This window comes from Peristeroidobacter agariperforans (assembly GCF_004138335.1).
GTDB lineage: Bacteria > Pseudomonadota > Gammaproteobacteria > Steroidobacterales > Steroidobacteraceae > Steroidobacter > Steroidobacter agariperforans.
The window spans coordinates 518,466-749,151 of record NZ_RYFW01000001.1 but is presented as its reverse complement, the minus strand read 5'-3'; the positions used below and the strand labels follow the sequence as shown (position 1 = coordinate 749,151).

Sequence of the window (230,686 nt, the reverse complement as noted above, 5' to 3'; positions counted from 1 at the left end):
AAAGACCTGGCGAAGGTGAAGAAGGACACCCCGATCGTGGTGTTCTCGCACTCGCCGCTGCAGAAGATCTACAAGGGCTGGAATTTCTGGACCGAGGACGCGGAGCAGGTGCAAGCGCTGCTCGCGCCGTTCGACAAGGTCACGGTGTTCTACGGCCACGTGCACCAGATCCAGTACAATCAGATCGGCAACATTGCGTTCACGTCGGCGATGGCCACGGCGTGGCCCTGGCCCTACCCGCAGAGCTATGCGCAGGCCCAGCAGCTGCTGCCGAAACTGACGGTGCAGATGAATCGCGCCGATCCGTTCTTCGAGCGCGACGCCACCGGGTGGCAGTTCATCGATGTGAACAGCGGCCGCGCCAGCGCGACCTTCAATCTGTACAACAACACCACGCGGACCGTGGCGTTCGATTCGCAGGCCGGGCATCCTAAGGACCAGACCTATCAGGATGAAGACCAGCGCATCGCGCCCCAAATGCATTATTGAGTTGCACTATCGAGCCGCAGCGCCTACAGCTCACGACGCCAAGGTTACCCACATGAAAATTGCATCCGTCATTGCTTGTGCCGCGCTGGCGCTGGGCGCCTCCGCTGGGGCCAGTGCCGATGAGTTCACCGAGGAAGACCTGGCCCGCTGGCAGGAACAGTTCGATGGCGTGGTGAAAGAAGGTCGCGCGCTGTGGACCGACGCCAAGCTCGGCAAGAATGGCGTGGTGTGCGCGCAGTGCCATCCGAACGCCGCAAACACGCATCCGGAAACCTACCCCAAGTTCCAGAAGCAGCTGGGCAAGGTCGCGAATTTCTGGGAGATGGTGAACTGGTGTATTCGCAATCCCCTGGAGGGCGATGAGCTGGCCGCCGACGATCCGAAGATGACTGCGCTGCTCACTTATGCGACTTGGGAACGGCGGGGCGTGAAGCTGGAGCCGGGCAAGCACTGATGCGTCGGTTCCCTCGTTCGTTGCTGGCGGCCGCGGCGTTCACCTTCGCCGCGGTCTCTCATGCAAGTGACACTCCGAAGATCGACCAGGCGTCACTGCTGAAGCGCATCGAGAAGAAGGACACGTCGATGCTGATCCTCGATGTGCGCACCCCGGAGGAGTTCGCGGCGGGCCATGTTCCGGGCGCCATCAATATTCCCTACACGCACCTGCCGTCGCGTATCTCCGAAGTTGCGGACGCGGCCGACAAAGACATCGTCCTGTACTGCACGATCGGCGTCAGGGCAGAGAAGGGAGCGGAGCGTCTGCGGGAAAACGGCTTCCAAAAACTGCTCCACCTCGACGGCGACATGAAGGCGTGGGAAACGCAGAAGCGTCCGCTCGAGAAATAGTCTGTTAGCCGAGCGCCTGATCCAGATCCGCAATCAGGTCCTCGGCGCTCTCCAAGCCCACCGACAATCGCAGCAGATTCTGCGGCGTCACCGTGTGCGGACCTTCCACCGATGCGCGGTGCTCGACTAGCGATTCCACGCCGCCCAAGCTGGTTGCACGAATAAACAACTGCATCTTCGCGGCCACGGCGAAGGCGGCGTCGCGGCCGCCGCGCACGTTGAACGACAGCATGGCGCCGAAGCCGCCCTTCATCTGACGTTGCGCAATCGCATGGCCCGGATGCGTATCCAGCCCCGGATAGAACACGCGCTCGACGTTCTTGTGACTTTGCAGGAAGCCGGCAATCCGACTTGCGTTGTGAGTCTGCGCGCGCACACGGCATGACAGCGTCGTGAGACTGCGACGAATGAGCCAGCAATCGAACGGTGAAGGCACGCTGCCGACGGTCTGCTGATAGTCGCGCAGCTTGTCGGAGAGGCCGCCGCGATCGCGTGTCACGACAGCGCCGCCCATCACGTCGCTGTGCCCGCCGAAATACTTGGTGCTCGAATGCATGACCAGATCGGCGCCGAGCTCGAGCGGCCGCTGCCACACCGGCGTCGCAAAGGTGTTGTCACAACAGACCATGGCGCCACGACCGTGAGCGAGCTCAGCGATGGTCTCGATGTCGCTGATGTTGAGCATGGGATTCGAGGGTGTCTCGATCCAGACCAGGCGTGTCTCTTTGCGGAGCGCCTCGCGAACCGCATCGACACGAGTCATATCCACGAACGTATGCGTAACACCCATCGGCATGAGCACGTCGCGAAGTTGCTTGGCCGTGCCGTGGTACGACTCGATCGGCGCGATCACGTGTTCGCCCGGGCGCAGTAGACTGAAGACCGCCATGGAAGCGGCCGACCCCGAGCCATAAGCTGTCGCGTCTTCACCCCCTTCGAGCGCGGCGATGCATTCCTCCAAGGGGCGGCGGCCAGGATTGTCCGCGCGACTATAGGAGAAACCGCGCGACCATTCGCCGTCGATGTCCCGCTCGTACGTCGTGCTCAACTGAATCGGCGGGGCGACGGCGCCAGTGGCGCGCTCGACATCTCGTCCGGCATGGACCGACAGGGTTTCGAACTTCATCGTGGCTTCCTGATCAGGAGCCGAGCACTTTACTGCAAAGTCCGCGGGCCGGCATAACCGTTACCCGAAGGCGGGCACATAAAAAGCGCTCTCCGTCTTGCGACGGAGAGCGAGCGGGGGATCGAGGAAGCCGATTAAGTCGTGGCCGGCGAGATCTCTGCCGGCGCTGCCGATGAAGTAGTCGGCGCGCCAGCCGACTTCTTGACTTCGATGGTCGGCGGAATGAGCTTGTACATCACCGGTGTGACGATGCGTGCGATCAACGTCGAGGAGATCAAGCCGCCGATGATGACCCACGCCAGTGGCGAGTACATGCCCGCGTTCTGCAGCGCCAGCGGCAGCAGGCCGCCGATCGCAGTCGCGCTGGTCAGCAGAATCGGCAGGAAACGAATCTCGCCGGCACGCTCGATGGCTTCATCCAGCGGCATGCCTTCCGCCCTGAGCTGATTGGTGAAGTCGACCAGCAAGATCGAGTTCTTGGTCTCGATGCCGATGAGCGCGATGAAGCCGATGGTCGCAGTAAACGAAATGCTGTAGCCCGCGAGTCCCAGCGCAAGAATGCCGCCTGCGATGCCGAACGGCACGACGCTCAGCACGATCAACGTGCTTTTGAAGCTGCCGAACTCCAGCACCAGCACTGCGACGATGCCGAGCAATGCCACGATGGTCGCTGCCTGCAGGCCGCCGAAGCTTTCGGCCCGGCTCTCCAGTTCGCCGCCAGGCACGTATGAATAGCCCCGCGGCCATTGCATTTCATCGAGCCGACGCAGCACCTCGCTCGTCACGCGATCCGTGTTGTAACCGTTCTGAACCTCGGCATTGATCGTGACGGCGCGAGCACGGTTGTAACGGTCGATCTGCGTCGGTGCGCCGGTGAATTCCACTTGTGCGAGCTGACTCAGCGGCAACGTCGCGCCGCTCAGTGTGGTCACGCGCACTTGGTCGAGCGCGTGGATGTCGGCACGTTCGGTGATGGGTGTGCGAACCATGATGTCGTACTGCTCACCGTCAGTTTCTTTGTAGCGGCTCGCTGGAACGCCCGCGACCGCCAGGCGCACAGCGCGATCGAATTCGATCGCCGGCACGCCGAACAGCGCGGCCTTCTGCGAATCGATCTTCAACTGCAGATCGGTGCGCTTGATGCGGACCGGATTGTCCACATCCCGCGTGCCCGGTGTTTCCTTGATCACCTGCTCGACGCGCGCCGCGAGGCGATCCAGCTCATCCAACTCCGGCCCGATGACACGAATCGCAATCGGCGCCGTAATCGGCGGACCGTTCTGGAACTCTCGCACATGGATGTGGGCATTCGGATACTGCTTCAGCTCTCGACGCAGTTCCTCGAGCTTCTTCGGCGTGTCGGTCGTGTCATATTCCTTGAGCTTGACGAAGATGTCGCCGTAGTTGGTGGCGCCTTCGTTGCCGAACTCGTTGTAATAGATCTTCGGGTTGCCGTGCCCCAGGTTGGTGAAGTACGACGCGACATCGGGCATCGCTGACAAGCGGTTCTCGACGAACTTCAGTGCGCGATCAGTTTCGGCGAGGCTGCTGCCATCGGGCGTCTCGACGGTGATCAGGAAGTTGGGCGTGTCGGCTTTCGGAAAGAGACTGAAGCCGATGATGCCGCCGACGCCAACCATGATGACCAGGCACGCGACCAGCGAGCCCCACACCGTCAGCTTCGGCTTTGCCAATGCCCGGTGCAGCAGCGGCTGATAGAAACGATGAATGCCTCGCTGCACCGACTGCAGCAGCCGATTGCCTTCCGGATTCTCATGCTTGCTGAGGATGCGGCTGGCGAGGAACGGAATGATGGTCAACGCGATCAGCAACGACGCCATCACGGTCGACAGCACCGCAGTCGGCAGCACGCGAATGAACTTGCCCGACGGGCCGGACAGCATCATCAACGGCAGGAACGCAAAGATGATGGTGGCCGTGCAGCCCAGGATCGCGAGGAAGATCTGCCGTGTCGCCAGGATCGCCGCTTCCGTGCGCGAATGACCTTCGCGTAAGAAGCGCGAAATGTTCTCCACGACGACGATCGAGTCGTCCACCAGCAAGCCGAGCGCAACGACGAAACCCGCGATCGAGATCTGATTTAGCGAGTAGCCGACCATGTGCAGCGTCGACACGCCAATCGCGAGCGACAGCGGAATCGAGATCATCACGATGCTCGCGGCCCGCAGCCCAAGCGGCAGCAGCGTGATCGCGACCAGCGCAATGGCGATCGCGAAATCGGTGGTGAGTCGATTCAGGCGGGTGGCGACGTTCTCCGATTGATCGAAGCCCAGTTCCAGCTTGATGCGCTTGGGCAGCTGCTGCTCGAACTTCTTGGCGGCTTCGAGCACGCGCTCGCGGACTTCGAAGATGTTGTAGCCGTCTTTCTGATTCGCTGTGACGAACACGGCGCGCTGACCGTTGAAGCGGCCAGTGTAGGTGTGCTCCTGCGTGTCCCAGTGCACCTCGGCAACGTCACGAATGCGCACTGTGCGGCCGTCGACGGCTGCGACGACGGTATCGCGTACTTCATCCAGCGACTCGTAACTTCCGGAAGTCTTGACGCTGAAGCTGCGGCTGCCCACGTCGATGGCGCCGCCCGGCACGGTGGTGTTCTCGCTCTGCAAAGCTTCGATCACTCTGCTCGGCGCGAGCTTCAGCTCCGCCATGCGAGGCAAATCGAGCGCCACACGCAGTTCCCGCGCCGGATAGGCCCAGGTTTCGGACGTCCGCACGCCGTCGACCGCCTTGAGCATGTCCTTGAGATCGCGAGCGTGATCTTCCAGCTCGCGATAGGGCGCATCCGGTGACACCAGTGCAAACTGCACGATGTTCACCAGGCCGGGATTGCTCTTCTTGATCTCGAGCCGGGCGATCTCCGCCGGCAGCGACGGCCGCAGGGCGTTGATCTCGCGCACCACCTCGTCGTATTTCTCTTCGGCGTCGGCGGTGCTGTAGAACTCGGCCAGCATCATGGCCAGGCCGTCGTTGCTGAAGCTTTCGACCTTCTTGATGTCGTCCAGCTCGCTGATTCGATCCTCGATGGGCTTGACCACCAGGCGCTCGACGTCGCGCGGCTCGGCGCCCGGATAGGCGACGATGATCTGATAGATCGGAATCGGGAAGTACGGGTCTTCCTGGCGCGGAATGCTCGAGAAGGACGAGATGCCGAGCGCCACCAGCATGGCGAATGCGACCAGCGTGAACTGGTAGCGTTTGATGGGAAATTCCAGGAAGCTCATGCGCTACTCCCGGTTCGCAGTCATGGGCTCGGCGAGGGTCACTTCCTCGCCGTCTTCCAGATATTGAGCGCCGTCAGTGATGACTTGCTCGCCGGCTTGCAAGCCAGTGTCGAGCGCGACCCTCTCGCCCTCGATGAACGCGACGTCGACTTCGCGTTGCCGCGCGTGTTTCTGATCGAGCACGAACACACGAGCGGTGCGGCCGTCGCCTTCGACGATCGCGCCGATGGGCACGTAGATGCGCTCGCCGGCTTTGGCCGTGGCTGGAGTGATGGTGAGTTTCGCGACCAGGCCGCTCTTCAATGGCAGGTCGGTCGGATCCAATGAAACTTCGATGCCGAACATACCGCTGCTCGCATCGGAAGCGCCGGACACTTCGGTCACTTTGCCCGTCAACGTCTTGCCGGGCAGGGCGTCGAGCCGGATCTGCGCTTCGTCGCCCAACTTCACCTGCACGATCTCGCGATCGGCCAGGCCGGTGCGCACGATGAAACCTTTGTCCTTTGCGCCGAGTACGAGGATCGGGTTGCCGGCCTGCACCAGCTCGCGCTCTTCGGCGAGCCGCCGGAGCACCGTGCCGTCGTGAGGCGCAACGATTGCGGCGTAACTCCAGTTGAACTTCGCCGAGTCCAAGGCCGCTTCGTTGACGGCGAGCTGCGTTCGCAGATCTTGCAGCTGTTCGAGGCTGATGACCTTGTCGGCGTACAAGCGCTCGCCGCGTTCGAGATCCCGCCTCGCCTTTTCATGAGCCTGTGCAGCCTGCTCGACCTGCGCATCGATTTCCGTCTGCTCGATCTCGGCGAGCCTCTGGCCTTTGCGCACCTGATCGCCTTCGGTCACGGACAAGCGACGAATGACGCCACCCACTTTGAATGACAGGCGGATCTCATCTTCGTTGGCGAGCAAGCCATTCGTGCGAATGGACGGCGCGGCGGGACCGGCGACCGCTGCCGCCGTACGCACACGCGCAAGCTCGACGACCGGCTGATCGTTGGCGCCGCTGTTACAACCAGCGATGGCCAGCAAGGTAGCCGACAGCAGCAGCGGAGGGAGAACACTGAACGGGCGCAGCATGATCAGACTCCTGGATCGAGCGGGATGTCTCCCGTCGAGGTCGCATATTCCAGCTCGGCGCGGCGCGCGAGCACGTTGAAGCGGGTGAGGTTGTGATTCAGCTCGGCGCCGGTGAGCGCGCTGCGAGCATCGATGAACTCGACCTGGCTGATTACGCCCTCGTCACGTTTGCGACTGGCGATGCGAAAGGCAGCGCGAGCCGCGTCGGCACGAGCTGCGGCCGTTGCCAGCGAATCCCGCGCGGTAGTGAGTCGATCGTAAGACTGTTGCACTTCGAGGCGGATCTGCTGGGCGATTTCTTCCTGACGCAACACCAGCTGCTTCTCGGCGGCGCGTGCTTGATGAACGCGGGCCGTATCGCCGCCGCCATCGAAGATGCGCCAGGTGAAAATCAGCGACGCCGTGCCGAAGTTATAACCGTCGCCAAAACGATAGTCCTCGCCTTGCGTGCCCGCATCGACGCCGAGCGACAAAGTCGGCCATTTCTGCTTGCGAGCAATCCGCGTCTGCTCTTCGCTCGCGCGACGCAGTTGCTCGACCTGTGCAATTTCCGGACGACGGTCCAGCGCCATCGACCAAAGCTGTTCGAGGGCGGCTTCGCCGGCGCCCGCATTGTTGGGCGGCGAGGACGGCTCGATCGAGGACTGCAGCTGCCGATTGAGCAGGAAGTTGAAAAAGCTTTGCGCTTGAGTGGCCAGGTTCTCGGCTTCACGCTTCTGCTGTTCGACGTCGAGCAACTCGGCCTTGGCTCGCAGCACCAGGTCTTCGGTGATCTTGCCGTTGCCGTACAAGGATTCGTTGACGCGCAGGTTCTCTCGTAACAGCGCTTCGCTCGCAGCAACGATCTCGACGGAGCTGCGCGCCTTCAGCCAGTCCACGTAGGAAACGGTAATGTCGCGACGGAGCGCCCGGGCGATCGCCATTCGATTGAAGCTGCTCGCGTCCAACAATGCACGCTGAGCGCGAACGGCGGCGGGAATCGCCGGCGCATACAACGGCTGGCGCAGTAGCAAGCGCGTGTCCTGCTCTTCGGTGCGCAGGAACGGAATGTTCTCGTTGGCGAGCTGAGGAAAGCGCGCCGGCTGCCCTTGAGCAACCAGCATCTCATTCAAGGTCGAGTAAACCGGATTGAGCGAAGTACCGATCGGGATGTCGATGACGCGGCCACCGTCGGCGCGTGTGTACCGGGCTTCGAACGACAGCTCGGGAAAAAATCGCGCGCGGGCTTCGGAAAGCGCTTCTGCTGCCTTCTCGACTTCCAGATGCTCGCTCTGGAGCGCGAGGTTGCTGCGCAGTCCTTCGGCCACATAGTTCGCGACGATAGTGTCGAAGTCAGCGCCGCTTGCCGGCGCCTGTGCCCAAGCGGCGCTCGCGCTCAGGCACAGTCCGATCGTCGCCAGAAGAGGTGGCGCTCGCATGGTCTCGTTCCCTTCGTGGCGCCCTTGCCATTCCCGGCCTGCCACAGTTGTTCAGTCGTTAGACAAGTGTCAAAAAATGCTCAAATAAAAACCAGCTTCAGTCGGCCAACGGCCGCGCAGTACCGGCCAGGGTGTAGCGAATCATCGCGATGGCCTGTTGCGTGAGCTGGGTGACGCTGATGCCGGCCTCGGCCAGCGGCCCGGCCTTGGTGATTGCGATCTGTGTCAGGCCGTGGGTGAAACCCCAGAGCACTCGGGAAGTTACTTGCAGATCGCCGACGTCGGCGCGGATGCTGCCGTCACGTTGGCCCGCTTCGAGCGACGCGACCACCACGTCATGCACCTTCATGCCCATCTGGAACACGGCCGCTTCGACGGGACCTCTTTCCGCGGGGTCGCTCGCACGTAGCTCGAGGCGCGCACAAGCGTCGAAATAGTGGGGAAATTCCAGGCCATACGCCATGTACGCGCGGCCCATGGCTTCGATCTGGTCGATGCCCATGCGAGCCCGGGCGCCGGCTTCTTCAAAACGGGTTCGGAGTACTTCCATCGCGCGTTCGGTGATGGCGAGCAGCAGCTCGCTCTTGTCCTTGAAGTAGACGTATACCAGAGCTCGACTTAGGCGAGCCTTACGTGCGACCGCGTCCATGGTGACCGCTTCCCAGCCCAGCTCGCGATAAAGACTCTCGGCCGCATCGACGATCTCGTTGCGTCGACGGTCTTTCTCTTCCTGGCGGCGGTCGGCGATGTAGGACATAGCGCCATACTGCGCCCGTCGTTGACACAGTGTCAATGACTAAATGAATGTCTAGGAGTGATCAATCCAGCGAGGCTGGCTGAATTCCCACGACCAGGGTTCCTGGCCCGCCGTGGGCGGTGAGGGTACTGCCCACGGGCATCACGAAGGCGCGCTCGATGTGAGGATGCGCCTCTCGCAATCGATCGAGCAAATTGTGCGCTTCGGTTTCGGCGTTCGCATGGCCGATGCCGACGCGATAGGGCTGGCCGTTCTTCATGCGACGGGTGATGAATCGAACCAACTTATCGCGTCGGTTGCGACGACCGAACAACATGCCGGCTGGCGCAATGCGACCATCCGAGTGACTCGCGAGCACTGGCGAAAGGCCCAACACGTTTGCGATAGATCTTACTGCCGGCTTCACGCGTCCACCGCGCACGGCGTAATCGAGCGAGCCGACCTGCGCGTAGGTGCGAGTAAGAGGAATCATCTTGCGGACGGCGGTGACGATGCGAGCGGCATCGAAACCTTTCATGGCCAACTCGGCGGCGTAGATCGCGATCAGTCCCTGGCCGATCGACGCATTGCCTGAGTCGAGCACTGCGATCGCGCCGCGGCTTTGCACCCGATCCGCTGCGGATTGCGCGGCGTTGTATGTGCCGCTGACCTTGGCGGTGACATTGATCGAAACGACCGCCTCGAAATGCGAGGCGAGAAATTCGAACTGCCGTCGAAAATCGCCAGCCGGCGGCTGCGACGTCTTCGGATGGGTCGGATTGAGGACCAGCTCGGCGAGAAATTCTTCCGGCGACAAGCCAACCTTGTCCAGGTAGCTCTGCTCGCCAAACTGAATGCGCAGCGGTACGACATGAATGCCGAGCTCATCGAGCACATCGTCGGGAATGTCGGCCACTGAGTCCGTGAGGATGGCGACGCGTCGCAGCTCATCGTGCGCCGCCTGCTGCTGGCGCTGCATGTCATCGGCTTTCTGGCCGCTCACCACGCCGAACAGGCTGGCGATGTGAAACACCTCGGCCGGGTCGTTGACGTGAATGTGGACTTTGGATTTGCGATTCGTGCCCGCGAGCACGAACGACGAGCCGAGCTCGGCAAGATGCTCGCGCAGTTTGCGACGATCGATGTTGGGGCTGGTGATCGTACATTCGGTGCAGAAGCGATGTGACAGATCGTGGGCTTCGCCCGCGGTCGTTTCGTGGTCCGCGGCGGTCACCGAAACTTCGGCGGGTTCGGCATCGACGTCACGGTGCAGGTGGTCCGTCATGCCTTCGAGCAGATCGACGAAGCCCTGCGCGCCCGCGTCGACCACGCGCGCAACTCGTAACGCCTCCAGTTGGTCGGAAGTGCGCTGAAGTGAGGTTCGCGCTTTATTGAGCCCCTGTGAGAAAAGACTGAGGTAGTCGTGCAAGCCGGTGGCCGCGAGGCGCGCAGTCTCAGTAGCGAAATCGGTGATTACGGTGAGCACGGTCCCCTCGCGGGGTTCGGCCAAACTATCGCGGGCGTAGATCGCGCCAGTGGTCACTGCAGTCGCGAACTGCGTCGTCGATAAAGCGGCGTGCGCGGCGGCGCTGTCGCCCATCCCAAGGAAGAACTGCGCCAGGATGGCGCCGGAATTGCCACGAGCCCCATCGAGTGCCGCATCGGCGGCCCGAGTGAGTGTGATGCCGGCGTGGTCGTCTGCTCCCCGACGAAGGCTGGTGAGCACGGCGCTCATGGTGAGCGCCATGTTCGTGCCGGTATCGCCATCGGGCACCGGAAACACGTTGATCCGGTTCAAATGCTCCTGATCGGCGATCAGGCGTTGGATGCCGGCGCGCAGCAGGCGGCTGAGACGGGCGCCGTTCAGCTCGTGAACAGGAGAAGGCATGGTAGCCGTTAGAGGTTGGGCGTCAGGAGTTGGTTCGGAACAGGAGGCGACGAGGATTCACGCTCGCTCTTTGTTCCAACCCCCCGACTAACGGCTAACGATTATTGTCTGGGCAGTAAGAATCTCAGGCCGCGCTGATTCAGGATCACACCCTCGGCCGTAATGCGCTCGACCGTCGGGCCTTCCTTGATCGCCTCGCCTTCCAGATATTTGCGCATGTTCACGAACACGAAGCGCTCGCCCGGCTGCTGCGAATTCACGTGAATGTCCAGGTGCAGCTCGGGAAGATTGGTGCCGCTCGACACCAGGTCATCGAACGTCGGCAATGTTTCATTGCCGACCAGCGCGCCCGTGCCCGCAGCGGGCGCATTTGCGGCCTGCCGCGATTCGAACACTGCGCCTGAGGGCAGTGGCTGCACGGCGGGCGGCTGGATCTGACGCACCATCGGCGGACCTGCGGGCACGGCGCCCGCTCCGGCAAGGTGAGAGTTTGCCGGGTCTTCGGGATAGCTCTCGCCATAGGCGTTCGCTTCATCCGCCAGCGAGCGCACGGACGGATCGGTCGGCACGGTCTGCTGATAGTTCGGTTGCGCCGGCTGCTGCTGCTGATACTGATATTGATACTGCTGAGCTGGAGCAGGCCCGGCGTTATAACTTTGCTGAGGCGCAGCCTGCGGCGGCGGAGCGTTGTAGCTTTGCTGAGGCGCGCCTTGCACCGGCGCCTGCTGAGCAGGCTGCACCGGCTTCGCGTCGCCATCGCGAATCAGCACGACCATCAACACGCCGAGATTGACGACCAGCAACGCCGCGACAGCGAAGACCCACCAGGGCCGCTCGGCATTGCGCCGAACCACGTGCACATCGGCCAGCGAAGGGCCGACATTGCGCTGACGCTCGTTCTCGGATTTTTTCAGGGCATCGAGAATGAAGCTCATCAGCTCGTTCCCCGCGCCTGCGCTACGAGCACCGGCGTGCCGGGCGAGCTGCCCAGCGAATCCAGTACGATCTGGGTCTGCACGCCGGCGATGCCGTCGACGTTCAAGCGATACTGGCGCTGAAAGTCCTCGACCATTTTCACCAGGTCCTCATCGTAGTAATCGCTGGCCGGCTCCACGTCCGTTTTGCCGGCAACCGTGTTCAGTTTGGTACGCAGCCAGCGCACGCCATCGCCTTGCATGCCGGGCGACAACGCGCGCGCCGAGCCGAGTTGCGGCCGCCACAGCACCAGATAATCGCCGTACCACAGCCGCGACAACGACGCGATCGACACCATCCTCGTCTCGTCCGGCAAGTTGATCTTGGCCGTGTCGCCCACCAGGCCGGACACCACCACCTGGTGCGCGTTGCTGTCTTCGTCGATCAGCGTGAGGATCGCGGGGCGATTCAAAGTTCGCAGCTGGCCCCAAGTGCCTTGCTGATAAACACAGGCAAGCCCTTGCTTGGTCGCCTGGTCGCACGGCCGGCCACCCTTGGGCGTGAACTTCGCACCCCACAGCGAGAACAGCTGACTGAACGCGCTTTCGGTGTTCGTCATGCCGACCTTTTCCACCAGGACTTCGGCAACGTCTTGCGGCCGCGGTGGCGCGGGCGGCAGAGCTGCAGCCTGCGCGACCTGCACCGGTGCAGCTTCGACGACAGCTGGCCCGGCGGTGGCAATCGGTTCTTCGGCGTCGGTCGTTCGCGTGAGTTGCCAGATGCCCAGCGCCAGGCCGAGCACGGCGACACTGCCAGCCGAGCCAAGGAGCAGTTTCATCCACGGCGGACTGACCGAGCGACCGGACACTTCGCTCGCAGCTTCGCGGATCATGCCCGGTCCGATGCGATGTTGCTCCTGGGTGAACGCGCCGAGCAGCGCTCGATCGCAGATCACATTGATGATTCGCGGCACACCGCCGCTCAAGCGGTGCACTTCGCTCAGCGCCGCGCTGCTGAATATTTCACCGGCGGCGCCAGCGACCTTCAGTCGGTGATTCACATACGACGCCGTCTCGGAACGCGACAGCGGTGCGAGGTGATATCGCCCGGTAATGCGCTGAGCGAGCTGGCGCAGCTCGACCCGATCCAACAGTTCGCGCAGCTCGGGCTGGCCGATGAGGATGATCTGCAGCAGTTTCTTCGAAGCGGTTTCGAGATTGGTGAGCAGGCGCACTTGCTCGAGCGTGGCCGGCATCAGGTTCTGCGCTTCGTCGACGATCACGACGATACGGCGGCCCTTGGCGTTCGCTTCGAGCAGGCGACGGTTCAACAGATCGACCAGATCCTTGATGCTGGTGGCGTCTTCATCGCGCATGAAGATGCCCAGCTCTTCGCAAATCGTCAGTACAAATTCAACCGGCGTTAATTGGGGGTTGAGGATCACGGCCACGTCGGCGTGGCCCGGCATGCGCTCCAGCAGCGAGCGCACGATAGTGGTCTTGCCCGTGCCAACCTCGCCGGTGAGCTGAATGAAGCCGCCGGCTTCGGTGATGCCGTACAAAAGATGCGCGAGCGCCTCCGCGTGCCGCTCGCTCATAAAGAGGTAACGCGGGTCCGGAGTGATCGCGAAGGGCTTCTCGCCCAGGCCAAAAAAGCTCGTGTACATGCTGAGTTGCGCTATCGCAAGGCCGTCATGATGCGCCCTGAAATCGTGCCGTCAAGCCGCCGTGACGGCCAAATGCCCGGCCGCTGTCGGTTAACCGACACATCCCTGCCCAGCAGTTCGTCGCAGGCACGACATTGGTGACCGCCCGCGCCTTGCTGGGGCGGGTCCGGCCCGATACCCTTCGCAGCCACTTTTCCCACTCCGATCAATGTCATCGCCACCCAAGTACGGTGGCTGAAGGCGCCATGCAAGCACTGACCTTCCAGCAGCTCACAAAGACCTACAAGAACGGCGTTCAGGCGCTCAAGGGGATCGACCTGGCCGTGGAGGAAGGGGATTTCTTCGCGTTGCTGGGGCCGAATGGCGCCGGCAAGACCACCGCCATCGGCATCGTCACCTCATTGGTCAACAAGAGCAGCGGCAAAGTTCAGGTATTCGGCCACGACATCGATACGGAGCTGGCGATCGCCAAATCGTGCATCGGCCTGGTGCCCCAGGAAGTCAACTTCAATCAATTTGAAACAGTCACCACGATCCTGCTGAACCAGGCCGGCTTCTACGGCATTCCGCGCCATGTGGCGTCGAAGCGCCTGGAGAAATATCTGACCGCACTGCAGTTGTGGGAAAAGCGGAATGCGGTGTCGCGCACCTTGTCAGGCGGCATGAAGCGGCGCTTGATGATTGCCCGAGCACTGATGCACGAGCCGCGCTTGCTGATCCTGGATGAGCCCACCGCCGGCGTGGACATCGAAGTGCGTCGCACGATGTGGACGTTCATGCGCGACATCAACGCCGCCGGCACGACCATCATCCTGACCACGCACTATCTGGAGGAAGCGGAGAATCTGTGCCGCCACGTCGCCATCATCGACAAGGGCCGCATCATCGAGAACGACCGCATGAGCCGCGTGCTGCGCAAACTGCAGACCGAGGTTTTTGTGTTCAACCTGCGCAATCCGATCACGGCAGCGCCGGTACTGCCGGGCTACGCAGTCAGCATGCCGGACGATCATTCGCTGGAGATCGAGGTCTCCAAAGACCAGAGCCTGAACGACATTTTCTCGCAACTGTCCGCGTCCGGCATCGAAGTGCTGTCGATGCGCAACAAGACCAACCGACTGGAAGAGCTGTTCATGCGGCTGGTGAATCAGAAAGAGGCCGCCCATGGATAAAGCCGTCGAATCTTCGAGTCTGTCCCCTTCGGTGAAAGAGCCCATGTTGTTGAAGACGAACATCGTCGGCTTCAACACCATCGTGATCCGCGAGTTCAATCGCATCATTCGCATCTGGGGCCAGACCATCGTCCCGCCGGCGATCACCGCGACGCTGTATTTCGTCATCTTCGGCAGCCTGATCGGCGGCCGCATCGGCGACATGGGCGGCTACTCCTACATTCAGTACATCGCGCCCGGCCTGATCATGATGTCCGTGATCACCAACTCGTACGGCAATGTCGTGTCGTCGTTCTTCGGCGCGAAATTCGGCAAGCACATCGAAGAGCTGCTGGTGTCGCCGCTGCCGAGCTGGCTGATCGTCGGCGGTTATGTGATGGGCGGCATTACGCGCGGCATCATCGTCGGCGGTGTGGTCACTGCGATCACGTTGATCTTCACGCACATGAAGATTCACAGCATCGGCGTAGTGATTTCCGCCGTACTGCTCAGCTCGATCGTGTTCGCGCTGGCCGGCATGATCAATGCCGTGTTCGCGAAGAACTTCGATCAGATCTCGTTCATTCCGACCTTCGTGCTGACGCCGCTGACCTATCTGGGCGGCGTGTTCTATACGATCAAGCTGCTGCCCGACTGGGCCCAGGGCATCTCGCACGCCAATCCCATTCTTTATATGGTCAACGCCTTCCGCTTCGGCTTCCTGGGCGTGTCCGACGTCAATGTTGGCCTGGCCTATACGATCATGATCGGCGCCGCAGTCGTTCTGTATGTCAGCTGTGTGTGGCTGCTGCATCGGGGCGTCGGCACGCGCGAGTAACTGCTACCCATGAGCGAGCGCCTGAGATCGATCGTCGAGGGACTGCGGATCCAAGCGGACGACCAGGTGCTCGAAATCGGCTGTGGACACGGCGTGGCGGCGAGCTTCGTCTGCGAACGGCTCGGTTCCGGCCGGCTGGTCGCAATCGACAAATCCAAGAAGATGATCGCAGCGTCGCTGCGGCGGAATCGGCGGCACGTCGACGCGGGTCGCGCCGAGTTTCACGTTGCCGATGCGCTCGAGTTCGAACCGGGACGGCGCAAATTCGACAAGATCTTCGCCGTCCGCGTCGGACTGCTTCATCGCGATCCCGCCCTGGCTCGTCGCATTCTCGAACCCTGGCTCGCGCCGCGAGGGAAGATCGTACTGGTCTATGACGAGCCGTAGGCCGCGGTCTTGACTCTCCAGCGACTGGAGACTCGAGAGTCGCGCTTCAAGTGCAATTTCAGAGGGCACAGCGTGAGCGTCAACGAGCCTCGTTCAGCCACTCGGCGCGATGTGATCAAGACAGCATTGATCAGCGCTGCCACCGTAGCGGCGCCGGCGACGGCTGCGTCGGCCAGTCAGGCCGATCCGAATTTCCGACTTTACGATCCCGACAAACTGCCTCCCAGCACCGGTTTCTCGCAGGTGGCTGAAATAACGAGCGGCAAGCTGCTGTACATCGCTGGCCAGGTGCCACGCAATGCCGCGGGGGAGCTGGTCGGAAAGGGCGATTTTCGCGCGCAACTCGAACAGGTCTTTATCAATCTTGGTATCGCCGCAGCCGCGGCAGGCGCATCGTTTGCGGATATCGTGAAACTGAATTATTACTGCGTCGCCGGCATTGAACCTGCCCAACAGCGTGCAGTCGTAGAGGTGCGGGACCGCTATGTAAACACGCAGTCCCCACCGGTGAGCACGTTCGTCTTCGTCAGTCGACTCGTGCATCCCGATTGGCTGATCGAGATCGAAGCCGTGGCGGTGCTGCCGTCGTGAGGAAATGCGATGCTCCGGATCGGTGAGTTTGCTCGCCTGGCGAACGTGTCCATCAAGTTGGTGCGGCACTACGACGAGATCGGTCTGCTGCCCGCGCACGCCATCGATCCGAACACCAAGTATCGTTACTACTCTGTCACGCAATTGGCGCGCATCAACGAGCTGCTCGTTTATCGCAGCCTCGGGTTTTCGCTTCAGGAAGTCAGGAGACTGCTGTGCGCCGAGCATTCGCCTGAGCGGCTGCGGGAGATGCTGCTGCAACGACGCGCTAGCCTGCAGGTAAAAATCGAGGCGGAGCGTGCGAGGCTCGAGGAAGTAGATGTGCGCATTTCACAAATTGAAAGCGAGGGATCGCTGCGTCCGTATGAAACGACGATTCGCAGCCTGGATGTCGGGTTCGCTGTAAGCCTGCGACGTACGTGCGATTCGTACGATGAGGTGGGCGACATGCTTCAGGTCCTGCGCGCGAAGTTGCCCGCAAGGTCCGTGGTAATGGGGCAGGGCGCGATCTGGCATCGGTGCCTGGGGACCGCCGACAGCATCGACTGTGAGGCGCTGCTGTTCATCGACCCGTGTAAGTCGTCACATCCCACCGCTTTGAACGTCGTTCAGGTGCCCGCGTGCACAGTAGCTTCGGTGGTGCTCGACGACACAGCTGACAATCCCCGCTCGGCGTATCGAGCAGCGGTCGATCGAGCCCAGCGCCTCGGGTACCGAGTCGCAGGTCCGATTCGAGAGCGATATTTCAATCGCATGGACCTGAGCGGTCCCATCGAGGTGCAGTTTCCGCTTGCGCCCGCCGGCCGCCGCCCAACAATGGCGTCTCCCTTTTGATATTCGCGATCGCGCCTGGTCCAAAGCGCTGGTTCAAAAGTTACGACTCATTGGCTGGCACGCGCGAGTAAGTGCACTGATGCCAGGGCGCTTGCCAGTTCTTCGGTGCGGGACCGCGCCAGGACATCCGGGACGATGGCGAACCCATTGTGGTCGAGCGGACTGCTCATGGCTATTCTACGGTGCGTTGGTCGGTGTTACCGTCGCCGCGGGCGAGGAGGGCGTATCATCTTAGGGAGCTGATGATCGTGAATGTCCGGGAAATGCTCTTGGAGGAAGTCGGGGTAGTCATCGACTACTTCCATGAATCTGGCGCCGAGCATCTCGAGTTATTGGGCGTGGACCCAACGAGGCTGCCGGGGCGCGTGCAATGGCGGCAGCTCTATGAAACCGACTTCGCACAGCCGATCGAGCGTCGGCGCAGCTTGCTTCTCCTATGGGAGCTTGACGCCAGGCCGATCGGGTTCTCATCGGTGGACAAGATCGTGTACGGCAAAGAGGCGTACATGCATCTTCACATCGTCGAACCCGGACAGCGCCAAAGCGGCTTCGGCGTGGCCTGTGTGCGAAAGTCTGTCGAGATCTATTTCGACCGACTTCGGCTCGAGCGTCTGTATTGCGAACCGAACGCTTTCAATGTCGCGCCGAATCGAACGCTACAGAAGGCGGGTTTCCAATACGTGAAGACGCATCGAACCGTGCCCGGGCCGTTGAACTTCCACCAGCCGGTCACGCGATGGGTGTATGCAAGACCGGCTGGCTGAATTTGCGTCCGGAATCGATCACAACTTGTCTGTCGTGGGATGGCATGCGACGACGCGGCGAGTTAGGTTGGCGAAAACTTGGGAGTCAACCATGCTGGAACTCAGGCCGAACTGCGAATGCTGTAACGTCGATCTGCTGCCTGATTCGGCGTCGGTCCTCATCTGCACATTTGAGTGCACCTTCTGCTCGGATTGCGCGGGGAATCGACTGAACGGCATCTGCCCGAATTGCGGCGGCGAATTGGTGCGACGACCGCGGCGGCCCTTGGATAAGCTCGCGAAATATCCGGCGTCGACGCAGCGGGTCTTCAAGCCGGCGGGCTGCGAGGTGAGGTAGCGGTCAGTCAGCGCCGGTCGCGCTGCGTTGCTGGTCGATCGCCGGCACTTTGCTTATTCGAGCTCGTACCGCACTCGGCGGACTGCCGGGTTTCGCGCGCCATCTCCGCCGCTCTTGCCAGGCCCTGCGAGCTGAGCACGCACAAGTAAGTTATGAACATCGCCGGTATCAGCGCGATGGCGATGGCTTGCCAGCCTTTCTTGATCTTGACGCGCCGATACACCTTCCGGCCGGGTGGCGGGTAACGCCGAGTTGCGATGGTTTCAATCGACTGCCGTGCTGTCAGCAGTACGATCAGGATCGCTGCAGCCAGCGGCGCGCCCACGAAGGCGCCGTAGATCAACACTGTCGAGCCGGGCACACCGAAGATCGCTTCGCACGGCGCGTCCGCCGAAAACAAGCGGAACCGAGGCAGCACCCACCAATAAACTGCAGCGCTTAACAGCGCGCCGACGACGACGTGCAGAAGCAGCCGGCGGCGGCGCTCCTTGGGCGAATATTGAGGTGCAAACTCCGGCTCCATGCTGCCGTGAACCTTCCGGCAGCATGGCTACTGTGTCAAGTTCGCCCGGCCGTCAGCTGGTGCTGATGACAATCCCGTTGCCTTCACTGTCGCGCAACTGGGCGAATCGTTGCCCCGGGTTCCAGGGAGCATTGCTGGGCTCTTTGGTGAACACGACACCGTTCGCGCTCAACTTGCGCCAGGTGGCGTCGACGTCATCTGAAATGATTACGAGCCGCGGAGTGTCCGACTGCATCTCGCCCTGCTGAGCCGTCAGCAGGATGCGAGTCTCTGCGCCGGGAATGGCCAGCTCGATCCAGCGCCAACCCTCTTTATATGGAGCGTCCTGTGCCACGCGCAGGCCGAGCTTCTCGGTATAGAAGCTCAATGCGCGATCCTGATCGATCACGGGCAACTCGGCGAATTTGACGAACTTCAGCATGGCGCGCCTCCGTCGTTCACGGCCGCAGTTATATAGCTTGTGGATGTTGCAATCCAGGCGGATTCAGTCATCTTCGCCGCGCCATGTCGTTATCATCTGCGCTCGCCAGTGTGGAAGAACCTTGAACAACCATGAAACATACGAAGTTGCTTGCATTGCTCGGTCTCGCAGTCGCGCCTCTGGGGTACGCGGCGGACGCTGCCAATACCCGCATGCTCTCCAGTCCGGCCGTGCACGGGCAGAGCCTGGCATTTATTTACGACAACGATATCTGGTTGAGCTCGCTCTCCGGCGGCAGCGCGCGGCGCTTGACTCAAGCGCCCGGCAAGGAATCGGCGCTGCGCTTCTCTCCGGACGGGCAATGGCTGGCGTTCAGCGCCAACTACGGAGACAACACCGATGTGTACGTGATGCCGGCGCAGGGCGGGGAAGCGCGACGGCTCACCTGGCATCCGGGCCGCGATGTCGTGGTCGGGTTCACGCCGAACGGCCGGGTCATGTTCTATTCCGAACGCGGTCGGTTCGTGTCGCAGACGACACAGCTCTATTCCATCGCAGCGACAGGCGGCGTGCCCGAGCGCGTGCCGGTGCCCTCCGGGGCCAAAGCGGCACTCTCCGCCGACGGTCGCACGCTGGCTTACTCACCGAATCGCGAAGTGTTCCGGCAATGGAAGAACTATCGTGGCGGCACGCAGAGCCGCCTGTGGCTGATGAACATGAGCGACTACTCCGTGAAGGAGGTGCCCAAGCCGGCGGGCGGCAGCAACGATACCGATCCGATGTGGATCGGCGGCACGCTGTATTTCAACTCAGACCGTAACGGCGAGTTCAATCTGTTTCGCTACGACGCGGGCGGCGACGCCGCTCAGCTCACACAGCTGAAGGACTTTCCGGTCACCGATCCGAGCGCCGACAGTGCGGGCATCATCGTTTTCGAGCACGCCGGTTACTTGCACCGTCTCGATACTCGCGACAATTCGGTACAACAGATCCGCATTTCGGCGATCTCCGATCTGATCGAAACGCGCCCGCGCCTGGCGAGCGATCCAAAGTGGATTCGTGAAGCGACGGCGTCGCCCGATCTCAAGCGTATGGCGTTCAACTATCGCGGCGAAATCGTCACGGTGCCGGCGGAGAAGGGCGATGCGCGCCAGCTGACCCGCTCGACGGGCGCGAACGATCACTCGCCGGTGTGGTCCGGCGATGGCAAGCAGATCGCGTGGTTCTCCGATGAGAGCGGCGAATATGAGCTGCTGCTCGCGGACCAGGACGGCAAAGGCAAGCCGCGGCATTATCGGCTGGCGGGGGCCGGCTTTTATGATCGTCCCGTGTTCTCGCCCGATGGCGCGCGTATCGCCTATCGCGACAACAGTCAGTCACTGTGGGTGATTGAGCTGGCCAGCGGCAAGAACATCAAGATCGCGTCCGAGCCCGTCTATTCGCCGTTCCCTTTGATGCGAGCCAGCTGGTCGCCGGACTCACGCTGGCTGACGTATACGGTGCAGGCAGCGGGCTTGATTCAAACCGTCAACGTTTGGTCGGTGGAGACGAGCCGTTCCATCCAGGTCACCGATGGCTTGTCGGAAATGCTCGAGCCGGTGTTCGATCCGAACGGCGAGTTCATCTATGTGCTCGCGTCCACGGATGCAGGGCCACTGAAGGATTGGTTCTCGCAGATCAACATCGACAGCCCGGTGCGCTACGGTTTGTATGCGATCACGCTGCGACAGGACGGGCCGAGCGCCGTCCCGCCGCTCAGTGACGAAGTGGATCTCAAGGCGATGTCGACTGCCGCGCCGGAGTCCGAAGACAAGAAGGCCAAGGATGCAGCGAAGGACGACAAAGGTAAGAGTGCCGGTAAAGCGCCGGTCGTGCGCATCGATGCCGTCGGGATCGAGGACCGCATTGTCGCGCTGCCTGTCGGCGTCGGCGCCCGTCACGACCTGCGCGTCGGCGCGAGCGGCGAGATCTATTTCATCGAAGGCTCGGGCGCGACGGCGCAGGAAGCGCTCAACAAGCCTGGCGAGCTGAAACGATTCACGCTGGAGAAGCGCGAAACCAAAACGCTGGCCAAAGGCGTGGAAGATTTCCTGCTATCACGCGATGGCAAGCGCATCGGCTATCGCGTCGGTCCGGATTGGTTCGTGACCGATGTCGCCGACGAGCTGCCGGCCGGTAAAGGGAAGCTTGCGCTCAATAACGTCAGCGTCGCGGTGGATCCGCGAGCCGAGTGGCCGCAGATCCTCGATGAGGCGTGGCGGATCAACCGCGACTATTTCTATGCCGACAACTATCACGGCGCGGATTGGCCGGCGATGCGCGAGAAATATCGCGCATTCCTCCCGGATCTCGCCAGACGCAGCGACCTCGAGCGGGTCATCGAGATGATGTTGAGCGAGCTCGCGGTGGGGCACAGCTTTCAGCAATCGGGCGACGATCCGTTCAAGCCGGCGAAAGTTGCGGTGGGCCTGCTCGGCGCCGACTACGCGATCGAGCGTGAGCGCTATCGTTTCACCAGGATCCTCGGCGGTTTGAACTGGAGCCCAGATCTGCGCTCGCCGCTGCGTTCGCCAGGTGTGTACGTCAAGCCGGGCGAGTACTTGCTGGCGGTCGATGGACAGGAGTTGCGTGCGCCGACCAGCCTGTATTCGTTGTTCGAGAACCGCGTCGATCGGCAGGTGCGCATCACGGTCGGGCCCAGCGCCGACGGCAAGAATTCGCGCGATGTCATCGTCGTGCCGATTGGCGACGAGACGACGTTGCGTTACATGGACTGGGTGGAAGGAAACATCCGCTACGTCTCCGAGAAAAGCGGCGGCCGGCTCGCCTATGTGCACGTGCCCGACACGACCACCGGCGGCCACACCATGTTCAAACGATATTTCTATCCACAGTCGCAGCGCGCAGGCTTGATCCTCGATGAGCGCTTCAATCGCGGCGGCCAGGTTGCCGACTACTACATCGACATCATGCGCCGGCCGGTGATCGCGCACTGGAAGATGCGTTATGGCGCAGACCTGATCAGTCCGCGAGGCGCCATTCAAGGTCCGAAGGTGCTGATCACCGAAGAGAACGCAGGCTCCGGCGGCGATCTGCTGCCCTGGATGTTCAAACATTTCCAGCTCGGACCGATCGTCGGCAAGCGGACCTGGGGCGGGCTCGTCGGCATTCTTGGCTTTCCGCCCCTGATGGACGGCGGCGGCATTACCTCGCCAAACATCGCGTTCTGGACGGAGCAGGGTTATCGCGTCGAGAACGAAGGCGTCGCGCCTGACGTTGAGGTCGAACAATGGCCGCGTGACGTCAATGCTGGCCGCGATCCCCAACTCGATCGTGCGATTCAGATCGCGCTCGAAGCGCTGGAGAAGAATCCCGCGCCGCCCGTGCAGGCGCCGCCGTTGCCGGTGCGGGTCCGGTAGCGAGCCTATAAGCCTCGGTGAAGGAGTGCGCTCCGGCTAAGCCGCCGCGCACTTCTTCACTGTGTCCAGCGTCCGTGTCGTGATTTCCGTGCCGAAGGTTTTCTCGATAAGGCGCATGAATGTGGGCGAGCCGGGGTGCGGCACGTATGACGTGAGGATCTCTTGACCGCGCACGGCCAGGATGCGTGCATCATCTAGTTTGATGGGCAGCGACAGCTTGGCTGTTGGCGCCGCGCGAAGGAAAGTAATGACGTGCTTCGACTTCGCCGGCAGGCGGAATTCACCGTAGGGATCGGCGTCGATCAGGGCTTGCAATGCCTTGGTAGATCGCACGATCGTCATGAAGGTGCGATCGAGGTGCTGCTCCATCGCCTTTTCGGCCTGCCGTGCCAAGGTTTTTTCCGACTTGGCGGGCGAGTCGAACACCACATTGCCGCTGGCGAGCACGGTTTTGACATTGGTGAAGCCCGCGCTCTCGAACGCCCGCTTCACCTCCGGCATCTTCGCATTCATCGGGCTCACGCCCCGCAGGAAGGCAACGTAACGAGGCATGATCGGCTCCGGCGTGTGTTTGCAAAGAATACGGCATCTTTCGCCGGAACTCATGACTCTGCCGTGTTCGGGATCAGCCCTGCTGAAGCGCCCAGCTCGTAGCCCACAAGCCGAAGCCGAAAACCGCGTGAGTGATCAAGCTCTGAAGTCGCGCGGACCAAGGTTTCGGTGTGCGTGACGCCGCTACGCCCGCGCCCATTCCCGGTTGCATCAACAGGAATGGCGCGGCCACGGTGCCGAGCCCGAATGCCAGCGCCGGAGCCAGCGTTGGTCGGCTAAGCCATTGCAAGCCTGCGATCCAGATCAGCCCGGCCGCGAACACGACACCGATGGCGTAGTGTGCGATCCAGCCAATGGCGCGCTCTCCCGGAATCGGCGTAGCGGTCGCGATCCGGTCGTGGCGAAACGTGCCGTGTGCCATATGGCCGATCCAGCGGCCGACCATGGCGTAATCCGCGGGTGGGATGCCTAGCAGCCGCTTGCGGATCGCACCCCAGACGTCCATGACTGCGGTAGCGCCGAGGCCGGTGACGATCATTGCAAGCACCACGTTCATGAATCGCACCTCGCTCTTTCCAAACCTCCACTGGCTTGGCAGAGTGCCACTTCAAGTCAACTTGAGGTCAAGAGCATGGACATTGCTGAGGTCGTAAAAAGGTCCGGCGTCCCTGCTTCGACGTTGCGTTACTACGAAGAGAAGGGCCTGGTCTCCTCCATAGGCCGGCATGGGCTGCGCCGCCTGTTTGCAGCCTCGGTGCTGGAACGGCTGGCGATCATCTCAATGGGCCGATCCGCGGGCCTCTCCCTGGACGAGATCGCGCAGATGTTCGCGCCGGACGGCAAGTTGCAGATCGATCGCAAAATGCTCGCTCTCAAGGCCGACGAGCTCGATGCAACCATCCGCAAGCTAACCGCCATGCGCGACGGCCTGCGCCACGCCGCCGCGTGCCCCGCGCCGAGCCATATGGAATGTCCAACCTTCCGTCGCCTGCTCGGCCTGACGACAGCCGAGATGAGCTTGAAGGGAAAGCGACCAGCCCACTCGAAGAAACATCCAGTGAATCCACCGCGGCGAACCCGGCGAGTTGATTGAATATGAATTCAGTTTCTGCGCACTACGAAACCCTGCTGGCTCGCGTGTATCTCTGGATGGCCGGCGGGTTCGAGGTCGCTGTGCGAAACGGCGCATCCGATCTCGACGGCGTCTCGAAGAATATTGGCTTTGCTATAGATCTTGGCGCGGGGTTCGGGATGCACGCCATTCCGCTGGCTCGAGCAGGACACGAAGTGCTTGCCATCGACTCTTCGCTGTATTTACTCGAGCAGCTGCGCAGCAGTGCGGCCGGTTTGCCGATCGAGACAGTTGCCGCGGATCTGACGCGTTTCAAGGACCATCTGCCTTCGCAGCGCCAGGCCGATTTGATCCTGTGTATGGGCGATACGCTGACTCACCTGGATAGCATCGATGCTGTCGCCTCCCTGGCAAGTGACATCGCGTCGACGCTGGCTGCCGGTGGCCGGTTCGTCGCGACGTTTCGTGACTATACGAAGCTACCCGAGGGACCGGCTCGGTTCATTCCGGTGCGCAGCGACGCCACGCGTATTCACACCTGCTTTCTCGAGGCTGCCGATGACAAGGTTGTGGTGCACGACATCGTGCATGAGCTGACCGGCGCTGGCTGGTCGATGCAGGTCAGCAGCTATCCGAAGCTCCGTCTCGAACCGGAACAGATGTGTCGAATCTTTACCAAAGCCGGGCTTCGCGCTTCGATCGGGCCGGGACCGCGCGGTCAGCTTCGATTGATCGCGGACAAGTCTTGAATTGGAACTGCCGCTCGTGAGGGATCCAGCATGATCGTGACCAGCGTTAAGGTCGATTGCGCGCGCATCACCGATTGGGCTTCGTTTCATTCGGTCTTTGCAGAGGCGTTCGGGTTTCCGGACTCCTATGGCAAGAACATCAGCGCCTGGATCGATTGCCTGACGTCTCTGGATGCTCCCGAGGAAGGCATGACGAAGGTTCATTGCGCTCCCGGCACGGTGATCACTCTGCAGCTGGATCACGTCCGCGAGTTCCGACGCACTTGCCCGGAACAATATGCGGCACTCATCGAGTGCTCCGCGTTCGTCAACTGGCGTCGCAATGAGGTCAAGCAGGATTCTGTGCTGGCCTTGAGCTTTCGCGACTAGCCTGCAAGCGTACTCTTCCCAACGCGGACATAAATGCGGTCGTCGGCCACTGCCCAAGTGGTGGCTGTGACAACCTAGCCTTGCGGCAAATCAGTCCGGGTCAGCGCTCTGCAGGCCAATGCTGGGCGGGGAGTCGAAGATGATTCTGTTGAAGAAGCCGTGTCGTCGTATCACGAGGGGACCGCAAAGGTCCCCTCGGGTCCTAACAACTTAGGGAAGCTCCGTCGTCCCCATCAAATATCGATCGCACTCGCGCGCCGCGCCGCGGCCTTCGTTGATGGCCCAGACGATCAAGCTTTGACCGCGACGGCAATCGCCGGCAGCGAACACGCCCTTGAGGCTAGTAGTGAACTTGCCGTGATCGGCTTTCACGTTGCTGCGGGCGTCGGTCTCGACGGCGAGATCCTTCAGTAGCATCTGCTCGGGGCCGAGGAAGCCCATGGCCAGCAGGACGAGCTGAGCGGGATAAACCTTCTCCGTGCCCGGCACTTCGACAGGAACGAACGCGCCCTTGTCATTCTTCTGCCAATCGATCTGCACGGTGACCACTTCCTTCACCGCGCCAGCAGCGTCGACCCCGAAGCGCTTCACGGTCGTGAGATACGTGCGAGGATCGGCGCCGAACTTGGCGGCGGCTTCTTCCTGGCCGTAATCCATCTTGTAGACTTTGGGCCATTCCGGCCAAGGATTGTCATTAGCGCGATCCATCGGCGGCTGCGCCATGATTTCGATTTGAGTGACCGACTTGCAGCCCTGGCGCATGGCCGTGCCGACGCAGTCGGTGCCGGTGTCGCCGCCGCCGATGACGATCACGTCCTTGCCGCGAGCGTGGATCGGGGCGTGGTCGACGCCGCCGTTCAACAGCGCCTGCGTGCTGCCGGTGAGATATTCCATGGCGAAGTGGACACCCGTGGAGGAGCGGCCGTCGACAGGAAGATCGCGAGGCTGCGTGGCGCCGGTCGCGATCACGATGGCGTCGAAGTCCTTACGCAGCAGCTGCGGCTCGACGTTGTCGCCGACGTTCGCGTTGCAGATGAACTTGATGCCTTCCTGCTCCATCAACTTCAAGCGACGCTCGACCACGTCCTTCTTGTCGAGCTTCATGTTCGGAATGCCGTACATCAGCAGGCCGCCCGGACGATCCGCGCGCTCGAGTACGGTCACGGTGTGACCGGCCTTGTTCAACTGAGCCGCAGCGGCGAGACCGGCAGGGCCGGAGCCGATGACAGCCACGCGCTTGCCGGTGCGAGTCTTCGGCGGCTCGGGCAATACCCAGCCTTCCTCCCAGCCGCGGTCAACGATGGCATTTTCAATCGTTTTGATCGTGACTGGAGGATTGTTGATGCCGAGCACGCACGAGCCTTCGCACGGCGCCGGGCACACGCGGCCGGTGAACTCGGGGAAGTTGTTGGTCATGTGCAGGCGGTCGAGCGCTTCGCGCCACAGCCCGCGATAGACCAGGTCGTTCCATTCCGGAATCACATTGTTCACCGGACAGCCGGAGGCCATGCCGCTGATCAATTTGCCCGTGTGACAGAAGGGCACGCCGCAATCCATGCAGCGAGCGGCTTGATGGCGCAGCCGCTTGTCTTCCATGTGGTGATGGAATTCCTTCCAGTCCTTGACGCGCTCCTGCGGGGTCCGATCGACCGGCAGCTCGCGTAGATATTCGATGAATCCTGTTGGCTTACCCATGGCGAAATTGGCTCGTGGCTAAATCATGAATGGCGAGGGTCATCAGTTACCACCGACGCGCGCCGTGTCCTTGGCGTTCTCTTCGAACGCGACCATGATCGCGTCGTCGCCGGTGAGGCCTTGTTCGTGGGCGCGGGCGATACAAGCCAGCATGCGCTTGTAGTCGCGCGGCAGCACGCGAACGAACTTCTTCACCATGTCATTCCAGTTATCGAGCACCTGTCGCGCGCGAGCGCTCTTGGTGTAGCCGTAGTGACGCTCGATCATCGCGCCGACCGCGGCAATCTCCTCCGGCTCTGCCAGCGGGCCAACATCGACCATTTCTTGGTTGACCTTGGTGTGGAAGTCGCCGTGCTCGTCGAGCACATACGCCACACCACCGGACATGCCAGCGCCGAAGTTGCGGCCGGCGGGTCCGAGCACGATCACACGACCGCCGGTCATGTACTCGCAACCGTGATCGCCGACGGCTTCGACGACAGCGTGCACGCCGCTGTTACGAACGCAGAAGCGCTCGCCAGCCATGCCGCCGATGTACGCCTCGCCGCTGGTCGCACCGTACAGCGCGACGTTGCCGATGATGATGTTCTCGTAAGAAACAAACGTCGAACCGGCCGGCGGGAACAGAATCAGCTTGCCGCCCGAAAGGCCCTTGCCGAGATAGTCGTTGGCGTCGCCTTCCAGGAAGAAGGTCATGCCACGCGGCAGGAACGCGCCGAAGCTTTGACCCGCCGATCCCTTGAAACGGATCTGGATCTTGTCTTCGGGCAGGCCGGCGGCGCCGTACTTGCGAGTGATCTCGCTGCCGGTGATCGTGCCGACCACGCGATTCACATTGCGAATCGGCAGCTCGGCGACGACCTTTTCGCCACGCTCGATCGCGGGCTTGCAGATCTCCAGCAGCCGGGTCAGATCGAGCGACTTCTCCAGGCCGTGATCCTGTTCCATCTGCTTGAAGCGCGGCGAGCCGTCGCTCGAATCGGGCTGATACAGCAGGTTGCTGAAATCCAGACCACGCGCCTTCCAGTGATTCACGGCCTTGCGCGGCTCGAGCCGATCGACACGACCGATCATCTCGTCGACGCTGCGGAAGCCGAGTTGCGCCATGAGCTCGCGCATTTCCATGGCGATGAAGCGCATGAAATTGACGACGTGCTCCGGCTTGCCCGCGAACTTCTCGCGCAGACGCGGATCTTGAGTCGCGATGCCGGCGGGGCAGGTGTTCAAGTGACAGACGCGCATCATGATGCAGCCCGTCGCGACCAGCGGCGCCGTCGCGAAGCCGAACTCTTCGGCGCCGAGCAGAGCGGCGACGATAACGTCGCGACCCGTCTTCAACTGACCGTCCGTTTCGACAGCGATGCGGCTACGCAGGTTGTTCATCACCAGCGTCTGGTGAGTCTCGGCGAGGCCGAGCTCCCAGGGCAGACCGGCGTGAGCCAGTGACGTTTGCGGAGATGCACCCGTGCCACCGTCGTGACCGCTGACCAGCACCACGTCGGCGTGCGCCTTGGCGACGCCCGCAGCAACCGTGCCGACTCCCACTTCGGCCACCAGCTTGACGCTGATGCGAGCGTGACGGTTCGCGTTCTTCAAGTCATGGATCAGCTCGGCGAGGTCTTCGATCGAGTAGATGTCATGGTGCGGCGGCGGCGAAATCAAACCCACGCCCGCGGTGGTGTGGCGAGTTTTCGCGATCCACGGATACACCTTGGTGCCGGGCAGCTGACCGCCTTCACCAGGCTTCGCGCCCTGCGCCATCTTGATCTGGATCTCGTTGGCGCTGACCAGGTATTCGCTGGTGACGCCGAAGCGGCCCGAGGCGACCTGTTTGATCGCCGAGTTCTTCGAATCGCCATTCGGCATCGGCTTGAAACGCACCGGATCTTCGCCGCCTTCGCCGGTGTTGCTCTTGCCGCCGATACGATTCATCGCGATCGCCAGCGTCTCGTGCGCTTCCTGGCTGATCGAGCCGTACGACATCGCGCCGGTCTTGAAGCGCTTCATAATGTTCTCGATCGGCTCGACTTCCTCCAGCGGCACGGCTTCGCCGGACTTGAAGTCCAACAGGCCGCGCAGCGTGCAGAGGTTGGTCGACTGCTCGTTGATCAGCTTCGAGTATTCCTTGAACTGGTTGAAGTTGCCGTTGCGCACGGACTTCTGCAGCCGATGAATCGACTCGGGGTTGAACAGGTGATATTCGCCATCGGCCCGCCACTGATACTGGCCGCCGACCGGCAGCGTGTGACGGTCGGTCGGACGCTCGGGGAACGCGGCGCGGTGACGCACCAGCACTTCCTGGGCGATCACATCCATGCCGATGCCGCCGACGCGCGAGGCCGTCCAGGTGAAGTACTCGTCGATCACGTCCTGACGCAGACCGACCGCTTCGAACACCTGGGCGCCGCGATAGCTCTGGATGGCCGAGATGCCCATCTTCGCCATCACCTTGATGATGCCCTTGGTCGCGGCCTTCACCAGGTTCTTGCAGGCGCTCTTGTGATCGATGCCGGTGATGCGCTCGTCGCGGATCATGCCGTCGATGGTTTCGAACGCGACGTAAGGATTGATCGCGCTGACGCCATAGCCGATCAGCAACGCAAAGTGATGAACTTCGCGCGCCTCACCGGTTTCGATCACGAGGCTGACGCGCGTGCGCAGTCCTTCGCGGATCAAATAGTGATGCAGGCCGGCGACCGCGAGCAGCGCCGGAATGGGCGCGAACTCCTTGTTCACGCCGCGATCGCTGAGGATGAGGACGTTCACTTCCTCTTCCTCGATCATGCGGCGGGCCATCAGCCGGATTTCTTCCATCGACTTCACCAGGCCCTTCTCGCCGCGGGTCACGCGGAACAGGCTGGGCAGCACGCCGACGCGCAGGTTCGGCAAATCCATGCGGCGGACCTTGGCGAATTCCTCGTTCGTGAGAATCGGCCACTTCACTTCCAGGCGACGGCAGTCCGCCGGCTGCGGGTTCAGCAGGTTGCCTTCCGAACCCAGGCGCGTTTCCGCGGACGTGATGATCTCTTCGCGAATGCTATCGATGGGCGGATTGGTAACTTGCGCGAACAGCTGCTTGAAATAGTCGTACAGCAGGCGCGGCTTGTTAGACAGCACCGCGAGCGGCGTGTCGTTGCCCATGGAACCCACTGCTTCCACACCGTTCTGCGCCATCGGCGTCAGGATCATGCGTTCGTCTTCGAACGTATAGCCGAACGCGATCTGACGTTGCAGCAGCGTGTCGTGATCCGGCGCCGGCACTTCGGGCGCGGTCGGCAGATCGTTGATGTGCACCAGATGATCGTTCAGCCATTGCCGATACGGACGCTCGGTGGTGATGGCCTTCTTGATCTCTTCGTCTTCGACGATGCGGCCCTGCTCGGTGTCGACCAGGAACATGCGGCCGGGCTGCAAACGGCCCTTCAACAGCACGTTCTCCGGGGTGATGTCGAGCACGCCTGCCTCGGATGCCATCACGACCAAGCCATCCTTCGTCACGTAGTAGCGCGAAGGACGCAGGCCGTTGCGATCGAGCACGGCGCCGATCTGCTTGCCGTCGGTGAACGCGATCGCTGCCGGGCCGTCCCACGGCTCCATCAACGACGAGTGATACTGATAGAACGCGCGCTTGTTGTCGTCCATGGTCTGATGATTCGACCAGGGCTCGGGAATCATCATCATCATGGCGTGCGGCAGCGAGCGGCCCGCCAGCACCAGCAGCTCGAGCGTGTTGTCGAACATCGCCGAGTCGCTGCCGTTCGGATTGATGATCGGCAGGATCTGCGGCATGTCCTCGCCGAACACTTCGGAGTGGAACAGCGCTTCGCGCGCGTGCATCCAGTTCGCGTTGCCACGCACGGTGTTGATCTCACCGTTGTGCGCGACATAACGATACGGATGGGCGCGATCCCAGCTCGGGAACGTGTTGGTGCTGAACCGCGAGTGCACCAGCGCGATGGCCGTTTCCATCGTCGGATCCTGCAGATCCGGGAAGTAGGGGCCGAGCTGCTCGGTCAGCAGCATGCCCTTATAAACGAGGGTCTTATGGGACAGGCTCGCGACGTACCAGGACGCTGCGCCTTCCATCGTCGACGTGCGGATCTCGCTGTAAGCGCGCTTGCGGATCACATACAGCTTGCGCTCGAACGCCAGCGCGTCCGGCAGCGCCGGATTGCGGCCGACGAACACCTGCCGCATATACGGCTCGCACGATTTCGCCGTATCACCCAGCGAGGAGTTGTTGGTCGGGACCGTGCGCCAGCCGAGCACCGTCTGACCTTCGGACTGCACGATCTGCTCGAAGCGCTCTTCGATGCGCCGACGCAGCGTCGGATTGCGCGGCAGGAAGACGATGCCGCAGCCGTAATGCTCGGGCTCGGGCAAATCGATGCGCGACTTCTTCGCCGCCGCCACCAGGAACTGATGCGGCATCTGGAGCAGCACGCCCGCGCCGTCGCCGGTATTGGTCTCGGCTCCACACGCGCCACGGTGATCCAGGTTGGTCAGGACCTGCAGGCCCTGTTGCAGAATCTTGTGCGATTTTCGGCCTTTAATATCTACGACAAAGCCGACGCCGCAAGCGTCGTGCTCGTATGCGGGATCGTAAAGACCCTGCTTTTCTGGACGGGTGGTTCGCCCCTTCAGGGCGACCTCGTTCGCGGCCTCTTCCTTGAAGGCCCGTTCAGTGCCGTTAGTCATGTTGGCCTACCGTTACCATCATCGGGAAATTCGGTCTGGCCGGGACAATCGCTGCGAGCGACAGGCATGGCCAGGGCCGCGCATCGATTCGTCTCGGCAGGGGCAGCGGTGGTGACTGCATCCCAGGAGGCGGCTCGGCGCGGGACCGTCGCCGCGGCGCGCGGCGTACGATCTGCGGTGCTGACACCGCGATCACGGTCTAACTCATTGATTCAGTAGGGTTGATTCGCGAAGGTCGGCGCAGCGCAAGGCCGGCCAGGGCCTCGACGCGGACAAGCGCGTTGAATACAACCCGAAGGAATGGCAGTCATATTACAGAGGTCGGTCCCTGCGTCAATGCGCCGCGAAAGACAAGACCCCCGGCGTTATTTCCGCATGACCTCCAGGAAGGTCACTTTCCACTCGTCATCCTCCCGGCGCAGGGCGATTTTGAAGGTGCCCAGCTCGCCGGCAAGGTCCCATTGATTCGTGGCCGCGGCGTCGCGGCCCATCATGCCGACCAGCACTCGGGCTCTGGCTTCGCCGTCGCTCGGGAAAGTCAGTTCCTCGATGCGCGTCAGCAGATGAATGGATTGGTTGGCGATGAAGTAGCCCCGCGCATAGCGCGCGGCCTCTTCAGCTCCCATTCCATTGGCGTCCCGGTAATCCTCGGACAGATGCGCCTGCAGGCCGCCAACGTCGCGGTCTTCGGCGGCTTGCTCCATTTGTTCGATGACCGCTCGCACCTGCTGCTCGGGCGAGCTCCGGTCGCCGCAGGCGGCGAGGGTGGCGAGCGTCAGGAACAGCAGGGATCGATGAACGACTCGATGGATTGGCATGCGCGACCGGCAATGTACGTTAGTTGCATTTACCAGCCGGGAAGTTGGCTGGAATGATGCGCGGACTATGGCGGACCGCCACACACCGGGCAACGAGCGCGCTCAGCAGACTTCAAATGGGAGCTGTCTGCTTGACCGACTCCGAGCTAAGTGCTCAGATCCTGAAGCGTAGCAACCGGCGGCCCAAACTGGCTTTAAATCAAACATTTCGCACCGTCGGCGCGCTCCGAGCGCCTGCTTGCTCATCTCGTTGGGAGAAAGTTATGAAGTTCGTATCGGCCCGTGTTTCAGGGGTGAAGACGCTGGGTGTGCGCGCTGCTGTCGCCACCGCGTTGTCATTGCTGGGATTGCCGCTGGTCGCAAGCGCGCAGGATGGCGTGGAACATTGTGACAAGCCCATGGGCGCGATCGCTGTGGTCGAGCCACAAGATTATGTGGCGCAGTCGCTGTCTCGATATGGCCTGCAGTCGCCCACCGGGCTGATCCGCATGATGGTCCAGCAGTCGAACTGTTTCATCGTCGTGGAGCGCGGCATCGGCATGCAGAACATGATGCAAGAGCGCGCGCTGCAGGAGTCAGGTGAATTGCGTCAGGGCTCGAACATGGGCGGCGGCCAGATGGTCAGTGCCGATTTCGTGCTCACGCCGGCCGTTGTGTTTTCCGAGAACGATGCCGGCGGCGTCGGTGGCGCACTCGGCGGCCTGCTGCCTGGCTCCAAGGGTCGCGTGCTGGGCGCAGTTGCCGGCGGTTTGAAGTTCAAAGAAGCGCAGACCAGCATGCTCGTGACCGATGCGCGCTCAGGCGTTCAGGTCGCTTCCGCCGAAGGCAACGCCAAGAAGGCGGATCTGAAGCTGGGCACGGCGTTGTTCGGTAATAGCGCCGCCGGTGCGCTCGGCGGTTACACCAAGACCAACGAAGGCAAAGTGATCACGGCCAGCCTCGCGGACAACTACAACAACATCGTGCGCTCGGTTCGCAATCAGCCTCACCTGCAACGCGACGTGGGCACGCTCGCGGAAGAGGCGGGCAAGAAGACCAAGAGCGGCGCCGTGTACAACGAAGGCGACACCATCGTGCCGAAGCTCGGCAACCTGAAGGTGTACTCCTCGCCCAGCGAAACCTCGAAGACGGTCGCGACCCTGTCGAAGGGCGAAGAGATGATCTTCATGGGCGAAGAGCAGGACGGCTACCTGAAGATCGAATCCAGCAACGGCGGCGGCTGGGTGAAGAAGATTTTGGTGACGCGTTAATCAACCAACGCGCGACGGAGCAAAGCCGGGCGGGATGAAAGTCCTCGCCCGGCTTTTTTATGTCTGGCATGTGGGTCATGCCGTAGCTGAATCCAGTTATCTGGCGTCCATGATTGCCGTGTGCACGATTCGCCAGCCCGCTTCTTTGCGCTCCAGTACCAGGTGCATATGAGTTCTCCTGGTTTCCTCGTTCGCGTTTCGCGAGGCTCCGCGCTGCCCGTCGGTATATAGGTGAACGACAGCGGCATCACTGCCGATGAAGCGCTTGGAGATGATTTTCATGTTCGCCGCTTCTTGTCGCGAAACGGCCGGATCGAAGCCAGGGAACAGCCGCTGTTCCAGGAACCGTCCGAGCGGCTCTGCGCCTTGTATGATGCGTGCATACGCGTTGGTCCATTCGACATCTTCGGCGTGCAGCGCGACCAGCGCCGAGGTGTCCTGTCGACCCCAGGCTTCTTCAAAATTGCGGATCAGTGCATCGACCGCTCTTTCATCCTCGGTCGAAGCTGGCCTGCCATAGGTACGAAACTCTGGAATCTGGCGCCGCTCCTGCGCCGGTGCACTGGCTGCGCCACCAAGGGCAACACACAGTAAGACAGCTGCCACGCATTTATTGTTCATCCTTCTGCTCCGTGCTTCTGCAATTGCTTCGGACGTAGCGAGTGGGTGAAAGGTTGCGTCAATCAATGGTCAAGCGATCTGCTTCAGGCCGAATTTGACCAGCGGAGCGAAAATCTTCTTGAAGAGCAGCAGCTTTTCGATCTGCCACTGTCTGACCTGCTCCAGCTCCTCCATGCTGCTTTCTATGCTGCCGCTGCGGCTGACGTAAATCCGGCAAGCTTGTTTGCCGTCCAGGCGCTCCCAAGCAAGCGGAAAGCCGAACTGACCTTCGATGCTGTCCTTTTGATTGCGCAGCCAGTCGAACAACGCCTTGTTCTCTTCGACAGCGCCGAGATCGATGTACAGCTCGACTCGAGCTGTGCCATCGCCTGCGAAGACTGCGCTGACCGGAACGCCGGACGTACCAGCAGAAAAGGTATACCAGTTCTGAGGCTGCGCGATCCGGGCGCCGGTGAACTTGTACTTTTCACGCAGCTCGTCGATCAACGTTTGATAATACTGCCGGTAGGCCTCGCCCTTCGTCGAGATGCGGCCGGCAGACTGGCTCCGTTTGGTCTTCTGCCATTCGTTGGGGAAAACGACCGGCCTGAAGTCGTACGCAGGATTCGACTCATCGATCTTCAGGACCTCCACCACGACGCCAAAGAATTCAGTCTCGGTGTCGGTTCTCTGATTCAGCCACTCGAGCGCCTGGCGGTGCTCTTCACGGATGGTCTCCGCGACCCAGATGACAACCGCCGCTCCGAATCCCGCGGCGTACGTTAGAAGCTTGCCAAGGTGGTCGTGATCGGTCTGCGTGAGCTGGTTCTCTATGACGACTGCACGGCCGCTCCCAAGGTCTTTCGCCAACAGATCCAGAGAGAAATCGCCAACGCTCGCTTCTCTGGCCTCGAGTTCCAGTTCCATTCCAAGTGCGGCGCCGAGTTCCTCGATATTGTCGGCGAGCCAGGGAGTGAAATCGCCTGCCTCCTTGGCCCAGATCTCCCGAAGATTCAGACGTCTGAGTTTGCTGAGCGGCTTCATGGCAGCGTTCGTTGTTCTTTGCGCGGTTGTGTGACATCTACATACTAGATGAAGGCACGCAGAGAATCGTGACCGCCGTCAAGGTTGAGATGATCCGCTTTTCTTAGCGCAAAGCGACCAACCCGGGCGCGTGCACAGTCGACGCGCCCGGGCTCAAGAGAGTTACTTCGGCGCCCGCGCCCAATCCAACCGATCGTCCGGTTCTTTCTTCGGCGATGCTTTGACCCAGTTCGCTTCGCTATTCACATCACCCTTGCCTGTGTACTTCGCATAAGCAGGATACGGGAACAGCGGGCGAGTGCGGATCACGCCCTCCGGGCCGCTTTGCGTAGCGACAACGCGCTCCGGCGCCTGGCCTTGTTCGACCCACTTCACCAGTTCAGGCAGCAGCTCGAACGTGTTCGGCGCGTTGCCGCCGCGGCAATGGAACATTCCAGGAACCATGAACACGCGGAACCAGTCCCGCACTTTCTCACCGCCGCCCTGACGTGAGGTTACATGGGCGTAGTAATCGAGCAGCGCCATCGGTGAGACGCCGGCGTCGGCCCAACCGTGATACACGATGAGCTTGCCGCCGCGTTGTTCGAACTCGCGCAGATCCGGCGCTTTGTGAGGAGCGACCGGATCGTACAAGGCGGCCATTTCTTCGGTCTTCTCAACGTCGGTGTCGAAGTTGAAAGTGCGATAGTTGTAATCGGCGGGCGGATTCGTCGGGAATGCGAGATAACGCAAATAGCCTTCCGCGAGCGAGCGACGGCCAGCACCGCTCCATGAAAGCTCGCTGCCGTAAGGCGTCGCGCCGGGCATCAGCTTCTCGCCCTTGCCGTTGACCGGTCCACTGTAGAGCGCCTTTGCCGCAGCGACCTGCTCGGCAGTCAAACAATCCGGGCCGTCGTCTTTCTTGCACTGAAGCTTGGCCGGGTCGAACGTGCACGCACGCGGATCGGTGAGGATGCCGTCGACGAGGCCGTCGAGCTTGTCACACGATTTCATGACGCCGGCATTCAGCACGGCGAGCTTGGCGGGCGTAAAGACTTCGGAGCCGTCGTCACGCAGCAGTTTCTGTGCATCCCAGTTGTTTGCGATCGCGCCGAGACGGCCCGGGAACGCGGGATCGCCTGCGATGATGCCGTCGAAGTCGCCGGGATAGCGTTGTGCTTCGGTAAGTCCCTCTCTACCGCCGGTCGAACAGCCGCGAAAATACGAGCGCGCCGGTCTCTTACCGTAGTAACGTTCGGCCAGCGCCTTACCGGCAACGGACATCAAATGCGTGGAACGGCCAGCGTAGTCTTCGCGGAGCGTAGGATCGCTCCCCCAGACAGGATCTTTGACGACCAGTCCGACGTGACCCATGTTGTGAGCGGCGACGACGAAGTTGTCGGCCAGCGCATCGGCGCAATTGTTGATGCCGATGACGCCGCAGAAGCCGCCGCAGCCGGTCTGAAAATAGCGGCCGTTCCAGCTCTGGCTCGGCAAGCGCAATTCAAACTGAATCTGCGGCTGAATGACGCCGGTGACGGCGCAATATTCGGCAGCGCCGTCCTTCGCCGGGACTCGCTTTGCCGAAAGCACCGAGAGCGGCGCTTCGAAGGTGTTCTTGAAATCCTCCTCGACCAGGCGCTCGCAGGGAATCGCGGCGCCAATCTGAGTGTCCAGCGTTGCCACGGGGACGGAGCTCTGCGACGCGTACGCGCCGCTACTTGCCGCAAGGATCGCTACATAGAACGCGAAGTGGGCTTTTGTCTTCGACACGGCCTTTCCTCTCGACTCGGACGGTTGCGAATTCTCTTCCTCAGATCGAAGCGCGCACCAACGGTGCATGAACTGTGCGCCACGGCACCAACTTCGCGCGCATTCCGACATGAGCCAGGCTTGAATTGTCAGTGCCAGGCTCTCTATGATCGTCATACATCATACAAAAATACCATCGTATCGTCGGTTCGAATGGTGGTATGCAAGTTGCAGTGCGGAAAGTTGGGTTGGGGATGCGCGACGCCGGTCGCGTCGCATAACTGTGAGGAGCTTGCATGAGAGTCAGCACTAATCGGCTTGGTAGCCGGGTCGCCGTCCGGATCGGCCAGGCCGTCGCGCTGGCGGCGACCGCCGTGGTCACCGTGGCGAATGCGCAGGATGCGGTCGTCGAGGAAATCGTCGTCACCGCCACCAAGCGCGAAACGACGATGAAGGACACTCCCGCGGCCATTGCCGCCGTGAGCGGCGACGCCATTCGCGAGAGCCAGGCGTTCTCGCTGGAGAGCTTTACGCGCTTGGATCCGTCCATCCAGGTCAACAACCGCGGCGTGGGTGACAACCAGATCATCGTCCGCGGCATTTCCTCCTCGGGCAAGCCCACTGTCGGCTTGTACTTCGACGAAGCAGTCATCACCGGCCTCGGCCTCGACGGCGGCAGCGACAATCAGCCGAACATCCAGCTGCACGACATGGAGCGGGTCGAAGTGCTCAAGGGTCCGCAGGGCACGCTGTTCGGCGCCGGCTCCATGAGCGGTACGGTGCGTTTCATCACCAACAAGCCGGACCTGTCGCAGTCAGCGTTCGGCTTCAGCGGCTCGGCCGCGACCGTCAAGGACGGCAACGAGCTGTTTCAGGGCGAGTTCATGGCGAACGTCCCGCTGATCCAGGACAAGCTCGGTGCGCGCGCCGTGGTGTGGGGCGATTCCGGCGGCGGTTATATCGACCAGACCAGCTCGGCCGGTTTCAAGGAGAACGTCAACGACCAGAGCATCTGGGGCGGACGCTTGATCCTGGCCTCGCAGCTCACCGATGCTTTGAAGATCACCGCGACCGGCCTGTATCAGGAGACCGAGGCGGACGGCTCGCAGTATTTCGAGTTCGGTCAGCCCGACTATCAAAACATTTCGCCGACGCTCGAGCCCTTCGAGGACGAGACCCAGCTGTTCAGCCTGGTGGCGGATTACACCACCGACTTCGGCACCTTCACCGCGACCAGCTCGTACATGGATCGCGAGTTGTTTTTCTCGCGCGATAGCACGCCGACCGCACGCTTCTTCGGCTTGCCGTTCGACCTCGCGTATCACCAAGGCCAGGAGATTTCCAACTGGTCCTCGGAAGTGCGCTTCGCTTCGTCGTTCGATGGTCCGTTCCAGGTCGTCGCCGGCGCGTTCTACGCCGAGCTCGAATCCGAGGTCACGAACGCCGCCTTGTTCGTGTTCGATGACAGCGGCGTCGCGCCCTGCAGGTTCCACAACGATTGCGTCGCCACCGGCTTCGCCGGGAACGACATCAATTCGGGCTTCAGCAACACCAACATCGATCAGCTGGCGCTGTTCACCGAAGTCGAATACAAGTTCGCGGAGCAGTGGACCGGCACGGTCGGCATCCGCTACTACGACGCGGATATCTTCGAGGGCAAGATCGAGACGCAGGAGCTGGCCCGTCCGCCGCAGACCGTGGATCGCGTGTTGCTCGACGAGACCATCAGCGAAGACGAGCTCAGCTACAACTTTGCACTGGCGTATGCGGCCACCGACGACACGACGTTCTATGCCCGCATCGCTTCGGGCTTCCGTCCCGGTGGCGTGAACGATTGGCGTTCGGCGGCATCTCGCGGGGTGAGCGTGCCGGCCCAGTACGGCTCAGATACGCTGTGGAACTACGAGTTGGGCGTGAAGAGCTACATGTTCAATCGCGCGCTGTACACCGAGCTGTCGGTGTATCGTATCGACTGGTCGGATCAGCAGATCTCGCTGCAGGATCCGAACGCCATCTTCGCGTTCATCGGCAACGCCGGTAAGAGCTACGTCAACGGCCTGGAGTTGCAGATCAACGCGCAGCCGACCGATAGCCTGACGCTGATGGTCGGTGCGACGTACACCGATTCGCGCCTGTCGGAAGACATGCCGATCCCGCCGGATCCCTCGACGCCGTACGGCCTCGAGGGCGATCGCATTCCGTACAGCCCGAAATGGTCGATGGCGGGCTCCGCTCAGTACGAGATTCCGTTCTCGTCCGAGGTCACGGGCTATGCAAACGCCAACTTCAATTATCGAAGCGTGTCGTACACGGCGTTCAACAGCTCGTTCGGCCCGACCAACTATCAGGAGCTGGATGACTACTTCATGATGGGAGTGCGCTTCGGCGTGCGCGTCGGCGCCTGGGATACCAGCATCTTCGTCGACAACGTCACCGACGAAGTGCCGGATCTGGGTCTGCGGGTGACTGGCGATGGTTACCGCGTCTATACCGCGCGTCCGATGACTGCGGGCGTACGCGTCTCGACCCGTTTCTGAGCCGACCCGAGAATGCGGCGGCCGCTCCAGCATTGGAGCGGCCGCCGTTCGTTTTTGACCTGTTTGTTCTCCCGCACCGTTCATGACTGAGCAGAAAGTGTTTGTGCGTGGCTGGGTCACCGTCGTGGTGTGCCTGCTCGGCATTTCCACCGGGCCGGCCGCATTCGGATTGTCCTCCCTGTTTCTGTTGGGCGGCCCGATCGGGGCAGAATTTGGATGGAGTCGCACGGCGATCAGCGCTGCCGTGTCGGTGATGATGTTGTGCACGGCGGTGTCACTGCCGTTCATGGGGCGGCTCGTCGACCGCTTTGGCGTGAAGCGAATCCTGGTGCCCTCGATCATCGTATTCGGCCTTTGTTTCCTCGCCGCCTCGATGATCAGCAGCTACTGGCAATTCATCGCGCTGTATGTGGCGATGGGCACGATCGCGGTCGGCACCAACAGCGTGCCGTACATGCGTGTGCTGACATCGTGGTTCGATCGTCGGCGCGGACTCGCCATCGGCATCGCGGGCAGCGGCACCGGTCTGGGGTTCGGCTACGTTCCGCTGGTGACGCAGGAGTTCGTATCGCATTGGGGGTGGCGCGGCGGCTATTTCGGTCTCGGCTTGATCATGTTGCTGTTCACGCTGCCAATGGTTGTGTTTCTTCTCCATGAGAAGCCGCAATCGCTGGGCCTGCACCCTGACGGCGCAGCCTCCGATGCGCCGGCGGATCAGCAGCCTGCTGCGACCGGCGACACGTTGTCCGAAGCGATGCGTCGTCGTGACTTCTGGAGTTTGATCACGATCTTCTCGGGCCTGGCGTTCGTGCTGTACGGGCTGATTCCGCACATGGTGCCGATGCTCCAGGATCGCGGGGTGCCGGAGAGTCTGGCCGCCGGGCTGGCTTCGGCGTTTGGTTGGTCCGCATTCGGCGGGCGCCTGCTGATCGGTTTCCTGGTCGATCGCTATGACGCTCGCCGTATCGCCTTCGTGTTCTTCACATTGTCAGCAATCGGCCTGGGCCTGTTGTCCGCGCCGCTGCCGATCGGTGCGTTCATTGTCGCCGCCATCATGCTCGGCCTGAGCCTGGGCGCGGAGGTCGACATGCTCGCGTATCTCACCAGTCGCTACTTCGGCCTGAAGAACTTCGCGCAGATCTTCGGGGCGATGTTCTCGGCAGTGATGGTTGCGATGAGTTTGAGCCCGGTGGCCTTTGGCGCCGTGTTCGACCACACGGGCTCGTACAAAGCCATTCTCGCGATGGGCGTGCCGCTGTGTGTGCTGGCGATCGTGCTGGTGCTGATGCTACGTCCGTATGGCGAGCGCGCTCGCGGCGGGCCGATCTCGGTTACCTGAGCTCGCCTCGGTCATCCGATAAATAAAAAAAGCCCGAGATCCGCAGACCTCGGGCTAGCCTCATTAACCTCTCTCCAGCGTCAGGCGGATTCTTTCGGTCCGCCCTTGTCCGCGATCTGCACACGGAAGCCCGAGCGTAGTTGCGGGAAGTAATCCCAGATCGCCAGGTGCTGCGTGCAGCGGTTGTCCCAGAACGCGACCGAATGCGGCTCCCAACGGAAGCGCACCTGGAAGTATGCGTTCTCGCAGTGATGGAACAGGAACTGCAGAATCGCCGCGCTCTCCGCGTCGGGCACTTCGTTGATGCGGGCCGTGAAGCCTTTGTTCACGAACAGCACTTTGCGGCCCGTCACGGGATGCGTGCGAATGACCGGGTGCACCGCGACCGGAAATTTGCCGTCGGGGTTGAAGCGACCGAATGCGAGCTTGCCGTCATGTGTCGCGGTGAGGCCCTCGAGATACGCCTTCATGCGATCCGATAGCGCCTCGTACGCGGCATACATGCTCGCGAACACCGTGTCGCCGCCCATCGTCGGCAGCGTGTGCAAATAGAGAATGCTGCCCATCGGCGGAATCGCCGCGCATGACATGTCGGTGTGCCATTCCTCACCGGCAACGTGCTTCGAATTCGCATCCGCCTGCAGCTTGCGTACTTCCGGATGATCCGGCAGGCCCTGCAGCGCGTGGATCTGCAGCTCACCGAAATACTGGCCGACGCGCTTCAACGACGGCGGATCGAGCGCCTGGTTGCGGAAGAAAATCACCTGGTGGTCGGCGATGGCGGCATTCAGGTCGGCGACCTGCTGCTCGCTCAGCGGCTTGCTCAGGTCGATGCCCGAGATGACGGCGCCGATGGTCGGCGTCAGCCGCTCGGCGGTAATGGTCTGATAGCTCTGGCTGGGCGGAACTGCTGGCTTCGGATTGGCGGCCATAAACGTCTCAAATCTAAAATGGGGACAGATTTATTTACGACGCAAGTTTCTCGCCGTCGCGAGCTCGCACGAGATCGAGCGCGACGTCGGTGATCATGTCTTCCTGGCCGCCGACCATGCGACGCCGGCCGAGCTCGACCAGGATGGTGCGAGTGTCGAGTCCGTACACCGCGGCGGCCTTTTCGGCGTGGCGCAGGAAGGAGGAATAAACGCCGGCATAGCCGAGCGTGAGCGTTTCGCGATCGACGCGCACCGGCCGGTCCTGCAGCGGACGAACCAGATCCTCTGCGGCGTCCATCAGCTTGAACAGATCGCAGCCGTGCTGCCATCCGTACACATCGGCGGCCGCGATGAAAACTTCCAGCGGCGCATTGCCGGCGCCTGCGCCCATGCCCGCGAGGCTGGCGTCGACGCGAATCGCGCCGTTCTTCACAGCCAGAATGGAATTCGCAACGCCGAGGCTCAGGTTGTGATGTGCGTGAATGCCGCGCTCGGTCTCAGGTTTCAGCACGCGGTCGTAGGCCTGAAAGCGAGCGGCGGTGTCGTCCATCGTCATCGCGCCACCCGAGTCGGTCACATACACGCAATGGGCGCCGTACGTTTCCATCAACTTCGCCTGCGCGGCCAACTGCTCCGGCGGACTCATGTGGCTCATCATCAGAAAGCCCGAAACATCCATGCCGAGCTTGCGCGCGTATTCGATGTGCTGCTGAGAAACATCCGCTTCGGTGCAATGAGTGGCGATGCGAACCGAGCGCACGCCCAGATCGAATGCATGACGCAAATCATGAACGGTGCCGATGCCGGGCAGCAGCAGCGTCGTGAGCTTCGCGTGCTTGATGACGCTGGCGACGGCTTCGATCCATTCCCAATCGGTGTGCTTGCCGAAGCCATAGTTGAATGACGAACCGGCGAGGCCGTCGCCGTGCGCGACTTCGATCGCATCGACGCGAGCTTCGTCGAGCGCTCGCGCAATCGCCTTGACGTGCTCGATGCCGTATTGATGGCGGATGGCGTGCATGCCATCGCGCAAAGTCACATCTTGGATGTAGAGCTTGCTGGTCGGGCTCATGCGGCGATCTCTGCGCTGAGATTGAGCGCCACACGCTCGGCGGTGCGTAGCGCGGCGGACGTCATGATATCGAGATTTCCCGCGTATGCCGGCAGGTAATGTGCGGCGCCTTCGACTTCGAGGAATACGCTGACCTTGAGTCCGACGAATGATTCATCGACGCCTTTGAAGGGCAGCTTGACGCCCGGGCCAATGCGCTCGAACTGCACGCGCTGTTTCAAACGATAGCCGGGAACATAACTTTGCACTTCGGAGACCATCTTCTGCACGGAGGCCTCGATCGCGCCTTCATCGGCGAGCGCGGTCAGGCAGAACACCGTATCGCGCATCACCAGCGGAGGCTCGGCGGGGTTCAGCACGATGATGGCCTTACCGTGCTGCGCCCCGCCTACCTGTTCGATGGCTCGCGCCGTGGTCTCGGTGAACTCATCAATGTTTGCTCGCGTGCCCGGGCCGGCGGACTTGCTGGCGATCGACGCAACGATCTCCGCATACAACACCGGCGCGACTTTGCCGACTGCGGCGACGATCGGAATGGTCGCCTGGCCGCCGCAAGTCACCATGTTCAAGTTCGGCGCGCCGAGGTGCTGATCGCCGTTGACTGGCGGAATCACAAACGGGCCGATTGCAGCTGGCGTCAGATCGATCAACGTCTTGCCATGAGCACGCAACACCGAATCGTGATGTTTGTGAGCACCGGCGGAGGTGGCGTCGAATACCAGCCGGACCTCTTTGAACTCCGGCATGGCGAGCAAGCCGTCGATGCCCTGGGAGGTCGTCGCGACGCCGAGCCGCTTGGCCCGGGCCAGGCCCTCTGACTGCGGATCGACGCCGACCATCACCGCCATCCGCAAGGTGCGGCTGGTGCGGAGGATCTTGATCATCAGGTCCGTGCCGATGTTGCCGGAGCCGATGATGGCTACCGGGACGCGCTGTGTCGGTTCCATGCCCTAGTCCGGGTGAAGGGGTGCCATTAAGGTAGTATGATCATACAATATTATCAAATACCGCCAGATCCGCGGCGGTCCTGAGGCTAGCGATGCGACGTAATCTGCTGCTCGGCATGATCGGCTTCGGCGCCATGGGGCGCGAGGTGATGACCGGCCTCGAGAAGCTGGGCGAGACCGAGACCTTGAAGGCGGTCCTGGTCCGGCCGGGCCGCGAGGCTCCGCACGCCGTCCACGATGTAGATGCGCTGATCGCCGCGCGCCCGCAAGTCGTCATGGAGTGCGCGGGGCATTCGGCAGTCAAGGAATTCGCGGCGCCGCTACTGCGAGCCGGAATCGACGTGATCATTTCGTCGGTCGGCGCGCTGGCCGATGATCAGGTCAGAAGCGAATTGCTCACAGCGGAAGAAGGCGGCGGGCGCGCGCTGCTGCCAGCGGGCGCGATTGCAGGTCTCGATGGACTCTTGGCTGCGCGGCTCGCGGGCCTGGATGAAGTGACCTACACATCCTTCAAGCCCCCGCATGCGTGGCGAGGAACGGCGGCCGAGCAGGTGCTCGACCTAAACCATTCGGAAGCGGAGCGCGAATTCTTCTCGGGCTCGGCGCGCGCAGCAGCGTTGGCGTACCCGAAGAACGTCAACGTCGGCGTGGCCATCGCTCTGGTGGGCTTGGGAATGGACGCCACCCGAGTGAAGCTGGTGTCGTCGCGCAACGTGACCGACCCGCTCGGCCGCATCGAGGCGCGCGGCGCGTTCGGCCACTTCCGGTTCGATATTTTCGCGCGTGCAGCGGCTGATAATCCGAAAACTTCGGCGCTGACCGCGTACAGTATCGTGCAATGTGCCCGCCTCGGCGGCGCCTTGCCGATCGCCGGCTTGTGCTCGCCCCTGACGCCAGCAATCCTATGATTTTTGCCGCCTCTTCTGGCCGCGACCGTTTACTCTGACGCCGCACCAGTCGCGTAAAATCAGCGGCAAGTAAGTACGAGGAAGGACCTTGGAATACCAGGATCTGAGAATTGTCGAAAATCCCACGCTGGTGCGAGAGCATGCGTTGGACAAGCTGCGCAACGCTATCAGCCGCGGCCTGTATCCGCCTGGCATGCGATTGGTGGAGCGCGAGCTGTGCGAGGCGCTCGGCGTCAGCCGCACGTCGGTGCGAGAAGCTTTGCGTCAGTTGCAGGCCGAGAATCTGATCGAAGTCGGCAAACGTCGGAACATCACTGTTGCGATCGTTTCGTCGAAGGATGCCGAAGATATCTATCTGATGCGTGAGATGCTGGAGTCGCTGGCGGTCCAGCGGTTCGTCGCGCTCGCGGATGAGAATGCGATCAAAAAGCTGGTGCGCATTCACAAGGACCTGCGCAAGGTGCTCAACAAGGGCGACGTGCGCGAGCTGGCGATCATGGCCGGCGAATTCTACGAGACCATCCTCAATGGCTCGGGCAGCAAGGTGATTGCTGACATGGCGCGCCAATTGCTGACGCGGGTCAACTATTTGCGCATGCGCTCGATGGCCGAGCCGCATCGTCTCGAAGACGGCATGCACGAGTGGGATACGTTGATCGAAGCCATCGTCGAGCGGAATGCGGAAGCTGCGGCGAAGGCGATGAGTGCGCATTTGTCGAATGCGCGGAAGGCGATCGTGACGAAGCTCCAGCAAGAGGAAGAGCTGGCCGCGGCTGCTGTGCCGGAAAGGGCGGCGGTTTCGAGTCGGCGGTCGGGCTGAAGAGTCGCTTGTTCCGACGTCGCTGAAGAGGCGTCGGTGGCTCGCAGCGCCAGGGCGGGGTGTCTCCTCCCGGCACCGCGCACCCGCCTGCGCACGCTTCGCTCCCGCTGTCGCGGGCGCCCTGCTTGTACGTCCCTGTAGCCCTGCTACGAAGGTCCCTGCTTTTCGAAGCTGCCGGGAGGAGACACCCCGCCCTGACGCTGCCGATACGGCGGTTGAGCTTTCCGCGCCAACTCGGATCGGAAATCCTCTTTCGGCGAACGCCTCGGGTAGCAGGGGCGACAGCCCCGATAATCGCGGGTGGGCGGTGAGTTCCTGATCCGGGGTCAGAGGCGGTAGCCCGTTACGTGACGGGTAGACTCTTTGTCCGATTCTATGTTTGTCATACAAAGTATGCACGGCTACACTGTCTGCCATGGCCAGTGGAAGTGCGATACATGGGTAGAGATCGGGTCATCATTGCCGGAGCGGGGCCCATTGGCGCCGTCCTGGCGTACGCGCTGAGGCGACGTGACATCCCCGTCCTTCTGATCGAAGCGCTACCCGCGCCCGAGATCGATTGCCGGGCGGCTTCCTGCCACCCACCCACCGTCGCGATGCTCGACGAGCTCGGTCTGCTCGAAGACGGCCTCGAGCAAGGTCTCGTCTCGCCCGTCTTCAACTATCTCGACCGGGTCACCGGCGAGCTCGTCGGTCGCTTCGACATCCAAGCGATGCGCGATCGCCCCGACCATCCGTACGTGCTCCAGTGGGAACAATACAAAATCGTCGGGACCGTGCTGAAGCGTCTCGCGGACGACCCAGGCGCCGAAATTCGCATGTCGACGCGCGTCGTCGCGATCGCGCAGGACGCGGATAAAGTCGATGTCACAGTGACATTGCCCGATGGCAGCAGCGAGATTCTCTCCGGGCGCTATCTCGTCGGTTGCGACGGCGGCCGCAGCACCATTCGCAAGCTGGCCGAGATCGAGTTCGACGGCTTCACCTGGCCGGAACGTTTCCTGAAGATCGACACCCGCTTCGATTTCTTCGGCCTGCGGCCCGAGCTCAGCAATCGCAATTACTTCTCCGATCCCGACGAGTGGTTGAATCTGTTCAAAGCGCGCGGCGCCGGCGGCGAAGGGATGTGGCGCGCGGTGAGCCCGACGCTACCGGAGCAAACAGATGACGAGCTGCTATCGCCCGACGCCGTCGAAGCGCGTCTGCAGAAGTTTTGTCCCAAGCCGGGCCGCTATGAGATTGCAACGATCGCGCTATACAAGGTGCACCAGCGCGTGGCTGCAACGTTCAATCGTGGGCGCGTGCTACTCGCGGGCGATTCGGCGCATGTGAACAATCCGGTCGGCGGCATGGGCATGAACGGCGGCATTCACGACGCCATCAACCTCGCCGACAAGTTGAAAGCCATCATGCTGAAAGGCGCCGACGCGCAGCCGTTGCTGGATCGTTACACTCGCCAGCGGCGCAAGGCGCAGGTCGATTACGTGCAGGCGCAGAGCATTCAGAACAAGCAGACGCTCGGTGAGAAAGATCCTGTCGAGCGGGCGCGCAAGCTGGATGGCATTCGGCGCCAGTCGGCCGATCCGGAATTGCACGATGCTTTCATTCGTCGCGCCTGTCTGATCGACAGCCTGCGCGATGCGAACGCCACTCTATAGAGGTCCGCCATGTCCGTTGCCCGTCATTCGCGTCCGCCCGAGTTGGTCGGCGCCTCGCTCGAGCAGATCATGGATCGCTACGTCGCGCGCTTCGCCGATCGCGTGCCGGACTGGAATGCGTTCTCGGATGCAAACATCGACGGCTATCGCCGCGCACAGCACCGCTTCGTTGGCGCGGGCGCATCGGGCAAGCACGACGACAGCAATATCGTGCCCGCGGGCAACTTCACGCTCTCCATCATGTTGGTGCCGCCAGGCCAGGGCAACGCGCCGCACACGCATGAAGTGGAAGAGATCTTCTTCGTGCTTCAGGGGCGCTGTGTCGTGTTCATCGAAGAGGAAGATGGCCGGCGCTTGAGCAAGGAGCTGCAGCAGTGGGAAATGATTTCCTGCCCGCCCGGCGTCATTCATGGCTATGTGAATGAAACCAACGAGCCGGTGTATCTGCAGGTCATGCTCGGTCGGGGCCGACCGGAGACGGCGGGCTTTGCCGATCAGAAATTGTTCGAGAACAAGAACGCGCACCTGACCCGTTAAACGATGTTTACGACGCGTCCGGAAATTCGCGGCACCTTCGGCGTCGTCACCTCCACGCACTGGATCGCGTCGGGCGTGGGCATGGCCATGCTCGAGCGCGGCGGCAATGCGTTCGATGCAGCCGTCGCCATCGGCTTCGTACTGCAAATCGTCGAACCTCATCTGTGCGGCCCGGCCGGAGAAGTGCCGATCATCTTCAAGTCGGCGCGCGACGATGAGCCCACAGTGCTGTGCGGTCAGGGCGTAGCGCCCGCGGCCGCAACGATCGAGCACATGCGGTCGATGAATCTCGACATGGTGCCGGGGTCGGGACTGATTGCCGCCGTCGTGCCCGGTTCGTTCGATGCGTGGATGACGCTGCTTCGAGATCACGGCAGCATGCGGCTCGCGGAGGTGTTGGAGCCGGCGATTCATTACGCCGAAGCGGGGCATCCGCTGCTCCCTGGCGTGTCGCGCGCGATTGCCGACGTTGCTGAGGCGTTCCGAAAGGAATGGCCAACGTCCGCGCCGATCTGGTTGCCGAACGATGAAGTGCCAGCGCCGCATCAGCTATTCCGCAATCCCACGCTCGCAGCGACGTGGCGAAGAATTCTGAATGAGGCCGGCGAGGGTACTCGCGAACAGCAGATCGAGCGCGCGCGTGCGGCGTGGTCGAGTGGGTTTGTTGCTGAAGCCATCGATCGTTTCTGCCGCACGCAGGAGCTGATGGATGCGAGCGGTGAGCGCCACAAGGGACTACTCACCGGCGACGATATGGCGAAGTGGCAAGCCACCTACGAGGCGCCACAAACGTTCCGTTATCGCGATTGGACCTTCCACAAGACCGGTCCTTGGGGGCAAGGGCCGGTGTTGTTGCAAACGTTATCGCTGCTCGCGGGCTACGACTTGTCGAAGCTGCCGGCCACTGAACCGGAGTTCGCACATCTCGTCCTCGAAGCGCTCAAGCTCGCATTCGCCGATCGCGAGGCGTACTACGGCGATCCCAATTTCAACAAGATTCCTCTCGATGCGTTGCTGAGCGAGAGCTACGCGGCCGAACGTCGCAAGCTGATCGGTCAAAACGCTTCACACGAGTTGCGGCCCGGCGTGCTGCCTGGCTTCGAAGCGCAGGTTGCCAAGTGCCTGAGCATGGTCCGAATCGCCAAGAACGAAAGCGGCGGGCTGGGCGTCGGCGAGCCGACCATGATGCACCTGAAGCCGACGCTGAAGCCCGGCGACACCGTGCATTTCGATGTGATCGATCGTTTCGGGAACATGGTCTCGGCGACGCCGTCGGGCGGCTGGCCGCAATCGTCGCCGACGATGTCCGAGCTGGGATTCGCGCTGAACACGCGCGCGCAGATGTTTTGGTTGGAGCCTGGGTTGCCGGGCAGTCTCGAGCCTGGCAAACGTCCGCGCACGACGCTTACGCCGACACTAGCGACACGCGACGACGGGTTGTCATTGATCTGCGGCACGCCAGGCGGCGATCAGCAGGATCAATGGCAGCTGATTTTGTTACTGCGATGCATCCATCACGGGCTCGATCTGCAACAGGCCATCGATGCGCCGCTGTTCCATAGCGTGCACTTCCCTGCGTCGTTCTATCCACGCGAGGCGCTGTTAGGAACCGCGGTGCTCGAAGAGAGCTGCGGGGAGAAAATAATCGCTGAGCTGAAGAGCCGCGGTCACAAAGTGAAGGTCGCGCCGGAGTGGTCTGCTGGCCGGCTCACAGCGGCGTCACGCGGAACGGATGGAATATTGCGAGCGGCCGCCACGCCACGCCTGATGCAGGCGTACGCGGTCGGAAGATAAGAAGAAAAAAGTACGCCCGCCGCCACGAAAGCGGCGAGCGCTGCAACTCAGTTCTTCAGCAACAAATAAACTTTGCCGTCGGTCACTTCGATCGGCCAGGTGCGCAGCGCCTGCTTGCACGGCAAGCTCTTCGCCTTGCCCGAGCAAACATCGAAGCTGCCACCGTGCAGCGGGCAGAAGACGATGTTCCCTTGCAGCCGCCCTTCGGACAACGATGCAATGGCGTGAGTGCACTCGTCATCGACTGCATAGAGCTTGCCGCCGACGTTGCAGACCAGGAGCGGATCCATGCCCTCCAACTGCACACGCAACATGCCGCCGGGCGCAACCTCGCCCGCCTCACACAACAGGCGTCGATCAACAGAAATCATCGCGGCTTCGGCGCTCACTTTGTAAACCTAGCAGTAACAGTAGTTGTAGTATTGTCATACAAAGATCACCAGGTCAACTCTCCATCGGGTTTTCCCCGAGGTGAAGTTCGGGGCCATACCAGCGGTTGTTAGCGCTGCGACGAGCACCAGCCTGGTAGTCGCTGTGCCTGCGAGGGCGGCTACTGGATCAATCACCGTGACTGAGGGCAGTGACGCAGCAACGAGCGGCACGATCTAGTTGTGCGCAAACCCACGATCGTGAATTTCATGCCGATCGCGGTTGCTCCTGGCGCTGCGGTGACCCTCGTAGGCACCGACCTCAACCTCGTACCAGGCAGCACCACAGTTTCCGTCGGCGGCGCTCCTGTCACTGTCACATCGGTGAGCAATAGCCAACTCTTTTTCAATGCGCCGACTGCAAGTGGGTCCGGTCCGATTCAGATTACGACGTCTTACGGAGTCTCAACGAGCGCCTCGCATCTGATGATGGCTCCATCGCACACGGCGCCTAACGTCGTTGCTGCCGCGTCCGGCAGTGTCGATCAACAGTTTCGCAGCGCCACCGTCGGCCACGACGCGCTGAACCGCCAGATCTCCGTGCAACGCGGCGGGGCAACTGAACCAGGTCACGACCCCATTCGGCCAAGTCATCGGGTATGGCTACAGCAACGGACGCATCAGCGCGATCACCGTCAATGGGGGTTCCCTGCTGAGCAATGTGCTGTACGCACCGTTCGGCCCGACGCGGGGCTGGACCTGGGCGAACGGAACGTTTGCCGTGCGCGAGTACGATCTGGATGGGCGCGTTTCGGCCATCGACAGCGCGGGACTGTCGAGCTACGAGTCTTTCCCCGACGGCACGATCAGTTCCTGGGCGAATGAAGATGATGCTTGGCCGGCGGAGGCGGGCGGGCTCACTGAGTTCGACATCGATACGGCAAGTAACCGACTCGCCGGTAGCGACGGCTTGCAGGTGCGTACCTATTCATACGATGCAGCAGGCAACATTACCTCCGATGGAACACGGACGTTTGCCTATAACGATGCAGGTCGAATGATTCAGGCGACCTACAACGGCCTTACGGCCAGTTATTTGCTCAATGGCCTGGGCCAACGCGTTCGCAAGAGTGTCACCGGCCAGCACACTCACTTCGTTTACGACGAGGCGGGGCGACTGATTGGTGAATACGACAATTCCGGCGGTCTCATTCAGGAAACCGTATGGCTCGACGATGTGCCAGTCGCGGTACTTAAGTCTAACGGTAGCGGCGTGAGTGTGTTTTACGTTCATGCCGATCATCTAACTACGGCGAGGAAGATTAGTCGGCCAAGCGACAATGCGATCGTCTGGCGGTGGGATAGCGATCCATTCGGGTCTACGCTGGCCATGAAGATCCCGATGGCGATAGCGTCGCCTTTAAATACTCCCTGCGCTTTCCAGGGCAGTACTTTGATGATGAAACGGCGCTGCACTACAACTACTTCAGGGACTATGACCCGGGCACGGGGCGATACATCCAGAGCGATCCCATTGGATTGGGCGGCGGCATCAACACGTACGGCTACGTCGAAGCCAATCCGGTGAGCAGCTTCGATGCATATGGTTTGCTGTCGTGTAAAGGGAAGTGGCGGATCGCTGGAGACCGGTTTCTCGAGGTCCCGACGCGTTCTTGGGGCAGCTTGTTCATCCCGTCTGCCGCTGTTACTGGGAATGCATACCCTGTCGAGGAGCTTGGATGTCCGATCCGAACAGCTCTTATTCGCTGCCCACAACGACAGGAAGAACGGTAGTAAACCACGACACGAGAAGGCCAGCGAACACCGGTAGTGGCGGAATACGGCCTACTCCCAGAGGGGCTGGCGGCACACCGAGTAATGCGATGGGTGGGTCCTACACCTGCATGGGATGTCAGAAGCCAGGCCCGGAGGAGAGTTGTAACTTCGGTGTCTGCTACAAGGATGCCAATTTCAATGAGTAGCCAGATGAAACGATTGATTGGCTTAGCCGTAGTAGTCGCGTTGGGGGCTGGCTGCGCAGATACAAACGACGCTGCGGCTGAGGCCGGGCTGCGCGAGGCTGCCCGTCGATTCGTCCCCATGACGCGCGAAATGTCGTTGAAGCACCGGGCCTGCCCTGGATACAGTTATCGTTTGAAGTGACGCGTGCGCCTACCGAATTTGGTATCGGCCTCGATCAACTAAAAGCCGCGCAACGCGACGGATGGCTTCTCTGTGAGCAAGCCACTCCCGCCTGGAATGGCTTCGATGATACGAGGCAAGAGCCAATGAGGTACGCAACTGAGCGGACCTACATGCTATACACGGACGAAACCCTTGTGGTCATGATCGGCAGACACGAGCACGAGACAGAAGGCGCGTGGAAGGCGAATCGAGAGCGAGGGGGCGCTACGGTTCAGAACATGTTTATAACAGCGCATCGTGTTAATGGGCAGGAAGCGCGCAAGCAAGCGGCCGATCTTGGGCTTCAGTGTGGTTGAAAGCTGTTTGCAGTGACTCTAGTCGACAAACCAAAGACTACGACCGCAATGCCTTCTCATCGAGGTTCGCTGTAATCCAATCGGTCGCTTCTTTGACCTCAGCGCGAGCTGCGCTGCTTCAGAGCTTCGTTCTCGATGAACGGATCGATAATGTTGAGCAGTTGCTGCTTGGACTTGGGGTTGAGCTGTTCGATCTGCTTGAGCCGCCGCTCCAGCCGCGGGCTGAGCGCTGCCTTGGCCGGGCGCTTGGTCGGTGGTGCATCGCTGAGCAGCTGATCGGTGCTGACGTTCAGCGCGCGAGGTCAGCAAGCAGGTTCGCCGGCGGTGATCGCTCTCGGACTCGTAATAGGTGATGAGTCGGCGCCAGATGCCGAGCTCATCAGCGAGCTGATGCTGGGTGAATTCTCATTAAGGCCAGCCGTCCGAGGTGGGCTACCCGTTTATCCGCCCGGCTGAAACCTCTCTGCCCTAATCGCCGCCACGCCGACTCCATGCTCCGCAATCGCCTTCCTCGCCGCGTCGACCATTCCCGGCGGACCGCACAGGTAGCTCACGGTCTCCGCGTCAAAGTCATCTTGCTGAAGTAGCGACACCGCCGTCCCGCGACGAATGTCCGCGTCAGCGCCTTCCATCACGGCAATGCGAACTTCCAGCTCCGGCATCGTCCCGACCAGCGCTGCGAGTTCGGCTTCGTAGAAGAGTTCCTGTCGCCGAGTGCACCCAAAGCACAGTAGTGCTCGCTGGCCGCGGCCGCGGAGAGAGCGAATCATCGACAAGACTGGGGCGAGGCCGGTGCCGCCGGCAATGAAGACATGGCGACGCGCCCGATCGTCGAGGCCGAAGGAGCCAAGAGGAGCCTGGAGCTTGACCCGGTCGCCGACCTTCGCGGTTTCCTGCAGCCACCGCGACATCTTACCGTCCGGCACGAGGCGGATCATGAGCTCGATCAAGGGCAGCTCGGCCGGGGTACTGGCGATGGAGTAAGCGCGCGCGCCGCTGATGCCGGGCGCGGCCAAGCGCACGTACTGGCCGCTCTGAAATGTGAAGTCCTCGGCGCGATCGAGCTTGAGCGTCAGAAGTGCGACCGAGGGCGCGGCTCGCTGTACCCCCATAATCTCCGCGGAATGCTTCGCGGGAGCCGAAGGCGCCGGCTTGAGCGGATAAGGCAGCTCGAACGATGCGTCCGAGTTCAGGCGAGTCAGGCAGCCAGGCCGCAGTCCAGCCACCAACTCATCCGCGTTGACCGGCACTTTGCCTGTCAAATCAACGACGGTTTGCCCGTCCACGCACTGGACTACGCAACTTCCGCAGCTGCCGGTGCAACAGTCATAACGGACCGGTACATCCACGGCCAGTGCGCCTTCCAGCACGGTCTGACCCGGCTCGACCTCGACCGTCAGCTCCGCGCCGTCCTGAAAAATCAATCGCGCCCGATGCATTAAGGTAACCGCTTGCCAACCATGTTGCATGATTATCATACAATCATATAACGTTGGATCAGCAAGAGGGCGAACCATGGATCAAAGAGTCGGCGAGACCGCGCGAGCTTTATTGGATGCGTATAGCGGCGCACCGCTGCCTCCGATCCGCAGTCGATTCGATGCGGGCGACACGCGCGCGGCCTATGCCGTGCAGCTGGCGCAGATCGCGCATTGGGTCGAGCAGGGCCGCCGGCCAGTGGGCCGAAAAATCGGGCTCACGTCGCCGGCGGTACAGAAGCAACTCGGCGTCGCCGAGCCGGATTTCGGTCAGCTGTTCGCGGACATGGTGTACGGCACCGGCGAGACCATTCCGGTTTCTCGTCTGCAGCAGCCGCGCGTGGAGGCCGAGATTGCGCTGATCCTGTCTCGTGACTTGGATATGGCGCACGCGACGGTGGCCGATGTGATCGCATCGGTCGGTTGTGTGTTGCCGGCGCTCGAAGTCGTCGGCAGTCGCATCGCCGGTTGGCAGATCGACATCGTCGACACCATTGCCGACAACGCGTCTTCGGGCGTGCTGGTGCTCGGCGGACCCGCGCAACGGATCGAGGGACTCGATCTCGTGAACTGCGCGATGACGATGACATTGAACGGCAAGCCGGTGTCGAGCGGCTACGGTCGCGATTGTCTCGGCGGTCCGCTCAACGCAGCGGTGTGGCTTGCCAGACGCTCGCGCCAGCTCGGCCGACCGTTGCAAGAAGGCGAGCTCGTGATGACGGGCGCGCTCGGACCGATGGTATGCGTGCAAGCGGGCGACGTGGTGCACGCGACCATCGCCGGCATCGGCCAGGTCGGCGTGCAGTTCGCATAACCAGATTTTTGATTCGAGGACGTGAGTAGATCATGAGTGATGACGCGCAAACCCCGGAAGGCGTTCGCCCCGAAGTTGCCGCAGCCGTCGGCGACTGGCGTGCCTATGTGGAAGCAAAGATGGGCTTCCGCAATCACTGGTATCCGGTGCGCTTTTCCAACGAGCTCGCGGAAGGTCAGCTCACCACTCTGCAGGTGCTCGGCGAGAAGCTGCTGCTGAAGCGCATCGACGGCAAGGTCTACGCGATCCGAGATCGTTGTTTGCACCGTGGCGTGCCGCTGTCGCGCAAGCCGGACTGCTACACCAAGGACACGATCACCTGCTGGTATCACGGCTACACGTATCGTTTCCAAACCGGCGAGCTGGTGAACATCCTGGCCGTGCCCGACAGCCGGCTGATCGGCCGGCGCAAGATCCAAAGCTTCCCGTGCCAGGAAGCGAAGGGTTTGATTTTCGTGTTCATCGGCGACATGGATCCCGTGCCGCCGTTGAGTCAGGACGTACCGCCGGGCTTCCTCGACGACGACGTGATGATTCTCGGCAAGCATCGCGTGGTGAACTCGAACTGGCGCCTCGGCGCGGAAAACGGCTTCGACGCGCTCCATATCTTCATTCACAAAGACACGACGCTGCGTCACTTCCGAACGTTCAACTTCCCGATCGGCCACACGCCGCTGCCGGGTGCGGTGAAGGTTGTCGAAGAGGCCGACGGTCCGAAGGGCGTGATCGACGATTTCGCTCAGCACAAGCCGATCTGGGATGGCGTGATCGACGGTCGCGTCGTGGTGCGCGGTCCACGTTCGCAGCAGGTGCAGGGCACGTCGGCTTCGGTCGGCACGTCGATCTGGCTGCCGGGTGTATTGAAAGTCGAACAGTTCCCGCTGCCGGGCCTGACGCAGTTCGAGTGGTACGTGCCGATCGACGGCAAGACGCATCTTTATGTGCAGACCATCGGCCAGCAGGTGCAGACCGACGAAGATCGTGCGGAGTTCGCGAACAACTTCGAATCCATTTACAAGCCGCACGGTCTGGACGGCTTCAACGCCGACGACATCTGGGCCCGCGAAGTGACCGAGCCGTTCTACGCCGATGATTACGGTTGGGTGGATGAAATGTTGTGCGAGCCGGATACGACCATCCTCGAATGGCGGCGCCTGGCGAGCCGCGCGAATCGCGGTATTCAGACGCCGCAAGACTTGCGTTGATTTCGACGAGCCATGCCCATGACTGAATTCGTTTCGAACTTCGTCGACACCAACGGCATCCGCACGCACTACCTGGAAGCGGGCAGCGGCCCGACGCTCGTGCTCATGCACGGCGGCGGCGCGGGCGCCGATGCGTATGGCAACTGGCGCGAGTGCATTCCGATCTTCGCGAAGAAATATCGTGTGATCGCGCCGGACATGGTGGGCTTCGGTCGCAGCGACAAGCCTTCACCGGACGGCTATACCTACGATCAGCCCGGCCGGAATCGTCAACTGGTGACCTTGCTGGATGCGCTCAACATCGAGAAGGCGTTTCTGGTCGGCAATTCCATGGGTGGCGCGACTTGTATCGGCGCGACGCTGCAACGTCCGGAGCGCGTCGAGCGACTGGTGTTGATGGGCAGCGCCGGTTTGCCGATTCCGGAACGTCCGTCGCCGCAGTTGCTGCACAACCTGAACTACGATTTCACGGTCGACGGCATGCGTCGCGTGATCGCCGGCCTCACATCGCCGAAGTATTCGCCGCCGGAAGAGTTGGTTCAGTATCGCTACAACCTGACTCACGAGCCGGGCGCCAAGGCGGCGTTGTCGGCCGTGAACGCCGAGACGCGCAAGGGCACGCTGAACTATCCGGAAGACGAGCTGCGCAAGATCAAACAACCGGTGTTGATCGTGAACGGGAAGGAAGACGGCGTGTCGACGCTGGCGCGCGCCTATCGGTTCCTCGAGCTGCTCGAGAACAGCTGGGGCTACATCGTGCCTCACTGCGGCCATTGGGCGATGATCGAGCACACCGCCGATTTCTGCGCGGCCGTCGATCGGTTCCTGTCGCAGCCGGTGAACTGAGGTGGCGACTCCGCCGCGCGGCGTGCACGAGCTGATCGAGCACCTGATCGAGACGCCCACGGATCGCGGCTTGATTCGAACCAGCCCCGATGTGCTATTCGATCGCTTCGATGTGCCCGCTGACGTGCGCGAGATTTTGTGTGGCGGCGGTCGTGACGACTTGCACCGCCTCGGCATTCATCCCAATCTGGTGATCAAATGGCTGATCTGGTCGGGCCGGCCGACCATGCCGTTCTTCCCCATCGATTATTACTTCGCGAGGCGCTGACCATGGGCAAGATCGTGGGCGCGTTCGCCATGTCGCACGTGCTGGGCGCTCCCGGCGGGCTCGAAGAGCAGGCCGAGCGCGTTTTCGTGGGCATGAAAGAGCTGGGGCGCCAGCTGCGCGAGACTCACCCGACGCTGCTGGTCGTGATCACAAGCGATCATTTGAACAACTTCCGGCTCGATCAGCCCATGCCGTTTGCGATTGGCACTGCCGATTCGTACACGCCTTATGGCGATATGGGTCTGCCGACGGATCCGATTCGGGGCGACGCTGCGTTCTCCACCGGCTTCGCGATGTTTGCTAACGATCGTGGGTTCAGGCTGGCCAAGCCAACGCGCTTGCGGCCGGATCACGGCGTCATGATTCCGCTTGGCATCGTCGATCCCAAGCGCGAGCTGCCCATCGTGCCGTTGTATGTGAATACGGTGTACACGCCGGCGCCGACGCCGCACGAGAGTTGGCGACTTGGAGAGTTGCTGCGCGCGTATGTCGCCGAGTATTGCAAGGCCGATGAGCGCGTCGCGTTGCTGGCCGGCGGCGGTTTGTCACATTGGCTGGGCGTGCCCGAGGAAGGGCGAGTCAACGAGAAATGGGATCGCTGGTTCATGGACATGCTGGCGACCGGTCCAGGCGCGAGCCTGGCGAAGCTCAGCAACGAACAGATCCTGATCGATGCGGGCAATGGCGGTCTCGAAGTCAATGCTTGGATCGCACTCGCCGGCGCGCTTGCCGGTGCGACCGGTGAATGTTTGTTTTACGAAGCGATTCCTGCCTGGGCTAGCGGCATGGCGGGTATGGCGTTTCAGGTACGATGACCCGTCCCTCATAACCAGAACCACGGGGTCGGGGCATGAATAGAGGCAGCTGCTAAGTGATGACGTCCTGGGATTTGTTGATCGCCGCACTCGCGGCGGTCGGGGCCGGCTTGATCAACGCATTGGCCGGCGGCGGCACACTGATCAGCTTTCCGGTGCTGGTTGCGGTGGGCGTGCCTCCGGTGGCGGCAAATATCACCAACGCAGTCGCACTGTGCCCTGGCTATTTCGGCGCAACCATCGCGCAACTGCCCAATCTCAAAGGTCAACGCGCGCAACTCCTGCTGCTCGTACCGGTGGCTGTGTTGGGCGGTCTTGCCGGCGGCATGATTCTGCTGCGCACTGGCGAGCGCACGTTCACCGCTCTCGTGCCCTGGATGATTCTCGCCGCGTCGTTGCTGCTCGCTGTGCAGGAGCCGGTAAAGAAATTCGTCGCCAGGCGGTTGGCGAACTCCTCGCAAAACCATCACACGGCATGGTTCTCGGCACTGCCGATCGCCGCCGCCGCCATCTATGGCGGCTTCTTCAGCGCGGGCATGAGCGTGCTGTTGCTGGCCGTGCTCGGCTTGACGCTCGATGATTCTCTGACCCGGCTGAACGCGCTCAAGCAGGTGTTGGCGTTCAGCGTGAACATTGCCGCTGCGGTGTTCTTCCTGTTCTCCGATCAGGTCGTCTGGATTGCGGCTGCGGTCATGGCTGTCGGTGCGCTGATCGGTGGTGCGATCGGCGGCAAGCTGGCCGGCAAGCTGCCGCCCGCTGTCCTGCGCTGGGTCGTGGTGGTCGCAGGCATCGCGATTGCGATCGTCTACTGGGTGAAATCCAGCTAATCGTCCCCAAAAACCTTCGGAACGCTCTGCCCCGGACCACGGGGCGGGTGTCATTGGACTGTCCGGCTCCTTACAATCGGCAGTCCGCTGTCCTTCGTATTCAGGATCCGGGGTTCATCATGACTGCACCGAGCAACGATCTGCCGGTATTTTCTGCAATCAAGCCTGCCGAAGTGGAGGCCAGGATCCGCGCTTTGCTCGACGCGAACCGGGCGGAGCTGGAGCGGCTGCTGTCGAGCGACGCGGCCACCTGGGACTCGCTGATCGTGCCGCTGGAGGAAATGCAGCATCGCCTGTCCCGCACCTGGTCGCCCGTCGGTCACATGAATGGCGTCGTGAACAGCGACGAGCTGCGCGCCGCCTACAACGCCTGCCTGCCGTTGCTCACCGCCTGGAACACCGACCTCGCGCAGAACGAGCGTCTATACAAGGCGTACGAGACGGTGCTGAAGAAGGAAGGCCCGCGGCTGTCGCCTGGTCAGCGCAAGCTGGTTGAGAACGCGCTGCGCGATTTCCGTCTGGCTGGCGTCGCGCTGCCGCCCGACAAGAAACAGCGGTACAAGGATCTGGTCGAGAAGCTGGCCACGCTGCAGTCGAAGTTCGATGAGAACGTGCTCGATGCGACCAACGCGTGGTCACGTCTGCTCACCGATGGGAAAGAAATCGAAGGGCTGCCCGCGCCGATTGTCGAACGCGCGCGTGCCGCTGCCGAAGCCAAGCAACAGAGCGGGTGGTTGTTCACGCTCGATGCGCCCAACTACACCGCAGTGATGATGCATGCGGCGCACGAGCCGCTGCGTCGGGACTTCTATCATGGCTGGACGACGCGCGCGTCCGAGCAGGATGGCAATGAAGGCCGTTGGGACAACACCGAATTGATGGATCAGATTCTTGCGGTCCGTCACGAGGTCGCCAATCTTGTTGGCTATCCGAACTACGCCGAATATTCGCTCGCGACCAAGATGGCTTCGTCGGTGCCCGAAGTGCGTGGCTTTCTCGAGCAGCTGGCGACGAAGAGCAAGCCGGTCGCGCAAAACGAGTTCGACGAGTTGACGAAGTTTGCGGGTCGCGAGCTGAACGCTTGGGACGTGGCGTTCTACGCCGAGAAACTCAAGCGCGAACGGTTCAATCTGTCTGAGGAAGCGCTGCGTCCTTATTTCCCGCTGCCGCGTGTGTTGGCCGGAATGTTCTCGGTTGCCGAGAAGTTGTATGGCGTGAAGATCGCCGAACGCACTGGCGTCGACATTTATCATCCCGATGTTCGTTTCTACGACATCCTCAATGACGACGGTTCGAGGCGCGGCAGCTTCTTCGTCGACCTGTACGCTCGCGCCAAGAAGCGCGGCGGCGCGTGGATGGATGAGTGTGTGGGTCGCAAACACATGGGTGGCGCCACGGCGTTGCCGGTCGCTTATCTGGTCTGCAACTTCATGCCGCCGGTGGGCTCACAGCCGTCTCTGCTGACTCACTCCGAAGTCGTGACGATGTTCCATGAGTTCGGTCATGGCCTGCACCACATGCTGACGCGCGTGGATTATCCGAGCATCGCAGGCATCAATGGCGTTGCCTGGGATGCGGTCGAGCTGCCGAGTCAGTTCATGGAGAACTTCGCGTGGCGAGCGGAAGTGATTCCGATGATTTCGGCGCACGTCGAAACCGGCGAGCCATTGCCGGAGGCAGAGCTGCAGCGTTTGCTGGGTACACGCACGTTCCAGGCGGGCATGCAGACCGTGAGGCAGCTGGAGTTCGCGCTGTTCGATCTGCGCATTCACAGTGAGTTCGTGCCGGGCGCGGCCAGCAAGGTTCTGCAGACGCTTGGCGAAGTCCGGTCGCAGGTCGCCGTCGTGAAACCGCCGGCGTTCAATCGATTTCCGAACAGCTTCCAGCATATTTTTTCCGGCGGCTACGCTGCCGGGTACTACAGCTACAAGTGGGCTGAAGTATTGGCGGCGGATGCGTTCAGTGCGTTCGAGGAAGGCGGCATCTTCAATCGTGCGGTGTCGAGTAAGTTCCTGTCGGCGATTCTGGAGCAGGGCGGGAGTCGAGATGCGATGGATGCGTTTGTCGAGTTCCGCGGGCGGAAGCCGACGATTGAGCCGTTGCTGAAGCAGTTGGGGTTGGCCGCATGACGCGGCCACATAAATTTCACGCACAGATGAGATTGCATGGCGAGCGCTGCGCTCGCCCTAACGCGCCATGACAATTGAAACTTACAAGGGCGTTGCGCCGACGCTGGGGGCCCGTGTTTACGTGCATCCTGCTGCGGTCGTTATCGGCAAGGTAACGATCGGCGACGACTCATCTGTGTGGCCGACCGCGGTCGTGCGCGGCGATGTGCATTCGATTCAGATCGGCGCTCGCACGAGTATTCAGGACGGTTCGGTGCTGCACGTGACGCACGATGGCCCCTACGCGCCGGGCGGGCGAGCGTTGATTATCGGTTCGGATGTCACAGTGGGTCATCGCGTGACGTTGCACGCCTGCACGATCGGTAACGCGTGCTTGATCGGCATGGGCACGATCCTGCTCGACAACGTTGTGACCGAAGACTTCGTGATGATCGGGGCCGGCAGCCTTGTCCCGCCAGGCAAAGAGCTGAAGACCGGCGGCCTGTACGTTGGCAGCCCGGTCAAGCGGGTGCGCGATCTGACGGAGAAAGAAATCGCGTTCCTGACGTACTCGGCCGCGCACTACGTCAAGGTCAAGGACGAGTACTTGCGAGCTCAGGCGTAACACACACCTTCTTCGTTATGCCTGCGCTTTGATCGCTTCCAGCACGGGTTTCGTATCGGGCTTCATTCCGCGCCAGAGCAGGAACGCTTCCGCCGCTTGCTCAACTAACATCCCCCAACCTGTCTCCGCGCGTCCCGCCCCGACCGTCTTCGACCAGCGGGTGAACGCGGTATCGCCCTTGCCGTACGCCATGTCGTAACACAACGTAGCTGGCCCGATCGCAGTGCGAGGAATGGGTGGGATGTCATCTTGTAAGCTGGCTGAGGTGGCGTTCAGCACCAGATCGAAGACGCCATCGCTGACATCCTCGAACGTGCAGCCGCGCACGGTGCCGAGCAGCTCGAACTCTTCCGCCAACTCCACGGCGCGCTGCTTGGTGCGATTCGCGATCTCGATGCATTCAGGCGCGGCTGCGAGCAACGGGCCCATGACGCCACGCGCGGCGCCGCCGGCGCCAAGTAACAAAATGCGCGCGCCAGCAATATCGAAACCAAGATTGCGCGTCAGATCGGTAACGAGGCCGGCGCCATCGGTGTTATCGCCGAGCAGACCGTCGCTTCTCCAGACCAGCGTATTCACGGCACGTGCGATCTCAGCGCGCGGCGTGCGATATCGAGTCACGATATTCGCAGCCTGCTTGTGCGGCACCGTGATGTTCAATCCTTTGCCGCCCGAAGCGAAGAACGCACCCACATCGCGCTCGAAGTTTTCCGGCGTCACCGCCAGGCGCGTGTAGCTCATCGCCTGGCCGGTCTGTTTGGCGAACAGACCGTGGATGAACGGCGACCAACTGTGCTGGATGGGATAGCCCACCACGGCGTAGCGATCGATGCTGGTGTCGTTCATGGCGCTTACCTCGCTTCTTTGAGCCAGGCCGCCGCCTTCTTGGCGAAGTACGTGAGAATCCCGTCCGCACCGGCGCGGCGAATGGACATCAATGTTTCCAACACGATGGCGCGCTCATCCAGCCAGCCGTTGCGAAACGCGGCCATCTGCATCGCGTATTCGCCGCTCACCTGGTAGACGAACGTGGGCGCGCCGAAGGTGTCTTTCACACGGCGCACGATATCCAGATAGGGCAGGCCCGGCTTGATCATCACCATGTCTGCGCCTTCCTGCAGATCGAGCGCTACTTCACGTAACGCTTCGTTGGTGTTCGCCGGGTCCATCTGATAGTTATATTTGTTGCCCTTGCCGAGATTCGCGGCCGAGCCGACGGCATCGCGGAACGGGCTGTAGAAATTCGACGCGTACTTCGCGGCGTAGGCGAGGATGCGGGTGTTTACGTGCCCGCCCAACTCGAGCGCCTCGCGAATCGCGCCGATGCGGCCATCCATCATGTCGCTCGGCGCAACCACATCGGCGCCAGCTTCGGCGTGCGACAGCGCTTGTTTCACCAACGCTTCGACGGTGATGTCGTTCACCACATAACCGGATGCATCGGTGATGCCGTCCTGGCCGTGCGAGGTATACGGATCGAGCGCGACGTCGGTGATCACGCCCAGCTCTGGCACCGCCTTCTTGACAGCGCGCACCGCGCGTTGCGCCAGGCCCTCGGGATTCCACGCCTCTTTGCCGTCGTTGCTCTTGGCCGCCGGATCAGTGACGGGGAACAGCGCCAGTGCGGGAATGCCCAGCTCGACCAAAGATTCGGCCTCGCGCACCAGTTCGTCGACGCTGACGCGCTCAATGCCGGGCATGCTGTCCACGGTCTGCCGCCGCGACTGGCCTTCGATCACGAACATCGGATAGATCAGGTTGTCGGGGCTCAGCGAGGTTTCACGCATCAGGCGGCGCGAAAAGTCGCTGTAACGCATGCGGCGCAGGCGCGTGCTGGGGAATTCTCCTGACTGAAAATTAAACATGACGGCTTCCGGCGGGCGTGACTGCCAAACTATGGACCAAACTTATAGACAGCCAAAGTCTACACCCGTTGCATACTAAGCCCCATGCGTGAACCCACTCGCTGCACCTGGCCGCTCGGCGGCAATGAGCTCTACCTGGAATACCACGATAAGGAATGGGGCGTGCCGGCCTGGGACGATCGCACCCAGTTCGAGTTCCTGATCCTGGAGGGCGCGCAGGCGGGGCTGTCGTGGTCGACGATTCTCAACAAGCGCGAGGGCTATCGAGCCGCCTTCGCTGGCTTCGACCCTGAACGCATTGCCAAATTCGGCAAGCGGGACGTTGCGCGGCTGATGAAGGATCCGGGCATCGTCCGCAACCGGCTGAAGATCGAGTCCGCCATCGGCAACGCCAAGGCCTTTCTCGCGTTCCAGGGCGACTTCGCGAAGCACTTGTGGAGCTTCGTCGGCGGCAAGCCCATTCAGAACAACATTGCCGAGCACGGCAAGGTTCCGGCCACCAGCCCGGAGTCGGACGCCTTGAGCAAGGATCTGAAAAAGCGCGGCTTCCGTTTCGTGGGCAGCACCATCATCTATGCGCACATGCAGGCGACCGGGATGGTGAACGATCACCTGACCAGCTGCTTCCGGTACAAGCAGTGCAAGGCGTTGGGCAAGAAGGCGGCGGCTTAGATCACTCCGGCACCAGCCAGCTGATATTCACGCCGCCGGCGCCGTCTTCGGACAACGCCGCGTGCGCCTCGCGCAGCGCCGGCGCGATCTCCTCGTCGAACTGCCAGGGCGGGTTGGCGATGATCAGGCCGGAGCCGTTCAAGCCGAGCGGCGAATCCGCCGGCCGTACGCTCAGCTCGACCAGCAGCAGCTTCCTCAAGCCGGAATTCTGCAGCGACAGGTGCAGCCGCTGCGTCTCGCGGCCCAGCTTGATCGGATACCACACTGCGAACATGCCATTGGGCCAGCGGCTCAGGCCGAGCAGCAGGGCTTTCTCGACTTGCGTGAATTCGTTTTCCGATTCGTAGGGCGGATCGATCAGCACCAGGCCACGATTCTCACGTGGCGGTAGATATGTTTTCAGCGCGGCGTAACCATCGCCACACACCACCGACACTCCGCGTCTACCGCGCGTCGCTTGTTCAAGCGCTTGCGCCTCGGCGATTTGCTTTTCGACCAGCACGATGCGATCGCCAGGCCGCAGATCGCGTGCCGCCAGCACCGGCGAGCCCGGATAGCGTTGCGTCGTGATCGCGGAAATCTCTTCCGGGGAACTAACGGCGTCCAGATAGCGCCGAAGATCTGGAGAGGCGCGGGCAATGCGCAGCGCGCGGCCGATGCCGTCCTGCCATTCGTTGCCGCGTAATGCATCGTGGGACAGCAGGTCGTACCACCCTCGACCCGCATGAGTGTCGAGATAGAACAACGGCTTGGGCTTGCGCTTCAGTCGGTCGAGCAGCGCCAGCAGCACGATGTGCTTGTGGACATCGGCGAAGTTGCCGGCATGGAACACGTGGCGATAATTCACGGCGGAACTTTAACGGGAGAGATCCATGATCGTACTGAATTCTCCAGCGCGAGGCTCTTCGTTCCTGACCGTATTCGTGCTGGCGGCGCTCAGTGCGGCCTGCACCGGCAACTCGCGTGTCGATACGAGCCGGAGCGCTGCAGCGGCCGACCCGGCATCGGTGGAGGCGATCAGGAATGGAGGGAAGAAGATGCCGCCCATGCGCGCGCCGGGCGAGGAGGCTGCGCCTGTGCAAGGCTCGGCCGAAGTGCCGCCGCAGTTGCTCGCGATATTCCAGGACGATCTGGCTCGCCGAGCGCTGGTGAAGCACGATGCGGTCACTGTAGTGAGCGCCACCGAGCAGCAATGGCCGGATGGCGCGATGGGTTGCCCGCAGCCCGGACAGATGTACACGCAGATGATCGTGCCGGGCTATCGCGTCGTGCTGCAGGCGAGCGGCAATCGCTACGCGTATCACTCAGATCGGCGCGGCAACTTCATCGTGTGCTCGAATGGCCTGGCGTTCAAGCCGGTGAGAGAGCAGGTGAAGGGCGAGTTGGCGCGCTGAATGTCACAAACCAAAGTTTGTGCGCTCGCGCCGTTCTATTTCAGCTCGCGCAGCCAGTCGCGTGGCCGGAGAAAATCCGCATAGAGGCGCGCTTCGGCAGTGCCGGGCTCGGGCGTCCAGTTGTATTCCCAGCGCACCAGCGGCGGCAACGACATCAGAATCGATTCGGTGCGGCCGCCGGACTGCAGGCCAAAGTGCGTGCCGCGATCGTAGACCAGGTTGAACTCGACGTAGCGGCCGCGACGATACAGTTGGAACTGGCGTTCACGTTCGCCATGCGGATGGTCTTTGCGCCGCTCGACGATGGGCAGATACGCCTTCAGGAAGTGATCGCCGACGCTGCGCTGATAGTCGAAGCAGCGCTCGAAGCTCCATTCGTTCAGGTCGTCGAAGAACAGGCCGCCGACGCCGCGCGTCTCGTTGCGATGCTTGAGGAAGAAATAGCGATCGCACCAGTTCTTGTGCTTCGAATACACATCTTCGCCGAAGCCTTCGCATGCCTGTTGCGCGGTCCGGTGCCAGTGCAGGACATCTTCGTCGAATGGATAGTAGGGCGTGAGATCGAAGCCGCCGCCAAACCACCAGGCACCCGACGCGCCATTCTTCGGAATCGCGTTGAAGAAACGCACGTTGGCGTGCGTCGTCGGGATGTAAGGATTCCACGGATGAAACACGAGCGACACGCCAGTGGCCATCCATTGCGCATCGGCAAGCTCGGGTCGCTGAGCAGTGGCGCTGGGCGGCAGGCGAGAGCCCATCACATGCGAGAAGTTGACGCCGGCCTGTTCGAACACTTTGCCGTTGCGTAATACGCGGCTGTCGCCGCCGCCGCCTTCGGCTCGATCCCAACGGTCGCTGTTGAACTTGCCGCCGCCATCGACCTGCTCGATGGCCGTACAGATGCGATCCTGCAGTCCACGCAGGTAGGCGAGAACGGCATCGGCGTCGACGGCCATCAATTAGTCTCCAATCGGACGGCACGGCCATGATGCGGCCATGCCGTTATGCAGGGCGTGAATGATACAGAGATGCGCCCAGCCAGCAACGCTCGCGTCCTTACCGGCGGTGGGCAGGCACCTCTGGCGCTCCCGGCGCCTGCCGACTCAGGGATCCACACAGACTTGCCCTTCCGGACATTCAGGCCGAGGAACGACCTCGAAGCTCCATGGCATCTCGTTCCCACCGAACTGCGGGACCAATGTGGACAGCGTGTATGACGGGGCGCCAATGTCCTGCGGACCGATTCCGACCTCGAACTCGTCGGTGGAGGACCCGCCTTCACCTTCAGGGTCGTGGTTCAGTTCGAGGCCGCCGTCGCCCGCTTGACTGACGACGCCCTCGAACCCTTCGACATCGTAGAAGTTGAGACTCACATCGAAGTCCACGACCGAGCGTTCGACGATGGATGAGTCCGCGCTGAAGCGCCGGTCTACGCGAATCTGGTTGGAAGCCGATGAAGATCCCGATTTGCGCAGGGCCGTCACGCTGAGTCCGTCGAGTACCGAAATGTCGATGTTGTCGACGCGACGGCCGCTGAGGTCGAAGCCAGTCGCGAACGTCGCGGTGACGATCCCGTTCATCCAACCTCTCGATACGCCTGCGCTCGAGGCGCGCAAATGTCCGCTCATGTGCCAGGTCACCGATCCCACCCCAAACGTCTCTGGGAAATCGTAGGTCACGAGCACGCCACCCATCGTCGGCACAGTGTGATCCGAGGTCGGTCGGCACTCGCCTTCCCAAATCATCGAGATCGTGTGCCGGCCGAGCGGCAGCAGCAGTGTTTGCGAGACCGGCGCGCCGTCGAGTGTCCCTCCGACGAAGCTGCCGCCATAGCCGCAGGGCACGCCTTCCGGCGGCGCTCCCGCCATGGTTTGCATCAGGCCATTGGCGCCGAACAGCGTCGATCCCGTAAGCACGCCCACGATGCGCTGAGCGATATCGAACAACGTGTTGCCGAACGCAAGCGAGACGTGGTCTTCGTCGTCGATGTCCTCGTCAGTCGGATCGAGATCGAATGGGCCGAGCGCCTCGACTGTAATGCAGCCGGGCTCGCTGGTTGCACTCCCGGCGCCGTTGCTGACGACGACGTGATAGCAGTCATCGTCATCTACCAGCCCGCGATCCTCGAGCAGCAAGAATGGTTCGGGACCGGACTTGACGATGTGGGACTGGCTGCTATGCCACTCGTAGTTCAGATCCTGGCCGGACGCGACGACGAAGATCAGCGCCGAGCCGTGTTCCACCGTCGAAGGATTCGTCGGTTGGCGTACGATCTCGGGCGCGGTGGGCGGCGGCGGAGGTGGCGGTGGAGGTGCATCGACGATCACGGCTACCGTGTCTGCATGCGTGGCGCCGCGGTTGTCGGTCACTTCGAGCCGGAACGTCAGACTGGCCGCTACATCAGGCGCAGTGAAACTGACGGTTGCCGTGCTGGCGCCAGTCAACGCGACCGACGAACCCTCTGTCTGCGTCCAGGCATAGGATGCAACGCTGCCATCGCTGTCGGCGCCCGTTCCGGAAAGCGTCACTATCGCGCCGGTGAGCACCGCTTGGTCTGTACCCGCATCGGCCGTCGGCGGACTGTTCGTCGCCGGAGGCTTCGGTGGATTGGGCGTGGACGATCCGCCGTCCCCGCCGCCGCATGCGGCGAGCGCCATTGCCGCTATGAGCGGCCAGCCACGCCTGTACTGCCAGCACGCTGTATTTGATCGACCATATCCCGACGCACCATCCATAACTTCTCCCGCTGATGTTCGCGGGACGCTGTCGGCGACAGGCGTCCCTTCGTGCATCAAGACGGAATCGGCCGGCGCTACGGCTCACGCGTGCTTTAGATTCAGGTGCGCCTGCTTCACTCGAAGCGGTTCGCCCATATGTTGAAACGTTGGCCGTCCTCCTGACGCCAGACGGCGATCGCGTTGCCGCTGGCATCCAGACCAATCTGCGGCGCGTCCGCGTCCCCGGCGTCATCGCCTTCGATGAGGGTCGGGGTGAGCCACGCGCTGCCGGCCACATACCGCCGTGCCCAGATGTTCATGCGTGTGCCGTCGTGCTGCTCCCAGACCACCAGTGCGTTGCCGCGCGGATCGAATGCGAGCTGCGGAGCTCGCGCATTGCCAGCGTCGCCCGTGTTGAGCAATGCAGGCTCGCCCCAACCAGTAGCCGAGACGTATCGGTTCGCCAAGATGTCCTGACGTTGGCCATCCTGCTGCTGCCAGACAGCGATCGCGTTGCCGTTCGCATCGATCGCGATCCGAGCGCCGGCCGCGAAGCTCGAAGTCGTCCCGATCGAGACGTGGTCGCCCCAGCCTTTGCCGACGATATATCGGTTCGCACGAATGCTGTCGCCCGACGCGCCAGAGAACCTCCAGACGACGACGGCGTCGCCGGTCGCGCTCATCGCAACCTGCGGGTTGATTGCTTGGCCGTCGTCGGTCTCGATCAGCACGGCGTCGCTCCAACCGCTTGCCGCGGTGAATCGGTTCGCCCACACACTGTAGTAGCCGCCGTCCAACTGCAGCCAAACCACCACCACATCGCCGTTGTTGGCAGTTGCAACCTGGGGCAAGGCCGTGAGAGATGAGCTCGCTTCCATGAGCATCGACCCGCCCCACCCACTGTTCGATGCATAGCGCCGCGCCCAGATATTCCACTGCAAGTTGCCGTCTCGCTGCACCCAAACGGCGACGCCATTGCCACGCGCATCAAGCGCGATCTGCGGGCTCGAGGCGAGAAAAGCGCCGCTTTCTATGAACGCCGCGTCGTTTGAATTCCAGTCCGCGTCCGCTGCGCGGCGGTTTGCTCCGATGCTGGAAACTCCGCTGCCGGCTCCGTCGTCGTCTTGCGTCCAGATGGCGACTGCATCGCCGGTCGCGGGCAGCGCGATCCTCGGTTCATCGATGGTTCCTCCGCCCGCTGAGTAAGCTATATGTCGCGGCTGTGAATCCCAACCAGCACCAACAACGTACCGGTTCGTTGTCACCGTGTGATGCAACTGATTCCCAAGGCTAGTGTCCTGCCAGATTGCGATGGCCTCGCCATTGGAGCGGACCGCGAGCTGCGGCGCCGGCAGCGAACCGACGGAGGTCTCGATGATCTGGGCCTGACCCCACGCGCCATCCTCGGTAGTGAAGCTCACGACCGCGGGCGCGGTCATTTGCTCGCCGCCTGTTCCCCTGAGCTGCGTGCCGACAGTCAGCGCGTGCGCCATCGCAGGCAGCAGGCGCTGAGAGGGCGTGATGATGAGCTGATTCCCGGTCGTCGTGAACGTCGTCGACACGACGCCCGCCGCGTTTTGTAGCGTGACCGCTGAAGCCGGAACGCTCGCGTCGAGCGGCGAAGAGAACGTGAGGACCATGTCGCCGCTGCGAGCCGCTGCCGTCGCGGTATGCATCGGCGTGCTGGATGACAACGTCAGCGGCACATCGATACATTGAATCGCGATATTGCTGACGTTCGCGGTCACGGTACCCGCGCCGTTCGTCACCGTGCACTCCTGGCGCGGATTCGACGGCTGCGTACGCACCGTCACTGTGTACGACGTGCCGCTCGCGACGCCAGTCAGCAGCGTCACGAAGCCATTCGCGCTCACGGCAACGTCAGCTGCGCCGCTGATTTGTAGTACGGCGGGATTGGTCAGACCACTGACGGTTCCACTGACTGTATACGTCGCCGGCACCGGCGCCGGCTGTGGCGCAGCCGGCGGACTTGGTGAACCGCCGCCGCCTCCGCCGCAAGCAGCCACGATGAGAACCAGCGCGACCACGCTGCCGACCGCCTTCGCATCGACTCTATACATATTCGCTCCACGATCCAGTTCCGATCATGAAGACGGAATCGCGCGCTGGAACGGCTCATCGAGTCCGAGCTGCGCGCAATGATTGTCGTATTAAGTTGAATCGAAGATCAGCGCTTCAGGTCGAGATCATCCTGCGTGTCTCGCTCAGCAACTCGCGATATTGCGGCCCGACGTACGGCTGCATCTGAAAGGCCGTGGTTGCTTGTTGGGTCAGCGCGCGCGCATTAGCACGTTCGCCGGCCCGATGTTGTTGCTGCGCTAAGTGGAGCCGCGTCTCTGCGAGCAAGAGACTTTCAGGCGCATCCATACGTTCTCGTATCGCCACCGCCTTCTGCAGGTGTGCTCCGGCTTCCTGCACCTTGCCCGCGCGCAGGAGCGCAACACCGAGCAGCATATTGGCGGCCGCCTCTTCATCAGGCATGTCACTACGCGCGCGCGATGATTCGATCTGCGACAGCAGCGTCGGTGCGCGCTGCAGAGCTTCTGCATCGGCTCTCTGCAAGAGTTCGATTCTCAGCAAGCCTACTTCGGCGTACGCACGGTTCGGACCGAACTCGCCCGGACGATCGAATCCCTCGTCGCGCGTGCGCGTGAACAAGCGCTCCGCGTCTTGCAGTCTGCCGCGTGCCAGATCCAAAGCGCCCAGGCGATTGATCGAAACGGAATGCCACCAAGAACCTTTGCCGAAGTGGCTCACGGCCTTTGCCTCGATATCCTCGAGCTCTTGCATCACGACGTCGAAGCGGCCCTGCTCGGTGTGAATGCGAGCAAGATGCATGGTGGGCGCATTGATGGGCTGGCCGCTGATTTTCCAGGTCCTGATGACATGCTGCAGCTGGCGCTCCGCCTCTGCGTACTCACCGCGCATCATAAGCACGCGCCCCAAATCCAAGCGGATGATGCTCGTCAACTGCGGATCGTCTTCACCACGTCTGCGGATCTGTGACTGCAGCGCGCCCTCGAGCGTGTCCTTGGAGTCCTCGCGCCGTCCGATCCAGCCGAGAAACGAGCCCAGCTCGCGCCGGCCGTCGATTGCAAGAGGGTGGTCCGCACCGACGGCGCCGTCGAATTCGACGATGGCCTTGCGCAGATAGCGTTCGGCCTCGTCGTTTCGCCACATCCAGTTGAGTCCATTGCCGAGCGATTGATAGACACCGCCGCGAGCGATGCCATGCGAGTCGACGGCTCCCGTTTCGAAGAGCTGCACCGCTACCTGATCGTACTTCAGCGCTGCCGCGTGATCGCCTTCGCTCTGCGCGACACGCGACAGGGCCGACTGCACTTCGAGCCGCCAGGAACTACGGGAATGGTGGATTGCCAGAAGATCTCGCGCCGTTTCCAGATAACGCCGCATTCTGCCGTCCTGCGCTTTGCCGAGCCTGTATGACACCTGCGCGAGCGTCACATGCGCAACCGCATACTCCAGCACCGATTCATCGCCGTGCGCACGAAAAATATCGAGCGACTCGGTCGCGCTGCGCTCGGCGCCCGGATAGTCGCCGCTCTGCAATTGGCTGCTCGCCAGATCGCTCAGCGTGCGGGCGACGGCGGGATGCGCGTCGCCCAGCAATCTGCGTTGGAGCGCGAGACGTTCCTGCAGCAGCGGCAGCGCATCCTTCTGCATTTCGAGCGCGCCGTAGAGGCGGCCGATGACGCCAAGCAGTTCGGCGCGAATTTCCGGCGCATCTGCGAGCCCGGTGCGAATCTCGTTCGCGCCTTGTGCAAGCAATTCCTCCGCGGTGACCTGTCGCGCTCTCGCACCGTCGGGATGTGACACGCTGTTGCGTTCGAAGATACCGATCAGGAAATCGCGGATGGCGCCCGCCTTGCGCGCCTCCATTCGCGCCACCTGCGCTTGCCAGATCACGCCCGCGATACCGGCAAGGAGAACAAGCGCGATGAGCGCCGAGGCGGCAATACCAGCGCGATGCCGACGCACGAATTTGCGCGAGCGCGCGGCGAGATTTTCCTGGCGCGCAAGAATTGGCTCATGACGCAGATGGCGCCACACGTCTTCCGCGAGAGCCAACACTGTCGGATAGCGCTCCAAAGGTGACTTGCGCAACGCATGCGTGACGATGTTGTCCAGGTCGCCCGAGAGCGCACGCCGCAGCCGGGCAATCGTCGTCGAACGAGCGGTGGCGATCCGGGTTGCATCGGATGCACCGGCAACCGCGCGACTCGGTCGCATCGGTTCATCATGGACGACTGCGCGCTCGATCTCGACGGTGCTCGAGCCCGATATGTAAGGGCGATTCGCGGTCAGCAGCACATGTAACAGCACACCAAGCGAATACACATCGGTGGCCGTCGTGATCGGCTGGTCGAGAATCTGCTCGGGCGCTGCATACTCGGGCGTGAAGATTCGCCCCGTCATGCGTGTGAGGTCGGTGCGATGGGTCATCGGCTCGGATTCCACGAGCTTGGCAACGCCGAAATCGAGCAGCTTCACCTGCCCTTCGTGAGTGACGAGAATGTTCGAGGGCTTGAGGTCGCGATGCACGATCAGGTTTGCATGCGCATGCGAGACCGCGTTGCAGACGTCGAGAAACAGTTTCAAGCGCGCTTCGACATCCAGCTCGTGATCGTCGCACCACGTGTCGATGCTCACGCCGCGAACGTATTCGAGCACGAGATAGACCGAGCCGTCAGCGCTCAACCCAGCATCGAGCAGGCGCGCGATGTTCGGATGCGTCAGGCGTCCGAGCAATTGCGCCTCGCGCAGGAAACGCTCTCTCAACGCGCCGCCGGCGAAATACGGATGCAACGTTTTGATCGCGACCTCTCCGTCATAGAGACCATCGTCGCGACGTCCGAGCCATACCTCGCCCATGCCGCCTTCACCGAGTCGCCGCAACAAACGATACGGTCCGATGTGCATATCGGCTTCAAGCGCGGGCGAGGTCGTGCGAACGGGGGGCTCGAGAAACCCGCGGTCCCCAGCGTCTCGCTCCGCTTCGAGAAGCGACGTGACGAGGGCATGCAGGTCGGGGTGCGTGGCTTGCAGGCGACGCAACGGTTCTTCGCGTTGTTCCGGATCGTGCTGAAGCAAAAGGTCCACTTGCGCGAGCGCTTCGCGCCATGCACGGGTTGCGGGGCGCTCGCCCTTCACACAGCTCCCGCTGCATCCCGCAGCGAGTGCAGGAGAAATGCGCGGGCCTTGCTCCAATCGCGCTTCACCGTGGCCAGCGAGATCTCGAGAAAATCGGCGATCTCCTCGAGCTCCATGCCGCCGAAATACCGCATCTCGACCACCCAGTGCGCCCGCTCGTCGAGCTTCGCGAGCGATTCGAGCGCGTCGCCGAGCTTCTCGAGCTCCGGCTGTGCCATCACTTCGTTCGCGACCCCGGTGTTCAACGTGATCTCGCGCTGACCGCCGCCGTGTCGTTCGGCATTTCGCGAGCGGACGTAATCGATGATCACACTGCGCATGACGCGGGACGCATATGCGAAAAAGGTGCGACGGTCCTGGCCGGGGAGCTCGGCTTGCTGACTCAAACGCAGGTAGACCTCGTGCACGAGTCCGGGCGCATCGAGCATGGTCAGCGGCGACTCCCTCGACAGGCGGCGTCGTGCGAGCCCATCGAGTTCCGCGTAGACGGTGGCGAAGAAACGCTCCCTGGCGCCCCTGTTTCCCTGGCGGGCCTCATCGAGCAGCTGAGTAATGTCCCCCATGCAGCGCAATCATAGCCAACGGCGCCGCGCCCGGAAATCGGGTCGAAGGTTCAGGCGGAACTGTTAAATCGCTGCCATCGCAGGACGACGCTCATATTGGCGACGGCCAGCTACGCTCGTTTCTATTGTCATGATGGGTCGCACGCTTTGTTACGGCGACCGCATGTTACTTCGGCTTCGCGGGTGGCTTGCTGCCGGCCTTGGCTGGCGTTTTCGCCGCCGGCTTGGCTGCTGTTTTGCCGGCGGCTCGAACGGTGCCGGTGCTCGCGGCCTTCGCTGTGGCTTTGCTTCCGGTCTTCGTGGCCGTCGAGGCAGGAGCTTTCGCCGTCTTCGCCGGCGTGGTCTTGCTCTTGGCGGCGGCCTTCACCGGCTTCCCGGCCGGTTGGTTAGCGGCGGACGCATCGGTCTTCGCAGCAGTCTTCTTCGCGAAACGACCGAAGCGGCCCTTGCCACGCTCGGGCGCGGCCTTGAGCAGCTCCACGCACTCATCCAGCGTCAGTGTCTTCGGATCGCGTTCCTTCGGAATCTTGGCGTTCTTCACCTTATCGGTGATGTACGGGCCGAAGCGGCCGTTCAGCACCTGAATGCCTGCCTCCTCGAAATTCAGGATGGTGCGATTCGCGTCCAGCTCTTCCTTGGCCTTGATCAGCTCGAGCGCGCGCGGCAGCTCGATGGTGTACGGATCGTCGTCCTTGATGGAGGCGAACTTCTTCGCGCCGTATTGAATGTACGGACCGAAGCGGCCGATGGCGACGCGGATCGAATGACCATCGTCCATGTGACCGATCGTCCGAGGCAGCGTGAACAGCTCCAGTGCTTCGGGCAGCGTGATGGTATCCATGCGCTGCGTGGCCTTGAGGCTGGCGAACTTCGGCTTCTCTTCGTCGTCCTTCGTGCCCATCTGCACGAACGGGCCGTACTTGCCGTAGCGGACCGAGATCGGCTTGCCGGTCACCGGATCGCTGCCGAGCTCGCGCGCTTCGGAAACGTCTTCGCGCGTGACCGTTTCATCGACGATGTCGACGCGTTCTTTGAATTCGGTCCAGAAGCGCTCCAGCACCGGCACCCAGGCCTCGCGGCCATCGGCGATCTCGTCGAGGTCGTCTTCCATCTTGGCGGTGAAGCCGTACTCGACGTAATGATGGAAATTCCGGGTCAGGAATTTGTTGACGATCTTGCCCAGATCCGTCGGTGTGAAGCGGCGATTCTCGAGCGCCGTATATTTCTTGTTGACCAGCGTGGAAATGATGCTGGCGTAAGTCGAAGGCCGGCCGATGCCGTGCTCTTCCAGTGCTTTGACCAGGCTCGCTTCCGAGAAGCGCGGCGGCGGCTCGGTGAAGTGCTGTTCGCCACGAAGTTCGAGCAGCGCCACCTGATCGCCCACTTCCATGACGGGGAGGAGGCGATCGTTATCGTCCTCGACCGTGTCGTCCTGACCTTCCTTGTATACGGCGATGTAGCCGGGCTTCACGAGCGTCGAGCCGTTCGCACGCAACACGGCGGTCGAGCCTTCACGCTTCGCGCTCGTGCCGGGCACCAGATCCACTGCGACGGTGTCGTACACCGCGGCTTCCATCTGGCTCGCGACCGCGCGCTTCCAGATCAAACTGTAGAGCTTGAACTGATCGTTGTCGATCTTGCCGGCGAGGCGCTCGGGCGTGATGGCCGCCGAGGTCGGACGAATTGCTTCGTGCGCTTCCTGGGCGTTCTTCGACTTGGTCTTGTACGTGCGCGGCGATTCGGGGAGCGCTTCGGCGCCATATATGTTGCCGATGACCTGCCGGATCTCGGCGACGGCTTCGTTCGCGAGATTCAGCGAGTCGGTACGCATATAAGTAATGAGACCGACCGCGCCTTCGCCGAAGTCCACGCCTTCATACAGCTGCTGCGCGAGACGCATGGTGCGCTGAGCGCCGAAGCCGAGCTTACGGGCGGACTCCTGTTGCAGCGTCGACGTCGTGAACGGCGGCGCCGGATTGCGCCTGCGCTGCTTCTTGTCGATGTGGGCGACGCTGAGCTTGCCATTGGCCGCGTTCTCGATGGCAGTGCGCACATCGGTGGCCTGACTCTCGTTCGTCACCGTGAACTGTTCGACTTTCTCGCCGCGGTATTCGATCAGCCGCGCCGGAAAGATTTGCTTCGACTTCTCGGCGTCGGCGTCGATGGTCCAGTACTCGCGCGGCTTGAAGGCAAGGATCTCTTCCTCGCGCTCGCAAATCATGCGCAGTGCCGGGCTCTGCACTCGGCCCGCGGATGCGCCCGGCAGACCCGCCTTCTTCCACAGCAGCGGCGAGATGTTGAAGCCGACCAGATAATCCAGCGCGCGCCGCGCCTGCTGCGCGTTCACCAGATCCTGCGAGATGTCGCGCGGCTGACCGATGGCTTCTTTGATCGCGTTCTTGGTGATCTCGTAGAACACCACGCGGTGCACGTCCTTGCCGTCGAGCACGCCCTGTTCTTTGAGCAGCTCGGTGAGGTGCCAGGAAATGGCTTCGCCCTCGCGGTCAGGGTCGGTCGCCAGATACAGAGCATCGGATTTCTTCAGCGCCTTGGCGATCGCCTGGACGTGCTTCTCGTTCTTTTCCAGGATCTGATAGCGCATCGCGAACTTGCGCTTCGGATCGACCGCGCCTTCCTTCGGCACCAGGTCGCGAACATGGCCATAGGAAGCGAGTACCTCGAAATTCTTGCCGAGGTACTTCTTGATGGTCTTCGCCTTGGCGGGCGATTCCACGATGACTAGATTCTTCTGCTCCATAAAAAAAGAAACCGCGGTGGCCGCGGTGCTACTGAAAATTGCGGAGTGTCGAACGCCGCTATCAGTGCACCACTTGCAGACGGTTATCGAATACCAAGTCCTCCATCCGCAGGTAGGCGCTCTGTTGGCCGGGCTGGCTGAACAGCACCATGAGCACCACCCACTTCACCTGTTCAATGTCGATCTGTTGCACATCGAGCGCCAGCAGGCGGTCGATGACCAGTTCACGCTGCGCCGGGCTGATGATGCCGATGTTCTCAAGGTACAGAATGTACCCGCGGCATTCGGTGTCGAGCCGTGCCTGTTCGCGCGCATCGAAGATGCGAATCGCTCGCGATCCCGGAATAGCGCCGGCGCGGTTCGGATCGGCCGACAGCTGCTCGAGCCACTCGAGCGCGCGGCCCACTTCTCGTTCGGAAAAACCAGCGCGTTCCAATTCGTCCCGGAGTGTGTCGCGGTCGGGTTCGGGGGCGCAGTCCAGATCGGCGTCGAAGTAATTCTCGAAGAGATAGATCAGGATATCGAGAACGCTTTCCTTCATTTCTCTGCCTTAGGAGAGGCGCCGGACATAAAGCCCGCCAGGGCAGGCGTCGATGCGCGCCTCCAGTTCGAGGATCAGCAGCATTGACGCTACCTCGTCGGCCTTGAGGCCGGTACGTGCGATCAAAACGTCGACACTGGCCGGCTCGAAGCCGAGCGCATCTAACAGGATTTCATAACCTTTGTCCAATGCCGGGGCCAAAACTGCTGTGCTTTCAGCGGTTTTCGCCGACACCGGGGCAGCGTGCCGGAGCGCGGCCGCCAACGGACCCAACTCCGAAAATATATCGTCCGGCGTTTCCACCAGCTGGGCGCCGTCGCGGATCAGTTTGTGGCAACCGCGCGCGAGCGGGTTGCGGATCGAGCCGGGGATCGCGAAAACCTCGCGGCCTTGCTCGCCCGCCAGCCGTGCCGTGATCAACGAGCCGCTCCGCACCGCAGCCTCCACCACCAATGTGCCCAGTGACAATCCACTGATAATGCGATTGCGCCGAGGAAAGTTGCTTTTGCTCGCCGGCGTGCCCAAAGGAAATTCGCTGACCAGCGCGCCGCCGGATGCAATTTCCTCTGCCAACCCAGCATTGGCGCGGGGGTACTCGATATCAAGCCCCGTGCCGCACACGGCGACGGTCCTGCCGCCGCCTTCGAGCGCGCCCCGGTGAGCTGCGGCGTCGATGCCGATGGCCAGGCCGCTGGTGATGACCAGGCCCGATCGCGTCAGCTGCGCGGCAAACTGGCGCGCTATGTCATGTCCCGACTGGGTGGGATTGCGGGAGCCGACGATTGCGAGCTGCGGCAGGCGCAAGACATCTGGATCGCCGCGCACCAGCAAACCGGTGGGAGCATCGGGCAGGTTGGCTAACAACGGCGGATAGCCGGGCGAGCCGATGCGCAGGAAGTGATGCGCTGGATGATCGAGCCAGCGCAGGTGTCGTTCGAGCAGGGGGTGTTGGGATTTGGCTTCGAAGCCGGGCACCCGTGCCTCGGCCAGCCATGTTTGGAGCTCTTCCATGAGCTCATGAACATAACCGGCGCGAAAGCGCGCTTATGGGTTTTTAGCGCGGTCGCCCTGGCGAATTTCGTGCGTCGTTTCCATCACGAGCGCGTAGCTCATGTTGTCGAACGCTTTGAACACCATGATGACGCCTGCGCGTTCATCGGGCAGCTGCACCTTGGTGCCGAACAGGCTGGGGCCGCGGCCCTTGCGGTTCGCTGCGAGACCGCCTTCTTTGAACGTATCGCGCACCACTTCGCCACGCTGAAACACAGCCAGGATGTGGCCGGGCTCGAGGCCCGCGGACGAGCCGCGGTTCAGCGCGACCACTTGATACTGGCCCATCACGGTATGACTGCGCACGGCGATGATGCCGGCATCGATCTCGGCGGACGGCGCGTGCGGAACGAAGTCCACATTCACATCCACCGACTCCGGAAACACCTTGTCGCCTTGCAGGACTTCGCGGGTCGAATCGGTCATCAAGATCTTGGCCGGATCGCCTTGTGTCGCGACCGGGCCCGAGCCCACATACAGGCCCGAGTAGCCGAGCAGATCGTTATTGTCGGGATCGCGCAGCTGTTCGCCCACGTGAATGACGCTGTAGCGCGTGTCCGGCGCGGCTTCTTCGATACCGCGTGCGTACACTTCATTGCCGATGGCGCCGATCATGTGCGAGTCGCGCAGAGCGACGATGTACGGTGCGGTCTTTACCTGATCTTTGGTCAGCAGCGTGGGACGACCCATAAAGCTGGCAACCACATCGTAGGGAATGGCGGTGATGGCCTGGCTCAGCGGCTCGCGGCGCACTTCGGGCGACAGGCGCTTGCCGCCCTGGCCGCGTTCGACGGTCTCGCCGCCGCGCTGGGCCACCGTCAGACGGGGCTGACCGTCCACATAAACCAGCTTCAGCACATCCCCGGGATAGATCAGGTGGGGATTGGCGATCTGCGGGTTCACATACCAGATTTCCGGCCAATACCAGGGCTCCCGCAGGAACACCTTGGAAATGTCCCAGAGCGTGTCGCCGGTCTTGACCACATATTGATCGGGGGCATCGGTGGTCAGCGGAATATTGCTGCCGGAGCCGACGGTTTGCGCCGGGCCTTCCTGGGCGAGGGTGCTCGGCGGCGCCAACAGGCCCGCGGAGACGGTCAGGCCCGCGACCAGGCTCAGCAGGATCGCCGGACGAAGTGCCAGATTCGCAGTTTTCATGCGCTTCAACGAGCTCCGATTAGAGTCCCTGAACGGGGCGCCTGAAGGTGCTTTCGCGACGCGTAAGGCTTTGTACTGGCGCGCAAAAAGCACAGTCGGGGCCGACATTAAGTTCAACAGTGGCCGAACTTTAGCAGCATCATTGCAACGAGTGCAGAAATGGGGCTTCAGCCCGCGACGTGGTTCTCATTCCTGCCTCCGCCACCTGAGGCCGCCACCGAATTCGCACCTTCTATCGCAGCCATAGCCACGAGTTGGGGCACGGGGGCTTGTGTCCAGCGGATTCGGCTGCACAATGCCTATCGACCGGGCGACAAGTCTCCACCTTCTGACGTTTTCGAACATGGCACTACTTCCGATTCTCGAATTCCCCGATCCGCGCCTGCGCACCAAAGCGCAACCCGTGGAACAGGTGGATGCCGCCCTGCGAAAGCTGATCGACGACATGTTCGAGACCATGTATGCCGCCCCGGGCATCGGCCTGGCCGCGACCCAGGTCAACGTCCACAAGCGGCTGCTGGTCATCGACATCAGCGAGAAGCGCAACGAGCGCCTGGCGCTGATCAATCCGGAGATCGTCAGCCATAGCGGCATGGAAGAGACCGAGGAGGGCTGCCTCTCGGTGCCCGGCATCTACGAGAAGGTCAAGCGCGCCGACCGCATCCGCGTGCGGGCGCTGGATCGCGACGGCAAGCAGTTCGAGCTCGACGCCGATGGGCTGCTGGCCGTGTGCATTCAGCACGAGATGGACCATCTGGAAGGCAAGCTGTTCGTCGACTACCTGTCCGATCTGAAGCGCACCCGGATCCGCAAGAAGCTCGAGAAGGATCGCAAGGAAAAGGCCGCCGACGCGGCTCGCGGTCGGAGCAAGGCGCTCTGACGGTTGTTGCAAGAGCGGGGCCGAAAGGCCCCTCTCTGTTTATGGGCGGGTGTCCGGTGGCGCGAAGTCCAATACGAACACTTAAACTGCCCGCCCCCGTTCCCGGTTGAGTCTTGATGTCCTCCCAGTTGTCACTCATCTTTGCCGGCACTCCCGAGTTCTCGGTGCCGCCGCTGGAAGCGCTGGTCGCCTCGCGACACCGCGTGCTGGCGGTTTATACGCAGCCGGATCGGCCCGCCGGTCGTGGGCAACAAGTGACGATGAGCGCGGTAAAGCAGTGTGCGCTCAAACACCAACTGCCCGTCGAACAGCCGCCGACGTTGAAAGATCCAGCAGCGGTGCAGCGCCTCGCGCAATATCAAGCCGATTTGATGATCGTCGTCGCGTATGGACTGCTGCTTCCGAAAGCGGTGCTCGACACGCCGCAGCTCGGTTGCGTGAATATTCATGCGTCGCTGCTGCCTCGATGGCGTGGAGCCGCACCGATTCAGCGCGCAATTCAGGCAGGAGATGAAGAGAGCGGCGTGACCATCATGCAGATGGACGTCGGGCTCGACACCGGCCCGATGCTCCTCGAGCGCGTGACTCCGATCGACGCACGCGAAACGGGTTCGAGTCTGCACGATCGATTGTCGACGCTCGGCGCCGAAGCCGTGATCGAAGCGATCGACGCAATCGCGGCGGGCAAGGCCATACCCCGAGAGCAGCCGCAGGAAGGCGCAACGTACGCTGCGAAAATTCGCAAGGAAGAAGCGTTGATCGATTGGTCGAAGTCCGCCATCGAAATCGATCGGCACGTGCGCGCCTTCAATCCCTGGCCCATCGCCGAGACGCGTTGGAACGGTCAGCAGCTGCGCATTTGGGAAGCGATGCCCTCGGATAAGAAATCATCCGCTGCGCCAGGCACCGTCATCGCAACGAGCAGCGACGGCATCGAAGTCGCAACCGGCGCTGGAACGTTGCAACTCACTCGCGTGCAAGCGGCGGGTCGCAAGGCCATGCCGGCTGCGGATTTCCTCAGAGCGCATCGCCCCGAAGGCGCGGTCTTTGGCTCGTGAGCGCATCAGCTGCAGTCCGAGCAAGAGCCGCGAGAATCGTCGCGGAAGTGGTCGAGCACGGTCGTTCGCTCGATGCGGTGCTGAGCGCCGAGAGCACGAGTAACAAACAAGAGCGCGGACTGCTGCGGTCGCTGAGTTACGACAGCATTCGCTGGTACGTGCGCCTTGACGCGTTGCTCGACCGCCTGTTGAGCCGGCCCAATCAAACGCTCGAGCCCGAGATCCGCGCGCTCGCCATCGTCGGCTTGTGCCAGCTGATATACACGGATATTCCCGCGCATGCGGCGGTTGCCGAGACTGTTGCAGCCACTAGAGTGCTCAAACAGCCGCGCGCTTCGGGATTGGTCAATGCGATCTTGCGCCGCTGTCAGCGGGAGCATGCGCAGTTGCTGCCGAAGATCGATCGTGATCTGGCCGTGCGCACCGCGCATCCGCGCTGGCTCGTGGAAAAGTTGCGCAAGGATTGGGGCGAGCGAGCCAATGAAATTCTCGATGCGAACAATCAGCGGCCGCCATTCTGGATTCGCGTGAATCGGGCGCGCGTCACGGCTGCGAACTATCGCGAGCAATTGCAGGCAAAGCAGATCGGTGTGCTTGCCAGCGCGTTCGATGACACGGCGCTGTTGCTCGACCGGGCGATGGATGTCAGCGATTTACCGGGCTTCGCGGAGGGGATGGTTTCGGTTCAGGACGCCGCCGCGCAGTTCGCGGGCCATCTGCTCGATCCGCAAGCAGGCGAGCGCATCCTCGACGCGTGTGCCGCGCCGGGCGGAAAAACGGGTCACCTGCTCGAACTGGAGCCTGAACTTGCCGCGCTCACCGCGGTCGATGTTTCTCCCGAGCGGTTGACGCGCGTCTCGCAGAACTTGCACAGATTGGGCGTCTCCGCGCAGGTCGTCGCGGCAGACGCTGCCGAGCCGGCGAAATGGTGGGACGGCAAACCGTTCAACCGCATCTTGCTCGATGTGCCGTGCTCCGCGACCGGCGTCATTCGCCGTCATCCGGATATCAAGCTGCTGCGCCGGAGCGATGACATCGCGGCGCTGGCGGCGCGCCAGTCGCAGCTGTTGCGGGCTTTGTGGCCGCTGCTGCTGTCGGGTGGCAGATTGCTTTACGCAAGCTGCTCAGCCTTACAGGTCGAGACTACCGCGGTGATAGCGGACTTTCTGCGTGACGAGTCGAGCGCGCGCGATGTCACTGGCGAGAGACTGCAGGCGCTGCCACCCGTCGGGGAGGGAACGCGCGTCGGCGCTCATGGCTTAAGAATCGCAGCGGGTTCCGCGGGGATGGATGGTTTTTATTATGCTCTGCTCGAGAAGCCGCGCGGCCCAAGCGCGGTCCTGCCTGCATCAACCAACATGAACTCGTCCGGTAATCTCGGTTAAGGATGCTCCGTGGCGGCAAGCCCAACCTGGCGCAATGTGCTTTGCCTGAGCGCGCTGGACGCGATCCGCGGCGCTTTGACGTGGCTCATGGCGTTGCTGGCGGCGCTTTGCCTGCTGCTCGGGTCGGCCGCATCCGCCCAGGCTCCGCCGCGGTTTGAAGTCCGGTCCGCCTATATCGAGCCCGCCGAGGGCGTCTACGAGCTGAACGCCACGCTCAATTTCGACCTGCCCGAGGGCGCACGGGCGGCGATCCGCGAGGGGGTGCCGCTCACGCTGCACCTGGAGATCGTGGTCAAACGTCAGCGCAGTTATTGGCTGGACGAGACGGTCGCGACACTCGATCAGTCGTACGAACTGGCGTACCGCGCGCTCAGCGAGCGCTACCTGGTGCGCAATTTGAATAGCGGCGAACAAGCGTCTTATGCGACGCTGGACGCCGCGCTCGATGCCCTGCGCGTGATCAGCCGCCTGCCCATCCTGGACCAGGCACTGGTGTCGCCGAACCGGCGGCACGAAATCAGCGTGCGCGGTAATCTCGATGTGCGCACGATGCCCGATACCTTGCGCTTCGTGCTGTTCTGGTCGGACGACTGGCGGCAGCGCAGCGAGTGGTACACATGGTCGCCGCAACTCTGAAACGCACTCTAGTCTCGATCCTGGTGCTCATCGGATCGGGGCTGTGGGTGGCTGCGCTGCTCATCATGGCGCAGACCGTGCAGCAGTCGGCGCACTTCAGCGATCTGCACCCCTTCATCGTCGGCGTCAACGTCGCGGGCCTGCTGGTCCTACTGATCCTGATCGGTGGGCGCCTCGCGCAGCTGGTGCGCGACTGGCGCAAGCGAGTGGTCGGCTCGCGTCTGGAAGCGCGCATGGTGTGGATGTCGGCGACGCTCGCGATGGCGCCGCTGCTGCTGGTGTTCTACTTCTCCGTGGTGTTTCTCAACCGCGGCATCGACAGCTGGTTCCACGTCGAGATTCGCCAGGGCCTGGAAGATGCACTGACGCTCTCGCGAGCCGCGCTCGATCTACGCATGCGCGAATATCTGGAGCGTACGCGCTCAGTGGCGGCTCGCATTGCTCCGATACGGGTCGGTGCATTCCAAGCACTAGATGAGTTGCGTCGTGAGAATGAAGCCGTCGAGCTCACGCTGGTTGCATCGAACAGCCGCATCCTGGCGACCAGCTCCGATCGGCTCAGTGAGATCGTGCCCGCGCCGTTGAGCGACGAGATGACGATGCAAGTTCGTCAGGGCCGCGATTACGTTGCACTCGATCCCGCCGCGGGCGGTGGTTATCTAGTGCGCACGGCAGTGCGTGTGCCGCAAGTATTGCCCGGCGACGAGATGCGCGTATTGCAGGCCATCTATCCCGTCGAGCGACGACTCGGCGAGCTGGCGGACACGGTCGAATCTTCCTATCAGCGCTACGGCGAGAAAGCGCGCTTGCGCGAGCCGCTGAAAACCAGCTTCACGCTGACGCTGACATTGGTGTTGCTATTGTCATTGTTTGGCGCGCTGTATGGCGCGTTCTGGGCTGCGCGGCGCCTGGTGCGTCCGATTCAGGATCTGGTCGCGGGCACGCGCGCGGTCGCGAAGGGCGATTTCGATCTGCGCTTGCCGCTGACCTCGCACGACGAGATGGGCATTCTCGTGCATTCGTTCAATGACATGACCAAGCGCCTCGCGAAGTCGCGCGAAGAAACGCGGCGTGTCCAACAGGCTGTGGAAGCCGAGCGCGCCAACCTGTCGGTCATTCTGGCGCGACTGTCCACGGGCGTGATTTCGCTCGAGCCCGATCGGACCATTCGTACCGCGAACGAGGCGGCATGCTCCATTCTCGCCGTGGAGGTAGACGCGCTGATCGGCAAGCCACTGTCGGAGACGGGCAGCGAGAGCACGCTGTTCGAGCAGTTCCGATCCACCTGTAGCGCACATCTGGCCGCGGGGCAGAGCGAGTGGCGCGAGCAGCTGGTGCTTCAGGGCGATTCGACCCGCCGCATCCTGATGTGTGCTTGTACTACGCTATCCGGCGAGGATCAGACGCCTGGCGGCTATGTCATCGTGTTCGACGACATCACGGCCCTCCTGCAGGCCCAGCGCGACGCCGCTTGGGGCGAGGTCGCGCGGCGCCTGGCGCACGAAATCAAAAATCCGCTCACCCCGATCCAACTATCCGCGGAACGGCTGCGTCATAAGCTGCTGGGGCATATCGACGCGACCCAGGGCCAGGTGCTGGACCGTGCTACCCACACCATAGTCCAGCAGGTGGAGGCCATGAAGGAGATGGTCAACGCCTTCAGCGAGTACGCGCGCGCGCCCGAGATGGATGTGTCACGATTCGACCTGAACCAGCTCATCGGCGAAGTGGCGGAGCTGTATCGCGCGCCTGGCCGGCCGGGCACGACCCTGCAGCTGCAGAAGGGGCTGCCGGAGATCGAGGCCGACCGTGGCCGCATGCGGCAAATCATCCATAATCTGCTGGCCAATGCGTGGGAAGCGCTGGAGGGGGTGCCCGATCCGTCGGTGCGCGTGGTGACGCAGCTGATCGAGAAAGGCAGCGGGGCGACGGCCGCCCGCGCGGCGGAGATCGTCGTGGAGGACAATGGACCGGGCTTCCGACCGGATGTGATCGGCCAGGTGTTCGATCCTTATGTAACGACCAAACCGAAAGGCACGGGCCTGGGACTCGCGATTGTGAAAAAAATAGTCGAAGAGCACGGCGGGGCCATTGCTGCCGATAATGTGCGCACAGGGGGTGCGCGGGTGTGTATCGAGTTGCCGTTGACTGCGGTCCGCGGCGGCGGTCCGATTCGCGAACGGCGCGCCGGACCGAGGAGGGAGCGGGCATGAGTGCTGCACGCATACTAGTCGTCGATGACGAAAGCGAGATCCGCGGGCTTCTCAAGGAGATCCTGGCGGACGAAGGCTACGAGGTGGATGTCGCCGCAGACGCCGCCGAGGCACGTACCGCGCGTGCTCAACACGATCCCGATCTGGTCCTGCTCGATATCTGGATGCCCGATACCGATGGCATCACCCTGCTGCGCGAATGGGTGCAGCCGAATGGTACTTCTTGCCCGGTCGTGATGATGTCGGGCCACGGCACCGTGGAGACCGCGGTTGAAGCGACGCGTCTCGGCGCCTTCGATTTCGTCGAGAAGCCGTTGTCGCTGGCCAAGCTGTTGCGCACAGTCGAGCGCGCGCTGGATTCCGGGCGTAACAAACGTCTGACGGGTCGTTCACTGGTGCCGCCGCTGCTGGCGCCCGTCGGCAAGAGCCGCGCGATGACCGCGCTTCGAGAGCAGGTTCAGCAGGTCTCTCCGCATGAAACGCCGGTGCTCATCGTGGGCGAGCCGGGCAGCGGGCGCGAGGCATTCGCTCGTTACATACATTCGTTGAGCCCGCGTGCGTCAGGGCCGTTTGTGCAACTCGTCGCTACGGGCGTGAGTGATGAAGGCGCCGCCGCGGCGCTGTTCGGCACTGAAGATGTCAATGGCAATCACGCCGGTGTGTTCGAGCAGGCGGCGGGCGGTGTGCTGTTCATCAATGGCGTGGAAGATCTGCCGCCGAAAGCACAAGGCTTGCTGGTCGCGGCGCTCGAGACGCGCACCTTTACGCGTGTCGGCGGTGCGACGCCGGTTGGTACAAACATTCGAATCATTGGGTCCGCGACGTCGCGATTCCTCAATGCCGAGGGCACGGGCGTGCGGCTCGAGCTGTTGTCACGATTGAATGTGATCACGCTGAACGTGCCGCCGCTGCGGGATTACGCGCAGGATGTGCCCGATCTGCTGCGTCATTACGTCGATCGGTTGGTCGACGAGCAGCACCTTCCTTTCCGCCGCTTCGGCGTCGCCGCGCAGAATCGCCTGCGGAATTACCCGTGGCCGGGCAATGTGCGCGAGCTGCGGAATCTCGTGCAGCGGTTGTTGATCCTCGGTGGCGAGGAAGAGATTCGCCTGGATGAGATCGAGCGTGAGCTGGCGGCGCATGCGCCGACTAACGAGCCTTTGGTCAAACAGGACTTGCTGGCCCTTCCACTGCGAGAAGCTCGTGAGCATTTCGAGCGCGCGTATCTGCAGCAGCAACTGATCTTGTGCAATGGCAAGGTTGGCCAGCTCGCCAAGCGCGTCGGTATGGAGCGCACGCACTTGTATCGCAAGCTTCGCTCGCTCGGCGTTGACTTTCGCCAACTGGCTGAAGACTGAGGTTACGCTTGGGCTTCGCGCAGACGCTTCGCGTTGCGCTAAATGCGATAGCGTGCCTCTACTCGCCGACGCGAATAACCAACGCGTCGATCTGCGCCTGGCGCAGCTTGCTGCGCGTGTCTTCGAGCTTCTGCAGGTTCGTGATCGGGCCGACGCGTACGCGGTGCCACGTATCTTTGTCGATGGTCACTTTCTGGATCTTCGACTCCACGCCCTGCATGGCGATCATCGCCTTCACCCGATCCGCGTCTTTGAAGTTGCGGAATGAGCCGGCCTGCAAGATATAAGCGCCCGGCTTCTCCACCGGTCCCGCGACCACGGCGGGCGCGGCGCCGCCGCGGGCGTCCTGCTCGGGGATGACGACTTCGTACTTGGGGAGCATTTCGTAGAAGTCGAATTCCTGCGTCTGAGCCTGTTCCTGCGACGCTGGCGCGGGCTTGTTCTCCGCCTGAGCTTCGTCGCGAATCATCGGCGCGGCAGTCTGCTGGGCGGTGAGCCGTGCTTCGGTGCGGCGATCGAACAGATAGACGCCGAGCGCGACGGCGAGGCCGAGTGCCAGGCCGCAGACGAAGCCCGCCATGCCGGACAGCCCCGACGAGCCGGCGCGGCGCTTGGAATGTTTGTAGTCCTTTGCCATGAAGCAGACGGTGGAATCAGCAGCGACGAGAGAAGGAAAGAAGGGTCACCCGCGTAAGTTTGCGCTGGTGCGTCATTCCTCGCTAGATGTCGCCGCCTTCTTCGATTCCATCTTCTCCGGTGCGGAAACACCCAGCAGCTTCAGGCCGTTCTCCAGCACCTGGCGGGTGGCCGCGACCAGGTTCAGGCGCGCGTTGCGCAGCTTCACGTCATCGATGATGAACTTGTGCGCGTTGTAGTAGGTGTGGAAGTCGCCCGCCAGGTCGCGCAGATAGTGCGCGAGCTGATGCGGTTCGAGCTCGTGCGTGGCGTTCTCCAGCAGCTCAGGATAGTAGGTGAGCCGGCGGATCAGCGCCTTCTCGTGCGACTCGGTCAGCAGCTCCACATTGGCCTCGCCAATCTCACGGTCGTGAGTTAGCCCCTTTTCCTGGAGCTGACGGAACACGCTGCACACTCGAGCGTGCGCGTACTGCACGTAATAGACAGGATTTTCCTCCCCCTCGGCCAGCGCCAGATCGATATCGAAGACAAACTCCGAGTCGGCTTTGCGTGAGACGAGGAAGAAGCGCACGGCATCGCGGCCCACCCACTCGATCAGATCGCGCACCGTCACATAGGAGCCGGCGCGCTTGGAAATCTTTACTTCCTCGCCGCCGCGCATGACCTTCACCATCTTGTGAAGCACGTAATCGGGATACCCCTTGGGAATCCCCATGTTCAGTGCTTGCAGGCCCGCGCGCACACGTGCGGTGGTGCCGTGATGGTCGGAGCCTTGCACGTTGATGGCGCGGCAGAAACCGCGCTGCCACTTGGTGACGTGATACGCGACGTCGGGCAGGAAGTACGTGTATGTGCCGTCCGACTTGCGCATCACACGGTCTTTGTCGTCGCCGAAATCCGTGGTCTTCAGCCACAGCGCGCTGTCTTTCTCGTAGGTGTGGCCGCTCGCGACCAGGCCTTGCACCGTCGCCTCGACTTTACCGTCGCTGTACAGGCTCGACTCCAGGTAATAGGTGTCGAAGCGCACGCTGAACTTCTGCAGGTCCATATCCTGCTCGTGCCGCAGACAGGTGACCGCGAACCGGCGGATCGCATCCAGATCGTCGATCTTGCCGCTGGCGCGGATCGGCTCGCCGTCGAAGGCGTGCACGGTCTTGCGCGCGAGGAAGTCGTTGGCGATGTCCTGGATGTACTCGCCCGCGTACCACCCTTCCTGCCACTCCGGATCGCCGGGCTTCAGGCCACGTGCGCGAGCCTGGACGGACAGCGCCAGGTTTTGAATCTGCACGCCGGCGTCGTTGTAGTAGAACTCACGGCTGACCGGATGGCCCTGTGACTGCAGCAGCGCTGCGAGCGCATCGCCGAGCGCGGCTTGCCGCCCGTGTCCGACGTGCAGCGGCCCCGTGGGGTTTGCGGAAACGAATTCGACGACGACGCTCTGGCCGGCGCCGCGCTTGTTGTAACCGTAAGCCACGCCAAGATCGAAAATGCGCGACAGCTCCTGCTGATAGGCCTGCGGCGACAGATGGAAATTGATGAAGCCGGGGCCGGCGATCTCGATCTTGCTGACCAGGTCGCCCGTGGGAATGCAATCGACGATGGCCTGCGCCAGCTGGCGCGGGTTCTTGCGCGCGGGCTTGGCCAGCTGCAACGCAATGTTTGTCGCGAAATCGCCGTGCGCGGCATCGCGTGTGCGCTCGACGTCCACGGTGGGATGCACATCCGCGGGGAGAATGTCGGGCGGCAAACAGGCCAACGCGGCCTGCACGAGGCGTTCGATCTGGTACTTCACAACAGGCAGGGGAGAGTGATGTTCGTGACAGTGTACTCAACTCAACTCGGCCGCATCCACATCGATCGACCACCGCACCCGCCGGGCCTCCGGCAGCATGGCGAGAATGGGCAGCCAGCCGCTTAGAAACTTCTGCAAGGGCGAGTGGCTAGGGGCGCGAATCATCAGCTGAGCGCGGAAACGGCCGGCGCGGCGCTCCATCGGGGCGGGCGCGGGGCCGAGCAGTTGCACGCCGCGAACCGGGAAATCCACGGCGAGATCGTGTGCGTCTTGCAGGAATTTCAGCGGTGCGTCTTGATCCGTGGCTTCAGCGCGCAACAACGCGATGCGGGCGAACGGCGGCCAGCCGCTTTGTTCACGTTCTGTCAACGCGCCATCGGCAAAAGCCGCGTAGCCGCCCGTCAACAGCAATGTAAGCAGCGGATGCTCGGGATATTCCGTCTGAATCAGGACTTCACCGGGACGATCTGCGCGGCCGGCGCGGCCAGCGACCTGCACGATGGTCTGGGCCAGTCGTTCCGATGCGCGAAAGTCCGTACTGAACAAGCCCTGATCGGCATTGAGCACGACCACCAGCGTGACCTGCGGGAAATCGTGGCCTTTGGTCAGCATTTGCGTGCCGACCAGAATGCGGATTTCGCCGCGGTTCACTCGGGCCAGTGTTTCTTCCAGCTCGCCTTTGCGTCGCATGCTGTCGCGGTCGATGCGCGCCATCGGCGCGCCCGGAAACAATTGCTGAAGGGCTTCTTCGATCCGTTCCGTGCCCTGGCCGACTGGCTTTACGTCGGCGAAACAGTTGGAGCAGCCGGGCGGCATGGGTTCCTGTGAGCCGCAGTGATGGCAGATGAGATCGCGGCCGCGCGCGTGCACAGTCAAATGAGCGTCACAGCGAGGGCAGTGGGCCGACCATCCGCAGTTCGGGCAGAACAGCACGGGCGCGTAACCGCGGCGGTTGATGAACAGCATGACCTGTCCGCCGGCGTCGAGATGACGCCGAATAGTCATAACCGTTGGTGTGGCGATGCCCTGAGTCGCGCCATGTTTGCGCAGATCCACCAGGGCGAGCTGCGGCGGTCGCGCACTGCCGGCGCGCTGAGGAAGATGCGAGAGCGCTTCCGGTTGCTTCCGAGCGCGCGCCAATGTTTCCAGCGAGGGCGTCGCCGAGCCGAGTACGACTGGAATGCCCAAGCGCTGTGCGCGTACCAGCGAGAGATCGCGCGCCGAGTAGCGAAAGCCGTCCTGCTGTTTGAACGAGGCGTCGTGTTCCTCGTCGATGATGATCAGGCCCGGATGCAGCAGCGGCGTGAAGATGGCCGAGCGCGTTCCAATAATGATGCGAGCCGTGCCTTCGCGCGCGTCTCGCCATGCGCTCAAGCGCTCCGTGTCGTTCAAACCGGAATGCAGAACCGCGAGCCGCGCGTCGAAGCGTGCACGGAAGCGTGAGATCAGCTGCGGAGTGAGCGCGATCTCGGGCACGAGCACCAGCACTTGCTGACCTCGCGCGAGAACAGCCTCGATCACGTGCAGATAAACCTCTGTTTTGCCGCTTCCGGTCACGCCGTACAGCAAGTGCGAGGCGAAGGTGCCGAGGGTGTTTCGAATTCGCTCGACCGCAGCGGTTTGCGCTTCGTTAAGAGGGGGGCCGGCCCGCACGATCGATACGGGGGGTACTGTTTCCGTCTTCTCTCGCGCGAATTCCTCGACGAAGCCGCGCGCTTCGAGATTGCGGAGCGCTGATGACGGGCTTTCGGTCGCGCTCAAAATCTCGGAAGCAGGCGCTTGCTCATGCTTTGTGAGGTACTCGGCGATGGCGCGCAGACGGACCGACCGCGCCGGCAACGTCGCGATCGCCTTCTCGCGGCCCAGTTCGGTGAGCCGCCACAGGAACTTCTCTTCGCGCAGCGGCGCGCCGTTCCTCAAGTGCACGGGCAATGCCGAGGTGAGCACCTCACCAACCGGATGGCGGTAGTACTCCGCGGCCCAAGTCAGCAGCGACAACAGGCCGGCATCGAACGTCGGTTCGGTGTCGATGGCTTCGAACGCCGCGCGCAGTTTATTCGCGGGGACTTCGGTTTGATCGATGCCTTCGACAACCACGCCGACCACACGACGTCGACCGAACGGCACCCACACGCGAAATCCCGCGCCCACTGCTGCGCTTTCCGGCGCGCGATAGTCGAACACTTGCCGTAGCGGTGTGTCGATCGCGACCGCGAGGTACGGTGTCCGGTCTATGCACAAAACCTGTGGACAACTCTGTGCATTGTTTGGGGTGAAGCGACTCAAGTGCTCAATCCGCGGACCAGTTTCGTCAGTGGTCAATTTTTAGACGTACTTCACAGCGTGGCGGTCAACCGCGCGCCGTCGGCCGCGTTGCTCGAAGAATGGCCATCATTGAAGGTCTGGTAATACGCATGCGGCCCTCTGCTACTCTCCGCGCAGCCTCTTCCCCGGCCTGGGCGTTGCTCAACCTCGGGCAGGGCGATGCCCCGGCCGTCGTGGAGGAACAGTCTCTGGATCAGGTGCGCGCGCTGGATCGCTTTCTGGTCAGCGTCGAGAAGCGTGCGTTCCGCATCGCCAGGATTGCCGTGCGTGACGACGACGATGCGTTGGATATCGTACAGGACGCGATGCTGCAGCTGGCGCGCCGCTACGCCCAGCGTCCCACCGAAGAGTGGCGGCCATTGTTCTACCGAATTCTGCAGAACCGGATCCGCGACTCCCAGCGTCGGCGCAAGGTGCGCGCCAAGCTGATGAGCTGGTTGCCCGCTTGGAAGGTCGAGGAGGAGGACGAAGGCGCCGATCCGTACGCGGGTGTGGCGGACGCGCGTCCTCAGCCGCAGGATCTGCTCGCCACCGACCAGGCTATGGCCAGGCTGGAGCGGGCGCTCGGTGAGCTGCCCGGACGACAGCAAGAAGCGTTCATGTTGCGTAATTTTGAAGGCATGGATGTCGCGCAGACCGCCGCGGCCATGGGCTGCAGCGAGGGCAGCGTGAAGACACACTACTCTCGCGCGGTTCACACTCTCCGCGAGCAGTTGGGAGCTGCCTGGTGAATACCCCCGACCCCTTGGAAGAGCGCAGCCGCGGGCTGTTCGACAACAGCGTCGAGCGCCTCGACGCGCAAACCCGCTCGCGGCTGAACCAAGCCCGGCAGCGCGCTCTGGCTGAAATCAACAAGGGCTCGACCCGACGCTATTGGCTCGCTGCGCCGGGTGGCTTGGCCGCCGCCGCGCTTGTCGCCTTGATCCTGATCCGCACCGGCGCTGGCCCGCCCAGTGCCGAAACTGGCGGAGTGCTGCTAGATGATGTCGATATCGTTGCCGATGCTGACAACTTCGAGCTCATTCAGGACGTCGAGTTCTACTCCTGGCTGGCGGATCGAGAAGATGGCGCGGGCTGACGCATGAGAACAGCGCTCCTACTGGCCGTCTCGATGCTGACCGGCATGCTCACGCACGCTGCCGACGAGATCGAGCCATTGGACGCGGATTTTCTGGATTATCTCGCCAATCTAGAGGCAGATGACGACAATTGGACGTTGCTTGACGACCCTGATCGCGAGCCGGCCAGCCAGGATTCAGAGAAGGAGCCGGCGAAGCCCGCTGCCCGCAAAGCCAACAAAGAGGCAGCCAAGCCTGCCGTGGAAGAGCGATGACCACTCGGCTGATGTGTGTCCTGTCCCTGATGCTCAGTGCGCTGCTGCTGGCGGCCGCACCGACCGCGCGCGCGGGTCAGGCGGACGGGGCGAGCGTGAGCTGGCAGGAATTGTCTCCTGAGCAACAGAAGCTGTTGGCGAAGTTCGAGTCGCGCTGGGCCGACCTGCCGTTGGCCCGGCAGCAGTCGCTGGCAAAGGGATCGCAGCGCTGGCTGAACATGCCGCCGGAACAGCGGGAGCAGGCCAAGCAGAGGTTTCAGCGCTGGCAGTCGCTAGACGTGGAGCAGCGGCGCGAAATCCGGCGTATGTTCAACCAGTTCAAGAAGCTGCCGCCGGAGCAGCAAGCCAAGATCCGCAACAACTTTCGGCGCTTCAAGGATCTGCCGCCTGAACAACGCCAGCAGCTGCGCAAGCAGTTTCAGCAGCTCACGCCCGAGCAGCGTCAACGTCTGAGGGAGCGCCTGCGCAAGCAGCAATGACCGGCCACTCGGCGCGGCGCTTCGGTGGCCACTCCCATAGTTGCAGTGACACGGCCTCGCTACTGCCTATCCACGACGCGGCGACGAAGATCTCAGGCCGCGGCTGAAAAACCGTTGCTCTCCAAGCCGAACCGACAGGCACGCGCCCCTGCCATTTGCCACCCTCGTTCCAGAACACGCATTGACGAAGCGCGTCGACCAGCTCCAGCTGCAAAGCCTTCGCGAACGATTCCTTCAACGTCCAGAGCGTGTAGAACAAGGTTTGCCGAGATTCACGAGCCGCGGACTCGAGCGCGTGTACCTCGTCTTGATGGAAGGCAAACCGCGCGACCTTGAGCACATCGCGCGGTCGATTGATCTCCAGATCCACGCCGATTTGCCACCCACCGGGAGCCACCAGCAATGCCGCGTGTTCAGCGCTGTGGCTCATGCTGTGTGCCGTCGCTTCGAGGTCGACCGCTGCGAGCAATGCTCGACTGACTTCGAAATCCGCGCGACGACGCGAGTTTCGACGGCCAGCAAGGCGCGCTTGGTCAGCCGCGGACAGCGTCGATGAATCGAAATGCTCGCGCGCGCTTGGAAACCCCAACCACAGCGTCAGACTAGTGTGCGTCGATCGGCCATTCAGGCTGAATCGTGGCGTCGATAACGCATGTGGGTTGCCGTGCATGACAACGGCATCATAATTCCTCCCCATGAGCGCCGAACCGCAACTCGCCAGCGAAGCCACCGACAGCACCGAGGGTCGTCGTGACTCTTGCCGTCAGGACTTCTGGTACTGGCGCCTGTTCATGACGGGATTCAGCTTTTCCCTGTTCGGCATCGGCGCGCTCATCGTTGGCGCGATCCTGCTGCCCATCGTGAAGCTCGTGCCGGCCTCGCGCGGCGTAAAGCGCAATCGGGCGCGCGCGGTCATGAGCGCGGGGTTGAGGTTCTTCATCGGCGTGATGCACCGGGGAGGCGTGCTGACCTACGAGTTTCACGGTCGGGAACGGCTGGGTCGCTACGGACAGATGGTCGTGGCCAATCATCCGACATTGATCGATGTCGTCTTTCTACTGGCATTCATTCCGACCGCGGGTTGCGTGGTCAAGCAGGGCTTGTGGCGCAACCCATTGACGCGCTGGGCGGTGACGCTGGTTGAATTCATCCCGAACGATCAGACCGCGGGCATGATCGAAGGCGCGGCTAGCGCTTTACGCGACCGGCAAGCGCTGATTTTTTTTCCTGAAGGGACGCGCACCCGCCCGAATCAACCCATGGTGTTTCACCGCGGAGCGGCCAATGTCGCCCTACGGGCTGCGACTGAACTGACGCCCGTCTACATCCGCTGCGAGCCCACCACCCTGACCAAATCCGAGCCGTGGTACCGAATTCCGGCACGGCGCCCGCATTTCAGCCTGGTCGTCGGCGAGGACTTGGACTTAAGTCCCTACCGGAATACGCCGTTACCGCTAGCATCACGGGCCTTGAATGAGGCTATGCATCGGCACTTTCAGCAGGAACTGGCGCATCAGCGGCCTGGACGGGCGTAGGACTGTCAGACGGCCGGCGCGGCTGTACGGTGTGGACGCCGCCAATTACACTGCGCGCCTAGTTCGCAGACCGGTGCAGCGCGCGCAGACGTGCTAACTCCTGGCGGTAGTCGCCATGCGGTCTCGAGACGCCGTCGCCGGGCCCCCGATCCCAATAGAGCAATTCATGCAGTCGCAAGATCAAATCCTCGAACGCATCCGCCAGACTCTGGTCGAGCTGTTCGAGCTCGATTCGGCGCGGATCACGCCGGAAGCGCGCCTGTACGAGGATCTGGAGATCGACAGCATCGACGTGGTCGACCTGATGGATGAAGTGCAGAAGCACACCGGCCGCAAGGTCACGCCCGAGGACTTCCGATCCGTGCGCACGGTCAATGACCTGGCTATGGTCGTGCAGCGGCTGCTGCACGCCTGACGGTCGAGATCAATTCCATGCTTCCGGCCAAGTTCAACGCCAAGTTTGCTGTGTGCGTGGTCGTGCCTGTCTACAACCATGAGCACGCGATCGGCACGGTTGTGAGTGCTCTGCGCGCGCAGGGTCTGCCCGTCGTTCTTGTCGATGATGGTTGCAGCCCGGAGTGCGCGCGGGTGCTGGATCAGTTGAGTGAGCAGCCCGAAGTCACGCTGCTGCGTCATGAGGTCAATCGCGGCAAGGGCGTGGCCGTCATAACTGGCTTCCGAGGCGCGGCCAAGCTCGGCTTCACCCACGCGATCCAAGTCGATGCCGACGGTCAGCACACGTTGAGCGATGCGCGCCGCTTCGTCGAAGCCGCACGCGAAGCGCCCGACGCGGTGATCTGCGGCCGTCCCGTGTTCGATGCCAGCATTCCCAAGGCGCGCTACTACGGCCGGTATCTCACGCACGCCATGGTCTGGCTGGAGACGCTGTCGTTCGACATCATTGATTCGATGTGCGGCTTCCGGCTGTATCCGCTCGCGACCACGCTCGAGCTGGCCGATCAGCAGCACATCGGCCCGCGCATGGACTTCGATTCGGAAATCATCGTCCGGCTGCACTGGCGCCAGGTGCCGATGCGCTGGCTGGATACGCGCGTCTCCTATCCCCTCGACGGCGTGTCGCACTTCCGCATGTTCCTCGACAACGTGCGCATGACCACGCTCCACATCCGCCTCACCCTCGGCATGTTGGTGCGCCTGCCCGTGTTGCTGTGGCGAAAGATTGCGCGGACCAAGCCCGCGGCCGAGGTGCAGGAGCGCGATGCGAATGCTTGACGCTCATGCGCCCTGAAATGCGCAAAGAGGGCGCGATCAGCGCGAGCATCGACGTGACCGTGGCATTCCACGACATCGACATCATCGGTGTCATGTGGCACGGCCATTACCTGAAGTATCTGGAAACCGCGCGCTGGGCGCTGATGGATCGACTCGACTTCGGCTACGACACCATGGCCGCGTCCGGCTATGCGTGGCCCATCGTGGAAATGCACGTGAAGTATCTGCACGCCGCGCGCATGGGTGAGCGCCTGAACGTGCGCGCTTCGCTGATCGAGTGGGAAAATCGCATCACCGTGAATTACCTGGTGACGCGTCCTGCCGATCGGGAGCGCCTGGCGCGAGGCAAGAGCGTGCAGGTCGCCGTGGATGCCAAAACCCATGCTTTGCAGTTCGTGACGCCGGAGCCGTTGCTCGCGCGTGTGAAGCAGGCATTGATGAGGAACGATCTTGGAACAGCGTGATGTCATCGTCATTGGCGCCGGCCCGTCGGGTTCGATCGCTGCGGCTCTGCTGAGAAAGCGCGGCTGGGATGTACTCGTGCTCGAAGGCGCCCGCTTTCCGCGCTTCTCGATTGGCGAGAGCCTGCTGCCGCATTGCATGGATTTCGTGGCGGAGGCCGGCATGCTCGAGGCCGTGGAAAGTGTCGGCTTTCAGTTCAAGAACGGCGCGGCATTCGTACGGGGCGAGGCCTACGGCGATTTCGATTTCAGCCAGAAGTTCGGCGACGGCCGAGACTCGACGTTTCAAGTCGCGCGCGCCACGTTCGACAAAGTACTGGCCGATGAAGCGGAGAAGCAGGGCGCCGAGATTCGTTACGAGACTCGCGTCACCGCCGTCGATGTCAGCGGCGACAAGCCGCGCGTGCGTGCTGTCGATGTCCAGGGCGAGCAATACGAAGTGGAAGGTAAGTTCCTGCTCGACGCGAGCGGCTTCGCGCGCGTGCTGCCCAAGCTGCTCGATCTCGAAACTCCCTCGCCGTTCGCTCCGCGCAATGCGGTGTTCACGCAGGTCGCCGACGGTTCCGAGCCCGATGCGTTCGATCGCAACAAGGTTCAAATCATCGTGCACCCCGAGCATCGCGATGTCTGGTACTGGTTGATTCCATTCAACGACGGCCGTTGCTCGATCGGCTGCGCGGCGACCCCGGAATTCCTGTCCAAATATCCGGAGCAGCTCGATGATCGCCTCAAGCAGCTGACTCAAGAGGAGCCGTTCCTCAAACGAGTGCTGGAGAAGGCGGTTTGGGATACGCCGGTGCGCGGCATGTCGGGCTATTCGGCGAACGTGAAGTCCATGCACGGCAAAGGCTTCGCGCTGCTGGGTAACGCGGCGGAATTTCTGGATCCGATTTTTTCCTCCGGCATCACCATCGCGATGCGCTCGTCCAGCATGGCGGCGCGTGTGTTGGATCGTCAGCTGCGCGGCGAGACGGTCGACTGGACCAATGAGTTCGAAGCCCCGCTGCGCAAAGGTGTGGACACGTTCCGCACCTACGTGAAGGCGTGGTACGACGGCCGCTTCCAGGACATCATGTTCTCGAAGAACCAGCCGGCCGGCATCCGCGGCATGATCTGCGCCATCCTCGCCGGTTATGCGTGGGATGAATCCAATCCGTTCGTGGCCGAACCCGAGCGCCGTCTCGACATGGTTGCTAAGCTCTGCGCCGCATGAGCGACACGATTCTCGTCACCGGTTCCAGCCGCGGCATCGGCCGCGCGATTGCGCTTCGCGCAGCGGCGGATGGCTTCGACGTTGTCGTGCATTGCCGCTCACGACGTGATGAAGCCGAAACAGTAGCGGGCGAAATCCAAACGCTCGGCCGCCAGTCACGCGTGTTGCAGTTCGACGTTTCGGATCGCGCTGCTTGTGCCGCCGCTTTGGCCGCTGACATCGGCGCGCACGGCGCTTACTACGGCGTCGTGTGTAACGCCGGCATTCATTCCGACGCTGCGTTTCCGGCGATGACCGAAGAGCAGTGGGATGGTGTGATTCGGACCAATCTCGACGCCTTCTACAACGTGCTGCAACCTCTGATCATGCCGATGGTGCGCCGGCGCGCTCCGGGCCGCATCGTCACGCTTGCATCGGTGTCCGGCGTGGTCGGCAATCGCGGCCAGGTGAACTACAGCGCCGCGAAGGCTGGCGTGATCGGCGCGACCAAAGCGCTGGCGGTCGAGCTGGCCAAACGGAACATCACGGTCAATTGCGTCGCGCCGGGACTGATCGGCACCGATATGGTCGATGAGAACGTGCCCATGGAGGAAATCCTCAAGGCGATTCCCGCGCAGCGCGCCGGCACCGCCGAGGAAGTTGCTGCCGCGGTGACGTTTCTTCTGTCGCGCGACGCTTCGTACATCACTCGTCAGGTGCTCTCGGTGAACGGAGGACTGTGCTGATGCGTCGCGTGGTGGTCACAGGCGTGGGTGGGTTGTGCGGCCTCGGCTCCAGCTGGCCCGAGATCTTCGCCGGCTTGCGCGCGCGTCGAAACGCGATCCGCACCATGCATGAGTGGGATCATCTCAAGGACATGAATACTCGATTGGGCGGTCCGATCGAGTTCAAGCCACCACCGCATTGGACCCGCAAACAACTGCGTAGCATGGGCCGGGTCTCGCAGTTGGCGGTGCGTGCCGCCGAGCTGGCCGTCGCCGATGCGGGATTGACCGGCTCGCCCGTCGTCGCCAGCGGCGCAACGGGCGTGTCGTCGGGATCGTCTACAGGCAGCACCGCCGATATCTCCGATTTCGCGGAAATGATTCTGCGCGGCGATGGCAGCCGGCTGAATGCAAACTCGTACGTGCGCATGATGCCGCACACCACCGCGGCCAACGTCGGCATCTTCTTCGGTGCGAAGGGCCGGATCATCCCGACCTCGAGCGCGTGCACGTCGGGTAGCCAGGGCATCGGTTACGCGTACGAAGCCATCAAGTTCGGCCGACAGGATGTGATGATCGCCGGCGGCGCCGAAGAGCTGTGTCCGACCGAGGCCATGGCGTTCGATACGTTGTACGCCACGAGCCGTCGCAACGATCAGCCGCACACCACGCCGCGTCCTTACGACCGCGATCGAGATGGTTTGGTGGTCGGCGAAGGCGGCGCGATGCTGATTCTCGAAGAGCTCGAGCATGCGCAGCGGCGCGGTGCTCGCATTCACGCGGAGTTGGTTGGCTTTGGCAGCAATTCGGACGGCGTGCACGTCACGAAGCCGGAAGAGTCGACGATGCGCGTGGTGATGGAGCTGGCGCTGCAGGATGCGGGAATTTCTCCAGATGTCATCGGCTACGTGAACGGTCACGGCACCGCGACCGAGCACGGCGATATCGCGGAGACGCGAGCCACGTCGGCGTTGTTCGGCAAGCGCATGCCACTCAGCTCACAGAAGAGTTACCTCGGCCACACGCTCGGTGCATGCGGCGCGCTGGAGGCTTGGTTCAGCATCGAAATGATGAATGCTGGCTGGTTCGCGCCGACGTTGAACCTGGACAACATCGATCCTCGTTGCGGCGACCTCGAATACATCACCGGCGAAGGCCGCGCGATCAGCACCGAGTATGTGATGAACAACAACTTCGCGTTCGGTGGCGTGAACACATCGATGGTGTTCAAGCGCTGGAAGTGAGTCGCCGATCGTGAGTGCTCCCGAGGCAGCGACACTGCCGTTGTTCGTTTCGGCTGATGCGCAGCGGCCGATTGCCTGGCGTCGTGGCGCGCCTGTGCCGCTCGCCGAGTTTCGGGCGCACGTCGCTGCGGTCGTCGCGCGATTGCCGAAGCAGACCGCGCCGGCTGCGATGATCGATCTGTGCGAAGACCGGTACAAATTCCTCGTTGCTTATGCGGCGGCACTGAGTGTCGGGCACACCGTGCTGTTGCCCTCTTCGCGAGCCGAGCAAGTCGTTGCCGACGTAGCGAACGCCAACGTCGGCAGCTATCGCATCGACGACGAGGCTGTAGATGCCGCCTTCGCGCAGGGTTCGAGTGACGCCGTCAACGATCGCATTCCCGCCGACCTGACCGCGATGGTCGGGTACACCTCGGGCAGCACCGGTCAACCGAAAACATTTCCCAAGCTCTGGCGCACCGTGAGCGGCAGTAATGCTCGCAACGCTCAGGCCATTCGCGCAGCGCTGCCGGACAAGACCGCAACTGTCTGGGTACTTGCGACCGTCCCGCCGCAGCACATGTACGGCATGGAGATGAGCGTGTTGCTGCCGTTGGCAGGCGACATGGCCGTGCACGCCGGGCGGCCTTTGTTTCCAGCCGATATCGCCGCCGCTTTGGCGGAGCTGCCGCGACCGCGCGTGCTCGTCACTACGCCGGTGCACATGCGCGCCATCCTCGGTTCCGATCAACAGTTTCCTGCAGTCGATGTGATCGTCAGCGCCACGGCGCCGTTGGATCAACCGCTGGCCGCGGCGGTCACCGCCAAGCTCGGCGGTGAAATGGTTGAAATGTTTGGATCGACTGAAACTTGTGTATTCGCCAGCCGGCTCACGGCCAGGGAAGAGCAGTGGCGGCTGTACGATGGCGTGCGCTTGGAGCCGCGCGATGACGGTACTCTCGTGCACGCGCCTTGGTTCGTCGAGCCGGTGTTGTTACAGGATATGGTCGAGCTGCAGCCAGGTAATCGCTTTGTCGTGCGTGGCCGCAGCTCCGACATGATCGAAGTCGCTGGCAAGCGCGCCTCGCTGACCGATCTCACCAAACGGTTGCTGGCCATTCCGGGCGTGCAGGAGGCGGCAGTGTTTCAGCCCGACCCCGATGCGGTAGGCACGATCCGACGGGTCGCCGCACTGGTCGTGGCTCCGAAGCTCACGGCGCGGGAGGTGTTGGATCAGCTCGCCAGTGGCGTCGACAGCGCGTTCTTGCCCCGGCCGCTGCTGATCGTCGACCAGCTGCCTCGCAATGAGCTGGGCAAGCTGCCGCGCGAGAATTTACTGAAAGCGTTACGACGCGAGTGAGATTGCTTCGATCTCGAGCAGCAGCTCGCGACGACAAATGTCCGCCGCTACGAACAGGATGTCGCTGGTTGGATAGAGCTGGCGCAGGCGCTCGGCGATCCGCGCCGTGAGTTCCGGCTCCCTTACGTAGACCTTGAGCAAATTCCCCTGTGCAGCCGTCCGGGGACGCCGCACGTGCGGGGCGAACGAGCTGAGGTTGCGCACCGTTTCTTCCAGCTGTTCCATCGCATCGTCATGATGCTGGGAATGATGGCCGACGATGCTCGCCGTGCCTGAAATCAGCAGAGTCTGGTCCGGCGCGATCAAGGCGCGCGCGAAGACCGGGCTGACCGGCCCGTGTACGCGCGGGTAGTGAAAGGCGCTGACCTGTCGTGGATTTTCCAGCGACTGTCCGGCCACCTTACCCGCCAGCCAGAACACCTGCAGGATGTGATTGGACCGCTGCCGGCCAATGGCCGTCGCCGACGGGTAGCTCTGGCTCACTTCGCCCAGGCCGCGGCCACGGCCGACGTTGAATAGTCTATAGCGTTCGAGGTCGCCCGAGCCCTCGTTGATCGCGTCCATGTAATTCCACATGCGCAACAGGTGGGGAAAACCTGACTGCTGCTGGAAATGCCGGACGGCGGCGTAAGCGTGCTCGGCTGTCAGCAGAATGCCGCCATGCTCCCGCTCGTCCAGCTCGACGACCGCGAACAGATAATGATCGTCGTGCGCATAACGCACCCGGCCCGGCCCGGCGACGGCGCCATCGGACCATTGACCAGTGTGGACCGGCCCGGTCGCAAACCATAATTCCGCGCCAGGTGTCGCAGCAGACGCCTGCAGCGGCTCCAATCCCACATCGATGGTCAATCCCGCGGGCGGGCTCTTCGCCGCGCCGAAACGGATGGCTGCCAGCACCCTGGCGGCCGGCTCGCCGGCGCGATCGAACGGGTGATAGGCAACGCGGAGGGCGGCCGGAAGGGACTGGGCTGGCTGCTCGCCGGAACTGCTGCGCATCACGTCGTCAAAATCAGTGGTTGGGTTTGGGGTTGGGAAAACGTGCGCGACGTTCGAAGCGCGCGCGGGCCGGATGATACACTTCGCGCCCTGCGGTTCGCCGCTCCAGCGTCTCAAATCAGCCTTTTGTACAGGGCCTGTTTCGTTCATGTCAGCAACCCAATCAGCCGGTGAGCGCGAGCTCGCCGAACTCATCGTCACTGCGCTCAACCTGGAAGGCGTAACGCCCGCGGACATCGATCCGGAGGCGCCGCTGTTCAAGACCGGGCTCGGCCTGGATTCCATCGACGCGCTCGAACTGGCGCTGGAGATCTCCAAGCGCTATGGCTTCCAGCTGCGCTCGGACGATGAAAACAATGTGCGTATTTTCAGCTCACTGCGCTCGCTGGCGGCCCACATCGCTACCAATCGCGTGACCGCCTGACGCGCGCGGACAGATGCAATCCCGGTCCCTGAGAATCACTGCATACACGCTCTGTTCCGCGGTCGGGGACGGAACCGCGGCGACGCTGGCAGCACTGCGCGAGCGGCGTTCCGGCCTGAGCAAGAACGATTTCGGTCCGTCGCCCATCGACACCTGGATCGGGCGGGTGCCGGGGCTCGAAGAGCAGCCGTTGCCGGCGGAATTCGCCAACTGGGATTGTCGTAACAACCGGCTCGCATGGCGTGGCCTGGCTACCGATGGCTTCATCGAAGCGGCCCGCGAAGCTCGCGACCGGTATGGCGCCGACCGAGTGGCTGTCGTCATGGGCACGTCGACATCGAGCATCGGCGCCAGCGAGGAAGCGTATACGCGGCTCGATCCAGATGGCCGTTATCCCGCCGATCTGCGTCGCCCCATCATTCACACGCCCCATTCGCTGGGCGACTTCGTGCAGCACGCGCTGGGCCTCACGGGCATGAGCGTGACGGTTGCGACGGCGTGCTCTTCCAGCGCGAAAGTATTCGCGCAGGCGGAACGTTTGATTCGCACCGGCCTGGCTGACGCCGCCATCGTCGGCGGTGTCGACTCACTGTGCGGCAGCGTCTTGTTCGGATTCAATTCGCTCGAGTTGGTATCGTCCGAGCAATGCCGGCCGTTCGATGTGGAGCGTCGGGGCATCAATCTCGGCGAAGCCGCGGGCTTTGCGCTGTTGGAAAAGCAGGCGCCGGGCGGCGCGTGGCTGCTGGGCTATGGCGAATCCAATGATGCTCATCACATGTCGACGCCGCATCCCGAAGGCGTCGGCGCGCGGCTCGCACTGAACGATGCGCTCAGGCGCGCGGACTTGCGGCCCGAGGACATCGATTACATCAATCTGCACGGCACCGCGAGCCAGAAGAACGATGAGGTGGAAGCGAAAATCGTCGCCGATCTGTTTCCCACGGCTACGTGCGCCAGCTCCACCAAAGGTTGGACCGGGCACACGCTCGGCGCGGCGGGCATCGTCGAAGCGGCCATCAGTTTGATCGCGCTCGAACATCAGCTGTTGCCGGGCACGTTGAATTTGCGGGTGCCGGATCTCGCCTGCGGTCCGCAAATCCAGCGCGATAACGTGGAGCGTAAGGCGCGCCACGCGTTGAGCTTCTCGTTCGGCTTCGGCGGCAGTAATTGCGTGCTGGTGTTCGGGAGAGATCGATGACGCTGCGGGTCGCGATCGAAGGCGTTTCGTTCTGGGCCTCGCGTCTGCCGGGCTGGGACATCGCACGCGCCGTGATTCTTGGCGAACAGGCAGCACCGGAAGCGCCGAGCGCTCGACCGTCGCCGACGTTGCTCGCACCGACAGAGCGCCGGCGTGCTCCCGATACCGTTGCCGTCGCGCTCGAAGTTGCGGCTCGTGCGTGCGAAGCCGCGGGTCGTAAGCCGTCGGATTTGCCGTCGGTGTTTGCATCGACGCACGGCGATCTGGCGATCAGCGACTACATGTGCTCGACGCTGGCAACCACGCCTACGTTGATTTCGCCGATCAAGTTTCACAATTCCGTTCACAACGCGGCCGCGGGTTATTGGAGCATCGGCACGGGCAGCCTCGCGCCGTACACAGCGATCAGCGCTTACGAATACACGTTCGGTGCAGGTCTGCTCGAAGCGGCAACACAAGCCATTTGCGAGCAGCGGCCTGTCTTGTACGTCGCGTTCGACATCGAATCGAAAGGCGCCCTTGCGAGCATGGCGCCGAGTCGTGGGTTGTTGGGCGCGGCTTTGGTGCTGACGCCGGTGAGCAAATCGGAGCAGCAACGTGGTTTGATTCTCACGACCGAATCGGTCGCCGAGTGTCAGCCAACCGAAGCGCGATCCGCTGCGGCTCCGCTGGTTGCCGACAATGCCTTGGCGCCGTGTCTGCCGTTCTTCGAGATACTGGCGAGCTCGAATCCTCGCACGCTGAGTCTGGCGCTGAGTCGGCAGACCGCCCTGAACGTTCAAGTGAACTAGGCCCCCAATGAGTGCACCGAGTGAAGTCGCCAAGGTGGATGTGGCCATCCTGGGCGGCGGCCTGGCAGGGCTGACGCTCGCCATTCAATTGCGCCGGCAGTTTCCTTCGCTGTCGATTCGGATCGTCGAGCGTCGTCGCCATCCGGTGCCGCCGGCCGCGCACAAGGTGGGCGAATCGTCCGTGGAAATCGGCGCCCACTACTTCGACACCGTGCTCGGCCTCAAAGAGCACCTGAACAGCCAGCAGCTGAAGAAATTTGGTTTCCGCTTTTTCTTTTCCGAAGGGCGTGAAGACCTGGATGGCGTCACCGAGTTGGGAGCGAGCCGCTATCTCTCGACGCCGACTTACCAGCTCGATCGCGGCGTGTTCGAAAACTTCCTGGGTGAGCACGTGCGCGAGCTGGGCGTCGAGTTCATCGACGGCGCAGTCGTGCGCAGTTTCGATGTGGGCACTCAGGGCGCCGAACATTGGGTGCGATACGAAGTCGAGGGCCGGCAGCACGAGCTTCGATCGCGCTGGCTGATCGATGCGTCGGGTCGCGCCGGCCTGATCAAGCGCAAGCTCGGGCTGCAGCAGGACAATGCTCACAACGCCAACGCGGTCTGGTTCCGGATCGGCGCGAAGATCGATGTGGACGAGTGGTCGTCGGACGCCACGTGGCTGAATCGCTGCGATCCGCCGTACCGCTGGCTGTCCACCAATCATCTGTGCGGCGAAGGCTACTGGGCATGGTTGATTCCGCTGTCCTCCGGCTCGCATTCGGTCGGCATCGTCTGCGACGCCGTCACTCATCCGCTCGAAACCATGAATACCTTCGAGAAGGCGCTCGAATGGTTCCGTGTGCACCAGCCGCGCTTGGCGCGTGAGCTGGAAGGCAAGCAGCACCTGCTGCAGGATTTCTGTTTCCTGCGCAATTTCTCCTATGGCTGCAAGCAAGTGTTCTCGGGCGATCGTTGGGCGCTGACCGGCGAGGCGGGCGTGTTCCTCGATCCGTTCTACTCGCCTGGCAGCGATTTCATCGGCATCAGCAACTGCTACATCGCCGACCTGATCGCGCGCGATCTGCAAGGCGAGCTGATCAATGGCCGCGCACACGTGTATCAGCAGATCTACTTCTCGTTCTACGAGAGCACGCTGGCGCTGTACACGAATCAGTACGCCATGTTCGGCGATCCCGAAGTCATGCCGGTCAAGGTGATCTGGGACTACACCTACTACTGGGGCGTGCTGTGTCAGCTGTTCTTCCAGCGTCGGCTCACCGACCTCGCCAACTTGAGCCGGCTGTCGGATCACTTGAATCATTCACGCGCCCTGAACGTGGCCGTGCAGAATTTCATGCGCGAATGGTCGAAAGTCAGCGCTCGTCGCAATGACGCAGTGCTGCTGGATCAGGCTGCGCTGCCCTGGTTCGCGGAGTTGAACCGGGGTCTGCGCGATCAGCTCGACGAAGAAGCGTTCCGCGCTCGGGTCATCGAGTACACCGCGTTGTTGAATTCGCTCGCGGCGGAAATCATCGAGCGCGCCTGCGGCGAGCAGCCGTCACTGGATGCCTCCGAAGTCCGCAAGCTGCTCAGTGCTGTACCGCCGACGATGTCGGAATCGCTGCTCTTTACGAAGGCAGCTTGAGCAGCACGGCGGCGCGACCTTCCGCCGCCACTTCGCCGTTGTGCGTGATCGTGAAACTGTACTGCTGACTGGTTTCAGCAGACTGCAGGCATGTCGCTGCCACGCGCAGTGGACCCGTCAGATCGTCGATATAGTCCCGAGCAAACGTTACCGAGCGCAGTGAGACCAGCATGCCGGGGCGCGCCTGCCGGGGTGCGGCTCTCAGTGCGCCGTGAACTGCCATTGCCTGCGCCCCGTATTCGCACAGATGAACCGCACGTAGCCTGTCGTTCGCGCGCAATGGATTGTCGAGGGCACGATGGCTGTTCGTTTCGAGAACGATGCGCGTGTCATCCCATTCGACGATGTGCTCCCAAAGGCACATGCCGCCTTGATGCGGAATCAGCGCTGCGATGTCTTCACGTGCCATGAGCAGGGGGTGTTGGTCGGGTCAGGAGTAACGCGAGCACAAAATTAGAAACAACGCCGATCGAGACCGTCAAGCCCAGGGCGCGGAGCACCGGCAGCGACGACAAGGCGAGTAACGAAAACACCATCAGCGTCGAAGCCGAGCATACGAGCAATGCGTGCAGGGTGCGTCGCTGTTCCATCGGATCGTCGGCTGCATGTTCAAAGAACAGTGCGTAGTCCAGACCGAGACCGGCGGCGAGGATCAGCGCGATCAGATGAAACAAGGTCATCGATACGCCGGCGGCCTGCAAGATGCCGATGATGAGCAGCGTCGTCAGCGCCATTGGCGCGAGCACGCGATAAACACGCGACGCCCGGCGCAACGCGAACATGACGACGCCGGCGAGCAGCACGGCGGCCACCGCCAGGCTCCATAGAATCTTGATGCGCTGGTGAGTTACTAGCGTTTCCGACGCGTTCTTCGTGTCCAACAAGGTCACGCCGGAACCCGCGGCGAAGCGCTCCAGAGCGGCGACGTCTTGGACGCCGCTGAACGTGACGAGCGCGGTCGTGCGAGCAGCGGCTTTATCGTCTTCATCGCCGTGCCGGGTCAATAACATTTCCACGCTCACCCCCAGCGGCGAATCGCGCAGTTGATCGACCGTCAGCAATCGCAGGCGACGCGCCTTCTCCACGTCTGCGAAGAAAGGCTCGAACACATCGGGGCGGAACGGCGTGTCTTTGACGGCTGCATCGACATCAGCTCGCAACGTTGCGGGCTCGGGCAAACGAGCCTGTCGCTGCCGCTGTTTTTCAGCCGTCGGCACGTATCGTGCGGCGTGGTCATAGCCACTGATCGCACCGTCCGCAACCAGCTTCTGCAGCGGCGCGTCCAGCGCTTCGAGCTTCTGCAACGCGTATTCGGTGTCGGCGGCGGTGATGACCAGCAGATAGCGAACGTCGGGTGTGCCCAGTTCCGAACGCAGCTCCTGATCCTGGATCAACAGCTCCTTCGGCACCGGCGTGAGCTTGCTCAGGTCGCTTTCCCACATGGGTTGAGGCGCGAACACCATCGCGGCGACGGAGAGAGCGATGGCGACCACGCCCGCCCAGCGGGGGCGCGGCAGGCGTTGCATGCCCTGCCAAACCTTACCGAGCCAGGCAGAGTCGCCGAAGTCGCGACCCTCGGGATCCATCAGCACCGGCAGCGCAAACCGGGTCGTCAAACCGGCGACCGCGAGACCGGCGACCGTGAAGCACGCGAGCTGCGCCAGTCCGATGACACCGGAGAACAGGAATGTGACATACGCGATGCAGGTGCTTGCCACGCCGGTCGCGAGTGTCGGCCACAGTTCGCGAGCGGCTTCGACCGGCGATCGCGTCGCGTGCCGGTGGCTCAGCAAATGAATCGGGTAATCCTGCGCGACGCCGATCAACGTGAAGCCAAAAGCCAGCGTGATCCCGTGAACCGTCCCGAACAGCGCGCTGACGGCTGCCAGTCCCGCCAATCCGGCGCTGGCTAGCGGCAAAGCGCTCAACACGACGCTGCCGATCCGTCGATAGGCGACCAGCAGCAGGATGATCATGCCGACGGTCGCGGCGGTACCGAGCGCCGTCGCTTCGCCGCGCGTTCGCTCTTCCATCATCACCGAGAACTTGCCGGCGCCGCTGAAGGTCAGCGTCACACCCTCGTCGCGCCTCAGTCGTTCTGCTTCGGCGTTCAGTTGCTCGACGGCCAGGCGCTGTTGATCCGGATCGAAGGCAGCGGCGCGTGTCTGTGCGAGCAGCAGGGCGCGTTTGCCTTCGCGATCGAACCAAACATCGAACAGTCGGTTCGGCTCCTGCATCGGCTGCCAACGCTGCAACACCTTCAGCAGTTCGAGCGTCGGATCGCGCGGCAGCCACGGTTCGAGGAAAGCTCCAGCCGGTGACGCCAGATCACGCGCGCGCTCTTGCAACTGCGAGTGCAGATACTTCTGGTCGAGCGGCCGCTCGTCCAGGGTGGGCGAGAGCAGATAACGATAGGCCAGCAGCTCATCGGGGACGCTGTCGAGCGAAATGTCGCCGTTGGTGACGAGACGGAAATTCGGGCTCGACTGCAGATTCTCGACGAGCGTGCGCGATGCGTCGGCGAGCTGTTCCGGCGCCACGCCCTCCAGAGATATCACCATTACGCGCGATGCCGGCCCCTCGCCGATTTCTTCCAGCAGCAAGCGCTGCTCGGGCGTGGTCGGGCTGGGAAGAAATAAACGCAGATCGGTGCCGACTTGCAGCTGCCGTTGCACGAACCACGTCAGGCCCGCGAGCAGCACGAGCCAGAGGAACAGCAGCAGTAATGCCGAGCGGGTGAGCTTCATGAGGGAGCGAGCAGCGCCAGGCTCAGCTGCCCTGGCCGGAGCCGCAGCGGCGCTGCAGGGCGATCAAAGTCACATCGGGCGCTACCGGCTCGGCGGAAGCGGCGCCTAGCAGCAAGACACTGGAGGCGCCATCGGCCGTCGTCATCGAAAAGCAGCGCGGCTCGCTGTGACGGCCGTTGACTTCGATCTGCTGCAGGCGGCGGCGAGCTTTGGTGTCGGTCGGCGTCAGCTTGAGTGTCCAACCATCGTCATTGCCGGCCATCTCGACATTGAATGCCTTTCTTAGTGCCACAGGGTCACCGGCGAGCATGGCCGAGAATCCGGACAACAATCCGCGCAGTTCCGGAGCATGTTTCAAAGCGAAGCTGCGCGGCTTGTCGCCTTCGCGCTCCACCTTCACGGATTCCCCGCGAATCGACGTTTGTTCGCGATAGGGCGCAGTGACACGCCGATCCAGACTTTCCGGCCCGGAATAACCCAGGTCGCCGGAGACGATCAGCGGCGCGCGCAGCAGCTTCGAGAAGCGCACCTCGGTGAAGGAGATGGTGGCCGGCGCAGGCTTGGCCAGCCGGCCGATCAGAGCATCGGCTTCCTGATCATTGAGGGCCGCGCTCCCCGCCGTCAGCGGCGCTATCAGCGCCCCCAGCAGAGCCAGCATCAGGGGCAGACGAGTTGAGGTGCCAGAAATCATAGAAGTTGAACCAATTGTACGGCGCGCTGCGGGTGTAGTGGGCCAATCGGTCCGCATACCGTTGAATGATGGCATTGAGACTCGCCTCGCGGTCCTTGCGTTCCACTCGGACCGTGTCCGCGAACGATTCGAAATGCAGGTCGTACCGATTGCCGCCGCCGTACAGACCGAAGCATAGAACCACCGGTACCTTGAGCGCGGCCGCGAGTTGCCACGGCCCGGTCGGAAATGCCGCGGGCTCGCCGAGGAAATTCACAACCGATACCTGATTGCCAGGCCGAGCGCGATCGACCAGCAACGTGACCAGCGCGCCTTCATCGAGCGCCTCCTTGATCGCCAGCGCGGTGATTGCGCCATCCTGCCGGGCATTGATGATGGAGCGCGCCAGCTCCGGATTGAAGGCGGCGAGGAAGCGCGTGATCTCCGGATTCTGTTCCGTATCCAGCACCACCCGGACTTTCACGTCCTTGCGGAACTCGCTCAGCGCACGCAAGGCGTCGAAGCTGCCCAGGTGGGAGCCGAATACCAGCACGCCTTGTTTCTTGGCCCATTGCGCGCGCAGGTCATCCAGGCCGTGAACTTGGACATCGAAACGTTTGAAGCTCTCCGACAACAGGAAGAGACGATCCAGCACGACGGAGGCGAAGTAGTAGAACTGCCTGACGACATCCGCCAGCGTCGGTTTGCGCCCCAGGATACGTTGCAGATAATCACGCGCAGCGCGCCGCTCCGGTCCACGTCTCACGACGTAGAAGGCGGTGATGGGAAAGAGCACCAGGCGCGCGGCGGTCCGCCCGCACAGCCGTGCGAACGTACTGATCAATCGGTACCCGAAGAGCGAGCCGGCTTCGGGGCGCTCGAGCCACTGCTGTTTCACGCCGCTCCGTTGCCTGTGTGCGCAGGCTCGAGGTTGGCCGCGATGCGAAACAATCCCTGCGCGAGGGGCGCGCCGTAGCGGCTCAAGGTGAAGCGCAGTTCGTCGGCATCCAGTTTCAATTGCAGCTCTGCGGACTGATCGGGCAGCAGCGGTGCGGTGAACTTCGCGGTGGGCAGTGCGAGCACGCGCAACGGGCGTTGCAGCCAGCGCTCCGCTTCCTGCAGCACGCAGTCCAGCAGCACCACGCCAGGCACGATCGGCTGACCCGGAAAATGACCGGGCAGCGACGGATGATTCGCGGCGATCCGCAGAACGGTTGCGTGGGCGGCGGGGCTCATGTGATTCAGCGACGAGGGCCAGCGGCGCTGCTGACCAGGCGCGGCATGGCCGCGAGTACCTTTAGAAAAAAATCCAGCATGTTGCGATAGGGTTGCCGCGGGAAGCGGTGGCGGCGGTAAGCGTACTCAATCAGGAAGAAAGCCGCGACCAGCAAATATCCGATCAGGTTGGCGACCAGCGACCACCACAGCTCGGGCACCGTCACCGGCGGTGTGATGCCGGCGGCCAGCAGCATGCCGTCGGGCTCGGCCAGCAGTCCCAGCACCAGATTGGTCAGCGCCAACGTCACGAAGAACAGCGTCCAGGCTCTGGTCAGCTGATGGGCGTACGCCAGCACGTCGGGCTCGGGCTGCTCGTTGGGCTCCATGATGCGGATCAGTTGCTCGATTAGCGGAACCTGCCCGGCGAGCAAAGTGCTGCCAAACACGACCGCCATGAATCCTGGCACCAGCACCGGCGCGATATACAGCGGCAGTGTCCCGTGCGTGGAGCGCGATAACCACCAAAGCGCCGCGACCACGGGCAACAGTACCAGCCAGGCGATGACGCTGCCCCGGCCGAGGGCTGGCGCCATGGGCAGCACGATCAACAGGCCCAGCGCGATGGCGATCAGCGTCACGCTGTTCTGAATGACGCCGAAGTGCGCGACCAGCGGATACGCCAGCACCAGGGCGGCTCTGCCGATCGAAGTCAATACTCGGGAGTCGACTGCCATTTATCCGCGTGGCCGTGTTCGTTCAATACAAGCAGTGTGAACCGCTGGCATCCTGGGCGGGTCGCGTGGTTTGATGAACCGAGCTTCCCGCCGGGCGCGCAGCATGCGCGTGTTGCCGAGTGCGAACAAGGCATCCACAATGGCGGGAATTTTATGTGCAAACTGGCACCCGGTTTAAATGAATTTGTGGGGGAGGATCAGTCGGCATGACGGTGAAGATCGCTGTTCTGAAGGAAACTCGCGTCAATGAAAAGCGCGTAGCCCTGGTGCCTGCGGTGGCCGACAAGCTCAGCAAGCTCGGGGCCGAAGTTCACATGCAGGCCGGCGCCGGCGACGCGGTAAAACTGCCCGATTCCGCCTTCAAGAACGTGAAATTCAGCGCCGATCCGCTCGCGCTGGTGCGCGATGCCGACGTGGTCGCGAGCGTCCAGCCGCCCGATCTGAGCATCGTCGAGGCGATGAAGCCGGGCGCCATCCTGATTTCCTTCGTCTACGCGCACAAGGAAGTCGAGCTGACCAAACGATTGCGCGATCGTCATATCACCACGTTTGCTATGGAGCTGGTGCCGCGTATCACGCGCGCTCAGGCCATGGACGCGCTGTCGAGCCAGGCGGCGCTTGCCGGGTACTACGCAGCCCTGCTCGGCGCCACCCATCTCGCGCGCATTTTGCCGATGATGACCACCGCGGTCGGCTCGATTCGTCCCGCTCGAACGTTGGTGATGGGCCTCGGTGTCGCTGGCTTGCAAGCATTGGCGACGGCGCGCCGCTTGGGCGCGATGACCGAAGGTTACGACGTGCGGCCCGAAACGAAGGAACAGGCCGAATCGCTTGGCGCCAAGTTCGTCGATACCGGCGTCGATGCCCGCGGTGCAGGCGGCTATGCGCGCGAGCTCACTCAGGAAGAGAAAGACAAGATTGCCAGTGTCGTCACCAAGCACATTCAACAAGCCGACATCATCATCACGACCGCGGCCATTCCCGGCCGGCCGTCGCCGAAGCTGATCAGCAAGGCGCAGGTCGATGGCATGAAAGCCGGCAGCGTGATCATCGACCTCGCCGCCGAAGGTGGCGGCAACTGTGAATACACGCAGCCGGGCGAGACCATACAAGTGGGCCAGGTGACCGTCGTCGGGCCGCTCAACGTGCCGAGCATGCTCGGCGAGCACGCGAGCGAGCTGTATGCCAAGAACCAATTCAACTTGATCGAGCTGTTCGTCAAGGACGGCGGCATCAAGCTCGACTGGACCGACGAGGTGGTCGCCAAAACCGCGCTCACGCACGACGGCAAGATCGTCAACGAAGCAGCACAAAAAGTTGTCGGGTGAACCTATGGATCTCGCTACCACGCTGACGGGCTTCGTTGCCCTGTATATCTTCATGCTCGCCGCCTTCACCGGTTACGAGATCATCGGGCGCGTGCCGTCCATTCTGCACACGCCGCTGATGTCGGGCTCGAACTTCGTGCACGGCATCGTCGTGGTCGGTGCGATGTATGCACTGCTCAACGCCACCTCGCTGGTCGAACAGATCATCGGCTTCGCCGGTGTGCTGCTGGGTGCGGGCAACGCGGCCGGCGGTTACGTCGTCACGGAGCGCATGCTGGAAATGTTCAAGCCCAGCGACAAGAAGCAGCCCTCCGGCGAGCAGAAGAAGGCATAAGCGCCCATGAACCTCACTCCGCAGTTCATCATCGACGCCAGCTATTTCGCCGCGGCGTTTCTGTTCATCTACGGCTTGAAGCGCATGTCGTCGCCGGTGACGGCGCGCTCCGGCATCATGGTGGCCGGCATCGGCATGCTGGTCGCCGTCCTTGCCAGCTTCCTCTATTACTTCGGCGTCAACGAGGCAGCGCTGCCGCACCTGGGCACGAACGTCGTGTTCGCAGCGGTGGCACTGTTCCTCGGCACCGCATGGGCATGGTGGAGCGGCAAACGTGTCGCGATGACGGCGATGCCCCAGATGGTCGCGCTCTACAACGGCATGGGCGGCGGCGCGGCGGCCTGTATCGCTGCAGTCGAGTTGTTACGAACCACTGCAGTTCACCAAACGATTCCGCTGTTGCTCGCAGTGGTGGGCGCGTTGATCGGTGCGGTGTCGCTGTCGGGTTCGTTGATTGCGTGGGCCAAGCTCGACGGCCGCATCAACGGCGTATGGCGCATCGGCGGCCAGCAGATTCTCAACGGCATCGTGTTTCTTGCGACGCTCGCTGTCGCCATCTATATCGTGTTCGTCGCGCACGGTCATGCAGATCCGGCCATTGTCGCGGCGTTCTTCATTGGCGCGCTGATCTTCGGCGTGATGATGACAATGCCGATCGGCGGCGCGGACATGCCGGTCGTGATTTCGTTGTACAACGCCTTCACTGGTCTGGCCGTGGGCTTCGAAGGCTACGTGCTGCAGAACCCGGCGCTGATGATCGCGGGCATGGTGGTCGGCTCGGCGGGTACGTTGCTCACGCTGCTGATGGCGAAGGCGATGAACCGCAGCGTGTCGAATGTGATTTTCAGCAACTTCGGCGATGGCGGCGGCGAACAACAAGGCGAGATCAAAGGCTCGCAAAAGCCGGCCGAAGCCGGCGACGCCGCGATCAATATGCGATATGCATCGAAGGTCATCATCGCGCCGGGCTACGGCCTGGCGGTCGCGCAGGCTCAGCACAAGTTGTACGAGTTCGTGAAGCTGCTGACCGATGCGGGCGTGGAAGTGAAGTTCGCGATCCATCCGGTCGCGGGCCGCATGCCGGGCCATATGAACGTGCTGCTCGCGGAAGCGGGCGTGCCGTACGACATGATCTACGACTTGGAAGATATCAACGGCGAGTTCAAGGAAGCCGACGTTGCCGTCGTCATCGGCGCGAACGACACGGTCAATCCGGCGGCGCGCACCAACAAGTCCAGCCCGATCTACGGCATGCCCATCTTGAACGTGGACCAGGCCAAGCAGGTTTATGTCATCAAGCGCGGCCAGGGCAAGGGTTACTCGGGCGTCGAGAACGAGTTGTTCTTCGCCGACAACTGCAACCTTGTATACGGCGACGCGCAGAAGGTGATGGTCGCGATGATTCAGGCGGTGAAGTCGCTCGAGGGCGGCCACTAACCCGTCGCATTTCGCGGGCCCTATATAAAGCATCCTTAATTGCCCCTCCCTGAGAGGGGCGGTACCCTGCCGGTTCCTTGACACGCGTTGGCTGGGAGCCGTGGCTAGAGTACTCATCATCGAAGACGATCGCGTGACCGCTGATGAAATCTGCGCCGAACTGCAGCGGTACGGCCTGGACACGGAATGGGTGGGCGACGGCGCCACCGGGCTGGAGCGCGCGCGAGGGGGTTTTTATGACGCGATCACACTGGATCGCATGCTCCCCGGCATGGACGGTTTGACGGTAGTCACGCGTCTGCGCGAGTACGGTGTGCAAACACCGGTGCTGATGATCAGCGCCCTGTCCGATGCAGACGAACGGGTGCGTGGCCTGCGGGCGGGTGGGGACGACTATCTCACCAAGCCATTCAACCCCGACGAAATGGCGGCTCGCATCGAAGTGCTGCTGCGGCGGCACGCGGGTGCATCCCGGCCCATGATGTTGCGGGTCGGAGACCTGCAGCTCGATCTGATCGACCGCACCGCCAAGCGCGGCGATACCCTGCTCGATCTGCTGCCCACCGAATTCCGTCTGCTCGAATTTCTCATGCGCCACAGCGGCCGCGTGCTGACGCGCACCATGATCTTCGAGGCCGTGTGGGGCTATCATTTCGACCCCGGCACCAACGTGATCGAAGTTCACATCGGGCGGCTGCGGCGCAAGCTCGATCCGCCGGAGCGCGAGCCGCTCATTCACACCGTTCGCGGAGTAGGGTACGTGCTTGAAGCTCGGTGAGCTGTCACGCATCAGCACGGTTCGGCTGCTGCCGGTCTACGGCATCTTGTTCGTGTTGTGGAGCGTGCTGCTGATCGGCTGGGTGCAGTACGACACCAAACGTTATCTCTCCGGCGTGGTGGATGAAATCCTCCGCCAGCGCATGCACTACCTCAGTAACATCGATCGCGACCACCTGCCCGAGGTGATTGCGCAAACCGGTGCGCTCGATCTGCGCGTGTTGCAGGGGCTCTTCGATCAGCAAGGCCGCAAGATCGCCGGCAACATCGAACGGATTCCAGAAGGTGTTTTGATCGACGGCGTCGTGCACTCCCTGCCGGGTGGAGCACAGCAGATGGGCGCCAAGGAACCGGTGCGTGCGCGCGGCCTCGCCAAGGGGATAGGTAACGGTGAAGTGTTGATTCTGGCGCGCGCCACGAGCGTGGTCGACCAGGTCAACAGCATCATTTATCGATCCCTGTTCTGGGGTCTCACGCTCACCATCATCCCGGGTTTGATCGGCGGCCTCTGGCTGGCGCGCGGTCCATTACGGCGCATTCGTGCGATCGAGTCCGCTGCGCAACCCATCATGCGCGGCGATCTGCACCAGCGATTGCCGATGTCCGGGCGTCGTGACGAGCTCGACATGTTGGCCGGCATCGTCAATTCCATGCTCGACGAAATCGAGCGGTTGATGAGCGAGGTCAAAGGTGTCTGCGACAGCATCGCCCATGACTTGCGCACGCCGCTGACGCGCTTGCGCTCTCAGTTGCACCGTATGCACCGCGAGGCGAACGATGGCGCGCATGCCGGCGTCGTCGAGCAGGCGATTCTCGATGTCGATTCGCTGCTTGATCGGTTCCGCGCGTTGTTACGAATCTCCGAGCTGGAAGACATGCACCGGCGCGCCGGGTTCACCGAGGTGCGCCTGGCGAGCACGCTCGATCACGTGCGTGAAATCTACACGCCGCTGGCCGAAGACAAACACATCGCGTTCACGTTCGAGATCGCGCCCGATGTCCCGACCGTGCGCGGCGATCCGAACCTGCTGCTGGAAGCCGTTTCGAACATCGTCGACAACGCGATCAAATTCACGCCCGCGAACGGCAGCATTCGTTTGCGATTGATCAAGGATGCGGACGCTGGCGCGCGCATCGATGTGATCGACAGCGGCCCGGGCATCCAGAACTCGGAGCGCGAAGCGGTCCTGCAACGGTTCTATCGCGGCACGTGCAGTAACAAAGATGTCTCGGGCTCGGGGCTGGGGCTGTCGATCGTCGCGGCGATCGTCAAACTGCACGGCTTCAGACTGCAGATCGTCGACCATCCCGGCGGCGGCGCGTGGCTGTCCCTGTTGTGCGGCCCGAACGCCGGCCAGCTGCGCAGCGCCAGCTGATAAAACCTGCCCAAAAACGTCGGCAAGAAAGACTAAAAAAGCTTTCATCTCTACGGCACTGTAGCGGGCTGCGATCGGACCCATAATGGTCCGCTCGAGGATTGTCTCGCCCGCATGCTCGGAATCGTCAAAATCGCCCTGCGCCGCCCGTACACGTTCATCGTGCTGGCGCTGCTCATCCTGATCTTCGGCGTGCTCTCGATCATGCGCACGCCGACGGATATCTTTCCGAACATCCGCATTCCCGTGATCAGCGTGGTGTGGACCTACGCCGGTCTGCCGCCCGACGGCATGGCGGGTCGTATCACTACCAACTTCCAGCGCTCGCTGACCACCATGGTCAACGACATCGAACACATCGAGGCCACTTCGTATACCGGCTTCGGCGTGATCAAGGTTTTCTTCCAACCTTCCGTCGACATCAACATGGCCAATGCGCAGGTGACCGCCGCCGCGCAGACAACGTTGCGCCAGATGCCACAAGGCACGAACCCGCCGAACATCCTCAACTACAACGCCTCCACCGTGGGCATCCTGCAGCTGGCGCTGTCCGGCGAGGGCATGACGGAGCAGGAGCTCAGCGACCTCGGCATCAACTACGTCCGCACCTTCCTCATCACGGTGCCGGGCGCCTCGATGCCTTATCCGTTCGGCGGCAAGAACCGTCAGATCCAGATCGACCTCGACCCTGCAGCTCTGCAGGCGCGCGGCCTGTCGGGCACGGACGTCGCCAACGCCCTCGCGGCTCAGAATCTGATCACGCCGGTGGGCACGCAGAAGATCGGCGGCTTCGAGTACGCCATCAACTTGAACAACAGCCCATCGGCGATCGAGGACCTGGGCCGCCTGCCGATTCGCCTGGTCGACGGCGCAATGGTTTATTTGCGGGATGTCGCCCACGTGCGCGACGGCAATTCGCCGCAGACCAATATCGTGCACGTTGCCGGCAATCGCTCGGTGCTGCTCACAGTGCTCAAGAATGGCACCGCGTCGACGCTGGCCGTGATCGAAGGCATCAAGCAACGTGTCGAGGAGGTGAAGGATCAGCTGCCGGAGTCGCTGCAGATCAGGCTCATCGGCGATCAATCCATCTTCGTGCGCAGCGCCATCAGCGGCGTGGTCGCCGAAGGGGCCATCGCTGCGCTGCTGACCAGCCTGATGATCCTGCTGTTCCTGGGCAGCTGGCGCTCCACCGTCATCATCGCCACCTCGATTCCTTTGGCCATCCTCGGCTCGATCTTCCTGCTGTCGCTGACCGGCCAGACGCTCAACATCATGACCTTGGGCGGACTGGCGCTGGCCGTGGGCATCCTGGTCGACGATGCGACCGTGACCATCGAAAACATCAACTGGCACCTCGAGCACGGCAAGGACGTGCACACGTCCATCCTCGACGGGGCGGCGCAGATCGTGACGCCCGCGTTCGTCTCCCTGCTGTGTATCTGTATCGTGTTCGTGCCGATGTTCTTCCTCGAAGGCGTGGCGCGCTTCCTGTTCGTGCCGATGGCGCTGGCCGTGATCTACGCGATGGTGTGCTCGTTCATTCTGTCGCGCACGCTGGTGCCGACCATGGCCATGTATCTGTTGAAGCCGCACTCGCATGACGATGCGACGGCGCCGTCATCCAATCCGCTGGTGAAGTTTCAGCGTGGCTTCTCGGAAAAGTTCGAACGCGTCCGCGCTAGCTACAAGGAGTTGCTGACGATGGCAGTGGCTCATCGGCGCGGCTTCGTGACGGGATTCATGTTGTTCGTGGTCGCGTCGTTCGCGCTCGTGCCGTTCCTGGGGCGCAATTTCTTTCCGGCAGTCGATGCCGGCCGCATCATGATTCATTTCCGCGCGCAGCCGGGCACGCGTGTGGAAGAAACGGCGGCTGTCTCGGCGCGCATTCAGGATGTCATTCGACAAGTGATCCCGCCGCACGAGCTGGCGCTGGTGGTGGACAACATCGGCATGCCGTTCTCCAGCATCAACATGACTTACAACAACACCGGCACCATCGGCACGGCGGACGGCGATATACAGATCACGCTGGAGGAAGATCACGAGCCGACCGCGGATTACGTCCGCAAGCTGCGCGAGGAGCTGCCACGGCGATTCCCCGGCACGACGTTCTCGTTCACGCCGGCTGACATCGTCAGCCAGATCCTGAACTTCGGCACGCCGTCTCCCATCGATCTGCAAATCCGCGGCAAGGACTTCGCCGCGAATTTCGCTTACGCCGAAACTTTGCTCGCCGACATCAAACGGATTCCAGGCATCGCCGATGCGCGCATTCAGCAGGCACGCGGCCTGCCGACCTTCAATGTCGATGTCGATCGCACGCGCGCACAGTTCGCCGGTCTCACCGAGCGTGATGTCACTAACAGCATGGTGGTGAATCTCGCCGGATCGGTGCAGGTCGCACCGACGTTCTGGCTGAACCCGAAGACCAACATCCAGTACCCCATCGTGATGCAGACTCCGCAGTACAAGATGGACGAGCTGAACTCGCTGGAGACGCTGCCGATCACGGGCGCAGGTTCCAAGTCGGCGCATCTGCTCGGCGGCATCGCGGACATCACTCGCACCACGTCGAGTGGAGTGGTTTCCCAATACAACATTCAACCCATCGTGCAGATCTACGGGACCACGCAGGGTACCGATCTCGGCGCCGTGGCGTCGCAGATCCGCAAGATACTCGAGGCGCACGCCAAGGACCTGCCGAAGGGCTCGTCGGTGGCGCTGCTTGGCCAGGTGCGCACCATGGAGAGTTCGTTCTCGGGACTGATGTGGGGCCTGGTCGGCGCGATCGTGCTGATCTATCTGCTGATCGTGGTGAACTTCCAGTCGTGGAGCGATCCGCTGGTCATCATCAGCGCGCTGCCCGCGGCGCTGGCCGGCATCGTCTGGATGTTGTTCACGACATTTACCACTTTGTCAGTGCCCGCGTTGACGGGCGCGATCATGTGCATGGGTGTGGCCACCGCGAATAGCGTGCTCGTCATCAGCTTTGCGCGCGAACGGCTGGAACAACTGGCCGATCCTATTGCCGCGGCCATCGATGCAGGCTTCGTGCGTTTCCGTCCGGTGCTGATGACGGCCTTGGCCATGATCATCGGCATGGCGCCGATGGCGCTGGGGCTCGGCGATGGCGGTGAGCAGAACGCGCCGCTGGGTCGCGCCGTGATCGGCGGCCTGATCTTCGCCACGGTCGCCACGCTCATTTTCGTCCCTGTCGTCTTCAGCATCGTGCACCGTAATTACGTCCGCAAGCCCGCGGAACATCCGCTGCTTGCCGGAGAGCCTCATGCCGCCCACTGAATCGCATCGCGGGTTACGCCGCGCCGGCATCGTCATCGCCGTCATTGCCATCGTGATCGTCGTCTCCGGCATCGGGATACGCGTCAGCGATCAGCGTGAGATGACCGAGTGGACCGAAGAGCAGGCCATTCCCACGGTCGCCGTAGTCGCGCCGACCCAAGGTGAAGCGGACGCGCGGATCGACTTGCCGGGCCGGTTAGAAGCGTTTGCACGGGCGCCGCTGAATGCGCGTGTGTCTGGATATTTGAAGGCGTGGAAGGCCGATATCGGCACGCCCGTGAAGAGCGGCCAGCTGATCGCAGAGATCGAAGCGCCCGATATCGAGCAGCAGTTGCTGCAGGCTGAAGCAGATCTCGCCAGCGCCGAAGCGAACGCGGCGCTTGCTGCGAGCACCGCCAAGCGCTGGCAGTCGATGCTCGGCCGAGATTCCGTTTCCAAACAAGAAGTGGATGAAAAGGTCGGCGATCTGGCTGCCAAGGAAGCTCTGGCGAAAGCTGCGCGCGCCAATGTCGAGCGTTTGCGAACGATGCGAGGTTTCACGCGCATCGTGGCGCCGTTCGATGGCGTGGTCACCGCGCGCAATACAGATATCGGTGAGCTGATCACCGCGGGCGGCGGCTCGGGCCGGGAATTGTTTGTTGTTTCGGATACGCGAAAGTTGCGCGTGTACGTGAATGTGCCGCAATCGTATGTGAGCCGATTGAATACGGATGCGAACGCGGTGATCACCGTGCCCGAACATCCCGGTAGGCAATATTCGGCCGCGGTCGCCGCGTCGGCGGGCGCTGTGAACGTCGCTACCGGAACGACGCTGATGCAGCTCACGGTCGACAACCAAGCGGGCGAGTTGCTGCCGGGTGGATATGCCAGCGTCAGCTTCGAGCTGGCGGGCGGGGCGCAAGCGCTGCGCGTGCCGGCCAGCGCGCTGATCTTCGATCAATCGGGGCTGCGTGTGGCCACTGTCGATTCGCAGAGCCGCGTGGTCATGAAGCCCATTACCATCGCGCGTGATCATGGGCACTTCATCGAAGTTGCTGGCGGCATCGAGGCCGCCGATCGTGTCATCTCGACGCCGCCGGATGGATTGATGGCTGGCACGGCCGTGCGCGTGATCGAGCCAGCCGCGCAGGAAGCCAATGCGGGTTGAACTGGCGATAGTCACGGCGCTCGCGCTGGCCGGCTGCTCGTTCGCGCCGAAGCTCGAGCTGCCTGAAGTTCCCGTTGCCGAGTCATACAAAGAGCCGGCGCCCTGGACTCAGGCGGCACCCGCCGATCGCTTGCCGCGCGATTCCTGGTGGCTGGGGTATGGCGATGAAGAACTGAATCGTCTGCAAGCCCAGCTCGTTCAGAACAGCCCTGACCTACAAGCCGCTCTGGCGCGCTATCAACAGGCGAAGGCCTTTGCGGATCAGCTGCGGTCCGGTTTGTTTCCTTCATTCTCGTTGCGCGCCGATGGGGCTCGGACGCGGCAATCGGCAACGAGTCCGCCGGCCGGTCAGTCCTCGCCTCGTTACTACAACTCGTACGGCGCTGGGATCGAAGCGACTTATGAAGTCGACCTTTGGGGTCGCGTACGCAATGAGCTGAACGCTGGAAACCTGGAAGCGAGCGCGGCCGCCGCCGATCTCGAATCGGCGCGGCTGAGTCTTCAAGCGCAGCTCGCTGACTTTTACATCGCGCTCTATGGTCTGGATCGCGAGGCTGCGTTGCTCGCCGATACGGTTGCTGCTTATGACCGCGCAGTGGCGCTGACAAAGGAGCGTCATCAAGCGGGCATCGTCTCGGGGCTGGACGTGGCGCGTGCTCAAACTCAGCTGGACACCGCGCGTTCGCAGGTCTCGCAGAACCAGGCTCAGCGCGCGACGTTCGAGCACGCGATCGCGGTGCTGGTAGGCGAGTCGCCTTCGCGATTCTCCCTCGCGCCCCGGTCGGTTCCGTTACAGCTGCCACAAATTCCCGCCGATGTGCCGACCAATCTTCTGCAGCGTCGCCCAGACATTGCCGCGGCTCAACGCCGTACCGCTGCCGCCAATGCCAGCGTCGGTGTCGCTCGCGCAGCCTATTTTCCTTCGATTACGCTGAGCGGCGTTTATGGCTTCGAGAGCAACCGCTCCACCGACTGGCTGACGGCGCGCAACGCCGCCTGGTCAGTCGGTCCTTCCATCCTGCTGGAACTGTTCGACGCCGGCCGCCGCCAGGCGCGAGTTGCTCAGGCACGGGCTGTTTTGGATGAGGCTGGCGCAACGTACCGAGCGGTGGTGCTGGGAGCCTTCCAGGAAGTGGAAGACAACCTGGCCTTGCTCCACCACTACGGAAACGCCGCTGCAGCCGAGCGCTCCGCCGTCACCTCGGCCGAGCAATCGCTGGATTTCGCCATGAATCGTTACCGTGAAGGGGCGGTCAGCTACCTCGAAGTCGTGCAGTCCCAGACCACCGCGCTGACGACCCAGCGTGAGGCCCTCGATCTGGAAACACGGCAGCTCAGAGCCAGCGTGGCGCTGATTCGGGCGCTAGGCGGGGGCTGGGAGGGCTGACCGAAGGTCTGGCACCGGAAGAGGACCGCGGTTGAACCAGCGCAGGCCAGTCTTTAAGCTGACCCGCAGCGATCCCCATTCATCTTCCATAACGCGCGAGCCACCTTGTTCAACCGATCATTTTGCACACTCGCTCTGTGCCTTTGGTCCGCGCTCGCCTTGGCGGACTACGCCGCCGCTCCCAAGAAACCCATCGACCTGACCGGCTTCTGGATACTGAACACCGCCGCCAGCGACGATCCGGAAGCGATGCTGTTCGAGAAACAGTCGCAGGAATGGGAGCGCTTCGAGCGCATGCGGCGGAGGGAAGAAGAGTCGCGGCCTTCCAATATTCCGCCCCCCATCGACGTCGATGCGCCGCCGCCTGGCGAAGGTAGCCGGCGTCGCGGTCCGCGACCCTGGCAGAAGCAGCAGCAGGAAAATCTGCTTCGGATGCTCGGCGTCAGTCCCACGCTGGAGATCAAAGAAGTCGGCCCCGGGCGGTTCGATGTGATTTCCGCGGTCGAGTCGCGAAGGGTCGAGGCCGGCAGTCACACCCAGGTTTCGATGCCCGAAGGGCAGCTCGCGGATTCTCGGGTCGGCTGGGACGGCGAGTGGTTCGTGATCGAGCGTCGCGTGCGCCGCGGGCCGCGAGCGTTGGAGCAGTTTCGTCTGACCAAGACCGGTCAGCTCGAATATCTGATGAAGTGGAGCGGCGACAGCGAGCTGTCCGGAATCAAAGTGCGGCGTCTGTACGATCGCCGCACCGGGCCCGCGCCGGAATCGAATCCGGATCGCGGGCCGCTGCCATAGCGCGAGTTGCGCCTCAGGCCGCCGAATAGCCCATCATGGCCTTCACCTCGAGGAATTCCTTGAGGCCTTCCTTGCCCCACTCGCGGCCGTTGCCCGATTGTTTGTAACCGCCGAACGGCGCGTTCACATCCGTCGCGGCGCCATTCAGGTGGACCATGCCGGTGCGCAGCCGGCGCGCGACTCTGCGGGCACGCTCGATGTCGCCGGAATAAACATAGCCGGACAGACCGTAGACCGTGTCATTGGCGATGCGCACCGCTTCCTCTTCGGTCTCGTAAGGAATCATCACGAGCACCGGGCCGAAGATTTCCTCGCGCGCGATGGTCATGTCGTTGTTCACGTTCGCGAACACGGTGGGCTTGATGAAATAACCCTTGTCGATGCCGTCGGGGCGGCCCGGGCCGCCGATCACGACGGTTGCGCCTTCGTCGACGCCGGTCTGTAACAAGCGCTGGATCTTCTCGAACTGAGTCTTGTTGGCGACCGGGCCCATGGTCACGCCGTCCTTCTTCGGATCGCCGACGACGGGCTTGGCTGCGACGGTCTTCGCGATGTTCACCGCTTCTTCGTACAGCTTTTTTGGCACGAGCATGCGCGAGGGGGCGTTACACGACTGGCCGGTGTTGGACATCATCGACAACACACCGCTTTTCACCGCGGCGTTCAGATCGGCATCTTCCAGAATGATGTTGGCCGATTTGCCGCCCAGCTCCTGCGACACGCGCTTCACTGTGTCGGCGGCCGCCTTGGCGACCTGCACGCCAGCGCGCGTCGAGCCGGTGAAGGACATCATGTCGATGTCCGGATGACGTGATAGCGCCTCGCCGACGGTCGGGCCGTCGCCATCGATCATGTTGAATACGCCCTTCGGCACGCCGGCCTCGTGCAGGATCTCGGCGAAGATGTGCGCGCTGAGAGGTGCGACTTCGCTGGGCTTGAGCACCATGGTGCAGCCGGCAGCGAGCGCCGGCGCGACTTTGCAGCCGATCTGATTGAGCGGCCAGTTCCACGGAGTGATCAAGCCGCAGACGCCGACCGGCTCGCGACGAATCTGCGTCGTGCCCAATGTTTCTTCGAACTCGAATTCCTTGAGTGCGGCGAGCGTCGACATGAAATGGCCGAGGCCGCTGCCAGCCTGCGCATGCAAGGCAAACTTCATCGGCGCGCCCATCTCGTCGGAAATTGCCTGGGCGACGTCCTTCATCCGGCTCTGATAGACCTTGATGATGCGCTCGAGCAGCGCGACGCGCTCTTCACGCGAGGTTTGCGAATAAGTTTCGAAAGCAGCGCGCGCCGCTTTCACCGCGACATCGACGTCCTCGGCCGTGCCGAGCATGATCGTGCCGACTTGCTGCTCGGTGGCCGGATTGATGACCGCCAGCTCGCGGCGCCCCGGCGGGGTGACCCAGGCGCCATCGATATAAAACCGCTTGAACTCGTACATGTGTCCTCCGCCAAACAGCGCGATCCGCACACCAGAACGCCCGCAGAGCGGGTCGGGCGTGCGGCGAAAAAGGGAGGACAATGATAGCGCGGTTAGCGTCTTACATCGCCGCCTTTCTCCGATAACAACAGTTCCACGTCGGACACGCCCAGCAGGTTGAAGTCGCCCGGAATCGAATGCTTCAGGCAACCGGCGGCGGCGCCGAAGTCGATGGATTCTTGTGGCGTCATGCCTGTCAGCAATCCATGCAGTACGCCCGCGGCGAACGCATCGCCGCCACCGATGCGATCGACGATGCTGTGCAAGGGATACGAGCGGCTGGTGTAGGTGTTCTTCGAATCGAACAACAAGCCGGTCAGCTGTTGAACGTCGACGCTGTGGCGCGCGCGCTCGGTGCAAACGATGTGGCGCAGATGCTTGAATGATTTGAAAGCAAGATCGGCCGCTTCGCGTCGAGCATCCGCCGCCGAGGCTTTGAAGCCGAGCATGAATCCAATGTCACGATCGTCACCGAAGATGACATCGGCCTGTTCGCATAGACGAGTCAACAGTTGGGGAGCTTCGGGCGCACGCGCGCCCCACAAGCGCGCTCGGAAGTTGCAATCGAAGGAAATTTGCACGCCGGCCTTACGCGCTGCTTGCATCGCTTGTGACGCGGCTTCGGCAGTCGCGCTGCTGACAGCAGGTGTGATGCCTGAAACGTGCAGCCACCGGGCGTCTGCGAGCAGCGACATCCAGTCGTAGGTGGCTGGCGGCGCGATCGCGAATGAGGAGTTGGCACGATCGTAGAGCACTTCCGCCGGACGGTGGCCGGCGCCGTGCGTGAGGAAATACATGCCCATGCGACCGTCACCGAAATGAATCGAATCGGTGTCGACGCCGTGGCGGCGCAACTCATCTGCGCAGGCGTGGCCCAGGGTCGAGTCCGGCAGGGCGCTCACGACCCGTGTCCGATGACCGAACTTGTGCAACGAAACTGCAACGTTCGCTTCGGCGCCGCCGATATGGGCGTCGAACCGGGGAGATTGCAACAGCAGTTCCTTGCCGGGCGACGACAAGCGCAACAGGACTTCACCGAAACAAACGATGGCCGGTTTCATGGAGCAGAATTTACCGTAAGAAATGTGAAGAGCAGCACGTGCAGCACAATTGTAGGCGGATAGGCTTCGCGCTGGGTGTTGCAAGAAAACCAAATGAGGTGTCTTGCCGCCCGACAGTGTGCTCTGCTAGCCTCCCCGTTGTCACCGGTGTCATAGCTGCGTTTTTAGTATGTCACCGGTGTCAATAAATGCGGGATGGTCAGTCGCAGGGTTGGAAGGTCGGCCAGACCCGGGCACCGAGAGCCTCTGGCCGAGATCAGCGGGTTTTAAGGCGATTTGGAATGGAATGGGGGTTTTAGTTATGTCGAAGTCAGCTCGACACGGATCGATTCGCGTCGCTGTTCGGACTGTGCTGGGCGTGGCGGCGCTGTCTGCCAGTGCTGCGGCGTTTTCGCAACAAGCGGGCCAGGCCGCACCTCAACTAGAGGGCGCGCTGGAAGAAGTTATCGTCACCGGCTTCAAGGAAAGCTTGAGCCTGGCGCTGGATCAGAAGCGCGCCGCCATTGGCGCCGTCGATGCAATCGTCGCCGAGGACATTGCCGATTTCCCTGATCTGAATCTCGCCGAGTCCATTCAACGCGTGCCGGGCGTGTCCATCGCGCGCGATGCGGGCGAAGGCCGAAACATCAGCGTGCGCGGCCTGGGTCCGCAGTTCACGCGCGTACGAATCAACGGTATGGAAGCGATGAGCGCGAACGGCGGCACCGATGCTGCCGGCGGCACGAACCGCGACCGCTCGTTCGACTTCAATACATTTGCTTCCGAGTTGTTCAACTCGATCACGATTCGCAAGACCTCGGCGGCCGAAGTGGAAGAAGGCTCGCTGGGCGCGACCGTCGACCTGCGTTCGGGCCGGCCGTTCGACTATGACGGCTTCACTGTCGTCACCAGCGCACAGGCCAGCTACAACGACATTCAAGAGGATGTCGACCCGCGCGGCGCGTTCCTCATCAGCAACACGTTTGCAGACGGCCGCTTCGGCGCGTTGTTCTCGGTGGCCTACAGCGAGCGCAAGCTGCTCGACGAAGGCTCGAGCACGGTGCGTTGGCAGGCGGGCCCCACCGGGGCATTCGTTCCGCGCATTCCTCGCTACGACATCTACAAGCACGACCAGGAGCGCCTCGGCCTCACCGGTTCGCTGCAGTGGGCGCCGACCGACCGGACCACGATCAGCCTGGATGCTCTGCACGCGAAGTTCGAAGCCCAGCGCGACGAGATCTTCCTCGAGGCGCCGGGATTCAGCGGCAACAACCGGGACACCGACCCCATGTCGGTGCGCGAGTCGGTGGTCGACTCCAGCAACACGATCGTGTACGGCGTGTTCGACAACGTCGACATTCGTTCTGAAGCGCGTCATGACGAGCTCGAGACCGACTTCACGCACCTGACGCTCGAAGGCACGCACGAATTCACCGATCGGGTGCGCCTGAAGGGCCTGGTCGGTTACTCGGAAGCCGAGCACGACAATCCGATTCAGACCACGCTGCTGTTCGATCACGACGACGTCATGGGTTATACCTACGATTTCCGTGGCAACGATCGGTTGCCGCAGATCACGTACGGCGACATTGACGTGACTGATCCGGCCTCGTGGCGACTGTCACAAGTTCGTCTGCGTCCGCAAAGCTCGGAAAACACGTTCAAGACAGTGTCGTTCGACGTGGCTTGGGATGTGACCGATGTGATCACGTTGAAGGGCGGTCCGCAGTACAAGAAGTTCGAGTTCGACACGACTTCTCTGGTCCGCTCGAACGGCACGACCTCCAACCAGGAAGGTTCGCTGCCGGGTATTCCTGCCGGTGCGGTGGGGTCATACAGCGAGTTGGTGAGCATCAGCAACAACCTGAACGTCGCCAATGGCACGCCGACCAGCTGGCTCATTCCGGACATCGACGCCGCCGCGGCGCAGTTCGGCCTCTATGACCGTTCGCGCTTTCCGCTCGGCATCGAGCCGGCGCTGGGCAACAACTACAACATCGAGGAAGAGGACACCGGCGGTTACCTGCAGGCCGACTTCAACACGTTCCTGTTCGATCGTCCGCTGCGCGCCAACGTCGGCGTGCGCTACGTCGAGACCAAACAAACGTCGTCCGGTTTCACCTTCACGTCCGGCGCACCGCTGCTGACGACCGTCGAGCGAACCTACAGCGACACGTTGCCGTCGTTGAACGTGGCGCTCGACGTGACGGACCAGTTCGTCATTCGCGCGTCGGCTGCGAAGGTGATGGTGCGTCCGAACGGCGGTGGTGGCACGGCAGGACTGGGAATTCTTGCTCCAGGCTCGTCGGTGGCCATCAACGGCGCCAACAAGACCGTGACCGCCGGCAATCCGAATCTCGATCCGTATCGCGCCAAGGCGTACGACCTGTCATTCGAGTGGTATTTCGCCGAGGACTCGCTGCTGTCGCTGGCGTTGTTCATGAAGGACATCAACAGCTTCGTGCAGATCATCCGCGCGACCGACGACTTCGGGAACAATCCGCTCGGCTTGCCTGACAGCGTCGCGCTCGCCGCGTGCGGCACGGCCATTCCGGATCCGGCGCAGTGTTTGGCCGGCTGGCAGTTCGCGCTGCCGACCAATACCGATGGCGGCGACCTGAAGGGCTTCGAGATCAGCTATCAGCAGCCGTTCTCGTTCCTGCCGGGCTTCTTGAGCAACTTCGGCTTGATCCTGAACTACACCGGCGTCGAGTCGGAGATCGAGTACCTGTCGCAGACCGGCGCACTCGCGGCCAAGGAAGATCTCACCGGCTTGTCGAAGTCGGCGTACAACGCGACGCTGTACTGGGAAGACGAGAAGTTCAGCGCGCGCGTGTCGGCGGCTTATCGCGACGAGTTCCTGACGACGGTGCCGGGCCGTAACGGCAACGACGTGGAAGGCACGGCCGAGACACTGAGCATCGATGCGTCTTCGAGCTTCACGGTGAACGACAACCTCACCATCACGCTCGAGGCGCTCAATCTCACGGATCAGTTCCAGGACCAGTACGTGGACTCGACCGGCGATCGCCTGTCGTACTACCACCATCAGGGCCGCCAGTATCTGTTGGGTGCGCGTTACAAGTTCTAACTGACGCGCCAGACGAAGCCACAGAAGAGGGTCATCGATTTGGAAACAAGTCCGGCGGCGGCTACGCCGCCGGACAACATCATGAAGGGGGACGTATGCGTGCGAAGGGAATACTGCGCGCCGGATGCCTCTTTGCAGCTGCGAGCTGCGTAGCGGCCAACGCGCACGATCGAAGGGATTCAAGTCTGGAGACGCTGCCTGCCGAGAATGGCTGGGCTGCCAGCGGCGCCGGAGTCACAGGCGGCGCTGCAGCTGTACCTGAACAGGTGTACACCGTCACGAATCGCAGCGAGCTGATCGCAGCTCTCAACAACGGCGTGGAGTCCGCGACCTCGCCAACCAATCCGTCCAACGAACCGAAGATCATCTACGTCAAAGGGGTCATCGACGCCAACGTCGACGATGCCAATCAGCCGCTGAGTTGCAGCGACTACTACAGTAGCGGCTACACGCCGGAAGCTTTTCTTGCCACTTACGATCCAGCCGTGTGGGGCCGAGTGAATCCTTCGGGTCCGCTCGAGTCGGCGCGCGCAGCTTCGGCGGCCGCGCAGCAGTTGCGCGTTCGAATTCGCGTCGGTTCGAATACAACCATCGTTGGTGTTGGGAACAAAGCAACGATCCGCGGCGCTTGGATCGATGTCCGCGGCACGGCAGGTGTCGCCAACAGCCGCACCAACATCATCATTCGCAACATCACATTCCAGGACACCTACGACTGCTTCCCGCAGTGGTCGCCGACCGATGGCTCGCTCGGCGCCTGGAACGCGCTGTACGATTCGATTTCGTTGCGCGACTCGAACAACGTCTGGATCGATCACAATACGTTCGAGGACAAGACCACCGCCGACAGCAAGGCGCCGAACTACTTCGGCGTGCTGTTCCAACAGCACGACGGCGCGCTGGATATCACCAACGCCTCGGATCTGGTCACCGTCTCCTGGAACCGCTTCCGCAATCACGACAAGGTGATGCTGATCGGCTCTTCCGACAGTGCCGCCGCCGATCGCGGTAAGTTGCGAGTCACGTTGCACCACAACCTGTTCGAGCGGGTCGGCCAGCGTGTGCCGCGCGTACGCTTCGGGCAGGTCCACGTTTATAACAACTTCTACGATGTGCGTAACACGCCCAACTACCAGTACAGTTGGGGCGTGGGTATCGAGTCGGCGATCTATGCGGAAGAAAATTTCTTTCTCGCGCCGCGCAGTTTTACGCCGGACCAGATTCTGGACCGCTTCAACGGCACGGCATTGTCCGCGTCGGGCACGCTGCTCGTCGGGCCGCCCGTGCGCAATCCGGTCGACGTCATCGCTGCCTGGAATGACAGCAACGATCCCGACCTGGGCGCGGATGCGGGCTGGGTGCCCGAGTTGAATTATCAGTTGTCGCCGGTGTGGACCACGGCGCTGACGGTGCTGCTGTTCGCGGGACCGATGTTCTGGTGAGGCCAGCTACTCGTTGATGCAAGCGCTCGCTCGCGGGCGCCTGCGTTCGGATCGGATTGTTACCGATATCACCTATCGATCGAGGGGACATGACAGAAATCAGTCGACGCGAGCTGTTGAGCTCAGCAATTCTGGGCGCGGCAGCGGGAACGATTCCCGTCGCTGCACAAGGTGCGGCCCCCTGTGCGAACGACGAGAAGACGCCGTCGAAGACGTGGCGACGAGGCATCGAGGGACAACGGCAGGCCGATCTGGGCGATGGCACGTTCCTCAATCCCATTGTGGCGGGCGATCACGCCGATCCGACGATTCTCAAGGACGGCGACGATTACTACATGACGTTCTCGTCGTTCGACGCCTATCCGGGCGTCGTGATCTGGCATTCGCGCGACCTGGTGAACTGGCAGCCGGTCGTGGCGGCGCTCACCAAACCGATCGGCTCAGTGTGGGCGTGCGAGCTCATCAAGCATAAGGGCCGCTACTACATCTACATTCCGGCGCGCTGGCCGGATCGCAAGTCGACGTATGTGATTCACGCCGATAACATCCGCGGACCGTGGAGCGATCCCATCGATCTGGATCTGCCGGGTCACATCGATCCCGGTCATGTGGTCGGCGAGGATGGCAAGCGCTATTTGTTTCTAAGCGGCGGCGATCGCGTGCGACTGACCGACGACGGTCTGAAGACCGATGGGCCGGTCGAGCACGTGTACGATCCGTGGCGCTATCCCGAAGACTGGGTGGTCGAAGGCTTCGCGCCCGAAGGCCCGAAGGTCATGCGGCATGGCCAGTACTTCTACATGATCACCGCCGTCGGTGGCACCGCCGGGCCGCCGACCGGGCACATGGTGATCGTCGCCCGCTCCAGATCCATTCACGGTCCGTGGGAGAACGATCCTGCGAATCCCATCGTTCGCACGCATTCAGCCAAAGAAAAATGGTGGTCGCGCGGACATGCCACGCTGGTCGAAGGGCCGGCCGGCGATTGGTGGATGGTTTATCACGGCTACGAGAACGGCTTCTGGACGCTGGGACGCCAGACGCTGCTCGATCCGGTGGAATGGACCAAGGACGGCTGGTTCGGTGCGAAAGGCGGCGATCTGTCTCAACCCATCGCGAAGCCGGCGCAGGGCAAGCCGTCCCCCAACGGCATGCCGTTGTCGGATGATTTCTCCAGCAATCGTTTCGGCGTGCTGTGGGGCTTCTACAATCCGGGCCCGAATGAAATGTCCCGCGTGCAGTACCAGGCCAAGGCGCTACGTGTGACCGGCAAGGGCTCGCAGCCGAATGACTGCTCGCCGATGTCTTTCATTACGCCGGACACCGCCTATCGAGTGACGGTCGATATCGAGCTCGAAGGCGACGCGCAGGCCGGGCTGCTGTTGTTCTACAGCAAGCGTCTGTATTGTGGCCTGGGCTTCGACGCCCGCGGCTTGACCATGCACCGGTACGGCCTGGAGCGTCGTGGCAAGATGCCGCCGGGCGTGGAGCGTCGGCTGCACCTGCAGATCGAAAACGATCGACACATCGTCACGATTCGCCACAGCCTCGACGGCAAGCAGTGGAAGAAGTACGACGTGCAGATGGAAGTCTCGGGCTATCACCACAACGTGGCCGGCGACTTCCTCAGCCTGCGGCCGGCTCTGTATGTGGCGGGGCAGGGCGCGGCAGTGTTTCGTGATATGCGCTATGAGGCGCTGGAGGATTCCGCGAAGTCATGATTTCCAACAAGAGCGTGCTGGGTTGGTTCGGATGGCTGGCTCTGATCACATCAGTCGACGCGGCCGAGCCGCCCGCGCAGCCGTTGTACTCGGGCGATATTCCCGGCGCGATCGCGGCTCCCGACGAGGAGTCGCTGCGCGATCCAAAGGAGCCGTGGCCGTTCCTCCAGAACACCTCTCGTCCCACGATCACGGCATATCGCCCGGCAAAGCAGGATCCGAAGCGAGCCGCGGTTGTCATCCTGCCGGGAGGTGGTTATCGCGGCACGTCGATCCTGAAGGAAGGTTACGACGTGGCGCGCGCCTTCAACGACATGGGCGTCACGGCGTTCGTCGTGAAGTATCGAACGCCCAGCGACAAGCACATGAAGGACAAGCGCACCGGCCCATTGCAGGATGCTCAGCAGGCCGTTGCGACCGTGCGGCGTGATGCGGAGAAATGGCAGATCGATCCGAAGCGCATTGGAGTCATCGGGTTCTCTGCCGGCGGCCATCTCGCTGCCACGACGGGCACGTTGTTCAACAGTCCGGTGCTGTCTCAGTGGAAGAGCGCCGATGTGCGTCCCGATTTTCTGATGCTGATCTATCCCGTCATCACATTCACCGAATCGACCGTGCACTGGGGTTCGCGGCAGCAGCTGTTGGGAACCACGCCATCAAAGGACGATATGAAGCGCTTCTCGGCGGAGTTGTCTGTGACGAGCGAGACACCGCCGACATTCCTGGTCCACGCGGCAGATGACCAGACGGTGCCGGTCGCAAACAGCATTGTTTTCTTCCAGGCATTGCAGGCCCACAAGATTCCTGCGGAGCTCATGATTTATCCGGCCGGCGGTCATGGTTATGGCCTGAACAATGCCACGACCGGCGATCGCTGGATCGATCGTTGCCGGCAATGGCTGCAGAGTCAGGGCTGGATCTCGTGAACCGACGCGAGTTGCTGAGTAGCTCGCTGTTGGCGGCTGGCGGGTTCGGTCTGGCAGCTGTTGTTCACGCGGCTGTTGGCAAGAGCAGCATCCTGCCAACACGGGCAGGCAAAGTCGCGGGCGTCAAAGCGCAGGGCGTGCACGTCTTCAAGGGCATTCCTTACGGTGCCGATACTCGCGCTACACGTTTCCTGCCACCGCAGCTTCCGGTCGCCTGGAAGCAGACGCGAGACGCGTTGCACTACGGCCCGTCTTGTCCACAGCCTGGCTCGCGCGAGCAGATGAGCGAGGACTGCCTGGTTCTCAACGTATGGACGCCGGCGTTGAAAGACGGCGGCAAGCGGCCCGTGATGGTTTATTTCCACGGCGGTGAGTTCAGCAGTGGCTCGGGATCGAGTGCGCTGTACGACGGCACACGGCTGTGTCAACGCGGCGATGTCGTGGTGATCACTGTCAATCATCGCCTGAACGCATTCGGTCATTTGTATCTTGCGCGGCTCGCCGGGCCGAAGTACGCGTCGTCGGGCAACGTCGGCATTCTCGATCTGGTGCAAGCGCTTGCCTGGGTGCGCGATCACGCCGAAGCGATTGGCGGCGATCCACAGCGCATCATGGTGTTCGGCCAGTCGGGCGGGGGCGCAAAGATCGCGACATTGATGGCGATGCCCGCTGCGAAAAGCTCCTTCCACCGAGCCGCGACGATGAGCGGACAGCAGATCACCGCTGCCGGCCCTCGCGGGGCAACTCAGCGTGCGCGGACGATCTTGGAAACATTGAAGATTGCGCCGTCCGACGCCGCGAAGCTCAACGATGTGCCGACCGCCGACCTGGTCGCCGCGACTCGCGCGAACGATCCCTCAATGGTCGGGCGCAATATCTATTTCGGTCCAGTGCTCGATCATTCGGCGCTGCCGCGCCATCCGTTCTATCCGGATGCACCGCCGCTGGCTGCAAGCATTCCGATGATCATCGGCAATACGCTCGACGAGACGCGTGCGTTTCTCGGCAACGAGCCGGGCGTGGAAGATCTGACGTGGGAAGAGCTGCCTGAGCGCCTGCTGCCGCAATTGCACGTGGACATCCAGCCCGAGTACGTCATCGCCGAGTACCGCAAGCTGTATCCGAAATATTCCGCGACGGAAGTGTTCTTTGCCGCGACGACGGCAGGACGATCGTGGCGTGGCGCGGTGATCGAAGCGGAGTTGCGAGCGGCGCAAGGCTCGCCGGCGTATGCGTATCAGCTGAACTATCGGTCACCGCTCGAGAATGGCCGATACGGCGCGATGCACACGATGGATATTCCACTGGTGTTCGACAACATCGCTCAGCCAGGCTCGCTATCGGGCCAAGGTGCGGATGCGCAGCAGACGGCGGATCAGATGAGTGAAGCTTTCATCGCCTTTGCTCGCACTGGCAACCCGGCGCACGCCGGCATTCCCGAGTGGAAGCCGTATGAGCTGCCGTCGCGCGCGACCATGGTGTTCGACGTGAAGTCCCAGCTGGTCAACGATCCTCGAGGCGAGGAGCGGAAGCTGTTTGCGCAGGTGCCCTATATTCAGCGCGGCACGTACTGAGGAAGCCCGCCGCCGGCCCTGAACTCCGAGCCGGCGGCGGACTGTTCTATTTCTTGTCCCGCGGCGTCATATACCGCAGGTCCCAATTCTTCTCATCGAACTTCTGGCGAGTCTCTTTGTACGCGGGATAGCCGCCGACATCATTTTCGCTGTCGATGATTTCGCCGCGGCCTTCGATGGTGTCCGCGACGATGCGTGCATCGACTGGATCGCGATCCCACGGGCGCGCGCCAGCATCACGAATCACAGCATCCTGAACTTCGCCTGCAGCGAGCGGCTGAACGCCAAACGGCAGCGCCGGCTTTGCCATCGGGATGAGCTTTGCCGATGAGTTCGTGTACCGGCCGAACTTGGGCAACTCCTGGCCGGTCCAGTCCACGGCGATGTTGTCGGCTTCGTAATATTCCAGATCGCCCGAGCCACCCAGCATCAACAGCGGCAGATGCGCCGGCGTCGACGGGCCGCCGCGCAGCACATTGCCGATCAGTGCCAGCTTGCCGTTCTGGTATTGCTGGCCGCGCCATTCTTCGGCGATCAAGTTGTAGTGAACCGCTCGCGGCCCTGGGTTGTAGATCAGATTGTTGATCACCATGCCGTGCACGCCGCCTTTGAACAGCGGGTTGCGCTCGTGGTTGTGCGCGTACAGGTTGTTGATGATCAGAATGTCGCTGGCGTTGTCGTGAATCAGCGAGCCTTTGGAATGCTCGCCCTTGGAATGGGTCGAGTGACGCAGTCCTTCGGCAATGATGTTGTTGCTGAACGTGATGGCGTGGGACGTGCCCTTACGCCATTCTTCGACCGTCTTGCCCGTGAAGCGCGGGCCCGACGCCGAGAGATTTTCGTCGACGGCCCAGGTCATGGAGCAGTGGTCAACGATGACGTTGTAAGCCCCGATCGTGGAGAACGCGTCGGGCTCCCAGCCTTTGCGCGGCTCGGCGCCGGCGGACCCGGTGCGCACGCGAATGTGCTGGAGGATCACGTCGTGAGTGAGTACGTCGATGCCGGTGCGAATGATCGTGATGCCCGGGGAGGGCGCGGTTTGTCCCGCGACCGTGAGGAACGGCTCCTTGATCTTGATCTCATGTTTCTGCATGTCGATCACGCCGCCGACTTCGAACACGACGATGCGCGGACCTTTGGTTTCCAGCGCTTCGAGCAGCGAGCCTGGACCGGTGGCATCGAGCGTGGTGACACGGATGATCTTGCCGCCCCGGCCGCCCGGAGTTTGCGCCGCGGCTCCCAAGGCGCCGGGGAACGCCAGCAGATTGTCGGCCGCCGCGAGCGACGTGACTGCGGTTAACAATAAGAGCAGCGAGGCTAATTTAGATCGCAGCGACAACGGCTTGACGAGCATCGGACCCCCTGAGATGGACTTGGTGTGAGCGCCGTGGATTGTAAATGACACCGGTTTCCTATATACAGTTTTTAGCATCTCGCGGGGTCTTTGCGGCCGCCGCTATCGTGAATTTAATGTTTGCAAGAGGAATACTGCGACATGAGTAGCGCGGTGTTGCACGGGTTGCCGGCCGACGGCGCCGAAATGATTGCTGAGCAGTTTGTCCGGGCGCGTCTGGCCGGACAATCGTTAATGCAGTATCCGGGCATCGTGCCTACGACCTTGGCCGATGCATATCGTTGCCAGGAGCTGGCGATCGATCGCTTTCCCGACCAGATCGTCGGTTGGAAAGTCGCGCGCATCGGCGCGGCATTCGCTCAACGCTTTCCCGAAGAGCGTTTGGTCGGGCCGGTGTTCTCGCGGAATCTGCACACCGCTCGGGTCGGTCAGGTCGTGGATTTTCCCGTCATCGAAGGCGGCTTCGGTGCGGTGGAAGCGGAGATCGTGCTGCGTGTGAATGAGGATGCGCCGGCCGATAAGAAGGTCTGGAGCATCGATGAAGCCGCGGAGTTGGTCCGCAGCTTCCACTTAGGTGTTGAAACCGCAGTCAGCCCGCTCGCAACGCTGAACGAGCTCGGGCCGGGCGCCGTGATCTCCGATTTTGGCAACAACTGGGGCGTGATCGTGGGCGCGAGCATTGGCGAATGGCGCTCCATCGAGGAGATCGTCGCGCTGACGTTCATCGATGACGGCTTCGTGGGCCGTGGCACTGCATTCATCCGCCAGGGCGCGCTGGGCGCTTTGGCGTTCGCGCTGAGCAAATGCGCAGAGCGGGGTCGTCCGCTGCGTGCTGGCGATTACATTTCTACTGGCGCTATCACCGGCGTGCACGACATTCGCAGCGGCCAGCAGTCGCGACTGGTGTTCGAAGGTTGTGGCGAAGTCGAATGCCGCGCGGTTCGCGCCGGTCCGTATTTGGCCGGCGCGCCACGTTAATCCTCAGGGCTGATCCTCAAGCCTCGATGCCGTTCAGGGCCTCGCCGAGTTGGGCGGGGCTCTCGACCGCAGACAGTCGCGCATAAGCATTCTCGAGCGCCGCACGGAATGTCACATTCCGCGCCAGATCGGTGTTGAACACCTTCTCCAGGCTGAGGAAGACCGACACATCTGACGCCGCGCCGGTGCATCGCTTGGCAAGTTCGCTCAGCTGAGCTGCCAGCGGATCCATAATCTGACGCTCAGCGTGCGTCATGCGACGAATGAAATGAAACCAAGCCGCGAGCGGCACGCACAGTCGCCCAATCGAACGACCGGCGGCCAGGTTCTCCATGATGGTTGGCAGAATACGGAACGGCAGCTTCTGCGAGCCATCCCACGCGATCTGCGCCAGCAAATGACGGATCGTTGGATTGCGGAATCGGCGTAGCACCGCTTCGATGTATTGATCCAGATCCAATCCTTGCGGCGCCGCCAGCCCCGAACGGATGTTCTCGATCATCATGCGACGGACGAACGTCGCGAGCGCGGTGTCGCCCATCGCCGCAGAAACCGTCTCGTAGCCAGCGAGGCTGCCCGTGTAGGCCAGCGTCGAGTGCGCACCGTTCAATAAACGCAGCTTGGCACGCTCGAAGCCAGCTACGTCATCGGTCACCGTCACGCCAACCGACGCCCAGTCCGGCTGCGGCCCGCGCAGTTTGTTTTCGATCACCCACTGACAGAAGAACTCACGCTGCACCGGCCAGAGATCTTCCACGCCCAGTGCATCTTTCACTCGCGCACGAAGTGCGTCGTCAGTCGCCGGCGTGATGCTGTCCACCATCGTGCAGGGGAAGGTCACTTCTTTCTCGACCCAATCCGCGAGACCGGGATCGCTCGAGCGGACGAACTCGAGCACGGCGCGCCGCAGTCGATGGCCGTTATCCGCGAGGTTATCGCAGCTGATGACGTTGAACGGCTCATGGCCCCGGTCATGGCGCAGGCGCAAGGCACGCGCGAGGAATCCGACAAACGTCTTCGGCGTTTCGGGGTGTTTCAAGTCGTAAGCGATGTCCGGATGAGAGAAGTCGAGGCCGCCTTCCTTGTTCAGGCAGTAACCCTTCTCAGTGATGGTCGCGCTGACGATGTAAGTCGTCGGGGCCACCATGCGATCGAGCACCGCGGCCGGCGACTCCGGCGCCACCAGCACTTCCTTGACCGAGCCGATGACTCGGAACGAGGATTCCGCGTCGAGAATCGCGATGGTGTACAGGCCATCCTGCGGCATGAGCGCGTCACGCACGCCGGTGCTGTGCAAAGAGACCTCGCAAACGCCCCAGCGCGGATCCGTGTGCAGCACATCGTCGAGGTAACAAGCCTGGTGCACGCGATGGAACGCGCCAGGCCCGAAGTGCACGACGCCGATGCTGACGGCTTTGCGATCGTACGCGGGAATCTTCAGGTTGCGGCTGCCTAGAACCGCGACGGAGGCGAGCGATAAAGTCACAGAGTCACACCATCTTTCCAGATTGCAATTTCACGCTGCTCGTTCAGCTCGTTGCGTGCGGGCTGGCCGGACGCGGTGGCGACGATCAGCTGCAGGAACTCGTCGGTCACGGCTTCGGGATCGGCGGCGGTCAGCGCCTTGCCGGCGTCGAAATCGATCCAGTGCGATTTGTGCTGGGCGAGCACGGAGTTCGAGCTGATCTTCAGTGTCGGCACCGGAAAGCCCAGCGGCGTGCCGCGGCCGGTGGTGAACAACAGAATCGTCGCGCCCGCTGCCACCAGCGCCGTCGACGAAACGCCATCGTTGCCGGGCGCTTCGAGCAGCGTCAGTCCAGGCTTGGTCGTGCGCTCACCATAGCGAAGCACCTGGGTGACCGTGGCGTGGCCGCCTTTCTGCACGGCGCCGAGGGATTTCTCTTCCAGCGTCGTGATGCCGCCGGCCTTGTTGCCCGGCGAGGGATTCTCGTGCACCGGCTGGTTGTTGCGCAGGAAGTATTCCTTGAAGTCATTCACGATGGTCACGATGCCATCGAATACCTCGCGACTCGCTGCGCGCTCCATCAACAGCTGTTCGGCTCCGAAGATCTCTGGAATCTCGGTGAGCACCGCCGTGCCACCGGCTTCAGTAACCCGATCGGCGATGCGGCCGACCAGCGGATTCGCCGTGATGCCGCTGAATCCATCGGAGCCGCCGCATTTCAAACCGACAACCAGATCATCCAGGCCGCACGCTACTCGCTGATCCTTTTCGGCGAGTTGCACGAGCTCTTCAACCGCCTGCAAGCCCGCTTCGGTTTCGTCCTCTGTCGCTTGCGCGGCGAAGTAACGAATGCGCGCTTTCTCTGACTCGGGGATCTCACTCAGCAGCTTGGACAGCTGATTCGATTCGCACCCCAGTCCGAGGATCAACACGCCACCCGCATTCGGATGACGCGCCAGGCCGGCAATCAACCGGCGCGTGCGATCGAGATCGCCGCCGAGCTGCGAGCAACCGAACTGATGAGGGAAGGCGACGACGTTATCGACGCGGCCGGCATATTTCTGGGCGGCGAGCCGCGCGATGCGTTCGGCCGTGCGGCCCACACACCCGACGGTGCACAGAATCCAGATCTCGTTGCGCGTGCCGACCTTGCCATTGGCGCGACGATAGCCCAGGAATGAACCTCCTTTGCCTGCCGGTTTGCCGGCCGTCGCTGCGCTCGAGCCGCCAAACTCGTATGCATCGGCGCCGCTCAACAGCGTTTCCAGATTATGGGAGTGAACGTGCGAGCCGACGGCAATGTCGGCCGTTGCTCGACCGATCGGCCAGCCGTACTTGCGGACGACTTGTCCCGCGGACACGGGGCGAATGGCCAGCTTATGTCCACGGGGGATCGCGGCGGTGACCAGCACCGATCGGTCGCCGATCGCAATGGTTTCCTGCGCAGCGAGGTCTCGCAAGGCTACGGCAACGTCGTCTTCGGTCGAGACTCGATAGACGGCCGGGGGCACAGAATTGACAGAAGCGGGCGCGTTCATGGTCTGCATGATGGCACTGATGGGGCAGATCGGGAAACCGGTGTCAGCTGGCGCCAGGTTCTGCTACCGTTACTGCGCTCGAGCCTACGCGCAGGGTATTCTGACGCGGCCCGACCTTAAAGCAGGTTATCTCGTCGATGGCGAAAAAATCGGCCAAAAAAGCGACTCGTCAGCCGACTCCTCCGGCCGCTGCCGTGCGCGCGGTCGCCGAAACGCGGCCCGTCCCCGTTCCCGAAGCGGCTCCGGCCGTGGTGCGCCGGAATCCCGACAAGAAACACACCATCAACGACATTGCCCGGCTGGCGAATGTCTCGAAGAAGACTGTCTCGCGCGTCATCAACGAGTCGCCGTTCGTGCGTGAAGAAACGCGAACGCGCATTGCCGAGATCATTCGGAGTACGGGCTTTACGCCGGATCCACAGGCTCGCGGCCTCGCGTTTCGCCGTTCGTATCTGATCGGTTTGGTTTATGACAACCCGAACGCGCCGTATGTGATCAATGTGCAGGAAGGCGCGCTCGGCGCGCTCCGACGCGTGGGCTACGAGCTGGTGGTACATCCCTGCGATCGCAACAGCCCGGAATTCCTGAGCGATATTCGCCAGCTGGTTGGCCGCCAGAAGCTCGACGGCATGCTGATCCTGCCGCCGGTGTCGGAGAACAATGCGCTGGCTGACATGCTGCGCGAGATCGGTTGTCCCTACATTCGCATCTTGTCGGCCGCGCTCGATGAGCCGCAGAACCTGGTGCAGTCCATGGATCGCCAGTCCGCCGCCGAAGTTGCCGAGCATCTGGCGAAGCTGGGACACACGCGCATCGCCATGATCATCGGCCCGACGAATTATCGTTCTTCGCAAGAGCGTCTCGAGGGTTTCTCGAACGCGCTCGCCGATCGTGGCCTGACGCTGTCTCCCGATTACATCGCAGAGGGCGCGTACACCTTCGAATCCGGCGCAGCTTGCGCCGAAATGCTGTTATCGCGCTCGCCGCGGCCCACCGCGATCTTCGCCGGCAATGACGAGACTGCGGCCGGTGTCTATCGCACGGCCTATCTGCGAGGCCTGCGCATTCCGCACGACCTCACCATCATTGGCTTCGACGACAGTCCACTGGCCTCCCGGCTTTGTCCCTCCCTGACCACCATGAGACAACCGATCCGCGACATGGGACGGTTGGCGGCAGAGAAGCTGATCTCGAAGATTTCGCGCACCGAAGGACCATCGGTCGCCGCCACCACGGTTTTTCCGCATCTGGTGGTGCGCGAGTCGTCCGGCCGTCCGGCCAATTAGGCGGGTCGCGCGCGAATTTTGCGCACGGTTCAGGTTTCCCGAGGAATAGATTGCTGGCGGCGGAACATGACACCGGTTACCATTTGCTACTCTGCCGCTCCCCAAAAGTGAACCGGCATTGCCCATGAGCACACCGTTAAATCTGCACGAAGACCGACTGTTCCCCGCTGACCCGGCTGTCCGACAGATTGCGCGCCGTCTGTACGCGGAAGTCCGCGACCTGCCCATCCTGAGCCCGCACGGCCACACCGATCCGCAGTGGTTCGCCGGCAATGCTCCGTTCGGCAACGCTACCGAGCTGCTGCTGGCGCCGGATCACTATTTGTTTCGTATGTTGTACAGCCAGGGCGTCGACCTGAACGAGCTGGGCGTCGCGTCCCGACGCGGGCCGTCGAATGCCAATCCACGTGAAGCGTGGCGCAAGTTCGCGGCGCATTTTTATCTGTTCAACGGCACGCCGTCGTGGCTGTGGCTGAACTATGTGTTCGCCAAAGTGTTCGATATCAAGGTGCGGCTGGAGCCTTCGACCGCCGATCATTACTTCGATGTCATCGGCGAAAAACTCGCAACGGATGCATTCCGTCCGCGCGCCCTGTTCGAGCGTTTCAACATCGAAGTGCTCGCGACCACCGAATCGCCGGTCGATACGCTCGACCATCATCACAAGATTCAGAGCAGCGGCTGGAAAGGTCGCGTCATCACGGCGTATCGGCCGGATGCCGTGATCGATCCCGAGCACGAGCAGTTCAAGGATGCACTGAAGCGCTTCGCCGAGATTACGGGTGAAGATGTTTACTCGTGGAAAGGTTATCTCAGCGCGCATCGCAAGCGCCGCGCCGATTTCGCCAAGGCCGGTGCGACTTCGACCGACCACGGTCATCCGACTGCCGCCACTGCGGACCTGAGCCCGGTCGAGGCGCAGCGTCTGTTCGAGAAAATCACGTCCGGCAAGTTCACGCCTGCCGATGCCGAGCTGTTCCGCGCGGCCATGCTGGTCGAGATGGCGAAGATGAGCGAGGAAGACGGCCTGGTGATGCAGATCCACCCGGGTGCGTTCCGCAATCACAACCGCTGGTTGTTCGAGACCTTCGGCCGCGACAAGGGCGCGGACATTCCGGAGAAGACCGAGTACGTGCAGGCGCTGCGCCCGTTGCTGGATCGCTTCGGCAACAGCAAGTCGCTCAGCATCATTCTGTTCACGCTGGATGAGACGGTGTACAGCCGCGAGCTCGCGCCGCTCGCCGGTCATTATCCGGCGCTGAAGCTCGGCCCGTCGTGGTGGTTCCACGATAGTCCGGAAGGCATGTTGCGCTTCCGTGAGTACACCACCGAGACCGCGGGTTTTTACAACACCGTCGGTTTCAACGACGACACGCGCGCATTCCTGTCGATTCCGGCTCGCCACGATCTGGCGCGTCGTATCGATTGTGTCTATCTGTCGCGCCTGGTCGCGGAACATCGCATCGATGAAGACGGGGCGGCCCAAGTCGCTCGCGATCTCGCCTATCGGCTGCCGAAGCAGGCTTACAAGCTCTGACGGCGCCGCTCTATTGCAGAGGAACTCACGTGTTCAAGAAAACGTATCACGCCACGCACCCGGACATGATGGCCGGGGCCACCACCGAGCAGCTGCGCGAGCGCTACCTGGTGCAGGATCTGTTCAAAGAGAACCAGATCACGTTGAACTACACGCACTACGAGCGCTTCGTCATTGGCGGCGCGATGGCCGCCGGCCAGGCGTTGAAGCTGCCGGAGCAGACAGAACCGGCGTCCGCAAAGGGCAAACCGTTCCTGGAGCGTCGCGAGCTGGGCGTCGTCAACATCGGCAAGACTGCCGGCAAGGTGACGCTCGACGGCACCGTTTATAACCTCGCGCCCAAGGACGGTTTGTATGTGCCGATGGGCACGAAGGACGTGGTGTTCGAAGCGGCCAAGGCCGGCGAGACTGCCAAGTTCTACCTGGCTTCCACGCCGGCGCACGCACGCTTCGAAGCCGTGCACATCTCGATCGACAAGGCAGTGCCGCTGGAGCGCGGCGCGCTGGAAACATCGAACGAGCGCACGATCTATCAATACATCGTGCCGGCCACCTGCAAGTCCTCGCAGCTGCTGCTGGGCATGACGCTGCTGAAGACCGGCAGCGTGTGGAACACCATGCCGCCGCATCTGCACGATCGTCGTTCGGAAATTTATTTCTATTTCGACCTGGAAGGCGATCAGCAGCGCGTCATGCACTTCATGGGCGAGCCGGACGAGATGCGCAGTCTCGTGATCGGCAACGAAGAGGCCGTGATGTCGCCGCCATGGTCCATCCACATGGGCGCGGGCACTCGCAACTACAGCTTCATCTGGGCCATGGGCGGCGAGAACCTGGACTACACCGACATGAACGTTCTCGACATCTGCCAGCTGCAATAACATGAGCCAACCCGTTTCGTTTTCTCTCGCTGGCAAAGTGGCGCTGGTCACCGGCGCCAACACCGGCCTGGGACAGGGCATCGCCGTCGCGCTGGCGCAAGCCGGCGCCGACATCGTCGGCATCGCCCGCTCCAGCACGGTCGATACCGAAAGAGGCGTCGTTGCCGCCGGCCGCAAATTTCATTCGCTATACGCCGATCTGGAGCGCAGCCATGAAGCGCATCAAGTCGTGGCCCGCGCCATCGACGCGGCCGGTCGGGTCGACATCCTGATCAACAACGCCGGCATCATCCGTCGCAACGACGCGCTGGTGTTCACGGAACAGGATTGGGACGCGGCGCTCAATGTGAATTTGAAGACGCCGTTCTTCCTGGCGCAGGCCGTGGCGCAATCCATGGTGAATGCGGGGCGGGGCGGCAAGATCATCAACATCGCATCGATGCTGTCTTTCCAAGGCGGCATCCGCACGGCGTCCTACACGGCGAGCAAGAGTGGTATCGCAGGCGTGACCCGCTTGTTGGCGAATGAGTGGGCCGGGTATGGCATCAACGTGAATGCCATCGCGCCGGGTTACTTCGAAACAAACAACACGACGGCGCTTCGGGCGGATGAGCAACGGAATAAAGACATCCTGAATCGCATTCCTGCTGGCCGCTGGGGGAAGCCATCGGACTTGGGAGGCGCGGCGGTGTTTCTTTCCTCGGCTGCGTCTGATTACGTGCACGGGACGATTCTTCCGGTCGACGGTGGGTGGCTCGCGCGCTAAGGTTTGAAGAGGCTCAGTGGTTCGCGGAGGCCAGGGCGGGGTAGCTCCTCCGGGCACCGCGCACCCGCCTGCGCACGCTTCGCTCCCGCTATCGCGGGCGCCCTGCTTGTACGTCCCTGTAGCGCTGCTCCGAACGGTCCATGCTTCTCTAAGCTGCCCGGAGGAGCTACCCCACCCTGTCCTCCGCCAGCCGCTAACCCTCCGCGAGCCACCGACCCCTCTTCTCCGCAACCCACCGCCCCTCGGCGTTAGGGGAAACCCTTAACCGGGCATTGACGCGCGCCACAACACACTTTCCCTGCGCGGATTTCTTCAGACTTCCGCACTTGCGGCTGGATGTGGGCCGCTTATGTCACTCATCCGAACTCGCAAGCGGACCGAAACCTTCACTTCATGCCTGTCGCCGACCGCAGCTCAGTCATCGACGCGTCCGTCGCGCTCGATGCCGTCGTTCACGGGATCGCTGTTGCGACCCGGAATGGCGGGCAGGTCGGGCTGACGCAGGTCAACGCGGCGTTCTGCCGGCTGACCGGTTATGAGCGCGACGAGCTCCTGCAGGGCGGCCTGCAGCTGCTCGCCGATCGAACCGGCGACTCGCCGGTTTATCAGCAACTGCGTGAGGCGATCGTCGCCGGCGAGGACTTCACCGCTGAATGGCTGATCCGGTCAGAAGGTGAGCGGATGTCATGGACTCGCGTGAGCACACGCGCCGCCGATTCCAAACAAGTCGTCATCACGCTCGAAGACATCACCGACTACAAGCGCGCTCGCGAATCCTTGCGTGCCAGCGAAGCGCGGCTCGAGTTGGCGATGGAGGCGAGCGAGTTGTCGATGTGGGACTGGAATGTCGAGCAGAACCAGGTTTCCTACAACGATCAGTGGCGCATTTCGCTCGGCGTCGATCCGGGCGAGTTGTTGAAACGCGAGGAATTGAGCGACCGCTTGATGCTGCCGGCCGACGATCACAGCGTGCTCGAGAAGTTCGAGCGCCACTTCCATGGCGGCGCGCCTTACTTCCAAGCCGAATATCGACTGACTGCCCACGACGGCACGCAGAAATGGTTCCTCGGGCACGCCAAAGTTGTGCGCCGTGATGCGGCCGGCAAGGCGCTGCGAGTTATCGGTGTTCTTCGAGACATCTCGCGTAGCAAACAAGATCAACGCACGGCGCATGAAGTCGAGCAGCGCTGGGAACGCGCAATCCGCGGCACGTTGGACGGACTCTATGAATGGGATCTGCTAACGGGCCACGTCTGGTACGCGAGCCGCTTCCGCGACATCATCGGCTGCGCGGACGTGAACTTCGCCAACACCTTTCAGGCATTCCAGAACGTCTTGCACGCGGAAGATCGAGTCGGCGTTCTTAGTAAGATCCGCGCGCATCTGGAAAATCAAAGCAGGCTCGATACCCGCTGCCGCGTCGTCACTCGCAAAGGAAATATTGTCTGGTGTCGCTTGAGAGGCGAAGCGGAGCGTGATGCCTCCGGCCGGCCGACGCGGCTCGCAGGCTCGCTCAGTGACATCAGCGCGCAGATCGATGCGGAAAAGGCGCTGAGTCGCAGCCAGGATTTCTACGGCACCGTGTTGGACTCGCTGCCGTTGTTCGTTGCGTATGCGGATCGCGACGAGCGTATCGTCTACGCCAATCGTATCTTCCAGCAGTTCTTCGCGACCCCGCTGGCCGACTCTCGCGGACGTGTCATCAAAGACGTGATCGGCGATCGGCGCTATGGCGCGATCGGCCCCTACGTGCGCGAAGCTCTGCAAGGCAAGACGCTCGAAGGTCAGGGGCGTTATCGAGATGCGAGCGGCAAGCAGGTCGATCTGGAAGCCGCGTTCATTCCTCACTACGACGACAACGGCGAGCTGCAAGGTTGTTTCGTCGCCGCCCGTGACATCACCGAGAAACGTTTGCTCGAAGCCGAGCTGCGGCAGAGTCAGAAGATGGAAGCGGTGGGCCGCCTCACCGGCGGCATTGCGCACGACTTCAACAATTTGCTCTCGGTCATCGTCGGCAATATGCAGTTGCTGACGCGCTCGTTGCAGCAGACACCGCGTTTGTTGCGACAAGCGGAGACTGCGCTGAACGCAGCGGTGCGCGGCGGCGAGTTGATCAAACGATTGCTGGCGTTCGCGCGCCAACAGGTGCTGGAGCCGAGGACCGTCGATCTGAATGTGTTGATCGGCGGGATGTACGAATTGCTGCGTCGCTCGCTGACAGGCGATATCGAGATCCACATTCAGCTGGGCGCGGATACGTGGTTCACGCGAGCCGATCCCGGGCAGCTGGAGAATGCAGTGCTCAACCTGGTGATCAATGCTCGCGATGCGATGCCCAGCGGCGGAGCAATTACCATCGCGACTCGAAATGTGATTATCGGCGCGGACCGACAACCCCGTGAAGATGGTCTGACGCCCGGAGAGTACGCGCTGGTCGAAGTCGCCGACACCGGAGCGGGCATGTCCGCCGAGACGCTGAAGCGGGTCTTCGAGCCGTTCTTCACGACCAAAGAAGTGGGGAAGGGCAGCGGCCTGGGCCTGTCGATGGTATATGGCTTCGTGAAGCAGTCCGGCGGTCACGTGCACATCACCAGCGTTCTGCAACAGGGCACGACCGTACGGTTGTATTTTCCACGGTCGCAAGCGGGTGCCGATGAGACCCAGGCCGAAGGCACCGAGCAAGCCGACCTGCCGCGCGGCCATGAAACAATCCTCGTAGTGGAGGACAATGCCGAGGTGCGGGGGACTACGGTTGAAATTCTTACCAGCCTCGGCTATCGAGTGCACGAGGCTGCTAACGGGCATCAGGCTCTGGAGCGATTCATGCGACATCCGGATATCGCGCTGGTGTTCACGGACATCATGTTGCCTGGCGGCCTGCTCGGCCCGCAGCTGGTGGAAAAGCTCACCGAGCGGCGCGCCGAATTGAAAGTGCTGCTGACCTCGGGCTTCAGCGACAGCAGCCTGATGCACCGAAGTCTGCTCGACGGCTCGGTCGAACTGCTGCCCAAGCCGTATCAATTAGAAGAGCTGGCGCGCCGCGTGCGCGCCCTGCTGGATGGCAAAGAGGAGAACAAGCGTGTTCCGGCGTGAGAGGAATTTGTTACTGGCGGTCGATGACGAAGCGGACTTCCTGGAGCTGATCGAGCAGATCGGCAAGGGTGTCGGCTGCACTGTCATCACGGCCGACAGCGCGGCCAGCTTCCGCGAGCAATTGTCTCAGCGGCAGCCCGCTTTGATCCTGCTCGATCTGCAAATGCCGGGCATGGACGGCATCGAGGCGCTGCGCTACCTGGCGCGCCAGAATGTGACTTCCGGAATCCTGCTGGCGAGCGGCATGGATCAGCGAGTGCTCGCGAGTGCGCGGCAGCTCGGCGAGTCGCTGGGATTGAAGATGCTTGGCACGCTGCAGAAGCCGGCGATGCTGGAAGACATCGAGACGCTGCTGGCCAAACATCTCGAGCCCAGCTCGCGCATTTCGGTCGAAGAGCTGCGGACGGCAATCGACGAGCACGAGCTCATCGTCCACTACCAGCCGAAGGTCGTGCGCTCGGCCAACGATTGGCACGTGCGCAGCGCCGAGGCGCTGGTGCGCTGGCGTCATCCGCGGTTGGGATTGTTATATCCGGGCGAATTCCTGCCGCTGGCGGAACAGTCCGGGCTGATCGTCGATCTCACCGATTTCGTGCTCACCGATGCGATTCGTCAGATCGGCCACTGGGGCACGCGCGGCCTGGATCTCGGCGCGGCCGTGAACCTGTCGCCGCGACTGGTGCAGGATCTGGAGTTCCCGGAGCGTTTGTCGCGCGTGCTGCGGGAGTTCGAGGTGCGCCCCGAACAGCTCACGTTGGAAGTGACGGAAGCCGCGTCGGTCGACGATCCGGAACTGGTGATGGACATCTTCACGCGGCTGCGTGTGAAGGGCGTCGGTTTGTCGCTCGATGACTTCGGCATCGGCACGTCATCGCTGACGTTGCTCTACAAGATGCCGTTCAGCGAAGTGAAGATCGACGGCCTGTTGATCTCCGAGATCGCGCAGAGCAAGGCCGCTGCCACGGTCGTGCGCGCCATCGTCGAGCTGGCGCACAACCTGTCACTCACGGCGTGCGCCGAAGGGATCGAGAACTCGCCGTCGTTCGAGTTCCTGGAGCAGTGTGGCTGCGACGCTCTGCAGGGCGACTTCATCGCGCCCTCGATGCCGGCGTCGGAGATCGAATCGTTCATCGACGTGTGGAACGGCGCGGACCATACGCTCGTGCCGGTCGTCCGGAAGTAGTTAGCCGTTAGGAGTTGGAGGTTGGTCAGAGAGCTCTCTGGCTAACCGTCCACCACCAACCTAACCACTGGCTGCCAGGCGCTTCTTATCCTTAGATTGCCGCAGCAGATGTAACGGCGCCGTCAGCATAATCCTCGTGCCCTCGCCCGGCTCGTCGAAACTGATCGAGCCGCCGAGCATGCGCGCGCGGTATTCCATGATCTTCAAGCCCATGCCGGGACGGCCCTGCGCGAGGCCGGCGCTCAGGCCGATGCCGTTGTCGGCAATGGAGAGCTGCAGCTTGCGGCCGGTCGAGCGCAGATCGATGTTGATCGACGTGGCGCGCGCGTAGCGGGCTGCATTCGTCGACGCTTCCTGCGCGATTCGATACAGATGAGTCGCGGCGCCTTCTTCGAGATCGGGCAGCTTCTGCCCGCCCGTCGTGAAGGTGCACTCCATGCTGTACATGTCCGTGCAGCGAGCCACGAGATGCTTGAGCGCCTCGGGCAAGCCGCCGCGTTCGAGATTGACCGGCGCCAGGCCGCGCGCCAGTGAGCGCGTGCTTTGAATCGCTCGCGCCAGCAGATCGGTGATCTTCGTGACCTGCGCCGAGTACTGCGGCGACTCTCGCGTCATCTGCATCTCGAGGCCTTTCATCAGCAGCGACAGGCCGGTGAGCTCCTGGCCCAGGCCGTCGTGCAGATCGCTGCCGAGACGGCGCTGCTCGCGATTGGAGATTTCCAGGATCTCCTGCTCCAGCTCTTTGCGTTGAGTAACTTCCTGCACGGTGCAGACGAGGCCGGAGACAGTGCCATGATCTCGCAACGGGACGTGCGTGATCGTGAACCAGCGGACCGAGCCGTCGAGCCCGATCCACGCGCGCTCCTGATCGGTCAGCGGGCGCCCGGTGCGCATGGTCGTTGCGGCTTGCCCTTCGATGTCGACCACACTTTCCTCGGTCCACAACTCCGACAGGCGACGACCGAGGACTTCCTCGCGCTTCTTGTTCAACGATTCGAGCAGCGCGCGATTGACGACGGTCACCCGATTCTCGGTGTCCACCGCATAAATGATTTCGGGCAGGCTATCGATGAGCGTGCTGAGCAGGACGCGTTGCTCCTCCAGCGCGGTCTGCGCCAGCCGCCGCTCGCGACGAACGCGCGCTTCGGACAGTGCACGATTTACGACCATCGGCAGGCGCTGCAGTCGATCCTTCAGTACGTAGTCAGTGGCGCCACTCTTGAGCGCTTCGATCGCGCGCTCTTCGCCGAGCGAGCCGGACACGAAAATAAAGGGAATGTCGGCCGATCGCTCCAGCACGATGCGCAGGGCCGCGAGACCGTCGAAGCCGGGCAGCGTGTAGTCGGCCAGCACCAAATCGGGTGGCGTGCCTGCGAGCGCCGCGCGAAAATCGCTTTCCGACACCACGTGACGCCACGTAATGTCGAGATCGTTCCTCGCTAGCTGCAATTGAATCAGCTCGGCATCGTTGGGATCGTCCTCCAGCAGGACGAAGTGCAGCGGTTCTGTTGAGGCCTTTTTCATATCGGTGGTGCCCAATTTGTACACGGGCGCGCCGGGAGTGAACGTATCACCCTGAGGGCACTGTGGAAAATGGGGATTGCTGCGGCCTTGTCCAACCCCAAGATTGAAGGTAGAGGATACGCGCGCCCCGCTTGGGCCATCGCGAGATTAAAGAGGAATGACCATGGCCGATCCAACAAGGATCCTGATCGTTGATGACCATCCATTTGTGCGCGAGGGGTTGAAGCAACTGCTGGCAGGGCAGAGCGAATTCGTCTTGCAGGGAGAAGCTGCCTCGGTGCAGGCCGCGCAAACCGCCATCGCCGGCGAAGAACCCGACGTGGCGGTAGTCGATCTGGCGCTGGGCCCGGACGACGGCATCGAACTGGTGCGCTGGATTCGCAGTGATCATCCCAATGTCCGTGTGCTGGTGCTGTCGATGCAGGACGAAGCGCTCTACGCCGAGCGCCTGCTCCGCCTCGGCGTCAGTGGTTATGTAATGAAGAACGTCGCCGGCACGGATTTCCTCGGCGCCTTACGCAAGGTTGCACGTGGCCAGCGGCATGTCAGTTCTGCCATGGGCGAGCGCTTGCTCAGCCAGGTCGCGCGCGGTCGCTCGCCCGCGGCCGATGAAGATCCGGTCTCAGCATTAACCGATCGTGAGCTGGAAGTGTTTCGCCTGATCGGTGAAGGCATCAGCACCCGTGAAATTTCGCAACGGCTCGATCTGTCGATGAAGACGGTCGACGCGCACCGTCGTCACATGCGCGAGAAGTTGAATCTGCGCTCCACCAGCGAGCTGATCCGCTACGCCACGCAATGGGTGTCGGATCGAGGCGGTGCTACCGACGCAGCCCCTAGTGGAACCCACTGAGTAAAACTACTAACGACCGTCCAGCGAGTGTGACACGCGTCACACTCGCTGTGTTCCCTAAAGCGTACGGTGTACGCGGCGCGACATATAAGTAATTGCCTAGCTTGGATTTATCTACCAAGCGAGAAACACGCCACAGTCCCGGTAAAGACGCTCACACCGCGTGCGACATTAGGGGAGTGGCTGATATCCCCTACAACGCCTCTACAACACCATGCTGCCCATATCCGCGGCAGCCACTCCTGCCAGCGATGCGTTCTGCCATTGTCGCCCCGCAGGGAACAGCACGGCTTGAATACTGCGAAAACATACGATCTTCCGCTCGCCGGCGCCTCGCCGGTCGAGACCGGGCTGCGTACGACGCTGCAAACGGACACGATGCGGCAGCTCGTCGGCGCGGTTGCCGAATTCGTGTTCGTGGTCGATCGAGCCCTGCGCGTCATCGTCGCCAATCGCGGCATCGGCGAGCGTTCGGCCAAGCAGCTCGAAGGCGCGCTCGTTACCGATTTGTTCCCACAGAGCCTGCACGCGCGCGCCTTGTCGACGCTGCACCGAGTGCTCGCCAACGGTCAGGTCGATGGCTACGTCGCCGAGATCGAGGGCAACGATGGGCAGTCACGCCATTTCGACGTGCGCGTGAGCCCGATTCGCGACGAGCAGAAAATCGTCGCGCTGGCGGTCGTGACCACCGAAACCACCGAGCAAGTGCGGGCCGAGCGCGCTATTGCGACTCAGGCTCGCATGATCGAATCGATGCTCGAAGGCGTCGCCGTGATCAACGAGCAGGGCGTCATCGAGATCACCAATCCGGCCTTCGACATGTTGTTCAGCTATCGTCGTGGCGAGCTCATCGGCCGCAATATGGCGCAGCTCGCCGGCTGGCCGTTCGAGCAGCCGGAGCGTTGGCAACCGCTGTCAGCGAAACAGGGCCGTTCCATGCAGGTCGAGTTCGACGGTCGTCGTGCCGACGACACGCACTTCGCTGCGCTCGGCGTGCTGTCGCGCTTCGAAGTCGCGGGCCGCAATCACAGCCTGCTGGTGCTTCAGGATGTCAGTGAGCGCAAGCAGCTGGAGCGCGCGATCCTGCAAGCGGTGAGTCGCGAGCAATATCGCATTGGTAATGATCTACACGATGGCCTGGGTCAGGAGTTGACCGGCATTGCGCTGATGTTGCGCGGCCTGGCCGGCCGACTGACCACGGAATACCCGTCGATTCTGCCGGAAATCGAAGGCATTACCCGGCTGGTGAACAGCTCCATCGAGAGCACCCGCGCGCTGGCGCGTGGTCTGTCGCCGGTCAATCTGGAACGCGGCGGTCTGTCCGACGCGCTCGAAGGCCTGGCGATGCACGCGCAGGAGCTTTATGGGGTCGACGTCACTTGTACTCATCGTGTGAAGACGATTCGCCCGCTGAGCACTGAATTGGCCAATCATCTGTATCGAATTGCGCAGGAAGCGGTTCGCAACGCGGTCCGCCACGGTCAGGCGCGGTCTATACGACTGCATTTACACGGGGCCCGCGCTAAGGTTCGGCTGACGGTAACTGACGACGGCATTGGCATGCCGGCCGACGCGGTGGACGCAGCAGGCATGGGCCTGAAGATCATGCGTTACCGCGCACGGATCCTGGGCGGCGAAGTTCGTTTCGAGCGGGGCGCGCCGGATAGTTCTTCCGAACAGAGCCGGCCCGGCACACGCATCGTTTGCGAATGTCCGCTCGAGCCCGCCGCCGATGCCGCCAAGGCGCGTCGTCCCCGTAAGCGCGCCAGCTGAACGAGGTTGTCGAAAGGGCTTGGCCGCTTTCGACCCGAGGAAATTTTCTAGGAGTGAGTGCAATGAGCGTTGGGCCTTCTCTGTTCAAACCGGCACATAAGCCCCCCGGTGTGTCCAAGGACCAGAAGCGCCGCGTGCTGATCGTCGACGACCATCCCATCGTGCGTCAGGGACTGCGGCGATTGATCGAGGCGGAGGCGGATCTGGAAGTGTGCGGTGAGGCCGAGACGGCCCGCGAAGCAAAGTCGATGATTCGCGAGCAGGAGCCGGATGCCGTGATCGTGGACGTGTCGCTCAAGCAGGGCGACGGCCTGGAATTGGTGAAGGACGCGCGCGCTCATTATCCGGCGCTGCCTCTGCTGGTGTTGTCCATGCACGACGAAGCGATCTATGCGGAGCGCATGCTGTCGGCGGGCGCGAATGGTTACATCATGAAACAGGCGGCCTCGGACCAGTTCCTGATCGCGCTCCGGCGCGTGCTCGATGGCGGCATCTATGTGAGCGAAGCCGTCGGCAACAGCATGATCGAGAAGTTCGCCTCGGGTGGGGCGTACATCTCGTCGAATCCGGTCGACAGCCTGACCAATCGTGAGTTGCAGGTGCTGCACATGATCGGCAAGGGCCTGTCGACCCGACAGACCGCAGAAGCCTTGAATCTCAGCGTGAAGACCGTGGAGTCGCATCGTCAACGCATCAAGCGCAAGCTCTCGTTGCGCACTTCGGCCCAACTGATGCAATACGCGGTCAACTGGTATGCCGGGAGGGAGCCGGGCGCGAAGCCTTAAGAGCTCGCGCACGACCGCGCAATAATGAACTCATTGCAAGGACTGCTCGGCGGGAATCTCGTCAGCCTGGCCGTGGGCGTCGCCCTCGGCCTGGTGCCGGCGATTATTTCCCTCGCGTTGCTGGGCAAGCTCCGCAGCCGGCTGCGCCGCCGCCACGCCCAACTCACTGCCGCCAATCGACGCAATCAATCGATCGTCGAGGGCTCGGGCGAGGGTGTGCTCGAGCTCGATAACGTCGGTCACGTCCGTTACGCCAATCCGGCGGCGGCGAAGATGCTCGGTTACGAGACCGAGGAGCTGACCGGCCTCGACTATCGCGTGCTCATCAATACTCAAGAGGACGGCGATTCGCGCACGGATCCGGTCCGTCGCGTGCGTTACACGACCGACATCATGCGCGGCGTCGGCGCGTTGTTGCGCCGGAAAAACGGCACCTTCCGTCCGGTCGAATACAAAATCCTGCCGGTGACCGAAGAAGGCGCGTCGGTCGGCACCGTGCTGGTGTTTCGTGACATCGGCGAGCGCGTACGGCTCGACAACCTGCTCAAGGACATGCAGGCCACCGCCAAGATCGGCGGCTGGGAATACGACGTCACCAGCAAACAATTGCACTGGACCGAGGCGCTGTACGCCATCCACGACCTGCCGGTCGGGCACCTGATCGATGTCGAAGCGCACCGTGCCTTCTTTCATCCCGAAGACCGCTTGAAGATGCAGAGCGCCGAGCGCATGGCCATCGATGCCGGCCTGCCGTCCGATCTGCTGTTACGAATGACCAGCGCGCGCGGCCGCCAGCTGTGGGTGAGAAGCATCGTCAAAGCCGAGCGTCGCGGCGGCAACACAGTGCGTCTGCACGGCACGATCCAGGACGTAACCGACCTGGTCAGCGCCGAGCGCAAGCTGCGCGAGACGCGCGATTTCTTCGAGCTCACCTTGAACGCCGTGCCGACGCCGGTGACCTACGTCAACTCGAGCATGATCGTCACGTACGTCAACAAGGCGCTCGAAGAATGGGTCGCACAGCCCGCCGATGCGGTGCTCGGCCGGCCGTTACGCGACAGCATCAGCGACGAGCAGTTCGCCGAAGTCGATCCGCTGATCAAGAAAGTCATGGCCGGCGAATTCGTCCGCGTCACGCAGAGTGGCGTGCGCAACGGCCGCCATCGCGAATGGCAGAACCATTTCGTGCCGCAGACCGGCCCGAACGGCGAAGTGCTCGGCTTCTTCTCCATCGTCCACGACCTCACCGAGCAGAAGCGTCTCGAAGGGCGCCTCATGCAGGCGCAGAAGATGGAAGCGATCGGCCAGCTCACCGGCGGCATCGCGCACGACTTCAACAATCTGCTCGGCGTGGTCATCGGCAACTTGCAGTTGCTCGATCGCAGCGTCGCCGAGACGCCGACCCTGGCGAGAAAAGTTCACACAGCCATGCGTGCCGCTGCGCGTGGCGCCGATCTCACGCGTCGTTTGCTCGCCTTCGCGCGTCGGCAGATCCTCGAGCCGGCGGTGCTCGATTTGAATCGTCAGCTGTCGGGCTTGAGCGAGCTGGTCCAGCGCACCATTGGCGAATCCATCGAAGTGCGTATGATTCAGGCTCATGATCTGTGGCACACCAGCGCCGATCCGGGCCAGTTCGAGAACGCGATCTTGAATCTTGCCATCAATGCGCGCGACGCCATGCCTCAGGGCGGCCGCCTCACGGTGCGCACTCAGAACGTCACGCTGGACGCCAAATTCTGCGCCGAGTATCCGTCGATCGAGCCGGGCGACTTCGTCGCCATCAGCGTCAACGACAACGGCGTCGGCATGGAAGCGGAAGTGCTCAAGCGCGTGTTCGAGCCGTTCTTCACGACCAAGGAATCGGGCAAGGGCAGCGGCCTGGGCCTGGCGATGGTCCACAGCTTCGCCGAGCAGGCCGGCGGCATCGCCACCATCGAAAGCACGGTGGGCATCGGCACGACGGTGTCCATCTTCCTGCCGCGCTCGCAGGAGGAACAATCGGCTCGCGAAGACACGATCGTCACGCGGGCTGCGCCGGGCGGCACCGAGACCATTCTGGTGGTCGAGGACGACGCCGACCTGCGCGACACCGTCGTGACCGCACTGACTCAGCTTGGTTATCGCGCGCTCGCTGCTGCCAATGGCGCGGCGGCCGTGCGCATTCTTTCCGGACCGGAACGCATCGATCTGTTGTTCACCGATGTGATGATGCCCGGCGGCATGCTCGGGCCGGCGCTGGCCAAGCGCGCGCGTGAATTGCGCCCGGACATCGATGTGCTCTTTACTACTGGCTATGCCGACAACGCCGTGCTCGCGGGGACTGCGGGGCTCACGTCGTCGGATGTAATCCATAAACCCTATCGCAACGAAGATCTGGCTATGCGGATTCGCCATGTCCTCGATAGGGAGGCTCGTGTCGCCTGATCAATCCAACAAACTGCTGGTCATCGACGATCAGCCCGACCTCTGCGAGTTCATCTCGGAGGCTGCGGCCGGTCTTGGCTTCGAATCCAAGGGTGTCACCGATCCGGAAGCGTTCCGACGCGCCGTGCAGGAGTTCCAGCCCTCGGTCGTAGTGCTCGATCTGCAGATGCCCGGCGCCGATGGCATCGAGCTGTTGCGTTATCTGGGCGAGCGCGGCAGCAAGGCGCAGATTCTGGTCGCCAGCGGCATGGATCAGCGCGTGCTGCAGACGGCTCAACAGATCGGCAAGGCCCATGGCCTGCAGATGTTGGGCGCGCTTCAAAAGCCGATCCTGCTCGCGGATCTCGAAGCGACGCTGCGCCAATGTTTGAGCAGCGATACGCCGATCAGCGCCGCGGCGCTGACCGCCGCGCTCGATAAGCGCGAAATCATCGTTCACTACCAGCCCAAGGCGACGCGTCTCGCGCCCAATCGCTGGATCGTCGAAGGCGTCGAAGCGCTGGCGCGCTGGAATCATCCGTCGCTGGGCTTCGTGTCGCCGGTGCGTTTCATTCCTCTGGCCGAGAAGAACGGCCTGATCCGCCGGCTCACCGAGCAGGTGCTGGAAACGGCGCTGTCGCAATGCCGGGCCTGGGATGCCGTTGGCCTGCAGTTATCGGTGGCGATCAATCTCTCCCCACAGCTGTTGAACGACCTCGCGTTCCCCGATCAGGTCGCCCGCATGGCGACGCAGGTCGGCGCCGATGCACGACGCATTATTTTCGAAGTGACCGAGAGCGCAGCCATGTTCGATCCGGGCACGACCATGGACGTGCTCACCCGCATGCGCGTGAAGAACTTCGGCCTGTCCATCGATGACTTCGGCACGGGCTATTCGTCCCTGAAACAGCTGTATCTGATGCCGTTCAGCGAGCTGAAAATCGACACCTCCTTCGTCCGGGACGTGTTTGCTCACGAAGACGCGAGGACGATGGTCGAGACCATGGTGCTGCTCGCTCACAAGCTGCGCTTGACGGCCTGCGCCGAGGGTGTCGAATCCCAGGAAGTCCTCGACTTCCTCGACTCGGTCGGCTGCGACCGCGCCCAGGGCTACTTCATCGGCCGTCCCATGGCCGGCACGGCCCTGGAAATCGCCGTCCGCGAGTGGAACAGCAAGCAGAAATGACCCGCGCCGGCAGCCTCCATGCCGGCGGATTCTGACAAAACCCATTACTGTTAAGCTCTTACTCAGGTAATCAACCGACTACCCCTGAGTTAAACCTTCCGGGTACGCGCCGCATCGAACTCAACAAAGGCGGACGTAACACGCGAACGGAGTGGAGAGGGCGAACTTGCAATACGGCGCTGGCGCCAATGAATCGGTCCCAGTAGCGGACCCCCTGCTCTCCGACGCGAGCCTGGTTACGGCTGCCCGGGGTGGCGATACGCGCGCCTTCGAGCGCCTGTATCGCACCCATAGCGGCAAGGTAATGGGCCTGTGCCTGCGGATGACGCGGCGGCGGGACGTGGCGGAGGATTGTGTGCAACAGACATTCATCAGAGCGTGGCGGAGCCTGCAGGCCTTCGAAGGCCGCAGCTCCTTCGGCACCTGGCTGCACCGGATCGCGGTGAACGAGGTGCTGAGCCATGGCCGGAATCACGGCACGCGCTCCGAATCCAACGAAGATGCGATCGAGAATGCCACCGCAGAGCCGGGCGACGGCGCCAGAGAGCACGACGCCGGCGAAGTGATGGATCTGGAGCGCGCACTCGCCACCTTGCCCGAGGGCGCGCGTCACGTGGTGGTATTGCAGGCTGTGTACGGTTACAGCCACGAAGAATGCGCCGACATGCTTGGCATCGCAGTCGGCACTTGCAAGGCGCAACTGCACCGCGGACGAAAGTTGTTACGCGAGCGCATGAGCCTGGCGGCGGAGGCGGACGATGAGTAATCAATCCAACAAGCCTGACGATCCGTTGAGCCAGATGCTGGCGGCCCTGCCGAAGGACGTGCAGCCCGAGCGCGATCTGTGGCAGGGCATTCAAGCCGAGATCGGCAAGACGCCCATCGTCACCGACAGCGCGCCGGTCGTGCATTTCTCATCGACGCGCTGGTTTCAGATGGCCGCGGGGGTGCTTCTTGTGCTCGCCACGTCCCTCACTACGTTTGTCGTTACGCGCAATTCCATGGAGAAGGACGCCGCCGTGCAGGTCGCTCAACAGCAGCCCGTGCCGACGGCCACTGCACCGCTGAATGCAATGCCGGTGAGCTTCGGCACCGAGGCGCTGGGCGCCGATTATATGAAGGCCCGCTCCGAGCTGGATCAGCGCTTCGAGGCACGCATGAAGACGCTGCCGCCATCGACTCGCGCCAAGCTGGAACGCAACCTCGCCGATCTGCGGCACGCGGCCAACGAGATCTCCGCGACGCTGGCCGAGAATCCATCCGATCCGCTGTTGCAGGATCTGTTGATGTCCACCTATCAGCGCGAGCTGCAACTGCTCGCCGACGTTAGCGAAGTGCCCGTTTCCCATCCCGTGAGGACCGATCTATGAACGCCCCCATGTCAGCAGCGCTGCGAGCTGCCTTGGCCATCGCCATGCTGACGGCGGCGGCATCGCACGCCGGTGCCGAAGAAATTTCCAAAACTCTGCCGGCCGATGCGCGCGGCGAAGTGGAAATCGTCAATGTCGCGGGCACGGTCGAAGTCACCGGCTGGGATCGCGCCGAAGTGAAAGTCGACGGCGAGCTCGGCAGCAGCGTCGAGCGGCTGGATTTCCGCAGCGACGGCCAGCGCACCTTGATCAAGGTCGTGCTGCCCCGGGGCAGCAGCTCGTCCGGCTCGAGCGATCTGCGAATCCGAGTGCCTCAGGGCAGCGGCTTGATCATCAACACAGTCAGCGCCGATCAGATGATCAAGAGCGTGCGTGGATCGCAGCGCCTGCAGTCGGTCAGCGGCCGCATCGAGACCGATTTCGGTCCGGGCGATCTGGAAGTGAAGACCGTCAGCGGCGACATCCGGGCGCAAGGCGAGGGCAAAGGCCTGGTGCGAGCCACCACGGTCAGCGGCGATCTGCAAATCAACAAGGGCGGCCCGGAGCTGGATCTGAATACCGTATCCGGCGATATGACGGTAGCGCTCGACCGCCTCGATCGCGGCCGGATCAAGACGACCAACGGCGATCTGAATCTGACCGCCGCGCTGGGCGACGATGTGCGCATCGATGCCGAAGCGATCAACGGCGACCTGCATTTCAATTTGCGCGGTCAGGTCAACGCCGAGTTCGATATTGAAACGTTCAATGGCGATATCGACAACTGCTTCGGGCCCAAGCCGAGCCGCAGCCGGGAATACGGTCCCGGCAACGAGCTGCGCTTCACGGAAGGCAAGGGCGACGGCCGCGTGCGGGTCAAAACGCTCAACGGCGGTGTGATGATCTGTAAGCGTTAGACGGGCAAGGGAATGTGACCTCGTTCGCACCCACCGCGCGATGATTCGGCAACGGCGGACGCGGTCGCAGGTCGTATGCTAACTTGGGATAAGGGCCGCGCCGTAACCCGCCTTGGGGATGGCCGCAAATGTGATTGAGTGCCGCAGCTGCGCTTTGCGGCAGAAGCCGTCACCGGGTACGATCCCCGGCGATGTCTGCAACCCCCTCCGACACCTCCGCACAACCGGCCTGGCGGATTCTGCTCGTCGATGACGAGCCGACGCAGCGCCTGATCATGGCGCGGCTGCTCAAGCGCGGCGGTTATGAGGTCGAGATGGCGGCCAACGGCCGCGAGGCGCTCGCCAAGCTGGAACAGGGCGATTTCCCGTTGATGATCACCGACTGGGAAATGCCGGAAATGGACGGCGTGGCGCTGTGCCGGGCCTTGCGCTCCAAGGAGCGCGGCTACACTTACATCATTCTGCTCACCTCGCGCGATGCCATCGAGCACCTGGTCGCGGGCCTGCAATCGGGCGCCGACGATTATCTGATCAAGCCCGTGGTCGAGCCGGAGCTGATCGCCCGGCTCAATACCGGCCGCCGCATCGTCACGCTGGAACGTTCGCTGCGCGCTGCGAATGAAGAGAATCGGCGGCTGTCGATCACGGACCCGCTGACGGGCGTATACAACCGTCGTTATTTGATGGAACAACTGCCGCGAGAGATCGATCGCGCGGCCCGCTATGGCCGCCAGCTCGCCGCCATCATGTGCGACGTCGACTTCTTCAAGAAGATCAACGACACCTACGGCCACCTGACCGGCGACGAAGTGCTGAAGTGGTTCGGCAGCGCACTCAAGTCCGGCGTGCGCTCCAGCGACTGGATCGCCCGCTACGGCGGCGAGGAATTCGTCATCGTGCTGCCGGAGACCAATGTCGCGAACGCCGCCAACGCGGCCGAGCATCTGCGTAAACATATCGCCGAACAGCCGTTCAAAGCGCCCGGTCAGGAATTCACGGTGTCCGCCAGCTTTGGCGTGTCCGGTTGGCGGGATAAAGTGCCGCAGGGTGCAACCCTCGACAGCCTGATGGCGCGCTGTGACGCCGGTGTTTATGCCAGCAAGGCTGCTGGCCGGAATCGCATCACCACCGAATTCCAGGACTGATCAGCCCGCCTTGGCCATCGGGCCCGGTGCGTACTGAGTCAGGAATTCCTTCGCGCGTTCCAATTCCATCGCCAGCTGCGCAACCAGCTCGCCCAATCGCTGCTGATCCAGACTCGAGGCTTGCGCCTCCAATGTGTGCGACAGATTGCGCAACGGCTCGGCGTGCACATTTGCGCTAGCGCCTTTCAACTTGTGCGCGATACGGCTCAGGCCACTGCGATCGAGAGCCGCCAGCGCGGCGCGCGCTTCATCCAACGCCTGTTCGCCGCTGGCGATGAATGTCTCCACCAGCTCTCGGGTGAATTCCGGATCGCCATCGGTCAGCTCGTTGAGCCGTGACAAATGTACCGGCACGTTTGCCGCGGCATCGGCTTGCGCCATAGATGTCTCCTCGGCCGTGATACGCAGGCCAAACTTGGTCAATACTTCGTGCAAGCGCGGGATTTCCAGGGGTTTGGTGAGGAATGCACTCATGCCCGCTTCCATGCAGCGCTCCAGCTGACTGGCCATGGCATTCGCCGTGAGCGCCACGATGGGCGCATGCGGGCGGCCGTCGCCAGTTTCGCGTTCGCGGATGCGCAGCGTCGCGGTGAGGCCATCCATCACCGGCATCTGCAGGTCCATGAGTATCAGATCGAACATTGTTTCTTCGCAGGCGCGCACGGCTTCGACGCCGTTGTCTGCGACCCGCACCGTGCAGCCCATGCGCTCCAGGAAACGCACCGCGACTTTCTGGTTGACCGCGTTGTCTTCCACCAACAGCACGGTGCCGCGATAGGCTGCGGTGATATGCGCCGCCAGCGTGTTACGAGTCACGATCGGCTGGCTCTGCATGTGCCACTGCTTGGCGTCGTGCGCCAGCACGCGATCGAGACATTCGAGCAGCTCGCGGGCTCGAATCGGTTTGGTGAGATAGGCAGCGAAGCCGAGCGCCGCGAAGCGATGGATGTCGCCGTGTCCGTCCATCGATGTGAGCATCACGAGGCGCGCTTGCGACAGCTGCGCATCGGCGTTGATGCGTTCGCCGAGCGTCGCGCCGTCCATGTCGTGCATGCGGTGATCGGCAAGGACCACCTCGAACGGCTGGCCATCGACGGCCGCGGTGTGTAACAGGGTCATCGCCTCGATGCCGCCGGCGGCGAGGCTTACTTCGAAGCCCGCGTGCATGAGCTGACCGGCGATGACGCGACGATTGGTTTCGTTGTCGTCGACGACGAGGACGCGTCGGCCCACGCGGGTGAGAACCAGTGCAGGCGCCGGTGCCGGCAACGCTTGGACTTGTGCTGCGGACAGCGGCAACGCGAACCAGAAACGCGAGCCTTGGTTGAGCTCGCTCTGCGCGCCGACTTCGCCGCTCATCATTTGCACCAGACGGCGCACGATGGACAATCCGAGCCCGGTGCCGCCGAAGTGACGCGTGGTCGAGGAATCCGCCTGGACGAACGGCTGGAACAAGTTCTGCAGCGTGCCGGCCGCGATGCCGATGCCCGTGTCCCGCACTTCGAAACGAGCGCGCTGACGGCCGTCGCCCCAATCGACGCTGCTCACCTCGATGACGATCTCGCCTTCGCGGGTGAACTTGATCGCATTGCTGATGAGGTTGAGCAAACATTGACGGATGCGCTGCGGATCGCCGACGACTCGATCCGGCACGTCCGGATGAATGTGCACGATCAATTCGAGGTTCTTCGCAGCGGCCTGGAAAGCCAGCATTACCGCGGCTTCTTCCACCGTGTTGCGCAGATCCAGCTCCAGCGCTTCGATGTCGAGCTTGCCGGCTTCGATCTTGGAGAAATCCAGAATGTCGTTGATCACGATCAGCAGCGAGTCGGCGCTCGATCGGATGGTCTCCGCGTAGTCGCGCTGAGTGCGGTTGAGCGGACCTTCCAACAACAGGCCGGTCATGCCGATGATGCCGTTCATCGGCGTGCGAATCTCGTGACTGACGTTCGCGAGGAATTCGCTCTTCGCGCGGTTGGCGCTTTCGGCAGCTTCGGTCGCGCGCAACAGTGCTTCTCGCGCCGAGCGAGCTTCGGTCACATCTTGCAGCGAGCCTGAGAGTCGCAACGGCCGGCCGTGCGCATCGCGTTCAGCAGTCGCGCGAGCGCGATACCAACGATACTCATCCCATCGAGTACGCAGCCGAATCTCGACGTCGTACGGCCGGCGCTGCTGGAAGTGCAGGCGCGTGGCGTTCGCGACCGCGTCGGCGTCATCGGGGTGCAGGCATTGTTTGAGGAAGTTTGCGCCGGTGGGCAGCTCCGAAACTTCGTAGCCCAGCAGCTCGGCGACGCGCGGCGAATGCCAGGAGGAGCCGTCTGCATCCATTTCCCACAGGCCGTCCTGCGTACCGTTGATGGCGCGCTCCAGGCGTTGCTGAGTGAGTCGCAGCGCATCTTCGGCGAGCTTTTGTTCGTGAGCGTCTTGAATCGAGCCGGCCACCAACACGGCGAGGCCCTGCTCGTCGCGCTCGGCCATGCCACGATGACGGAACCAGCGATACTGGCCGTTCTTCATTCGCAGGCGCAGCGAGACGTCGAACGGCTCGCCGCGTTCCACATGATGTAACAACGATTCTCGCCCTCGGCCGATGTCTTCCGGGTGAACCAGCGCCTCGACCTGCGCCGGCGTGGGTTCGAGCTCGCCATCCTCGTAACCCAGCAGCGCGTGATAGCTCGATGAGAACCACGTGCTCCCGTGCACCAGGTCCTTTTCCCAGTGCCCTTCGGAGCTGGACAACGACGCGCGTTCCAGGCGCTTTTCGACATCGCGCAGCATCTGCGTCTGCTGTTGCAGGCGATCGGCCGCTTCGATTTCTTTGGTGATGTCCCACGAGACGCCGAGCAAACGCACATAGCCGTCGTCGGTGCTGAGCACGCGGGCGTGCGTTTGCATGTTCAGCAGCCGGCCGTCGGCGCCGCGAATGCGGTAACGATAGGAGATGCGCTCTGCACCTCTGGCGTGAGCCTGCGCCACCACGGCTTCGATCTCGGCGCGATCGTCGGGGTGCAGCTTGTCCAGATATACATCCAGCGACAGATCGGGCGTGTCGCCGAAGATGCCGCACAACGGATTCTCGATCCAGGCGAAGCGGCGCGCTTTGGAGTCGATTTCCCAGCAGCTGATGCCGGCGGCTTCGGTCGCCATGTTGAGTCGCACAGCGAGCATCTGCTGTCGCGAGGCGTGCTCCACTTCATCCGTGATGTCGCGGGTAACACCGATCAACTCGCCGCGCGGATGTGCCGGGCTGCTGTGAGGCAGCTTGCGGAAGTGAGTTTGAATGTGACGAATCCTGCCGTCCGGGTGCATGATCCTAGTTCGCACCGAGCCGCCCTGGTTGGGGCCGTCGGTCTGCGCGTTGATCTCCTGGCCGGTGCGCTCGCGGTCGTCGGGATGCACGGGCAACATGCCGTCCTCGAGCACCGCGCCGATACCGAGCATGCGTTGCAGAGTGGGATCGCTGAGGACCCGCCGAGTGGCCAGGTCCAGACGCCACACGCCAATGCCGGCGATGTCAGTAGCGAGCTTCAGCTCGGCGCGCAGAGCGTCTTCCTCGAGCCCGTCAGACGGGCGCCGTCCGCCCCGGACACGCCAATAGGCCCAGAGCGCTGCCGCGCCCACGAGGGCGCCGAGCGCAATGCTGGCCAGGTGTGTAACGTCGAACTGAGCCATTGATCCGCAAAGCCGATTGCCGGGGAGCCACCTCACCATCTGTATCGGCAGGGGACAAGGAAGCCTGCCCGTCCCATCGGATTTTCAGGGATGGCCTTAACCCCCTCACCGTGACGTAGTTCTCGGGTCGAAAGTGGCCGAGGCCCTTTCGACACGTTCAGCCTTCAGGCGCGACTCTGGCTGAACTAGTCCCCCATCCCGGCTGTTAGAATCCCGTAGCTTGTGACCTTGCTCACAAAGGAGCAGACATGCGGGCATTGAAGATCGCCGGGATCGTGGTCGGCAGCATCGTGGCGCTGATCGTCGTGGTGCTGCTGGCGGTGGTGTTGTTCGTCGATCCCAACGATTATCGCGACGACATCGAGCGCATCGTCGAGAGCAAGACCGGCCGGCAGCTGACTCTGAGCGGCGATCTGCACCTGTCGATATTTCCATGGCTGGCGCTCAAGGCCGGTCCCGCCAGCCTGGGCGACGCGCCCGGCTTCGGCGACGAGCCGTTCGTTTCCATTCAGGAAGCGCGCGTGGGCGTGCGGTTGCTGCCGCTGATCCAGGGCAAGATCGAAGTCGGCGACGTTCGCCTGGCCGGTGCGCGGATCAGGCTCATCACCGATGAGCAGGGTCGTAACAACTGGGCCGACCTGGGCGAGCAGAAAGCAGAAACCACGCCGCCACCTGCCGACGACAAATCGATGGAAGTGCCGACCATCGCCGGCCTCGAGATCGAGGACGCGGCGGTCACCATGGAGAATCGCCAGGAGAAAACGCGCCGCGTGGTGCGTGACTTCAACCTGAAGACCGGTCGCCTCGCATCGGGCGAGCCGTTCGATCTGACTACCGACTTCGTGCTCGATCAGGAACCGTCGCTGTCCGCGAAGGTGAAGCTTGCTACCACGGTGACAGCGGATCTCGAGGCCAACGCGCACCGGCTGGCGAAGCCGCAGATCGATGTCACGATCACCGGGCAGGGTTATCCGCAGGAAGGCATTCCGGTCAAGATCACCGCCAATGCATTGAGCGCCGATGTCGCGAAGGAGTTGTATCGGCTCGAGGCGTTAACTGTGAACACGACGTGGAAGGGTGAAGGCTTGCCGAGCGCCGGCGTGCCCGTCATCCTGCAAGCGAAAGATTTCAACGCGAACCTCGCCGCACAGACGCTCGAGCTCACCGGCCTCGATCTGGACCTGGCCGGCGGCCACCTGACCGGCTCGCTCACCGGCAAGGAAATCCTGGACGCGCCGGCGCTGACCGGGCCGCTCAAGCTCGATCAACTGTCGCTGCGCACCTGGGCGCCGAGGCTCGGAGTGTCGCTGCCCGCGACCACCGATCCGAAGGTGTTCGAGAAGCTGAGTTTCTCCGGCGCCGTGTCGCTGACCAAATCGAGCGCTGAAGTGGGCGACATCGTTCTGCAACTCGACGACACGATCGCGAAGGGCATGCTCGGCGTCGCCGACTTCGACGCCAAGGCGCTGCGCTTCGATCTGAATGTGGATCGCATCGACGCCGATCGTTACCTGCCGCCGCCGGTCGAGCAGCCAACAAAGGCCGCCGCCGACGAGCCGCCGACGCCGATTCCGGTGGAGATGCTGCGGACGTTGAACGCGCGCGGTCAGCTGCAAGTAGGCGAGGCGATTTTCGCTGGCATCAAGTTCACCAAGTTGAAACTCGGGGTGAATGCGCGTGACGGCAAGGTGCGCTTCAATCCCTCGCAAGCCTCGATGTACGGCGGCAATTACAGCGGCGACATCGGCATCGATGCGACCAGCGACGTGGCCCGCATCACGCTCGATGAGCACATCAGCGGCGTCGACTTCGCACCCTTGTTCAAGGACTTCTTCGAGACTGATCGCGTCTCGGGCAAGGGCACCGCGAATATCAAGCTGGCCGGCTCCGGCAAGAACACCGACGACGTGATGAAGACGCTCGGCGGCACAGTGGATTTCAAAGTGGCCGACGGCGCGCTCGAAGGCACGGATCTTTGGTATGAAATCCGCCGCGCCCGCGCCGTGTTGAAACAGCAGGCGGTTCCGGAACGCAGCGGCCCGGCGCGCACGCCATTCACCGCGCTGACGGGCAGCGGTGTGATGAAGAACGGCGTGCTGTCCAACAATGACTTGAACGTCGCCATGCAGTATCTGAAGGTGACGGGGCAGGGCACGGTCGATATTCCGGCCAGCACGCTCGACTACAAGCTGATCGCGGCGGTGCTGAAGATCCCGCGCGAAAGCGCCGACGCCGCGCAAGTGCAGGACCTGGTCGATGCGGAAATCCCGGTGAAAATCACCGGCTCGCTCAGCGATCCGAAGGTGCGCCCCGATCTGGAGGGCTACCTGAAGAACGAGCTCAAGCAGCGGGTCGACAAGGAACGGGACAAGGTCGAGGAGAAGTTGAAGGACAAGCTCAAGGATTTGTTCAAGCGTTGAAACTAAAGCGCCATGGCGGGCGACTTATGCTGTGAGTGTCGCGCACATGTTTCCGAGTCGCGGGATGGCAGCTTCGCAGTCACGTTGGTCGCATCGTCATGCTCTGTTCGCCGCGGCGCTGCTGTTGTCAGCGCCCGCTGCGAGCGCCTTCAACATCGAGCGCAGCGAAGCTCGCTACGTCGACAAGCACTTCAGGTACGAGCTGGTCGTTACGCTGGACGCGCCCATCGATCGCGTCGATGAGGTATTGCGGAACTACGCCGACTATCCCTCCCTCAACCATCGCATTCTCGAGGCCAAGATCCTGGAGCGGCCCGCGCCGGATAGCGTCACCCTGGAAACGACAGTCGAAGTTTGTTTCGGCTGGTTCTGCCGGAATGTCACTCGCGTCGAGCGCGTGCAGGAGTCCAAGTACACCCTGCTGGCAGTCGCCGACCCTGCGCGCAGCGACGTGAGATTCAGCGAGACGCGCAGCGAGCTTTCCACCGGACACCACGGGGCGACCCGAGTGAAGTATGTGACTAGCGTCGTTCCCGGCTTCTGGGTGCCGCCCCTCGGCGGGCGGCGCATGCTGCTGCGGACGCTGGAGAACGAGACCCGGGATCTGTTCATGAGCGTCGAGCAAAAAGCCAAAGACCCGGCGGTTACGACGCCTTGATCCGCTGGCGGCTTGTCGTGGCCTCATGGAGGCCACGACACGTGCTCCGTGTGCCGCGCCGTCATGGCATCATTCCGACATGCCAGCTGCCGCCAAGCCCGCCATCGCCAATCAGTTGACCCTGTCGGACGCCACCGAGCGTGGCCGAGCCGCCGCGGCTCGCCCCGCTGGCGAAAAATTCGCCAGCACTTTGCTGGCTTGGTTCGACGTTCACGGTCGCAAGCATCTGCCTTGGCAGCAGCAGATTACGCCCTATCGCGTCTGGGTCTCCGAGATCATGTTGCAACAGACTCAGGTGGCCACCGTCATTCCTTACTACGAGCGTTTCATGCAACGCTTCCCGGATGTGCGGGCGCTTGCCGCCGCCGCTGACGATGAAGTGCTGCATCTGTGGACGGGCCTGGGTTACTACGCCAGAGCGCGCAATTTGCTCAAGGCCGCGAGAACCATCGTCGCTGAGCATGGCGGTGAGTTCCCGCAGACGCTCGACGCGGTTCAATCCTTGCCGGGCATCGGCCGCTCGACCGCCGGCGCCATCCTGGCGATATCCAGATCCCAACGGCACCCCATTCTCGACGGCAACGTCAAACGCGTGCTCACTCGCTGCTTCGGCATCGAAGGCTTTCCGGGCGAGACTGCGGTGGAACGTGAGCTATGGTCGATCGCCGATGACTGCACGCCGGCACAACGAGTGGCTCACTACACGCAAGCCATCATGGATCTGGGCGCGACGGTTTGCGTCCGCTCACGACCGGCGTGCGTGGTCTGTCCCATGCACGAGTTCTGTGTCGCTCGGCGCGAAGGGATGCAGGCCATCCTGCCGACGCCCAAGCCCCGCAAGGAACGCCCCGAACGCGCGGCATATGCTGCGATTCTGCAACGAGCCGACGGCGCCGTGTTATTGGAGCGTCGACCGCCGACGGGCATCTGGGGCGGGCTGTGGACGTTTCCTCAATTCGACACGCGAGAAGATGCCGGCACGTGGATGGAACGACACACCGGCGACTCGTCGCTGCTAACCCAGTCGCTGCCGGCCTACTCACATTCATTCACTCACTTCGATCTCACATTGCAGCCTCTGCTGGTGCGTGGTGCGCGCGAACAGCCTGCTATTGCCGACGGCGAGCGTTATTGCTGGTACGACGTAAAACAGCCCGCGAAGATCGGCCTGGCCAAGCCCGCAGTCGATTTGATTCGCGGCCTCGCAGAACAGAGTCAACCATGAGCGTGATTGCCCCACAGGATGTGAGTCGCTCGCGATGGCTGCAGGTGGGCTGGGTATTCATGCTGCTCGGCGCGATGCTCGCCGCGGCCAATGCAATCCTGTTCATGAACATCGATGCTTACGGTCACCCGGGCATCAAGTCGCGTTTCATTGCGACTGAGATTGCTGGCTGGATGCACACGCTCGGCGGAGCGATTGCCGTCGTGCTCGGGCCGTGGCAGTTCTTGAGCCGCGTACGAGTCCGCTGGCCGCGTGTCCACGTTTGGACGGGGCGGGTGTATCTGGTTGCGGTGCTGAGCGGTGCGCTGGGCGGGCTATACTTTGCCCCGACGAGTGTTGGCGGCAACCCCGGTGTCATCGGCTTCGGCATTCTGGCGGTGTTTTGGTTGTACACCGGAGCGCAGGCCTATGTGTCCGCTCGCCGGCGCGATTTCGTGGCGCATCGACGCTGGATGATCCGCAATTATTCGCTCACATTCGCCGCGGTGACTCTGCGCCTCGAGCTCGGCTTGCTGCAGGTCAGCGGGTTGAACTTCGATGTCGCATTCCCCATCGTGGCGTGGAGCAGCTGGGTGTTGAACTGGCTGGCCGCCGAAATGTGGCTGCGCCGGCAGTAAGGTGGAATCGCTATGGCCAGAATGGTGAAGTGTGTGTTGCTGGGAGCCGAAGCCGAAGGGCTCGACTACGCGCCCTATCCGGGCGAGCTCGGGCAGCGCATTTACGAGAACGTTTCCAAGCAGGCGTGGCAGCGCTGGCTCAAGCACCAGACCATGCTGCTCAACGAATATCGCCTCACGCCCATCGAGCCGAAGGCCCGCAAGTTCCTGGTCGAGGAGATGGAGAAGTTCTTTTTCGGCGGCGGTTCGGACAAGCCTGCGGAATTCAAACCCGAAGGCGAGTAACAGGCCCTAGCCCGCCTTTCTTTGCCACTGCTTGTCGAGCAACGCGCGTAGCTGTTCCGAGACGCGCTCGAACTCTGCCGAGATCATCTTCAGCTCTTCGCTCCAATCGTTGCGGCCGCCGCCGCGGGCTCGGGTTTCCACGTCCGCAGTGAGCAATCCCAGCCGCGACACGTGCAGGTTGTTTGCTGCGCCCTTGAGCTTGTGAGCTGCACGGGCTAACTGATCGAGATCCTGCCGATGCGCGGCCGCGCGCAGCTCCAGAATGGCTTCCTCGCCGCTCATGATGAAGGCGCTGACCAGCTCGGCCGCAAACTCCTCATCGTCGCCCGCGACTTCCTGCAGGCGCACCTTGAGCGATTCATCGAGGTTGCGGCTCATCGACGCGATGACTGTCGGCTCCAGGTCCGACGAGGCCGCGCCCATGAATCGATCGAGCACGTCCTGCAGACGTGAGATGTCGAGCGGCTTGGTGAGGTAATCGTCCATGCCGGCTTCGAGACAGCGCTCCAGCGTGCCCATCATCGCGTTCGCCGTGAGTGCGACGATCGGGGTGCGACGCTCTTCGCCTTCGATCTGGCGGATGCGCTGCGTGGCTTCCAGGCCGTCCATCACCGGCATCTGCATGTCCATGAGGATGAAGCCGTAGCTGTTGCCCTCGAACGCCTCGACGGCTTGCTTGCCGTCGCCGACGACGTGCACTTCGCAGCCCAACCGTTCCAGGAAGCGGCGCGCGACGCGTTGGTTGATGGCGTTGTCCTCGACCAGCAGTACGCGGCCCGAATAGATCCGTTTGACTTCGTTCGCGACCAGGGTGCCGCGAGTGATGATGGGCTGGCTGCGCATGTGCCAGTCCTCGGGGCCGCGGGACAGCGCACGATTCAAACAATCCAGCAGCTCGCGGGTGCGCACCGGCTTGGTGAGATAAGCCGAGAACCCGATATCTGCGAAGCGCTGCATATCACCGGAGCGATCCAGCGACGTGAGCAACACCAGACGCGTCGGCGGAATGTCGCGCGCGTTCATGATCTGCTCGCCGAGCATGGAGCCATCCATGTCGGGCATTTGATAATCGAGCACGACTGCATCGAATGCGCCGCGACCGGAACGAAGGATGGCGAGTGCTTCGTGAGCATGCGAGGCCGACACGACTTCGTAGCCGGCGTGAACCATCTGGCTCGACAGTACGCGACGATTGGTTTCGTTGTCGTCGACGAGCAGGATGCGACGGCCTCGGTGAATCGCGGCGTGCTCGGGCACGTAATCGCCCATCCCCGCCGGCTCTTCGACCGGCAGCGTGAACCAGAACGTCGAGCCCTTGCCGACTTCGCTCTGCGCGCCGGTCTGGCCGCCCATCATCTCGACCAGCTTGCGAACGATCGACAGGCCGAGGCCCGTGCCGCCGAAGCGACGGGTCGTGGAAGAGTCCGCCTGAATGAACGGCTGGAACAATTTATCCAGCGACTCGCGTGGGATGCCGATGCCGGTGTCGCGCACTTCGAAGTGCAGCAGCGGGCGACCGTTCTGACGGCCGAGCAAGCAGACTTCCAGCACGACTTCGCCGCTCTGGGTGAACTTGATCGCATTGCCGACCAGGTTGAGCAAACACTGGCGGATGCGCTGCGGATCGCCGAGCACTCGCTCCGGCACTTCCGGGCGGACGTTGACAACCAGCTCCAGGCTCTTGGCGGCGGCCTGGAATGCCATGATGGAGCCGACATCATCGACGTTGGAGCGCAGGTCGAGCTCGATGCTCTCGATATCGAGCTTGCCGGCTTCGATCTTCGAGAAATCCAGGATGTCGTTGAGGATGGTCAGCAGCGAGTCGGCGCTCGCGCGGATGGTTTCGGCGTAGTCACGCTGCACGCGATCCAGGCCAGTGTCCAGCAACAAACCGGTCATGCCGATGATGCCGTTCATCGGCGTGCGGATCTCGTGGCTCATCGTGGCCAGGAACGAGCTCTTGGCGCGGCTGGCTTCTTCGGCTTCCTCCGCGGCGCGCTCCATCGCGACGCGAGCAGCGCGTTCGTGCGAGATGTCGTGAATCGAGCCGGCAAGCCACAGCGGCCGATCGTCTTCATCGCGCTCGGCCGTGGCGCGCGAGCGCACCCACAACCAATTGCCGTCTTTCTTGCGCAGACGATATTCGATGTCGTACGGAACGCGACGTTGCAGATGATCGCTCATCGCCCTGCCGACAATGGCGCCGTCATCGGGGTGCACGAACGCTTCGGGGCGGCCTTCGTCGTTGCGCTCGCTGCCGTCATAGCCCAGCATCTTGCGGAACTGCGGTGAGTGCCAGATCTCGCCGGTCTGCAGATTGAACTCGAACAGCGCGTCCTGCGTACCGGAGACGGCACGCTGGAAACGTTCCTGCGCTTCCTTGATCTCGGTCGCCTGGCGGGAGATTTCTTCCTTCGCCCGCTCTTCCTTGGTGACATCCCAATCGATGCCGAGCACGCTGACCGCCCGGCCTCGGGCGTCGCGTAGAATGCTGGCGTGAGTCTGAATGTGGCGCATCTTGCCGGCGGCGTCGATCATGCGATAGCGCTGGGCAATGACCGTGGTATTGCTGCGCACTGCCTGACGAAACATTTCGTTCCATGCAGCCTGTTCGTCGGGGTGCACGAACTTGCTCGTATATTCCGTGCCCTTGAATTCGCGCATGCCGCCGCAGCGCTTGAGCATCGGGCAGCCTTCGTCGATCACCAGCCAGTCGTTGGCGACATCCCACTCCCAGACGGACAGGCCGGCGGACTCGTTCGCCATGCGCATGCGCTCGACCATGCGGCGATTGTTACTTTCGGCGGCCTCGGCGCGTTCCAGCGCGGCGCGCAGTTCGGCGGTCTCGTTGCGAGAGCGCATCGCTTCGGCCAACGCCAAGGTTTCCGCCCGCGTCTTGCGCATGTTGGCGGAGCCGAAGAACGCGGTAACAAAAATTGCAAACACCGCGACCGCGTGGCTTTCGAGATAGGCCCACCAGCCACCGTGATACGACGAGAGGATGGGCGAGACCAGCAGACACACGGCGCTCACGAAACCGATCACGCCGACGTGCCAATGACGATTCGAGGAGAGCGCCAGGATCACCGCCAGGACGTAGCCGATGCCGATGATCGAATCCTGGACGTTGACCAGGTCGGCCGCGAACACCAGTGCGCAAATGCCGAACAACCACGGCAGCAGATTGCGACGGTTGCGGGGCGCGCCGTCCAGGCCCTCGCTGATGACCCGACGGCGTTCACCCTCGGGCAGCTGGATCAACGATCGCAGGTAGTAACGCAAGCCGAACACACCGAGCAGCAGCAGTCCGACGAGGATGTAGCCCAGTGCGCTGGAAGACAGATACGACTGGCCGAAGAATCGATAGATGGTCGCCTGCTCGCGTGTCAGCGTCAGGTCGATCAGCAGCACGCCCCCGGCCCGGTCCGGCACGGCATAGAACAAATGCGGCGTTCCAGCCAGGTCTTTGAAATGAACAAACGGCTGACTGGCGTTGTTACGAAGCGCCGCGACCGCCTGCGACGCTATCTCGTCCTTCGGTCCAGCGTGGCCGTCACTCAGCGCGCCGGCAAAGTGGCGCGCCGTAAAGGCTTGATTGAAAGTGTCCAGCGATTGTCCCGGGACAGCATGGGACAACAAGGCCTCGCTGAGCGCATAGGCCTTGGTAATGGCGACTTCCGTGCCGATGTTCTCCGCCACCACCTTCTTTTGTTGCAGCAACGGTGCGCCCGCGACGGCCAGTACCAATACCAGCACCAGAATCGCGACCACCGAGCTCTGTCCGGCGATGACTGCGAGCAGGTTTCTTGATTGTTTCACCGCCACTCCCAGCGATGCGTTTCCTCCCGAGGCGCGCAGTACAGTCAGTAGGGGAGTTTGCGGCAAGTACGAATGTCGCGTTATGACCGATAGCCACCGGGTTCGTGTGGATTTGTGACGCGACTCGCATTCGGCCCGAGCTAGCGGGCCAGGAAATCCGTAGTCAGCGTCAGCATCGCCCGTACGCCGGTGATCAGTCCGGCCTCATCGAGGTAGAACAGCGGCGAGTGGTTGAACGGCACCTTGGCCGCATCCTTGTCGCGCGGTGTGACGCCTACCCAGAAGTAGATCGACGGCACTTCGGTGCCGAAGAACGAGAAATCGTCGGCCGTGGTCTGCAGGCTGATCTGGGTCACATTGTCCTTGCCGATCAGCTGCTCGAACAAAGGCACCGCCCGCTGGGTCAGCTCCAGGTCGTTGACGACCGGCGGCAGCGAGACATCGGCACGGAACTTCACTTCAGCCTTCGCGCCGCTGGCTTCGGCGATGTTGCTGGCGGTGGTCTGCATGCGCTTGACGATGTCATCGCGCATGGCGCGATCGAAGTTGCGAACCGTGCCGACCATTTCCACCGAGTCGGGGATGATGTTGAAACGGATGCCGCCCTTGATCGCGCCGACCGTGATCACCGCCGGCACCTGGGTGATGTCGATCTGACGAGACACGATGGTCTGCAGGCCCGTGATGATCTGACCCGACACCGTGATGGGATCGATGCCGCCCCACGGCCGCGAGCCGTGAGTCTGCGCGCCCGTCACCATGATCGTGAAATAGTCCGAGCCCGCCATGAGCGGGCCCGCCTTGTAGCCGATCACGCCCGTGTTGAGCGAGGCCATCAGGTGCAGGCCGATCATTGCGTCGGGCTTGGCGATGCCGAACAACCCTTCTTCCATCATGAGCTTCGCGCCGCCCCGCTCGCCCTCGGGCGGACCTTCCTCGGCCGGCTGGAAGACGAACAACACCTGGCCGGGCAGCGAGTCCTTCATCTTGACCAGCGCCTCGGCGACGCCGAGCAGGATGGCGACGTGCCCGTCGTGACCGCAGGCGTGCATCACGCCGACTTTCTCGCCCCGGAATTCGGTCGTCACCTTGGAGCGGAACGGCAGATCGTTTTGCTCGGTGACGGGCAGCGCATCCATGTCGGCGCGCAACGCGATGGTCTTCCCCGGCTTGCCGCCCTTCAACAGTGCGGCCACGCCGGTGTGAGCGATGCCAGTCTTCACTTCCAGGCCCATCGCCTTCAGACGCTTCGCAATGAAATCCGCGGTCTTCACCTCCCGATTGCTCAGCTCGGGATTGGCGTGCAAGTGGCGCCGCCATTCGATTACGCGCGGCTCGACCGCTTTTGCCGCTACATCCAGCGGCGCCACATCGGCGCTGCCGACCATGGGAATTGCGAGAGCCAGTGCGCCGCCGGCGAGAATGCTTTTGATTTTTACGGAACGATGCATGCGGGTCTCCGTTGATCTTCAAGGGCAGTGTACAAGCCCGGCCTGGGGGGTGGTATTTTTCCGTCATGCGCATCCTTGCTCTGAATTGCGGCAGCTCTTCGGTCAAAAGCGCCCTGATCGATACGGCGCACGATCGGCGCCTGCAAGAAATCCACAGCGAGAACGTCGGCTCGGATGTATCGGCCGCAGTCGATGAATTGCTGGCGCGGTATCGGGGGCTCAATGCGTCCATGTCGCCGGAGGCGGTCGTGCACCGTGTGGTTCACGGCGGCGAGAAGTTTCGCGATCCAACGCGCTTGGACGATGCCGTGCTCGGCGAGATCGAGCAGCTGAATCACCTCGCGCCATTGCACAACCCACCGGCGCTCGCGGCCATTCGTCGCGTCATGGCTGCGTTGCCGGGCGTTCCTCACTTCGCTGTGTTCGATACGGCGTTTCACTCGACGCTGCCTGATCATGCCCGCGAGTACGCCCTGCCGCTCGATGTCCGGCAGCGATTCGGCATTCGCCGTTTCGGCTTTCATGGGATCAATCACGAGCACGTGGCTCACAGCGTCGCCGCTTATCTGCAGACTGATGTGAAAGAGCTGCGAATCATTTCGTGCCACCTGGGCAACGGCGCGAGCGTGACGGCCATCGAAGGCGGACGCAGTGTCGACACGAGCATGGGCATGACGCCGCTCGAAGGATTGGTCATGGGAACCAGGGCAGGCGATGTCGATCCGGGTGTGCTGTTACAACTGCGCCGTGAAGGTCATCTCGACGCGGATCAGCTCGATGATTTGCTCAACAAACGTTCCGGCTTGAAAGGGCTCGCCGGGACGAACGACATGCGAGAGATCGAGCGCCGCGCGAACGCGGGCGACACGGATTGTGTGCTCGCTATCGCGATGTACGTGCACCGAATTCGGAAGTACATCGGCGCGTATGCGGCAGGGATGGGTGGAGCGGATGCCATCGCGTTCACGGCCGGCGTCGGAGAGCACAATGCTCTGATTCGGCGTCGCTGCACTGAGCGGTTGGAATTCATGGGCGCCGTGCTCGATGTGTGGAGCAATGACGCTTTGAAACTCACGGGCGCAGAGCCGATCGCCAGCTTCAACGTCAAGGGTTCGAGAGTGCAGCTGCTCGCCGTCCGCGCCGACGAAGAGCTCTCCATGGCTCGCGCCACCGCCGCCGCGCTGGGTCAGTAGGCCAGAGTCGTGGCCTTGAGCCACTCGATGACTTTCATCAGCGCATCCAAACTCTCATCCCCTGCGGCACGACTGTCGTTATAAATCTTCAGCTGCTGGTGCGCGCTGGTTCCTTCGCTGAGAATGCGTTCAATCGGCTTCAGCGCCTCCGCACAATCGAGCCGATCGATCTGTTCGCCGCACGCGGCAATCAAATCGCTCGTGACCTGCGCCACCGGCACGACTTCGTTCGAGGTCTCGAAGATGAACTCTGCCTTGACGCCATCCCGCTTGGCTCGCCAGCGATTCTCATCAATGAGCCGGCGGGTGTGTGTGCTGCGCACCTTTCCCATCTCCGGATTAGCGACCAGCGTTGCAACCAGAGCGCGATATAACGCTGCAATCGCCAACGCATCCTCCAGCCGCGTACACATATCCGAGATGCGCATCTCCAGTGTCGGATACTTGTTCGCCGGCCGAATCGCCCACCACAGCTGCGTCGAGTCGCTAATCGCCCCCGCCGCCTGCAGGCGATCCGTGAATGCCTGATAGTCGGCCTCATCTCGGAAGAAATCCGGGATGCCACTGCGTGGCCACTCGTCGTACAGCGCCTGCCTGTAACTCAGCAAGCCTGTAACCCGGTGATTCCAGAACGGCGACGACGTGCTCAGCGCCAGAAATACCGGCAACCAGTGCATCGCCCGATTCATCACGTCGACGCGGTCGACAGTCTCGGGAATGGCCACGTGAATGTGCAGACCGCAAACCAGATTGCGTTGACTGACGATGCGGAAGTCGGCAATCAATTTGTCGTAGCGCCGCTTCTCGGTAACGAGCTGCTCGTGCCAGACCCCGAGCGGATACGTGCTCGCCGCGACAACAGTCAGCGCATGCTCGGCCACGACCTCGCTCAACACGCGCCGAGTGCGCGACATCACGTCGCTCGCCTCCGCGTGACTGCGCAGGATGGGCGACGCAATCTCGATCTGTGACTGCAACAACTCTGAGGTGACGATATCGCCAAGCCGCGCCTGGGCGTCACTCATCAACTGATCGAGTGACGGCGTGCCCAGCAATCCCGTCTGAGCATCGACGAGGAAGAACTCTTCCTCGATGCCGAATGAGAAGTCGAAGGCCATGGGCTACTGAGCTGAGTGAGGGGGAACGACCGGTGGAACCGTTTGCAACCAACGCAACACTTCACTAACGCTGCCCAACCGATGATTCGCGCGAGTCGCAGCTGCCTGGCCGACACGAATCGATACACCTTTCATCTCGTTCACGACTTCGAACGCATCTTCGTCAGTGACGTCGTCGCCGATGAACACGGGGATGCGCCCGGCGAACGGCGCTTCCTGCATGAAAGAACTGATCGAACTCCCCTTGGTCCACGCGCCGGGCCGCAACTCCAGCACGCTCTTGCCCGCTTGCAACGCGAACGTCGGGCCGAGGTGTACCAGGACCTCGTTCATGATGCGATAGACCTCGTCCTGCATTTCAGGCGCACGGCGGAAATGCACGGCGACGGCGTAGTGTTTGTCTTCCAGGAGCAGCCCTTCGTGGCTTCGCACGAATTCAGCGAGCTGGCCGCGCACGCGTGCGATCGTCGCTGCGTCCACTTCCGGACGCAACACATGCCCATCGGCGGTGCGTCGCTCGCAGCCGTGCACGCCTGAGGCGATGAACTTCAGCGGCGAGAACAGGCCATCGAGATTCGCGAGGCTGCGGCCGCTGACCAGCGCCAGCGCCCCATCGAGACGCCAGCGGACATCTTCGAGCAAATGTTTGAGGTTGGTGGGCACGTGCACTCCCTGCGGTGTCTCGGCGAGCTCGAGCAGCGTGCCATCGACATCGAGAAACAGCGCCCACCCCTGCGTATTAGGAGCGGATTCCGACATGGCCGTGGACCATACGTGGGTTTACCTTCCGGCTCAACTCCGCAGGTCGGTCGGCGGTTCTATTGCAGGCGTGCCGGCTCCAGCAACTGCACGCTGAACAGCTTGTTGGAATCCATCCACACGCGCTTGACTGCCAGACCGGCGGTCGCGGCCAGCTCGCTGAAGGAGTCGAGCGTGTATTTGTGGCAATACTCAGTGCGCAGATGCTCGCCGCGACCGATGCGCACTTTTTCGCCACCGAGGTGCACGGTCTGATCCTTCTTGCTGACCAGGTGCATCTCGATGCGGCTCTCGTTCTCCACCCACACGGCGAGATGATCGAAGGCGTCGAGATCGAAGTCCGCACCGAGCTCGCGATTCACATGACGCAGAGCATTGATGTTGAACTCCGCGGTGACGCCGGCCGCGTCGTCATAGGCCCGCTCGAGAATGCGAGGGTCCTTGCGCAGATCGATGCCGATCAGGACCGCGCCATTCTTACCAACCAGGTCTCGCATGCGAGCGAGCAATTCGCGCGCCTGTGGACGATCGAAATTCCCCAGCGTCGAGCCAGGGAAATAAACGATGCGACGCTGCGCACTGCGGACGAACTGCGGCAGCTCGAAGTTCTGCGTGAAATCGGCGCAGACCGGCACGATGTGCAGATGCGGATAATCCTTCGCGAGTGCGCCGGCGGCCTGGAACAAATGTTCGCGTGAAATATCGACCGGCACATAGGCCAGCGGCTGCTCCAGCCGATCCAGCAGCAAACGCGTTTTCAAACTGGTGCCGCTGCCAAACTCGATCAATGCCGCATCCGGGCCGATGTGCTGCGCCATCTCGGCCGCATGGCCGTGCATGATCTGCAGCTCGGTGCGAGTGATGTAGTACTCGGGCAGCTCGCAGATGTTGTCGAACAGGAACGAGCCCAGCTCGTCGTAGAACCAGACGGGCGACAGCTCCTTCGGCTCTTTTTTCAGACCGTCCAGTACGTCGTTGGTCAGTGCGTCCTGAGTGGATTTGGCCGGAACGGTGCTCGGATGCTTTGCCATTGTTCTTCCTTCGATTACAGGTCGCGCGCCAGGCGTACGCCCATGAACTGCCAACGAGCCTGGGGATAAAAGAAATTTCGATACGTCGCGCGCACGTGATCGGCCGGTGTCACACACGAGCCGCCGCGCAGAACGAGCTGACTGCACATGAACTTGCCGTTGTACTCGCCGAGCGCGCCCTTCACGGCCCGATAGCCGGGATACGCGACATAAGGGGACGCGGTCCACTCCCACACATCGCCAAACATTTGTTTCAGCCCGGCCTGATCTCCGGCAGGCAGCGGTTTGAGCATGTCGCTCTTCAATAAGTTTCCACGGACCGGCAACGATTCGGCGGCAAGCTCCCACTCGGCTTCAGTCGGCAGACGCGCATTCGCCCAGCGAGCGAACGCGTCGGCTTCGTAGTAGCTCAAGTGGCACACTGGCGCGTGCGTGTCCAACGGCTGCAAGCCTCGCAATGTGAATTCCGCGTCGAGCGACGGCGTCCAGTAGAACGGACGCGTCCAGCTTTCCTGATTCACCGTACCCCAGCCGTCAGACAACCAGAACTCAGCGCGTCGATAGCCACCATCGCGAATGAATTCCAGGTACTCGCCATTGGTCACCAGACGATCGCCGAGCGCGTACGGCTCCACCAGAGTTCGGTGACGTGGGGTCTCGTTGTCGAAACAAAAGTGCTTGCCGGTCGCACCGATCTCTCGAATGCCGCCTTCGAACGTCAGGAACTGCAGCGGCTGGGCTGAGCGCACCTCGGTCGCCGGTTGTGGCTTACGCGTGTAAGCGGGCAGCATCGGGTTCTTCGACAACAGGTGCTTGATGTCCGTGAACATCAACTCCTGGTGCTGCTGCTCGTGGTTCATGCCCAGGGTCACCAGCGGCTCGAACTGGTCATCATCGTCACTGCGAGAGTCGAGCAGCTTCAGCATGTGCTCGTCGACATGCTGGCGGTACGCGAGCACTTCTTTGACGGTGGGCCGAGTGAGCAACCCGCGCTCCGGTCGCAGGTGCATAGGGCCGACGGTCTGGTAGTACGAGTTGAACAGGACTTCGAACCCGGCTTGAAAGGGCTGATAGCCGGACAACAGCGGGCGTAACAGGAACTGCTCGAAGAACCAGCTGGTGTGCGCCAGGTGCCACTTCGCCGGGCTCGCGTCCGGCATGCTCTGCACCACGTAATCCTCGATCTCCAGCGGGCTGCAAATGCCCACTGATTCCTCGCGGATGCGGGAATAGCGGCAGGCCAGGGGTTCGTGGGAGCGATCGATGACGGGAGTGGCTGCCGGATAGACCGCTGCCATGAAGGGACTCCTTATATATGGGACCTGGAGGTCTGCCGGGTGCGCATCCTCGTCCAAGGAGTCGCCCTCAACAACGCCCGATCGCACCGAAAAGTTGCAAACCCAAGTAAACCGCGGGGTTAGCCGCGATGCGCGAGCCGGAGAGTATAGAACCTCAAACCTGACAGCCTGCGCCGGCATTTCCGTGCGCATTTGTGGCCCGGGAGCAGGTGCGGTCGCCATCCGGGTGTCGGGTGGGGGCCGATTTGCCTCTCGGCCACTCGTTTTTCTTGACGCCCCGCCAGACCCCCGCTCTAATACGCGCCCGCTCCGGCGCATGCCGCCGAAGCCACCTCCAGGCCCCGACCCTCGGTCCGGGCCGCCCCAGCATGGCCGGGTAGCTCAGTTGGTAGAGCAGCGGACTGAAAATCCGCGTGTCGTTGGTTCGATTCCGACCCCGGCCACCATTCCTGTTCAATCACTTGCGACGATACGGAGTGTTGGCGATCCGTCTCCCAGCGGGTTTCGCGGGTCTTCTGTTCGCATTGGTCCGACTTCGTAACATCAAGCTCGTCAGGTGCGGATGAGGGAAGATTAGCCATGCACGACAGGCATGACGACGACTACGAACCAATAGTTGCACCCCGGCGGCGACCTCGCGATCCACGGTATGAGGAAGTGTCACCGCTTTGGCGTACGGCGCTCACGATCGTCGCAGTGTGCGCCTTGGTCGCTCTGCTTGCCTGGTGGTGGACGGATCGACCCTCGAGTGACGAAAGAGAGACGAGCGTACAACAGGAGCCCGCAGCGCCAGTCGTACCTCCGGCACGCGATCCCGGAACGCCTATTGAGCAGCCGGCGCGAGCGGTGCCTGTTCCCGCGCCGGAATTTCCAGCGGAACCGGAGGATGCCGCGACGCCGGAAGCGACAGCGCAGAGCGCTTCCGAAGTTGTGCCCGAGAGTGATGCCGTACCGCCAGCGCAGCCGACACCGGTATCCGTCCGCTTCACGAGTCCGGACCCGCAAGTGAGATTCGAGCTGCGTCGGGCGTCTGATCAAGCGCCCTTCTCGACGAGCAACGCCGGAGACACCGTTGAGGTGCCACCAGGAACGTATCGACTGACTGCGTCCGGAGCCCAGTTCGAGCGCATCGAGCGGGACATGACGTTCGAGGGCGAGCGAGCGCTCGAATGCGCGGTCGAGCTCTGTGCGCAGCGCAAGTACGATCGTGAGAGCTTGGTTGGTCAGCTCGTCGAAGAACGCAAGTGTTCGAGCACTGCGGAATGCCAAAGCCTATTCGGGATTCTGAGCGAGTCCGCGGACGATCTCGTGCGGCAGCGGGACTTTCGCACGGAACAATGTGCGAAGTGGCGCCCGGGCGCCACGCCTGAGGGGCAGTGGACGCTGAACGTCCAATGTGACGGTGCAATGCCTGAGACCACCTGCGGCATCGAGATCGCGGAGGGGGCGTGCACTCATGCCCAACCGCCGCGCAGTATGCGGGGTGGTACGTGTCCGCGGGTGGAAATCAAGTGAGAGGGTTTCTGTCGCGTACGACGCAGCTCCGTGCGTCGTCGGTTCCCAACCTCGATCACCGTTCAACCTAAGGGCTCAGCTCACTGACTACTTCGAGCTCACGAACGTCCTGCAACGCCCGCACAAAAAACTCAAACTGCCGCCGCTGCACATACGGAATCGGTCCCGTCGACCGTCCGACACTGTGCTCGCCACCAGGCACCACCAACAGCTCGAAATCCTTGTCCGCCTTGATCAACGCATCGACCACCTGCATCGTCGAAGCGGGATCCACGTTTGAGTCCTGCTCGCCGACGATCAGCAAGAGCTGACCTTGCAGCTTCGCGGCGTGGTCGACGCCGGAGGCGGCGGCGTAGCTTGCGTCGACGGGCCAGCCGAGCCATTGCTCATTCCAGCTGATCTTGTCCATGCGGTTGTCGTAGCAGCCTGCGTACGCCACTGCGGCCTTGTAGAACTCAGGATGAAACAGCAGCGCATTGAGTGCGCTCTGGCCGCCCGCGGAGGCGCCGTAGATGCCGACGCGGCTGATGTCATAGGAAGGATCGCGAGCGGCGAGGGCCTTGTGCCAGAGAATGCGGTCGGGGAATCCGGAGTCCGCGAGGTTCTTCCATGCGACGTCGTGAAAGGCTTTGGAGCGGTTCGCGGTGCCCATGCCGTCGATTTGCACGACGATGAAGCCGAGATCGGCCTGTGCCTGCATGCCGATCGCTTTGTCGCCGCCGGAATGGAAACCGAACGGCCAGAAGGTCTTCGGCACGAAGCTGTCGTGTGGGCCGGCGTAGATGTTTTCGAGCACCGGATACTTCTTTGAAGGATCGTAGTCGCGTGGACGTACGATCAGGCCCCAAATATCAGTCGCTCCATCGCGTCCCTTGGCCACGAAGGGCTCGGGCGGTGTCCAGCCAGCCGCAGTCAAGCGCGAGATATCGCCGCGTTCGAGTGTCGCGATCAGCGTGCCGTCTGCCCGGTGAAGCTCAGACACGGTGGGCAGATCCACGCGCGAATAGGTATCGACATAGGCGGACATGTCGGGTGCAAACCGAACTTCGTGTGTGGCGTCGGCGGTCGTCAGTCGGGTGAGATTCGCGCCATCGAAGTCGACCCGAAACACATGTTTGAAGTACGGATCCTTGCCGGCATCCATGCCGCTCGCCGAGAACCAGATGCGTCGCTGCGCGTCATCCACTTTGAGCACGTCGCGCACAACCCAAGGGCCACGGGTGATCTGCTTCAGCGCACCTGTGGCAGCGTCCGAGAGATATAAGTGCCGCCAGCCATCGCGCTCGGAGATCCAAACGATCTCTCGCGCGTCGTCGCCGACATCGTGTCGATAGCGACGATCGGCGTACACAAAGGTCTTGGCATCTTCGGTGATTACGGCCTTCGGTGTGCCCGTTTGACCATCGACCTCGATCACTCGCGCCTGACCATGCCCCCGGCGCTCATAGTCGAAGACAAACGTGCGGCCATCCTTGCGCCACTCGGGCTGCGACATCTCATAAGGATTCGGAAAGAGCGCGTTGTCGATGTCGGCCCTGCGACGTTCGGCAACATGAAACAAAACGGGCTGCTCGATATCGACCGCATCGCCGGGCTTGGGATAGAGCTGCTCGCGTAGTGCGGGCTGGAGCTGATTCGAAGGAGCTGCTTCGACCCGAGTAACGATCCGCCGAAAGCCCGGCCGCACACGATAGGCCACGAGCCGAGTCGAGTCGGGCGACCAGGCCAGCGTCTCGGGGTCGTAGAAGTTGCCAGGTGTTCCATCGGTGCTGAGCGCGATCACATCCTTCGATCCAACGGCGCGGACGACGACGTTGTCATCTTCGACGAACGCCTCCCACTTTTCGTCCGGCGACTTGCGTGGCTGATTGTCTGCCGGTACTTCCAGATCGCGGACCACGCCGAAAGCGCGTGGGCGGTTCGTATCTGTAGGTTCGGCTTTGTGGCACGCGTAGTTCACGATGCGACACGTCCAACGTTCCTCTCCCAGCGTCACAGTGATCGCGCGGTTCTCATCGGCATATTCGAATGTCTCGAATGGCAGGCGCAGCGGTTGATAGCTCTGCTTGGTTGCGTCGCCCAGTGCGACAGCCAGCTTTCCCGCGTCGAACGGCGCGCGCCGCTTCAGCGTGCGTGCATCGATTTCAACAAAGGCGAAGCCGCCCTCGACGGTTTTGCGATAGTGCAGCCGCTTGCCTTCATGGCTCCATTGGGCGGGCTCGGCAACATCACGAGTGAGATACATCCAATCGTCGCGGAGCGTAACGGAGCGGCGAATGGCTGCCGCATCTGGTGCGGCGATGACGGGCGCCGCCAGCGTCGAGGCCAACACCACCGACACGAACATTCGTGAGCTGCGCATTACTTCGCCCGCCCGATCTTCAGCATGACTGCTCCATGACTCGGTACTTCGACCGCATAGCTGCCGTCGAAATTACCGAGATCGCGTCGTTCCCAGAGATTGCGAACCGGTTGCGAGCCCTCGAGTCCGAGATCGGACCAGCGGGCTTCGATGCGGTGAGTTTCGAGCCCGCGATTGAACAGCGCCACCGCGACAGTGCCGTCGGCCAGCGGTCGCGACCAAATCTCCGTGCGGTCCTTCGCCCACGTTCGACCGCCAGCTTTCGCCAGCACGTCCAGATTGACGTCCAGAACCTCGTCATTGGTCAGTAGCGCGATCGTGAACGGATCGAGCTTCGACAGATCGGCGCCGATGAACAAGGGCGCGGCTTGCATCGCCCACAGCGTGATGTGCAACACCTGCTCGTCGGGCGTTAAGCGGGTCGGATGCAGATCCGGGCCCCAACCGACGGGCCCGACCACCAGCATGTCGGTGTCGTTCCAACGGCCGGGGCTTACATATTTTTCCCGCCCGGCCTGACGAAAGCCGACGCTGTCCAGATTGGCCCACATGTCGAGCAGGTCGCCAGTCGTACGCCACATGTGCCCGCCGACTTCTCCGCCCCATTTCCAAACATCGCCATAGCCGTACTGGCACAGGTTGAAGACGATGTCGCGATTCTGTGCGGCGAGCGCATCGCCCATGATTTGATAGGGCTTCTTCAGTTCGGCGAGCGAGCGATCCTTCGCCACGTCGTCGTATGAGCACCAGTCATATTTGAGGAAGTCGACGCCCCAGCGGGCGAAGGTCGCGGCGTCCTGCGCTTCGTGCTGATAACTGCCCTGGAAGTCGCCGCAGGTTTTCGGGCCGGGCGAAGAATAGATGCCGAACTTGAGTCCTTTCGAATGGATGTAATCGGCGAGCGCTTTCATGTCCGGAAATTTCTCGTTCGGCTTCAGCTCGCCCTTTTCATTGCGACCGCTGGTCCACGCATCGTCGATCACGATGTGGTTGTAGCCATACGAAGCCAGTCCCGAGCGCACGAGCCAATCGGCTGCGGCGCGAACCTTCGCGTCATCGACAGCGGTGCCCCACACATTCCAAGAATTCCAGCCCATCGGCGGCGTGAGCGCGAGTTTGTTGTTGCCTGCGACGATGCGGAAGCGGCGAGTAGCGTTGCCCTCGGCGGTCGTCACTTTCAGCTGCAGGTCGGTCGTGCCTTCCTTCGCGAGTTGTCCCGTGATGATGCCCGTCGCGGGATCGAGCAGCAGGCCAGCCGGCAAGTTCTCAGCATCGAAGCGCAGCGTGCCAGCACCCGTTGCGGGAATCCGGTACAGGAACGGACGGCCCGGTGTCGCGCCATAAACGAGCGGGCCATGAATCGCAGGTTTCGATGATGTCGTCGAAGCAATCTTCGGCATTGGCGCGGCCGGAGCGACATAGGGAGTCGGCCGGCGTGAGGTGCTCGATAGCAGATCGATTCGTGCGTTCGCCCAGTTCGCGAGATCGCCATTGCTCGTGTCACCGCCGTCGTCCAATAGCAGCGTAATGGTGCGCGCGCCGGTGAGATTCACATCGAATGTTTTGGGCGCATCGCCGACTTTGAGAATGCCGGTGTCCGCGGCCTGTTTGTCATCCACCCAGACTTCGAAGCGGACCGTGCCTTCGCGTTTGCGATCGTTGGCGCTGTCATCGAGGCCGACCACTGCGCTGAATCGTTTGGCTTCGCCGTGCAGATCGAGCACCAGCTCGCTGATCGAGCGGGTGCCGATGCCCCGTTCGTAATTCTTGCCGTCCATGATCAGCTTGCCGCCGCCGACCGCAAGGTTCGCGAGCGGTACGCCGCGGCGCTGTTTCAGGGCTTTGAGATCAACCTGGTCGAGCCAGAAAGTGCTGCTGTCGCCGGCGACGTCCGCCGCGAGCAAGTCAGAAGATAAGAGCAGGGCGGCGAGCGAGGCGATGGCGATGACTTTCATGGCGGTATATCGTATACCATCAGGCCGCGCCCGCAAGTCACAGGACATGCGCCGGGCAGCCGCGCAGTGTGTGAAGATAGCCCGACATTCATCTCGGAAAGGTACGAATGCGCACATCGATGAATAGACGGAGCTTCGTCGCGGGAACGGGCGCCGCGGCCCTGGTGGCCTCGGGCAAAGTGCCGGCGGCGACGCGCTCAGAAGAAGCCTGGGAACGAGCGGCCGACATTGCTCGAAACATCCGGCCGCCGACCTTTCCCGATCGCATCTTCGATATCACCAGGTTCGGCGCAGTGGCCGATGGCACGACCCTGAACACAGCCGCGATTGCGAAGGCGATAGCAGCCTGCGCTGCGGCCGGCGGCGGACGGGTGCTGGTGCCGGCCGGCGATTTCTTCACCGGTGCGATCCATCTCAAGAGCAACGTCGAGTTGCACGTCGTCGACGGCGCGACGCTGCGCTTCGACACGAACCCCGCGAGCTATCCGCTGGTGTTCACGCGCTGGGAAGGCATGGAGCTGATGAACTATTCGCCGCTCATTTACGCCTTCGAGCAGAAAAATATCGCCATCACCGGCAAGGGCGTGCTTGACGGACAAGGCAGTGCCAAGAACTGGTGGCCGTGGAAAGGCCGATGGGGTGGCACCGTGGATCATGGCTGGGTCGAAGGCAAAGGCCTGCCGACGCAGCTCAAGGCGCGCACCGAGCTCTTCCATATGGCCGAGGCCGGGGTGCCGCCGGAGAAACGCGTTTTCGGCGACGGCGGCTATCTGCGTCCGCCGTTCATCCAACCGTATCGTTGCGAGAATGTGCTGATCGAAGGCGTCCGGTTACGCAACTCGCCGTTCTGGAACATTCATCCCGTGCTGTGCCGGAATGTGACCGTGCGAGGTGTGGATGTGTTCGGGCACGGGCCGAACAACGACGGCATGGACCCCGAATCGGTCGATCACATGCTCGTCGAGGACTGTACGTTCGATACCGGCGATGACTGCATCGCTGTGAACTCGGGACGCAATGCGGACGGGCGGCGTCTCAACGTGCCGTCGCAGAACATCCTGATTCGCAATTGCCGGATGAAGGCAGGGCACGGCGGCGTGGTCGTCGGCAGCCAGATCTCGGGCGGCGCGCGCTGGGTGTTTGCCGAGCAGTGTCACATGGACAGTCCGGATCTTTGGTATGCGATCCGGTTCAAGAACAACGCACTCCGCGGCGGGCTGCTGGAGAACTTCTACTATCGCGACATTGAAGTGGGTCAAGTCGGACGCGCAGCGATCACTTGCGACTTCAACTATGAAGAGGGCGCGAACGGTGCATTCACTCCCCGGCTGCGCAATGTCGTGGTGGAACGGATGCGCGTCGCGAAAGCCGGGCGAGTGCTGGATTCCCAGGGATTGCCCAAGGCTCCGGTGGACGACATTACTCTGAAAGATTGCGAGTTCAACGAGGTCACGCAGTCCAGCATCGTGAAGTACACCCGTAGCGTGCGTCTCGAAGGCGTGCGTGTGAATGGCGAGTTGGTCAAGTCGCTCGCCTGATCGAGTGCAAGAGAGTCCCCGCACAACGCGGGGACTCTGCGTTCTACTCACAAAGTCCTATCTAGCGTCCATTCAACAACGGTCGGGTGAACTGCGCCGTCGTTGTACACGCCCTGCGCCGAGTTGCCGGAGACGATCGTGTCTTCCGCCAGGAAATAAACGTAGTCGACGTTCACGGTCGCAGTGGTGCCGCAGCTGCTAGTCACCTCGAGGTACTCAGTCGGAGCGGTGCCGAAGCCGCTGACCACTATCGAACTGCCGCTCGTGTCGAACACCAGATAGTTGTTCGACGCGTTCGCCGCCAGATCGATGGTGTGATCGATGTGGAAGGCACAGTTGTATGCATCCTCATAGTCGCGCTGGACGCGAACCCGACCGCTCTTGACGTAGAAATAGTGATAGTTGCTCGCAGGATCATCCTCCGGATCGATCGCGAATTCGACGTCCGCGGTGATCGTCGTTGAGCTGTCGTGGTGGGATTCGGTCAGTCGGCTGCCCAGTACCCACTCTCTGCCCACTTGCGAATCTTCGCGATCGTTCACGCGCGGCGCCGCGGTGAAATGATCCTCGCCCTGATCGGGCAGCGGAATCCAGAAGTCCATCTCGAGCGCTTGCAGTTCCTGAGCATCGAATCCCAGCGGAATGGCCGCCGAAACCCGATAGCTGAAATCTCCAGACGGCACGCCCTGTTCGCCCAGATTGATGTGGCCGATGACCTGGTCTTCGATCTTCAGATTGAGATAGAAGTTGTCGAGTTGCTCCGGCGTGATGCCGTCGACGGTGAACTCCAGATTCAGGTTGTCATTGTTGCCGTCTTCCGGAGTCTCCATGACTTCGATGCCGCTGGCATCGCTCACCGGTTCGCCGGTGATGTTGTCTCGTACGCTGATCAAGTCGCGAATGCGCAGATCGCCGCCTGCCTGGCGCGGCGTACGATGCAGGACACCCGTGGCCTCGGGACTATCCGAGCTGAACTTCGGCATACGCGCGAACGCCTCGCCGACCGTCAGACCCAGGCGAAGCGAGTCCACCAGGGAAATGCCGGTGTTCCTGACCAGAGTCTCATCGGTATAACCGTCCCAGCTCACGTATACGCCGCTGTTGCCGGCGATTGCTTCGGCCATGTCCGTGCGGAACGTGTTGCACGCGCCGAGGATGAACAGCTTGTCGCTCAGGCCTTGCGGGTAGTAGTGACGGAAGAAATCGGCCGTGACCGCAATCGACTGGTGCAATCGGCCGCGGTAATGAATGACGCCCGGATGTTGAACGCTCTGCAAATCCTGAGCGGTGCCGTGGAATCGTTGCACGAGGAAATCGGTGATGCCGTCCGCGCACTTTTTCTTGTCCGAACTCACCGCATCGGAGTCCTTCTTCTTGCACAACGTGCCGCCGTGAGTGTCGATATGGATGACGTCGTAGTTTTCCAGTTGAGTCAGCGTGTCTACCGTCACCTGCGGGGCGGACTCGGTGGTCGTGGCAAGGTAAGTCACGTTACCTGCGTAGCCGCGCACGGTGTTGATCTCGCCAGCGATCAGCTCGCCGGCGTTGCCGAAATTTTCTTCGTAACGGAACGGCGAAAGCACCAGCGCGCGCCGCTGCGCCTTGTTGTCTCCGGTAATTTTCGAGCTCATGGCCGTCCGAACGGTTCTGAGCTTCTGCGCGGTTGCAACTTTGTGCGCCGGGCTCTCGGCACTGGCCGGAGCTGCGCCAGCGAGCATGTCCTGATCACCCGAGACATCCACGATCATCGGCCGGCCACCGGCGAGGCGGAAGCCAAGCACCGGGCCGTCGACAGTCACGTCCGCGATGTCACTCTGCGACGAAAGGAACGCGGCGGCTTGCTCGATGGTCACGCCGCTCTCCAGCTGTTCGGCAACCTCATCGCTCAACGCCAGGCTGCGTTCGATCACTGGCAATGAGACCTCGCTGAAGCTGCAGGGGTAGTTGTCACGGACACATTCGAGCGCCGTCGCCTCGCTCGGCGAATCAGTGTTCGATCCACCACTCGGGCTTTCACCCGTGGGAGTCGTGCCCGAAGGTGCGCCAGCACTCGATCCCGAGCCGTCACCGCCACAGGCGGCAAGTGTCAGGCTCATGAGGCCGATGGCGATCAGGCGCCGGGGCGCACGCGGATCCAAGGGCGCAGGTCCGCGTGAAATGCGAAAGGTGTTCACGATCAATCCTCTCCGTTATCCAAGAACCGTAACTGTCACCAGTCATGCGCAAACTGGTCGCTGCTCGGCTCATGTTTTCCTGGAGAGATCGGTCAATTGCCCTTCAGGCCGACCCGGGCGGCGGCGTCCGGCGCGCCGCCGCCCCATCAACCATCTGTCAGACCTTCTGCGCGCCGGCCTTGCCGTGCTCGACGACGAACGATGCGAGCGTGCTGATCGGCGCATCTTCCACGACGACGCTCGGAACGACGCGGAAATCCGTCTTCCACTGCTCGCGAGAAATTTCGCAGCGGACATAGCCATGGTTGTTGTTGTGGAACAGCTGATGCGGATTGTTGACGTCGCCGCCATAGGTCGTCGTCAATGCGCGATCGCCGCCGCTGCTGATGGAGGTACCGACGAACTCGGTCGCCACGGGCTCCGCATCGAGATTGATGTAGTCCGGCGGAACGTTGCGCACGTAGCTCTGGTGCACGTCGCCCGTGATCACGACGGTGTTGTACAGCTTTTGGGCAGCAATGAAGTCCAGGATCGCTGCGCGGTCGAACGGATAGCCGTCCCACTTCTCGCCGCCGTACGACTTGATCGCGGGATTCGCATTTCCATCGGTCGGCGCGAATGGCACTTGATTGGCGAGCACATTCCATTGGGCTCGTGAGCGGTTGAGGCCGTCGATGAGCCAGTCGCGCTGCTTTTGGCCCGTGATCGAGCGGGAAGCATCGAGCGCGGACGGGCAATAGCCGTCGACCCGCTCGGCCACCGTGCAGCCTTCCGGCGCCCCGGCGGAGCGATACTGCCGCGTGTCGAGCACATGAACCTGCAACAGGCTGCCGAAGCTCAAGCGGCGATAGAGCTGTAAATTCGGTCCACGCGGGAACGAGAAGCGACGCAACGGCATGTGCTCGTAATACGCCTGATACGCGCGCGCGCGTCGGTCGGCAAAGATCGGCGTGTCGACTTCGTCTTGCGGAATGAAACCGGCGTAGTTGTTCTCGAGCTCGTGGTCGTCCCACGTCACGATCCAGGGGAACTTCGCGTGCACCGACTGCAAGGCGGAGTCGGACTTGTACAGCGCGTGACGGATGCGGTAGTCGTCGATCGACATGATCTCAGCTGCCGGCAAGTGCGAGCGTACGCCTGCGCCGCCCGGGCCTTCATAAATGTAGTCGCCGAGGTGCACGACGAAATCGAGGTCTTCTTCGGCCATGCGCCGATATGCCGGGAAGAAACCGTTCACCCAGTTCTGGCACGAGGCAAAAGCGAATGTCAGCTCACGCTGCGGCGGGCCGAGCACCGGCGCGGTGCGCACCCGACCGACCGGGCTGACCTCGCCACCGACTTCGAATTGATACCAGTACCAGCGGCCCGGTGGCAGATGTTCCAGTTCAACGTGTACTGAATGTGCGAGCTGAGGAAGTGCGAGCGCGGCGCCGCGTCGAATGACTTTGCGCATTCTTTCATCGAGCGCGACCTGCCAACGCACCAGCACTGGTCGATCCGGCATGCCGCCACCCGGTTCGAACGGTTTCGGCGCCAGCCGTGTCCACAGAACGAAGCCATCGGAACAGGGTTCGCCCGAGGCGATGCCCATCGTGAACGGATACCCGCCCAAACGTTCCTTCGAGTCGAAGGGCGAGAAGGCTTGTGCCGATACTGCCGTGCTCAACAGCGCGGCGCCCATGCCGGTCAAGAAGCCGCGGCGGCCGAACAGATAAGGCGTCCTATCGTTTCCCATACTGCAGTCTCCGAGTCGAAGTCGAAACTGCAGTGTGTGAGCGACGAATGAACCCTAACTTTCGAAGAGATGAACGTTTCGTTGCGGCCTGCGTCGAATGGCGGGCTGACCGAGCAAATCCTGCGCGGTCTAGCGGTGCCCCACTCTCGGCAGCCGGGCAGGCGACTATCTATCGCTCGCCAGGCGCAGCGACTCGTAGCCGGTTGCTGACTTCCTCGACGCCGATCGCTTCGACCGCGTCCTCGACGCGCCATCGAGTGAGCTTGTCGTGGACCGTGCCGCTCAAGGTGACTTTGCCCTGTTTGACCTCAACGGCGATGTCGCTGGCGTCGATGTGCGGGTCATCGGTCAATCGCTCACATATCAACTCGGTCAAACGTTCGTCGCTGCGGGCATAGCCCTTCGGGCCGCGGCCTCTATGCGATTTGAGATCGGCCCAGCTGCGTTCTCCTGCATGCAACTCGCCATACGAGCGTACTTCGCCATAGATGCGGTTGTCCGGATGACGCTGTGGCGCAAAGCGACCTACAGGCGGTCCGGGCTGCAGCTGGCTGCGTGCGATGGGTTGCTGCTCGCGACTGTAGCCGCCGCTCACGAAATCCCGTCGCGCATAATCGTCGCCGGGCCCGTAGTAGGCGTCGCTGAACTCGCTCGTCTCCTGATGTCTGTATTCACCTACGTCAGCACCGCGGTCTTCGCGGATGTGCATGCGGGCGGGCGGGCGATCGTCGCCGCGCCAACCGCGTCCTTTGTCGAACACAACATTGCGTCGCATGGAAATCCTCCTGGCCGTTCCTCCTGGAACGCGACAGGCGCCGCGATGTTTCGAGGGCGCGGTGAATACGTGCCGCGCAAGCGGTAGTCATGGAAAAACAATCACGGTATTGGGGGCGGGCAATTCCAGGGTGCGTTTGCCGCTCGCGGCGGGGAACGGCTGCCAGCGCTCGCCAGTCGTGAATCCATCGATGTTCTGGTAAGCACCCCTTACTTCGAAGTTACGAAAGACATACGGAATGCCCTCGGCCGACAGCTCCGAGGCTGCATTGGCGACGTGAAAGTGGAGGTGCGGTCCTGATGAGCTGCTGCCGGAGTTGCCTAACGATGCAATGACATCGCCTCGTTGGACGCGATCGCCGCGCTTCACTTTGATGCTGCCATGTTTGAGGTGTTCATAGAACGCGTAACGATTGTTCCCGAGATCCAATGTCACATAGTTGCCGCTGGCATTCTCCAACGCGAGCGGACCAGTGGCTTCGGACAAGGTTGCTCCCTCCTGCATGTCGTCGACGGCATCGACGATGGCGCCATCCGCGACAGCCAGTACTTCCGATCCGTAGCCGTGCCAGTTCGCCACGATCGCGGGATCGCCGGCTGCGCGTGTTGCGTCGTCTGCCAGCTTGACCCAATCGATGGCGAACCGTGCCGGAATGCGAGCACGGCCATCGAGCGTGTAGATGGACGTGCGATGTCCACCTAGCATCGTCGGATCGTACAGCGCGACCCAAGGTCCGCCGCGCACCGGCATACCCAGAACAACGGGCTGTTCGGTGCGCACGATGCAACTGACATTGACGCCAGCTCGCACGCGACCCGACGGTCGCAGCAGATCCAACTCGATGCTGTGCTCGAGCTTGGTGGGCGTCGTGGCGCCAGAGTCGAGCGGCAACCAGAGATACAGAATCGTGCGGCCGCCGGCTACAATTCGCTGTCGTTCTGCACCTTCCGCCCGCGCGCCCACCCGGCTCAGTTGTTCGGCGAGTTGCGAGCCGCTGAAACTCGCCAGGCGCTTGCCATTGCCGCCGTCGATCGCCTCGACGCGCAGCAATTCCACGTCGAACGGGCGAAAATTCGTGACGTGCAATTCGTAGCCAAGATGGCGCTGGCCGGCGATGGTCACCGGCATGGGCGAGAGCGGAATCTGAACGTCGATCGACTGAACCAGTGCGGGTCGCGGGGTGTCGGCGATCGCGAGCGGCGCCGGCAGCATCGCGATGAGTAGAAGCATTGCCTTCAGCGGACTGCTTTTCACGGAATCGCTCCTTGTGCCGCGATGAGGTGCCGAGGGCCATTATCGACGCGACGGCCCTCTATCTGCGGATGAATCGCCGAGGCGTTCTGCCGGTGCGCCGGGCTGAAGGTAGCGGCGGTATCACGTTTTGAGACTGATGAGTGCTGGAATCCCGCCCGCGTCGCGGGTGGGGCCGGTTTCAGGTGAGTGGAGGGTAGGATGATCGAGTTGCTGATCGGTGCGGGTGCGCTGGTGGTGGGATTTGCATTGGCGTGGTATCGCAGCGGGTCGACACGGATTGCGCTCGCGAGCGCCGAGGTTCGCCTGCTCTCCGCGGAGCAGCGGCTGCAGGAAACGCAGATCTTCTTGACGGCGGCGCGAACCGACCTCGAACAAGTCAGTGCCGCGTTCCATGCGGCGTCGTCCGCCCGAGCCGGCGCCGAAGCGACCGCTGCACGAGTGCCGCTGCTCGAGCAAGAGTTGCAGCAGGCACGGCAGATCGCAGCCGATCGCCAAGCCCAGATCACACAGCTGCAGGCGCGCGGCGAAGAGCAGGCAAAAGCGGCCGAAGAAAAGCTGCGCTTGTTGAGCGATGCGGAGACGTCGCTGTCGAACGCGTTCAAGGCGCTCTCCGCCAAGGCGCTTGAAACCAACAACCAGAATTTCCTGCAGCTCGCGACGGCCTCGCTCGGCCGTTTCCAGGAAAGCGCCAAAGGTGAGCTGGATGCGCGCCAGAAAGCGGTCGACGCGCTGGTGCAGCCGATTCGCGAGTCGTTGCAGAAAGTCGATGGCAAGCTCGGCGAAATGGAGAAGGCGCGTGAGTCCGCATACTCGGCTTTGAACGAGCAGTTGCGTGGCCTGGTCGAGACGCACTTGCCCATGCTTCGCAGCGAGACTTCCAATCTGGTGAAGGCGCTGCGCCAGCCGACGGTGCGCGGACGCTGGGGCGAGATGCAGTTGCGACGGGTCGTCGAAATGGCGGGCATGCTCGACCATTGCGACTTCGTCGAACAGCCGAGCGAGAGCACCGAAGACGGCCGGTTGCGCCCGGACCTGATCGTAAAACTGCCGGGCGGCAAACAAATCATCATCGACGCCAAGGCGCCCGTGTCCGCCTATCTCGAAGCCGCCGAAGCGACCGACGACGAAACGCGTCAGCTGCAACTGGCGCGTCATGCTCAGCAGGTTCGCACGCACATGTCGGCGCTCGGGCGCAAGGCGTATTGGGAAACCTTCACGCCCACGCCCGAACTGGTGATCATGTTCCTGCCGGGGGAAATGTTCTTCAGCGCCGCGTTGCAGGCCGATCCCGGGCTGATCGAGTTCGGGGTGAGCGAAAAGGTCGTGCCCGCCACCCCGACCACACTCATCTCGCTGTTGCGTGCAGTCGCCTATGGCTGGAGGCAAGAGGCGCTGGCCGTGAACTCGCAAGAGATCGCGGCGCTGGGCAAGCAGATCTATGAGCGTATCTCGACGCTGGCAGGTCATTGGAACGACGTCGGCCAGCGGCTCGGCAAGGCTGTCGATGCTTATAACAAGTCCGTGGTCAGTCTGGAGTCGCGAGTGCTCAGCTCCGCGCGCCGCTTCAATGGTCTGCAGGTGGCCACCGCGGAAATCGAAACCATCGAGCCGATCGGGGTGCTGCCTCGAGTTCTGCAGGCTCCCGAGCTGATCGAGCAGCGGCTGGCGGCGACCAACTAGCCGTCGTCGGATAGGATTGCCGAGCACGATCGGTTCGCCGTATCGTGCCGCGGTGGATAAGTTCGATCGCATTTTTCAGCTGCACGCCATCCTGGCGTCGCGCCGGACCGCCATTCCGCCCGAAGATCTGATGGCGAAGCTGGAGTGCTCGAAGGCGACATTGCACCGAGCCATCAACGCGCTCAAGGACTATCTGCACGCGCCGGTGATCTTCGATACGGACGCGGGCGGATATCGATACGCAAGAGAAGCGCACAGCGATACATACGAGCTGCCCGGGCTGTGGTTCACGCCGCAGGAGTTGCAGGCGCTGGCAGTGATTCGACGGCTGCTCAGCGACGCGGGCGGCGGCTTGCTCGAAGAACATTTGGGCCCGCTCGCGCAGCGGCTCGATGAGCTGACCCGCCATCAACGATTGAATCTGGGTGAAGCGGCGAGTCGCCTGCGGTTTCCGGGTGTCGGCGGCAGGCCGGCTGGCGATGCGTTCAAGATCGTGGCGGCGGCGACGTTGCAGCGTCGGAAGCTGTGGATCGAGTATCACGCACGCAGCGACGACCGGCGGACCGACCGGACGATCTCCCCACAGCGCGTCGTGCACTACCGGGATACCTGGTATCTGGATGCGTGGGACGAAGGCCGCAATGCGCTGCGGAGTTTCTCCATCGATCGGATTCCTCATGCGTCCATGCTCGAGGAGGTCGCCTTCGATGTTTCCGAATCCGAACTGGACGCGCACTTCGCAACCGCCTACGGCATCTTCGGCGGCAAGGCCGACAAAGTCGCCGTCCTGCGTTTCACTGCCGAGCGCGCCCGTTGGGTGGCGGATGAGCATTGGCATCCGGAGCAGATCGGAGCATGGCAACCCGACGGCGGCTACGAGCTGAGAATTCCCTACCGCGATTCACGCGAGCTCGTCATGGACATCATGCGGCATGGAGCGCACGTTGAGGTGAAGGAGCCTGCCGAGTTGCGAGCCGAGGTTCGCGACCAGTTGCGCAAGGCAAGCGCCCAATACTGAGACGAAGCGACACGCCAGCGCGACGAATGACGAATTGACTCATCACCGCGGCCGGACGCTCGTCCCGCCGATCGTCGCACCATCACATTCCGCTGGGCCCGGCGCCGGCGCCTCACTATCCGGGACTCACCTGATCGACGAGGTGAGCCCCATGTTCTTCACGAAGCGCTTCTCCGCAACTTCAATTCTTCTGTGCGTTGGCCTCGCCGGCTGTACGCCTGCGAATTTCATTCAGCGGGCGCGACCGGCGGCGCCATGCGATGTGCACATGTGCGTGACGGTCGGCGCCAGCCCGGCACGCTGTGCGTGTCGGACGCACGAGCAAGTGCAGCGACAAATTTGGGAAACGTGGGGACGGCGGCAGCTCGAGTGAGCTGCCGCCATGGATCTTACGGCTCAGGATCCCAGTGACAGCAAGCGAGCATTGCCGCCGGTAGCAACCGTATTCACGGTGAGCGTGCGTTCGGTCGCGAAGCGGAACAGGTAGTGCGGGCCACCGGCCTTCGGGCCGGTCCCCGACAAGCCTTCGCCGCCGAACGGCTGCACGCCAACGACCGCGCCGATCATGTTGCGATTGATGTATACGTTGCCAACCGCAGCCTCGGCGACGATTTCCTGCCACACGCTCTCGATGCGAGTGTGGACTCCGAGCGTCAGGCCGTAGCCAGCTTCGCGAATCGCGGCGAGCACGTCGCTCTGCAGGTTTTCGCGCTTGAAGCGAACAACGTGCAGGATCGGGCCGAACTCTTCGCTAGTCAGCTCACGCGCGTTGTTGAGCTCGAGCATGCGTGGCGCGAAGTAGCTGCCTTCGGTGCGCACCTGATTCAGGTCGCACTGCTTGAGCACCTTCACTCCCTTCTGCGTCACCTTCCTGCTGTAGTCCTCCAGCTTCGACGCGGCGCTCTTGTTGATGACCGGGCCGACATCGGTGGACGGCTGCGACGGGTCGCCGATGTGCAGCTCATTCATACCGCCTGCGATCAGCTCGATGAGTCGATCGGCGACCTCGTCCTGCACGAACAACAAGCGCAGCGCCGAGCAGCGCTGACCCGCAGAAGTGAAAGCCGAGGTCAGCACGTCATCGGCCACCTGTTCGAGCAGCGCCGAGGAATCGACGATCATCGCGTTGATGCCGCCAGTCTCGGCAATCAATGGCACGATCGCTCCATCGCGAGCAGCGAGCGCACGATTGATGAACTGCGCCGTCGAAGTCGAGCCGGTGAAGCACACGCCACCGAGTGCCGGATGTTTCAGGGCAACCTCGCCGAACACCTTGCCGGCCGCGGGAACGAAATGCAGAACGTCATGCGGCACACCCGATTCGTGCAGCAGCCGCACGGCGAATGCCGCGATCAGCGGCGTCGACTCGGCAGGTTTCGCAACGACGCTGTTGCCAGCGACCAGAGCGGCAGTCACCTGACCCAAGAAGATGGCGAGCGGGAAATTCCAAGGGCTGATGCAAGCGAACACGCCACGGCCGCGCAGGCTGAGCTTGTTGTCCTCACCGGTCGGGCCGGGCAGCACGGTCGGCTCGGCGAAGTGCTCGCGAGCTTGCGCCGCGTAGTAACGACAGAAATCCTCTGCCTCGCGAACTTCGGCGATCGCGTCGGGCAGCGTCTTGCCGGCTTCCTTGACCAGCAGTCTCACCAGTTCAGCCCGGTGCGTGCGCAGCTTGTCCGCCGCGCTGACCAGGCATGCAGCACGATGGCTGGCGCCAGCGTCATCCCACGCTTTGCGCGCCTGGCCGGCTTTGTCGAAGGCGAGCGCGATATCCTCCTTGGACGCGACGCTCACATAACCAATGAGCTCCGAGAGGTTCGCCGGGTTACGCACTTCGTGCGGCGTCGACTCGATCTTGCCGGCCAATGTTGAAGGCGCTGCATGCGGCAGCTCGCCGGATTTCTGCAAGGAGGCGATCTGTTCGGCCAATTGTTGCGGATTGCCCCAGTCCACTCCGGATGAATTTTCACGGGAGGCACCATACAAGTTGTTCGGCAAGGGAATATGCGGGTTGGTCATGCTGTCTGCCGCTTGCAAGGCTGCAATCGGATCCTCCACTACGGTGTCGACGGGGACGCTTTCATTCATGAATCGGTTGACGAACGAGCTGTTCGCGCCGTTCTCCAGCAATCGGCGCACGAGGTACGACAACAGCTCCTCGTGCTGGCCGACCGGTGCATAGGCGCGAACTCGCGGAAAGCCATCGATCTGTCGCTGAGCTTCGTCGTGCAACAGCGCTCCCATGCCGTGCAGGCGCTGAAACTCGAACTTCGCTCCCGGGGGCCGCAGTTCCAGCACGGCGGCGATGGTGTGCGCGTTGTGAGTTGCAAACATCGGGTAGATCACATCGCGATGCTTGAACAGGCGCTCGGCGTTGGCGAGATAGGAAATGTCGGTCGACGCCTTGCGCGTGAACACTGGGAATGACGAGAGGCCGCGCTCCTGAGCGCGTTTGATCTCGGCGTCCCAGTAAGCGCCCTTCACCAGGCGAACGCAGATGCGACGCCCGGTCTCGCGCGCGAGCGAAGCGACCCACTCGATCACATACGGCGCGCGCTTGCCGTAAGCCTGGATGACGATGCCCAGACCCTGCCACGACTGTGTCTGCTCATCGCGAGCCAGTGCTTCGAACACGTTCAAGGACAAGTCGAGCCGATCCGCTTCTTCGGCGTCGATGGTGAAACCGATGTCGAACGTCGCGGCGCGACGGGCGAGATCCCTGACTGTCGGCGTCAGGCGCTGCATGACCAGAGCTTCGTGCATCAGGTCGTACTTGGGCTCGAGCGCTGACAGCTTCACCGACAGGTTGGAGCGCTCATCGATGGGCGTGCCTTTGCGCTGCGCGCCGATGGCATCCAACGCTTGTTCATAGGACTTGCGATAGCGCTCGGCATCGGCCCAAGTACGTGCGCCCTCGCCCAACATGTCGAACGAGCACAGCGACAGTTCGGAACTCTTGGCCGACCGATCCAGCGCTTCTTGAATCGTGCGGCCGACGACGAATTCGCCGCCGATGATCCGCATGGCCTGACGGAACGCGGAGCGCAGCACCGGCGCGCTGATGCGACGCGACAGGTCTTGCACCCATGAACTCGTTTCCTCGCGGGCCTGCTTAGGCGGCTCGATCAGCTTGCCGGTGAGCATCAAGCCCCAGGTGGAGGCGTTCACCCAGGTCGAATGCGACGCGCCGGCATGAGCGGCCCAGTTGCCCGAGGCGATCTTGTCGGCGATCAGGCGGTCGGCAGTCTCGTCATCGGGAATTCGGAGCAGACCCTCGGCCAGGCACATCAGCGCGACGCCTTCCTCATTGGACAGCGCGAACTGCTGCAGGAACGAGTCGAGCAATGGCCGTTCGCGCGAGCGGGCGCGGGCGCCGCTGACCAGCTGGGCTGCGCGGGCCTTGGCCCGGGAGCGCGCATCGAGCGACAGGCTCGAGCTTTTCAGCAGAGCTTTGACGCAAGTGGCCTCGTCTTGGAGCGTGGCGCTCCGGATCTGCTCGCGGAGCTGCTCGAGGGATGGGGCGGTAGGGATGGCTGAGGATTGGGCGACCATGACGGCGGAAACGGTGAACTTGGGCTGTTATTGGGGCTTGTAGTAACCGGGGCGAAAGCACTAGCGTATTGGGCCAGAGCCCGTCGAAACGACCTAAAAAGGGGAGTGAATCCGTGAAATCAACTGGCGCGAGTGCGGGAATGGTCCTGGACAAGATCGACCAGCGCATCCTGATCCGGCTGCAGGAGGAGGGGCGCGTGTCCATGGCGCAGCTCGCGCGGGAGCTGCACATCAGCGTTACGCCGTGTGTGGAACGGGTTCGTCGGTTGGAGAAGTACGGCTACATCGTCGGCTACCGCGCCGATCTGTCGCCTGCTCACCTTGGCCAGAATCTACTCGCGTACGTGCAGGTCGCGCTCGATCGGACGACGCCGGAAGTGTTCGATCGCTTCCGGACCGCGGTGGAGGTGCTCGAGTTCGTGCAGGAGGCCCACATGGTGGCCGGCGGCTTCGACTATCTATTGAAGATCCGCGTGCGCGACATGAAGGAATATCGCAGCGTGCTGAGCGCTCACATCGCGTGCATCAAAGGTGTCCAGCAGACGCACACCTACTTTGTGATGGAAGAGGTCAAGAGCTCCAGCAAAGTGCGAGTGCAGGCCCGATAGCTCGATTCATCCAGGGCGTCTGGGGCCAGGCCATACACGGATCAGGAAACGGCTGGTTCGATCGTTATCGTCCGCAATCGTCACTTCGTAATCGCCGGCTGCGAGGCGTGTCGCATTGAGATAGACCGTCACCATGCCATCGTCGGCGGCCGACAGATGCTCGATCTCCGCAACCTGTTTCCCTTTATCGTCCGCGTTGATCCGAGCTATCGAGAGCCGATACCGCGAAGTCTCCGCCACGAACTCCGGCAGGACTCGCAACTCGATGGCTTCACCTGTTTCTGGCAAGGTGATCTCGGCGTCGAACGAGCTGCCGCGACGGCGTAGTACGGCGTGAGAACCGGCGACGGTCGACGGCCCGCCGAGCGCTGCCAGGTTCGCGGCCATCAAGGGCGGTGTCGGGGTGCGAATGTAAAACGCCACACCGATGATGAAGACCGCGGCGGCCGCGATGGCCAGATAGCGCCATCGTGCATACCAGGGCGTGGGCTTCAGCAGAGCCTCGAGCTCGCCGCTGTCTCGTAACTGCGCCAGGCCGGATTTGAAGCGCGCCGCGGCCTCGATTTCCCGCAGGATTTCGGGATGCTCGAGATAGTAGGCCTCGAATGCCTCGCGCTCCGGATCAGACAGCCGATCCGCGAGATATCTCGCAACGATGTGGTGGTCATCGATGTACTGTCGGTCCATTGCTCGATCCGCCCTGCAATATGGACTTCGGACCCACGTCATCTAATGATGTAACTGTCATCGACACCTGGCTTCTCTCACGCGCTGCACTCAACAGATACCGCAGGTCAATAGCGCAATAAAGAAGTCCGACTTATCGAAGCCCTTGGCTTCCAGCAGCGAGCGCATGCGTTGCCGGGCGCGATAGATCACCCGATCGAAGTGTAGCGGCGAGAGTCCCATGGATCGGCAGATCTCGGCCTTGTCTTCCTCGTCCAGATAGAAGCGCTTGACGATTTCGCGGTCACGGGCGGTGGGCAGCGACGCGATGATGGACGCGACGTGGCGCATGACGCTGCTATCCATCGCAGCCTCTTCGGTGGCTCGTTGTGCTGGCAACTGATCGATGTTCTCGTCGCCGGCGTGTACGCCGGGACGATTCGCGTACTCACGACGATAGTTGCGATACAGATTCAGCGCGACGCGGTACACATACCCCGCCAGCCGATTCTGATCGGACACGCGTCCGGCGCGGCTGTGGGCGATCGCCGTGGCCACGGCTTCGTTCAATATTTCCTGGGCAATATTCCCGTCGCGGATGCGGCGATGTAACAGCGTGTACAGACCGGTGTAATGCCGCTTGATGAATTCGTTGGAGATCGCGTCCTCGACCACGAATCGTGTTCCAGTCCTTATATGTACCCGCCGGCGCAGAATAGCGATGAATGACAGCGGCGTCATCCTGATCGCAGCGCGAATCCGGGTTTCTTCAAAAGGAGTGCTGGTCGTAACCACGATTGGATGAGGCGAGCGCCACGCCTGCCCAATAGTAGGGATCCGAAAAACGGCGCGATGCAATCAGCTCGCGCTGCGCAGCTTGCAGCGCCGCCGAGCTGCCGGCGCCTCGGTGCAGGTGGCGATAGAAACTCTCCATGAGTGCGGCGGTGGCGGCATCGGAAACACTCCACAATGTGCCGATGACCGAACCGGCGCCTTGACTGAGGAAGCCATCCGCCAGGCTTCGCACGCCCCAGCCGGTGTAATCCTTGCCGCGCATGGTCTCGCAGCCGCTGACGATCACGAGCTTTGCCGAGAACGGCGTGCTGAACAATTCAGTGAAACCAAGGAAGCCGCCGGACGTCACGAGGCCGACGATGTCCGGCGTGGCCTCGCTGAAATAGCCGTGGGTCGCGATGTGCAGAACCTTCGCGGCCCGCACTTCAGGTGCGAGCAGTACATCGCTGGTCGCCTTCGCACCGACATAGGTGATCACGCGGGGCGCAAAGATCGTCGCGATGCTCGTCGCTTCAGCGAGCGAGTTTGGTATCGCAGACAGCGCGGAGCGTGGTTGCACGCGGTCCAGCGGTTGACCCTCGAGCAACGGCGCGGCGAACACGACGATGTCGGCGCTCTTGCCGGAAGCATCGGACGTCGTCGCTCGCTGAGCGTAGTAGTTCGACAACGACCTGGCGCGCACGACCTCGAATCTCGCCACCAAGGGTGCGTAACTTCGCGGCTGGTTGTCGAAGTCGATAGCGGAAAACGGCAGCGGCTGCATGACATCGTCCGGCACGATCACCAGACGCTTCGTACCGCCGTGCTTACGGATGAAGTCACGCGGCAGCAGTTGGGCGAGAGCCGATAGTGTCGTCTCAACCTGCGCTTCCCGACCAGGAGCGCTCAACATATCCAATGAACGCTGTACGAGCGCTTGCACTGTCGAGCGAGGCGGCAGATCGAAGTAACGAATCTCGCTGCCGGCGAGCGCAATGCCGAAACTGATGCTTTCCTGGATGAAGTAGCGAATGAAAACGTCGGGTGAGGGCACGGGCTGCGGACGGAACGTGGCCTGCGTCTTCGGCGGTGTGCTCACTGCGGCAGGCCGATACATTGTGAGATAGGCGTCGCGCGCTCTATCCAGTTCACGCAGCGCCTGGTCCAATCGCGACTTCGCATCTTGCCGCCGACCAGGCTCGGTTGTATCTGGATGCAGGCGGTCGAGTGCAGCGTTCGTGTCGATGAGCGTGCGACGAGCCGCGCGATACCGCTCGAACATCTCAATCGCCTCCGCCTCGTACGCGCGGCCTACGACACCCGAATGTCGAAGCTCCGCCGGTGCGATCTGCTGCGCGTAGTAGGTTTCCAGGAGCGGTAGCACTTGCGGGCGATCCAGCTCATAAATCGCCTTCACATACTCGTTGAGCACTGGCTGCGCGGCTGTGAGCCAGGCCAGGGCGTCATCGTGGGTGTCGTGCAGATCGCTGGCAACACGGTGTGCCAGGCGGATGGCTGCCTGTCCGTGCATCCGCACGTTGGTGAGGTCGCGATTCAGCGCATAGTGCCGGATGGCTTGTTCGGCGAACTGCAGCTGATGGGTCGGGCGCGCCAGCTCGGATTTCTGCCGTGCCGAAGAACTGTCGATCAGAGCTTCAATGTCGCGGACCAGCCTGGAGGCGCGCGCCGCGTTCTTGGTTGGCTCTACTGCGCGCACTCGTTGATCGTTCGCAATGCGCAACAACAGCACCGAGGCATCGATGCGCTGCTCGGGCAAACCCCGGGGATCGTCGAGCGCGAGTTGTGCATAGCTTCGCGCAAGCTTCAGGTCGCCTCGGGCCGCGTGGTCGCGAGCCAGCTCGATGTACGTCACCAGCTCGCGATAGTTGCGCTCGTCGATGAACACCTGCAGCGCTTGTTCGTGCCAATCGATCGCATCCCGATACTCGCCACGATCGCGCGCCAGGCTGCCGAGCTTCAGCCGGGAGATGCTGATCTTCATCGCGTTGCCCGACGCCAGGTCCAGTTCGTAGGCCGCTTCGAAGTAGCGCTGCGCTACCAGCCGCTCGCCTGTCTTTCGATAGGCATCGCCCAAGCCGTAATAGAGCTCGGCCAGCAGAATGCGGTTGTTGTGCTGGCTGGCGCTGACGATCGCTCGTCGCAGAAGATCCTTGGCCTTGGCGACTTCGCCCACCAGGATCAGCGAATAAGAAAGGTTGGAGGTGATCCGGTCGATGAGCGCTGCGTCGGCGTGCGCGGCGGTGAGGAATTGCAGCGATCGCTCCAGCGCCTGCCTGGCCTGGGCATGATCGTCATTGAGCAGATGATATTCCCAGAGCGTTTCGAGCCATTGCCCGTGCTGCAGCGGGTCGGCCTTGGACCCGGCGAGCCCGAGCTGGATCTGCTCATACGCCTGAGGCAGATAGAACGAACGGCGTCCGGATTCGTTTTGCGAGCGCCGTAGCAGGTCGACAGTCTTGCGCCGTGCTTCCTGCTGCGCACTCGCATCGGACGCGCCGGCTTGCCACCCCAATAGCAGCAAGCCGGCGCCGATGAGATATGCCCATGCGACCAGCCAATCAGCGCGATACCTGCGACAACACGGCTCGTTCATTCACCACCGGCCCTGAGCCTGGGGTTGTATCATAGCCGTGCGGTAGGGGCGCCAGGAAAACAGCGAAACCACATTCTCCTGGCCCGGCTTGGCCCAGGTGATGAAGTCCTGATGGACCACATTCATGCTCGAGTCGCGCCCCTTGGCGACCTTCCAGTGCACCACCTTCCAGCCGTGCATCTCGCCAGTGGGCTGGTTGCCGATCTGGTCGTCGATCAGCACCGCACGGCCTTGTTCGACGCCCGGATACAGCCGCAGCCGCTGCATCACATCGGCCATTTTTTCGTGCCAGTTGCCCGACAGCGAATCGGCGCGCGCGAAGTATCTGTTGTTATCGTCGCAGCCGAGCACGTGTCTCAATGCCTGCGCCGTGTCGTTGCCGAAGCCCGGATGATAGAACGCCAGCTCCTCGACGGCCGAGGGCGGAATAAAACAGGGATTGACCACGAGCGTGGGCTCATGCCCTTCGTGCGCGACCCACTCGATCAGCTCTGGGGGGATTTGCATTCGAACCTCCTTGGGACTAATTGCTTCTGAGCACCAGCTCGACTACGTGCCGCATGCAGAACGTGCGATCGGTGTATGCGGCGTTCGCGAAGACACGGCGCTGCTCCTGCAGTTCATCGCCCAGCGTGCCCAGCCAGGCGAGCACTTCATCCACTGGGAACCAGCGATCGCGATAGATGGAGTGCTGCGCGCCGGCGATCGCGTTGGCCAGGCCTTCGGCGCAGATCAAACTGCCGACCACACCGAGATGCTTGCCTTCGCTCGCATGCGACGCTTCGAGCAGCAAGTAGGGCCACAGCGGCAAGTTGTCGATCGTGATGCCGCTCGACGGCATCAATTTCTCGGCGAGCGGCCCGAGGTCGGGGAGCGGCCGGATGCCGAATGCCGCCGCGAGCTTCGAACCGTTCGGGCCGGCCAGCAACTGCTGCACATAAGCCTTGCCCGGCGGCAGCTGTGCGACGATGCCGGCACGCAGGTTCATCTCCGCGATATTGATGGTGGCGCCGGTGGGAATCGGCACCTGACGCATTTCCCGCGTGATGAAGGGATCGATCGTCATTGCGTCTTCGACCCGATTGTTCAGCACCGGCCAGCCGAACATTCTGCGCAAGTCCAGCTCCAGCCGCGGATCCAGATTGCGATTGGACTGGAACAGTTCCGGCAAAGTCACATCGGGCTTCTGCGGGAACGACTCGTAGAACGGCCGCACCATCGAATGGCCGAAGCGAAACGCCGCATGCGCGAACTCACGGGCGATCGGGCGCGACGGCAGATTCAACCAGCGTTGATTGAAACGAAACACGCTGTCGAAGACGGCCGGCGCCAACACTTGTCGCAGATAGTCCTCGACGACGACCAATTGAAAAACCAGCGTCGTCATCATCCGCGCTTCGCCGGCGTTGTTGGCGTAGCCGCGTTGCAGAACCGTGTTGTGAAGTCGCTGCCAGAATAAATGCAGCTGCGACACGATCACGTTGTCGTCGTTGCGCAGCTCGGGAATGTTCGGGACGCCGTTGGTGCGTGGCAGATCCTCAGGGGCCTGCGGCGTCATTCGCTGGATAGGAAACAAACCGCGCGCGTCCAGCAATGTCGATGTTTGATTGCCCCTGCCATAGACGCTGTCCATGCTGAGATAGGGCAGCACGTCGCGGGACTGGCCGGGAATCGGATTGGTCTGCGGCACGATGTCGTGCGCGATGAATTGTCCCAGGTACGTGTAGCCCACATCGATGAAGCGCGCGACATGCGATGACTCGGTCATCGCTTGCGCCAGCGTGGTCACCTGTTGCTCTGTCAGCATGGCGGACTCCGTTGCTGCTGCCCGCGGCAGGGGCACGGGTATCTGTGGCTGGCGGCGCAGATCTCTCAGGGACAAGCAACTTTTTGTTGCTTCTGATGCAAGCAGATCTGCGGCCGAATCGTGCTATCTGATCGGCCATCATGCGCAGCAAGTTATTTGTTCCGGGCGCGCGGCCAGAGCTGTTCGGCAAGGCACTGGCCTCGGCGGCCGATGCCATCTCCATCGATCTTGAAGATGCAGTGGTCGAGTCTCGCAAGGGCGAGGCGCGTGCGGCCGTGGCCGAAGTACTGCGTTCGAGCGAGGCGCAGACGTCGACGAAGTCCATCATCGTGCGGGTCAACGCGCTTGCGACGACACATTTCCCGGCCGACGTGCGAGCGATCGCGTCACCGAGCCTCGCCCTGCTGAATTTGCCCAAGGTCGAGTCGGCAACTGAGATCGACTCGGCGATTGCCATCATCGATCGCGCATTCGTCGATGCAGGATTGCGTCCGACGCTGCGTGTTTTGGCAAATATCGAATCGCCGAAAGGGCTGCGCAACGCCGTCGCGATCGCCGAGCATCCGCGGGTGGCCGGGCTGCAGCTGGGTTATGCAGACTTGTTCGGGCCGTTCGGCATCGAGCGTCGGGACGCGCAACACGTGTACTCGGTGATGTTTTCGGTTCGCATGGCCGCGGCGGAGGCGGGAGTGTTCGCGTACGACGGCGCGTTTCCAGACATCAAAGATGCAGACGGATTCCGCGTCGAAGCCGGGATGGCGCGGCGGCTCGGTTTCCTGGGCAAGAGTTGTATCCATCCGAGTCAGGTGACACTGGCCAACGAGGTGTTCCGGCCGGGCGACGCCGAGATTGAGCAGGCACAGAGATTGCTGGCCGCGGCGCGCGAGGCGGCGGGGAATGGCGCCGGAGCCTTTCTGCTGGATGGCCGAATGATCGACACCCCGGATATACGCCGGGCCGAGATGATCGTCGCGAGCGGCGACCTCGGCTGACGGATCCGAAAGCCCGGCTTTCGAGGCTTTGACCGAGGCAGCACAAGAAAGAAAAACTACGGTGTGAAATCACCGCCAGATGGTTTTCGTTTCGATTGGATTACCACACACTCGGCCGGCGTCACACTGGCGCTGCGTTGGTCGCTTCGGGGGGAAGATGGACGGTCTGGCATCGCGCCGACCGCCATCGATGACAATGATTCGCGCCGTCCGGCTCCTATTAATAAGTGTGCTCCTGGTGCTTGCGGGCACCGCGCCGGCGCGAGCCGAAAATCTGGTCAGCCTGGATATCGCGTCGCTGCCGTCGGCGCCCGAATCGATTGCCCATCTCACCGCCATCGGCGACACCTTGGTCGGTTGGGGCGCATCGAGCACATGGCGGCTCGATCCGGGGCAGCAGTCGTGGCGTCGTTTGCGTGACTCGGACGACGCCTCTGTCGTCAGTGTCGCCGGCGATGGGCAGGCTGCCTATGTGCTCGTCGGTTCGCGGGCGGCCGGTCGCGTCGAGCGTATCGAACGATTCTCGCTGATCGATCAAGGGCAGGCCGCGATTGCGCCGCTTCCCGAGCCGCTGTTTTCCGCCCATGCCGCTGTTGCCGGCTCGAAGGTCTGGCTCTTCGGCCTGGATGCAAATCGGTCGCGTCGTTTCTTCGAGATCGATCTCAGCGCTGTCAGCCCGAGCTGGACCACTCATGAAGCCTGGCCGGGCGCTGCGGATGAGGTCACCTCTGCGGTCGAGCAGATCAACTCGCTCTTGATTGCCGTGCGCGGCGCCGAAGGTCGAACCGACCGGATCCTGCAATGGAAAGCGGGCGAGGGCTGGAAGGATCGAGGCGCAGCTCCCGCGGCGCTGGTGCCTGAGTCGGCCAGTGCACTGGGCCAGGCACATGTGCTCTATCTTTCGAGCGCGACTCCGAGCGCCGTCGTTACATTCCATACCATCACCGGCTCGTGGGCCACTCTTGCCGAAACGCCCAACGCTGCGCAGGCCCAGGCCACGGGTTGGAAGAACGGATTGGTGTGGTTACGCACCAGCGAAGATGGCACACAGCAACTGAGCTCCGGCCAGGTCCGCTCGACCGAACTGCTGCTGCAGCCGCTGGATTGGGCGATGATCATCGCCTATCTGGCGTCCATGATCGGCATGGGCATGTATTTCTATTTGAAGGAGAAGCGCAACTCCACCTCGGACTTCTTCGTCGGCGGGCGCAAGATTCCGTTCTGGGCCGCCGGTGTCAGCTTGTACGCGGCCAACACCAGCTCGATCAGTTACATCGCCATCCCGGCGAAGTCGTTCGAGACCAACTGGCAATACCTCACCAACAATCTGATCGCGGTGATCGGCCTGATGTTCGTCGCGGTGTGGATCGTGCCGCTGCTGCGCCGGCTCAATCTCATGTCGGTGTTCACGTATCTGGAAACGCGCTTTCACCCGATGATTCGCACGCTGGCGAGCGCGCTCTGCATCCTGATGCAGATCGGCGCGCGCATGAGTGTGATCATGTTCCTGCCGTCGCTCGCGATTGCGACGACCACGGGCATCGCCGTGGAATGGAGCATTCTGATCATGGGCGTGTTCACCATGATCTACACCGCGATGGGCGGCATGAAAGCGGTGATCTGGACGGACTTCGTGCAGCTCATCGTCAAGATGGGCGGCATCGTGTTCGCCATCGTATTCATCGCCTTCATGGTGAAAGGCGGCTTCGGCGAGATGGCCTCGATCGCTGCGGCCGAAGACAAGACCAAGCTGTTCGACTTCAGCTTCGATCTCACCAAGGCGACGGTGTGGGGCTTCGTGTTCCTGGTGTTGTTCGACGTGGTGCTGACCTTCCCGAAGGATCAGGTGCTCATGCAACGCGTGCTGTCGACCGAGTCGGCCAAGGAAGCGGGCCGGTCGGTGTGGACGTTCGCCGCCATCATGATCCCCGGCGGCTTCATGTTCTACATGGTCGGCACCGCACTGTATGCATTCTACAAGATGCATCCGGAGCGCCTGAACCCGCTGCTGCCCATCGACTCGATCTTCCCGCTGTTCATTGCGGCGGAGTTGCCGATGGGCGTGCGTGGCCTGATCATCGCGGGCATTCTGGCGGCCGCCATGGCCACACTGTCGAGCATCATGAACAGCGTCGCGACGCTTGCATCCGTGGACTTCTATGAAAAGCTGGTCAAGAACCCCGACCCGAAGGTGAGCGTGCGCTTTGCCGAATGGATGACGGTGGTCACGGGCCTGGCGGGCATGGGCCTGGCGTTGCTCCTGTCGCGCTATGACATCCACTCGCTGTTCGATGTCTCGATCGAGCTGGCCGGTCTGTTGGGCGGCGGGTTCGCTGGCGCTTACACCTTGGGCATGTTCACGCGCCGCGCGAACTGGCAAGGTGTGGCCATTGGCATCGGTACGAGCATCGTGATAACTACGTTCGCGTGGTCCATGAATCTGGTCCACCCCTATTTCTACCTGGCCATTTCCATCTTGCTGTGCATTTGCATCGGTTACGTCGCGAGCTTGTTCTTCCCGGCGCCCGGCGCGCAGGCCTTGGAAGGGTTGACGATTTTCGGCGAGCGCGACCGCCCGACCGCCGCCGCCCTGGTGCAGAACGAGTAGCCGCTTGGATACGCAGTTCCTTCGCACCTTCGTATCCGTCGTCGACAACGGCTCGATGGCCGCGGCCGCGCGGTTGCTGAATATCACGCCGGCCGCAGTCGCTCAGCAGATTCGCACGTTGGAGCGGCAGATCGGCCAGGCGCTGATCGCCCGCGCCGGGCGGACGGTCAGCGTCACTGAAGCGGGCGCTCGAATCCTCGAACGCGCCCGCGATCTGCTCCGAGACGCCGAGGATCTCAAGGCCGTCGCGAACGATGAAGGTGTTGCGGGTGAGTTGCGTCTGGGCGCTGGCACCACCGCGCTTACTGGTGTCTTGCCCGACATTCTCGTGCGCATCGTGGCGCGCTTTCCTCAGATCAGCGTGTTCATCAAGCCGGGCTACTCGGCGGACTTGTATCGCGCCGTCGAGAAAGGTGAGCTGGATGCGGCGGTCGTGCTCGAAGCGCCGTTCACGTTGCACAAGAGTTGTGGCTGGCTGCAACTACGCGAGGAGCCCTTGGTCGTGCTCGCGCCGCAAAGCATGGCCGGTCGGGATCCGCACGAATTGTTGGCGACGCAACCGCTGGTGCGCTACGACCGCAATCAGTGGGGCGGTCGTAAGGCCGATGAATATTTGCGAATGGTGGGCATCACGCCGCGCGAGCGTTTCGAGCTGAATGCATTGAATGCCATCGCTGTCATGGTGGATCGCGGCTTGGGTGTGTCGCTGGTGCCGGACTGGGCCAGGCCGTGGCCGGAAGGTTTGAAACTGGTGCGCATTCCTCTGCCGCATGCATCGGAGCCGCGGCGCATCGGCATCGTTTGGTCGCGCGCCTCGGTGCGGATCCGGCTGGTCAACGCTTTCGTCGAGGAAGCGCGCAAGGCCGCCACTCACGAAGAACAAAAGCAATAAAAAGTAACGTCTGAATATAGTCCGCCCGGATTGGTTTCGTCGGCCATTGGCACAGACTCCCATCGCGTAAGCGCACTCACAACAGCTCTTAAGCACGGTCTGGAATTTGGGGGAGTCATGAAAAACTATATGGGGCGTCGCATCCCGCTTGCGACCAGCTTGAGCTCGCTGCTGCTCGCATCGGTCGCAACCAGCGCACACAGTCAGGACACTGCAGCCGGCGCCGAAGATCAGATCGCCGAGGTGATCGTCACCGGTACGCGCGTGCCCAAGTCGGTCGACAAGATTCCGGGCGCCATCACCGTCATCGGTGAAGCGGAGCTGGCCCAGACCCAGGCGGTGACTTTGGATGCAACAGCGGTGCTTTCAAGGACAGTTCCAGGCTATGCCGAATCCTCGCAGGCCATGAGCAATACGGGTGAAACCCTGCGCGGCCGCATTCCGCTGCGTCTGTTCGACGGCGTGCCGCAGGGCTCGCCGCTGCGCGAAGGTACTCGCAGCGGCACGTTCACCGACATGGGCATCGTCGAACGCATCGAAGTCATCAATGGTCCGTCGGCTGCCGAAGGCATCGGCGCAGCGGGCGGCATCATCAACTACATTTCGCGCTCGCCCACCGTCGAAGGTACGGAAGTGGATTTGACGGCGCGCTACAGCAGCCAGTTCGAAAACGACGGCGACGATTGGAAGATCGGCGCGACGTTGACTCACAAGCAGGACCGCTTCGACGTGCTCGCCGCCGTGTCCTACGTGGATCGTGGCATGACGTACGACGGCAACGGCCGCGCCATCGGCTTGAACACCAGCGGCTCGGTCGCGGATTCCGAAGCCGAAAATCTGTTCTTCAAGGGCGGCATCAATTTCGGCAACGACCAGCGCCTCCAGCTGAGCATCAGCCGATTCAATATTGCAGCCAAGGGCAATTACATCCTGGTCGATGGCGATCGCACTACCGGTGTGACGAACACGTCGGTGCGCGGCAGGCCGCTCGGCTCCAAGGCGGAGTTCAACGATTTCGATCAGGAAAGCCTCACGTACACCCACAACAATTTGTTGGGCGGCTCGCTCACCGTCAACGCGTATCGCGCCGAGCAAGCGATGCGCTACGTTGCGGAAGACGGTCCGGATCGTCAGGATCCATCGATTGCGCCGCTCGGCACGTTGATCGACCAGTCCGAGATTCGCACCGAGAAAAAAGGCTTGCGCACCGGATGGGCGCACTCGGATCTGTTCTCGGTGACCGGCCTGGAGTTGAATGCCGGCGTGGACTGGACCGAGGACGTGGCGGAACAGCGTCTCGCACTCACCAACCGCGTGTGGGTGCCGCCGATGGAATACACCAGCGTGGCGCCATTCGCCCAGCTGTCCTATGACATCGGTCCCGTGACCGTCAGCGGCGGCATTCGTCGTGAGGACGGCGAACTGCAGGTCGACGATTACGTCACCACGTGGTTCCGCGACTACCGGCCGGTCGATGGCGGCACGCTGAGCTACGAAGAAAATCTGCCGAACTTCGGCGTCGTCTGGCGCATCGTGCCGGGCCTGTCGACGTTCGTCTCTTATAGCCGGGGCTTCACGCTGCCCAACGTTGGCATCCCGCTGCGTAACGTGCAGTGCTCGAACGACAATCCCGAGGGCACGCAGCCCGATGGTTGCCCGAACGATCCGCGGCAGTCGGTTGCAGGCATTCTCGATCTCCAGCCCGTCGTCGTGGACAACACCGAAGTGGGCTTCAACTGGCGTGGCTCGCGGGTGAGCTTCGGCGCGTCGTACTACGAGTCCGAGTCGGACTTGGGTGTGTCGCTCGCGGTCGATCCGGGCTCGGAAGATTTCATCATGTTGCGCCGGCCGGTGGAGATCAAAGGCTACGAGTTCAGCAGCGAGTTCAAGATTACGGACACGCTGCGGGCCACGGCCTTGTACTCGCACACCGAAGGCAAGACGCGCACGACCGATACCGGCCCGCTCATTCGTGAGATGGGCGTGAACGACATCAGCCCGGACAAGATCGGCACGTCGTTCACGTGGCAGTTCACCGAAGCGGGCGATGTGACGGTGGGCTCGACGACTTATCTGGGTCGCGATCTCAACGAAGGCCGGCCGGGTGAAGAGCACACCAGCGGCTACACGTTGTTCGATCTCGGCGCGAACTATCAGTTCGGCAAGAGCACGGTGACGCTCGGGGTGGAGAACGTCACCGACAAGTTCTATGTGCTGAGCTGGTCGCAGGTGCCAGGCTTCCGGAACTACTGGTCGGGTCGTGGTCGCGTGACCTCGCTGACCTACACGATGAAGTTCTGAGGCCGGAAAAGCCGTGCGACCCAAGGTGCGCGGCTGCGGTCATCCCGCGGGAAGTCGAAGGGCCATGTCAAAAAGCCGTGCGGGCGTTCCCCCCGCCCGCGCGGCGGCCCGCGGGAGCTGGTTTGCTCTCGTTGCGATAACGCTGTTCGCGCAGCCAGCTCTCTCGGAGGAAAACTCCGCCGATGAGTTCGTCGCAGCGGCCATCGACAAGCGACAGTACCTGGCCGCGGTCACGCTGATCGCGCGACATGGCAAGGTTGTTTCCTGGAAAGCGCATGGACGACGCGAGCTCGGCTCACCGGACGCGCTCGACCCCAATGCCATCTTCCGCATCTACTCCATGACCAAGCCCATCACGTCGGTGGCGGCACTGATGCTAATGGAACACGGCAAGTTCCAGCTCGACGAGCCAGTCAGCAAGTATCTGCCCGAGCTCGGCGAGCTACGGGTGCTCGCTGGAGGAACGGCTGATGCGCCGGAGCTGCGGGCGCCGAAGCGCCCCATGACGATTCGCCAGTTGTTTGTGCATGCTGCCGGGCTCGCTGGCGGCGAGAACACGCCGACGGAGGCCTTGCGGCTGATCGAGCGCGCGGAGTTACATCGAGCGCGGGATCTGCAGAATTACGTCCGCATGTTGAGCAAGGTGCCGCTGGCCGCCGATCCAGGGGCTCTCTTCAACTATGACGGAGTGCACACCAACGTATTGGCCCGCCTGGTCGAAGTGTGGTCGGGCCAGACGTTCGACCGGTATCTTCAAGAGAAGATCTTCGCGCCCTTGCGCATGAAAGACACAGGCTTCACAGTCCCGGTGGGTCAGCGCCACCGCATTGCTCAGATGACGGCAACGGATGCTGCCGGCCGGCTGATCCCTTCGGCGACGTATGCCGGTATCGAGCCGGGACGAGCGATCAATCTGTATTCCAGTGGCGCGGGTGGCCTCTACTCCACGCCGGCAGACTATCTGCGCTTTGCTCAGATGCTGCTCGATGGCGGCGAGCTCGAGGGCGTCCGTATTCTCAGCCACGAGACTGTGAGCTTGATGATGACCAATCAGCTCGGCACTCTCGACCCGCCGCAACGCGAGTTCCGGCCGGGCGAAGGCTTCGGACTCGGCGGCGCTGTCGGGATCGATCAGGCTCGGCGCGCGCGCTTGGGTAGCGTCGGTGACTTCGGTTGGTTCGGTGCGGCTTCGACTTACTTCACTGTTGATCCGCGCGAAGGACTGATTGCGATGCTGTTCATGCAACATCTGCCGGAAGGCTCGGGTGCCGCACCACCCAGGCTCAACGGTCAGTTTTACACTCTGGTTTATCAATCGTTGGTGCAGTGAGCGCGTCATGATCCTCGTCGCCGGCTCGGCCAATCTCGACTTCGTGGTGCAGGCATCGCACATCCCGGCGCCGGGCGAGACCGTGCTCGGGCGCGAGTTCAAAACGTATCCGGGCGGCAAGGGTGCAAATCAAGCCATTGCCTGTGCCCGTGCCGGACGGGCAGCGACGCAGATGCTGCTTGCGTTGGGCAACGATCCGTTCTCCAAACCGATAGAGGCTTCGTTGCTCGCGGCGGGCGTGCAGATGCACGTGGTGCGCGTCGAGGATCAGCCAACGGGCACAGCGTTTATTTGTGTTTCGGATGACGCCGAGAATGCAATCACTGTCGCGCCCGGCGCCAACAACGAGTTGCGTGCCCAGCACCTGCCGGCGCTGGATGGCTGCAATTATCTGCTGCTGCAGCTGGAAACTCCCGTCGAAACGGTCATCGCCTACGCTCGACAGGCGCGTACGCTTGGCGTGCGAGTCGTGCTGAACGCGGCGCCCGCACGCGCGCTGCCCGATGAGTTGCTCGAACTACTCGACGTGCTGGTAGTCAACAAAGGCGAGCTCGCAACGGTCGCGGCCCATCAAGGCAGCATCGAACAATGCATGCAGCGAATTGACGTGCCGTGCATCGTCGTGACTCTCGGCGACCGAGGCTGCTGCGCGCGTGTCGAGGGCGAGCTGATCATGCAAGACGCCTTTGCCGTGATGCCGGTGGACACCACGGCCGCGGGTGATACTTTCTGTGGCGTGCTGGTCGCAGCGCTGGATCGAGGCCTCGGCATGGCGCAGGCGCTGCGCTGGGCCAACGCCGCCGGCGCTCTCGCCTGCACCAAACATGGCGCGCAATCGAGCATCCCGACGCACGCCGAACTGCTGGAATTTCTGTCTCAACATCCCTGCCCGAACTCATGAAATCGAAGCCGCAACGCGCTCCCGTGACTCAAGTCGGCGAGTACGCTCTTCCGCACACTGTTGGCGCTCACTTGCCGACGCCGGGCAAAGCTCCGGGCTGGCCCATGATCAACATCGGCCAATGGCGCATCGATGTGACGGGCGCCGTGCCGGTGTGGCTCGCCGAGATGAAGGTGTGGCGGCACGAGCATCTGATTCGTATGGGCTACGACGATTCCGAATATCGCCGACCCGAGTTCGCGTGGACGCAGAAGAACATCGTGCACACGCAGATGATGGTCGAAGATCGTTATTTCTACGACCCGGTTGCGGGGCGTTACACCGTCGACAAGTATCTCGACGATCTCGAGCGCCGCTTCGGCGGCATCGACAGCGTGCTCATCTGGTACGTCTACACCAACATCGGCATCGACGATCGCAATCAAACCGCGCTGGCGAGCGATCTGCCCGGCGGACTGGAAGGCTTGAAGCAGGCGATTGCGGACTTCCATCGTCGCGGCGTGAAAGTATTTCTGCCCACCATGGCATGGGACAACGGCACCAAAGGTGAAGGCGTGCCGGACTGGGAAGCAGTTGCCAAGCTCGCGAAGCTGGTTGGCGCCGATGGCGTGAATGGCGACACATACAACGGCGTGCCGCGCTCGTTCCGTGTGGCCTCTGAAGCCATCGGCCATCCGCTCGCGTTCCAGCCCGAGTCGGTGCCATATGCTGACGAGCAGCTGATGTGGAACAACCAGAGCTGGGGCAGGGCCTCCACCGAGATCATTCCCGCGGTCAGCAAGCTCAAGTGGCTCGAGCCGCGCCACGTGATCAACATCGAGAACCGTTGGGCGCGAGATCGCACCGACGACTTCCACTACATGTTCTTCAACGGCATCGGCTACGTCGCCTGGGAGAACGTGTGGGGTGTGTGGAATCAGTTCACGGCGCGCGATGGAGAAGCGCTGCGCCGACTGTCGGCGCTGTTGCGCAAGTTCTCCGAGCTGTTTGTGAGCATGGATTGGGAGCCGTACGCGCTGACACTTCAGCAGGGCGTGTTCGCAAGCAAGTTCCCGTCGCCGACCAAGACGCTGTGGAGCATCGTCAATCGCAATGAATACGACATGTTCGGCGAGCAACTGGTCGTGCCGCACGTCGAGGGTCGGACGTACTACGACTTGTGGAATGGCACGCGCCTCTCGCCCCGCATCGTCGACGGCCAGGCTCACATTTCTCTGACCTTGGAAACGCGCGGCTACGGTGCGGTCCTTGCACTCGAGAGCGGCGCGAGTGTCGAAGGCCTCGATGCGCTGCTCGCGCAGATGAAGAAATACAACGAAGTCCCGCTGCAGTCGCTGTCGAACGTCTGGCAAGCGATCCCGCAAAAGATGGTGGAGATCGAGTCGACCAGGCCCGCGGCCTCGGCCCCCGAAGGCATGGTCACGATTCCGGCCGCGGATTTCGACTTCGTCGTCGGCGGCATCGAGATCGAGGGCTACACCTGGAAGGGCCTGGATTTCCAGTATCCCTGGGAGAACTCGGCGCGTCGCAGCCATCGGCATCGCATGCACGTCAAGTCGTTCCACATCGACAAATATCCGGTGACCAATGCCCAGTTCAGGAAATTCCTGGACGCGAGCGGCTATCGACCGAAGGATGCGCACAACTTCCTGCGCGATTGGGTCGACGGCGCGCCACGCAAGGGCTGGGAGAAGAAGCCGGTCACATGGGTGTCGATCGAGGACGCGCGGGCCTATGCCGCCTGGGCCGGCAAACGGCTGCCGCATGAATGGGAGTGGCAGTACGCCGCGCAGGGCACCGATGGTCGTCTCTATCCGTGGGGCAACGACTGGAATACGTCGAACATGCCCACGCAGAGCAAGGAACGTGAGATGCCTGTGCCTGCCGACGTGGATGCCCATCCCCAAGCAGCGAGCCCGTTTGGTGTGATGGACCTGGTCGGCAACGTGTGGCAATGGACCAGTGAGTTCTACGACGAGCATACGCGTGCCGCTGCACTTCGCGGTGGCAGCTCTTATCTGCCGCAAACATCGCACTGGTACTTCCCTCAGGCGTATCAGCTCGATCAGCATGGCAAGTATCTGCTGATGGCGCCGTCGAAAGATCGCGCGGGCATGCTGGGTTTCCGCTGCGTCGTGGACGCCGGCTGATTCGCTGTGCCCAACGCGCTCATGCAGTTTGCAGATCCGGCGGATGTCGCACTCGGCGGCGTCCTCGGCGAAGCATTGACCGCCAATTCATTGGGCCGGCTGAGCCGCTTCATCGTCGACGAACACAGTCCCGCGATTGCTTTGTTCCATCCGAAGCATCGCGAGCAGAACTACGAAGGCGACTGGTATGGCGAGCACGCGGGCAAATGGCTGTATGCAGCGGCGCGAGCCGCTCATCGCAGCGGAGATCGCGATCTTCGCGAGAATGTACTGCGCGTGGCGAATTTTCTGGTCGGCGTTCAGACGCCGGAAGGTTATCTAGGCACCTACGCACTCGAGCGTCGCTTCACTCGCAAACAGCAGCCACCGTTGCGCACGTGGGACGGAGCGCCGAGCCTCCGCACTTGGGATATCTGGACTCATAGCTATCTCATCCTGGGCCTGCTCGAGGTCCACAAGTATTTCCCCGATGCGAAGTATGTCGGGGCCGCGAGTCGCATTGGCGAGCTCTGCTGGCGAGCCCTGACGCTGGGTGAGATCGACATCACCGAGCTGGGCAATCACTTCGGAATGTCGGCGACGGTGCTGCTCGACCCGGCGGTGGAGTTGTACTTCGCTACCGGCGACAAGCTCTATCTGGAGCTGGCGACGCGCATCGTCGAGCAAGCGGAGGCACGGCCGGAGTTGCGGTTGATCTCGCAGGCACTGGCGGGCGCAGATGCGGCAGAGATCGCGACCGGCAAGGCTTATCAGCTGTGCTGGAATCTGGTTGGGCTCGCAAAGCTGCATCGAGCGACGGGCGACGAGCGATATGCAACGGTCGTGACGCGACTGTGGCACTCGATTCGCGAGCATCACCTGACGCTGGGCGGCGGGCCTTGGGGCGGTGTCGGGCATCGCTCGCGGGAAGTGTTCAATCATCCGAGTGTCTTCAGTCCTCACGCGTACGTTGAAACGTGCTCAATCCTCGCGTGGCTGCAATTGAATCGCGAGCTGCTGACGATCACCGGAGAGGCGCGTTACGCCGAAGAGATCGAGCGGACCGCATACAACGATCTGCTCGGTGCGGCTGCGCCTGACGGCGAAGACTGGTGCTACTACCAGTCTCCGAACGGCAAGCGTGTGCACACGACGTATTGGCGTTGCTGCAAGTCCAGCGGGGCCATGGCGTTGGAGGAACTGTCGGCGATCGCTTATGCGAAGCATGGGCAGAACCTGTGCGTGAATCTGCTAGGGCCGGGGCACGCGACGCTCACGAATGAAGCAGCCGGACGCGTGCGCCTGGAGCAGGTCACAAACTATCCGTTCGATGGTCGCGTGCGATTGCGAGTCGATCCAGAACGTCCGGCCAGCTTCAGCTTGCGGGTTCGTATTCCCTCGTGGGTCGGCCGCGTCGAAGCGACGATCAATGGCGCGTCGATTCCCGGCATCGGCGCGGGCGAATTCCTGACCGTGAATCGGGAGTGGCGCAGCGGCGACGAACTGATTCTGAATGTTCCTCTGCAGCCGAAGATCCATCAGCGCGCGAGCTTCAGCGTGCAGGAGTCGCGAGCGCCCGATGGCGCGCCCATCGCTCAGGAGGTCATGCACTATGACTATCTGGCGTTGACGCACGGGCCGCTGGTTTTTGCTACAACGTTGATCGACGAATTCAAGAGCGCGGAGACGCTGCTCATGCAGCGGGACTCGCTGGAGCAGGCGGTCGAAGTCGTGAATGCGCAGTCGGGGCCGGAGCTGCGATTGCACTCGCAGGGACGCAAGCCGCTGACATTCACGCCGTACTTTGCGACCGGCGGCCGACAGGATGGCGCGTGGCGGCTGACCTGGATGCAGGTGTCATGGTCCTGACATGACCGCAGAATTTGTGATGTTTGAGGATAGGGCGAGTGGCTTCCTGTTTGGCCCGTGCTCGGCGAGACTGAACGGGAAGGAACACCGATATTCGAGTTATGGCGACCACACCTAAATCGACGCTATCCGAGCGCGCCGGCCCGGCCGGGCCATTGAGCGGCGTCATAGTGCTCGATCTGAGCGCGTACATCGCAGGCCCCTACGGCTGCACGTTGCTGGCCGATCAAGGCGCGCGCGTCATCAAGATCGAGCCTCCAGATGGCGATAACCTGCGCAAGTATCCTTCGACGCTGGAGGACGAGAGCCGTGCATTCATCGGCATCAATCGCAGCAAGCTCGGTGTCGCGCTCGATTTGAAGAAGGCTGAAGGCTTGGCCGCGCTGTTGCGTCTCGTGCGCGCGGCCGACGTGCTCGTGCACAACTTCCGCCCGGGCGTGCCCAAGCGCCTGGGCATCGATTTCGATCAGTTGTCACAGATCAATCCGCGACTGATCTATTGCGCCGTCACGGGCTATGGCGAGAAGGGTCCACTGAAGGACAAGGCCGGCTACGATCAGGTGCTGCAGACCATGACCGGCATGTGCACGCTACAGGGCAAGCGCGGCGGCGCGCCGGAGATCATTTACGGCTCCGTCGTCGATTACTACGCGGCGGCGTTGCTGGCGGGCGGTGTTTCTTCGGCGCTTTATGAGCGGGAACGGAGCGGACGGGGACAGTTCGTCGGCGTCTCGTTGCTACGAAGCGCGTTGACCATGCAGTCCGCGCGACTCGTGTGGGTCGATGGCGAGCCGCGTGACATCGGCCGTGACTTTCGCTCGGGCGGCATCACGGGTTTGCACCCGACGCGCGAAGGATATTTGTACATCTCCGCGAACACGCCGCACTTCTGGCGAGCGCTGTGCGAGAAAGTGAAGCTACCGGAGCTGGCAGCAAACGAGCGTTATGACTCGGTTCGCAAGCGCGCCCAGCACGCGGCTGAGATCGTGCCGAAGCTGCACGAAGCTTTGCACGAGCGCACGGCGCTGGAATGGGAAGCGCACTTCGGCGATCAAGTGCCGTGCGCGGCGGCCAGAGCCATCGAAGATGTGTTCGACAACGAGCAGGTGCTGGCGGAGGAAATGGTCACCACGCTGGATCACTCGCTGGTCGGCAAGTATCGCGGCCTCACTCGATCCATCAAATTCGATCGCACACCGGGCCCGGCTCCGTTCGCCGCTCCCAGCTTCGGCGAACATACTCGCGCCGTCCTCGAAAGCGCGGGTTGTTCGGAGGCGGAGATCGAGGCGCTGATAGGAGTTCGAAGTTAAGGGGCGGTGGCCTTGCAGTATTGCTCGACATACGCCTGATGCTTCGGCAGCTGTAGCACCGTGTTGTCGACTTGCGATTTGATTTGATCCAGGAATCTCGACAGCTCCGCGTCGCCCATCAAGTCCGCCACCTGGTGATATTGCTTGGGCACGATGCCCTGGCCGAGCATCACCTGGATCCAGGAGTTCTCGGCGAACAGCTCGTTCTGTAAGCGGAATACCCGACCAGTCTCGCGGAACAGGTCGATGCGATGCTGTAACGACGCGGGTATTTCCATGGTCCGGCAGGCGTTCCAGAACGGCGTGTCCTGGCGATTGGTGACGTGGTAGTGCAGGACGATGAAGTCGCGGATGTGCTCCAGCTCCGCCACCGTCTGGCGATTGAACTCCGCGATGTCGCTCGGATTGATGCCCGTGCCTGGAAACATCTGTAGCAGGCGGATGATGCTGCGGCCGATCAGATGAATGCTGGTCGACTCCAGCGGCTCGATGAAGCCGCTCGCGAGTCCGACGGCGACGCAGTTTTTCACCCAGGTTTGCCGCCGCTGGCCGGGCTTGAACTTGATGACGCGCGGCTCGGTGCGCACCTTGCCTTCGATGTTCGCGAGCAACGACTGTTTCGCCTGCTCGTCGCTGATGTAACGGCTGCAATAAACCATGCCATTGCCAACGCGGTGTTGCAGCGGAATGCGCCACTGCCATCCAGATTCACGCGCGATGGAGCGCGTCAATGGAATGGCGTCACCGACGGATTCTGTTTGGACGGCGACTGCGCTGTCGCACGGCAGCCAGTGCGACCAATCCTCATATGGCTCGTGCAGCGTCTGGCCGATCAGGAGTGCGCGGAAGCCGGTGCAGTCGATGAACAGATCGCCTTCGATCTCCGCGCCCGAGTCCAGGCGAATGGCTTTGATGAAGCCAGTGTCGTCGTGCGTGAGGACGTTGGTGATCTTTCCTTCGATGCGCTTGACCCCATAGCCCTCGCTGAACTTCCGCAGGAACCTGGCGTAGAGGCCGGCATCGATGTGAAAGGCGTAGTTCATGCCGCTGCGTGGCAAGTGCGCGAACTTGTTTTCGAGCGCGGCCTTCAGCTCGACGCAGTAGTCGCCATAGTCGCCGGCGAGATTGCGCTGGCGGCCCTTGAGCCAGAAGTGCTGGAAGCCGGCGGTCCAGTGATCCTTGCCCGTGGTGCCGAACGAATGGATGTAGTGCTGGTTCACGTCGCGCCAGTTCTCGAAGCCGATGCCGAGCTTGAACGTTCCCTGGGTCGCGGCCATGAACTCCTGCTCGTTGATGTCGAGCAGGCGGTGAAATGTCACCAATGTCGGGATGGTCGCTTCGCCGACGCCGACCGTGCCGATCTCATCGGACTCGACCAGCTTGATGTCGAGCGCCTTGCCCAGGGTTCGCGACAGACCGGCGGCGACCATCCAACCCGCAGTGCCGCCGCCGGCGATGACGATCTTCTGGATGCGTTTGCTGGTCATGCAATTCCCCTAACGATTCAATCTTTGCAGCAGCCGCGCGCGAATGTCGCGGGCGATGTCGGCGTCCATGGGCGACAAGGCGCGGCGGGCGCCTTCTGGAATATGTGCGGCGGTCTGCTCGTCCGCCTCGAAAACATAGTGACGAAACAGGTTGAACCATGCGTCACGCTGCTCTTTCGGCAGATCGCGCACGGTCATGATCGCGTACATCAACGCGCCGATCGGCGAGTCCATGAACGCCGGCGAGCGGCGCCACCAGTAGTTCACCAGCACATTGAGGCTGTCGAGCGCCTCGATGTGATGCCACCACATGCTCGGAATGAAAATCGCATCGCCGGGGCTGAGCTCGGCCACGTGTGCGTGACGCGCTGCCTCGGCGAACTTCGGGAAGCGCTGCAGGTCCGGCTTCGCGAAATCCACCATGCTGATGGCCTGTCCGGCCGGCGTGAAATCCAGCGGCCCGATATACAGATTCTCCAACTGCTCGGGCGGGAACAAGGTGAAGCGTCGATGACCGACGACCACGCACGCGATGTTGTCGGGCAGATCGTGATGAGCGGCGATGCGCGTGCGATTGCCCAGCCAGATGCTGACGAGCGGCTGCCGCTCGCGGAAGCCCAGATCGTTCTCGCCACGGAATCCCGGCAAACACGTGTCGACCGTCGTCGAGCCGACGTAGATGGCCGGCGGCTTCACCGCATCCTTGTGACGCTCGACTTCATCGAGCATGACGTCCAGCTTCAGCTTGACCGCTTTGAAGTTGAAGCCGCTCAGGTCCTCGTTATAGAAGAACCGGCCGTCGATCTCCGGTGCGCCGAGCAGCGCGCCCACCGTCGCATCACGATAAAACTTGCGGATGTAGGCGACCGCGGACTGATTCGATTCCAGCCCCGCACGCACCATCGGCCAATCGGCGACCAGCCCCTTGAGCACGACTGGCTGCGTCGACAACAGCACATCGTCCGGCAGCGCGCGCGGATCGACTCCGGCGATCTCCGGGATTCTTCTAGCGCTCGCCAGCATTGAGCTTGTTCACACGCTCGATCAGCGCGCGGAAGTTGGAAATAGAAGCGATCGCCATGTAGATGGCGTGCAGGTGGCCGGCACGATTCAATCGTTCCAGCACCGCGCCGTTCAGGTCGAGCAGGCGCTCCTCCTTGAGGGTGTAGAAGCCGGCCAGTCGGTTCTGCGAGCCATCGTTCAGCTGGATGTCGAGCACGAACGACTCGAGCAACTCGTACTGGAGCAGTGCGCCGATGAAAGGCTCGTTGGCGGCGAGACCGTGATGGATGGCGAGCAGCAGCGAATTCATACGTTCGAGGAATTCGGTATTGCCGCCGAACTCGCGGAAGATCGGCTCGCCCTGCGTGCGGCTGACGCGCGGGCTATCCAGATCGATGTGCATCATCGGCTGGCGGTCCTGCGAGAAACCGATCAGGAACGGCAGGCGCTCGATGGTCATCGGAATGTACGTCGCGTCCCAGCCCTGCTTGCCAAGAAACAAATTCTGCCCGTCCTTGAACCCGAGCAACGCCACCGGTTCGAACTGCCCCTGCGCGTTTTTGCGAAACACGATGGGATAGTGCGCCTGGAGGTTGCGGAACTCTCCAGGGAACGTGGTCGCGAGCATGACGTTGTCGCCGTACTCGGCGCTGCGCGTCGTGATCACGCGCAGGTCTTTGTGGTCGACGTTGTTCAGCAGGACGTGTTTGCTCATAGCGCGTCAAATTCTCGACAGACCGTTGCGCCTGATGTGATCGATCAGCGCTCGGTTCGTGGGTAGTGCGGCCAGCATCTTGCTCGTCAGTGCGGCTGCTTCACGGAAGTAACCATCGGCGCGCTCGGCGTCATCGCTGCGTCGAGCAGCGCCGGAGCGATCCGGGCGAAAGCCCATTCCGTACAGCACGTACTGATAACTCGCCGATGGGAATACTTCTTCGATGCGATGGAAATCGTAACGGGACGGCGGCTGATGGCGCCACATCGTCAGTTGTTCCTGCAGGCGTTCGGGTATGGAAGCGGGGCGAGCATTGTCGCGCCAGAAATCCGAGTCGGTCCGTCGGGTGAGCACGTAGTGCAGCTTCAGGAAGTCGATCACTCGCTCCCAGCGGTAGGTGAAAGCATCGTTGAAGCGGCGAGCGACGATGTCCATCGAAGCGCGCGTTGTCGGCATCTGGTCTCTCAACATCGCAGCAGAGAGCTCGACCAGCGCGAGTGCCGAAGCTTCCAGCGGCTCGATGAATCCCGCTGAAAGCCCGATCGCCACGCAGTTCCGGTGCCAGAACTTGTCGCGGTAGCCCGGATTGAACGTGAGTTTGCGCGGCGACGGTACGCCCTGCGGCCCGCCCGTGCGCTCGATGTATGCCCGCAGCTCGCGTTCGGCGGCTTCGTCTGTGGTGTGCGCGCTCGAATACACGTGACCGATGCCGCGTCGTGTCGGCAGGCCGATATCCCAGATCCAGCCGTTGCTTTGTGCGGTCGAGACGGTCTGCGACCCGATCGGGCTGTCGTCGTTCTGATAGGGCACCTGGATGGCCAGTGCCGAATCGTTGAACAGCACGTGCTTCTGCGACTTGAACGGCACGCCGTAGTGCTGACCGAGCAGCAGCGACTGCATGCCGCTGCAGTCGACGAAGAGATCGGCGGCGACCGCGCCGTTGTCCTTGGTCTGCACCGACGCGATATCGCCGTTGTCGTGCGTGTTGATGCCGACGACGTGGTCGAGAACATGGTGCACGCCCAGTTGCTCGACGCAGTGCTTGCGCAGGAACAGACCGAACTTGCCGGCATCGAGGTGATAGGCGTAGTTGGCGACGGCCGCGTACTCTGGCGTCGACGCTTGTTTGGGCGCCTTGTCACGCGCGCACAGGTGCGGCTGAAAGCTCACCAGGTCCGCAAAGGGCGTATCGGCATGGCGTTCCAACCAGCCCGCAACCAGATTGGTCTCGGTATAGCCGTGCGGCAGAACGAAAGGATGAAAGTAACGATCGTCCTGTCGATTGCTGACCCATTGCTGGAACTTCGAGCCTTGCTTGAACGAGGCGTCGCATTCGCGGATGAAGTCGGTCTCGGTCACGCCGATGCTTCTGAGCGTGTCACGCATCGTCGGCCAGGTGCCCTCGCCGACACCGATGGGCCCGATATTCGGCGACTCGAGCAGAGTGATTCGCAGCGTCGGGCCGGTGCGCGAGCGATGCTCGGCGGCGAGCACACCGGCGGTCAACCAGCCGGCCGAGCCGCCACCCACGATCAGGATGTGTTGGATCTCCGCCATCGCTCAATAATGCCTGTGAAAAGAAAAAGCCGCTGGGGGAAACAGCGGCTTCTCCTGCCTGCAGCTTCGGTGCAGGCCCCGGCTCAATCGCCGAACTTGTAGCGCGCGCCGACCATGAAGCGCGGGCCCGTCTGCTGGACCATGATCACCTGATGAGAGTTGCGGCTGTGCTGGCGATAGATCTCGTCGGTGAGATTGATCGCCTCGGCCATCAACGTCAGGTTGTCGTTCCAGTTGTAGCTGGCGTTCACGTCGAGCTGACCGTACGCCTCGGTGTAGACGGGGTTCGGCAGGCCACCGCCGTCGAAGCGTGCGGCAAGGAACTCGTCACGCCAGTTGTACGCCGCGCGCACCTGGAATCTGTCGTTCTCGTAGAACGCCACCACGTTGGCCGCATCGCTCAGGCCTTCCAGTGCGAACTGTTCGCCGCGGTTGTGGTTGTCGTACGTGAGATTGGAGTCGACCAGCGTGTAGTTCGCCGACACGCCGAAGCCGGTGGCGCCGAACATGTGCTGTACGTTGAGCTCCCAGCCATCCAGCGACGCGGACTTCTGGTTCGCCGGCACCTTGATGCCGAACGTCACGATCGGATCGCCCGGCAGGCCGGAAATGATGCCGGTGCGGACATTCGGATTCTCCGGGTTGATCGGATCCGCGTCCACGCCGGGATCGCCATCGTGGTTGTTGAAAATGTAGTTGCGGACACAGGTCAGCTCCGCAGTGGGACAGGCATTGGCGACGGCTTCCTGGAAATACGCGCCCTGGCCGGGATGGTGCAGATCGTACGGAGTCTGCGTTTCCAGCGTCGTGCCGATGTAGTTGTCGATGTTCTTGCGGAAGTAACCCACCGACAGATAGCTCGCGTCGGCGTAATACCATTCGAGCGAGAAGTCGATGTTCTCCGATTCCAGCGGCTTCAGTCCCGGATTGCCCTGGTTGCCGGTGCCGCCGTTGATGCGGACGATCTGGTCGACGGTGCGGCCGCCCTGGATCTGATCCCACAGCGGCCGGCCGATGCTCTGGCCGTAGCTTGCGCGCAGCTTGACGCTGTCGGTCAGGTCGACGGCGAAGTCGAGGCTCGGCAGCACGTAGTCATAATCGCCTTCGAGCTGTTCGTAGATGCCGGGGCCGAGCACCAACGGGAACTCGTTGTTCGCGACCCAGTTGATGCCGGTGACCGTCGGCACGAGCGAGCGCGAAGTCACATCCGTCTTCTCATAACGCAGGCCGACCGCGCCCTGCATGGGCAGGCCCCATTCCCATTCCTGGCTGTACTGCACGAATGCGCTCTGCGACTCTTCCTGGACGCGCCGGTCCACCTGGAAGATCGGCGAGGCGCGATAGTTCTCGTCGCCGTCGACGGATGCGGCGATGTTGCGCACGGTCTCGAAATCGAAGGTGAAGAACTGATTGAACAGGTTCGGATTGCCGCTACCGGAAATATTGTCGAAGTAGTGACGCACGGTATCGGCGCGCCACACGTCGTCGGGATAAGCGCTGGCGTCGCCGTTGCTGCTCCACGAATCCATTTGCACGTTGGAATAGGCGGAGCGGTTCTTCAGATCGGTCAGCGCCACACCGAAGTTGAGCCGCGACTCATCGGTGAAGTCCAGGTTGCCACTGAGCTGAGCCTGCTGGATCTCCGTCTTCATGTAGCTGTTGCGGAAGCTGGAGCCGGTCACTTCGGTGCGCGCAGGATCGATGGCTGTCATGCCGGGCGGCAGCTGTACGCTGATGACCGGGAAGTCCTTCGAGAAGTCCGCTGTGGTCGTGCCGCGGAAGAAGCCAGCCACGCCGAGCACTGCGTTCGAGCCGTACGGGCTGTCGGGACCCGATTCCGCGCTCGAATCGTGGAAATCGAATGCCAGGCCGAAGCGATCGGTGGCCCGCCACTCGACGTTGAAGCCGACCGAATTGTTCTCGTTCTTGGTGGCGAACTTGGCGCCGCCCATGGACAGATCCGAGGGAGCCGCGACGGCATCGATGGCTTCCGAGTAGATCAGCGGCGCGGCCACCGGGCCGTCCGTCCAGGTGCTCGTCGACGGACCGAAGTTGAACCACACCGAGAGCTCGTTGCGCTGTTGCGCGATCTTGTTCTCGGAGTAGGTGTAGTCGAGCGTCGTCGTGATGGTGTCGGTCGGCGCGTACTGCAAGGTCAGCTGACCGTTGGTGCGCTTACGCTCGACGCCGTTGACGCTATAACCCAGGTTTTGCGGCACCGAATAGGTGTCGGTCGCATCGGGGCGATTGGTGATGCGCTCCGAGCCCGGCGCGCCGGCCTGGGGAATCGTGCCCCAGTTGTTCTCATCGCCGGCGAAGGATTTCCAACCGTTCCCCACCGACGCTTGATTGAAGCCGAAGTCGCGTTCCTGGTAGCTCGCGCTGAGCGCGATGCCGAACTTGTCATCGCCGAAGGTCTGGCTGTAGATGCCGGAAACTTCGGGAGTGATGGAGTCGCCTTTCAGGCCGCTCGGCAGATTGTCCACCGACGTGTCCATCACGCCCTTGGCGCCGAAGCTGGTGTGCAAGCCCGGATTGTCGAGCGGGCGCGCGGTCTTGATGTTGACCGTCGCGCCGATGCCGCCGGTGGGCGTAGCCGCGCGACTGGTCTTGTACACCTCGATCGCCGAGATCGATTCGGAAGCGAGGTTGGCGAAATCGAAAGCGCGCGATGCCGATGCGCCCGTGTCCAACAGTGCCGATGCGGGCATCTGGCGGCCGTTCAACAACACCAGGTTGTAGTCCGGTCCAACGCCGCGAACCGTGACTTTCGAGCCTTCACCGAGCGAGCGATCGATGGATACGCCGCTGACTCGCTGCATGGACTCGGCCAGGTTGGTGTCCGGGAACTTGCCGATGTCTTCGGCAACGATGCCGTCCATCACGCCCTGCGAGTCGCGCTTCAGCTCCATCGATGAGGTGAGACTGCCGCGGATGCCGGTGACCACCACCTCTTCGAGCTCGGTGGTTTGCTGTGAAACGGCGGGTAGTGCGACCGCCGTTCCGAGAATTAACGAGATAGCACGCGCTACTTTATTGCGTTGAAATGCGCGATCGCTCACGACTGTTTACCCCCGATGTCCATTCGCTGCCAATTTATTGTTGCGCTGGGCGTCCGGCGGAGAGACCCGTAAACACCGGATGTAAGCGCTTACAAATTACGGTAGCATGCTCCCGAGCGATCCGGCAAGCGGGCTGATGCACGCCGGCTGGCGAAGTTTGGGGGAAGCGGTCATAGTTATCGCTAACATCGTGGCGCGACCACGTCACGATATGACCGCGCGACTGAAATCACGATTAAAAACATCGGCGAGTCACATGTTGCAAGGCAAGTTGAACATCGGTTTCGTGGCGCTGACGGTCGCGATCGGGGGATTCCTGCTCGGTTTCGACGCCACCGTGATCTCCGGCGTCGTGCCGTTCATCAAGGACTATTTCTCGCTCAGCGGCGCGAGCGGCGATTTGAAACTCGGCTTTGCCGTCAGCAGCCTCGGCTGGGGTGCGATGGCGGGCAATGCCATCGCGGGTCCATTGAGCGATCGTTTCGGCCGGCGGCGGGTTTTGCTCGGCACCGCGTTGTTATTCGTGATGTCTTCGCTACTGGCCGCTTCCGCTACTTCATTCCCGAGCTTCGTCGCCGCTCGCATCGTCGGCGGACTGGCGGTCGGCGGCGCGATTCTGATTGCGCCGGTTTATATCGCGGAGATTGCCCCGGCCGAGAAGCGCGGCAGCCTGGTGTCCTTGAATCAGTTGATGATCGTGATCGGCATCTCGGCTTCGTTTTTCTCGAATTATTTCCTGCTCGATCTGGGCGAACACAACTGGCGCTACATGCTCGGCGTGCAGATGGTGCCGGCGCTGTTGTACTTCACTTTGTTGTGGTTCGTTCCGGAGAGCCCGCGCTGGTTGCTGTTAAAGGGCCAGGATGAAGCAGCCCTCGCCGTACTGCGCAGAGTCGCTGGCGAGCAGCAGGCGCAGGAGAACCTGCAACAGATCCAGCGCAGCCTGACGATGAAAGCAGTGTCGCGCGGCTTTCGCGGTTTGCTCGACTCGCGCGTGCGGATGATCATGATCATCGCGCTCGGCCTGGCGTTCTTTCAGCAGATCACGGGCATCAATGCGATCTTCTATTACTTGCCGACGATCTTCACGCAGGCCGGCGGCGGCGTGGACGACGCGTTCCGCCAGGCTGTGATGGTCGGCATGGTGAATGTGGCGATGACGTTCGTCGCGATCTGGCTGATCGACAAGCTGGGACGCAAGCCGCTGCTGATCGTGGGCATTGCCGGCATGGCGCTGTCGTTGTTCGCGATCAGCTGGGCGTTCAGCCAGGAAAGTTACAATGCCCGCCTGGTGCTGATCGCCATCATCGGTTTCGTCGCTTCGTTCGCGATTTCGCTGGGGCCGGTGATGTGGGTGCTGCTCTCGGAAATATTTCCTAACGAACAGCGCGCCGCAGCCATTTCGGTGGCAGGATTCTGGAACGCGCTGGTCAGCGCCACGGTCACGATGATATTTCCCTGGGCGCTGTCCACGCTGGGCTCGGGCGGCACTTTTCTGGCATTCGCCTTGTTCGCTACCGCGGCGTTGCTGTTCGTGGTGCTGCTCGTGCCCGAAACCAAAGGTCGCACGCTCGAGCAGCTCGAAAGCGACTTGATGACTGCCAAAGCCTGACAATCACTGCACGACGATGAGCAAGCGAGCTGCCAACAACGCGAAGAAGCGCGCTACGACCGCCCTGCCCGATGCCCCGCCCACGCTGGAGATGGTGGCGAAGGAAGCGGGCGTTTCGATTGCGACCGTATCCCGCATCATCAACGGCACCGCGAAGGTGAGCGCCGAGCGCAAGGACGCGGTCGAGGCGGCCATTGCCAAGCTCAATTTCCGGCCGAACGCCGCCGCGCGCGGACTGGCGCTGGGAAAGTCGAACACCATCGGTGTCATCACGCAGGCCATCGACAGCCCGTTCTACGGCGAAGGCTTGCGAGGCATCGAGGATTATCTGCAGCAGCGCGGTTACACGGCGCTGTTCATGAGCGGCAATTGGGATGAGCAGGACGA

184 protein-coding genes and 1 tRNA gene (2 of these 185 only partly in view) are annotated in these 230,686 nt (G+C 62.4%); 109 read left to right on the top strand and 76 right to left on the bottom strand.

The genetic code is table 11. From position 1 onward, the window contains the following. The 3 genes in view from EK373_RS03170 to EK373_RS03160 are tightly spaced (at most 52 nt apart) and all read left to right on the top strand, a layout consistent with a single transcriptional unit that may run on beyond the window. On the top strand, window positions 1-489 hold the end of the coding sequence (locus tag EK373_RS03170) for a metallophosphoesterase family protein (RefSeq protein ID WP_129641287.1). Its footprint begins 585 nt before the window's first position; 489 of the gene's 1,074 nt are visible here — the last part of the coding sequence; its start codon lies beyond the left edge, outside the window; it ends in the stop codon at window positions 487-489. A gap of 52 nt (window positions 490-541) precedes the next feature. Further along, window positions 542-943, top strand: coding sequence for a c-type cytochrome (locus EK373_RS03165; protein ID WP_129641286.1), 402 nt, complete (start codon window positions 542-544; stop codon window positions 941-943). Beyond that, entirely contained in the window at window positions 943-1,335 is a 393-nt protein-coding gene (locus EK373_RS03160) for a rhodanese-like domain-containing protein (RefSeq protein ID WP_129641285.1), read from the top strand. The genes EK373_RS03165 and EK373_RS03160 overlap by 1 nt, the downstream gene beginning before the upstream one ends. Before the next feature lie 4 nt (window positions 1,336-1,339). Here the strand turns inward: EK373_RS03160 and EK373_RS03155 are convergent, their stop codons facing one another. The 8 genes from EK373_RS03155 to EK373_RS03120 form a co-directional block, all read right to left on the bottom strand. After that, window positions 1,340-2,461, bottom strand: coding sequence for a trans-sulfuration enzyme family protein (locus EK373_RS03155; RefSeq protein WP_129641284.1), 1,122 nt, complete (start codon window positions 2,459-2,461; stop codon window positions 1,340-1,342). A gap of 134 nt (window positions 2,462-2,595) precedes the next feature. Beyond that, window positions 2,596-5,703 (bottom strand): efflux RND transporter permease subunit, encoded by a 3,108-nt coding sequence (locus tag EK373_RS03150; RefSeq protein WP_129641283.1) that lies wholly within the window; start codon window positions 5,701-5,703, stop codon window positions 2,596-2,598. 3 nt (window positions 5,704-5,706) lie between these two features. Next, complete coding sequence (locus tag EK373_RS03145; RefSeq protein WP_129641282.1) at window positions 5,707-6,777, bottom strand: efflux RND transporter periplasmic adaptor subunit; 1,071 nt, start codon at window positions 6,775-6,777, stop codon at window positions 5,707-5,709. Window positions 6,778-6,779: 2 nt separating this feature from the next. Beyond that, the gene (locus tag EK373_RS03140; RefSeq protein ID WP_129641281.1) at window positions 6,780-8,195 is read right to left on the bottom strand and encodes a TolC family protein; all 1,416 of its coding nucleotides are present in this window, start codon (window positions 8,193-8,195) and stop codon (window positions 6,780-6,782) included. Between the two features lie 97 nt (window positions 8,196-8,292). Next, complete coding sequence (locus tag EK373_RS03135; RefSeq protein ID WP_129641280.1) at window positions 8,293-8,952, bottom strand: TetR/AcrR family transcriptional regulator; 660 nt, start codon at window positions 8,950-8,952, stop codon at window positions 8,293-8,295. Window positions 8,953-9,013: 61 nt separating this feature from the next. Then, on the bottom strand, window positions 9,014-10,819 hold the full coding sequence (locus EK373_RS03130; RefSeq protein ID WP_129641279.1) for a DegV family protein: 1,806 nt from the start codon (window positions 10,817-10,819) through the stop codon (window positions 9,014-9,016). Window positions 10,820-10,920: 101 nt separating this feature from the next. Further along, window positions 10,921-11,754 (bottom strand): general secretion pathway protein GspB, encoded by an 834-nt coding sequence (locus EK373_RS03125; protein ID WP_129641278.1) that lies wholly within the window; start codon window positions 11,752-11,754, stop codon window positions 10,921-10,923. Further along, window positions 11,754-13,400 carry an ExeA family protein gene (locus EK373_RS03120; RefSeq protein ID WP_129641277.1) on the bottom strand — a complete coding sequence of 549 codons (1,647 nt, stop codon included), beginning with the start codon at window positions 13,398-13,400 and terminating at the stop codon, window positions 11,754-11,756. Before EK373_RS03120 ends, EK373_RS03125 begins: the two co-directional genes overlap by 1 nt. 245 nt (window positions 13,401-13,645) lie before the next feature. Between EK373_RS03120 and EK373_RS03115 the strand changes: the two genes are divergently transcribed. The 7 genes from EK373_RS03115 to EK373_RS34175 all read left to right on the top strand — a co-directional run bounded on the left by EK373_RS03115 (window position 13,646) and on the right by EK373_RS34175 (window position 18,302). Further along, window positions 13,646-14,572 carry an ABC transporter ATP-binding protein gene (locus EK373_RS03115; RefSeq protein WP_129641276.1) on the top strand — a complete coding sequence of 309 codons (927 nt, stop codon included), beginning with the start codon at window positions 13,646-13,648 and terminating at the stop codon, window positions 14,570-14,572. A 43-nt stretch (window positions 14,573-14,615) separates the two neighbouring features. Beyond that, a complete protein-coding gene (locus EK373_RS03110; RefSeq protein WP_129643290.1) occupies window positions 14,616-15,389 on the top strand; it encodes an ABC transporter permease in 774 nt (257 codons plus the stop codon). Window positions 15,390-15,398: 9 nt separating this feature from the next. After that, window positions 15,399-15,776: an SAM-dependent methyltransferase gene (locus tag EK373_RS03105; protein ID WP_129641275.1), complete on the top strand. Its 378-nt coding sequence runs from the start codon at window positions 15,399-15,401 to the stop codon at window positions 15,774-15,776. 72 nt (window positions 15,777-15,848) lie between these two features. Continuing rightward, complete coding sequence (locus tag EK373_RS03100; protein WP_198683040.1) at window positions 15,849-16,367, top strand: RidA family protein; 519 nt, start codon at window positions 15,849-15,851, stop codon at window positions 16,365-16,367. Window positions 16,368-16,376: 9 nt separating this feature from the next. Next, a complete protein-coding gene (locus tag EK373_RS03095; RefSeq protein ID WP_129641274.1) occupies window positions 16,377-17,201 on the top strand; it encodes a MerR family transcriptional regulator in 825 nt (274 codons plus the stop codon). Between the two features lie 242 nt (window positions 17,202-17,443). Further along, window positions 17,444-17,965, top strand: coding sequence for a GNAT family N-acetyltransferase (locus tag EK373_RS03090; RefSeq protein ID WP_129641273.1), 522 nt, complete (start codon window positions 17,444-17,446; stop codon window positions 17,963-17,965). Window positions 17,966-18,056: 91 nt separating this feature from the next. Continuing rightward, window positions 18,057-18,302 carry a DUF1272 domain-containing protein gene (locus tag EK373_RS34175; protein WP_129643286.1) on the top strand — a complete coding sequence of 82 codons (246 nt, stop codon included), beginning with the start codon at window positions 18,057-18,059 and terminating at the stop codon, window positions 18,300-18,302. Between the two features lie 7 nt (window positions 18,303-18,309). Here EK373_RS34175 and EK373_RS03080 read toward each other — a convergent pair whose 3' ends face one another. Together EK373_RS03080 and EK373_RS03075 are read right to left on the bottom strand one after the other, a co-directional pair. Beyond that, entirely contained in the window at window positions 18,310-18,825 is a 516-nt protein-coding gene (locus tag EK373_RS03080) for a hypothetical protein (protein ID WP_129641272.1), read from the bottom strand. 52 nt (window positions 18,826-18,877) lie between these two features. Further along, window positions 18,878-19,246, bottom strand: a complete 369-nt coding sequence (locus EK373_RS03075) for a VOC family protein (RefSeq protein ID WP_129641271.1) — start codon at window positions 19,244-19,246, stop codon at window positions 18,878-18,880. Between the two features lie 131 nt (window positions 19,247-19,377). Between EK373_RS03075 and EK373_RS03070 the strand changes: the two genes are divergently transcribed. Then, window positions 19,378-22,665, top strand: a complete 3,288-nt coding sequence (locus EK373_RS03070) for a S41 family peptidase (RefSeq protein WP_129641270.1) — start codon at window positions 19,378-19,380, stop codon at window positions 22,663-22,665. A gap of 36 nt (window positions 22,666-22,701) precedes the next feature. Here the strand turns inward: EK373_RS03070 and EK373_RS03065 are convergent, their stop codons facing one another. Together EK373_RS03065 and EK373_RS03060 are read right to left on the bottom strand one after the other, a co-directional pair. Next, window positions 22,702-23,217: a DUF1697 domain-containing protein gene (locus tag EK373_RS03065; RefSeq protein ID WP_129641269.1), complete on the bottom strand. Its 516-nt coding sequence runs from the start codon at window positions 23,215-23,217 to the stop codon at window positions 22,702-22,704. A 73-nt stretch (window positions 23,218-23,290) separates the two neighbouring features. Further along, window positions 23,291-23,773 carry a DUF2938 domain-containing protein gene (locus EK373_RS03060; RefSeq protein ID WP_129641268.1) on the bottom strand — a complete coding sequence of 161 codons (483 nt, stop codon included), beginning with the start codon at window positions 23,771-23,773 and terminating at the stop codon, window positions 23,291-23,293. A 75-nt stretch (window positions 23,774-23,848) separates the two neighbouring features. Between EK373_RS03060 and EK373_RS03055 the strand changes: the two genes are divergently transcribed. From EK373_RS03055 to EK373_RS03045, 3 genes are read left to right on the top strand one after another with little or no spacing between them, the layout of a single operon-like run. Beyond that, window positions 23,849-24,310: a helix-turn-helix domain-containing protein gene (locus EK373_RS03055; RefSeq protein ID WP_129641267.1), complete on the top strand. Its 462-nt coding sequence runs from the start codon at window positions 23,849-23,851 to the stop codon at window positions 24,308-24,310. A gap of 2 nt (window positions 24,311-24,312) precedes the next feature. Next, on the top strand, window positions 24,313-25,038 hold the full coding sequence (locus EK373_RS03050; RefSeq protein WP_129641266.1) for a class I SAM-dependent methyltransferase: 726 nt from the start codon (window positions 24,313-24,315) through the stop codon (window positions 25,036-25,038). Window positions 25,039-25,068: 30 nt separating this feature from the next. After that, window positions 25,069-25,407 (top strand): barstar family protein, encoded by a 339-nt coding sequence (locus EK373_RS03045; RefSeq protein ID WP_129641265.1) that lies wholly within the window; start codon window positions 25,069-25,071, stop codon window positions 25,405-25,407. 210 nt (window positions 25,408-25,617) lie between these two features. On the opposite strand, the gene EK373_RS03040 is transcribed toward EK373_RS03045, so the two are convergent. The 3 genes from EK373_RS03040 to EK373_RS03030 form a co-directional block, all read right to left on the bottom strand. Continuing rightward, window positions 25,618-27,102, bottom strand: coding sequence for a glutamate synthase subunit beta (locus EK373_RS03040; protein ID WP_129641264.1), 1,485 nt, complete (start codon window positions 27,100-27,102; stop codon window positions 25,618-25,620). 42 nt (window positions 27,103-27,144) lie between these two features. Next, the gene (gene gltB / locus EK373_RS03035; RefSeq protein ID WP_129641263.1) at window positions 27,145-31,800 is read right to left on the bottom strand and encodes a glutamate synthase large subunit; all 4,656 of its coding nucleotides are present in this window, start codon (window positions 31,798-31,800) and stop codon (window positions 27,145-27,147) included. Between the two features lie 365 nt (window positions 31,801-32,165). Next, window positions 32,166-32,618 (bottom strand): Rv0361 family membrane protein, encoded by a 453-nt coding sequence (locus EK373_RS03030; protein ID WP_129641262.1) that lies wholly within the window; start codon window positions 32,616-32,618, stop codon window positions 32,166-32,168. Between the two features lie 263 nt (window positions 32,619-32,881). On the opposite strand from EK373_RS03030, the gene EK373_RS03025 reads away from it, so the two are divergent. Further along, window positions 32,882-33,868, top strand: coding sequence for a CsgG/HfaB family protein (locus tag EK373_RS03025; RefSeq protein WP_157994199.1), 987 nt, complete (start codon window positions 32,882-32,884; stop codon window positions 33,866-33,868). A 96-nt stretch (window positions 33,869-33,964) separates the two neighbouring features. Here the strand turns inward: EK373_RS03025 and EK373_RS03020 are convergent, their stop codons facing one another. The 3 genes from EK373_RS03020 to EK373_RS03010 all read right to left on the bottom strand — a co-directional run bounded on the left by EK373_RS03020 (window position 33,965) and on the right by EK373_RS03010 (window position 37,264). Beyond that, complete coding sequence (locus tag EK373_RS03020; protein WP_198683039.1) at window positions 33,965-34,489, bottom strand: YybH family protein; 525 nt, start codon at window positions 34,487-34,489, stop codon at window positions 33,965-33,967. 69 nt (window positions 34,490-34,558) lie between these two features. Next, window positions 34,559-35,512: a DUF4268 domain-containing protein gene (locus tag EK373_RS03015; RefSeq protein ID WP_129641259.1), complete on the bottom strand. Its 954-nt coding sequence runs from the start codon at window positions 35,510-35,512 to the stop codon at window positions 34,559-34,561. A gap of 162 nt (window positions 35,513-35,674) precedes the next feature. Continuing rightward, window positions 35,675-37,264, bottom strand: coding sequence for a tannase/feruloyl esterase family alpha/beta hydrolase (locus EK373_RS03010; RefSeq protein ID WP_198683038.1), 1,590 nt, complete (start codon window positions 37,262-37,264; stop codon window positions 35,675-35,677). Between the two features lie 275 nt (window positions 37,265-37,539). Here EK373_RS03010 and EK373_RS03005 point away from each other — a divergent pair, with 275 nt between their 5' ends. Together EK373_RS03005 and EK373_RS03000 are read left to right on the top strand one after the other, a co-directional pair. Further along, entirely contained in the window at window positions 37,540-39,780 is a 2,241-nt protein-coding gene (locus EK373_RS03005; protein WP_129641257.1) for a TonB-dependent receptor, read from the top strand. A gap of 82 nt (window positions 39,781-39,862) precedes the next feature. Continuing rightward, the gene (locus EK373_RS03000; protein WP_129641256.1) at window positions 39,863-41,119 is read left to right on the top strand and encodes an MFS transporter; all 1,257 of its coding nucleotides are present in this window, start codon (window positions 39,863-39,865) and stop codon (window positions 41,117-41,119) included. Window positions 41,120-41,199: 80 nt separating this feature from the next. On the opposite strand, the gene EK373_RS02995 is transcribed toward EK373_RS03000, so the two are convergent. The 3 genes from EK373_RS02995 to EK373_RS02985 are packed head-to-tail and all read right to left on the bottom strand — an operon-like array spanning window position 41,200 to window position 44,070. After that, complete coding sequence (locus EK373_RS02995; RefSeq protein ID WP_129641255.1) at window positions 41,200-42,051, bottom strand: TauD/TfdA dioxygenase family protein; 852 nt, start codon at window positions 42,049-42,051, stop codon at window positions 41,200-41,202. A gap of 34 nt (window positions 42,052-42,085) precedes the next feature. Next, window positions 42,086-43,123 (bottom strand): 4-hydroxy-2-oxovalerate aldolase, encoded by a 1,038-nt coding sequence (gene dmpG / locus EK373_RS02990; RefSeq protein ID WP_129641254.1) that lies wholly within the window; start codon window positions 43,121-43,123, stop codon window positions 42,086-42,088. Then, entirely contained in the window at window positions 43,120-44,070 is a 951-nt protein-coding gene (locus EK373_RS02985; RefSeq protein ID WP_129641253.1) for an acetaldehyde dehydrogenase (acetylating), read from the bottom strand. The genes dmpG and EK373_RS02985 overlap by 4 nt, the downstream gene beginning before the upstream one ends. 92 nt (window positions 44,071-44,162) lie before the next feature. On the opposite strand from EK373_RS02985, the gene EK373_RS02980 reads away from it, so the two are divergent. The 5 genes from EK373_RS02980 to EK373_RS02960 all read left to right on the top strand — a co-directional run bounded on the left by EK373_RS02980 (window position 44,163) and on the right by EK373_RS02960 (window position 49,787). Further along, on the top strand, window positions 44,163-44,978 hold the full coding sequence (locus tag EK373_RS02980; RefSeq protein ID WP_198683037.1) for an aspartate dehydrogenase: 816 nt from the start codon (window positions 44,163-44,165) through the stop codon (window positions 44,976-44,978). An 88-nt stretch (window positions 44,979-45,066) separates the two neighbouring features. Further along, window positions 45,067-45,798: a GntR family transcriptional regulator gene (locus EK373_RS02975; protein WP_129641252.1), complete on the top strand. Its 732-nt coding sequence runs from the start codon at window positions 45,067-45,069 to the stop codon at window positions 45,796-45,798. 437 nt (window positions 45,799-46,235) lie between these two features. Continuing rightward, a complete protein-coding gene (locus EK373_RS02970) occupies window positions 46,236-47,456 on the top strand; it encodes an FAD-dependent oxidoreductase (RefSeq protein ID WP_129641251.1) in 1,221 nt (406 codons plus the stop codon). A 9-nt stretch (window positions 47,457-47,465) separates the two neighbouring features. Then, window positions 47,466-47,993 (top strand): cupin domain-containing protein, encoded by a 528-nt coding sequence (locus EK373_RS02965; RefSeq protein ID WP_129641250.1) that lies wholly within the window; start codon window positions 47,466-47,468, stop codon window positions 47,991-47,993. Window positions 47,994-47,996: 3 nt separating this feature from the next. Then, entirely contained in the window at window positions 47,997-49,787 is a 1,791-nt protein-coding gene (locus EK373_RS02960) for a gamma-glutamyltransferase family protein (RefSeq protein WP_129641249.1), read from the top strand. Window positions 49,788-49,834: 47 nt separating this feature from the next. Here the strand turns inward: EK373_RS02960 and EK373_RS02955 are convergent, their stop codons facing one another. Then, window positions 49,835-50,176 carry a non-heme iron oxygenase ferredoxin subunit gene (locus EK373_RS02955; protein WP_198683036.1) on the bottom strand — a complete coding sequence of 114 codons (342 nt, stop codon included), beginning with the start codon at window positions 50,174-50,176 and terminating at the stop codon, window positions 49,835-49,837. A 222-nt stretch (window positions 50,177-50,398) separates the two neighbouring features. Here EK373_RS02955 and EK373_RS34170 point away from each other — a divergent pair, with 222 nt between their 5' ends. The 3 genes from EK373_RS34170 to EK373_RS34165 are packed head-to-tail and all read left to right on the top strand — an operon-like array spanning window position 50,399 to window position 51,949. Further along, entirely contained in the window at window positions 50,399-51,040 is a 642-nt protein-coding gene (locus tag EK373_RS34170) for an IPT/TIG domain-containing protein (protein ID WP_129641248.1), read from the top strand. Further along, window positions 50,937-51,743 (top strand): hypothetical protein, encoded by an 807-nt coding sequence (locus EK373_RS33615; RefSeq protein ID WP_232831002.1) that lies wholly within the window; start codon window positions 50,937-50,939, stop codon window positions 51,741-51,743. Before EK373_RS34170 ends, EK373_RS33615 begins: the two co-directional genes overlap by 104 nt. Continuing rightward, window positions 51,626-51,949: an RHS repeat-associated core domain-containing protein gene (locus tag EK373_RS34165; RefSeq protein ID WP_407676184.1), complete on the top strand. Its 324-nt coding sequence runs from the start codon at window positions 51,626-51,628 to the stop codon at window positions 51,947-51,949. Before EK373_RS33615 ends, EK373_RS34165 begins: the two co-directional genes overlap by 118 nt. 1,147 nt (window positions 51,950-53,096) lie before the next feature. Here the strand turns inward: EK373_RS34165 and EK373_RS02940 are convergent. Continuing rightward, window positions 53,097-54,095 carry a 2Fe-2S iron-sulfur cluster binding domain-containing protein gene (locus tag EK373_RS02940; protein ID WP_198683035.1) on the bottom strand — a complete coding sequence of 333 codons (999 nt, stop codon included), beginning with the start codon at window positions 54,093-54,095 and terminating at the stop codon, window positions 53,097-53,099. A gap of 76 nt (window positions 54,096-54,171) precedes the next feature. On the opposite strand from EK373_RS02940, the gene EK373_RS02935 reads away from it, so the two are divergent. The 8 genes from EK373_RS02935 to EK373_RS02900 all read left to right on the top strand — a co-directional run bounded on the left by EK373_RS02935 (window position 54,172) and on the right by EK373_RS02900 (window position 61,642). Next, window positions 54,172-54,948 carry a 2-keto-4-pentenoate hydratase gene (locus EK373_RS02935; RefSeq protein ID WP_129641246.1) on the top strand — a complete coding sequence of 259 codons (777 nt, stop codon included), beginning with the start codon at window positions 54,172-54,174 and terminating at the stop codon, window positions 54,946-54,948. 32 nt (window positions 54,949-54,980) lie between these two features. Next, window positions 54,981-56,153 (top strand): Rieske 2Fe-2S domain-containing protein, encoded by a 1,173-nt coding sequence (locus tag EK373_RS02930; RefSeq protein WP_129641245.1) that lies wholly within the window; start codon window positions 54,981-54,983, stop codon window positions 56,151-56,153. An 18-nt stretch (window positions 56,154-56,171) separates the two neighbouring features. Beyond that, window positions 56,172-56,999 carry an alpha/beta fold hydrolase gene (locus EK373_RS02925; RefSeq protein WP_198683034.1) on the top strand — a complete coding sequence of 276 codons (828 nt, stop codon included), beginning with the start codon at window positions 56,172-56,174 and terminating at the stop codon, window positions 56,997-56,999. Window position 57,000: 1 nt separating this feature from the next. Next, the gene (locus EK373_RS02920; RefSeq protein WP_129641243.1) at window positions 57,001-57,267 is read left to right on the top strand and encodes a hypothetical protein; all 267 of its coding nucleotides are present in this window, start codon (window positions 57,001-57,003) and stop codon (window positions 57,265-57,267) included. A gap of 2 nt (window positions 57,268-57,269) precedes the next feature. Beyond that, complete coding sequence (locus EK373_RS02915) at window positions 57,270-58,082, top strand: DODA-type extradiol aromatic ring-opening family dioxygenase (RefSeq protein WP_129641242.1); 813 nt, start codon at window positions 57,270-57,272, stop codon at window positions 58,080-58,082. 56 nt (window positions 58,083-58,138) lie between these two features. Next, on the top strand, window positions 58,139-58,909 hold the full coding sequence (locus EK373_RS02910; RefSeq protein WP_198683033.1) for a sulfite exporter TauE/SafE family protein: 771 nt from the start codon (window positions 58,139-58,141) through the stop codon (window positions 58,907-58,909). Window positions 58,910-59,028: 119 nt separating this feature from the next. Next, entirely contained in the window at window positions 59,029-61,038 is a 2,010-nt protein-coding gene (locus EK373_RS02905; RefSeq protein WP_129641241.1) for a M3 family metallopeptidase, read from the top strand. A 67-nt stretch (window positions 61,039-61,105) separates the two neighbouring features. After that, window positions 61,106-61,642, top strand: a complete 537-nt coding sequence (locus EK373_RS02900) for a gamma carbonic anhydrase family protein (RefSeq protein ID WP_129641240.1) — start codon at window positions 61,106-61,108, stop codon at window positions 61,640-61,642. 15 nt (window positions 61,643-61,657) lie between these two features. Here the strand turns inward: EK373_RS02900 and aroE are convergent, their stop codons facing one another. Together aroE and hemB are read right to left on the bottom strand one after the other, a co-directional pair. Next, a complete protein-coding gene (gene aroE / locus EK373_RS02895) occupies window positions 61,658-62,488 on the bottom strand; it encodes a shikimate dehydrogenase (RefSeq protein WP_198683032.1) in 831 nt (276 codons plus the stop codon). A 5-nt stretch (window positions 62,489-62,493) separates the two neighbouring features. After that, window positions 62,494-63,507: a porphobilinogen synthase gene (gene hemB / locus EK373_RS02890; RefSeq protein WP_129641239.1), complete on the bottom strand. Its 1,014-nt coding sequence runs from the start codon at window positions 63,505-63,507 to the stop codon at window positions 62,494-62,496. Window positions 63,508-63,591: 84 nt separating this feature from the next. Here hemB and EK373_RS02885 point away from each other — a divergent pair, with 84 nt between their 5' ends. Then, complete coding sequence (locus tag EK373_RS02885) at window positions 63,592-64,179, top strand: DNA-3-methyladenine glycosylase I (RefSeq protein WP_129641238.1); 588 nt, start codon at window positions 63,592-63,594, stop codon at window positions 64,177-64,179. Between the two features lies 1 nt (window position 64,180). Here EK373_RS02885 and EK373_RS02880 read toward each other — a convergent pair whose 3' ends face one another. Beyond that, the gene (locus EK373_RS02880; RefSeq protein ID WP_129641237.1) at window positions 64,181-65,026 is read right to left on the bottom strand and encodes a 23S rRNA (adenine(2030)-N(6))-methyltransferase RlmJ; all 846 of its coding nucleotides are present in this window, start codon (window positions 65,024-65,026) and stop codon (window positions 64,181-64,183) included. Between the two features lie 25 nt (window positions 65,027-65,051). Between EK373_RS02880 and EK373_RS02875 the strand changes: the two genes are divergently transcribed. Next, window positions 65,052-65,573, top strand: coding sequence for a hypothetical protein (locus EK373_RS02875; protein ID WP_129641236.1), 522 nt, complete (start codon window positions 65,052-65,054; stop codon window positions 65,571-65,573). 35 nt (window positions 65,574-65,608) lie between these two features. Here the strand turns inward: EK373_RS02875 and hemF are convergent, their stop codons facing one another. From hemF to EK373_RS02830, 9 genes are all read right to left on the bottom strand, one after another. Continuing rightward, window positions 65,609-66,529, bottom strand: coding sequence for an oxygen-dependent coproporphyrinogen oxidase (gene hemF, locus EK373_RS02870; RefSeq protein WP_129641235.1), 921 nt, complete (start codon window positions 66,527-66,529; stop codon window positions 65,609-65,611). Between the two features lie 147 nt (window positions 66,530-66,676). After that, window positions 66,677-68,230, bottom strand: a complete 1,554-nt coding sequence (locus EK373_RS02865) for a PKD domain-containing protein (protein WP_129641234.1) — start codon at window positions 68,228-68,230, stop codon at window positions 66,677-66,679. A 194-nt stretch (window positions 68,231-68,424) separates the two neighbouring features. Then, complete coding sequence (locus tag EK373_RS02860) at window positions 68,425-70,371, bottom strand: Ig-like domain-containing protein (protein ID WP_129641233.1); 1,947 nt, start codon at window positions 70,369-70,371, stop codon at window positions 68,425-68,427. A 115-nt stretch (window positions 70,372-70,486) separates the two neighbouring features. Then, a complete protein-coding gene (locus EK373_RS02855) occupies window positions 70,487-73,252 on the bottom strand; it encodes a serine/threonine-protein kinase (RefSeq protein ID WP_129641232.1) in 2,766 nt (921 codons plus the stop codon). Window positions 73,253-73,479: 227 nt separating this feature from the next. Next, window positions 73,480-74,046, bottom strand: coding sequence for an ECF-type sigma factor (locus EK373_RS02850; protein WP_129641231.1), 567 nt, complete (start codon window positions 74,044-74,046; stop codon window positions 73,480-73,482). A gap of 166 nt (window positions 74,047-74,212) precedes the next feature. Further along, on the bottom strand, window positions 74,213-76,804 hold the full coding sequence (locus tag EK373_RS02845) for a DNA topoisomerase I (RefSeq protein ID WP_129641230.1): 2,592 nt from the start codon (window positions 76,802-76,804) through the stop codon (window positions 74,213-74,215). Between the two features lie 61 nt (window positions 76,805-76,865). Continuing rightward, window positions 76,866-77,345 carry a DUF494 family protein gene (locus EK373_RS02840; RefSeq protein WP_129641229.1) on the bottom strand — a complete coding sequence of 160 codons (480 nt, stop codon included), beginning with the start codon at window positions 77,343-77,345 and terminating at the stop codon, window positions 76,866-76,868. A 9-nt stretch (window positions 77,346-77,354) separates the two neighbouring features. Then, window positions 77,355-78,356, bottom strand: a complete 1,002-nt coding sequence (dprA, locus tag EK373_RS02835) for a DNA-processing protein DprA (RefSeq protein WP_129641228.1) — start codon at window positions 78,354-78,356, stop codon at window positions 77,355-77,357. A gap of 33 nt (window positions 78,357-78,389) precedes the next feature. Then, window positions 78,390-79,553, bottom strand: coding sequence for a LysM peptidoglycan-binding domain-containing protein (locus EK373_RS02830; protein ID WP_157994198.1), 1,164 nt, complete (start codon window positions 79,551-79,553; stop codon window positions 78,390-78,392). Window positions 79,554-79,896: 343 nt separating this feature from the next. Between EK373_RS02830 and def the strand changes: the two genes are divergently transcribed. The 6 genes from def (at window position 79,897) to EK373_RS02800 (ending at window position 87,083) form a co-directional block, all read left to right on the top strand. Continuing rightward, window positions 79,897-80,433, top strand: coding sequence for a peptide deformylase (def, locus tag EK373_RS02825; RefSeq protein WP_232831001.1), 537 nt, complete (start codon window positions 79,897-79,899; stop codon window positions 80,431-80,433). Window positions 80,434-80,549: 116 nt separating this feature from the next. Then, complete coding sequence (gene fmt / locus EK373_RS02820; protein WP_129641225.1) at window positions 80,550-81,491, top strand: methionyl-tRNA formyltransferase; 942 nt, start codon at window positions 80,550-80,552, stop codon at window positions 81,489-81,491. Further along, window positions 81,488-82,876 (top strand): 16S rRNA (cytosine(967)-C(5))-methyltransferase RsmB, encoded by a 1,389-nt coding sequence (rsmB, locus tag EK373_RS02815; RefSeq protein ID WP_129641224.1) that lies wholly within the window; start codon window positions 81,488-81,490, stop codon window positions 82,874-82,876. The genes fmt and rsmB overlap by 4 nt, the downstream gene beginning before the upstream one ends. An 87-nt stretch (window positions 82,877-82,963) precedes the next feature. Continuing rightward, window positions 82,964-83,512, top strand: a complete 549-nt coding sequence (locus tag EK373_RS02810) for a DUF4390 domain-containing protein (protein WP_129641223.1) — start codon at window positions 82,964-82,966, stop codon at window positions 83,510-83,512. After that, on the top strand, window positions 83,494-85,725 hold the full coding sequence (locus EK373_RS02805) for a sensor histidine kinase (protein WP_129641222.1): 2,232 nt from the start codon (window positions 83,494-83,496) through the stop codon (window positions 85,723-85,725). The genes EK373_RS02810 and EK373_RS02805 overlap by 19 nt, the downstream gene beginning before the upstream one ends. Beyond that, entirely contained in the window at window positions 85,722-87,083 is a 1,362-nt protein-coding gene (locus EK373_RS02800; protein WP_129641221.1) for a sigma-54-dependent transcriptional regulator, read from the top strand. Before EK373_RS02805 ends, EK373_RS02800 begins: the two co-directional genes overlap by 4 nt. Window positions 87,084-87,141: 58 nt before the next feature. Here the strand turns inward: EK373_RS02800 and EK373_RS02795 are convergent, their stop codons facing one another. The 3 genes from EK373_RS02795 to EK373_RS02785 all read right to left on the bottom strand — a co-directional run bounded on the left by EK373_RS02795 (window position 87,142) and on the right by EK373_RS02785 (window position 91,746). Then, window positions 87,142-87,720, bottom strand: coding sequence for an SPOR domain-containing protein (locus EK373_RS02795; protein ID WP_129641220.1), 579 nt, complete (start codon window positions 87,718-87,720; stop codon window positions 87,142-87,144). A gap of 72 nt (window positions 87,721-87,792) precedes the next feature. Further along, window positions 87,793-89,520 (bottom strand): arginine--tRNA ligase, encoded by a 1,728-nt coding sequence (gene argS / locus EK373_RS02790; RefSeq protein WP_407676183.1) that lies wholly within the window; start codon window positions 89,518-89,520, stop codon window positions 87,793-87,795. A gap of 27 nt (window positions 89,521-89,547) precedes the next feature. Continuing rightward, entirely contained in the window at window positions 89,548-91,746 is a 2,199-nt protein-coding gene (locus tag EK373_RS02785; protein WP_129643275.1) for a primosomal protein N', read from the bottom strand. Between the two features lie 179 nt (window positions 91,747-91,925). On the opposite strand from EK373_RS02785, the gene EK373_RS02780 reads away from it, so the two are divergent. The 4 genes from EK373_RS02780 to EK373_RS02765 are packed head-to-tail and all read left to right on the top strand — an operon-like array spanning window position 91,926 to window position 93,648. Then, on the top strand, window positions 91,926-92,567 hold the full coding sequence (locus EK373_RS02780; protein ID WP_129641218.1) for an RNA polymerase sigma factor: 642 nt from the start codon (window positions 91,926-91,928) through the stop codon (window positions 92,565-92,567). Then, window positions 92,564-92,914, top strand: a complete 351-nt coding sequence (locus EK373_RS02775; RefSeq protein ID WP_129641217.1) for a hypothetical protein — start codon at window positions 92,564-92,566, stop codon at window positions 92,912-92,914. Before EK373_RS02780 ends, EK373_RS02775 begins: the two co-directional genes overlap by 4 nt. Before the next feature lie 3 nt (window positions 92,915-92,917). Continuing rightward, the gene (locus tag EK373_RS02770) at window positions 92,918-93,169 is read left to right on the top strand and encodes a hypothetical protein (RefSeq protein ID WP_129641216.1); all 252 of its coding nucleotides are present in this window, start codon (window positions 92,918-92,920) and stop codon (window positions 93,167-93,169) included. After that, a complete protein-coding gene (locus EK373_RS02765; RefSeq protein ID WP_129641215.1) occupies window positions 93,166-93,648 on the top strand; it encodes a DUF3106 domain-containing protein in 483 nt (160 codons plus the stop codon). The genes EK373_RS02770 and EK373_RS02765 overlap by 4 nt, the downstream gene beginning before the upstream one ends. On the opposite strand, the gene EK373_RS32975 is transcribed toward EK373_RS02765, so the two are convergent. Continuing rightward, complete coding sequence (locus EK373_RS32975; RefSeq protein WP_157994197.1) at window positions 93,596-94,078, bottom strand: 4'-phosphopantetheinyl transferase family protein; 483 nt, start codon at window positions 94,076-94,078, stop codon at window positions 93,596-93,598. The two genes, EK373_RS02765 and EK373_RS32975, sit on opposite strands and share 53 nt — an antisense overlap. A 265-nt stretch (window positions 94,079-94,343) precedes the next feature. On the opposite strand from EK373_RS32975, the gene EK373_RS02755 reads away from it, so the two are divergent. From EK373_RS02755 to EK373_RS02720, 8 genes are all read left to right on the top strand, one after another. Then, window positions 94,344-95,183 carry a lysophospholipid acyltransferase family protein gene (locus tag EK373_RS02755; RefSeq protein WP_129641213.1) on the top strand — a complete coding sequence of 280 codons (840 nt, stop codon included), beginning with the start codon at window positions 94,344-94,346 and terminating at the stop codon, window positions 95,181-95,183. Window positions 95,184-95,349: 166 nt separating this feature from the next. Continuing rightward, complete coding sequence (locus tag EK373_RS02750) at window positions 95,350-95,598, top strand: acyl carrier protein (protein ID WP_129641212.1); 249 nt, start codon at window positions 95,350-95,352, stop codon at window positions 95,596-95,598. Between the two features lie 17 nt (window positions 95,599-95,615). Continuing rightward, complete coding sequence (locus EK373_RS02745) at window positions 95,616-96,416, top strand: glycosyltransferase family 2 protein (RefSeq protein ID WP_129641211.1); 801 nt, start codon at window positions 95,616-95,618, stop codon at window positions 96,414-96,416. A gap of 17 nt (window positions 96,417-96,433) precedes the next feature. Further along, complete coding sequence (locus tag EK373_RS02740; RefSeq protein ID WP_129643274.1) at window positions 96,434-96,880, top strand: acyl-CoA thioesterase; 447 nt, start codon at window positions 96,434-96,436, stop codon at window positions 96,878-96,880. Beyond that, window positions 96,867-98,090 carry an NAD(P)/FAD-dependent oxidoreductase gene (locus tag EK373_RS02735; protein WP_129641210.1) on the top strand — a complete coding sequence of 408 codons (1,224 nt, stop codon included), beginning with the start codon at window positions 96,867-96,869 and terminating at the stop codon, window positions 98,088-98,090. The genes EK373_RS02740 and EK373_RS02735 overlap by 14 nt, the downstream gene beginning before the upstream one ends. Next, window positions 98,087-98,815 (top strand): 3-oxoacyl-ACP reductase FabG, encoded by a 729-nt coding sequence (gene fabG / locus EK373_RS02730; RefSeq protein WP_129641209.1) that lies wholly within the window; start codon window positions 98,087-98,089, stop codon window positions 98,813-98,815. Before EK373_RS02735 ends, fabG begins: the two co-directional genes overlap by 4 nt. Continuing rightward, window positions 98,815-100,038 carry a beta-ketoacyl-ACP synthase gene (locus EK373_RS02725; RefSeq protein ID WP_129641208.1) on the top strand — a complete coding sequence of 408 codons (1,224 nt, stop codon included), beginning with the start codon at window positions 98,815-98,817 and terminating at the stop codon, window positions 100,036-100,038. The genes fabG and EK373_RS02725 overlap by 1 nt, the downstream gene beginning before the upstream one ends. A gap of 10 nt (window positions 100,039-100,048) precedes the next feature. Continuing rightward, entirely contained in the window at window positions 100,049-101,377 is a 1,329-nt protein-coding gene (locus tag EK373_RS02720) for an AMP-binding protein (RefSeq protein ID WP_198683029.1), read from the top strand. On the opposite strand, the gene EK373_RS02715 is transcribed toward EK373_RS02720, so the two are convergent. Further along, the gene (locus tag EK373_RS02715) at window positions 101,363-102,376 is read right to left on the bottom strand and encodes a chorismate transformation enzyme, FkbO/Hyg5 family (RefSeq protein WP_129641206.1); all 1,014 of its coding nucleotides are present in this window, start codon (window positions 102,374-102,376) and stop codon (window positions 101,363-101,365) included. The genes EK373_RS02720 and EK373_RS02715 overlap by 15 nt on opposite strands. Window positions 102,377-102,524: 148 nt before the next feature. Here EK373_RS02715 and EK373_RS02710 point away from each other — a divergent pair, with 148 nt between their 5' ends. The 4 genes from EK373_RS02710 to EK373_RS02695 are packed head-to-tail and all read left to right on the top strand — an operon-like array spanning window position 102,525 to window position 106,416. Continuing rightward, window positions 102,525-102,800: a phosphopantetheine-binding protein gene (locus EK373_RS02710; protein ID WP_116807689.1), complete on the top strand. Its 276-nt coding sequence runs from the start codon at window positions 102,525-102,527 to the stop codon at window positions 102,798-102,800. A gap of 13 nt (window positions 102,801-102,813) precedes the next feature. Continuing rightward, window positions 102,814-103,998: a beta-ketoacyl-[acyl-carrier-protein] synthase family protein gene (locus EK373_RS02705; protein WP_129641205.1), complete on the top strand. Its 1,185-nt coding sequence runs from the start codon at window positions 102,814-102,816 to the stop codon at window positions 103,996-103,998. Then, window positions 103,995-104,789: a beta-ketoacyl synthase chain length factor gene (locus EK373_RS02700; RefSeq protein WP_129641204.1), complete on the top strand. Its 795-nt coding sequence runs from the start codon at window positions 103,995-103,997 to the stop codon at window positions 104,787-104,789. Before EK373_RS02705 ends, EK373_RS02700 begins: the two co-directional genes overlap by 4 nt. Window positions 104,790-104,796: 7 nt before the next feature. Further along, the gene (locus tag EK373_RS02695) at window positions 104,797-106,416 is read left to right on the top strand and encodes an NAD(P)/FAD-dependent oxidoreductase (RefSeq protein WP_129641203.1); all 1,620 of its coding nucleotides are present in this window, start codon (window positions 104,797-104,799) and stop codon (window positions 106,414-106,416) included. Here the strand turns inward: EK373_RS02695 and EK373_RS02690 are convergent. From EK373_RS02690 to EK373_RS02665, 6 genes are read right to left on the bottom strand one after another with little or no spacing between them, the layout of a single operon-like run. Next, on the bottom strand, window positions 106,400-106,825 hold the full coding sequence (locus EK373_RS02690; protein ID WP_129641202.1) for a phosphotransferase: 426 nt from the start codon (window positions 106,823-106,825) through the stop codon (window positions 106,400-106,402). The genes EK373_RS02695 and EK373_RS02690 overlap by 17 nt on opposite strands. Continuing rightward, window positions 106,815-109,163, bottom strand: coding sequence for an MMPL family transporter (locus tag EK373_RS02685; protein ID WP_129641201.1), 2,349 nt, complete (start codon window positions 109,161-109,163; stop codon window positions 106,815-106,817). Before EK373_RS02685 ends, EK373_RS02690 begins: the two co-directional genes overlap by 11 nt. 22 nt (window positions 109,164-109,185) lie before the next feature. Then, complete coding sequence (locus tag EK373_RS02680; protein ID WP_129641200.1) at window positions 109,186-109,821, bottom strand: LolA-related protein; 636 nt, start codon at window positions 109,819-109,821, stop codon at window positions 109,186-109,188. Further along, the gene (locus EK373_RS02675; RefSeq protein WP_157994196.1) at window positions 109,760-110,731 is read right to left on the bottom strand and encodes an LpxL/LpxP family acyltransferase; all 972 of its coding nucleotides are present in this window, start codon (window positions 110,729-110,731) and stop codon (window positions 109,760-109,762) included. Before EK373_RS02675 ends, EK373_RS02680 begins: the two co-directional genes overlap by 62 nt. Beyond that, window positions 110,728-111,069 carry an ApeI family dehydratase gene (locus tag EK373_RS02670; RefSeq protein ID WP_129641198.1) on the bottom strand — a complete coding sequence of 114 codons (342 nt, stop codon included), beginning with the start codon at window positions 111,067-111,069 and terminating at the stop codon, window positions 110,728-110,730. The genes EK373_RS02675 and EK373_RS02670 overlap by 4 nt, the downstream gene beginning before the upstream one ends. A 5-nt stretch (window positions 111,070-111,074) precedes the next feature. After that, window positions 111,075-111,785 (bottom strand): COG4648 family protein, encoded by a 711-nt coding sequence (locus tag EK373_RS02665; protein WP_129641197.1) that lies wholly within the window; start codon window positions 111,783-111,785, stop codon window positions 111,075-111,077. Between the two features lie 206 nt (window positions 111,786-111,991). Here EK373_RS02665 and EK373_RS02660 point away from each other — a divergent pair, with 206 nt between their 5' ends. The 9 genes from EK373_RS02660 to EK373_RS02620 all read left to right on the top strand — a co-directional run bounded on the left by EK373_RS02660 (window position 111,992) and on the right by EK373_RS02620 (window position 123,666). Then, complete coding sequence (locus EK373_RS02660; RefSeq protein ID WP_129641196.1) at window positions 111,992-113,113, top strand: NAD(P) transhydrogenase subunit alpha; 1,122 nt, start codon at window positions 111,992-111,994, stop codon at window positions 113,111-113,113. A 4-nt stretch (window positions 113,114-113,117) separates the two neighbouring features. After that, window positions 113,118-113,447, top strand: coding sequence for an NAD(P) transhydrogenase subunit alpha (locus tag EK373_RS02655; RefSeq protein ID WP_129641195.1), 330 nt, complete (start codon window positions 113,118-113,120; stop codon window positions 113,445-113,447). A 6-nt stretch (window positions 113,448-113,453) separates the two neighbouring features. Beyond that, on the top strand, window positions 113,454-114,884 hold the full coding sequence (locus tag EK373_RS02650; RefSeq protein ID WP_129641194.1) for an NAD(P)(+) transhydrogenase (Re/Si-specific) subunit beta: 1,431 nt from the start codon (window positions 113,454-113,456) through the stop codon (window positions 114,882-114,884). A 100-nt stretch (window positions 114,885-114,984) separates the two neighbouring features. Next, a complete protein-coding gene (locus EK373_RS02645; protein ID WP_129641193.1) occupies window positions 114,985-115,662 on the top strand; it encodes a response regulator transcription factor in 678 nt (225 codons plus the stop codon). Further along, entirely contained in the window at window positions 115,649-117,037 is a 1,389-nt protein-coding gene (locus EK373_RS02640; protein WP_129641192.1) for a sensor histidine kinase, read from the top strand. The genes EK373_RS02645 and EK373_RS02640 overlap by 14 nt, the downstream gene beginning before the upstream one ends. Window positions 117,038-117,151: 114 nt before the next feature. Beyond that, window positions 117,152-120,340: an efflux RND transporter permease subunit gene (locus EK373_RS02635; RefSeq protein ID WP_129641191.1), complete on the top strand. Its 3,189-nt coding sequence runs from the start codon at window positions 117,152-117,154 to the stop codon at window positions 120,338-120,340. Then, window positions 120,327-121,487, top strand: a complete 1,161-nt coding sequence (locus EK373_RS02630; RefSeq protein ID WP_129641190.1) for an efflux RND transporter periplasmic adaptor subunit — start codon at window positions 120,327-120,329, stop codon at window positions 121,485-121,487. The genes EK373_RS02635 and EK373_RS02630 overlap by 14 nt, the downstream gene beginning before the upstream one ends. After that, a complete protein-coding gene (locus EK373_RS02625) occupies window positions 121,477-122,874 on the top strand; it encodes an efflux transporter outer membrane subunit (RefSeq protein ID WP_129641189.1) in 1,398 nt (465 codons plus the stop codon). Before EK373_RS02630 ends, EK373_RS02625 begins: the two co-directional genes overlap by 11 nt. A 159-nt stretch (window positions 122,875-123,033) precedes the next feature. Beyond that, window positions 123,034-123,666, top strand: a complete 633-nt coding sequence (locus EK373_RS02620) for a hypothetical protein (RefSeq protein WP_129641188.1) — start codon at window positions 123,034-123,036, stop codon at window positions 123,664-123,666. A 13-nt stretch (window positions 123,667-123,679) separates the two neighbouring features. On the opposite strand, the gene EK373_RS02615 is transcribed toward EK373_RS02620, so the two are convergent. Both EK373_RS02615 and EK373_RS02610 read right to left on the bottom strand, forming a co-directional pair. Next, window positions 123,680-125,110, bottom strand: a complete 1,431-nt coding sequence (locus EK373_RS02615; RefSeq protein ID WP_129641187.1) for an aldehyde dehydrogenase family protein — start codon at window positions 125,108-125,110, stop codon at window positions 123,680-123,682. A 92-nt stretch (window positions 125,111-125,202) separates the two neighbouring features. Beyond that, complete coding sequence (locus EK373_RS02610) at window positions 125,203-126,210, bottom strand: sugar kinase (RefSeq protein WP_129641186.1); 1,008 nt, start codon at window positions 126,208-126,210, stop codon at window positions 125,203-125,205. Window positions 126,211-126,511: 301 nt separating this feature from the next. Between EK373_RS02610 and EK373_RS02605 the strand changes: the two genes are divergently transcribed. The 5 genes from EK373_RS02605 (at window position 126,512) to EK373_RS02585 (ending at window position 134,943) form a co-directional block, all read left to right on the top strand. After that, window positions 126,512-129,280, top strand: a complete 2,769-nt coding sequence (locus tag EK373_RS02605; protein WP_129641185.1) for a TonB-dependent receptor — start codon at window positions 126,512-126,514, stop codon at window positions 129,278-129,280. A gap of 95 nt (window positions 129,281-129,375) precedes the next feature. Further along, entirely contained in the window at window positions 129,376-130,722 is a 1,347-nt protein-coding gene (locus tag EK373_RS02600) for a pectate lyase family protein (protein ID WP_129641184.1), read from the top strand. Window positions 130,723-130,811: 89 nt separating this feature from the next. Continuing rightward, window positions 130,812-132,443: a family 43 glycosylhydrolase gene (locus tag EK373_RS02595; RefSeq protein WP_129641183.1), complete on the top strand. Its 1,632-nt coding sequence runs from the start codon at window positions 130,812-130,814 to the stop codon at window positions 132,441-132,443. Beyond that, window positions 132,440-133,369, top strand: a complete 930-nt coding sequence (locus EK373_RS02590; RefSeq protein WP_129641182.1) for an alpha/beta hydrolase — start codon at window positions 132,440-132,442, stop codon at window positions 133,367-133,369. Before EK373_RS02595 ends, EK373_RS02590 begins: the two co-directional genes overlap by 4 nt. Continuing rightward, window positions 133,339-134,943, top strand: coding sequence for a carboxylesterase/lipase family protein (locus tag EK373_RS02585; protein ID WP_129641181.1), 1,605 nt, complete (start codon window positions 133,339-133,341; stop codon window positions 134,941-134,943). Before EK373_RS02590 ends, EK373_RS02585 begins: the two co-directional genes overlap by 31 nt. 46 nt (window positions 134,944-134,989) lie before the next feature. Here EK373_RS02585 and EK373_RS02580 read toward each other — a convergent pair whose 3' ends face one another. After that, a complete protein-coding gene (locus EK373_RS02580; protein WP_129641180.1) occupies window positions 134,990-136,297 on the bottom strand; it encodes a pectate lyase family protein in 1,308 nt (435 codons plus the stop codon). 141 nt (window positions 136,298-136,438) lie between these two features. On the opposite strand from EK373_RS02580, the gene EK373_RS02575 reads away from it, so the two are divergent. After that, a complete protein-coding gene (locus tag EK373_RS02575; RefSeq protein WP_129641179.1) occupies window positions 136,439-137,275 on the top strand; it encodes a 2-keto-4-pentenoate hydratase in 837 nt (278 codons plus the stop codon). A gap of 16 nt (window positions 137,276-137,291) precedes the next feature. Here the strand turns inward: EK373_RS02575 and EK373_RS02570 are convergent, their stop codons facing one another. Beyond that, window positions 137,292-138,761, bottom strand: coding sequence for a mannitol dehydrogenase family protein (locus tag EK373_RS02570; RefSeq protein WP_198683028.1), 1,470 nt, complete (start codon window positions 138,759-138,761; stop codon window positions 137,292-137,294). Then, on the bottom strand, window positions 138,758-140,287 hold the full coding sequence (locus tag EK373_RS02565; protein WP_198683027.1) for a UxaA family hydrolase: 1,530 nt from the start codon (window positions 140,285-140,287) through the stop codon (window positions 138,758-138,760). The genes EK373_RS02570 and EK373_RS02565 overlap by 4 nt, the downstream gene beginning before the upstream one ends. A gap of 128 nt (window positions 140,288-140,415) precedes the next feature. Here EK373_RS02565 and EK373_RS02560 point away from each other — a divergent pair, with 128 nt between their 5' ends. From EK373_RS02560 to EK373_RS02535, 6 genes are all read left to right on the top strand, one after another. Next, window positions 140,416-141,564, top strand: a complete 1,149-nt coding sequence (locus tag EK373_RS02560; RefSeq protein WP_129641178.1) for a LacI family DNA-binding transcriptional regulator — start codon at window positions 140,416-140,418, stop codon at window positions 141,562-141,564. Window positions 141,565-141,688: 124 nt separating this feature from the next. Beyond that, window positions 141,689-143,101, top strand: a complete 1,413-nt coding sequence (gene uxaC, locus EK373_RS02555; RefSeq protein ID WP_129641177.1) for a glucuronate isomerase — start codon at window positions 141,689-141,691, stop codon at window positions 143,099-143,101. A 29-nt stretch (window positions 143,102-143,130) separates the two neighbouring features. Next, window positions 143,131-143,982 carry a 5-dehydro-4-deoxy-D-glucuronate isomerase gene (kduI, locus tag EK373_RS02550; protein ID WP_116808831.1) on the top strand — a complete coding sequence of 284 codons (852 nt, stop codon included), beginning with the start codon at window positions 143,131-143,133 and terminating at the stop codon, window positions 143,980-143,982. Between the two features lies 1 nt (window position 143,983). After that, window positions 143,984-144,748 (top strand): 2-dehydro-3-deoxy-D-gluconate 5-dehydrogenase KduD, encoded by a 765-nt coding sequence (gene kduD, locus EK373_RS02545; protein WP_129641176.1) that lies wholly within the window; start codon window positions 143,984-143,986, stop codon window positions 144,746-144,748. Window positions 144,749-145,141: 393 nt separating this feature from the next. Then, window positions 145,142-147,841, top strand: a complete 2,700-nt coding sequence (locus EK373_RS02540) for a hybrid sensor histidine kinase/response regulator (protein WP_198683026.1) — start codon at window positions 145,142-145,144, stop codon at window positions 147,839-147,841. Next, the gene (locus tag EK373_RS02535) at window positions 147,828-149,024 is read left to right on the top strand and encodes an EAL domain-containing response regulator (protein WP_161810605.1); all 1,197 of its coding nucleotides are present in this window, start codon (window positions 147,828-147,830) and stop codon (window positions 149,022-149,024) included. Before EK373_RS02540 ends, EK373_RS02535 begins: the two co-directional genes overlap by 14 nt. A gap of 60 nt (window positions 149,025-149,084) precedes the next feature. On the opposite strand, the gene EK373_RS02530 is transcribed toward EK373_RS02535, so the two are convergent. Next, the gene (locus tag EK373_RS02530; RefSeq protein WP_129641173.1) at window positions 149,085-150,548 is read right to left on the bottom strand and encodes a hybrid sensor histidine kinase/response regulator; all 1,464 of its coding nucleotides are present in this window, start codon (window positions 150,546-150,548) and stop codon (window positions 149,085-149,087) included. Between the two features lie 163 nt (window positions 150,549-150,711). Here EK373_RS02530 and EK373_RS02525 point away from each other — a divergent pair, with 163 nt between their 5' ends. The 9 genes from EK373_RS02525 (at window position 150,712) to EK373_RS02485 (ending at window position 160,959) form a co-directional block, all read left to right on the top strand. Next, entirely contained in the window at window positions 150,712-151,401 is a 690-nt protein-coding gene (locus EK373_RS02525) for a response regulator (RefSeq protein WP_198683025.1), read from the top strand. A 291-nt stretch (window positions 151,402-151,692) separates the two neighbouring features. Next, window positions 151,693-153,174, top strand: coding sequence for a PAS domain-containing sensor histidine kinase (locus EK373_RS02520; protein ID WP_129641171.1), 1,482 nt, complete (start codon window positions 151,693-151,695; stop codon window positions 153,172-153,174). Window positions 153,175-153,236: 62 nt separating this feature from the next. Then, window positions 153,237-153,959, top strand: coding sequence for a response regulator (locus tag EK373_RS02515; protein ID WP_129641170.1), 723 nt, complete (start codon window positions 153,237-153,239; stop codon window positions 153,957-153,959). A 24-nt stretch (window positions 153,960-153,983) separates the two neighbouring features. Further along, window positions 153,984-156,383: a PAS domain-containing protein gene (locus EK373_RS02510; protein WP_129641169.1), complete on the top strand. Its 2,400-nt coding sequence runs from the start codon at window positions 153,984-153,986 to the stop codon at window positions 156,381-156,383. Beyond that, entirely contained in the window at window positions 156,373-157,548 is a 1,176-nt protein-coding gene (locus EK373_RS02505; RefSeq protein ID WP_198683024.1) for an EAL domain-containing response regulator, read from the top strand. The genes EK373_RS02510 and EK373_RS02505 overlap by 11 nt, the downstream gene beginning before the upstream one ends. A 166-nt stretch (window positions 157,549-157,714) precedes the next feature. Then, window positions 157,715-158,314, top strand: coding sequence for an RNA polymerase sigma factor (locus EK373_RS02500; protein ID WP_157994195.1), 600 nt, complete (start codon window positions 157,715-157,717; stop codon window positions 158,312-158,314). Beyond that, window positions 158,307-158,918 (top strand): hypothetical protein, encoded by a 612-nt coding sequence (locus tag EK373_RS02495; protein ID WP_129641166.1) that lies wholly within the window; start codon window positions 158,307-158,309, stop codon window positions 158,916-158,918. Before EK373_RS02500 ends, EK373_RS02495 begins: the two co-directional genes overlap by 8 nt. Before the next feature lie 8 nt (window positions 158,919-158,926). Further along, window positions 158,927-159,814 (top strand): DUF4097 family beta strand repeat-containing protein, encoded by an 888-nt coding sequence (locus EK373_RS02490; protein WP_157994194.1) that lies wholly within the window; start codon window positions 158,927-158,929, stop codon window positions 159,812-159,814. Between the two features lie 191 nt (window positions 159,815-160,005). Beyond that, a complete protein-coding gene (locus tag EK373_RS02485; protein ID WP_129641164.1) occupies window positions 160,006-160,959 on the top strand; it encodes a diguanylate cyclase in 954 nt (317 codons plus the stop codon). Here EK373_RS02485 and EK373_RS02480 read toward each other — a convergent pair whose 3' ends face one another. After that, window positions 160,960-164,631 carry a PAS domain-containing protein gene (locus tag EK373_RS02480; protein ID WP_198683023.1) on the bottom strand — a complete coding sequence of 1,224 codons (3,672 nt, stop codon included), beginning with the start codon at window positions 164,629-164,631 and terminating at the stop codon, window positions 160,960-160,962. A gap of 248 nt (window positions 164,632-164,879) precedes the next feature. On the opposite strand from EK373_RS02480, the gene EK373_RS02475 reads away from it, so the two are divergent. The 5 genes from EK373_RS02475 (at window position 164,880) to EK373_RS02455 (ending at window position 169,836) form a co-directional block, all read left to right on the top strand. Then, entirely contained in the window at window positions 164,880-167,051 is a 2,172-nt protein-coding gene (locus EK373_RS02475; protein WP_129641162.1) for an AsmA family protein, read from the top strand. Window positions 167,052-167,115: 64 nt separating this feature from the next. Next, entirely contained in the window at window positions 167,116-167,709 is a 594-nt protein-coding gene (locus EK373_RS02470) for an SRPBCC family protein (protein WP_129641161.1), read from the top strand. Window positions 167,710-167,788: 79 nt separating this feature from the next. After that, window positions 167,789-168,934 carry an A/G-specific adenine glycosylase gene (gene mutY, locus EK373_RS02465; RefSeq protein WP_129641160.1) on the top strand — a complete coding sequence of 382 codons (1,146 nt, stop codon included), beginning with the start codon at window positions 167,789-167,791 and terminating at the stop codon, window positions 168,932-168,934. Then, the gene (locus tag EK373_RS02460) at window positions 168,931-169,551 is read left to right on the top strand and encodes a DUF2306 domain-containing protein (RefSeq protein ID WP_129641159.1); all 621 of its coding nucleotides are present in this window, start codon (window positions 168,931-168,933) and stop codon (window positions 169,549-169,551) included. Before mutY ends, EK373_RS02460 begins: the two co-directional genes overlap by 4 nt. A gap of 12 nt (window positions 169,552-169,563) precedes the next feature. After that, on the top strand, window positions 169,564-169,836 hold the full coding sequence (locus EK373_RS02455) for an oxidative damage protection protein (protein ID WP_129641158.1): 273 nt from the start codon (window positions 169,564-169,566) through the stop codon (window positions 169,834-169,836). A 6-nt stretch (window positions 169,837-169,842) separates the two neighbouring features. Here the strand turns inward: EK373_RS02455 and EK373_RS02450 are convergent, their stop codons facing one another. Together EK373_RS02450 and EK373_RS02445 are read right to left on the bottom strand one after the other, a co-directional pair. After that, window positions 169,843-173,655 (bottom strand): hybrid sensor histidine kinase/response regulator, encoded by a 3,813-nt coding sequence (locus tag EK373_RS02450; RefSeq protein ID WP_129641157.1) that lies wholly within the window; start codon window positions 173,653-173,655, stop codon window positions 169,843-169,845. Between the two features lie 140 nt (window positions 173,656-173,795). After that, a complete protein-coding gene (locus EK373_RS02445) occupies window positions 173,796-175,106 on the bottom strand; it encodes an amidohydrolase (protein ID WP_129641156.1) in 1,311 nt (436 codons plus the stop codon). 65 nt (window positions 175,107-175,171) lie between these two features. Between EK373_RS02445 and EK373_RS02440 the strand changes: the two genes are divergently transcribed. Continuing rightward, window positions 175,172-176,299: an acetate/propionate family kinase gene (locus EK373_RS02440; RefSeq protein ID WP_129641155.1), complete on the top strand. Its 1,128-nt coding sequence runs from the start codon at window positions 175,172-175,174 to the stop codon at window positions 176,297-176,299. Here the strand turns inward: EK373_RS02440 and EK373_RS02435 are convergent. From EK373_RS02435 to egtB, 4 genes are read right to left on the bottom strand one after another with little or no spacing between them, the layout of a single operon-like run. Further along, window positions 176,293-177,417 carry a carboxylate-amine ligase gene (locus EK373_RS02435; RefSeq protein ID WP_129641154.1) on the bottom strand — a complete coding sequence of 375 codons (1,125 nt, stop codon included), beginning with the start codon at window positions 177,415-177,417 and terminating at the stop codon, window positions 176,293-176,295. The genes EK373_RS02440 and EK373_RS02435 overlap by 7 nt on opposite strands. Before the next feature lie 3 nt (window positions 177,418-177,420). After that, a complete protein-coding gene (gene otsB, locus EK373_RS02430) occupies window positions 177,421-178,176 on the bottom strand; it encodes a trehalose-phosphatase (protein ID WP_129641153.1) in 756 nt (251 codons plus the stop codon). 59 nt (window positions 178,177-178,235) lie between these two features. Next, window positions 178,236-179,207, bottom strand: a complete 972-nt coding sequence (egtD, locus tag EK373_RS02425; RefSeq protein WP_129641152.1) for an L-histidine N(alpha)-methyltransferase — start codon at window positions 179,205-179,207, stop codon at window positions 178,236-178,238. A gap of 14 nt (window positions 179,208-179,221) precedes the next feature. Then, complete coding sequence (gene egtB, locus EK373_RS02420) at window positions 179,222-180,505, bottom strand: ergothioneine biosynthesis protein EgtB (RefSeq protein ID WP_129641151.1); 1,284 nt, start codon at window positions 180,503-180,505, stop codon at window positions 179,222-179,224. A 370-nt stretch (window positions 180,506-180,875) separates the two neighbouring features. On the opposite strand from egtB, the gene EK373_RS02415 reads away from it, so the two are divergent. Next, a tRNA-Phe gene (locus EK373_RS02415) sits at window positions 180,876-180,951 on the top strand. Between the two features lie 1,136 nt (window positions 180,952-182,087). Here EK373_RS02415 and EK373_RS02410 read toward each other — a convergent pair. Both EK373_RS02410 and EK373_RS02405 read right to left on the bottom strand, forming a co-directional pair. Next, window positions 182,088-184,382 carry a S9 family peptidase gene (locus EK373_RS02410; RefSeq protein ID WP_129641150.1) on the bottom strand — a complete coding sequence of 765 codons (2,295 nt, stop codon included), beginning with the start codon at window positions 184,380-184,382 and terminating at the stop codon, window positions 182,088-182,090. Beyond that, on the bottom strand, window positions 184,382-186,337 hold the full coding sequence (locus tag EK373_RS02405; RefSeq protein WP_198683022.1) for an NPCBM/NEW2 domain-containing protein: 1,956 nt from the start codon (window positions 186,335-186,337) through the stop codon (window positions 184,382-184,384). Before EK373_RS02405 ends, EK373_RS02410 begins: the two co-directional genes overlap by 1 nt. 119 nt (window positions 186,338-186,456) lie before the next feature. Between EK373_RS02405 and EK373_RS02400 the strand changes: the two genes are divergently transcribed. After that, window positions 186,457-187,875: a glycoside hydrolase family 28 protein gene (locus EK373_RS02400; protein WP_198683021.1), complete on the top strand. Its 1,419-nt coding sequence runs from the start codon at window positions 186,457-186,459 to the stop codon at window positions 187,873-187,875. 47 nt (window positions 187,876-187,922) lie between these two features. On the opposite strand, the gene EK373_RS02395 is transcribed toward EK373_RS02400, so the two are convergent. The 4 genes from EK373_RS02395 to EK373_RS02380 all read right to left on the bottom strand — a co-directional run bounded on the left by EK373_RS02395 (window position 187,923) and on the right by EK373_RS02380 (window position 193,813). Further along, the gene (locus EK373_RS02395) at window positions 187,923-190,049 is read right to left on the bottom strand and encodes a hypothetical protein (protein ID WP_129641147.1); all 2,127 of its coding nucleotides are present in this window, start codon (window positions 190,047-190,049) and stop codon (window positions 187,923-187,925) included. A 157-nt stretch (window positions 190,050-190,206) separates the two neighbouring features. Next, the gene (locus EK373_RS02390) at window positions 190,207-191,784 is read right to left on the bottom strand and encodes an alkaline phosphatase D family protein (RefSeq protein WP_129641146.1); all 1,578 of its coding nucleotides are present in this window, start codon (window positions 191,782-191,784) and stop codon (window positions 190,207-190,209) included. A 169-nt stretch (window positions 191,785-191,953) separates the two neighbouring features. Further along, entirely contained in the window at window positions 191,954-192,559 is a 606-nt protein-coding gene (locus EK373_RS02385) for a BON domain-containing protein (RefSeq protein WP_129641145.1), read from the bottom strand. A gap of 87 nt (window positions 192,560-192,646) precedes the next feature. Further along, window positions 192,647-193,813 carry a M23 family metallopeptidase gene (locus EK373_RS02380; RefSeq protein WP_129641144.1) on the bottom strand — a complete coding sequence of 389 codons (1,167 nt, stop codon included), beginning with the start codon at window positions 193,811-193,813 and terminating at the stop codon, window positions 192,647-192,649. Between the two features lie 198 nt (window positions 193,814-194,011). Between EK373_RS02380 and rmuC the strand changes: the two genes are divergently transcribed. Then, entirely contained in the window at window positions 194,012-195,493 is a 1,482-nt protein-coding gene (gene rmuC / locus EK373_RS02375) for a DNA recombination protein RmuC (RefSeq protein ID WP_129641143.1), read from the top strand. Between the two features lie 16 nt (window positions 195,494-195,509). Further along, entirely contained in the window at window positions 195,510-196,511 is a 1,002-nt protein-coding gene (locus EK373_RS02370; RefSeq protein WP_129641142.1) for a helix-turn-helix transcriptional regulator, read from the top strand. Window positions 196,512-196,907: 396 nt separating this feature from the next. On the opposite strand, the gene putA is transcribed toward EK373_RS02370, so the two are convergent. Next, complete coding sequence (putA, locus tag EK373_RS02365) at window positions 196,908-200,063, bottom strand: bifunctional proline dehydrogenase/L-glutamate gamma-semialdehyde dehydrogenase PutA (protein WP_129641141.1); 3,156 nt, start codon at window positions 200,061-200,063, stop codon at window positions 196,908-196,910. A 113-nt stretch (window positions 200,064-200,176) separates the two neighbouring features. Between putA and EK373_RS02360 the strand changes: the two genes are divergently transcribed. Continuing rightward, window positions 200,177-200,671, top strand: a complete 495-nt coding sequence (locus tag EK373_RS02360; protein WP_198683020.1) for an Lrp/AsnC ligand binding domain-containing protein — start codon at window positions 200,177-200,179, stop codon at window positions 200,669-200,671. Window positions 200,672-200,677: 6 nt separating this feature from the next. On the opposite strand, the gene EK373_RS02355 is transcribed toward EK373_RS02360, so the two are convergent. The 5 genes from EK373_RS02355 to EK373_RS02335 form a co-directional block, all read right to left on the bottom strand. After that, window positions 200,678-201,358, bottom strand: a complete 681-nt coding sequence (locus EK373_RS02355) for a hypothetical protein (protein WP_129641140.1) — start codon at window positions 201,356-201,358, stop codon at window positions 200,678-200,680. 90 nt (window positions 201,359-201,448) lie between these two features. Further along, complete coding sequence (locus EK373_RS02350; RefSeq protein WP_157994193.1) at window positions 201,449-202,012, bottom strand: RNA polymerase sigma factor; 564 nt, start codon at window positions 202,010-202,012, stop codon at window positions 201,449-201,451. A gap of 94 nt (window positions 202,013-202,106) precedes the next feature. After that, the gene (locus EK373_RS02345) at window positions 202,107-204,725 is read right to left on the bottom strand and encodes a CHAT domain-containing protein (protein WP_129641138.1); all 2,619 of its coding nucleotides are present in this window, start codon (window positions 204,723-204,725) and stop codon (window positions 202,107-202,109) included. Further along, complete coding sequence (locus tag EK373_RS02340) at window positions 204,726-205,232, bottom strand: hypothetical protein (protein WP_129641137.1); 507 nt, start codon at window positions 205,230-205,232, stop codon at window positions 204,726-204,728. 16 nt (window positions 205,233-205,248) lie between these two features. Then, on the bottom strand, window positions 205,249-206,532 hold the full coding sequence (locus EK373_RS02335; RefSeq protein ID WP_129641136.1) for a peroxidase family protein: 1,284 nt from the start codon (window positions 206,530-206,532) through the stop codon (window positions 205,249-205,251). Between the two features lie 140 nt (window positions 206,533-206,672). Here EK373_RS02335 and EK373_RS02330 point away from each other — a divergent pair, with 140 nt between their 5' ends. From EK373_RS02330 to EK373_RS02290, 9 genes are all read left to right on the top strand, one after another. After that, a complete protein-coding gene (locus EK373_RS02330) occupies window positions 206,673-207,524 on the top strand; it encodes an HpcH/HpaI aldolase/citrate lyase family protein (RefSeq protein WP_129641135.1) in 852 nt (283 codons plus the stop codon). A 190-nt stretch (window positions 207,525-207,714) separates the two neighbouring features. Further along, complete coding sequence (locus EK373_RS02325) at window positions 207,715-210,132, top strand: sodium:solute symporter (protein WP_198683019.1); 2,418 nt, start codon at window positions 207,715-207,717, stop codon at window positions 210,130-210,132. Window positions 210,133-210,136: 4 nt separating this feature from the next. Next, window positions 210,137-211,024: a LysR substrate-binding domain-containing protein gene (locus tag EK373_RS02320; RefSeq protein WP_129641133.1), complete on the top strand. Its 888-nt coding sequence runs from the start codon at window positions 210,137-210,139 to the stop codon at window positions 211,022-211,024. Between the two features lie 117 nt (window positions 211,025-211,141). After that, window positions 211,142-213,325: a TonB-dependent receptor gene (locus EK373_RS02315; protein WP_129641132.1), complete on the top strand. Its 2,184-nt coding sequence runs from the start codon at window positions 211,142-211,144 to the stop codon at window positions 213,323-213,325. A 64-nt stretch (window positions 213,326-213,389) separates the two neighbouring features. Next, window positions 213,390-214,655 (top strand): serine hydrolase domain-containing protein, encoded by a 1,266-nt coding sequence (locus tag EK373_RS02310; protein WP_129641131.1) that lies wholly within the window; start codon window positions 213,390-213,392, stop codon window positions 214,653-214,655. Between the two features lie 7 nt (window positions 214,656-214,662). Next, on the top strand, window positions 214,663-215,556 hold the full coding sequence (locus EK373_RS02305; RefSeq protein WP_129641130.1) for a ribokinase: 894 nt from the start codon (window positions 214,663-214,665) through the stop codon (window positions 215,554-215,556). Beyond that, complete coding sequence (locus EK373_RS02300) at window positions 215,553-217,706, top strand: formylglycine-generating enzyme family protein (protein WP_129641129.1); 2,154 nt, start codon at window positions 215,553-215,555, stop codon at window positions 217,704-217,706. The genes EK373_RS02305 and EK373_RS02300 overlap by 4 nt, the downstream gene beginning before the upstream one ends. Before the next feature lie 6 nt (window positions 217,707-217,712). After that, window positions 217,713-219,554 (top strand): glycoside hydrolase family 127 protein, encoded by a 1,842-nt coding sequence (locus EK373_RS02295; protein ID WP_198683018.1) that lies wholly within the window; start codon window positions 217,713-217,715, stop codon window positions 219,552-219,554. Window positions 219,555-219,655: 101 nt separating this feature from the next. Then, window positions 219,656-220,864 carry a CaiB/BaiF CoA transferase family protein gene (locus tag EK373_RS02290; RefSeq protein ID WP_129641128.1) on the top strand — a complete coding sequence of 403 codons (1,209 nt, stop codon included), beginning with the start codon at window positions 219,656-219,658 and terminating at the stop codon, window positions 220,862-220,864. Here EK373_RS02290 and EK373_RS02285 read toward each other — a convergent pair. From EK373_RS02285 to EK373_RS02265, 5 genes are all read right to left on the bottom strand, one after another. Beyond that, window positions 220,861-222,351, bottom strand: coding sequence for a tryptophan halogenase family protein (locus EK373_RS02285; RefSeq protein WP_129641127.1), 1,491 nt, complete (start codon window positions 222,349-222,351; stop codon window positions 220,861-220,863). The genes EK373_RS02290 and EK373_RS02285 overlap by 4 nt on opposite strands. A 9-nt stretch (window positions 222,352-222,360) precedes the next feature. Beyond that, window positions 222,361-223,374 (bottom strand): cupin-like domain-containing protein, encoded by a 1,014-nt coding sequence (locus tag EK373_RS02280; protein ID WP_129641126.1) that lies wholly within the window; start codon window positions 223,372-223,374, stop codon window positions 222,361-222,363. Further along, window positions 223,358-224,068 (bottom strand): SapC family protein, encoded by a 711-nt coding sequence (locus EK373_RS02275; protein ID WP_129641125.1) that lies wholly within the window; start codon window positions 224,066-224,068, stop codon window positions 223,358-223,360. The genes EK373_RS02280 and EK373_RS02275 overlap by 17 nt, the downstream gene beginning before the upstream one ends. Window positions 224,069-224,074: 6 nt before the next feature. Then, a complete protein-coding gene (locus EK373_RS02270; RefSeq protein WP_129641124.1) occupies window positions 224,075-225,625 on the bottom strand; it encodes a tryptophan halogenase family protein in 1,551 nt (516 codons plus the stop codon). A gap of 83 nt (window positions 225,626-225,708) precedes the next feature. Beyond that, window positions 225,709-228,687, bottom strand: coding sequence for a TonB-dependent receptor (locus EK373_RS02265; protein WP_129641123.1), 2,979 nt, complete (start codon window positions 228,685-228,687; stop codon window positions 225,709-225,711). Window positions 228,688-228,943: 256 nt separating this feature from the next. Between EK373_RS02265 and EK373_RS02260 the strand changes: the two genes are divergently transcribed. Together EK373_RS02260 and EK373_RS02255 are read left to right on the top strand one after the other, a co-directional pair. After that, window positions 228,944-230,299, top strand: coding sequence for a sugar porter family MFS transporter (locus tag EK373_RS02260; protein WP_129641122.1), 1,356 nt, complete (start codon window positions 228,944-228,946; stop codon window positions 230,297-230,299). 16 nt (window positions 230,300-230,315) lie between these two features. Then, on the top strand, window positions 230,316-230,686 hold the beginning of the coding sequence (locus EK373_RS02255) for a LacI family DNA-binding transcriptional regulator (protein WP_129641121.1). The gene runs 688 nt beyond the window's last position; only the first 371 of its 1,059 coding nucleotides appear in the window; the start codon lies at window positions 230,316-230,318; its stop codon lies beyond the right edge, outside the window.

Coding starts and splice junctions, on each gene's coding strand:
- EK373_RS03165 (WP_129641286.1), top strand. CDS start 542: ATGAAAATTGCATCCGTCATTGCTTGTGCCGCGCTGGCGCTGGGCGCC.
- EK373_RS03160 (WP_129641285.1), top strand. CDS start 943: ATGCGTCGGTTCCCTCGTTCGTTGCTGGCGGCCGCGGCGTTCACCTTC.
- EK373_RS03155 (WP_129641284.1), bottom strand. CDS start 2,461: ATGAAGTTCGAAACCCTGTCGGTCCATGCCGGACGAGATGTCGAGCGC.
- EK373_RS03150 (WP_129641283.1), bottom strand. CDS start 5,703: ATGAGCTTCCTGGAATTTCCCATCAAACGCTACCAGTTCACGCTGGTC.
- EK373_RS03145 (WP_129641282.1), bottom strand. CDS start 6,777: ATGCTGCGCCCGTTCAGTGTTCTCCCTCCGCTGCTGCTGTCGGCTACC.
- EK373_RS03140 (WP_129641281.1), bottom strand. CDS start 8,195: ATGCGAGCGCCACCTCTTCTGGCGACGATCGGACTGTGCCTGAGCGCG.
- EK373_RS03135 (WP_129641280.1), bottom strand. CDS start 8,952: ATGTCCTACATCGCCGACCGCCGCCAGGAAGAGAAAGACCGTCGACGC.
- EK373_RS03130 (WP_129641279.1), bottom strand. CDS start 10,819: ATGCCTTCTCCTGTTCACGAGCTGAACGGCGCCCGTCTCAGCCGCCTG.
- EK373_RS03125 (WP_129641278.1), bottom strand. CDS start 11,754: ATGAGCTTCATTCTCGATGCCCTGAAAAAATCCGAGAACGAGCGTCAG.
- EK373_RS03120 (WP_129641277.1), bottom strand. CDS start 13,400: ATGTACACGAGCTTTTTTGGCCTGGGCGAGAAGCCCTTCGCGATCACT.
- EK373_RS03115 (WP_129641276.1), top strand. CDS start 13,646: ATGCAAGCACTGACCTTCCAGCAGCTCACAAAGACCTACAAGAACGGC.
- EK373_RS03110 (WP_129643290.1), top strand. CDS start 14,616: ATGTTGTTGAAGACGAACATCGTCGGCTTCAACACCATCGTGATCCGC.
- EK373_RS03105 (WP_129641275.1), top strand. CDS start 15,399: ATGAGCGAGCGCCTGAGATCGATCGTCGAGGGACTGCGGATCCAAGCG.
- EK373_RS03095 (WP_129641274.1), top strand. CDS start 16,377: ATGCTCCGGATCGGTGAGTTTGCTCGCCTGGCGAACGTGTCCATCAAG.
- EK373_RS03090 (WP_129641273.1), top strand. CDS start 17,444: ATGATCGTGAATGTCCGGGAAATGCTCTTGGAGGAAGTCGGGGTAGTC.
- EK373_RS34175 (WP_129643286.1), top strand. CDS start 18,057: ATGCTGGAACTCAGGCCGAACTGCGAATGCTGTAACGTCGATCTGCTG.
- EK373_RS03080 (WP_129641272.1), bottom strand. CDS start 18,825: ATGGAGCCGGAGTTTGCACCTCAATATTCGCCCAAGGAGCGCCGCCGC.
- EK373_RS03075 (WP_129641271.1), bottom strand. CDS start 19,246: ATGCTGAAGTTCGTCAAATTCGCCGAGTTGCCCGTGATCGATCAGGAT.
- EK373_RS03070 (WP_129641270.1), top strand. CDS start 19,378: ATGAAACATACGAAGTTGCTTGCATTGCTCGGTCTCGCAGTCGCGCCT.
- EK373_RS03065 (WP_129641269.1), bottom strand. CDS start 23,217: ATGCCTCGTTACGTTGCCTTCCTGCGGGGCGTGAGCCCGATGAATGCG.
- EK373_RS03060 (WP_129641268.1), bottom strand. CDS start 23,773: ATGAACGTGGTGCTTGCAATGATCGTCACCGGCCTCGGCGCTACCGCA.
- EK373_RS03055 (WP_129641267.1), top strand. CDS start 23,849: ATGGACATTGCTGAGGTCGTAAAAAGGTCCGGCGTCCCTGCTTCGACG.
- EK373_RS03050 (WP_129641266.1), top strand. CDS start 24,313: ATGAATTCAGTTTCTGCGCACTACGAAACCCTGCTGGCTCGCGTGTAT.
- EK373_RS03045 (WP_129641265.1), top strand. CDS start 25,069: ATGATCGTGACCAGCGTTAAGGTCGATTGCGCGCGCATCACCGATTGG.
- EK373_RS03040 (WP_129641264.1), bottom strand. CDS start 27,102: ATGGGTAAGCCAACAGGATTCATCGAATATCTACGCGAGCTGCCGGTC.
- gltB (WP_129641263.1), bottom strand. CDS start 31,800: ATGACTAACGGCACTGAACGGGCCTTCAAGGAAGAGGCCGCGAACGAG.
- EK373_RS03030 (WP_129641262.1), bottom strand. CDS start 32,618: ATGCCAATCCATCGAGTCGTTCATCGATCCCTGCTGTTCCTGACGCTC.
- EK373_RS03025 (WP_157994199.1), top strand. CDS start 32,882: ATGAAGTTCGTATCGGCCCGTGTTTCAGGGGTGAAGACGCTGGGTGTG.
- EK373_RS03020 (WP_198683039.1), bottom strand. CDS start 34,489: ATGAACAATAAATGCGTGGCAGCTGTCTTACTGTGTGTTGCCCTTGGT.
- EK373_RS03015 (WP_129641259.1), bottom strand. CDS start 35,512: ATGAAGCCGCTCAGCAAACTCAGACGTCTGAATCTTCGGGAGATCTGG.
- EK373_RS03005 (WP_129641257.1), top strand. CDS start 37,540: ATGAGAGTCAGCACTAATCGGCTTGGTAGCCGGGTCGCCGTCCGGATC.
- EK373_RS03000 (WP_129641256.1), top strand. CDS start 39,863: ATGACTGAGCAGAAAGTGTTTGTGCGTGGCTGGGTCACCGTCGTGGTG.
- EK373_RS02995 (WP_129641255.1), bottom strand. CDS start 42,051: ATGGCCGCCAATCCGAAGCCAGCAGTTCCGCCCAGCCAGAGCTATCAG.
- dmpG (WP_129641254.1), bottom strand. CDS start 43,123: ATGAGCCCGACCAGCAAGCTCTACATCCAAGATGTGACTTTGCGCGAT.
- EK373_RS02985 (WP_129641253.1), bottom strand. CDS start 44,070: ATGGAACCGACACAGCGCGTCCCGGTAGCCATCATCGGCTCCGGCAAC.
- EK373_RS02980 (WP_198683037.1), top strand. CDS start 44,163: ATGCGACGTAATCTGCTGCTCGGCATGATCGGCTTCGGCGCCATGGGG.
- EK373_RS02970 (WP_129641251.1), top strand. CDS start 46,236: ATGGGTAGAGATCGGGTCATCATTGCCGGAGCGGGGCCCATTGGCGCC.
- EK373_RS02965 (WP_129641250.1), top strand. CDS start 47,466: ATGTCCGTTGCCCGTCATTCGCGTCCGCCCGAGTTGGTCGGCGCCTCG.
- EK373_RS02960 (WP_129641249.1), top strand. CDS start 47,997: ATGTTTACGACGCGTCCGGAAATTCGCGGCACCTTCGGCGTCGTCACC.
- EK373_RS02940 (WP_198683035.1), bottom strand. CDS start 54,095: ATGCATCGGGCGCGATTGATTTTTCAGGACGGCGCGGAGCTGACGGTC.
- EK373_RS02935 (WP_129641246.1), top strand. CDS start 54,172: ATGGATCAAAGAGTCGGCGAGACCGCGCGAGCTTTATTGGATGCGTAT.
- EK373_RS02930 (WP_129641245.1), top strand. CDS start 54,981: ATGAGTGATGACGCGCAAACCCCGGAAGGCGTTCGCCCCGAAGTTGCC.
- EK373_RS02925 (WP_198683034.1), top strand. CDS start 56,172: ATGACTGAATTCGTTTCGAACTTCGTCGACACCAACGGCATCCGCACG.
- EK373_RS02915 (WP_129641242.1), top strand. CDS start 57,270: ATGGGCAAGATCGTGGGCGCGTTCGCCATGTCGCACGTGCTGGGCGCT.
- EK373_RS02905 (WP_129641241.1), top strand. CDS start 59,029: ATGACTGCACCGAGCAACGATCTGCCGGTATTTTCTGCAATCAAGCCT.
- EK373_RS02900 (WP_129641240.1), top strand. CDS start 61,106: ATGACAATTGAAACTTACAAGGGCGTTGCGCCGACGCTGGGGGCCCGT.
- aroE (WP_198683032.1), bottom strand. CDS start 62,488: ATGAACGACACCAGCATCGATCGCTACGCCGTGGTGGGCTATCCCATC.
- hemB (WP_129641239.1), bottom strand. CDS start 63,507: ATGTTTAATTTTCAGTCAGGAGAATTCCCCAGCACGCGCCTGCGCCGC.
- EK373_RS02885 (WP_129641238.1), top strand. CDS start 63,592: ATGCGTGAACCCACTCGCTGCACCTGGCCGCTCGGCGGCAATGAGCTC.
- EK373_RS02875 (WP_129641236.1), top strand. CDS start 65,052: ATGATCGTACTGAATTCTCCAGCGCGAGGCTCTTCGTTCCTGACCGTA.
- hemF (WP_129641235.1), bottom strand. CDS start 66,529: ATGGCCGTCGACGCCGATGCCGTTCTCGCCTACCTGCGTGGACTGCAG.
- EK373_RS02865 (WP_129641234.1), bottom strand. CDS start 68,230: ATGGCGCTCGCCGCATGCGGCGGCGGGGACGGCGGATCGTCCACGCCC.
- EK373_RS02860 (WP_129641233.1), bottom strand. CDS start 70,371: ATGTATAGAGTCGATGCGAAGGCGGTCGGCAGCGTGGTCGCGCTGGTT.
- EK373_RS02855 (WP_129641232.1), bottom strand. CDS start 73,252: ATGCACATCGGACCGTATCGTTTGTTGCGGCGACTCGGTGAAGGCGGC.
- EK373_RS02850 (WP_129641231.1), bottom strand. CDS start 74,046: ATGGGGGACATTACTCAGCTGCTCGATGAGGCCCGCCAGGGAAACAGG.
- EK373_RS02845 (WP_129641230.1), bottom strand. CDS start 76,804: ATGGAGCAGAAGAATCTAGTCATCGTGGAATCGCCCGCCAAGGCGAAG.
- EK373_RS02840 (WP_129641229.1), bottom strand. CDS start 77,345: ATGAAGGAAAGCGTTCTCGATATCCTGATCTATCTCTTCGAGAATTAC.
- dprA (WP_129641228.1), bottom strand. CDS start 78,356: ATGGAAGAGCTCCAAACATGGCTGGCCGAGGCACGGGTGCCCGGCTTC.
- EK373_RS02830 (WP_157994198.1), bottom strand. CDS start 79,553: ATGAAAACTGCGAATCTGGCACTTCGTCCGGCGATCCTGCTGAGCCTG.
- def (WP_232831001.1), top strand. CDS start 79,897: ATGGCACTACTTCCGATTCTCGAATTCCCCGATCCGCGCCTGCGCACC.
- fmt (WP_129641225.1), top strand. CDS start 80,550: ATGTCCTCCCAGTTGTCACTCATCTTTGCCGGCACTCCCGAGTTCTCG.
- EK373_RS02810 (WP_129641223.1), top strand. CDS start 82,964: ATGGCGTTGCTGGCGGCGCTTTGCCTGCTGCTCGGGTCGGCCGCATCC.
- EK373_RS02805 (WP_129641222.1), top strand. CDS start 83,494: ATGGTCGCCGCAACTCTGAAACGCACTCTAGTCTCGATCCTGGTGCTC.
- EK373_RS02800 (WP_129641221.1), top strand. CDS start 85,722: ATGAGTGCTGCACGCATACTAGTCGTCGATGACGAAAGCGAGATCCGC.
- EK373_RS02795 (WP_129641220.1), bottom strand. CDS start 87,720: ATGGCAAAGGACTACAAACATTCCAAGCGCCGCGCCGGCTCGTCGGGG.
- EK373_RS02780 (WP_129641218.1), top strand. CDS start 91,926: ATGCGGCCCTCTGCTACTCTCCGCGCAGCCTCTTCCCCGGCCTGGGCG.
- EK373_RS02770 (WP_129641216.1), top strand. CDS start 92,918: ATGAGAACAGCGCTCCTACTGGCCGTCTCGATGCTGACCGGCATGCTC.
- EK373_RS02765 (WP_129641215.1), top strand. CDS start 93,166: ATGACCACTCGGCTGATGTGTGTCCTGTCCCTGATGCTCAGTGCGCTG.
- EK373_RS32975 (WP_157994197.1), bottom strand. CDS start 94,078: ATGAGCCACAGCGCTGAACACGCGGCATTGCTGGTGGCTCCCGGTGGG.
- EK373_RS02755 (WP_129641213.1), top strand. CDS start 94,344: ATGAGCGCCGAACCGCAACTCGCCAGCGAAGCCACCGACAGCACCGAG.
- EK373_RS02750 (WP_129641212.1), top strand. CDS start 95,350: ATGCAGTCGCAAGATCAAATCCTCGAACGCATCCGCCAGACTCTGGTC.
- EK373_RS02745 (WP_129641211.1), top strand. CDS start 95,616: ATGCTTCCGGCCAAGTTCAACGCCAAGTTTGCTGTGTGCGTGGTCGTG.
- EK373_RS02740 (WP_129643274.1), top strand. CDS start 96,434: ATGCGCAAAGAGGGCGCGATCAGCGCGAGCATCGACGTGACCGTGGCA.
- fabG (WP_129641209.1), top strand. CDS start 98,087: ATGAGCGACACGATTCTCGTCACCGGTTCCAGCCGCGGCATCGGCCGC.
- EK373_RS02725 (WP_129641208.1), top strand. CDS start 98,815: ATGCGTCGCGTGGTGGTCACAGGCGTGGGTGGGTTGTGCGGCCTCGGC.
- EK373_RS02715 (WP_129641206.1), bottom strand. CDS start 102,376: ATGCGCAGCAGTTCCGGCGAGCAGCCAGCCCAGTCCCTTCCGGCCGCC.
- EK373_RS02710 (WP_116807689.1), top strand. CDS start 102,525: ATGTCAGCAACCCAATCAGCCGGTGAGCGCGAGCTCGCCGAACTCATC.
- EK373_RS02705 (WP_129641205.1), top strand. CDS start 102,814: ATGCAATCCCGGTCCCTGAGAATCACTGCATACACGCTCTGTTCCGCG.
- EK373_RS02700 (WP_129641204.1), top strand. CDS start 103,995: ATGACGCTGCGGGTCGCGATCGAAGGCGTTTCGTTCTGGGCCTCGCGT.
- EK373_RS02695 (WP_129641203.1), top strand. CDS start 104,797: ATGAGTGCACCGAGTGAAGTCGCCAAGGTGGATGTGGCCATCCTGGGC.
- EK373_RS02690 (WP_129641202.1), bottom strand. CDS start 106,825: ATGGCACGTGAAGACATCGCAGCGCTGATTCCGCATCAAGGCGGCATG.
- EK373_RS02685 (WP_129641201.1), bottom strand. CDS start 109,163: ATGAAGCTCACCCGCTCGGCATTACTGCTGCTGTTCCTCTGGCTCGTG.
- EK373_RS02680 (WP_129641200.1), bottom strand. CDS start 109,821: ATGCTGGCTCTGCTGGGGGCGCTGATAGCGCCGCTGACGGCGGGGAGC.
- EK373_RS02670 (WP_129641198.1), bottom strand. CDS start 111,069: ATGAGCCCCGCCGCCCACGCAACCGTTCTGCGGATCGCCGCGAATCAT.
- EK373_RS02665 (WP_129641197.1), bottom strand. CDS start 111,785: ATGGCAGTCGACTCCCGAGTATTGACTTCGATCGGCAGAGCCGCCCTG.
- EK373_RS02660 (WP_129641196.1), top strand. CDS start 111,992: ATGACGGTGAAGATCGCTGTTCTGAAGGAAACTCGCGTCAATGAAAAG.
- EK373_RS02655 (WP_129641195.1), top strand. CDS start 113,118: ATGGATCTCGCTACCACGCTGACGGGCTTCGTTGCCCTGTATATCTTC.
- EK373_RS02650 (WP_129641194.1), top strand. CDS start 113,454: ATGAACCTCACTCCGCAGTTCATCATCGACGCCAGCTATTTCGCCGCG.
- EK373_RS02635 (WP_129641191.1), top strand. CDS start 117,152: ATGCTCGGAATCGTCAAAATCGCCCTGCGCCGCCCGTACACGTTCATC.
- EK373_RS02630 (WP_129641190.1), top strand. CDS start 120,327: ATGCCGCCCACTGAATCGCATCGCGGGTTACGCCGCGCCGGCATCGTC.
- EK373_RS02625 (WP_129641189.1), top strand. CDS start 121,477: ATGCGGGTTGAACTGGCGATAGTCACGGCGCTCGCGCTGGCCGGCTGC.
- EK373_RS02615 (WP_129641187.1), bottom strand. CDS start 125,110: ATGTACGAGTTCAAGCGGTTTTATATCGATGGCGCCTGGGTCACCCCG.
- EK373_RS02610 (WP_129641186.1), bottom strand. CDS start 126,210: ATGAAACCGGCCATCGTTTGTTTCGGTGAAGTCCTGTTGCGCTTGTCG.
- EK373_RS02605 (WP_129641185.1), top strand. CDS start 126,512: ATGTCGAAGTCAGCTCGACACGGATCGATTCGCGTCGCTGTTCGGACT.
- EK373_RS02600 (WP_129641184.1), top strand. CDS start 129,376: ATGCGTGCGAAGGGAATACTGCGCGCCGGATGCCTCTTTGCAGCTGCG.
- EK373_RS02595 (WP_129641183.1), top strand. CDS start 130,812: ATGACAGAAATCAGTCGACGCGAGCTGTTGAGCTCAGCAATTCTGGGC.
- EK373_RS02590 (WP_129641182.1), top strand. CDS start 132,440: ATGATTTCCAACAAGAGCGTGCTGGGTTGGTTCGGATGGCTGGCTCTG.
- EK373_RS02585 (WP_129641181.1), top strand. CDS start 133,339: ATGGCTGCAGAGTCAGGGCTGGATCTCGTGAACCGACGCGAGTTGCTG.
- EK373_RS02580 (WP_129641180.1), bottom strand. CDS start 136,297: ATGCTCGTCAAGCCGTTGTCGCTGCGATCTAAATTAGCCTCGCTGCTC.
- EK373_RS02575 (WP_129641179.1), top strand. CDS start 136,439: ATGAGTAGCGCGGTGTTGCACGGGTTGCCGGCCGACGGCGCCGAAATG.
- EK373_RS02565 (WP_198683027.1), bottom strand. CDS start 140,287: ATGCAGACCATGAACGCGCCCGCTTCTGTCAATTCTGTGCCCCCGGCC.
- EK373_RS02560 (WP_129641178.1), top strand. CDS start 140,416: ATGGCGAAAAAATCGGCCAAAAAAGCGACTCGTCAGCCGACTCCTCCG.
- uxaC (WP_129641177.1), top strand. CDS start 141,689: ATGAGCACACCGTTAAATCTGCACGAAGACCGACTGTTCCCCGCTGAC.
- kduD (WP_129641176.1), top strand. CDS start 143,984: ATGAGCCAACCCGTTTCGTTTTCTCTCGCTGGCAAAGTGGCGCTGGTC.
- EK373_RS02540 (WP_198683026.1), top strand. CDS start 145,142: ATGCCTGTCGCCGACCGCAGCTCAGTCATCGACGCGTCCGTCGCGCTC.
- EK373_RS02530 (WP_129641173.1), bottom strand. CDS start 150,548: ATGAAAAAGGCCTCAACAGAACCGCTGCACTTCGTCCTGCTGGAGGAC.
- EK373_RS02525 (WP_198683025.1), top strand. CDS start 150,712: ATGGCCGATCCAACAAGGATCCTGATCGTTGATGACCATCCATTTGTG.
- EK373_RS02515 (WP_129641170.1), top strand. CDS start 153,237: ATGAGCGTTGGGCCTTCTCTGTTCAAACCGGCACATAAGCCCCCCGGT.
- EK373_RS02510 (WP_129641169.1), top strand. CDS start 153,984: ATGAACTCATTGCAAGGACTGCTCGGCGGGAATCTCGTCAGCCTGGCC.
- EK373_RS02495 (WP_129641166.1), top strand. CDS start 158,307: ATGAGTAATCAATCCAACAAGCCTGACGATCCGTTGAGCCAGATGCTG.
- EK373_RS02490 (WP_157994194.1), top strand. CDS start 158,927: ATGTCAGCAGCGCTGCGAGCTGCCTTGGCCATCGCCATGCTGACGGCG.
- EK373_RS02485 (WP_129641164.1), top strand. CDS start 160,006: ATGTCTGCAACCCCCTCCGACACCTCCGCACAACCGGCCTGGCGGATT.
- EK373_RS02480 (WP_198683023.1), bottom strand. CDS start 164,631: ATGGCTCAGTTCGACGTTACACACCTGGCCAGCATTGCGCTCGGCGCC.
- EK373_RS02475 (WP_129641162.1), top strand. CDS start 164,880: ATGCGGGCATTGAAGATCGCCGGGATCGTGGTCGGCAGCATCGTGGCG.
- EK373_RS02470 (WP_129641161.1), top strand. CDS start 167,116: ATGGCAGCTTCGCAGTCACGTTGGTCGCATCGTCATGCTCTGTTCGCC.
- mutY (WP_129641160.1), top strand. CDS start 167,789: ATGCCAGCTGCCGCCAAGCCCGCCATCGCCAATCAGTTGACCCTGTCG.
- EK373_RS02460 (WP_129641159.1), top strand. CDS start 168,931: ATGAGCGTGATTGCCCCACAGGATGTGAGTCGCTCGCGATGGCTGCAG.
- EK373_RS02455 (WP_129641158.1), top strand. CDS start 169,564: ATGGCCAGAATGGTGAAGTGTGTGTTGCTGGGAGCCGAAGCCGAAGGG.
- EK373_RS02445 (WP_129641156.1), bottom strand. CDS start 175,106: ATGCATCGTTCCGTAAAAATCAAAAGCATTCTCGCCGGCGGCGCACTG.
- EK373_RS02440 (WP_129641155.1), top strand. CDS start 175,172: ATGCGCATCCTTGCTCTGAATTGCGGCAGCTCTTCGGTCAAAAGCGCC.
- EK373_RS02435 (WP_129641154.1), bottom strand. CDS start 177,417: ATGGCCTTCGACTTCTCATTCGGCATCGAGGAAGAGTTCTTCCTCGTC.
- otsB (WP_129641153.1), bottom strand. CDS start 178,176: ATGTCGGAATCCGCTCCTAATACGCAGGGGTGGGCGCTGTTTCTCGAT.
- egtD (WP_129641152.1), bottom strand. CDS start 179,207: ATGGCAAAGCATCCGAGCACCGTTCCGGCCAAATCCACTCAGGACGCA.
- egtB (WP_129641151.1), bottom strand. CDS start 180,505: ATGGCAGCGGTCTATCCGGCAGCCACTCCCGTCATCGATCGCTCCCAC.
- EK373_RS02410 (WP_129641150.1), bottom strand. CDS start 184,382: ATGCGCAGCTCACGAATGTTCGTGTCGGTGGTGTTGGCCTCGACGCTG.
- EK373_RS02405 (WP_198683022.1), bottom strand. CDS start 186,337: ATGAAAGTCATCGCCATCGCCTCGCTCGCCGCCCTGCTCTTATCTTCT.
- EK373_RS02400 (WP_198683021.1), top strand. CDS start 186,457: ATGAATAGACGGAGCTTCGTCGCGGGAACGGGCGCCGCGGCCCTGGTG.
- EK373_RS02390 (WP_129641146.1), bottom strand. CDS start 191,784: ATGGGAAACGATAGGACGCCTTATCTGTTCGGCCGCCGCGGCTTCTTG.
- EK373_RS02385 (WP_129641145.1), bottom strand. CDS start 192,559: ATGCGACGCAATGTTGTGTTCGACAAAGGACGCGGTTGGCGCGGCGAC.
- rmuC (WP_129641143.1), top strand. CDS start 194,012: ATGATCGAGTTGCTGATCGGTGCGGGTGCGCTGGTGGTGGGATTTGCA.
- putA (WP_129641141.1), bottom strand. CDS start 200,063: ATGGTCGCCCAATCCTCAGCCATCCCTACCGCCCCATCCCTCGAGCAG.
- EK373_RS02355 (WP_129641140.1), bottom strand. CDS start 201,358: ATGGACCGACAGTACATCGATGACCACCACATCGTTGCGAGATATCTC.
- EK373_RS02345 (WP_129641138.1), bottom strand. CDS start 204,725: ATGAACGAGCCGTGTTGTCGCAGGTATCGCGCTGATTGGCTGGTCGCA.
- EK373_RS02340 (WP_129641137.1), bottom strand. CDS start 205,232: ATGCAAATCCCCCCAGAGCTGATCGAGTGGGTCGCGCACGAAGGGCAT.
- EK373_RS02335 (WP_129641136.1), bottom strand. CDS start 206,532: ATGCTGACAGAGCAACAGGTGACCACGCTGGCGCAAGCGATGACCGAG.
- EK373_RS02330 (WP_129641135.1), top strand. CDS start 206,673: ATGCGCAGCAAGTTATTTGTTCCGGGCGCGCGGCCAGAGCTGTTCGGC.
- EK373_RS02325 (WP_198683019.1), top strand. CDS start 207,715: ATGACAATGATTCGCGCCGTCCGGCTCCTATTAATAAGTGTGCTCCTG.
- EK373_RS02315 (WP_129641132.1), top strand. CDS start 211,142: ATGAAAAACTATATGGGGCGTCGCATCCCGCTTGCGACCAGCTTGAGC.
- EK373_RS02310 (WP_129641131.1), top strand. CDS start 213,390: ATGTCAAAAAGCCGTGCGGGCGTTCCCCCCGCCCGCGCGGCGGCCCGC.
- EK373_RS02305 (WP_129641130.1), top strand. CDS start 214,663: ATGATCCTCGTCGCCGGCTCGGCCAATCTCGACTTCGTGGTGCAGGCA.
- EK373_RS02300 (WP_129641129.1), top strand. CDS start 215,553: ATGAAATCGAAGCCGCAACGCGCTCCCGTGACTCAAGTCGGCGAGTAC.
- EK373_RS02290 (WP_129641128.1), top strand. CDS start 219,656: ATGGCGACCACACCTAAATCGACGCTATCCGAGCGCGCCGGCCCGGCC.
- EK373_RS02285 (WP_129641127.1), bottom strand. CDS start 222,351: ATGACCAGCAAACGCATCCAGAAGATCGTCATCGCCGGCGGCGGCACT.
- EK373_RS02280 (WP_129641126.1), bottom strand. CDS start 223,374: ATGCTGGCGAGCGCTAGAAGAATCCCGGAGATCGCCGGAGTCGATCCG.
- EK373_RS02275 (WP_129641125.1), bottom strand. CDS start 224,068: ATGAGCAAACACGTCCTGCTGAACAACGTCGACCACAAAGACCTGCGC.
- EK373_RS02270 (WP_129641124.1), bottom strand. CDS start 225,625: ATGGCGGAGATCCAACACATCCTGATCGTGGGTGGCGGCTCGGCCGGC.
- EK373_RS02260 (WP_129641122.1), top strand. CDS start 228,944: ATGTTGCAAGGCAAGTTGAACATCGGTTTCGTGGCGCTGACGGTCGCG.